The sequence below is a fragment of the Xanthomonas sp. NCPPB 1826 genome, assembly GCF_056725285.1.
This window is the reverse complement of record NZ_CM161521.1, coordinates 1316650-1547335: the sequence shown is the minus strand read 5'-3', so window position 1 is coordinate 1547335 and position 230686 is coordinate 1316650. Positions and strand designations below refer to the sequence as shown.

Below are 230686 nucleotides of genomic sequence, written 5' to 3'. Positions count from 1 at the left end.
GTATGGCCTGGGCATCCAGACCGACTATCGCGACATGGCCGCCTATGCCGGCGGCGCGCTGAAGCTGCATCTGAAAACCACCACGCCATCGACCTTCAAGATCGGCATCAACACCAGCTTTGGCGACAGCTGGGTGGATTTTGCCGCGGGCGGCAATCAGTACGGCCTGGTGCGCGATGGCGCCTGGCACGAGGTGAGCATTCCCTTCAGTGCGTTCTACGACCTGGATCTGCAGGCGGTCAAACAGATGTTCATGCTGGTGGCCGATCCGCCGGCTACGCCAGTGGAGATTGCCATCGACAAGGTGTACTACCAGAGCCGTTGAGCGGCGCAGCCGCAGGATACTCGGTCACGGCCCGCGCGATTGCAGGCAGGGCTTTCTGCAGCGCAGGACACATGCAGCCAACGCTCAGGCGTTGGTTGCCACGCCTTTTAACACATCGATCAGCTGACGCAGGCGATACGGCTTGGGCAGGAAATCCACCTGCGCCGGCAGCGGCGGCAATTGCGCCTTTGCAAACCCCGAGGCCAGGATCACCCGCGCCTGCGGCAGCAGCTGCGCCACGTGTTCGCTCAGTTCGATGCCCGACATGCCGTTGGGCATGCGGATGTCGCTGAAGACCACATCATAGGGGCCGTTCTCGCGCAGCATGCGCAAGGCGCTGTGGCCGTCGTCGGCGGTTTCGACGGTGATGCCTGCATCACGCAGCGCCTCGCCGATCAGTTCGCGCAATTCCTGCTGATCTTCCACCATCAACAGACGCAGGGGTTCAGTCATGCTCAGCCTCCTCGATGGCCGGGAGAAACAGGGTAACGGTGGTGCCGCGGCCAGGAGCGGTATCCAGCTCGACAAAACCACCGGATTGGGACGCAAAGCCGTATACCTGGCTCAATCCCAGGCCCGAGCCCTTGCCCACGTCCTTGGTGGTGAAAAACGGCTCACTGGCGCATTGCGCCACGTGTGCAGACATGCCGGGGCCATCATCGCGCACGACAATGCTGACGTAATTGCGCGGCCGGCCATGCGGATCGGACGGCGCAACACGCTGCTGCACGGCCGTTTCCAGCACGATATTGCCGCCGCCAGGCATGGCATCGCAGCTGTTGAACACCAGATTGAGCAAGGCCGCTTCCAGTTGGCCGGGGTCCACGCGGATATCGGGCAGTTGCTCGGCAAACTTGAGCGACAAGGCAAGGCCGGCCGGGCAGGCACGCCGCAGCAGTTCCAGCGAGCGCGTCACCACCGCGTTGGCGCCATGGCGCTCAGGAATCAGCCGCTGCCCGCGTGCAAAGGCGAGCAGCTGGCGCGTCAGCAAGGTGCCTCGATCGACTGCCGTCTGCGCCGCTTCCACCAGCATGCGCGTGCGCGCATCGTCGCCGGCACGCAGCGCGATCAGATCCAGGCTGGTCACCATCACGGTCAGCAGATTATTGAAATCGTGCGCCATGCCGAGCGTCAGGCGGCCCAGCGCATCCACCTTCTGCGACTGCATCAGGGCGTGCTGCGCGTGCTGCAACAGCTGCTGCGCCTGGTGCCGCTGGTCGATGTCGCAGGTAACCTTGGCAAAGCCGACCAGCACGCCGAATTCCAGCACCGGCTCGATCGCCACGCTCGCCCAGAAGCGGCTGCCGTCCTTGCGCACCCGCCAGCCTTCGGTGGCAAAGCGCCCCTCGCGTTTGGCGGTGTCCAGATTGCGGGCCGGCTCGCCGCCCTGCGCATCCTCTGGCAGATAGAAACGCGAAAAGTGCGAGCCAATGATCTCGGCGGCGGTGTAACCCTTGATGCGCTCGCCGCCGGGATTCCAGCTGCACACATGGCCGCCCGTATCGAGCATGTAGATCGCATAATCGGACACGCTCTGCACCAACAGCTGGCACTGCCGGCTGTCGTGAGAAAGCGGCCCCGCACTGTCGACGGCCGTTTCCGCATCCATCACGCAACTTTCCCCCGAGAAAGCGCGCGACCATAGTGACGAGTGCGTGAAGGCTGCGTGCAAGCCGACCCGGCTGCAGAGCGTCAAAATCCCGGCGATTTGCGCGTGAAACTTATCGGCTACCATGACCGCCCTCTCTGTCCGGTCCGTGCCTTTATGCAGAACATCTCGACCACACGCGACCGCTGGGTGTGGGTGATCGCGGGGGCCCTGATGGCGGGAACGCTCGGCGTGGAATTGGTCACGCCGCTCGGCTATGCGGTGTGGCTGACCTATTTCGTCGCTGTGGGCGTGACGGTTTTCCAGAATCGCGTGCAGGTGCCACTGGTGGTCGCCGCGCTCTCGTGCGTGCTGCTGGCCGTCGGTTTTCAGCTGGCACCATCCAGTACCAGTTCCAGTTTTTCCTCGATCAACCGCAGCATCGGCGGGGTGTCGTTCCTGGCGATGGCGCTGGTGGTGATGCAGGCGATCCGCGCGCGCCGCCAGGCCGAACTGGCGCTGTGGCTGCAGCAGGCCGAAAACACCGTCGAAGCCAGTTTGCGCGGCGATCACAGCCCGGACGATCTGGCCAATGCCGCCGTGCGCGCGCTGTGCGACACGCTGGATGCGCAGGTCGGCGCGTTGTATCGCATCGAGGGCGAGCGCCTGCGTCTGACCGGCGGCGCCGCGCTGCCGGCCGATGTGTCCAGGACATTGCCGACCGATGCCGGCCAACTCGGCGAGGCCTTGCGTAGCGGCGCGGTGCGCCGGGTGCGCGGTGTGGAGGCCGGACATCTGCAGATCGCCTCGGGCCTGGGCCGCAGCGCCTGCCAGGAGCTGCTGCTGGCGCCGGTCATCGCCGATGGGCGGGTGATCGGCATCCTGGAGCTGGGCCGCGCCGCTGCGCAGGGCACTGCCCGCACGCGCGAGGAAGAGCTCCTTACGCGCTGCGGCGAAAACATCGGCCTGGCCTTGCGCACGGCATTGCTGCGCGCGCAGCTGGTGGCCCTGCTGGAAGAAACCCAGCGCCAAAGCGAGGAACTGCAGACCCAGCAGGAAGAGCTGCGCGTGGCCAACGAGGAGCTGGAGGAACAAAGCCGCAGCCTGCAGCAATCGCAGAGCGATCTGGAACTGCAGCAAGCCGAGCTGGAACAGACCAACGTGCAGCTGGAAGAACGCACCCAGGCGTTGGAAGCGCAGAAGCAGGCCTTGCTGATCGCGCAGAACCAGCTGGTGCGCAACAGCAACGAGCTGTCCACCGCCTCGCGCTACAAATCCGAGTTCCTGGCCAACATGTCGCACGAGCTGCGCACGCCGCTCAACAGCGCGTTGATCCTGGCCAAGCTGCTGTCGGACAACAAGGACGGCACGCTCAGCCCCGAGCAGGTGAAATACGCACAGGCGATCCTGTCGTCCAACAACGATCTGCTGGCGTTGATCAACGACATTCTCGACCTGTCCAAGATCGAAGCCGGGCATGTGGAACTCGCCGACGAAACCGTCGCCACCAGCTCGGTGCTGCAGCGCCTGCGCGAAACCTTCGAGCCGCTGGCGCGCCAGAAAGGCCTGGCGTTGCAGATGGCTGCCGAATCGGACGCACCGACGCAACTGGTCGTCGATAGCCAGCGCCTGCAGCAGATCCTCAAGAACCTGCTGGCCAACGCGATCAAGTTCACCGAGCACGGCAGCGTCAGCCTGTCGATCCAGGCGCACACGCCGGGCCGGGTGCTGTTCAAGGTCAACGACACCGGCATCGGCATCGCGCACGAACAGACCGAGGTCATCTTCGAAGCGTTCCGTCAGGCCGATGGCAGCACGCGCCGTCGCTATGGCGGCACCGGCTTGGGGCTGTCGATCTCGCGCGACCTGGCCCAGCGCATGGGCGGCAGCATCCGCGTGGACAGCCAGCCCGGACGCGGCAGCTGTTTCACGCTGGAATTGCCGATCGACGGCGCGCCGGCCGAGCTGGTCACCGCAGCACAGGCCAACGCGGGTGCGCTGGCGATCGGCGCCACGCCGTTGTCGCAATCCGCCAGTGGCACGGCCATGGCCTCGCGCCTCGATGGGCGCGCAACGGTTGCGTCCACGGGAACGCCGCTGCCGATTCCGGCAGCCGCCGCCCCGTCGCTGCAGCGTGCCGACGATGATCGCGACCAACGCACCCGTCCCGGCCGGCTGATCCTGGCGGTGGAAGACGAAGCACGCTTTGCACAGGCGCTGGTCGACCTGGCGCACGAGCTGGACTTCGATTGCGTGGTGGCGCCCAGCGCCGAAGAAGCGCTGCGCCTGGCCGCCGAACTGCGTCCCAGCGGCATCCTGCTCGATATCGGCCTGCCGGATGCGTCCGGCCTGAGCGTGCTCGAACGCCTCAAGCGCGATCCGGCCACGCGCCATATTCCGGTGCATGTGGTCTCCGCGCTGGAGCGCAGCCAGATTGCGCTGGAACTGGGCGCGGTGGGCTATCTGATCAAGCCGGCCACGCGCGAGCTGCTGGCGGGCGCGATCCGTCAACTGGAAGACACCAATGCACGCGCGGTGCGCCGCCTGCTGATCGTCGAGGACGACAGCGCGCTGCGCGCGAATCTGCAATTGCTGCTGGCGCGCGATCAGCTGGAGATCATCGCGGTGGGCAGTATCGCCGAGGCGATGCAGCAGTTGGCCGGCTCGACCTTCGACTGCATGGTCACCGATCTGGCGCTACCCGACGGCAGCGGCTACGACCTGCTCGAGCGCATGGCCGGCAACGACGCAGTCGCGTTTCCGCCGGTCATCGTCTACACCGGGCGCGCGCTCACCCGCGACGAGGAACAACGCCTTCGCCGCTATTCCAAGAGCATCATCATCAAGGGCGTGCGCTCGCCCGAGCGCCTGCTCGATGAGGTGACACTGTTCCTGCACAGCGTGGAAGCCTCGCTGCCCAGCGACCAGCAACGCCTGCTGCGCGAAGCGCGCCGCCGCGACGCGGTGCTGGACGGCGCCACCGTGCTGCTGGCCGAGGACGACGTGCGCAACATCTTTGCGCTCTCCAGCGTGCTCGAGCCGCTGGGCGTGACGCTGCAGATCGCCCGCAACGGCCGCGAGGCGCTGGAACATCTGGCCAAGCACGAGGTGGACCTGGTGCTGATGGACATCATGATGCCGGAGATGGACGGCCTGACCGCGATGCGTCAGATCCGCGCCAACCGCCAGTGGCAGGATCTGCCGATCATCGCGCTGACCGCCAAGGCCATGGCCGACGATCGCGAACGTTGTCTGGAGGCCGGCGCCAACGACTACATCGCCAAGCCCATCGACGTGGACAAGCTGGTGTCGCTGTGCCGGGTGTGGTGCTCGCGGCAATGAACGCGGTGGAGCTGTTCGACCTGGAGCTGCGGGTGCTGCTGGAAGCGGTCTACCAGCGCTACCACTACGACTTCCGCGATTACGCGGTGTCGTCGCTGCGCCGGCGCATGCGCCACGCAATGGCACGCCTGGAGTGCACCCGCGTGGCCGATCTGCAGCACCGCCTGCTGCACGAGCCGGACACCTTTGCGCAGGCGATGCAGTTCTTCACCGTGCAGGTGTCGGAGATGTTCCGCGACCCGGCCTACTTCCGCGTGCTGCGCGAGCATGCGGTGCCGGTCTTGCGCACCTATCCGTCGATCAAGCTGTGGGTGGCCGGCTGCAGCACCGGCGAGGAAGTCTGGTCGCTGGCGATCCTGCTGCACGAAGAAGGCCTGCTGGAAAAGGCGGTGATCTACGCCACCGACATCAATCCCGAAGCCCTGGGCATGGCCGAGGCCGGCGCCTTCGGCATCGACCGCATCGCGCAGTTCAGCCGCAATTACCTGGATGCCGGCGGCCGCGGCTCGCTCTCGGACTATTACACCACCGCCTACGACGGCGCGGTGTTCGATCGCCGGTTGAAGCGCAATATCGTCTTCGCCGACCACAGCCTCGCCACCGATACGGTGTTCTCCGAAGTGCACCTGGTGTCGTGCCGCAACGTGCTGATCTATTTCAACCGCAGCCTGCAGGACCGTGCCGTGGGCCTGTTCCACGATGCATTGGTGCACCGCGGGTTCCTGGGCCTGGGCAGCAAGGAGTCGCTGCAGTTCGGTGCGCATGCGCAGGCGTTCGAAACCGTGGCACGCGAGCAGCGCCTGTTCCGCAAGGCGGCGGCATGAACGCAATGCACGCGGCGGCGGCGCAGTTCGACGCGATGGTGATCGGTGCCTCGGCCGGCGGTGTCATGGCCTTGCAGGCGCTGTTGTCCAGCCTGCCTGCGGACCTGCCGATGCCGGTGCTGGTGGTGTTGCATCTGCCACGCGACCGCACCAGCCATCTTGCCGAGCTGATGGATGCACGCTGCGCCTTGCCGGTGCGCGAGGCCGAAGACAAGCAGCCGCTGCTTGCCGGCAGCGTGACCATCGCCCCGCCCGACTACCATCTGCTGGTGGAAACGCGCGACAGCCTGGCGTTGTCGATGGATGCACCGGTGCTGTTCTCGCGCCCGGCGATCGACCCCTTGTTCGAATCGGCGGCCGACGTCTTCGGGCAGCGCCTGCTGGCGATCCTGCTCACCGGCGCCAGCAGCGACGGTAGCGCCGGCGTGGCAGCCGTGCGCGCGGTCGGTGGCACCGCCTGGATACAGCGCCCCGACGATGCCGCCTCACCGCTGATGCCCGCCTCCGCTCTCGCCTATGCTGGCGCCGATGCGGTGCTCACCCTGCAGGCGATCTGCAGCAGACTGGAAGCCTTTCACCCATGAATCTCACCGCGACCGGCCTGGCTGCGCACGGCAATGGCGATGAACCCGCCAAGCTGCTGATCGTCGACGACGTGCCGCAGAACCTGGTGGCGATGGAAGCGCTGCTGCAGCGCGACGGCCTCCAGGTGCTGTGTGCCGCGTCCGGCGCGCAGGCGCTGGAGCTGTTGCTCGAACACGATGTGGCGCTGGCGCTGCTGGATGTACACATGCCGGAAATGGACGGCTTTTCGCTGGCCGAACTGATGCGCGGCTCGCAGCGCAGCCGGCATGTGCCGATCATTTTCCTGACCGCATCGCCGAACGATCCGATGCGCGCCTTCCAGGGCTACGAAACCGGCGCGGTGGATTTCCTGCACAAGCCGATCGAGCCGCACGTGATCCTGAGCAAGGTCAATGTGTTCATCGAGTTGTACCAGCAGCGTCGCCTGCTCAAGGCACGCAACGCCTCGCTGGAACGCGCGCTCACCCTCAACGAAACCATGATGGCCGTGCTCACCCACGACCTGCGCACCCCGCTGTCGGTGATCCTGCTGTGCGCCGACAAGCTCAGCCTGGATGTGGAGGCCGATGGCTCGGCCGCACGCACGCTCGATCACCTGGAAAACAGCGCGCGGCGGATGGCGCGGATGGTCGAGCAGCTGCTGGATTTCTCGCGCCTGCGCAGTGACGGGCTGTCGATGCAGTTCGGCCCCTGCAATCTGGGCGAAGTCACCCACAGCGTGGTCGGCGAAGTGGCGCAGGCCAACCCGCACACGCCGATCGACCTGCGTACCGAAGGCGATCTGGACGGCGATGGCGATGGCGATCGGCTTGCCCAGGTCGTGTCCAACCTGGTCGGCAACGCGGTGCTGCATGGCGGCAGCCAACCGGTGCGGGTGCACCTGGACGGACGCGAACGCGACACGCTGCGGCTGTCGGTGCGCAATGTCGGGCGCATCCCGGACAGCCTGATGCCGCGCCTGTTCGAGCCGTTCAAGGCCAGCTTCCATGCCAGCCAGGGCCTGGGGCTGGGCCTGTTCATCGCCGACCAGTTCGTCAAGGCGCACGGCGGTACGCTGCAGGCACGCAACGAAAGCGGCGACGTGGTGTTTGAAGCCGTGCTGCGGCGACACAATCTGGCCGCGTAATCGCCGCCAACGGGGCGACAAGCATCACGCCGGGCGTTCGCCGCGGCGCCCGGCAAGGCGTGATGTTTGATCGAAGCCGGTGCAATCCCGGGGCTGGCGACCTGTCGTAAGCCCAGCCCATCGCCACAACATAATCCCACTGACGAACTCATCCAGGACGTGGCACGCAGCGTGCCGCGCATGCGATCCGATAACGAAACCGGGCACGACAACGGTGTGCATCGTCATGCGAGCGCGACCAGTGCTCGGCACCCGGATGCACCGTATGCTCGCACTCCACGCGCGGGCGACATCCATCTCCGCGATGCGTTCCAGCTTGTGCGGTCGCACCAGCATCTGTTCGTCATCATCAGGCGCACGCCGTGCGCCATGTCTGAGGAGGTGGTCATGTCGTATGTGGATGGGTTTGCGCTCGCGGTGCCGACGGCCAACAAGGCCGCGTTTCTGGAACATGCCCGCATGGGCGATGCCATCATCATCGAGTACGGCGCGCTGCGCGTGGTGGAGTGCTGGGGCGATGACGTCCAGCATGGACAACTGACCGACTTCCATCGCGCGGTCGATGCCGGCGACGACGAAACCGTGGTGTTTTCGTGGATCGAATGGCCGGACAAGGCGACCCGCGATGCGGGCATGCGCAAGATGATGGACGACCCGCGCATGGACCCGTCGGTCAACCCGATGCCGTTCGATGGCAAGCGCCTGATCTACGGCGGCTTCGTTCCGATCCTGAGCCTGGGGCAATCGGGCTGAGCACTGCAGCGCGCGCGTGCGCTCCGACCTGTCGCATGAGCGCCGCACACCCGGTGTTGCGGCAGTGGCCGACGGCACCGGGCCTTAGACAATGGCAGTTACACTGGCGGCATGCAGCCGCACTTGCCGCCATGGCGTGCGAGCACAGCGACTGCATTGCCTGCCACCGGAGACCGCCGCATGACCGACGCACCGCTCCTGATCGCCTGCCCGAGCTGCGCTGCGATGAACCGTGTCGCAGCTGCGCGTCTGCGCGATGCACCCAACTGCGGCAGTTGCCACAAGCCCTTGTTCCTGGGCACGCCGGTGGCGCTGTCGGGCACCGATTTCGACAAGCATGCGCTGCGCAGCGCGCTGCCATTGGTGGTGGATTTCTGGGCGCCGTGGTGCGGGCCGTGCCTGAGCATGGCGCCGCAGTTTGCCGCAGCCGCGGCACTGCTCGAACCGCAGGTCCGGCTGGCGAAGGTCGATACCGATCTGCATCCGGCACTGGGCACGCGCTTCGGCATCCGCAGCATCCCGACCTTGCTGGTCATCCGCGGCGGCAGTGAGCTGGGCCGTCACTCCGGCGCGGTGAGCAGCGCGCAGATCGTCAGCTGGGTGCAGTCGGTGTTGCGCAGCCGTTGACACAAAAAAACCCGCTGCATGATGCACGCAGCGGGTCTGTTCTACGTTCTACGATCGGCATCACTGCGGCACACGCGCAGTGATGCAGTCGATCGATCAAGCACCGGGAGCGGCTGACCAGAGCACCGTGCAGCCGCTGGCGACTTTTCAGTCGCTCTTACTGCCAGTTGACGTTGACCGACACGCCCACCACGCGCGGCTCGTTGTACACCGCCGCCATGTAGTTTTCGATCACGCCCTTGACGTTCTTCTCGTTGGTGATGTTGCGCGCAAACGCCGCCACTTCCCACGCACCATAGCCGCCGGTGTAACCGAGCTTGAGGCCGCCTTCGAAATTGCCGCTGGCACGGAACTCGGTGGAGTCGTACAGCACGAAGCTGGTTTCGCCCTGCTTGTTCCAGTCGGTGGAGACGAAGAAGGCGCCGTCGTTGCCCACCGGGATGTCGTAGCGCGCGGCCAGATTGAGGTTGTACTTTGGCGCGTTGGGCAGCGGGTTGCCGTCGATCTGCGCAAAGGTGTTGGCACCGACGCGGATGGTCGGGTCGTTGACCGTGCACACCACCACGCCGTTGAGCGCACAGGCCTGCGCGTAGACGCGATCGTCGTGGATTTCGCTATGCAACAGGCTCAGGCCGGCGGTCAGCGACAGGTTGGAGATCGGGCGCCACTCCAGATCCGCCTCCAGGCCGTAGGCCTTGGCCTTGTCGGCATTGAACAGCACGCCGTTGCCGTCCGAGTCGTTGCCGTTGAGCTGGATGTCGTCCACCGTGTAGGTGAAGCCGCTGACGTTCAAACGCAGGCGGTTGTCGAACAGGCTGCTCTTGATGCCGGCCTCCCACGACAGGATGGTTTCCGAATCGGCGGTGGTGAAATCCGAATTGAACACCGCGCTGCGGCCCTGGATGGTCGGACCACGGAAACCGCGTGCCACGCGCGCATAGACGCTCAGCTCGGGATTGATCTCATACATCGCGCTGAGATCCCAGCTGGGCTGGGTATCGGACATGCGCACGTCGCGACGGCCGCGATAGGTCACCGCACCGGCGGCGGTATCGGCGGTCTTGAGCAGGCGGGTTTCCTTGCTGTCCTTGGTCTGGCGCAGACCGGCGGTCAGGGTGAGTGCATCGGTGGCCTTGTAGCTGAGCTGCCCAAAGCCGGCCCAGGAGGTATTGGTGTTGCGCAGGCGCACCCAGTTGTTGGGGTTGCGCGCGGCGGTCTGCAGGAAATACGCACGCTGATAGAAATCGGTGGTATCGCGCCCGTCGAAGTAGAACGCGCCCACCTGCCATTGCAGGGCGTCGTCGCCTTCGCTGGCCAGACGCAGTTCCTGGGTGTACTGATCCAGGTCGCGGATCTGCCCCATCGACTGGCCGAAGCCGTTCGGCACGCCGTTGACCGGGTAGTTGGCCGCTGCGCCGCCATCGGTGTCGCCACGACTATAGCCGGAGGTGGTTTCGTAGGCGGTGATGGAGGTCAGCGACACCCCGCCGAAATCGTAGATCGCCTTGATCGAGCCACCGTCGGTCTGATACGCCTGCGGGTTGTCGTGCGCCTCGTCGTAGGCCACGCGATCGCGCGGCACGTCGACCTTGTCGCTGCCGCGCGTGACCGCATTGCGCAGGAACAACGTGGAGGTGCCGTCGTAGTCACGCGTATGCACCGAGCCCAGCAGCGAGAACGCATCGTTGGGCTTGAGCAGCAGCTGCAGGCGCGCATTGCGGTCGTTGTAGCCGCCCATCGCATCCTTGCGCGGCGTGCGCGTGCCATCGGCACTGCTGCCGGCGAAGGTGTTGTCCACCCAGTCGTCGCGGTGCTGGTACAGGGCCGACACGCGGAACGACAGCACGTCGTTGATCGGGCCGCCGAAGCCGCCGTCCAGCGACACCGTGTTGTAGCTGCCGTAGCTGGCATCGACGCGGCCGGTATAGGTATCGCCGGGTTTGATGGTGTCGAACTTGACGATGCCGGCGGTGGTGTTGCGGCCGAACAAGGTGCCCTGCGGGCCGCGCAGCACTTCGACCTGGTCCACGTCATAGACCGGGTTGGACTTGAGCACCACGTGTTCCAGCACCACGTCGTCCTGGATGATGGACACCGGCTGCGAAGCGCCGAGGTAGAAGTCGATATTGCCCAGGCCACGGATATAGAAGCGCGGGAAGATGCGCCCGGTGGTGGTCTCGGCATAGAAGCCCGGCACGCGGCCGGACAGCGCCAGCAGCGTGTCGTCGCCACCGGCGGTGAACTCGCGCATCGCCGCGCCCTGCACCACGCCCACCGACACCGGTACTTCCTGCAAATTCTGCTCGCGGTGTTCGGCAGTGACGGTGACCGTATCCAGCGCGGTCGGGCTGCCCTCGCTCTCGCCCTGGCGCGTCGGCGCCTGCTGCGCAGAGGCAGCGGCGGCCAGCGAGGCAAGCAGCAGGCCGGCGCAGGCACGTGCCAGCGGCGTGCGCTGCAAGGCGGCGCAACGGCGTGCGGGTGCGTGCGTGGTGGCGGACGTCAGGGACGCGGAAACAGACGAGTACAACGACATGCGAAATGATCCTTGGGTAGGTGACGCGAGGGGTGACACGGAGGCAAACGTGGCGATCAACATGACTGCGCGGCGATCAGGCGGGCACGGCCGGTACTTGGAATCGGCACGTCGCACTCGTACACGCCGGTTCCTCCCCTACCGTCCGTGCCCACCTGACAACCGCTCGCCACGTTTTGTTGACCATTCCAGCGTCCGTCGGCACCGGGCATGCCGGCCGACGACGCAAGGTGGCGCCGCGCGCACGATATGTCAGCAATGTTGCAGCTCTATGGCAAGCGTGCCGTTGCGCACATGGCCGCCGTTGCAGAGCCATGCCTCGGCGCACGCCAGGCATTTCGAAACGGCATGCCTGCGCTGGCTGCGTGCTGTCATGCTGGCGCCATGCGGACGCGCTCAGCGGAGAGGAACAGAGCTTGAAACGACTTGGATGGATGGCGGGCGTACTGGCCGCGGTGAGTTGTCAGCTGGCGCAGGCCGGCAGCGCGGTGATCAGCCGGATCGACTACCAGGGCGATGACGGCGGCCCGGTACCGACTGCCGCGCAGTACCGCAACCCGGTCGTGGCCGGGTTCCATCCGGACCCGTCGGCGGTCCGCGTCGGCGACGACTTCTATCTGGTCAACTCCAGCTTCGGCTATTTCCCCGGCCTGCCGGTGTTCAAGAGCCGCGATCTGGTGAACTGGACGCAGATCGGCAACGCGATCGATCGCCCCGATCAAATCAAATACGGCAACGACGAACTCACCCGCGGCCTGTTCGCCGCCAGCATCAGCCACCACGACGGCACCTTCTACATCGCCAACACCTGTTTCTACTGCGATGGCGGCAATTTCCTGATCACCGCCAAGGACCCGGCCGGGCCCTGGTCGGACCCGATCTGGCTGGATGCCAAGGGCATCGACCCATCGCTGTTCTTCGACGACGACGGCAGCGCCTGGCTGGTCAACAACGATGTGCCGGCCGGCAAGCTGCGTTACGACGGACACCGCGCGATCTGGCTGCAGCGGCTGGATCTGGCCAGCATGAAGCTGGTCGGCACGCGCCAGGTGCTGGTGGATGCGGGCTTCCAACCTGCCAGCAACCCCGAGCATATCGAAGGCCCGCACCTGTTCCGTCGCGATGGCTATTACTACCTGACCGCAGCCGAGGGCGGCACCGGCGAGCAGCATGCACAGATGATCTACCGCAGCCGCCAGATCGCCGGGCCCTACCAGCCCTGGAGCGGCAATCCGGTGCTGACCCAGCGCGATCTGGACCCCAGCCGCAGCGCGCCGATCACCTCCGCCGGCCACGCGCAACTGGTCGAATTGCAGGACGGCTCCTGGTGGGCGGTGTTCCTGGCCACCCGCCCGTATCAAGGCAACCACTACACCCTGGGCCGCGAAACCTTCCTGCTGCCGGTGCAATGGCGCGACGGCTGGCCGGTGATATTGCCGCACGGCACGGCTGTGCCTGCGGTCGCCACGCGCCCGCCGCTGCCGGCAGACCCGCAGCGCATACCCACCAGCGGGCCGATGCAGTGGAGCGAGCATTTCCAGGACGCGCGCGTGCCGATGCAATGGATGACCGTCCATCCGCCAACGACGCCGTGGTATGTCACCGGCCCGCAGGGTCTGCGCATCACGCCCTCGAGCGTGGCGCTGGGCGATATCGGCCTCGGGCAGCCGGCGTATCTGGGCCACCGTCTGCAGCACCACCACGCCACGCTGGCGGCGACCGTCGATGGCAGCACGCTGGCAGCGGGCGAACAGGCCGGGCTGGCAATCGTCGCCAGGGAAACGCATTACCTGGCCTTACTGCTGGTGCGCGAGGATGCCGGCATGTCGGTGCTGCTGTCGCGCCGCGCCGGGACGCAGGAGCCAGGCAGCGGCACCGTGCTGGCGCGCGCGCCGCTGGCCGATGCAACCCAACCGGTCACGCTGCGCTTCGCCCTGGATGGCGCACGCGTGCATGTGGATTACGCGGTCGGCAGCGGCCAGTGGCAGACACTGCTGGAACAGGGCGATGCCCGCATGCTCAGCACCGACAGTGCCGGCGGTTTTCTGGGTGCCACGTTCGGCCCCTACGCGTACGCGCAGTGAGCGCGCGCACGCCAACGACACGCCGGCGCTGCCGGCGCACTGGACAAGCATCCACTGCAGCCAGGCGCGTGCAACATGGCGTGTCAGGCACAGGCGGCGCACACCTGAAACACACGTAGCTCGACATTGGACTGGACGCGGTCAACGCCTGAGGCGGCGCGCGCACATCGTCGTCATCGTCGCGCGGCAGACGCAGGCACCGACAGCTGGCGCCTACGCGCGTAAACCGCGTCAGGCGCGGGCGGCGATCACGCTGCTATCGAGCATCTGCCCGACCATGTTGAGCAGGTCGTTGAGGCTGAAAGGTTTGGGCAGCAGCGCCATGCCGTCGGCCAGGAATTCCTGGCGGGTGGCGGCGTTTTCGGCGTAGCCGGTGATGAACAGGATCGGCAAGCCGGGCCGCAGCGCGCGCGCGACATCGGCCATGTCGCGCCCGTTTATGCCGGGCAGGCCGACGTCGGACACCACCAGATCGATCTCCACCCCGGCACGCAACTGATCCAGCGCGCCGTTGGCATCTTCGGCTTCGACCACGTGGTAGCCGGCATCGCTGAGCACCTCGCTCACCATCATGCGCACCACGTCGGTGTCGTCCACCAGCAGGATGCGCTCGCTGCGTGTACGGGGCGAACTCGGTGCCGGTGCCGGCGGCACTGCGCTGGCGGTAAGCCCGCGCGGCAGCAGCAGGGCCACCGTGGTCCCGCGGCCCACGGTGCTGGTGATGCGGGCGGTGCCGCCCGACTGGCGCGCAAAGCCATAGGTCATCGACAAGCCCAGGCCGGTGCCCTCGCCGATCGGCTTGGTGGTGAAGAACGGCTCGAAGACCTGATTGAGGATGGCCGGCTCGATGCCGCTGCCGTTGTCGATCACGTTCACCGCCACGTAATCGCCATCGTCCAGTTCCGGATCGCCTTGCGCGGTATAGGCCGCGCTCTGGATGCGGATGGTGCCCCGGCCCTTCAACGCGTCGCGTGCGTTGATCACCAGGTTAAGCACCACGTTTTCGAGCTGATTGGCATCGGCCACCGCCACCAGCGGCGTGTCCGCCAGCTCCAGTTCCAGCACGATGTTCTCGCCGATCGAGCGGTGCAGCATGTCTTCCAGCGAACGCACGCGTGCATTGATGTCGAAGGCCTGCGCATCCAGCGATTGCTTGCGTGCAAAGGCCAGCATGCGCTGGGTCAGCGCGGCGGCGCGATGCGCCGAGCCGGTGGCGATCTCGGCCAGCCGCGGCACCCGCTCGATGCGGTTGGACTCGACCGCCAGCTGGATCATGTCCAGGCCGGAAATGATGCTGGTCAGCAGATTGTTGAAGTCGTGCGCGATGCCGCCGGTGAGCTTGCCCAGCGCTTCCATCTTCTGCGCCTGCAGCAACTGGATTTCGGTGCGCTGGCGCTCGGCGATCTGGTGGGCCAGCTCGGTGGTGGCGGTATCCAGTTCCTGGCGCTGCTCACGCTCGCGCAGGCGCTGTTCGGTGACATCCTCGACCAGCAGCAGGCCCAGATCTGGCTCGCGATACGGCGACACGCGCCACTCGGTTTCGCACACCTTGCCCTCGCGCAGGATCGACAAGGCGCCGCTCCAGCGCTCGCGCTGCGCAAGCGCGTCGGTCAGCGCCTGCACGGTGGCGGCCTGGTCCACGCCGGGCACGGCAAGCGCCTCGCCGGGCGTGACGGTGCCGATCAGGCGCTGAAACGCCGCATTGGCCTCATGCGTGTGCAGCCTGGCATCGACCACCGCAATCGGTGCGCTGATGTGCTCGAAGATCTCGCGGAAGCGTGCCTCGCTGATACGCAAGGCGTCTTCGGCCTGGCGCGCGCGCAACAGGGTGCGCAGCGTGGCGACCAGCACGCTGGGGTCGACCGGGTGAATCAGGTAGGCGTCGGCACCGGCCTCCAGGCCGGTGATCATGTCGCCGGTGGCGATCGATGCCGCCGACACGTGCACCACCGGCAGCAACGCGGTGCGCGGCTCGGCGCGTAGCGTGCGCACGATGTCAAAGCCGCTCATGTCCGGCAGATTGACGTCCAGCACCACCGCAGAGAATGCCTGCTCGGCCAGTTTGGCCAGGCCGTCGGTGCCGGTGCCGGCTTCGTCGACCACGAACTGGTGGTGTTCGAGCACGCGGCGTACCGAATAACGCGTCACCGCGTTGTCGTCGACCACCAGAATGTGCGGCTTACTGCCCAAGTGCATCCTCCGCTGCCAGCGTGACCGGCAGCACCACGAAAAATTCCGAGCCCTGCCCGACCACGCTGTTGATCCCCACCGTGCCGCCCAGCAACTCGGCGAACCGCTTGCAGATCGACAGCCCCAGACCGGTGCCGGTGAGGCGTTTCTGCAACGGCGAATCCACCTGTACAAAATCCTCGAACAAGGCGTCGTGAAGCTCGGCCGGAATGCCGATGCCGGTGTCCTGCACGCCGAAGCGCACATGGGTCTCGCCTTCCAGCTGCGCGAACACGCGCACATGGCCTTGCGGGGTGAACTTGAGCGCGTTGGAAATGAAGTTGCGCAGGATTTGCGCCAGCTTCTTGTCGTCGGTATAGAGCATCGGCAGCACCGGCGGATCTTCGAAGATCAAGGTGGTGCTGCCGGCATCGGTGAGCGGGCGGAACATGCCGCGCAAGGCCGCAAACAGGTCCATCAGGTCGAACCAGCCCGGCGAGATGGTGATGCGCCCGGCCTCGATCTTGGCCAGATCCAGCAGGTCGTCGACCATCTCGGTGAGCTCGCGTGCCGAGGCGCTGACAAAGCGCACCTGCTTGGACTGCTCGGCAGTCAGCGGCCCGTCCATGCCGTCTTCCAGCAGCCGCGTGATGCTCAGAATCGAGCTGAGCGGGGTGCGGAACTCGTGGCTCATGTACGACAGGAAGCGGCTCTTGAGCTCGGACACGTCGCGCAGCTGTTCGGCCTGCTGATCCAGCTCGGCATACAGCGCCAGCACGCCCTGGTTGGTCTCCTCCAGCTCTTCGCGCAGGGCCTGGTTCTGCCGCCGCAGCGCGTCCAGTTCGGCCAGCGGATCGAGCGGCGGTGTCTCACCGGAAGCATTCATTGCAGGCCTCCCAGCCGCATGACAAATACGCCGCAATCGTCGCGGCCACGCGTGTAATCGCGCAACAGCACCGCCGCAATCAGACGCGGATGGCGCGACAGCAGGCCCGGGTGATCGCGCAGGTTCCAGCGCGATTGCAGGCCATCGCTGTGCATGACCAGCAGCTTGCCGGCGGCGTCCGCAAAATCGAACGGCTGCGCCTTGCGGAACTGCACCCCGACGATGCCCGGATGCGACGGCATGCCACGCACGCCGTCGCCGTCGCACAGCGAGGCGACGATATTGCCGACACCGGCAAAGCGCACCCGGCCGGTGCTGCTGTCGAACTGCATCACCGCCGCCGCGCCGCCGCGGGTGCCGGACATGCCGGCATGCAGCTGCGCGATGCGCTCGCCGGGCTCGCCGCGGGCCGTGGCTGCAGCGCGCGTCCCGGCATCGGCAGCATCGGCGGCGCCCGGACCGTGGCCAAGGCCATCGATCACGGTGACGGTCGCCCGCTGGTCGCCAATCGCCAGATGCCAGGCATCGCCGCACACCGTTTCGCTGTGCAGCGGCAGGCGGATGGCGCCGTACGGCAGGTCCAGCTCGGCGCGTTGCTGCGCAAACAGCCGTGCCATCACCACCGCACCCTTGGCATCGGAATACGCATCCAGCACCTGCGCCTGGCGCTGGATCGCGCCCAGACCGGTGCCCGGCGTGCCGGCGGTGGAATAACCATCGCGCAGGCCGTCCACGAGTGCGAACCCGGGGCCGCCGTCGATGGCGCAGATCTCCACGCCCATGCCCTGGCGTGCGGCCACCGTGGACAACTGCAGCCAGCCGCCACGTCCATGCTTGACCATGTTGGTGGCAAGCTCGGTGGCCACCAGCGCCACGCGCCCGCCGGCGGCCTCATCGAAACCCAGCGTCTGTGCCAGCGCCGCCGCCTCGCGCCGTGCCTGCCCGACCTGGCTGGTTTCGTCGACGCGAAACGCGCGCGTGACCTCGCCAGCAAGCATCACTTCCATTTGGTGATGGTGATGCGCGTGCCCTTGCCGGCTGCGGTGTCCAGCACGAAATCATCCACCAGCCGACGGCTGCCGGACAGGCCCAGTCCCAGTCCGCTGCCGGAGGTCCAGCCATCGGTGAGCGCCAGATCCAGGTCGGGAATGCCGGGGCCTTCGTCGCGGAAGGTCAGCTGCACGCCCTTGCGGATGCCGCTTTCCACCAGGGCCCAATCCATATCACCGCCACCGCCGTAGATCACGGTGTTGCGGGCAAGCTCGCTGGCTGCGGTGACCAGCTTGGTCTGGTCGACCAGACGCAGGCCGCACTGCACCACCAGCTTGCGTACCGTCTGCCGGGCCAGCACCACATCCTGTTCGGTGCGCACCGGTTGCGAACCGGTGGTCATGAATCGCGATCGGGTTGCTGCAACAGGCGCATGCCGCGTTCGACATTGAGCGCGGTGCGCACCGACGGCAGGGTCAGGCCCAGCTCGACCAGCGTGATCGCCACGGCCGGCTGCATGCCCACCACCACGGTCCTGGCATCCATGATCGCCGCCAGCCCGGAGATGGTGCTGATCATGCGGCCGATGAAGGAGTCGACGATGTCCAGTGCGGAAATGTCGATCAGCACGCCGCGCGCGGAGGTGGCGCTGATCTTTTCCGACAGGTCTTCCTGCAGCGTCATCGCCAGTTGGTCATGCATGTCCACCTGGATGGTGACCAGCAGCAGGTCGCCCATCCGCAGGATCGGGATGCGCTCCATGTCAGCCTGCCTTGCTGACGGTCACGCCGATGCGCTTGAGCGCCAGCGCCAGCGCGTCGGACAGGTTGGCCTTGGTGACGATGCCCTGCAGGTCCAGGCCCAGGTGCACGATGGTCTGCGCGATCTGCGGGCGCACCCCGCTGATGATGGCGTCGGCGCCCATCAGGCGGATCGCAGTGACGGTCTTGAGCAGGTGCTGCGCGACCAGCGTGTCCACGGTGGGCACGCCGGTGATGTCGATGATGGCGATTTCCGAGCCGGTATCGACGATGCGCTGCAGCAGCGACTCCATCACCACCTGGGTGCGCTGCGAATCCAGCGTGCCGATCATCGGCAGTGCCAGCACGCCATCCCACAGTTTGACCACCGGGGTGGACAGCTCCAGCATTTCTTCCTGCTGGCGCACGATGATGTCTTCGCGGGTCTTCTGGAACGCCTTGACGGTGTACAGGCCCAGACGGTCCAGCAGCTCGGACAGCGCCCACAGCTGCTGGCCCAGTTCTTCAGGCGTATCGGCGTACTCGCGCTGCACCAGCGCAAACAGCACCCGCTTGAGCGAGAAGATGAAGTTGGCGGTTTCCTGCGAATCGAAGCCACGGGTGGCGCGGTCGCGCGACAGGTTTTCCAGGAAGCGACGCACCTCGCTCCAGTCGGCGCTATCCAGGCTGCTACCGCCGTCCTTCAGGGAAGCGACCAGCAGATGCAAAAAGTCCGCACTCTGGGTTTCGATGTCCTGCCGGGAAATCCGTCCGTCGCTGCCCAGGCTGGAGCCCAGCCATGCAGCCAACAATGCACTTTCCTGGCCACGAATCGCATCGATCGAGCGCTGCTGCAATGCCACCATGAGATCACCCGCCGAGAGTAGAAGAGAGAAGGCTGGGCATGCGGGACGATGGCGCCCCCTGACTGGCGCGGCGCCCCCACGCCGAAGCGCAGCAGAATAAAGCAATTCAGTTTCGGCAACCAGCGACGAACCTGTAGCGGTCAGAGGAACGTCCAGACAGAGTTTGACATTGCGGCGCACGCGGTGAACGTGAGCGCGACCACGCCTGGAAAGATGCGATGACTGCCGTCCCGTTCCCTTGCCACCGGCGCGACAATTGCGGGCGCGACGGCAGCCAATTGGCGTCCGCCGCAGGCTCGGCCGTGCATGCAGCCGCCGACCGCTGCGCAACGGTGGTCATGGCTTTGCGGGCAGAGCGCGCCTGACGCCGCCCCATACCTGTCGGAACCGCGCATCCCATGGCAGCGGACGCGCCCGCTGCGCCGGCAGGTCCGCTTGTCCACAACCGGCACCGCGTGCAACGCGCTGTGCCACCGGCAGGGTGTCTGCGCGGTAGCCGGGCGTGGTCTGATCGCAGCCTGCTTTTCTCAGGTGGTCGCTCTCCATGTCATCGCTGTTTTCTCCGTATCAACTCAAGGACGTCACGCTGCGCAACCGCATCGCGGTTCCGCCCATGTGCCAGTACACCGCCGTCGACGGCCTCAGCAACGCGTGGCATCAGGTGCACTACGCCAGCATGGCGCGCGGCGGTGCGGGCCTGGTCATCGTCGAAGCCACCGGCGTGTCGCCGGAAGGTCGCATCACCCCCGGGTGCCTGGGCCTGTGGAACGACGCCCAGGCCGAAGGACTGGCGCGCATCGCGGCATCGATCAGCGCTGCCGGCGCCGTGCCGGGGATCCAGATCGGCCACGCCGGCCGCAAGGCCAGTGCCAACCTGCCGTGGGAAGGCGACGACCACATCGCCGACGGCGACCCGCGCGGCTGGGACACCATCTCGCCCTCGGCCATCGCCTTCGGCGGCGGCCTGCCCAAAGTGCCGCGTGAGATGACGCTGGACGACATCGCCCGCGTGCGCGGCGATTTCGTCGCTGCCGCACAGCGCGCGCGCGATGCCGGCTTCCAGTGGCTGGAGCTGCATTTTGCCCACGGCTATCTGGCGCAGAGCTTCTTCTCGGTACACGCCAATCAACGCCAGGATCACTACGGCGGCACTGCCGACAACCGCGCGCGCTTCCTGCTGGAAACGCTGCAGGCCGTGCGTGCGGTCTGGCCGGAACAGCTGCCGCTCACCGCACGCTTTGGCGTGATCGAATTCGATGGCCGCGACGAAGAGACCCTGCAGGAAGCCATCGCACTGACGCGCAACTTCAAGCAAGGCGGCCTGGATCTGCTCAACGTCAGCATCGGCTTCAGCACCCCGACTGCGCAGATTCCGTGGGGACCGGCCTTGCTGGCGCCTTACGCCGAACGGGTCAGCCGCGAGGCGCAGCTGCCGGTTGCCTCGTCCTGGAACATCGACGATCCGCTGGAAGCCGACCGTGTCGTCGCCGCCGGACAGATGGAGCTGGTGATGGTCGGCCGCGCGCACCTGGCCAACCCGCACTGGCCGTATGACGCCGCATTGGCCCTGGGCGAAGAACGCCCGTCCTGGGTGCTGCCGCCCTCGTACGCGCACTGGCTGGAGCGTTACGGCAAGCGCAGCTGATCGGACAGCTGCGATGCACTGCGAGAGTGCGGTACGTGCAAATGCTTAGGTCTGCTGCGGGCGCTTGCACCGGGTTTCCAGGGATGGATTCCCGGCGTGTCCCGACACTGGATGCGGCGCCGCGCTGCCGACCAGCTCCGCAGACCTGGCAATCTTGTGCAAGAACCTCTGCCGGTTCCATGCGAATGCTTCGGTCTGCCGAGGGTGCTTGCACGCGTACCAGCGTGGGACACGCCGCAAGTACGTCCGTGTAGGCTCTGGCGCGGCATCCATGCCGCTCAAGGTCCCACGCCGGCACCCGCGCAAGCACCACCGGTTGTTGTCGGTTGCTGAAAGAAATGCGGAGAGCCTGTTGGGCCGTAGGTGCTTCGGCATGTCGCCATCGCTGACGATGTGGCAGCGGATAGATGGCTTACCGATTTGCATTGGCCACGGACTGAGCAGGCATCCACACGTACCCGAAAGCATTGCTTGCCGATCAGCGGTAGCAATCTTGAGAGCGCGGCGCCGCGTCCGGTGGGCGGGACCGTGTGGCGACATGGATGTCGCCACCGAGCCTCCAGGGATGGATTCACGGCGTGTCCCGACACTGGATGCGGCGCCGCGCCGCCGACCGACTCCGCACACCGAATCAATCTTGCGCACGACATCCACCGGTTCTACGCGAATGCTTCGGTCTGCCGAGGGCGCTTGCACGCGTACCGGCGTAGGACACGCCGCAAGTACGTCCATGTAGGCTCTGGCGCGGCATCCATGCCGCTCAAGGTCCCGCGCCGGCACGCGCGCAAGCACCACCGATTGCTATCGGTTGCGGAAAGAAATGCGAACAGCCAGATGAGCTGCACGTTCTTCCGAGCGCCACCATTCCTGACGACAGGCCAGCAGTTGGCACGCAACCACGCATGCCAATCCCGAATGCCCAATCCCCAATCCCGGCGGCGGCCGCGTCAGCAGCTAATGCGCGACGAGCCTGATCGCCGCCTACAGCCCGTAGCGCTCCACTGCGTCCAGATGCGGGCGCGGATCCTGATCGCAGGCCTCGGCCAGGCGCAGCCAGCACATCGGGTGCGCCCACTGCGCGGTTGTGGCCAGCAGGACGCGATGCAGTTCCAGCGGCGCCGCCGCTTCCGGCAGCGCCACGGTGAACAGCACGCCCGGCAAGCCCGTGCTCGCATCTTCCGCGTCGAATGCCTCCGCGTGCTCAGGATCGACCACACGATAGTCGTCGCGACTATGCAGCCACAGTTTCCAGCCACGCGCTTCGATGTCCTCGCGCAAGGCGTCGATCGCCTGCTCGCCGGGATGCACGCCATCCACCAGCCAGCTGCTGCCGTAACCGCCCGCCTCCAGCACATGCACCTGCGCATAGGTCGGCACGAAACGCTCGCGCTCGGCCTCGTCCTCCGGCGGCGGGTACAGCAGCTCCGCATCGAACACCACCCAGTCGCCGACATGCTGGCGCCGATGCGCCGGTGCATTTTCGACGATACGCGCGGTGACCGGGCCGGTGCGCCGCGCGTAGTACTCGGCAGCTTCGCCGTCATCCACGCAGCGCACGATTACCCAACCCCAGGTTTCTTCGACCACGCCACTAGTGCTGCTCAGCTCCATGCCGAGCGCCAGCGCCGAGGTGCGCACTGCGTCCCACTGCTGCGCCGCGCTGGCCGCGGTCATGTGATCCCAATGCGCCGAGCGCGGCTCTTCCATCAACTCGGTCAGCTGTCGATACACCTCGGTGGCATCGGCGAAGCGGCCGGTGTTGAGATACATGCGCCCCAGCAAGCCGCGCGCACCGTGCGAGCCGGGCGACAGTTCCAGCAACGCGGTGCAGGCCTGCTCCAGCGCCGGCCAATCGGCCAGCCGCTGGGCCAGCTGCGCCTCGCACCACAGCGCCGCCACCGGCACCAGCGGGCGATACAGCTGCGCCAGCCGGCGCAGGCCGGCCTCGTCGCCACGGCCCAGCAGCAGATTCATCAGCCGGAAGGTCGGGCTGGTTTCGCGATCGGCATGCCGCTGCACGAATGACCACAGCAGCGCGATCGCCTCGTCGTCGGCCGCACACGCACTCAATGCCGACGCCGTAGTGTCCACCAACTCGGCATCGTCGGGTCGCTCGGCCACTGCCTGCAGCAACCACTGCGCTTCGCGCTCGGGGTTACGCGCCACGTCTTCGCCCTGCGCATCCAGCCATGCCAGCAACTGCTCGGCGGGCACCGGCGCCGGCTCGCCGGCCGGTGCGGTCTCGATGCGCACGGCCAGACCGTCCAGCAATTGCGTGGCGCCCCGGTCCTGGCGCAACTTGGGCACGTGCGCACGCGCAAGCGCCAGGTGACGGCGCGCAGTCCACGCCGCGCCACGCTGCAAGGCCAGCCCGATCGCCATCTCGGCCGCCTCGATCAGGATGCGATGCGCACCGACCTGCGCGTAATGATCGAGCATCACCTGCAGGCGGCTGCCCAGATCCCAGGTATTGCGCTCGGGCTGGCGGGACACCAGCACCACCACGGCACGCAACCAGTGCAGGCGATAACGCGGCGCAACCTCGCGCCACGGCAGAAACGCCTCCAGTGCCTCGTCGTCGCGATTCAACATCGCCAAGGCGCGGGCTTTCTGCAAACGCCGCGGCTGACTGCAGTTGGCCCACTCCGCCCCCTCGCGCGCGGCCTCGCGTTCGCGCTGCTCGATCAGTGCCAGCGCATCTTCCGCGCGGCCCAGCGAGAGCAGGATCGAGATGCGCATGTCCGGCACGCCGTCGTAGATCTGCCCGCCATACGCAACAATGGTCTGCGACTGCTGGTCCAGATAACTCAGCGCCGCCTCGCCGCGTCCGTCGTCGAGCAAGGCGTCGGCTTTTTCGCAGCTCAGGCACTGGTAGCACGACCAGCTCGGATCGATGCGGCCCAGCGTTTCCTCGCAGACCTCGATGCGCTCTTCCACCCAGCCCGGACCGTCGATATTGGCGTAGCACGCGGCCAGATCCTGGGTCACGCACACCGACTGCGGGCATTCCACCGCATCAGGGCGGTGCGCGCGTTCGAACAGCGTCACCGCATCGCTCAGCGCACGCTCGCCTTCGCACAGGTTGCCGACCCGGTTGCGCATTTCCCAATGCCCGACGAACACCTCCAGCCACGGATTGGCCAGCGTCTTGCCCAGCGCACGCGCCTCGGGCAACAGCGCTTCGGCACGTTCGATCTGCAGGTCGCAGATATGGTCGGTCAGGCGCGTCAGCAGCTGCGCATTCTGCGGCTGCCCGGCTTCGCCCAGATCGTCCTGCAGCTTTTCTACCCAGTTCCAGATTTCCATCGTGTTGCTCCTTCGATGCGGCGCTCAGCGTGCCAGCAATTGGGTCACGGCCTCGGCAAGATCGCCGAAGGCCCGGTTCAAATCCGATCCGCCCGATGCGTTGGCACCGGGCTGCGGTTGGGTGCGCCCCTGCGCCGACACGATCACCTTCAGTGAGCGCAGCAGCCGTGCCGCCACCGCCGCCTGCGGATTGCCGGCACGCTGCGCCGCCAGCAGCGCCTGCAACGCCGGGTTGTCGAGATTCAGGTAGAGCCGCTGGGTCTGCCGTGCTTCGATCCCCGCCGTGAACTGCCGGGCCAGCCGCAGCGCAGCGGTGGACACGCGCTTGTCGTTTTCGTCCTGCTCCAGGCGGCGTTTCAGTTCGGCCTCGCGGTCAGGCACCACCACCAACGGCAATGCCTCGGGGCTGAAACGCGCCGGCACCAGCGCTTCGCCATCGCCCAGATGCTGTTCCAGCCAGGCCAGTTCGTCGGCCGGCAGCGTGTCCAGCTGGAACAACTGCCGGTTGCCCTGCTCGGTGCCCAGCTCGACCAGGCGCACGCCCTTGGCCTGCGCCCAGCGGCGCAGGAACGGCACCACCGCATAGCGGTTTCCGTAGGCCACCGGCACGCCCATCGCGCGGAACAGCATTTCTTCGAAGCCGCTGTCGCTGTCCAGGATCACGTGCACCGCGCCACGCGCCGGCAACTGCTGCGCCGGCAGGTCGCCCTGCGAGGTCGGCACCCGCACGTGTTCCATCAGCAACTCGAACAGACGCTCGTCGCACAAGGCAGCGCCCAGCAATGCCTCGTTATGCCGCAACAGGATGCGCCGCCAGGCTTCCGGCTGCTGACGCGCCACATCGGCCAGGCCCTGCACCAGCGCCTCGGACAATGCGTGCTGCACGGCCGCGTAGGTGGCATCGCGCTGCAGGTCCTCGCGGCTGGCGGTGGGCGTCAAGCGATTGGATTCGATCACGCCCCCGATAAAGCCCGCCCACGGCGGCAGCAGTTCGCGCGCGTTGTCGTCCAGCAGCATGCCACGCAGGAACACCGACAGATTGCGGTTGTCACTGGTGCCGTAGGTGGCCCCGTCCTGCACCCACAGCAGGCCGACCGCATCGCTGCCCTCCTCCGCGCGCACCGGCATGCAGCACAAGGGTTCGAAGTTGCGCTCGAAACGTGCGGCAAACTCGCGTTGACGCCGCCAGGCCTGCACCGGATGTAACGGCACCGCGTCGTGCATGCGCCACGGCGGCGGCTCGGGGTTAATCGCCTGGGTATCGGAGCCAATCCAGATCGGCTCGCGCAGCAACGCGCAATAGCGCGACAGGATCTCGCGCAGCCGTGTTTCCTGGGCCAACGACAGATAGTCATGGTGCAGTTCCAGCACCACTTCGGTCCCGACCTGCGCACGCGCCGGGATCGGGCTCACCGTGTATTGCTCGGCATTGCTGGAGATATAGCAATGCCCCAGCGTCGGGCTCTGGTAGGAGGTGGTGCGCACGGTGACGCGGCGCGCCAGCACGAAGGCCGACAGAAAGCCCAGCCCGAACATGCCGATCAGGCCGCTGTCCTCATGCCCGCCCTGACGCAGGCCGCGCGTATAACCCACGCCGACCGTGGCCAGGTAATCGTGGATTTCCTGCTGGGTCAGCCCGGCGCCGGTGTCGATGATGCGCACGATGCCCTGGGCAGCGTCGGCATTCACTTCGATGCGCGATTCGCCTTGCCAGTCGGGTTGTTCCAGCCGGCGACGCAGGATCGAGTCGTGCGCGTTCTGCACCAGCTCGCGCAGCGCGACCACCGGCGTGGAATACAGATGCTTGCTGAGGACGGACATCAGTCCGTTGAGATCGACGCCTGCACGGCGGATCTGGGAGGCGTCCGTCGCCTCGGAGGTGTGATCTTGCATGATCGTTCGTCGTTTCCTTGGCGGCCACGCCCATCCTCGGACGCGCCTTCCTGGGTGGCAGTGCGAGCCGAACAGGATAGCCGCAAGCCACGCCATACGCACGCGCGTCACACTATGACTGCCTTCAGCGCCTGGCCAGCCGTTCGGTCGCCATTGCAGCACACCCTTTGGAAACGACGCGCCACGGCCTGCGTCGACGCCCGGCCGTGGCGCGCAACGGCTTAGCGCTGCAGGGTTTCCATCGGTGCCTCATTGAAATGCTGGCGATAGCCCTTGGCCAGCGCCGAGCGGCTGCCCACGCCCCAGCGGCTGGCCGCCTGCAGCACGCTGCCGCAGCCGCCTTCGGCCAGCAGTTCGTCGCGAATGCTCTGCATCCGGTAACGACGCAGCACCTGGGTCGGCGACAGCCCGGTGGCGGACTTGAAGGCCTGCTGCAAGGCGCGCCCGGTGACGCCGATCTGCGCAGCCACCTCGTTGATCGATAGATCCGAGCGGTGCGCATTGGTGATCATGTAGGCGTACGCGCGCCGGTACTTGGCCGGCAGCCGCGCGGAGATGTCGTCGCTGACATGCGCCGGCGTGCCGCTTTCCAGCAGCCGCGGCGCCTGCACCTCGCTGCGCAGGCACTGCACCGCGCCCAGCGCATAGCGGTTGTACAGCAGCAGTGCCTGCTCGGTCTTGCCCAACGCCTGGCTGATCTTGGCCTGGCAATACTCGAACTCCAGATTCCAGCGCGGCGCGTGGTGCCGGCCGGCACCGGCCAGGGCACGCTCCGCCAGATCGGCGCGCCCCACCGCCAATGCGGCAAGCGCCAGCTCCACCTGCGCATCCTGCCGGGCGCAGGGCGGGCAACCGGTGGCGGCGGCCGGCAGCGCATCGATCTGCGCATCGAAACCGAAGGTGTCGCCACCGGCGATGCGCAGCAGATTGCGCACGTGGCGCATGCGCTGTGCGAGCACCGGCATGCTCTCGGCCAGATCGGCGATGCAGGCGCGCAGCTCGTTGGGCTCGAACGCGTGCGCCGCATCCTCCTGGCGCAGCGTGGCCTGCCAGAACACGTGGTCGCTCATCCGGTCGGCGCGCCGGATGCGCAACTGCGCAATCATGTCCAGGCGCAGCGCATTGGCGATGCGCAGCCACTCGGTTGCGCCGCTGTCCAGGTCCGCCAGCACGTCGTTGGCACGCTCAAGGGTCTGCAGCGCCAGCGTGCTCTGGCCCAGATGGAAATGGGTCAGCGCCTTGCCCAGCAGACTCTCCCCGCACAGGCAGGCAGGCGTCTCGCGGTCCATCGCCAGCTGTGCAAAGCAGTTCAATGCAGCGCTCAGGCGGCGCTGGCTCAGCATCAACCAGGCGGTATTGCGGCAGGACAGCAGCCGCAGTTGGCGCTGATGTCCGCGCATCGCCTTCAAGGCGTGACGGTAGGCGTCTTCGGCCTCCTCCTGGTATTCGAGGATCAACAAGGCATCGCCGCTGGCGCCGAGCAGGCCGACTTCGTCGTCGGCGCCATCCGCGGCGGCCTGGCCATCACGGCGTTGTTGAAGATGTTGCAGACCTTGCGGCCAGGCACCAACCAGCATCCTGCTTGTATAGGTAGGAAGACGGTCTGCGTACGACAACGCAGAGATCGCCGCGAAGTAGGTTGAAAGGATCATGCCGGGCTCTCTCATAGGGGGATGAGCAAAAACAACAATGCGCCGGTCTGGCTGGCGCAACCGATTGTATGCAGCGGATCCAATGGAATTTCTCACTCGAAGGCACTAAGAAAATCAAAAAACCTCACTCTGTCTCCTGGCAACCCAGTTATGCGGCATGCAGATAAAGGGCACTTTTTGCATACCGCCGGCGCTGTCATGCATAGGACATTGCACGCCATGCGAAACCGTATTGAAGACAGGACTTCTGCCGGAGAGAATTCGCAAGGCAATCCAAAGGCCAAGCCTTGCATTGGCTTGAGCGCTGTCCGGGCATGACGTGGCAATGGCTGCTGGCGCGGCGCTTCAGTAAATGAAAGATGCGCTTCAAACGATTGCCACGCGGTTTCGTTGCATCGACGAATTGGCGACATATTCCATGTGCGCTGCAAGCGCATGCAAATCGCAATACCGTGGTATAGACCTGGGCACGCGATGGAATGAACTCGGCGATCGCGTCTGTTGTTTCCCCGGATCGCCCGGCCTGCGCATTGCCCGATGTCGGAATTTTGTTAGTTACTCACGACGCATGCCCTGGATGTAAGAGCTGTGTTGCGCCTAAATGAGCGTACGTTAAAGCCGGCCTACCCAAAGCCGAAGAAAAGTACGCAGCAGTGAAACTTTCTGCCTCGGCAATGGTACATACCATTCGTCCGACCCCAGGTCGGATCCCCTGGCAGCCAAAGGCGATGGCGATGCACTTATCTCTACATGTGGGTTTTGTATTGGCGCCTGCTGTCCGCAACAGGCATCCGACGTACGACTGGTACGTGTGCAGACATGGGAAGGCCGGCTGATGCACGGCAACCTTCCCGGCAAGCAAGGATCGGCTTTCCTGTTGACGCAGGACGCGCGTCTGGCATCGCAGGTCAATGCGAGCCTCGCACCGCTCGCCCCGAGTTTTGCGGTGTTTTCCGACGAACTCGAACTTCTGCGCTCGCTGCGGCATTCCCCTTGCGAGCTATTGATCTTCGATGCGACCTGCGTTGCGTCGGACGACAGCTCATTGCTGGCCTGGCAACGCTGCCACAGCGGCCATCCCACGCCGTTGATCGTGCTGGGGCGTTTCGACTGTGCCCACGACATCCTGGCCTGGTACCGCGCCGGCGCACACGATGTGCTCGCCCTTCCCTTCAATTCCCACGAACTGCATGTGCGCGCAGCATTGGCGCTGTCGCCGGTGGCCGAGGCGTGCCCCGAGAGCCAGCAGCTGAGTGTGGGCCCTTACCAGCTGATCCGCGACGAAAATACCGTGTATCTGCACGGCAAGCCGATCGTGTTGACCGCACGCGAGTTCTCGATCGCCTGGCTGCTATTTTCCAGCCCCGGTGTGTGTTTCCGCCGCTGCCAGTTGGCCAAGGCGGTGTGGGGTAGCCACACCGAGTTCACCGACCGCACGATGGAGCAGCACATCTACAAGCTGCGCAAGAAGCTGCAACTGTGCAATCACAGCGGCGTGGTGCGCATCAGAACCGTGTATTCGCATGGGTACAAGCTGGAACTTGCCCTGCAGGACAAGGACGCACCGACGCCCGGCAAGGCCGTCAGCCCCAGCACCGCCCATCATGCTGCGGCTTGTTGAGCGATGCGGCCCTGCAAGAGCGAAGCGCGGCGATCGGCGGCGACCTGCGCTTGCTACCTGCTATCGACGCCTGCATTGCAGTGAATCGGCCGTTGCCATGCGTTGATCTGCTCAGGCATTAACTGGCAGAACTTCTTCGCCGGCTCCATGTCGAGTGGAAACGCACCCAGTTAATAGTTCAATAATGTATTGAACATACAAATAGAGCCTTGGCGCATTGCCGGTCGACTGCTTCCTACACCTTGGCAGGACGTCCAGGTTTTTGCCGGCAGTTGAAGAACACATCAATTGAGCTGAATTACGCACTCAAACGCACGCGTGTTGTTGGTGAGCCTGCGCCAACCGTACATCTCCAGAAACGACAATGGCGCGGAGAAGTCTCCGCGCCATTGTTCGATCAGGCCTTGTCCCCGCTTACTGCTTGGGATTCTCGCCGTACTCGTTCGGGCCGGGCGTGCCTTCCAGGCACATGAAGACCAGCACGATGAAGCCGCCGACGTACGGCACCAGGCTGATCAAATAGAACCAGCCCGACTTGCCCTGGTCGTGCAAGCGACGCACGGTCACCGCAATGCTCGGCACAATCAATGCCAGCACCACGATCCCCATGACGGCAGCAACCAGCCATGCCAGTGCACCAGGACCGTTCTCGCCGCCCATCAGTGCAGCCGCGATGCCGAACAGGCCGCCCAACACCAGCAGGACGATCGCCTGCAGCAGCATGAACATCCAATATTCCTTGCGGCGCGAGCGGCCATTGAAGTCGGCGTAGCGCTTGAGTGGCAACAACATCCATTCCATCGTGTTTCTCCTGATAACGCGCAGTGAGCGCTGTCCGTGATCCGGTGCACAGTGCAACGGGCCGCGCATGTTGCCATAGCCGCCCTGCGCTGAAAACGTTTTCTTATCGGCTAATGGCAGATAGCGACCTGCTGGCCGACGGACGGTCAGCGGAGCTGGCGGCGGCCAGCCCGAAACTTCATTGATGTCATTCCGGCATGGCGCAGGCGGCCATACCGCCCACTGCGCGGGGGTGCGGGGTCAGCTCATCGCGTGCAGAGCGACGCCTGTGCCGACAGTCGCCCCCCTGCTGCGCCGGCATCACTCGGCCGCCGCTTCCAGTGCCTGGCTCAGCCGCTCCACCGCAACGATCTCCATGCCCTTGATGCTGGTGGTCTTGGGCGCGTTGGCCTTGGGCACGATGGCGCGCTTGAAGCCGTGGGTGGCGGCCTCTTTCAGACGGTCCTCGCCGTTGGGCACCGGCCGGATCTCGCCGGACAGCCCCACTTCGCCAAAGGCGATGGTCTTCTCGGACAGCGGCCGGTCGCGCAGCGAGGACAACACCGCCAGCAGCACCGGCAGGTCGGCGGCGGTTTCCTGCACACGGATGCCGCCGACCACGTTGACGAACACGTCCTGGTCGCCCACCACGATGCCGCCGTGGCGGTGCAGCACCGCCAGCAGCATCGCCAGCCGGTTCTGCTCCAGACCCACCGCCACGCGCCGCGGATTGGACAGCGGCGAGGCGTCCACCAGCGCCTGCACCTCCACCATCAGCGGACGGGTACCTTCGCGGGTGACCATCACGCAGCTGCCCGGTTGCTGGGTGCTGCCGCCGGACAGGAAGATCGCCGACGGATTGGAGACCTCCTTGAGGCCCTTCTCGCCCATCGCGAACACGCCCAGCTCGTTGACCGCACCGAAGCGGTTCTTGAACGCGCGCAACAGCCGGAACCGGCTGCCGCTCTCGCCTTCGAAGTACAGCACCGCATCGACCATATGCTCGAGCACGCGCGGGCCGGCGATGCCGCCTTCCTTGGTCACATGGCCGACCAGGAACACTGCGGTGCCGGTCTCCTTGGCATAGCGCACCAGCCGCGCCGCGCTCTCGCGTACCTGGCTGACCGAGCCAGGCGCTGCGGTCAGCGATTCGGTCCACAGCGTCTGTACCGAGTCGGCCACGATCAGCTTCGGCCGCGCCACGCTGGCATGCTGCAGGATGTTTTCGATGCCGGTTTCGGCCAGCGCGTTCAGGCCCTCCAACGGCAGATCCAGCCGCACTGCGCGCCCGGCCACCTGCGCCAGCGATTCCTCGCCGGTGACGTACAGCACCGGCAGCGTGCTGGCCATGCTCGCCAGTGCCTGCAGCAACAGCGTCGACTTGCCAATACCGGGGTCGCCACCGATCAGCACCACCGCGCCTTCGACCAGGCCGCCGCCCAGCACCCGATCGAACTCACCAATGCCGGTGGACACACGCGCCTGCTCGGACTGCTGCACGTCCTTGAGCGCGGTGATCTTGGGTGCCTCGGCCTTGCCGGCCCAGCCGCTACGCCGCGATGCCGCAGGCGAGGCCTTGCCACCGGGCGTGGCGCTTTCGAGCACGATCTCGCTGAGCGTGTTCCACACCCCGCACTCGGTGCATTGCCCCTGCCACTTATTGTATTCGGCGCCGCACTCGCCGCAGACATAGGCCGTTTTCGCCTTCGCCATCGTCAGTTAACCAATCACTTCTGGAGCGACAGGATAGTCGGCGTCGGTCTCAGGATGCGCGACGCTGGCTGGGGATTCGGGATTCGGGATTCGGGATTCGGGATTCGGGATTCCGGATTCCGGATTCCGGAATCGGGAATCGGGAATCGGGAATCGGGAATCGGGAAGGCTGCGGCGTTGCTGAAATGGATGCAACCGCGCATTCCTGCTGCTGCGTTTTCACTTGGACATCTATGGCGCCGAGTGTTTTGGTTGGCGCGATGTCTTTTGATCGGTCGGCACCGGCATCGGTACCGACCAGAAACAGCGTACGGAGCTGCATGATCGATCGCAATCGGTCATGCAGCTCCAGTTCTTGCCATTGCCCGCTTCAACGGCTGCGAGCGGGCGGCTGCCACTCAGCGCGGCTTGTACAACTCGCTCAGGCGATCCGGCTTGCCGGGGATGCGTTCCAGATGCGGATACAGCAGGCCGCCGTGGTAATCGATGCGCACGGTGTCGTAGCGGTCCAGGCGCTTGACCAGCAGTTCGATCGGCGCGGTGGTGCCCTTGGCCGCCTTGATCGCGTCCTTGATCACCTCACTGCTGAAGGCGCGGCCGTTGACCGCCACGATGGTGTTGCCGGCGATCAGGCCGACATTGAAGGCCGGGCCGTCCCACAGCACATCGCCGATATCGCCAGAGGCTTTCAGGGACACGCCAAGCGAATAGGTCAGGCTGGCGTCCTTGTCGTCGCTCTCGTCGGCCTTGGTGGCCAGGTTCGGCTCCTCGTTGTAGACCAGCTTCCAGCCGTTGGCTTCGATGCCACCGTTCAAGGAACCATGCCCGTCCATGCGGCTGCGCAACAGGCTCGCCCAGTCGTAAGCGGCGATGCCATTGAGCGTGGCGACGATGTCGTCGAAGGTGTACGGGTTGACGTCCCAGTCGCCGTTCTTCATGCCGAAGAAGGCCTTGCCGAAATCGTCGATGGAGCGCTTGTTGTTGGTCAGCGCGCGCAGCTTGCTGTCCACTTCCAGCCACATCATCTGGCCGCCGGAGTAATAGTCTTCGGCCATCTGATAGCTACGGTAGGCCTTGGGCCGGCGCATCGACATGGTCGGGTCGTTGGTGGTGTCCTGCACGGTGCGCCAGGCCATGCCTGGACGACCGCGCTCGTAGTTCGCCGCCACGCCGGCCAGCATCTCGCGCGCCTGGTCCTGCGTCCACAGGCCCGAACGCGCAGCCATCACTTCGCCCCAGAACTGGGTCTGGCCTTCGTACAGCCACAGCAGGCTGTCACCCATCGGCACGTTGAAGTTGGGCGTGGCCAGGTCGACACCACGGCGGTACTTGCCGTTCCAGGAATGGTTGAACTCGTGCGCGAGCAGATCGCGACCGGTCCAGCTCTTGTCCCACTCGGTGAAGTAGGTCGGCACGCCGCTGTTTTCGCTGGAGCGATGGTGCTCCAGGCCGATGCCACCCAACTTCTTGGTCAGCGCCAGCAGGAATTCGTAGTGGTCGAAATGCCGCGCGCCGTAGAGCTTGTCCATCTGCTGCACCAGCGATGCATGCGCCTTGATCTGCTCGGGCTTGGCCTCCAGCGACTTGGCTTCGTCGGCGAACACGTTGAGGTAGACCGGCTGCTTGCCGCCGCTCAGCTCCACGCGCTTGTAGTACTTGCCGGCAAACATCGGCGAGTCGACCAGATCGTCGAAGTCGATCGGCTTGAAGGTCACCGTGTCGCCAACCCGGCGGTCGGTCTCCAGCGCCGTGGCATAGCTCCAGCCGGCTGGCAAGGTGACGCTGGCCTGGGCCTTGATGTTGCGTGCGAAGACGCCGGCCGGATACAGCGCCGTGGTGTTCCACTGCAGGTTGAGCATCTCCGGGGTCATCATCACCCGGCCCTGGTTGGGGGCTTGCGGCGAGAGGAACTTGAACTCGGCCACTAGCTCGCTGGCGCCCTGCGGCACGTCCACGGTGAAGGCATACACATCGAACTGGTCGCGCTTCCACGGCACCACCTTGCCATCGACCTTGATCACCAGACCGGCGAGCTTGTCGATCGGCCCGGTCGGCGAGTGATTGCCGGGAATCCACTGCGGATACAGCAGCGTCATCGGGCCCGGCCGGGCCGGCATGGTGGTTTTGACCTTGAAGATGCGATGGGCCAGATCGGTGGCATCGACGTCGATCTTCAAGGTGCCGTCGAACGGCACGTCCTGCGGCGCGGCAGTTTGTGCGGCCGCAGGCAACGACAGTGCCGCCAGCAACGACACGGACAACAAGGTGGGGATCTTCATCGCAACTCCGCAGGGACCTGGAACAGGCAAGCCCACGATGCTAAGCGCCTGCCCGCGCTTCCCCGTATGCCATAGGTCATGCTGCGCAGCGATTCACACACAAAAAAACCGCCGGTGACCCGGCGGCTTTTTGTCCAGCATGCTTCGATCCGGCGTGCCGTGATCCGGCACAGCACCGTCTCAATGCATCATGTTGACGTTCATGTTGTGCAGCACCCACAGCGAACCGACGATCACGATGCCGATGATCAGCAGCGAGAACAGGCCCACCTGCACGTTGGAGCGCTGCTCGGGCGAGCGATCCATGTGCAGGAAGTACACCATGTGCACCAGCATCTGCACTGCGGCCATCAGCGAGATCACGATGACGATGACGCCCTTGGAGAACGCCCCGCTCATCACCATCGCAAACGGGATGACGGTGAGGATCACGGCCATCACAAAGCCGATCAGGTAGGACTTCAGGCCGCCGGCATGTGCATCGGCAGCGGTTTCATGCGCGTGGTGATTGGCCATTACAGCGCTCCCAGCAGGTAGACGACGGTGAACACACCGATCCAGATGATGTCCAGGAAATGCCAGAACAGGCTCAGGCAGGCCAGACGCGTGCTATTGCGCGGGGTCAGGCCGTTCTTGGAGATCTGGATCACCAGCACTGCCATCCACAACAGACCGGAGGCCACGTGCAGGCCGTGCGTGCCCACCAGGGTGAAGAAGGCCGACAGGAACGCGCTGCGCCCCGGACCCGCACCTTCATGGATCAGGTGGTTGAACTCCCACACTTCCATGCACAGAAAGCCAATACCCAGCAGTGCGGTGACGCCCAGCCAGGCGTACAGCCCGGTCATGCTGCGCTTGTGCGCGGAGATCATCGCAACGCCGAAGCTCAGGCTGCTGAACAACAGCAGGAAGGTTTCCACCAGCACGAACTTCAGGTCGAACAGCTCCTTGGCGGTCGGTCCGTCCACCGTGGCGCCCGAGAGCACCGCATAGGTGGCGAACAGGCCGGCGAACAACAGGCAGTCGCTCATCAGGTAGACCCAGAACCCGAAGACGGTGTTGCCACCGGCGTCGTGATGTTCGTGGTCGTCGTGGCCGCCCGCGTGGGCGGCGTGGTCAAGCGTGGTCGAGGAAGACATGGTCATACCACCTTCGCGGCCTGCGCCGCATGTTGCTGTTCGAGCAGGGCAAAGCGCGCGTTTTCGATGCGCTCCACTTCGTCGGCCGGCACCCAGTAATCGATGTCGTCATCGAAGGTGCGCGCAATGAAGCTGCCGATCATGCCGACCAGGCCGATGATGGCCAACCACCAGATGTGCCAGATCAGACCGAAGCCCATCAGCACACTGAAGGCACCGATATACACGCCTGCCCCGGTATTGCGCGGCATGTGGATCGCTTCGTACTTGGACGGACGCACCCAGCCCTTGCCGTTCTGCTTGTCGGCCCAGAACTGATCGCGGTCGTCGATGTGCGGCAGCACGGCGAAGTTGTAGAACGGCGGCGGCGAGGAGGTGGCCCACTCCAGCGTACGGCCATCCCACGGATCGCCCGTGTAGTCCATGTGCTCCTTGCGCTTCCACACGCTGTAACCGATCTGCACCAGGTTCAGGAAAATACCCAGGCCGATGATCGCAGCACCGGCCGCAGCGACGTACAGCCACGGCGCCCACTCGGGGTGGTTGTAGGTATTCATGCGACGGGTCATGCCCATGAAGCCGAGCACGTACAGCGGCATGAAGGCCACGAAGAAGCCGATGATCCAGCACCAGAACGAGGCCTTGCCGATCTTCTCGTTGAGCTTGAAGCCGAACGCCTTCGGAAACCAGTAGGTCAGGCCGGCCAGGTAGCCGAACACCACGCCGCCGATGATCACGTTATGGAAGTGCGCGATCAGGAACAGGCTGTTGTGCAGCACGAAGTCCACGGCCGGGATCGCCAGCATCACGCCGGTCATGCCGCCGATGGTGAAGGTGATGATGAAGCCGATCGTCCACAGCACCGGCGAGGTCATGTGCACACGACCGCGGAACATGGTGAACAGCCAGTTGAAGATCTTCACGCCGGTCGGGATCGAGATGATCATCGTCGTGATGCCGAAGAAGGCATTGACGTTGGCACCCGAGCCCATGGTGAAGAAGTGATGCAACCACACCACGAACGACAGCACGCCGATGCACGAGGTGGCGTAGACCATCGAGGTGTAGCCGAACAGGCGCTTGCGGCTGTAGGTCGCGATCAGCTCGGAGAAGATGCCGAACGCCGGCAGGATCAGGATATAGACTTCCGGGTGACCCCAGATCCAGATCAGGTTGACGTACATCATGGCGTTGCCGCCACCGTCGTTGGTGAAGAAGTGCGTGCCCAGGTAACGGTCGGCACCCAGCAGCGCCAGCGCCACGGTCAGGATCGGGAATGCGGCGATGATCAGAATGTTGGTGATCAGCGCGGTCCAGGTGAAGATCGGCATGCGCATCAGAGTCATGCCCGGTGCGCGCATCCGCATGATCGTCACGAAGAAGTTGATGCCGGTCAACAGGGTGCCCAGGCCTGAGACCTGCAACGCCCAGATGTAGTAGTCGACACCGACCCCCGGACTGTATTCCAGCCCCGACAACGGCGGGTAGGCCAGCCAGCCGGTCTGCGCGAATTCGCCGACACCCAGCGAGATGTTGATCAGCGCCGCACCGGCCACGAACAGCCAGAAGCTCAGCGAGTTCAGGAACGGGAACGCCACGTCGCGTGCGCCGATCTGCAGCGGCACGATCAGGTTCAACAGGCCAGTCATGAACGGCATGGCCATGAAGAAGATCATGATCACGCCGTGCGCGGTGAAGATCTGGTCGTAGTGGTGCGGCGGCAGCACACCTTCGCCGCCGTTACCCGCCAGCGCCTGCTGGGTGCGCATCATCGCCGCATCGGCGAAGCCGCGCAGCAACATGACCAGCGCCACGATGATGTACATCACACCGATGCGCTTGTGATCCACCGAGGTGAACCACTCGTTCCACAGGTAGCCCCACAGCTTGTACTTGGTGATGGCGCCCGCGATGAGCAGGCCGAGCAGGCCGGCACCACCGAGTGCGACCATGATGATCGGCTCGTGGTACGGAACCGCCTCGATCGTAAGTTTGCCTAGCATCACTTGTCTCCAGAAGTGCACATGGCAACCGGCTCTGCAGCCGCTGCCTGATGGTCGCCATGGCCTTTGTTATGGCCCGGACCATTCATGTATTTGTCGACGAGCGAGCGGAACATGCCGTCCTGCACCGACGAGTAGTAGGTGACCGGATACTGTTCCTTGTCGTTGCGGTTGGCGGCCAGCACCTGGTACTCGGCAGCGTTCAACGCGGTCGGCGATGCCTTGACCTTGGCCACCCACGCATCGAAGCCGGCCTGATCGACCGCATGCGCCTTGAAGCTCATCTTCGAGAAGCCGTGACCGCTGTAGTTGGTCGACAGGCCGAAGTATTCGCCCGGCTCGTTGGCCACCAGGTGCAGCTTGGTTTCCATGCCGGCCATCGCGTAGATCATCGTGCCCAGGTGCGGGATGAAGAACGAGTTCATCACCGTATCGGAGGTGATCTTGAAGTTCAGCGGCGTATGCACCGGGAACGCGATCTCGTTGACCGTGGCGATGTTCTGGTCCGGGTAGATGAACATCCACTTCCAGTCCAACGACACCGCTTCAATGGTGATCGGCTTGACGTCCGAATCCAGCGGCCGGTACGGGTCCAGTGCGTGCGAGGAGCGCCAAGTCAGCACCGCCAGCACCAGGATGATCACGCAGGGGATCGACCACACCACCACTTCGATGGCGGTGGAGTGCGACCAGTCCGGCTCGTAGCGCGCCTTCGTGTTGGACGCGCGGTACTTCCACGCGAACGCAATCGTCATCACGATCACCGGGATGACCACGATCAGCATCAGCACGACCGAGGTGATCAGCAGCTGCTTCTCGTCGTGGCCGATCTGGCCTTTCGGATTGAGAATGGCCGAGTTGCAGCCTGCCAACAGCAGGAACGGCAGCATCAGGCCTGGACGAAGTACACGCCCGAGATGTTTCAACGGAATCATCGGTCGATCCAAGTGCGAAGGAACGCCAGCCTCGTTCGTCGTATCCATGTGGACTCGTCCTGACGGCGCGCTTCCCGGGGGAAGGCGGCCAAGCAGACCGAAGACACGAGTTAGCTCCCTGATTTTAGACTTTGCTGCACCTGCACGAAACCCATCGGCAATGATCTGTCGCAATTAATGCGCGCAAAACTGTGCGACATGTTGTCGCAGCGCTGCGCGGGGCGGCAAAGATGCGGTTGCGGCCATCGATTGCGGCCTGCGTGATGTGCGGCGTATATGGCGGCGCAGCGCGGGGATGTACGTGCATCGGCCCAAAACGCAACTGGGCCGACCAATGGCCGACCCAGTACTGAAGCGATGGTGCCGGAAATAGGAATCGAACCTACGACCTACGCATTACGAATGCGCCGCTCTACCAACTGAGCTATTCCGGCGAGCCGTGAATTGTAGGAGCGGAGCCGGTGCCCGGTCAATCGCCACCAGGCGGCGGACTACGCATCCGGGCCTCAAGCCCGGGGCTGTGGCCTTAGAACGATGGCCACCTGCAACTGCGAAACGCCCGGACCTGCCGCATGCACTCGGCGCTGGCTCAGCCAGCCTGGAGCACCCGCTGTCAGCTGACCAGACGCAACCGCAGTTCCTTGGGCAGTGCGAACACCATCGATTCCGGCTCGCCTTCCAGCTCGGACACACCCTCGGCACCCAGCTCGCGCAACCGCGCCAGCACGCCATCGACCAGCACCTGCGGTGCGGAGGCGCCGGCGGTCAGGCCGATGTGCTGCTTGCCGACGATCCAGGCCGGGTCGATCTCGCCGGCGTTGTCGATCAGGTAGGACTCCACCCCGTCGCGCCGGGCCAGCTCGCTGAGGCGATTGGAATTGGAGCTGTTGGGCGAACCGACCACCAGCACCAGATCGCATTGGCGCGCCAGATCGCGCACCGCATCCTGGCGGTTCTGGGTGGCGTAGCAGATGTCGTCGTGGCGCGGCCCCTGCATCGCCGGGTAGCGCGCACGCAGGGCCTCGATGATGCCCATGGTGTCGTCCACCGACAGCGTGGTCTGGGTGGTGTAGGCAAGGTTCTCCGGCTGGCGGATCTGCAGCGTGGCGACCTGTTCGATATCCTCGACCAGATAGATCGTGCCCGGGCCGCGTTCGCGGCTCCACTGCCCCATCGTGCCTTCCACTTCCGGATGCCCGGCGTGGCCGATCAGCACCACGTCGCGGCCGGCCCGGCAATGCCGCGCCACCTCGAAATGCACCTTGGTCACCAGCGGACAGGTCGCGTCGAACACCTTGAGCCCGCGGCGCTCGGCTTCCTGACGCACCGCCTGCGAGACGCCGTGCGCGCTGAAGATCACCGTGGCATTGTCGGGCACCTCGTCCAGTTCCTCGACGAAGACCGCGCCGCGCTGCTTGAGGTCGTCGACCACAAAACGGTTGTGCACCACTTCATGGCGCACATAGATCGGCGCGCCCAGCGTTTCGATCGCACGCTTGACGATCTCGATCGCGCGGTCGACACCGGCACAGAAACCACGGGGATTGGCGAGCAGGACATCCATGGCGAGCATTCTACGGGAATGGGGAATGGAGGATGGGACCGGGCGGCGCCGGTGCGCCACGACTTCAGCGTCGATTCCTACTTCCGAATCCCCGACTCGCGCTTGCCGGACTTGTCGAACAGACCGAATACCGCGATCCCGATGGCGCCGCCGACGATCGCCGAGTCGGCGATGTTGAACGACGGCCAGGTGTGGCTGCCGATGTACCACTGGATGAAATCGACCACGTGGCCGTGCATCAGGCGGTCGATCACGTTGCCGATCGCCCCGCCGATCACCAGCGCATACGGCAGCGCGCTGCGCCATTCGCTGCGTGCGGTGCGCGACAGCCAGAACGCCAGTAGCCCGCTGATGCCCATCGCCAGCGCGGTGAAGAACCACAACTGCCAGCCGCCGGCATCGCTCAGGAAGCTGAAGGCCGCGCCGGTATTGTAGGTGCGGTACCAGTTCCAGAAACCGTCGATCACCGGCACCGGGGTGTATTCGGGCAGGCTGGACAGCACCCAGGCCTTGCTCCACTGGTCCAGCCCGATCACGAGTGCCGACAGCAGCAACCAGATCAGGGCAGAGGGTTTGGGGCGTTGACTCATGTCGAAAGGTCGCAGTTGGTGGTGACTTCTCCGACGTCGGAGAAGATGCCTGGATGGCGATAAGTAAGGGCGGTGGCAGATGAAGCTGACGAAAGCGGGATGACAGGCAGGCAAGGATGGCATGGGCACCGGAGCCGGCTCCCCTGCCCCGCCGTGCCGCATGCGCCACGCTTCAGCAAGGGACTGCATGCAGCGCCGGGGCACTCGTCATCCGGCACCAGCGCCTGCCCATGATGCCGCGACAGAGGCACACGCCAGCCCGTACGGGGCCTCAATAACGCGCGGCAGGACCTGCCCGCCGCGCGCCTTCACGCAACCCCGTCAGAACCAGCGGCGTTGCTCGCCGGGGCCTTCGATATTGCTGACGCAGCGGCTGCACAGTTCCGGGTGACGCGGATCGCTGCCCACGCTGGCCTGGTGGTGCCAGCAACGCACGCACTTGGCCTTGCTGGTCGGCTGCGCGCTGACGAAGATGTCGTCGGTGCTGGCCGCAGTCACGGTCACGTCGCCACTGATGAACAGAAAGCGCAGTTCCTCGGCCAGCGGCTGCCAGCGCGCGGCGGTTTGCGCATCGGCGGCCACGGTGATCTCCGCTTCCAGCGCCGCGCCGATCGCCCCGTTGGCACGCATCGGCTCCAGCACCTTGGCCACCTGCTCGCGCAAGGCCAGCAGCCTGTCGACATCGGCACTGCTCAGCGCAGCATCGGCCGGCAACGGCGCCAGGCCGTCGTACCAGGTGGCGAACAACACGTTGTCGACCCGCTTGCCCGGCAGGTAGCCCCACAGTTCCTCGGCGGTAAAGCTCAGCACCGGCGCGATCCAGCGCACGAACGCCTCGGCCACGTGATACATCGCGCTCTGCGCCGAACGGCGGCCGCGTGCATCCTCGGCCATCGTGTACAGGCGGTCCTTGGTCACATCCAGATACAGCGAGCCCAGGTCGACGCTGCAGAAATTCAGCAGGGCCTGCACGATTTCGGCAAAGTCGTAGCGCGCATACGCGGCAGCGATCTTTTCCTGCAGCTCGTGCGCGCGGTGCACGATCCAGCGGTCCAGCAGCACCATGTCGTCCAGTGCCACCAGGTGCTGCAGCGGATCAAAGCCATGCAGGTTGCCGAGCAGGAAGCGCGCGGTATTGCGCAGGCGGCGATACGCATCGGCGTTGCGCTTGAGGATCTCCTGCGACAGCGACATCTCATTGCTGTAATCGGCCGAGGCGATCCACAGGCGCAGGATGTCCGCGCCCAGGGTCTTCATGATGTCCTGCGGCTCGATGCCGTTGCCCAGCGACTTGGACATCTTGCGCCCGTGCTCGTCCACGGTGAAGCCGTGGGTCAGGCACTGCTTGTACGGCGCCGCCTTGTCCATCGCCACGCCGGTCAGCAGCGAGGACTGGAACCAGCCACGGTGCTGGTCGGAGCCTTCCAGGTACAGGTCGGCCGGCTTGGGCAGGCCGCGGTCCACCAGCACCGCTTCATGGGTCACGCCGGAGTCGAACCACACATCCAGGATGTCGGTGATCTTGTCGTAATCGGCGGCCTCATCGCCGAGCAGTTCGGCCGCATCCAGCGTGTACCACACGTCCACGCCGCCCAGTTCCACCCGGTCGGCGACCTGGCGCAGCAACTCGGTGCTGCGCGGATGCGGCTCGCCGGTTTCGCGATGCACGAACAAGGCGATCGGCACGCCCCAGGTGCGCTGGCGCGAGATGGTCCAGTCTGGACGTCCATCGACCATGCCGGCGATACGCGCCTGGCCCCAGGATGGATACCAGTGCACGTTGTCGATGGCCTTGAGCGCATCGGCGCGCAGGTTGGCCTGCTCCATCGAGATGAACCACTGCGGCGTGGCGCGGAACGCGATCGGCGTCTTGTGCCGCCAGCAATGCGGATAACTGTGCTCCATCTTGCTGGCCGCCAGCAACACGCCGGTGTCGCGCAGCGCCTCGATGATGATGTCGTTGGCCTTCCAGATGTGCAGCCCGGCCAGCACGGTGTCGCCCAGCGGCGGCGTCGACGGCAGGTACACGCCGCGCCCGTCCACCGGGTTGATCTGCGCAGCGCCGTAACGCTCGAGCAGGCCGTACTGCTTGGAGACCTGGTAGTCCTCCTGGCCATGGCCCGGTGCGGTATGCACAGCGCCGGTACCGTCCTCGGCCGACACGTGATCGCCCAGCAGCAGCGGAATCTCGCGCTCGGCATAGAACGGGTGGTTTAGCAGCATCTGCTCCAGCGCCGCGCCCTTGGCATGGCCGTGCACCACCACCGTGTCCACGCCATAGCGCGCCAGCGCCTTGCCGGCCAGGGCCTCGGCGATCACCAGCCAGCGCGGCTGGCCGCGATCGGCCGGGCCTTCGACCAGCACGTAGTCCAGTTCCGCGCCCAGGCTCACCGCCAGCGACGCCGGCAGTGTCCACGGGGTGGTGGTCCAGATCGGTACCGCCACGCCCACGCCCGCCGGCAGGCTGGCGCCGAATGCAGCAGCGACAGCCGCCGGATCGCGCGCCGGATAGGCGATATCCACCGTCGGCGACACCTTGTCGGCGTATTCGATCTCGGCCTCGGCCAGCGCCGAGCCGCAATCGAAGCACCAGTGCACCGGCTTCACGCCACGGGTCAGATGGCCATTGTCGACCACCTTGGCCAGCGCGCGGATCTCGTTGGCTTCGAAGCGGAAATCCAGCGTCTTGTACGGGTTGTCCCAATCGCCGATCACGCCCAGGCGTTTGAAATCGCGGCGCTGCAGATCGATCTGCTCGGTGGCGTATTCGCGGCACTTCTGGCGAAACTCGGCTGCGTCGAGCTTGACGCCGACCTTGCCGTACTTTTTCTCGATCGCGATCTCGATCGGCAGGCCGTGGCAATCCCAGCCAGGGATGTAGGGCGCATCGAAGCCAGCCAGGTACTTCGACTTGACGATGATGTCCTTGAGGATCTTGTTGACCGCATGGCCCAGATGGATCTGGCCATTGGCATACGGCGGGCCGTCGTGCAGCACGAACAGCGGGCGCCCTGCCGCATTGGCGCGCAGTTGCGTGTACAGCCCCTCGCGCTCCCAGCGGTCCAGCATCGCCGGCTCGCGCTTGGGCAGGTCGCCGCGCATCGGGAATTCCGTCGCGGGCAGATGGAGAGTGGCTTTGTAGTCTTGGGTCACAGGTCTCTACCGTTGCGCTGGATTTTTCGATAAGTCCGCACATGGATGTGCGGGCTCTTGCGAGGGACTCGCATCATAGGTCGGCTCCTGCGAGGGACTCGCATCATAGGCGGGCTGTTGCGAGGAACTCGCATGTGTTGCAGAAACTGCGTGCCTGTCCAACACCGCACGCGCCTGCTCGGCATCACGATGCATCTGCACCGTCAGCGCGTCCAGGCCATCGAACTTCTCTTCGTCGCGCAGCTTGGCAACGAATTCGACCTCGATATGCCGGCCATACAGATCGCCCTGAAAATCGAACAGATGCGCTTCCAGCAGCGGCTCCACGCCGGCCACGGTCGGGCGTGTGCCAAAGCTCGAGACCGACGGCCACGGCCGCTCGGCCACGCCATGCACCCAGGTCGCGTAAATGCCCAACAGCGCCGGCGTGCGCGGAAAGCGCAGATTGGCAGTGGGGTAGCCCAGGGTGCGGCCAAGCTGCTTGCCGCGCACCACCCGCCCGCCGATGGCATACGGACGGCCAAGCAATTGCCCGGCGTGCGCGAACTCGCCCGCGCCCAGCAGCTCGCGGATGCGCGTGGCCGAGATGCGCTCGCCGTGCAGGTGCACTGGCGCGATTTCGCCCGCCGCAAAGCCGTAGTGCGCACCAAGCGAGCGCAGCAGACCGATATCGCCGCCACGTCGATGGCCGAAACGGAACTCCGGGCCGATCCAGACCTCTTTGGCACACAAACGACCGACCAGGGCCAGGCGCACGAAGTCTTCGGCACTCATCGCCGACAGGCGACCATCGAACCGGATCATGCCCACGCTGTCGGCACCGAAGCCGTGCAGCCCTTCGATCTTGGCGCGGGCCAGGGTCAACCGCGGCGGCGGCGCGGCCGGGGCGAAAAACTCGCGCGGCAACGGCTCGAAGCTCACCGCCACCGCCGGCACCCCGAGCGCGCGCGCGCGCGCGACTGCGTGCTGCACCAATGCCCGATGCCCCAGGTGCAGGCCATCGAAGGCGCCGATGCAGACCACGCTTCCGTGCGGGAACAGCGTCCCGCCCTCGACGTCTCTAAACAGCCTGCTCATTCCTCGATCCAAACAGATGCCGGCCTGCCGGCCGACCCTCGTTGATGCATAACCCGCAAGTATAGCCGTGCCTGTCAATCCGCATGGGCGCGGCCCCGGGCCTGTGCCGCCGCGTCCCGGAAGCGGGCAGACGATTGCGCGCCTTCCCGGCCCGGGATTGACCCCACCCACCGTGCATGACGGCTGGCTCCGCACTTGCTCGGCCAGCTCGGCGAACGACTAGCCCTCGCGCAGATGCCGCGGCCGCAATCCCAGCGCCACTTGCGCCACCAGGTAGGTCGCCCCACCGCTGCCGACCAGCACCGCCAGCCAGCCGATGCGATCCCACTTATCCATCACGGTGAACGATGGCAGCCACCACAGCAGGCTCAACAGCACCGCCACCATCGCCGCGCATGCCAGCAGCAGGCGCACCGCATAGCCAGCCCAACCCGGCCGGCGCTGGTACACGCCGGACTTGCCCAGCCAGTACCACAGCAAAGCCAGGTTGAGATAACTGGACAGCGCGCTGGCAATGCCCAGCGCCAGATGCAGGCCCGGCTGCTTGCCCAGCGCCTGCATCACGCCCTGCGCCTTGAGCTCGGGCGGCACCATGATCTGGTAAACCACTGCCAGCAACGCGAAGTTGAACACCATGTTGGCGATCAACGCCGCCACGCCGGCACGCACCGGGGTGCGGGTGTCCTGGCGGGCGTAGAAGGCCGGCAACAACACCTTGAGCATGGCGTACGCCGGCAGGCCGAAGCTCAGGCCGTAGACCGACATCGCGGTCATGCGCGTATCGAAGGCGGTGAACTGGCGGTACTGGAACAAGGTCGCCACCAGCGGCTCGGCCAGCAGCAGCAAGCCGAGCATCGCCGGCATCGCGATCAGCAGCGTGGTGCGGAACCCCCAGTCCAGCGCGCCGGAGAACGCGCTGCGGTCGGTCTTGACGTGATGGCGCGCCAGCGCCGGCAGGATCACCGTCCCCAGCGCCACCCCGAACACGCCCAGCGGCAGTTCCAGGAACCGGTCGGCCAGCGACAGCCACGACTGCGAGCCGTCGGCCAGCCGTGCGGCGATCACCGTGTCCAGCATCAGGTTGATCTGCGCGATCGACGAACCGAACAGGGTCGGAATCATCAGGGTCAGCACCTTGCGCACGTCCGGGTGCGTCCAGCCCCAGCGCGGCAGCGTCAGCAGGTCGATGCCCTTCAGCGCCGGCAGCTGAAACAGCAATTGCAGCGCACCGGCAACCAGCACCGCCCAGCCCAGCGCCAGGATCGGCACGTCCAGCCGCGGCGCCAGCCACAGCGCGCCAGCGATCATGCACAGGTTGAGGATCACCGGCGTCAGCGCCGGAATCGCAAACCGCTGGAAGCTGTTCAGCGCCCCGCCAGCCAGCGCGGTCAACGAGACGAACAACAGAAACGGAAACGTCAGCCGCAGCAAGTCCACCAGCAGGCCGTATTTATCCGGATCGGTGGCCGCGCCATCGGAAAACACTGACGCCAGCTGCGGGGTGAAGATCAGCCCCAGCGCGGTGATCAGCAGCAACATGCCGCCAAGCGTGCCGGACACCCGCGACATCAGCTCGCGCAGGTCCGAGTGCGGACGGGTCTCCTTGACCTCGGTGAACACCGGCACGAAGGCGGTGGCGAACGAGCCCTCGGCGAATAGCCGCCGCAGGAAATTGGGGATCCGGAACGCCACCCAGAACGCGTCGGTCACCGCATTGGCGCCGAAGGTGGTGGAGATCGCCTGGTCGCGGATCAGGCCCAACACCCGCGACACCATGGTCATACTGCTGAATGAGAGCAGGCCTCTCAACATGCCGGGCTTGCTCACGCTGCATCCCTCTTGACAACTGACTTGACGTACATAACTAAGCCCATCATACTTTCCCGCTTGCTTTTTCCACTACACCGATTTTTCAGGAACCCACCACCGTGGCCAATATCAAGTCCGCCAAGAAGCGCGCCAAGCAGACCGTCGTGCGCAATGAGCGCAACACGGGCCAGCGTTCGATGCTGCGCACCGCCGTCAAGAAGGTGATCAAGGCCCTTGACGCCAACGATGCTGCAGGCGCCGAAGCTGCTTTCGCCGTTGCTCAGCCCATTCTCGACCGTTTCAGCGCCCGTGGCCTGATTCACAAGAACAAGGCTGCGCGTCACAAGAGCCGTCTGACCGCTCGCATCAAGGCCATCAAGGCCGCGTAAGCGAGCCGTGTTGGCATCACCGCAGGCCTGGCTTGCGGTGGCATAGAAAAACCCGGCCTTGGCCGGGTTTTTTGTGTGCCTGCGCATGCGCTCAGCCGGCATTGCGCGCCTCGAGCTCGTCCTCGCGCTGACGGTCGAAGAACGCCATGATGTCCTTCATGATCGGGAAGGTGCCATCGCGGCCCAGCGCCGAGACCAGATACCACGGCGCGGTCCAGCCAAGCTCGGCCACGATCGTCTCGGCCGCAGCGCGCGCCTCGTCCTCGAACATCAGGTCGGCCTTGTTGAGCACCAGCCAGCGCGGCTTCTTCAGCAACTCGGGATCGTGGCGCTCCAGCTCGCGCTCGATGGTGCGCACCTGATCCACCGGCGACGCCTCCACCCCACCATCCATTGGCGAAATGTCCACCAGATGCAGCAGCAGACGGGTGCGCTGCAGATGGCGCAGGAACTGCGTGCCCAGCCCGGCACCGTCGGCCGCGCCCTCGATCAGGCCCGGCACGTCGGCGATGACGAAGCTGCGATACGCCTCGACGCTGACCACGCCCAGATTCGGGTACAGGGTGGTGAACGGGTAATCGGCCACCTTCGGGGTTGCCGAGGACACCGCGCGGATCAGGGTGCTCTTGCCCGCATTGGGAAAGCCCAGCAGGCCAACATCGGCCAGCAGCTTCAGCTCCAGCTTGAGCAACCGCTCCTCGCCCTCTTCACCGGTGGTGGACTGGCGCGGCGCACGGTTGACCGAGCTCTTGAAATGCATGTTGCCCAGGCCGCCCTTGCCGCCCTTGGCCACCAGCAGGCGATCGCCATGCTGGGTCAGGTCGCCGATGACTTCGTCGGTCTGCACATTCATCACCACGGTGCCGACCGGCACCACGATGATGCGGTCTTCGCCGCCCTTGCCGTAGGCCTGGCGACCCATGCCGTTCTCGCCGCGCTGCGCCTTGAAGGTACGCTCATGCCGGAAGTCGACCAGCGTATTGACGTTCTCGTCGGCCACGATCCACACGCTGCCGCCATTACCGCCGTCGCCACCATCGGGCCCACCGAGCGGGATGAACTTCTCGCGGCGAAAGCCGACACAGCCATTGCCGCCATTGCCGGCACTGACCAGGATTTCTGCTTCGTCGACTAACTTCATGAGCTTGCAACCGGGAATTGGGAATGGGGAATAGGGAATCGGCCAAAGAAACCAGCCTGACCCCTGCCGGCGAGCGCACTCACCAGCAAGACAGCAAAGAGCGAGAAGAAACCAGGAGCCGGCTTTTCCGATTCCCGATTCCCGATTCCCCACTCCCGGCCGTCAAACGAAAAACCCCGCAAAAGCGGGGCTTTCCGTCTCGTCCGCCAGGCATGGATGCCTGACGGACTGGCCTGCATGGAGCGGGCGATTACGCCTCGGCAACCACGCTGACGGTACGACGCTTCTTCGCACCCTTGACCGAGAACTCCACCTTGCCGTCGACCAGCGCGAACAGGGTGTGGTCACGACCGAGGCCGACGCCGGCGCCCGGATGGAACTGGGTGCCACGCTGACGCACGATGATGTTGCCGGCATCGATGGCCTGGCCACCGAAGATCTTCACACCCAGGTACTTCGGGTTGGAATCGCGACCGTTGCGCGAGGAACCTACGCCTTTTTTATGTGCCATGACTGGTTCTCCTTACTTCTTATCGCCACCGGCGATGCCGGTGATCTCGATTTCGGTGTAGTACTGACGGTGTCCCTGACGCTTCATGTGGTGCTTGCGGCGACGGAACTTGATGATGCGCACCTTGTCGGCGCGGCCATGGGCCACAACCTTGGCGGTGACCGAGGCGCCCTTCAGCGCATCGCCCAGCTTGATGCCATCGCTATCGCCCAACATCAGGACGGTGTCGAACTTGATCTCGTTGCCAGCTTCGACTTCGAGCTTTTCCACGCGGAGCGTTTCGCCCTGCGCGACGCGGTATTGCTTACCGCCGGTTACCAGAACTGCGTACATGACCAGGTTTTCCTCTGTAGTTATTATGGTCGCACTGACGTGCCCTAGGGCAGACAGGAGCGGGATTGTACGGGCTGGCGGGGTTTGGGGTCAACCTGCCGGCCGCCGGAGCGCGGCCACGCCCGATCCACCCGTGCAACGCATCATCCGGCCGCCACAGGCGCCCCGTCAGACTGGCATTTGGGGCAATTGCCCTCACCTAGGTCGGCGGGTAGGCTGATCGACTGCCACTCATTCCTGCTGAGCACGCTCGCACCACTGCCGGTTCGCCGGCCCGACATCGGATCCCCCATGGCGATGGATTTCATCCGCATCCGCGGCGCGCGGACGCACAACCTCAAGAACATCGACCTCGACCTGCCTCGCGACAAACTGATCGTGATCACCGGCCTGTCCGGCTCGGGCAAGTCGTCGTTGGCGTTCGACACCATCTATGCAGAAGGCCAGCGCCGCTACGTCGAGTCGCTGTCGGCGTATGCGCGCCAGTTCCTCAGCGTGATGGAAAAGCCGGACCTGGACCACATCGAAGGCCTGTCCCCGGCGATTTCGATCGAACAGAAATCGACCTCGCACAACCCGCGCTCCACGGTCGGCACGATCACCGAGATCTACGACTACCTGCGCCTGCTGTACGCGCGCGTCGGTCAGCCGCGCTGCCCGGACCACGGCTTCCCGCTGGAGGCGCAGACCGTCAGCCAGATGGTCGACCACATGCTCACGCAGGACCAGGAGCAGCGTTACATGCTGCTGGCGCCGGTGATCCGCGAACGCAAGGGCGAGCATGCGCAGGTGTTCGAGCAGCTGCGCGCGCAGGGCTTTGTGCGCGTGCGCGTGGATGGCGAGCTGTACGAGATTGACGCGGTGCCGCCGCTGGCGCTGCGCCAGAAGCACACCATCGAGGCGGTGATCGACCGCTTCCGTCCGCGCGAAGACATCAAGCAACGGCTGGCGGAAAGTTTCGAGACTGCGCTCAAGCTCGGCGAAGGCATGGTCGCGGTGCAGTCGCTGGACGACCCGGCCGCGGCGCCGCACCTGTTCTCGTCCAAGTATAGCTGCCCGGTCTGCGATTACTCGCTGCCGGAGCTGGAACCGCGGCTGTTTTCGTTCAACGCACCGGTGGGCGCCTGCCCCAGCTGCGACGGCCTGGGCGTGGCCGAGTTCTTCGACCCGGATCGCGTCGTGGTGCATCCGGAGCTGTCGCTGTCGGCCGGCGCGGTGCGCGGCTGGGATCGGCGCAATGCCTATTATTTCCAGCTGATCGCCTCGCTGGCCAAGCACTACAAGTTCGACGTGGACGCGGTGTGGAACACGCTGCCGGCCAAGGTGCGCCAGGCGGTGCTGTTCGGCAGCGGCGATGAGGTGATCAGTTTCACCTACTTCACCGATGCGGGCGGGCGCACCACCCGCAAGCACCGTTTCGAGGGCATCCTGCCGAACCTGGAACGCCGCTACCGCGAAACCGAGTCTCCAGCCGTGCGCGAAGAGCTGACCAAATACGTCAGCCAGCAGCCCTGCCCGGCCTGCAACGGCACGCGCCTGAATCGTGCCGCGCGCAACGTGTTCGTGGCCGACCGCCCGCTGCCCGAACTGGTGGTGCTGCCGGTCAACGAGGCACTGAGCTTTTTCCGCGGCTTGTCGCTGCCGGGTTGGCGTGGCGAGATCGCCAGCAAGATCGTCAAGGAGATCGGCGAACGGCTGGGCTTCCTGGTCGATGTGGGCCTGGATTACCTGACCCTGGAACGCAAGGCCGACACCTTGTCCGGTGGCGAGGCGCAGCGCATCCGGCTGGCCAGCCAGATCGGCGCCGGCCTGGTCGGGGTGATGTATGTGCTGGACGAGCCATCGATCGGCCTGCATCAGCGCGACAACGAACGCCTGCTCGGCACGCTGACGCGGCTGCGCGATCTGGGCAATACCGTCATCGTCGTCGAGCATGACGAAGACGCGATCCGCCTGGCCGATTACGTGCTGGACATCGGCCCCGGCGCCGGCGTGCACGGTGGCGAAATCTGCGCGCAAGGCTCGTTGCAGGACATCCTGGATGCACCCGGCTCGCTGACCGGCCAGTACCTGTCGGGCAAGCGCCGCATCGAGATCCCCAAGCAGCGCCACAAGCCCAACCCGAAGATGATGCTGCATCTGCGCGGGGCGACCGGCAACAACCTGAAGAATGTCGACCTGGATATTCCGGCCGGCCTGTTGACCTGCATCACCGGCGTGTCCGGCTCGGGCAAGTCCACCCTGATCAACGACACCTTGTTCTCGCTGGCCGCCAACGAGATCAACGGCGCCTCGCATCCGGTGGCCGCGCATCGCGAGGTGGAGAATCTGGATCTGTTCGACAAGGTCGTGGATATCGACCAGTCGCCGATCGGGCGCACGCCGCGTTCCAATCCGGCCACCTACACCGGCATGTTCACGCCGTTGCGCGAGCTGTTCGCGCAGGTGCCGGAAGCGCGTGCGCGCGGCTATTCACCGGGCCGTTTCAGCTTCAACGTGCGCGGCGGCCGCTGCGAGGCCTGCCAGGGCGATGGCCTGATCAAGGTGGAGATGCACTTCCTGCCTGACGTCTACGTGCCCTGCGATGTCTGCCACGGCAAGCGCTACAACCGCGAGACGCTGGAGATCCGCTACAAGGGTTTCAACATCAGCGACGTGCTGCAGATGACCGTCGAGGACGCGCTGCGGCTGTTCGAGCCGGTGCCGTCGATCGCACGCAAGCTGGAAACGCTGGTGGATGTGGGCCTGAGTTACATCAAGCTGGGCCAGAGCGCGACCACGCTGTCCGGCGGCGAGGCGCAGCGCGTCAAGTTGTCCAAGGAACTGTCGCGCCGCGATACCGGACGTACCCTGTACATCCTCGACGAGCCGACCACCGGCCTGCACTTCCATGACATCGAAGCGCTGCTCGGCGTGCTGCACAAGCTGCGCGACGAGGGCAACACGGTGGTGGTGATCGAACACAATCTGGACGTGATCAAGACCGCCGACTGGATCGTGGATCTGGGCCCGGAAGGTGGCCATCGCGGCGGCAGTATCCTGGTCTCCGGCACGCCGGAAGATGTGGCTGCGCACAAGGCGTCCTACACCGGGCAGTTCCTGGCCAAGATGCTGCCATCGGTGAAGGCGCGCGAGACCCGGCCGGCGGCGATGGCCAACAAGCCCGATGCGCGCCCGCCACGCAAGGTCAAACCGGAGAAGGTGGCGAAAGTCGCCAAGTCCGCCACCAAGAAAACCGCAAAGAAGAAGGCAAGCTGATGAGCGAAGAGCACAAGGTGTTGGCACGCATCCCGATCAGCGTGCGCTGGCGCGACATGGACAGCATGGGCCATGTCAACAACGCCAAGTACATTTCGTATCTGGAGGAAGCGCGCGTGCGCTGGATGCTGGGCGTTGAAGGCGTGGCGATGACCGACCGCATCGCGCCGGTGGTCGCGGCCACCAACGTCAACTACAAGCGCCCGTTGGTGTGGCCAAACGACATCCTGGTGGAACTGTTCGTCGAGCGCCTGGGTAGCAGCAGCATCACCATCGGTCACCGCATCCTCGACCAGAAGGACGAGGGCGTGCTGTATTCCGATGGCAACGTGGTGGTGGTGTGGATCGACACGCAGACCGGCAAGAGCGCATCGCTGCCGGACGCGGTACGCGCCGCCAGCAGCTGAGATTTGCCAGTTGCGCGCTGGAGATCCAGCGCCATAAGACGACGGCGGCTCTTCCGGGAGCCGCCGTTTTTGTTTGCAGCGATCCTGTCATGCCGCTGCGCGATACCACCGACAGGCCGCGTGATCGAGACCGGACTGACACAGTGAAGTGGCGGCTACCTGCCACCACGCATCGCGTTTGATCGGCAACATCGCGTAGTGGGCTCTGCAAGAACTGCAACCTGCACGGCTGCAGCCTCGCTCAGCCACGCACTGCGCGCGTTTACGAACCCGGCGCGCGCTTGCGCGCCTGCAGCGTGGTCTTGATCTCGCGGCCATCCTGCAAAGTAAAGGTCACCGGCACCTGCGCGCCTTCCTGCAGCGGCACACGCGCTTCCATCAGCATCAGATGCAGGCCGCCCGGCGCAAGCGGCACCGACTTGCCGGCCGGCAACGCCAGCTCCGGCACCGCGCGCATGCGGCTGACGCCGTTGGTTTGCGTGGTCTCGTGGATGGACACATCGGCAAACGCGCTGCTCTTGGCCGCGGTGACCTGCAACGGCTGCGCACAGCCATTGTGGAACTGCCCGAAGCCCGCGGCCATGCCCATGCCACCGGGTGGCGGAATGCGGATCCAGCCGTCCTTAAACTCGGGCAGGCACTGCGCGCCAGCGCCTGCACTTGCCAGCATCACCCATGCACCGAGCAGCACGCGTCCGCACATGCGCTGCCTGCTTCGACTGCCGTCTATCATGACCCAACCTCCAGGAGCCCCGAATGAGCATCCAGATCTTAGACCATGGCCGTCTTCGCGAAATCCGTCTGGCGCGCCCGCCGGTCAATGCACTGGACAGCGCGCTGTGCCAGGCCCTGAGCGTTGCGGTGCAGCAGGCCGGCGAGGAGACCGATGGCATCGTGCTGTCGGGCAGCGAGCGGATCTTTTCCGGTGGCATGGACGTGCCGCATCTGCTGGCACACGGCACCAACCGCGCCGCGTTGCTGGCCAGCTGGACGGCCTTCTTCGAGGCCGCGCAGGCGCTGGCCAACAGCCGCGTGCCGGTGGTTGCGGCCATCGGCGGGCATGCGCCGGCCGGCGGCTGCGTGCTGGCACTGTGCTGCGACTACCGGGTGATGGCACGCAGCGCCGATACCGCCAAACCCTATGCGATCGGCTTGAACGAGGTGCAGGTGGGCCTGGCCGCGCCGGAAGGCATCCAGCGCCTGCTGCGCCGCGTGGTCGGGGCGCACCGCGCTGAGCGCCTACTGATCTCCGGGCAGCTGTTGCCGGCCGAGCAGGCAGTCACGATCGGCCTGGTCGACGAACTGGTCGATGGCGAGTTGGTCACCGCCCGCGCGGTGGCCTGGCTGCAGGACCTGCAGCAGCTGCCGCGCCAGCCGATGCTGACCACGCGCGCGATTGCCCGCGCCGATCTGCGCGCGGCGCTGGCGCCCGAGCTGATCCAGCTGGAGCGCTTCATCGACGGCTGGTACGCGCCGGATGCGCAGGCCGCCCTGCACGGCCTGGTGGCGCGGCTGCAGAAGGCCTGACGCCGCTCCCGCACGGCGCGCAGGGGGCGGCCCGCTATAATCGCGGTCCGTCGCACGCCCAGGCCAGCCCCTTGTCCGCCACTGCCGAACCCGTCGTCTCCGAACTGATCAGCCTGCTGTCGCTGGAGCGCCTGGAAGACAACCTGTTCCGCGGCCAGAGCCGCGATATCGGCACCAAGTACGTGTTTGGCGGACAGGTGCTGGGCCAGGCGCTGGCCGCCGCGCAGGCCACCGTGGACAACGGCCGCCAGGCGCACTCCCTGCATGCCTATTTCCTGCGCGCCGGCAATATCGACCACCCGATCGTCTACGACGTCGATCGCACCCGCGATGGCGGCAGTTTTTCGGTGCGCCGGGTCACTGCGATCCAGCATGGCAAGGTGATCTTCTTCTGCGCGGCCTCGTTCCAGCAGCGCGAAGACGGCGCCGAACACCAGTCCGCGATGCCGGTGGTACCGCCGCCCGAAGACATCGAACCCACCCCGCCGCTGGCGGCGGAGGTGCTGGAGAAACTGCCTGCCAAGGTGCAGCGCTGGCTGTCGCGTGGCGGCCCGTTCGAGTTTCGCCATGTGTTTCCGCGCGACGAACTCAAGCCGCCCAAGCGCCCGCCGTTCCAGCAGATGTGGCTGCGCCTGAGCGACCCGGTCGGCGACGACGTCGGCCTGCACCAGGCCTTGCTGGCCTATGCCTCGGATTTTCAGCTGCTGGGCACCTCCACCTTTCCGCATGGCATCAGCTACTACACGCCGAATGTGCAGATGGCCTCGCTCGATCACGCACTGTGGTTCCACCGCCCGTTCCGCACCGACGACTGGCTGCTGTACTCACTCGACAGCCCCACCGCACAGGGTTCGCGCGGCCTGGCGCGCGGGCAGTTCTTCACCCGCGATGGCGTGCTGGTCGCCAGCACCACCCAGGAAGGCCTGATCCGGGTGGTGCCCGACGGCAGCGCGATCGCGGTGCCGGCAAACGACTCGCCATGTTGATTGCTGCACCGCGTTCGCCGCGCGCAGGCATGCTGATGGCCGCCTGCACTTTCCGGCCTGGATCCACGTCCTTGCCGCTCCTTTCTTTCAGCTCGAGCAAGCGCATTCGCAGCGCGCCCTGCTCGGCAATCGCTGGCACCCCTTAAGCATGCGCAAGATCTTCAGCAGTCAACGTATCGAAACCGCCGAAGGCGTGGCCGATCTCCTGCGCAACGCCGGTATCGACGTGCGCATGAGCAACGGCCGCTCCTACGAGAGCAAGCGCAGCGGCCAGTTCAGCTATCTCGAACAGGGCAACGCCCAGGCCTACCCCACGGTGTGGATCGTGCACGCCGACGACCAGCCGCGCGCCCGCGATCTGCTGCGCGACGCACGCCTGCTCGACACCACCCGCCGCGACCTGCCGAATGTGGAGTACACCTTCCGCGACGGCGAAAACGGCTCGAGCACCAATGCGCGCAGCTGGGCCTGGCGCATCCGGCTGGTGCTGCTGCTGGTGATCGGCGCGGTCGCCATGTTCGTGGTGCTGCGCCATCGCAATGCCCCGGACGCGGCAAGGCCAGTGGCACCGCCGGCCGCGCAGCCAGCGCCCGCCACCACCGCACCGCCAGCCGCAGAGGACGACGAAGTGCGTGTACGGATCCAGCCGGCGCACTGAGCGCAGCCACCCAGCGGTGCGCCAGGCGCCACCGCCATCACGTCGGTCACATCCGCTGCTCGCCTGCGTCATGCTGGGACCAGGACATGGATTGCGCCGATGCACACCGACACGCTGGACCTGATGTTGCAACGCGAATTGCCGGTCGCCGCCGCCGGCTGCGAGCAGGCCTACGGCCGCATCGTGCGCGCCTGCCAGAACACGGTGACCGCCATCGCGCTGGCGATCACCCGCGATATCGCCGCCAGCGAAGACATCGCCCAGGAAGCCTTCCTGCGCGCCTGGCAGCGGCTGGCGCAATTGCATCAGCCGGCCAGCTTCCTGCCGTGGCTGCGGCAGATCACCCGCAACCTGGCGCGCGACTGGCTGCGCGCCAACCGGCATCGCGCGCTCAGCGGCGAAGCGGCGGACCTGGCGATCGCGATGGCCGCCGACCCGGCCCCCTCCCCCGCCGACCAGTTGCTGCAGGTGGAAGAAGAGATCGCCGCGCTCGACATCATTTCTGCATTGCCCGAAGAAAGCCGCGAGACGCTGCTGCTGTTTTATCGCGAAGGCCAGAGTTCGCGGCAGGTTGCCTCGCTGCTTGGCCTGAGCGATGCAGCCGTGCGCAAGCGCCTGTCGCGGGCACGTGCCAGCGTGCGCGGCGAGCTGCTGCGCCGGTTCGGCGAGTTCGCCCGTGGCAGCGCGCCCAGCGTGGCCTTTGCCACCGCGGTGACCTCGGCAACCCTGCTGGCCGCGCCGGGGACCGCGAGCGCGGCCATCGTGCTGACCGGCATGGGGGGCGCGGGCAAGTTAGGCGTGAGCGGGCTGACCGGCTCGGCACTGGGCGGGGGTAGCGCCGCCGGTGCGCTAAGCCTCTGGCTCGGCCTGCCATCGCTATTCGCCGCCGGCGCCGTGCTGGTTACCGGCGTCGGCACGTACTGGTCGTGCTGGTATCTGCTGCGCTTTGCGCAGACCGCCGCCGAAGCAGCGGCGATTCGTCGTTTCCTGCACATCACCACGCTGACGTCGGTGCTGGTGGTGGGCAGCACGCTGCTGCTCAAACGCCTGGATGCCAGCGCATGGACGTCGTTGCTGCTGCTGGGCGCAGGCATGGCGGTGCTCAACTACCAATCCATCCGGGTGCTGCCACGCGTCATGCGCCCGATGCTGGAACGCGATGCGCAACGACGCGGCACCACGCGGGCACCGCTGCTGTATCGCTGCATGTTCAGCCCGGCCGCGATGCTGGTGAGCACGGCAGCGGTCATGCTGCCCATCGTGCGGCACTACATGAAGCTGGGGGTGCTCTGATCCCGGCGTGGCGCCATCGCCGCATGCGGCAAGTGCGGCCATTCCTGTCAACAAAAACGGCCTCCTGCTTGCGCGGGAGGCCGTTGGTCGATCGGCGCCTTGTTGCGTGTTGCTGTTTACATGCTGCGTATGACGACAGCGCTGCCCCGGTCGCAGCACTGCGACCGGGTAAGCGACTGGATGAACTCAGTTGCCCGCGGCAGGCCTGGCCGGCATCGGACGCTTGCCGTGATCGCCATGCTCGCCCTGACCCCAGCGGCCATGCTCGCCACGCTGCTTGGATGCGGCATCGAACTCGGCCTTGCTCAGCTTGCCGTCCTTGTCGGTATCGGCCTTGGCAAACCACGCGTCGCGATGTTGCTGCATGCGCAGCTCACGGTCGGCGCGATCGACAAAGCCGTCCTTGTTGATGTCCATCTCATCGAAGCGCGCGGCGAACTTGGGGTCGGCCTTGGCTTCTTCGCGGCTGATGCGGCCGTCCTTGTTGGTGTCGAGCTTGCTCAGCCATTCGCCGCGTCCACCGCGGCCCGGGCCGCGATGATGCGGGCGCTCGTCGCGCGACAGCTTGCCGTCCTTGTTGGTGTCCAGCGTGTCGAACTGTGCGGCCAGCTTGGGGTCGGCAGCGGCCTCGCTGCGATCGATCACGCCATCGCCGTTCTTGTCGAGTTTGGCAGGACGCGGCGCATCGCCGGCGGCAGGCGGAGCGGCGAACACCGCGCCGGTGGACAGGGCAGCCAGCACGGCCAGTGCGAGAAACGGTTTGCGAGACGTCATGAGAAACTCCTGGAATGTGGGAACCACACGCGGCACCTGCATGGGCCGCATCGCGTGGGTGGCGCATCCGGATCCACCGTGCGCTGCCACCAACACCCACATCAACGAGCCATCGGCGCGCGCGTTGACGCGGCAACCGGGCGTATTCATCCGGCGGACAGTCGCCGCTGTTGCGACGCGCAGGCGCTATCCTGACGCCATGGCCATTCACGCCGACACTCATGACGACCTGCGCCTGTTCCAGACCGGCGAGCATGCCTGTGGCTACTGGTCCGAGCGCCGCGCGCGCGACCTGGTGCTGGATCCGCACGATCCGCGTCTGGGTGCGATCTATCCGCAGGCATTGGCATGGGGATTCCGTCGCTCCGGTGATCTGGTCTACCGGCCGCATTGCGAACGTTGCCGCGCCTGCGTGCCGGTGCGCATCGCGGTGGATGCGTTCCGGCCCGATCGCAGCCAGCGCCGCTGCCTGGCGCGCAACCAGGACCTGGTGGTGCGCGTGGTCGCTGCCGAGCGCACCGACGAACAACTCGCGTTGTACCGACAGTACCTCAAGCACCGCCATCCCGGCGGCGGCATGGACGAACACGGCGCCACCGAATTCGACCAGTTCCTGATCGGCGGCTGGTCGCATGGACGCTTCCTGGAAATCCGCGAACCGGCCGTGGCGCACGCGCCGGGGCGGCTGCTCGCCGTTGCGGTCACCGATGTCACCGAGCATGCGTTGTCTGCGGTCTATACGTTCTACGCACCGGATGCCACTGCGCGCAGCCTGGGCACCTTCGCGATCCTGCAGCAGATCCAGTGGGCGCAACGCGAGCGCCGCGCGCATGTGTATCTGGGCTACTGGATCGACGGCCATGCCAAGATGAACTACAAGCGCCGCTTCAGCGCGCTGGAGGCCTACGACGGCCGCCAATGGCGCGGGCTTCCTGCCGCTGCACCGGAAGGTTGAACCCCGCCGGGACGACATCGGGCTGTCGTCTTGCACATGCGAGAATGTCGCGATGATCAGACCTCTCTTACTGCTTGCGCTGACCGCGCTCTGCGCTGCCTGCGCCCATCAGGCGACCTCTCCGGATACAAGCGCCAAGGCAACTGCCGACTCCGCGCCGGCCCAGCTACGCATCGCGACCTACAACACCTCGCTGTATTCGGATCAGGCCGGCGGCCTGGTGCGCGAACTGCAGGGCGACAGCGCGCATGCGCGCAAGATCGCCGCGGTGCTGCAGCGGGTGCGTCCGGATCTGGTGCTGCTCAACGAGTTCGACTTCGACCCCGAGCACCGCGCCGCCGATCTGTTCCAGCAACGCTATCTGGAGGTCGCCCAGCCGGGCGGCGGCGAAGCGTTGCACTACCCGTATCGCTACCTGGCCCCGGTCAATACCGGCGTGCCGAGCGGCCTGGATCTGGACAACAACGGCAGCGTCGGTGGCGATGGCCGCACCCGCGGCAACGATGCCTGGGGTTACGGATTGCATCCCGGCCAGTACGGCATGCTGGTGCTGTCGCGCTACCCGATCGACACGCAGGCGGTGCGCAGTTTCCAGTTGCTGAAATGGAGCGCGCTGCCGGGTGCGCTGCGCCCGACCGACCCGTCCAGCAAACAAGCGTTCTATCGCGACGCGATCTGGGCGCAACTGCGGCTGTCGTCCAAATCGCATTGGGACGTGCCGGTGCGCACGCCGCTCGGTGTGGTGCACGCGCTGGTCTCGCACCCCACCCCGCCGGTGTTCGATGGCGCCGAGAAGCGCAACGTCGCCCGCAACCACGACGAGCTGCGGCTATGGCGCGAGTATCTGGACAATCCCAAGGACGCCAGCTGGCTGTGCGACGACCAGGGCCGCTGCGGCGGACTGCCCGCCGATGCGCGCTTCGTCATTCTCGGCGACCTCAATAACGACCCGGTCGACGGCGCCGGCCGGCACGATGCGATCCGCGCCTTGATCACGCACCCGCGGGTGCTGCAGTACCCCACGCCGCAGAGTGCAGGCGGCCCGGAAAAAACCGCCGAATACGCTGCGCAAGGCATTGCACATGCGGGCGACCCGCACCAGGTGACCGGCGACTTCGGGCCGCAGGCGGGCACGATGCGGCTGGACTACGTGCTGCCTTCGCGCCAGTTCACCCTGGTCGGCAGCGGCATCTTCTGGCCCGCCAGCGCCACGCCGGAAGCGGCGATCGCCGATGGCAGCGACCATCATGCGGTTTGGGTGGATGTGGCTGGGGGGCGGTGATTGGGGATTGGGGATTGGGGATTGGGGATTGGGGATCTGACGCGTCGGGTGGTCGCTTGTGTCTTGGCGCGATTGCGGTGGTCGCCGCAACCGCGCCATGACCCGCGCAGCGCTCAGTCCAGCTGGATCTGCACTGCCTCTGCGGCTACCCGCGCCTTCGCGCGCGCGGCGTCGATGCTGTCCGCGCGCGCCAGCGTGACGCCGACGCGGCGGTGACCGTCCACGCGCGGCTTGCCGAACAGGCGCAACGCGGTGTCCGGGGCGCGCAAGGCCTGCGCGACATTGTCGAAGACCGGCACGCCGTGACCGTGCGCCAGCAGCGCGCACGAGGCCGAGGGGCCGCTCTGACGGATCACGCCGCCGTTTTCCGCGCCGACCGGCAGGCCGAGAATCGCGCGCGCGTGCAGGGCGAATTCGCTCAGCTCCTGCGAGACCAGCGTGACCAGGCCGGTGTCGTGCGGGCGTGGCGAGACCTCGCTGAACCACACCTCGTCACCCTTGACGAACAATTCCACGCCGAACAGACCCAGACCGCCCAGGTCGTCGGTGATGGCCTGCGCGATCTGCTGCGAGCGCTGCAAGGCGGCCGCTGACATCGGCTGCGGCTGCCAGCTCTCGCGGTAATCGCCGTCCTTCTGCCAATGCCCGATCGGGTCGCAGAACGAGGTGCCGCCGGCATGCCGCACGGTCAACAAGGTGATCTCGTAATCGAAATCGATGAAGCCCTCGACGATGCAGCGGCCGGCACCGGCACGTCCGCCGGTCTGCGCGTAGTCCCAGGCCGCATCGATGTCCGCCTCGCTGCGCAAGGTGCTCTGGCCCTTGCCCGAGGACGACATCACCGGCTTGACCACGCACGGCAGACCCACCGCGGCGATCGCCTCGCGATACTCGGCAGCCGTGTCGACGAAGCGATATGGCGAGGTCGGCAGGCCCAGTGTTTCGGCAGCCAGGCGACGGATGCCCTCGCGGTCCATGGTCAGGCGTGCGGCGCGCGCGGTCGGGATGACCCGCTGGCCCTGCTCGCGCTCCAGTGCGAGCAGCGTTTCGGTATGGATCGCCTCGATCTCCGGCACGATCAGATGCGGCTGCTCCCGGGCGATCAGCGCGCGCAGCGCCTGGGGATCGAGCATGTCCAGCACGTGCGAACGGTGCGCGACCTGCATCGCCGGCGCGTTGGCATAGCGATCGGCGGCGATCACTTCCACCCCGAAGCGCTGCAATTCGATCGCCACTTCCTTGCCCAGCTCGCCCGAGCCCAGCAACAACACGCGGGTGGCGGAAGGCGACAACGGCGTGCCGAGAGTAGTCATGAGCGCAGTCCAGATCGGGAGGGGGCCGCCATTCTAACGGGCCGTCACCATGGCCGCCGGCTGCGCGACTTGCATCAACTGATATCACTTTGATATCTTTTTTTAACTCCCCAAGGACACCCACCTCATGAAAGAGAAGCCGATCAGCTCACTGCCGGGCATCCCGGTCATCCTCGCCGCTGGCGCCGCGTTCGCGGGCGCCGCCTGGTTCATTCTCACGACCCTGGCGGCCGGCAGCCCGACTCCAGCCGGGTTCCTGATTGCGCTGTTGGTGGTGGCGGCGGGCATCTTCATGCTGGCCGGCTTGTACACGCTGGAGCCGAACCAGGCGGCGGTGCTGAGCCTGTTCGGCAAGTACGTCGGCACGGTCAAGGACCCGGGCCTGCGCTGGAACAGCCCCTTCTACGCCAAGCGCCGGGTCAGCCAGCGCGTGCGCAACTTCGAGAGCGGCCGGCTCAAGGTCAACGAACTGGACGGCAGCCCGATCGAGATCGCCGCGGTCATCGTGTGGCAGGTGCTGGACGCTTCCGAGGCGGTCTACAACGTCGACGATTACGAAAGCTTCGTGCATATCCAGTCCGAAGCGGCGCTGCGCGCGATGGCCACCAGCTACCCGTACGACCAGCACGAAGACGATCAGATCTCGCTGCGCAGCCATCCGGCCGAAATCAGCGAACAGCTCAAGCGCCATCTGGACGAGCGCCTGACCCAGGCCGGCGTGGACGTGATCGAAGCACGCATCAGCCACCTCGCCTACGCGCCGGAAATCGCCCAGGCCATGCTGCAACGCCAGCAGGCCAATGCGGTGATCGCCGCACGCACGCGCATCGTCGCCGGTGCGGTGGGCATGGTCGAAATGGCGCTGGCCGAGCTGCAGAAAAACGGCGTGGTACAGCTGGACGAAGAGCGCAAGGCGCATATGGTCAGCAACCTGCTCACCGTGTTGTGTTCTGATCGTGGTACCCAACCGGTGGTCAACGCCGGCTCGCTGTATTGAGGTGATGCAATGAATGTCATGGTGCCGTTGGTCGTCGCGCTTTCCGGCTTGCCTGCATTGGCAATCGCCGCCTCCATCGGTGCGGACGACGACGACCGCGCGCGCGGCCTGGGGCTGCGCTGGGCCCTGATCAGCCTGGTCATCCTGATCGGTGCTGCCTGCCTGTACTGGGCCGGCGACAACCGCGCCGGCATCTACGCAGTGGTGATCGGCATGCTCGTCGGCGTGAATGTCTTGATCGTGTCGATGGTGATGCACCTGCGCCGCCATAGCGGCCGCCAGGAGCGCGAGTGAGCGAGAAGAAGGCCTACCCGCTGCGCATCAACGCCGACGTGCTGGCCGCCGCGCAGCGCTGGGCCGACGACGAACTGCGCAGCCTCAACGCGCAGATCGAATACGTGCTGCGCGATGCGCTACGCAAGGCCGGGCGCCTGCCGAAGCCGCAGGGCGACAATGACGCCGGTGCTTGAACAAAGCACAGGCGTGATTGGTTGAGAGGAAAGCGACTGCTCCCGTTCGTATGCATCCGGCCACCGCTGCTCAACGGAGCATCTCTATCGGCGCACGCCAGCATTCGCCCCGCTTCGGACTGGCAGCCCTCACGTAGCACCCGCTAAGCTGCGTGGATGCGCAATTCTCCACGTCTGCTCCTCAACACCTCCGACATCGAACTGTGGCCGGCAGACCTGCTGCGTGCGCGCGGCAATGCGGATGCACGCGTGCTTGCGCAGGCCGACTGGCTGCTGCGGCGCAAGCGCGACGGGCGCTACCTGGCCGCGCATCTGCCGCAGGGCCTGATGCCGTTGATCCCGCGACTGGCGTACGAGCCGGGGCTGGACGAGGCACTGGCGCTGCTGGAACTGCCAGGCGGGCGTGCATCGGACCGGGCGAGCACGTTGCTGCCGGTCAGCGGCGTGCAGCAGCGGCTGGCGCTGCTGGAAATCGACGTGGAGGCGTATCCACGGCAGACCGGGCTGAGCCTGGTAGCCGAACCTGCTGCCCTGCACTTTGCCGGACGCGATCGTTTTGCACGGCCGTTATGGCTCAGCGCCGGCGCAAGCCGTGCATGGCGACAGATGCGGGCCGACGCTGCACGCGCTGGCGTGCGGCTGGATGCATTGTCCGGCTATCGCAGCCACGATTACCAACTGGCGATCTTCGAACGCAAGCTGGCGCGCGGCCTGACGGTGCCGCAGATCCTGGCGGTCAACACCGCACCCGGCTTCAGCGAACACCATAGCGGCGATGCACTGGATATCGGCACGCTCGGCGAGCCGCCGGTGGAGGAATCCTTCGAAACCACGCCGGCCTTCGCGTGGCTGCGCGACAACGCGGATCGCTTTGGCTACCGGCTGAGTTATCCGCGCGACAATCCCTACGGCATCATCTACGAGCCCTGGCACTGGCGTTGGTCGGCGGCGTAATGCGCGCGGCAAGCCGCATGCACCGCAATGCAACGCCCTATTCCTGCGAGCGCGGCGTCGGCACCTTGGCTGCCACGCTGAAGTCGGCGATCTTCCACAGATAGAACGCCGCGTAGCTGCGGTACGGGCCCCAGCGTTCGCCACGGATGGCCAGCTCCTTCGGTGTCGGCATCTGTTCATGCCTGTCCACGCGCTGGGCGCCCTTGCGCACGCCCAGGTCATCGACGGGCAGCAGATCCGGCCGGCCCAGGCGGAACATCAGCATCATCTCCACCGTCCAGCGGCCGATGCCGCGCACCGGAATCAGCGCCTGCACAATCGCTTCTTCGTCCATGAAGGCGAGCCTGCGCAGGGAGGGAATCTCGCCATCGCGCTCGCGGCGCGCCAGATCGCGTAGCGCCAGCGACTTGTTGCCGGAGACGCCACACGCACGCAGTGCCGCGTCGTCGATGCGACCGAGCGTGTCCGCATGCAGGCGCGGCGCACCGATGGCCGCTTCCACCCGCGCCACGATCGTCGATGCGGCCTTGCCGCTAAGTTGCTGGAACAGGATCGCGCGCGCCAACGCGTCCACCGGATCGAACGGCTTGCGCCAACCCGGCTGCGCGGTGATCGGGCCGATGCGCTTCATCCACGCGCCTAGCGCGCGATCGCGCCGGCTCAGGTACGCAAAGGCGGCCTCCACATCGAATCCGCGGGTATGGCGCGGCATGCTCAGCGCCTGAACGCGCCGATCGCCAGCACCACCCAGCCCAGCATCAGGCTGGTGCCGCCAATCGGTGCCAGGCTGGTCGGCCAGTGCAGCAGCGCGCTGCCGACCAGGCTGCCGGCAAACAGCAGCGTGCCGAGCAACAGCAGATACAGGCCGACCCGGCCGAGTGCACGCGTCTCGGTAGCGCCGAGCACCGTCAGCACGGCGCCGTGGCCGAAGGCGTACAGCGCTGCCAGTTGCAGCCGCGATTGCACCAGCGCATCGGCCACCCCGTGCGAGGCATAGGCCGACAGGCCCACCGCGATGGCGGCCAGCAAGGCGCCGCAAAACGCCAGCAGCGACGGATGTTTCTTGCGACGTTCAAGCAGGGACATAAAGGCGATTCCATTGCAGCGCCGTAGCGCAAAAAAAAACGCGCCGCAGGACTGCGGCGCGTTTTCGTCTGGATCAGATCATCGTGGTGAGACGATTACTTGATGGCCCAGTAGACGTCGTAGGTACCGTCCTGCGTAAACGACTTGTCCACGCCGCCCTTCCACGACTCGTACGGACGCTCGGTCACGTCGTTGCCGTTGGTGGCAGCCCAGGCACGCAGGGAGCTACGCACTGCATCCAGGCCGGCCATGTGGCCTGCGTAGGTCGCAAACGCGGAACGGTGTGCCTTGGTGCGCTCGTACTTGACCGGTGCTTCCGACGGGATGTTGACCTTCAACTCCTCGCCCGCTGCAGCAACCGGGGTTGCATCCACAGGTGCGGCAGCCGCAGCGTCGTCCTTCTTGGCATCAGCCTTGGCGGTGTCGGCCTTGGCATCGGTCTTCGGCGCGCCACCGGCACGCTTGCGGACCGGCTGCACCACGTCGAACGCGTACTTGTCGGTAGCAAAGTCGGTGGTCACGATGCGGACCGGACCAGCAGCCTCGAGGCCGTTGGCGTCCATCACGCGCTTGATCCACTCCTGATTGTCCTTGATCGACTTCTTGATCGTCTCGTTGTCACGATCGATGTTGCCCGCGGTGACGACCAACAGGTCCTCGGCCGGCACATCGACGAGCTTGAGATCGCTCAACACCGGCTTGCCGTCGAGCTGGGCGCGGTAGTCGAAATTCGGCACGGTGGCCAGTGCGGTCGTCAGACGCGACAGACCCAGCTTCAGGTCGTCGCCCACGTGGCGGCTGACATACAGACCGGCATAACGACCGAACAGGTTCCAGCCGTACTTGACGCTGTAGTCCTGGGTGATCTTGACGTTCTTGTTGTTCTTGCCGGTCGGCGCAAGGGTGAAGTTGGTGACTTTGTCGTAGCCCTTGGTGGGATCGTCGATCGAAATCTCAACACGCTCGTTCTTGACGCTGTTGGTGATCTCCCAGCTGCCGTCGCCGATATAGCCTTCGGTAGAGCTGTATTCGACGCGTGCACCCTTGCCCTCGGTCGGGCCGACCAGCTTCAGCTGGATCTTCGGGTCACGCAGCACAAGCGGGTTCCAATCCTTGAAACGACGGAAGCTGTTCACGGTGTCGTAAACAATCGTCATCCTGCGGTTGGTCTCAACACTCTCGGACATCTGCCGCTCCGAGGGCAACACCAAGCCCACCACGACAAACAAGCCAGCCACGATCCCCAAGGCGATCAGGAACTCGATAATACGGGTCATTCAGGAGGTCTCCGGGGCCGATCCCACGGCCGGGTTGAGTGAAGCGAAGCCGCCATCCTAGCAGGCTTCGAGAAAGATGTTCAGTTGTGCGACGGGTAGCGCGGTCTTGCGGTGTCATCCACCGCGCAACTGCGCAGGCCATGACTGCGCAATCCCAACCTGCACAAGGGTTTGGGCAGATTGCGCGCAGCTATCATGCACATCGCGCGATGCCTGTGTGTGATGCGATTGCCGCCAGCGCGGTTTTCGTTCCTCCGGCAGCACGCTTGATCGGCTTGGAAACGACCAGACCACCCCGCCACGCGCTACGCCACGCGCGCGGCGCAGCGCACGCAGCACCGCGCGCCGGCAGCTGCGCCACCTGCGCTGCCGATCAGACCAATTGCAGCTCGAAGGCCTTCAGCACCGCGCGGGTGCGGTCGCGCACGCCGAGCTTGGACAGGATGTTGGAGACGTGATTCTTGATGGTGCCCTCGGCCACGCCCAGCGAGTTGGCGATCTCCTTGTTGGAGAAGCCGCTGGCCATCAGCCGCAGGATCTCGGTCTCGCGGTCGGTCAGCGGATCGGGCCGGTCCAGGCTGACGAACTCGTTGCGCATGTGCTCCAGGCCCGACAGCAGGCGCTGGGTCACCGCCGGCTGCACCAGCGAGCCGCCGTCGGCCACGGTGCGGATCGCGCCGACCAGCTGTTCCAGCGAGACGTCCTTGAGCAGGTAGCCCTTGGCGCCGGCCTTCAGCCCGGCCAGCACCAGTTGGTCGTCGTCGAAGGTGGTCAGGATGATGGTCGGCGGCAGCGTGCCGTTGCGCGAGAGCATCTGCAGCGCCTCCAGGCCGGACATCACCGGCATGCGCATGTCCATCAGCACCACGTCGGGCTGGACCTGCGGGATCTGCTCGACCGCCTGCTTGCCGTCCGAGGCCTCGGCCACCACCTCGATGCCGTTATCCAGCGCCAGCAGCGAGCGGATGCCCTGGCGTACCAGGGTTTGGTCGTCGACCAGGCACACACGGATCATCAGAACACTCCTTGAGTCACGGCCGCAGGCATCAGTGCCGGCGCGCCTGGAACGGAGATGCGCAGGCCGAAGCCGTCACCCCGCCGGGTTTGAATCTCGAGCTGGCCACCATACTGGTTCAGCCGCTCGCGCATGCCGCGCAGCCCGTTGCCGGGCGCCACCGTGTCGGCGCCGTGACCATCGTCGCGCGCGTCGATCAACACGGTGTCGGCGTCGCGCCGCACCTGGATCCACAGGTTGCGCGCACCGGCATGGCGCACCGCATTGGTGATGATTTCCTGGGTACAGCGCAGCAGTACGTGGGCGCGCTCGGGGTCGTCCAGGGTCAGCGGCTGGGCGATGTCCAGGTGGATGTCCAGCGACGGCACCTGGGTCACCAGCGGGCGCAGGGCCGCTTCCAGGTCGATCGCGCCGCTGTCGCGCAGGTGGCTGACCGCTTCGCGCACATCGGTGAGCAGCAGCTTGGCCAGCGTATGCGCCTGGCGCACGTGTTCCTGGGCCTGGCCGTCGGTGATGTGGCCGGCCACTTCCAGGTTCAGGCTCAGCGCGGTGAGGTGGTGGCCGAGCAGGTCGTGCAGTTCGCGCGAGATGCGGGTGCGCTCGTTGACGCGGGCGCTTTCGGCCAGCAGCGCGCGGGTGGCGCGCAGCTCGGCATTGAGCCGGCGCTGTTCTTCGCGGGCATCGGTTTGCTGGCGCGCGACCAGGCTGGTCACGAAGATGAACATCGAAAAGCCGCCGTACAACAGCGACTGCATCAGCGCGGCGAACAGGGTGAAGTCCGGGCGCAGGTAATAGAACACCGGCAACACCGCCAGCTGGCTGAGCACCAGCCAGGCCACGCCGATGCGCAGCGGCAGCAGCCAGGGGATCACCCCGGCCGCCACCATCATCAGGATGCTGCCCAGCCCGGTGCCGCTCAGATAGCTGACCGCCAGCGCGAAGATGGTCAGCAGCAGCAGGATCAGCCGGTCGTACCAATGCGCATGGCCGCCGCTGCTCAGCCCGCGGGTCAGCCAGAAGTAGCTGGCACCGAAGCCGACGAAGAATGCCGACATCAGCAGGCCTTCGGCCACGCTGCGGTGGTCGCCCTCTTCGGCCGCCGGCCAATAGGTGTACACCAAGGGCATGGCGATCATTGCCCAGGTGAACAGGCCGGCGAAGCGCAGGACGCGCGTATGACTGAGGTATCCCAACATGCAGGCATCTTAGGCGCTCGCCGGGCGGCTGCCCTCTTGCCGGAAGTCATGCATACGCGTGGCATGGCGCGACGGCCCTGGTAGCAGGAGCTGCCGGCGTCGGCATGCTGCAGTCGGCTCTCATGCCTGGCTGGCGGCACACGGCGGGTCGCCGCTTCAGGCCACGCATGCAATAATCCGACGCAGATCCGATTTCGGGTCGAGAGCGTTACCCCACGGAGTCCCAATGTCGATCGTTATCCGCGACGTGCGCGAGCACGAGCTCGATTCCGTCCTGGCCCTGAACAACAATGCCGGACTGGCAATCCTGCCGCTGGATTCAACCAAGCTGCAACGTTTCTACGAGCAGGCCGAATACTTCCGCGTCGCCGAGCGCGACGGCAACCTGGCCGGTTTCCTGGTCGGGTTCGGCAGCGGCAGTGCGCATGACAGCAGCAATTTCGCCTGGTTCCGGGACCGTCACCCGGAATTCTTCTATATCGACCGCATCGTGGTCGCCAGCCGCCGTCGCGGCGGTGGCGTCGGGCGTGCGTTCTATGCCGATGTGCAGAGCTACACCGAGTTGCGCTACCCGCAACTAGCCTGCGAGGTGTTCCTGGACCATGGCGCCGATGCGGCGCTGCTGTTCCATGGCAGCTTCGGCTTCCGCGAGGTCGGCCAGAACACCATGGCAGATGTCGAGGTGCGCGCCAGCATGCTGATGAAAGACATGTGCAGCTATCCGTGGGTCAAGGAGACCTATGCCGGCAAGTTGCCCGACCACCTGCCGTGGGTCGGCCGGCCGCGTCATGCCGCCGCCACCGACAACCCGTCGACGGGGAGCTGAGGCGTGGCGAGCGTGAATGTGGATTTTGAACAGGCCGGCGAACTGAAGATCGGCCAGGTGGGCATTGCCAACCTGCGCGTGCGCACGCTGGACGTGCCGCGTCTGGTGCGCGAGATGCGCGAGCGCGTGACCCGCGCGCCGAAGTTGTTCGGACGCGCGGCGGTGATCCTGGATTTCGGCGGCTTGTCGCAGGTACCGGACCTGGCCACCGCCAAGGCGCTGCTGGACGGCCTGCGCGATGCCGGCGTGTTGCCGGTGGCGCTGGCCTACGGCACCAGCGAGATCGACCTGCTCTCGCAGCAGCTCGGCGTGCCGCTGCTGGCCAAGTTCCGTGCGCAATACGAGCCGACCGCGGTGAGCCCGCCGCCGCCCCCGCCGCCACCGGCGCGTGCCGAACCTGCAGCGCCCGCGGCGCGGCCTGCGCCTGGGCGCATGCAACGCAACGCGGTGCGCTCGGGCCAGCAGCTGTACGCGGAGAACTGCGACCTGACTGTGCTCAGTACGGTCGGTGCCGGGGCGGAGGTCATCGCCGACGGCAGCATCCATATCTACGGTACCCTGCGTGGCCGCGCGTTGGCCGGCGCCCAGGGCAACCCTGACGCGCGCATCTTCTGCCGCGACTTCCACGCCGAACTGGTTGCCATCGCTGGCCACTACAAGGTGCTGGACGATGTTCCCATGGACCTGCGTGGCAAGGCCGTCCAGGTCTGGCTGGAGCAGGATCAGATCAAGATCGCTGCGCTGGACTGACGCAGCCCAACCACAGAAATATTCGGAGAAATCCTTTGGCTGAAATCATCGTAGTCACCTCCGGCAAGGGCGGCGTTGGCAAGACCACCACCAGCGCGAGCCTGGCCTGCGGGCTGGCACGGCGCGGCAAGAAGGTCGCCGTCATCGACTTCGACGTCGGTCTGCGCAACCTGGACCTGATCATGGGCTGCGAGCGGCGCGTGGTGTACGACTTCGTCAACGTCGTGCATGGCGAAGCCACGCTCAAGCAGTCGCTGATCAAGGACAAGCGCTTCGACAACCTGTATGTGCTGGCTGCCTCGCAGACCCGCGACAAGGACGCGCTGACCCAAGAAGGCGTGGAGAAGGTGCTCAAGGACCTGGCCGCCGACGGCTTCGACTACATCGTCTGCGATTCGCCGGCCGGCATCGAGAAAGGCGCGTTCCTGGCGATGTATTTCGCCGACCGCGCGGTGGTGGTGGTCAATCCGGAAGTCTCCTCGGTCCGCGACTCGGACCGCATCATCGGCCTGCTCGATTCCAAGACCCGCAAGGCCGAGCAAGGCCAGACCGTGCCGGCCTTCCTGCTGCTGACCCGCTACAGCCCGGGCCGCGTGGAAGGCGGCGAGATGCTCAGCATCACCGACGTGGAAGAAGTGCTGGGGCTGAAGGCCATCGGCGTGATTCCCGAATCCGGTGATGTGCTCAACGCTTCCAACAAGGGCGAGCCGGTGATCTTGGATGCCGAGTCCCCGGCCGGCCAGGCCTACGACGACGCGGTCGCCCGCATCATGGGCGAAGAGCGCCCGATGCGATTCATATCCGTGGAGAAGAAAGGCTTCTTCAGCAAGCTGTTCGGAGGGTAAGCATGGGCCTGCTCGATTTTCTCAAGAGCAAGAAGAACACCGCCGAGACGGCCAAGAACCGCCTGCAGATCATCATTGCGCAGGAGCGCAACCACCGCGGCGGGCCGGATTACCTGCCGCTACTGCAGCGCGAATTGCTGGAAGTGATCAAGAAGTACGTCAACATCGACGCCGATGCGGTGCGGGTTGATCTGGTCAAGGATGGCGAGCATGACGTGCTCGATATTTCGGTCGCCTTGCCCGAAGACGGCGACAAGTAAGTGTCCCCTGCGGCACCGTGTTTGCACGGTGCCGCCTTGACGGCCCGAACCGACCACGAGCCCTTGCGTGTGACCATCGACTCTTCCACCAGCGCCGAGCCAGCCAGCGTGTTGTGCGTGGACGATATCGGCCTGGACGCACCGGCTGCCCTGCTCGCCCGCTATGGCCTGCGCCTGCATCGCGTGGAAGCCGGCGCGCCGATCCCCGGCAGTTTCTGGGGCGAACCGGAAGCCGGCATCATCGGCTGCGATGTCTATGTGCGTGACGACACGCCGGTGCATTCGCTGTTGCACGAAGCCGGGCACCTGATCGTCCTGCCGGCCGACAAACGCGCGGCCGTGCATACCGACGCCACCGACTCGGTGGATGAGGAAGACGCCACCTGTTATCTGCAGATCCTGCTGGCCGAGCAATTGCCGGGCGTGGGCAGCGCGCGCCTGATGACCGACATGGACACCTGGGGCTACACCTACCGGCTGGGATCCACGCGCGCCTGGTTCGAGCAGGACGCGGAAAATGCGCGCAGCTGGCTGCTCGCGCGCAACCTGTTGCCGCAGTAACGCCGGATCGCCGCAACCTGATCGCCTGGCCGTGGCGTGCCTGCAGGCCGGCATGCACAGGCTGCCAGCATGCAGCCCCGGGATCGAGCCAGTGGCCACGCACTGCAGTGGCACTGCACTGCGTGGCACGAGCAGGCCACAGACGACGGGGTCGTCAGCATCCGCACAGCCCATGCCGAATACTCGCACGTAGAACATGCCGGCTGCCGTCTCCGTGCAGGTTGCGCGCATCGCCAGGCGCGGCGTTTCGTAGCGCTGCAGGTCACGCCGCGCAGCATCACTACGCCGCAGACATCTCCTCAACGCCACGCCGCGTAGGCTGCAGCGCATGCACAGCCTGTTTCTCAACACGGTGCTGCTGGGCGGCACCGCAGCCGATAAATTGTCGGCCGCACAGGCGGCCGGCTTCGATGCGGTCGAATTGTGGGAACAGGACCTGCAGCAGTTGGCGCGCTCGCCGGCGCAGGTGCGCGACGCCCTCCACCAACTCGGGCTTGGACTGACCGACTACCAGGTGTTGCGCGATGTCGACGGTGCCGCTGACGGGCAACGCGACGGTTGCCGCGCGCACGCGCTGCAGATGCTGGAAACCGCCGCCGCGTTGGGCGCGGGCGTGGTGCAGGCACCGGCCAACACGCGTGCCGACGTCGTGCCTGCACGGATCGTCGAGGATCTGCGCTGGCTCGGCCGTGCCGCGGCCGAGCACGGCCTGCGCATCGCCTACGAACCGATGGCGTGGAGCACGGTCAATCACACTCTGCCTGCCGCGTGGGCAAGCGTGCGTGCCAGCGGTGCGGACAACATCGACCTGGTGGTGGATGCCTACCACCTGTTCGCACCAGGCCGTGGGCTGGACGACCTGGACGCCATCCCGGCCACGCGCATCGCCAACGTGCAGTTATGCGATGTGGCCCAGCCGGTGGCGCCAGGTGCGCTGCCCGCGGTGGCGCGGCATGCGCGCCTGCTGCCGGGCGAAGGCTGCTTTCCGCTGTCGGCGCTGTTGCGGCGCCTGGCCGGCATGGGCTACACAGGGCCGATCGGCGTCGAGGTCTTCAACGATGTCCGCAAGGCCGCCGCTGCCCCGGCCACCGCGGCGGCGGCGATGGCCGCACTGCGCAGCTGCCTTGAGCGTGCCGGCGCTTAGCTGCGCTGCGAGCCGCTGAGATCCAGCGTCACCACCGTGCCCTGCCCCGCGCTGGAATCCAGGTGCAGATGCCAGCCCAGATGCTCGCAGAGCCGTCCGATCAGCTCCAGCCCGATGCCGTTGCCCTGGCGTGCGTTGTCGCGCGCCAGGCGCGCGTAGATCGCACTGATCTCCTCCGGCGTCATGCCGTGGCCCGGGTCGGCAATGCGCACCACCCCTGGTGCCGATAGCGAGACGCGGATGATGCCGCGGTCGCTGTTCTCGATCGCGTTGCGCAACAGGTTGCCGATGGCGGTCTGCACGATCGCCACCGGAGCGGTGAGGCTGCATGGCGGAAGCGGATCGGTGAGTACCTGCAGATCCTTGTCGGCGAGCAGATGTGCGTGGTCGGCGACGATCTCCGGCAGCAACTGGTCCAGACGCAGCGTATCGCTGCTGCGCGTCAGCCGGCCGGGGTCCTTGGCCAGCACCAGCAACAAGGTGATCAACTGCTCCACCGCGGCGCTGGTCTGCGCGATGCGCTCCAGCTGATGGCGCACCGCCGGCGGTGTGCCGGGTTGTTCCAGCGCCAGTTCGGCGGCGTTACCGATCACCGCCAGCGGAGTGCGCAACTCGTGGCTGGCACTGTCGATAAAGGCGCGTTCGCGTTCGACGAACTGGCCGTTGCGATCGAGATAGTCGTTGAGCGCGTCGGCAATCACGTACAGCTCGGCGCTGCCCTGCGGGCCAACAGCAATGCGTTGTGCACGCCGCTCGGGACGCAGCGCGCCGATGTCGCGCGCCAGCTCCACCAGCGGGCGCACCAGCCGCGCCATCGCATAAGTCCCCATCAGCAAGGTGATGCCGATCAGCGCGACGCCTGCCGCCAGCATCCAGCGGGTGATGAACTGCTCCAGCGCTTCGAAGTCGGTGATGTCCAGCACCAGCGCCAGGCGCCCGGCATGCGGCGTGTCGCGCACCATCACCGCGCTCTGGCGGCCGGCGATTTCCAACTCGTCGTGCAGGCCGGGATGCAGCGTGCGCAACACCGGCGGTACTGTTGCGCTGCCGTCGACGCGATACAGCCGCAGGGTGTCCGAGTCCTGCCAGCGGTAATCCGGATTCTGCGCACTGCGATCCAGGATGCTGTCCAGCTCCGAATTCAACAACGAGCGCCACACGCCGTGTTCTGCGCGCTCGTGTAGATACTGCGCGGTGCCGAACACCGCCAGCACCATCAGCAGCGTGTAGCCGAACAACCACACCAGCACGCGGCGGCCCAACGGGCGCTGCCTAAGCATCGCTGCACTCGCCCGCGGCCGGATCGCCGGCACCTTCCAGCGGCGCCAGGCGATAGCCCAGCCGCGGCAGGGTATGGATCAGTTTCTGCGCGAACGGGCCATCCACGCTGCGACGCAACTCGTAGATATGCGAGCGCAGCATGTCGCCATCGGGCGGATCGTCGCCCCATAGCGATTGCTCCAGCCGCTGGCGGGTGACCGCGGCGGGGCTGGCCTGCATCAGCACTTCCAGCAGCTTGCGGCAGGCCGGATACAGGTGCAGCACCTGGCCGGCGCGGGTGGCTTCCAGCGTGGACAGGTCCAGACGCAGGTCGGCTACCTGCAGCAACTTGCCGCGTCGGCGCCCATGCGCACGCGCAAGCAGGGCCTCGATGCGGACCTCCAGTTCCGGCAGCGCGAACGGCTTGGTCAGATAGTCGTCGGCACCGGCACGGAAACCGGCGATCTTGTCGGGCAGCTCGTCGCGGGCAGTGAGCATGATCACCGGCAGCTCGGACTGGTGCTGCTCGCGCAGGCGGCGCAGTACTTCCGGGCCGTCCATGCGCGGCATCATCCAGTCCAGCACCAGCACGTCGTACTGCTGGGTGGTGGCCAGGTGCAGGCCAGTGATGCCGTCGGGCGCTGCGTCCAGGGTGTGCCCGCGCGCTTCGAAATAGTCGAACAGGTTGGCAACCATGTTGCGGTTGTCTTCGATGACCAGCAGCCGCATGAGCGCGTTTCCAGGGCGGCCCGGCAGGGACGATGTGCGCATCCTAACCGAGCCTGGCCGAACACAGCCGCTCTGGATGGCTCCGACAAAATTCCGACCTGCTTGCCGGATAGTGTGGCGCCCCACCGATCGGGGCGTGCGCGTGTCGCCTGCCATCTCCGCCGCCACTTCCCGCCAGCGTGCGCTGCTTGTCGCCGTGTTGCTGATCGTCGTCAGCCTGCTGGCCGGGCTGGGCCTGCGCCAGCCCAACCCGCCGGACGAGCCGCGCTTTGTGCTGGCCGCACGCAGCATGGTTGCGACCGGTCAATGGCTATTGCCGCACCGGGGCAGCCAGCTGTACGCCGAAAAGCCCCCGGTCTTCATGTGGTTGCAGGCAGCCAGCTACGAGCTGGTGCCGCACTGGCCGGTCGCGTTCCTGCTGCCGTCGCTGCTGGCTGCGCTCGCCACGTTATGGCTGACCTGGGACATCGCGCGGCGGTTGTGGAACCGACGCGTGGCGCGGCATGCGGTACTGGCGTTGTTTGCGGTGCTGCAGTTCGGCCTGATGGCCAAGCGTGCGCAGATCGACATGGTGCTGGTGGCGCTGACCACGCTGTCGTTGTGGGGAATGCTGCGGCATCTGCTGCGTGGGCCGGACTGGCGCGCATGGACGCTGGGATTGTTTGCCGCCGGCGTGGGCACGGTGACCAAGGGTGTGGGCTTTCTGCCCTTGCTGCTGTTGCTGCCATGGATGGCGCTGCCGCGCAGGCACTGGCGCGTGCTGCCGGCACGCGCACAGGCCGGGCGTAGCTGGTTGCTGGTGCTGCCTGCGTTTCTGGCGGGGACTGCGGTATGGCTTGGTCCGCTGGGCATCGCGTTGTGGCAAAGCAACGACCCGGCGCTGCATGCCTACGCGCACGAGCTGTTGTTCAAGCAGACCGGTACCCGTTATGCGCACGCCTGGCATCATGTCAAGCCGGCCTGGTACTACCTGCAGGTGATCGCCACGCTGTGGTTGCCCGGCTGCCTGGTGCTGCCCTGGTTGCTGCCGGCCTGGTGGCGACGGCTGCGGCGCGGCGACCCGCGCTATCTGTTGCTGCTTGCCTGGAGCGTGTTGGTGCTGGTGTTCTTCAGCGCCAGCCCGGGCAAGCGCGAGGTCTACATCTTTCCGATGCTGCCGGCCCTGTGCATCGCCGCCGCACCGCTTCTGGCCGGGCTGCTGCGCAAGCGTGGTGTCCGCGTATTGCTGACCGGCTACCTACTGCTGCTCGCACTGGCCGCTCTCGCATTGGGCAGCGGTATCGCGCTGCATCTGCACTGGGCGGAAAATACCGCCCTGCAGCGCGGGATGGAGTTGGCCTCGCTGCGATCGGTGGGTCTCTGGTTGATCGGCCTGGGCGTGGTCGGCCTGGCGGCAATTGCATGGTCGCGTGGCAAGCGCACCGGCACCGCGATGGTGGTGGTGACCGCCGCGCTATGGAGCGTGTACGGCCTGGGTTTGATGCCGGCACTGGACCCTTACAGTTCTGCCGCCCGCTTGATGCAACGCGTGGGACAGCGCATCGGCCCGGAGGCCGAGCTCGGCATGCTGGCCTGGCGCGAGCAGAACATGCTGCAGGCGGATCGATCGGCCACCGACTTCGGCTTCAAGGCGAGTTGGCAGCAGCAGTGGGCCAAGGCAGGTCCATGGCTTGCAGACGCACCTGAGCGTCGTTGGCTGTTCGTCCTCAAGCAGGCGGTACCGGCGTGCATCGATCCGGCGCAACGGATCGATATTGGCGAGTCCAACCGCAATCAATGGCAGTTGGTGCCGGGCACGGCATGGCATGCCGGTTGCGTTGCGACCGCCTCCGCCACCGACCCTGGCGGTGGCGACAGCGAGACAGACTGAACGCCGGGTAGCGCGTTAACCGCCGGGCAACTCCGGTCCGACCGCTTTCCGACATGCCGCTTTCGAAGATGCCGGGCATAGACCACCGGCCGATGCTTCGATGACCACGCTTCCCGTATACGCACCTGCCCTGGCGCGCACAGCCACTGTTGCGCAAACCCGCTTTCTCATTCGGCATCTGTGGCTACCGCTGGCCGGTGTGCTGGTGCTCAGCGCGTTGTTGATGGGCGCCGGCGGCGACCAGTGGGTTGCCGATGCGCTATATCGGCTGGAAGGTGGGCAGTGGCTGCTCAAGGACCACTGGTTCACCAGCGGCGTGATTCACCGTGTCGGCAAATGGTTGAGCACCGCCGGCGCTGTCAGCGTGCTGGTGCTGGCGCTGGTTGCCTGGTACCGGCCGCGCTTGCGTGTGCTGCGCTGGCCGCTGACGTATCTGGCTGCATCGATCGCACTGTCGACCTCGCTGGTGTCCTTGCTCAAGTCGTGGACGGCGATGGATTGCCCATGGGATCTGAGCCGTTACGGCGGCACCCAGCAGATGATCGGGCTGTTCGAATCGCGCCACGGCATTGCTGCGTCCGGTTGTTTTCCTGCAGGCCACGCCAGCGCCGGTTATGCGTGGGTGGCGCTGTATTTCTGTGCGCTGGCACTACGTCCTGCGTGGCGTGTTCCTGCATTGTGGCTGGGCATCGCGGCAGGCTTGTTATTCGGGATTGCGCAGCAATTACGCGGCGCGCATTTTCTGTCGCACGACCTATGGTCGCTGGCGGTGTGTTGGGGAACTGCACTTGCACTGTACTGCGTGATGCTGGCTCGACCGCATCGCGCCAATGTCGTGGTGTTGCAATCGGGGGATGCAGCATGAGTACCTATCTACCGCAGTCGCGTGGGCTCAAGCGCCTGCGCGCACTGAGCTGGACGACGCGACCGACGGTCTCGACCGAAACCTTGGTGTTGTTGTCGAGTCTGTTCTTCGCACTGGTGTGCAACCAGCTGTTCTGGCACACGGCCATGGCCACGCATCCGGGCAGTCTCGGGTTTGCCATCTCGTTGATGGCCTTGCTGGTGGCCGTGCATGCGTTATTGCTGGGCCTGCTGGTGTGGCGCTGGAACGCCAAGCCGCTGTTGACGCTACTGCTGTTCACCACCGCGCTGGCTGCGCACTACATGGACAGCTACAACGTCTACCTGGATGCGGACATGCTGCGCAATGTGCTGCATACCGACCACAAGGAATCGCGCGAACTGCTCACGCCCGGCTTGATCCTGCCGCTGCTGTGCTACTTCCTGATTCCGGCCACGCTGTTGTGGCGCACGCGCCTGCAAGCACGCAGCATCGGCAGATCACTGGCAATCCGCGCCGGCTTCTTGCTGGTGGTGGCAGTGGTCGGCGCGGCCGGCGCGATGCTGTCGTCGCAGGACGTCTCGGCATTGATGCGCAATCACCGCGAGGTGCGTTACCTGGCCACGCCGATCAATTACATCGTGGCACTGCGGCAGAATCTCAAATCCGATTCGCCAATCAAGCATGCGCCCAAGCAACCGGTCGAACACGACGCCATGGCCACACCACGCGCATCGGGTAGCCGTCCGCGCCTGCTGCTGGTGGTGCTGGGCGAAACCGCACGTGCGCGGAACTGGGGCCTCAACGGCTATGCGCGCCAGACCACGCCCGAGCTGGCGCAGGCCGGAGTGATCAATTTCCCCGACATGCATTCCTGCGGCACCAGCACCGAGGTCTCGGTGCCGTGCATGTTCTCGCCGTTCGGCCGCCGCGATTACAACGAGGACATGATCCGCGGCCACCAGTCGTTGCTGCATGTGCTCGAACACGCCGGCATTTCCACGCTGTGGCGCGACAACCAGTCCGGCTGCAAGGGCGTCTGCGATGGCCTGGACATCCAGAAGCTGGACGATGCCACCACGCCAGGGCTGTGCGCCGATGGCCGCTGCATGGACGAGATCCTGCTGAGCGACCTGGCTGCGCAAGTGCGCGCAAAGCCCGGCGACCGCGTGGTGGTGCTACATCAACTCGGCAGCCACGGGCCAAGTTACTTCGAACGCTACCCGGCACAGTTCGAGCGCTTCAAACCGGTATGCAAGACTGCTGACCTGGGCAGTTGCAGCCGCCAGAACATCGTCAACGCCTACGACAATTCCATCACCTATACCGATCACTTCCTCAACCAGGCCATCCACACGCTGCGCGGGCTGCAGGACTACGACACCGCGATGATCTACCTCTCCGATCACGGCGAATCACTGGGCGAAAAAGGCCTCTACCTGCATGGCGTGCCGTACGCGATCGCGCCCAAGGAGCAGACCCACGTGCCGATGGTGATGTGGTTCTCGCCGGAGTTCGCACGCGACCGCGGCCTGGACGAAACCTGCCTGCGCCACCGTGCCGGCCAGTACACCGACCAGGACGCGCTGTTTCCGTCGGTGCTCGGTCTGATGCAGGTCAAGACCAGCGCCTATGCACGCGAGCGCGATCTGTTCGCGCAATGCACGGGATAGACACGACTGAATTTCTTCAAGCATGGCTTATCGAAGGCACGGTGCCCTAGCCGCTCGCGCGACACGCCGTGAATCCTCCCGTGGAGGCGCCCTGGCGGCATCCATGCCGCCAAAGGCCCCGCAATCGGCAAGGGCACCGCACCGGTAAGTTGGTCGGTGGCCACGTGAAAAGCTGCTTGTCGCTCGCCGTGCATCGGAAGTCGGGCCTGTGCATCAGCATCTAACAACGCGCATCAAACACTGAGCTTAGATGTGCACACCAACCATCCCGACTGGTCCTTGCCCGCCTACCGTCGCGGGACCTTACGCGGCATGGATGCCGCGTAAGAGCCTACAAGGACGTACTTGCGGCGTGTCCTGCGATGGTGGGCGGGCGAGGGCCCCGCAGCCAAGCGGCAGATCAGCCGCTCTACAGCCGATCTATCCGCGCTATCCAGGCCTTGGAGCACGACACCCAAAGCAATCGGGACTTCAAACCGTGGCCGCTTTTAGTCGCAATCAGATGCGTAGATCAGAAGCTCGGCTCGTCGAGTGCGCGGTGCCCTCACCGCTTGCGGGACACGCCGTGAATCCGTCCATGGAGGCTCCTTGGCGGCATCCATGCCGCCAAGGGTCCCGCAACCGGCAAGGACACCGCACCAGGAAGTTGGTCGGTGGCCACGTGAAAAGCTGCTTGTCGCTCGCCGTGCATCGGACGTCGGGCCTGTGCATCAGCATCGAACAAGGCACCTCATGCTTTGTTAGCGACCAAACACACCGACAATCTTGACTGGTCCTTGCCCGCCCACCCTCGCGGGACCTTACGCGGCATGGATGCCGCGTAAGAACCTACAAGGACGTACTTGCGGCGTGTCCCGCGAGGGTGGGCGGGCAAGGGCCCTGCAGCCAAGCCGCAGATCGCCTGCCCTACGACCGATACATCCGCACGGTTCCATCAACCCGATGCAGCCGCCCCCCCAGTCTTGAAGCAGCTGACAGTACGGCGCGAGCAAATCAGCAGGCAGGTCGTGACGACGCACTTTCAACCGGCGTGCCCTAGCACTCCATGCCGCATCAGGTAACGGCCGTGCCCGCCTGCGATGAGCACGCCAATATGGCACTTGCTCTGACGAGCACAGATGGATTTGCAGCCGTCCGAGTCGCGTACACCGTGACAGCGCTTGCGATGAACCCCGACGCGCTCTAGCCTGCGTCGGACTTCACCGCAAGGACCACCCGTGAATCCTCGTTTGTTGTGGCTGGCACTGGCCGTGGCCACCGGCACCCTGTCGTTGTCGGCCTGCCGTCAGGACGCTGCAGCACCCGCCAAGCCCGCTGCCACCAAAGCCGCGCCGGAGGAAAGCGCCGACCAGTTCGTCGCGCGCATCAGCGCCGAGTACAAGGCCGCTTACCCGGAACTCACCGCCGCGCAGTGGTTGTCTTCGACCTATATCAACGGCGATTCACAGCTGCTGGCCGCCAAGGCCAACGAACGCTCGCTGGCGCAACTGGACCGCTGGATCGAACAATCTAAGCAGTATGCAGGTGCCCCGATGTCGGCCGACAGCGCGCGTGCATTGCAACTGCTGAAATTGATGAGCGCCCTGCCCGCCCCACGCGACCCTGCCAAGCTGGCAGAGCTCACCCGGATCGCCGCCAAGATGGAAGGCGATTATGGTGCGGCCAGTTATTGCGTGGGCGATGGCGAACAACGCCGCTGCCGCCAGCTTGGCGAGCTGGAACAAGTGCTCGCCAGCAGCCGTGATTACACCGAACAGCTGGATGCCTGGCAGGGCTGGCATGGCACTGCAGTCCCGATGCGCAAGGACTACCAGCGCTTTGTCGAGCTCGCCAACGAGGGCGCGCGCGGGCTGGGCTTTGCCGATGTCGGCGTGCTGTGGCGCAGCGGTTACGACATGCCGCCAGCGCAATTGACCAGCGAAACCGACCGTCTCTGGGACCAGGTCAAGCCGCTGTACGCACAACTGCAGTGCTATGCGCGCGGCAAGCTCGATACGCAGTACGGCAAGGACAGGGGCGAGCTCGCCGGTGGCATGTTGCCCGCGCATCTGATGGGCAATATGTGGCAGCAGGACTGGAGCAATCTGTGGGACCTGCTGCAGCCGTACCCGGGTGCCGGCGACCTGGACATCACCGCTGCGCTGGAAAAACAGTACCAGGGCAACCTGAGTGCGGTGCTGGCGCGCAACACCGGCACCGAAGGCGGCAGCGGCGCACGCTTCCAGGCCGAGCGCGAAGCGCAGCTGCGCACCGCAAAACAGATGACCGAACGTGCGCAGGATTTCTACACCTCGCTCGGCATGCCCAAGCTCCCCGACACCTATTGGCAACGTTCGCAGTTCATCAAACCGCTGGACCGCGACGTGGTCTGCCATGCCAGCGCATGGGACATGAACATGGGCGGCGAAGCGACCCAGAACATCGGTGCAGACGTGCGCACCAAGATGTGCATCAAGCCGACCGAAGAGGATTTCACCACCATCTATCACGAGCTTGGGCACATCTATTACGACCTGGCCTACAACCCGCTGCCGCCACTGTTCCAGAATGGCGCCAACGACGGTTTCCACGAAGCGATCGGCGACACCATCGTGCTGGCGATGACACCCAAGTATCTGCAGTCGATTGGCATGGTGGGCGAACAGCAAACCAGCCGCGAGGCGCTGCTCAATTCGCAAATGCGCATGGCGCTGAGCAAGGTTGCCTTCCTGCCGTTCGGCCTGATGATCGACCGCTGGCGCTGGGGCGTGTTCGACGGCTCGATCCCCCCCGAGCGTTACAACCAGGCCTGGTGGGAACTGAAAGCCAGGTATCAGGGCGTGGCACCGGCGAGCCCGCGCGGCGAAGAGTTCTTCGATGCCGGCGCCAAGTACCATGTGCCCGGCAACACGCCCTACACCCGGTATTTTCTTGCGCACATCCTGCAGTTCCAGTTCTACAAGGGCCTGTGCGAAGCCGCCGGCCATCAAGGCCCGTTGTACGAGTGCAGTTTCTACGGCAACAAGGACGCCGGGCAGAAGTTCTGGTCGATGCTGCAACGCGGTTCCAGCCAACCCTGGCAGACCACGCTGAAGGAACTCACCGGCAACGACCGCCTGGATGCCGGCCCGATGCTGGAATATTTCGCACCGATGAACGAGTGGCTGAAGCAGCAGAACCAGGGGAAATTGTGCGGCTGGCAGGCGAACGCACCCGCGGCCGCCAGCACTACGCCTGTGCCTGCCGTAACGCACTGACGCACGCGCTCCCTGCGGCATGCGGCGGCCCTCACCCTGGCCGCCGCATAACGTTGATTTGATAAACGCACAAAACGCCGGCGATATACTGCGCGCCCGCTGCACCGGCGCAGCATGCAGGATGCATCCAGTGAACAACCCCTCCACCGGCCCGGACCCGCGCGACGCGGACCGCAACAAGCAGTTCATCGACGACGCAAACGACCGCGCATTCGACCCGATCTACAGCAGCAAGAGCAGCGACTACGCGCTGGAAGTGGGCGGCAGCAACATCGAGCTCAGCCCCGAAGATCAGACGGTCAAGTATTCCCATACCAGCGAGCAGAGCAGCGGCAGTCCGACGCAGCCGCTAGGCGAGAACAGCCTGCGTAGCAGCCGCTCGCTCGGCCTGGGCAAGCTCAGCGACGCCGAGGCCAAGACCACCACCTTCAACCTCGAGGCCGATGCCAACACCGGCCAGCAGCAACGCCTGCAGACCAAGCTCGGCGACAGCAAGCTGAGCATCGAGACCAGCACCAGTGCCGGGCAGCGCATGCGTTACGCACTGACGCTGCCCGGTGCCGACCAGCCTGCAGAGGCGGCCACCCGCGTCAATCCGCTGCAGCCGGAGAGCCTGCCGATCGGCGCGCGCGCGGTGATGGACGCCCAGACCTACACCCAGCGCGACGCCTCGGCGAGCCTGCAACACCTCACCATGCAAAGCGAGATCACCGAAGCCAGCGGCCGCAGCTACCTGATCGAGCGGGTGGACGAGCGCCACGTGCGTGTGGTGACCGGGCCCAACGCAGCCATCGAGGCAGTGAACGCCGTTGGCGTCAAGGTGGGACCGGCGCAGGCCCTGCTCGGGCGCGCCGACGCCCTGGGTCAGTCGCGTGTGGAGAGCGCGCAGTTCGACTTGGCCGATCCACGCGCGCTCGCGGCCATGGGCGACTTCGTGCGCGAGGGCAAGATTGCACCGGGCGTGCCCGGCGTCGATGAGGTACAGACGGTGGAGCGGATCAGTTTCAGCTCGCAGCAGCGTCTGCAGCTAGAATTGGGCCCGCTCAGTGCCGATGTGGCCGGCAACCGCAACCAGGGCAGCCAGGTGCGCATCAGCACACCGGGCCAGGACGGCTACACCGTGGTGCAGCAGCTGCAATACGGCGGCAACGTGCCGCTGACGATCGTGCGCCAGTACGACGGCAACGACACCGAGCGCGTGCAGGAACGCAGCTACCGCTTCGAGATCGATGGCGATGTTGCCGCGCCGGGGCTGCTGCAACGCCTGGGCGGGCGCAACGAGGCCAGCGAGGAAAAGGCGATTGCACAGAATCTCAACAGCGCACTGAGCGGCGACATGGCGGGCACCGGTGCGATTGCGGCAGGGCAGAAGACCACGCTGGCCTTCAGCGAGGCGCAGATGCAGGCGCTGATGCAGCAGACCCAGGCCAGCGTCGAAGCCGGCAGGATCGGCGGCAGCTCGCTGACGGCGCTGGTCGGCGACCGCAACGCCGCGCCGCAGTCACCCGAACGCTTCGCGATCGCGATGGCGCGCAATGTGGGCGGCGAGCCGTATCCGTTCGTCGAGCGGCTGCAGCGCATCGCCGACGGCGCCGATGGGGCATACGACGGCCGGTTGCAGCGCATCGATGCCGAGGCGCTTCCGCGCCAGGCGGCTACGGCAACCGCGGCGGCGGATCCGCGCAATCCGGCCAGTCCGGACCATGCGCTGCTGACCCAATGCACCGCAGCGGTGGAGCAGCTGGAGGCCGCGCGCGGCCGTGTGCCCGATGCGGACAGTGAGCGCCTGGCAGCCGGCGCGCTGGTAGCCGCACGCGAGCACGGCCTGCAGCGCGTCGACCACGTGGTGCTGGGGCGCGACCCGGCACAGGGCTTCGTGGTCCAGGGAGCGCTGGATTCGCCGGCGCACCTGCGCGGACCCTTCGATGCCCAGGCCGCGCAGCAGACGCCGGTGGACCACAGCCTGCAGCGCGCGCAGGCTGTGGGCGCCGAGCAGGATCGCCAAGCCGCCGCGCAGGAACAGGCGCAGCAGCAGGACGTCCAGCGACAGGCTCCGGCCCGCTGATCCAGCGCGCCGGTTGATCCGCAGCCAAGCGCTGGCGCAGGTCAGCACCGAACACTGCCCGCTGACGCGGAATGGGCCGTGTTCGGAGCCGGCGTCGCCGACACCGCTGCGTTATGACCTCAGTTGGTGCGCGCGGGCACCAGCTTCTGCGCGAATTCGATCCGGAACGCCTCGAAATCCCTGCCGTCGGCGGCCGCCTCGGCATGCGCCGCGTCCTTGAGCGCGTCCGAATAGGTCAGCCGCACCGGCGTGCCCTGGCGTTCGTGCAGCTCGGCCGCGCGCATGATCAGGGCCAGCACCTGGGCGGCGCTGGTGCTTTCGCCGGCGATGCGGCCGTCCATGCCCAGCACCCATTCGCCGTCGCGGCGGACGATGCCGGCCAGTAGCGTGCGTTGCTGGTCGCGCAGTTCGGCATGCGGCTCGATCGGCGAGACCGGCGCGGGATTGGCGGCGGCCTGGTTGCGCTGGCGCTCGGCGGCGCGCTTGCGGGCATCGCGGCGCAGCTTGGAATCGGTGGACATGCAGGCTCCTGTGAGGTCAGAGATGGTCGGCCGGCTCCAGAGGCACTGCCTCCTCGGCCTGGCGGCGGCGTAGACGGCGGCCGCTGCGGCGTTCCCAGCGCCAGAATAGCCAGCCCAGCAGGAAAAAACCGGTCATGCCGATCGCCAGATGGCGCGGGTGTTCACTCAGCAGCGGCGACAGCACCCCGGCCACCAGCGTATTGGTCATCAGCTGGGTGAAGGCCTGCAGCGAGGAGGCCAGGCCGCGCTGATGCGGGTACATGTCCAGCACCGCCAGCGCCAGGATCGGGAAGATCAGCGCCATGCCCACGCCGGCCAGGAAGATCGGCAGCACCGCCCAGGGCAGCGCGATCTGCGCCGCCGTCATGGTGTAGCCCAGGTTCGCCAGCGCCGCCACGCCGCAGCAGATGAAGCCGATGCGGATCTGCCGCACCGGGTCCATGCTGCCGGCCATGCGCCCGGACAGGAACGAGCCCAGGGTCATGCCGCCGATGGTGGGAATGAACAGCCAGGCGAAGTCGCCCTCGCCCAGGTGCAGGTGGCGCATGATCAGCACCGGCGCCGAGGCGATGTACAGGAAGATGCCGGCGAAGTTGAACGCACCGGCCGCCGCCAGCCGCTGAAAACGCGGGTTGAAGCCGATCCGCACGTAGTCGTGCATCAGGCGACGCAGCTGCAGCGGCGTGCGCGCCTCCGGCGGGTGGGTCTCCGGCAGCCAGGTCAGCGTGGCCACCAGCAGCACCAGCCCGAACGCCACCAGGAACCAGAAGATCAGCGGCCAGCCGGCACCGCTGAGCAGGATCCAGCCGCCGATGATCGGCGCGATCGCCGGGGCGATGCCGAAGATCATCGATACCTGGCTCATCAGCCGTTGCGCGTCCGCCCCCTGGAACAGGTCGCGGATCACCGCCCGCCCGACGATCATGCCCACCCCGGCCGACAGCCCCTGCAGCGCGCGGAACGCCAGCAGGGTGGGCAGGTCCTGCGACAGCGCGCAGCCCACCGAGCCGGCGATGAACAGCACCAGCCCGCCCAGGATCACCCGCTTGCGGCCCCAGGCATCGGACAGCGGGCCGTGCGCGATGCTCATCAGCCCGTAGGCGAGCAGATAGACGCTGATGGTCTGCTGGATCGCCACCTCGTCCACCGCCAGGCTGCGGCTGAGCCGCGAGAACGCCGGGAAGATGGTGTCGATGGAAAACGGGCCGAACATCGCCAACCCGGCGAGCAGCAGCGCCATGCGACGGGTGGAAGGCGTGGTGGGGGTCATGCAGGGATCCGAAACGTGGTGCATCGGGGGGGACGCACGCCGGCACCGCCCTGGGGGGCGGCGTCGGGATGAGCACAAGGGCGTCGATGATAGGCGCTCGCCGTTGCAAGGTTAAGCAAACCCGAGTGCATGGGCCTGCCGCATGCGCTCCGGCGCGTGCGCACGCAGGCTATAATCGGCCGGCAACACGGTGGGAGAAGCGGCACTGCCGCTGCCGAAGGCGCAACAGCCCGTAATCGCTCAGGCCCGATACCATCCGCAGTACAACTCTGGAGAGACCGGCCGATGCCGGCGCCGAAGGGGCACGGAACGCAGGCAGACCCAGCGCCATGCCGCGTTCTTAAACTCTCAGGCAAAAGGACAGAGGGGCGCGAGGAAGACTGTCGCTGCGACAGGAGGTGATGCGCTGCGCGCGTCACGCCGGTCCGGTGGCCGTCGACCATTCGTCTGCCCCCTGCCCCGGATGCCCGCCATGTCCCAGACCACGTCTTCCTTGCGCGACCTCGAACACCACAGTGCGTTCGTCGAACGCCATATCGGCCCCAACGACGCAGAAATCGCACAGATGCTGGAGGTGGTCGGCCACGCCTCGCTGGATGCGATGACCGATGCGATCGTGCCCGGCAACATCAAGTCGCCAGCGGCGCTGGCGCTGCCCGAGGCGATCACCGAAGAAGAGGCGCTGGCCAAGATCCGCGCCATCGCCAGCAAGAACCAGGTGCAGCGCAGCTTTATCGGCCAGGGCTATTACGGCACCCATACGCCGAAGGTGATCCTGCGCAACATCCTGGAAAACCCGGCCTGGTACACCGCCTACACGCCCTACCAGGCCGAGATTTCGCAGGGCCGCATGGAAGCGCTGATCAACTTCCAGACCCTGTGCGCCGACCTCACCGGCATGCAGATCGCCAACGCCTCGCTGCTGGACGAAGCCACTGCCGCGGCCGAAGCGATGACGCTGGCCAAGCGCTCGGCCAAGTCGAAGTCGGACACCTTCTTCGTGCATGACGCGGTGCACCCGCAGACGCTGGAACTGCTGCGCACCCGCGCCGAGCCGCTGGGCATCGTGCTGCGCGTCGGCACGCCGGAAGAAGCTTTGCAGGCCGAGTGCTTCGGCGTGCTGCTGCAGTACCCGGACAGCTTCGGGCACATCGGCGATCACGCTGCGCTGGCCGATGCGGTGCACGCGCAAGGCGGCCTGGTCGCGGTGGCCACCGACCTGCTGGCGCTGACCCTGATCGCCGCGCCCGGCGAATGGGGCGCCGATATCGTGGTCGGCAATTCGCAGCGCTTCGGCGTGCCGTTCGGCTTCGGCGGCCCGCATGCGGCGTTCATGGCCTGCCGCGATGCCTACAAGCGCTCGATGCCGGGCCGCCTGATCGGCGTGTCGATCGATGCCGCCGGCAACCCGGCCTATCGCCTCACCCTGCAGACGCGCGAGCAACATATCCGTCGCGAGAAGGCCACCTCCAACATCTGCACCGCACAGGTGCTGCTGGCCGTGATGGCCTCGATGTACGCGGTCTACCACGGCCCCGAGGGCCTGACCCGCATCGCGCGGCGCACGCATCGCCTTGCCGCGATCCTGGCCGCCGCCCTGCGCGGTGCCGGCGTCACCGTGGGCGAGCAGTTCTTCGACACCCTGCACGTCAAGGCGATCGATGCCGACGCCATCCACACCAAGGCCCGCGCCGCCGGCATCAACCTGCGCGCGATCGACAGCGAAGCGGTCGGCATCAGCCTGGATGAAACCAGCACGCGCGCCGATGTGGTTGCACTGGCCGCGTTGTTCGGCGCGCAGGCGGATGTGGACGCACTCGACGCCGCCACCGCCGACGCATTGCCGCAGGGCCTGCGGCGCAGCAGCACGTTCCTGACACACCCGGTGTTCAACACCCACCACAGCGAGCACGAACTGCTGCGCTACATGCGCTCGCTGGCCGACAAGGACCTGGCAATGGATCGCACCATGATCCCGCTGGGCAGCTGCACCATGAAGCTCAACGCCACCGCCGAAATGATCCCGGTGACCTGGCCCGAGTTCGGCGCGATCCATCCGCTGGCCCCGGCCGAGCAGTCGGCCGGTTACGCGCAGCTGATCGAGGAGCTGGAAGCGATGCTGGTCGAATGCACCGGCTACGACGCGGTGAGCCTGCAGCCCAACTCCGGCGCGCAAGGCGAGTACGCAGGCCTGCTGGCGATCCGTGCCTATCACCGCGCGCGCGGTGAAGCGCATCGCGACATCTGCCTGATTCCCGAATCCGCGCACGGCACCAACCCGGCGTCGGCGCAGATGTGCGGCATGACCGTGGTCGTGACCAAGTGCGATGCCAACGGCAATGTCGATGTCGACGACATCCGCGCCAAGGCGGAAAAGTACTCCGAGCGTCTGGCCGCGTTGATGATCACCTACCCGTCCACCCACGGCGTGTTCGAAGAGGACGTGGTGGCGATCTGCGAAGCCGTGCACGCGCATGGCGGCCAGGTCTACACCGACGGCGCCAACATGAATGCCCTGGTCGGCGTGGCCAAGCCCGGCAAGTGGGGCTCGGACGTGTCGCACCTGAACCTGCACAAGACCTTCTGCATTCCGCATGGCGGCGGCGGCCCGGGTGTGGGCCCGTGCGCGGTGAAGTCGCATCTGGCGCCCTATCTGCCCAAGACGCTGGGCGGCGAAGGCGACGTCGGCATGGTCAGCGCCGCCAGCTACGGCTCGGCCTCGATCCTGCCGATCAGCTGGATGTACGTGACCATGATGGGCAGCGGCGGCCTGCGCAAGGCGACCCAGGTGGCCCTGCTCAATGCCAACTACATCGCCAAGCGCTTGGCACCGCACTACAAGACGCTGTACACCGGCCGCAACGGCCTGGTGGCACACGAGTGCATCCTCGACATCCGCCCGCTGGAAAAGACCAGCGGCATCGGCGCCGAAGACATCGCCAAGCGCCTGATCGACTTCGGCTTCCACGCGCCGACGCTGAGCTTCCCGGTCGCCGGCACCTTGATGGTGGAGCCGACCGAAAGCGAATCGCAGCACGAACTGGACCGCTTCATCGACGCAATGATCCAGATCCGCGAAGAGATCCGCGCCATCGAAGACGGCCGCCTGGACCGCGACGACAACCCGCTCAAGCACGCCCCGCACACCGCCACCCAGGTGTCGGCCAGCGAGTGGACCCACGCCTACCCGCGCGAACTGGCCGCCTTCCCGTTGCCCAGCCTCAAGCAGCAGAAGTACTGGCCGCCGGTGGCGCGCGTGGACAACGTCTACGGCGACAAGAACGTGATGTGTGCCTGCATCCCGGTGGATGCGTACAAGGACGACGTGGAAGCGTAAGCGCCACCACCAGGTAGAAGCGAAACCCAGCCGGTCACACGGCTGGGTTTTTTGTTGCCGTGCCGGGACAGGCAGGCGCTGCAGCCACCACAGGTTTTGCGTTTGTCACAGCCAGGGCGATAGCCGGCTCTTCATGGGCAGCGATGAAAGATTGCCCTCCGGCGCGTGCTGCGCTCATCGCACCGCACTCGACCAGGCGACAGCGATGCCATCTGCCCCTCGCCAGCGGATGCATCGACACTTCGTGCAGGACGACTGCGCCAGTAGGTACACATGCGCCGCAGGCAGCGATACCCGCTCACTCCCCGGCAACGCGTGTACCCGGCCGTCTCATGCCGGAGCCCTACCCACCACCACACGTTTGCCTGCCCTACACGTGCGGTGGAGATGATGGCGGACGTCCTCACGCACACGGCAGACCTGCGCATGCTTCAGCTGAAACACTTCGGCATCCTCCTGCTGGTGGCCTGCACGCTGACCGCGTGCGCGCCACGCCGCCCTGGCGAGGTGCCGGGGCTGGTGCACGCGGCCGATGCGCAGGCCGAGGTGGTACAGACCGATGCCGGCGCGATCCGCGGAGTCGCCGGCGCGCAGGGGCGAGTGTTCTTGGGCGTGCCGTTCGCCGCGCCGCCGGTGGGCGCATTGCGCTTTCGCGCGCCGCAGGCGGCGCCAGCCTGGAAGGGAGTCCGCGATGCCACCCAGGCCGGGCCGGCGTGCCTGCCGCGTTATCGCTTCGGGCAGAAGCAGGTGTCCGAGGATTGCCTCACCCTCAACGTCTATGCGCCACCCGGCCCTGCGCCGGCGCATCCGCGCGCAGTGATGGTGTGGATCTACGGTGGCGCGCTGGAGCTGGGCAGCAATGTCGACTACGACCTGAGTGCATTGGCGGCGCGGCAGAACGTCATCGTGGTGGCGCCCAATTACCGGCTGGGGGTGTTCGGTTTCTTCGCGCATCCGGCGCTGCGTGGCGAAGGCGAAGGCGAAGGCGCATATGCATTGCTCGATCAACAGGCTGCATTGCGTTGGGTCAGGCGCAATATCGCCGCCTTCGGTGGCGATGCGCACAACGTCACTGTGTTCGGCGAATCGGCCGGTGCCTGGAGCATCTGCTATCAACTGGCCGCACCGGGCGCGGCCGGCCTGTTCCAACGTGCAATTCTGCAAAGCGGCAGTTGCCTGGCCAGCGATTCCAGCCTGCCGCGTGCCGAGGCCGAGCGCGGCGGTGTGCGCATGGCGCAGACGCTTGGCTGCGAGCGCGCAGGCGATGTTGCCGCGTGCCTGCGCGCATTGCCCGCCGACAGCGTGGCCGACGCAAAACCGCAGCGCCGTGGCCTGACCGGCAGCGATGCGTGGGCGCCGATGTCCGGCGGCGAGGTGTTGCCGTTGCCGCCCGCCAAGGCGATCGCCAACCTGCAACATGCGCAGGTGCCGGTGCTGATCGGCACCAACCGCAACGAAGGGCGACTGTTTGCGCAGCTGCTGTCCTACATCGGCAAGCTCAACCTGCGCAGCGGTTATGAGGCACGCCTCAAGCGCATGCATGCCGACCCTAGCGCGATCATGGCGCGCTACGCGGACATTGCCGCGCAATCGCGCTGGGATGCGTTTGCCGACATCGTCACCGATGGCGGATTCGCCTGCCCGACGCGCCGGCTGGGCCAGGCCCTGCGCAGCCGCACGCCGGTGTATGCGTACGAATTCGACGACCCGCAAGCGCCTTACGGCCTGTTGCGCCTGCCGTTCTCGCATCCGCTGGGCGCATATCACGCGTCCGAGCTGGTGTACCTGTTTCAGCGTCCGTGGGTGCTCAGTGGCGCGCCGGCGTTCACGCCGGCGCAGCAGGCCTTCGCCGATACGCTGCAGGATTACTGGGGCGCGTTTGCACGCACCGGCGATCCGAACGGGGCTGGCCGTCCGCAATGGCCGCGCTTCGATGGCGACGCTCCGTTGACGCTGTCGCCCGGCAGGATCGGCGCAACGCCCGACTTCGCGCAACGGCATCGCTGCACGTTCTGGGATGCACAGGCAACGCTGACGCTACCGCACGCGACCGCAACGCCGGCACAGTCACCCTCGCATTGATCGCATCATCAGGAGCCACCCATGTCCGTTTCCACTCCATCCCCCTGCCCCACGGTGCGCCTGCGCAACGGACGCAGCGCGCCGGCACTCGGGCTCGGCTCGTGGAATCTGGGCCAGGGACGACACCCGCCGCAGCAGGAGATCGATGCGCTGCAGACAGGCCAGCAGTTGGGCATGCGCCTGATCGACACCGCCGAGATGTATGGCAATGGCCGGTCGGAGCAACTGATCGGCCAGGCCATGGATAGCGCACAGCGGCCTTATCTGGTGTCGAAGGTGCTGCCGAGCAATGCCAGCACGCGCGGCATCGCGCGTGCCTGCGAGGCCAGCCTGCAGCGGCTTGGCGTGCGCACGCTGGATCTGTATCTGCTGCACTGGCGCGGCGGCAGCGATCTGCGCGAAGTGGTCGATGCGTTCGAGGCCCTGCGCGATGCCGGCAAGATCCGCGACTGGGGCGTATCGAATTTCGATGTGGAGGACATGCAGGACCTGTGGGAGATCGAGGGCGGGCAGCATTGCCTGGTCAATCAGGTGCTGTATCACGCCGGTAGCCGCGGCATCGAGTTCGACCTGCTGCCGTGGTGCGCACAGCACGAGGTGACGGTGATGGCGTATTCGCCGCTGGGCAGCCGCGCATTGCTGGATCATCCGGTACTGCACGCGATCGGCGAGCGACGCGGCGTGGCCGCAACTGCGGTAGCGCTGGCATGGGCGATCCGCAGTGGCCAGGTCATTGCCATTCCCGAATCGGGAACGCCCGCGCATGTGCGCGCGAATGCAGCGGCGTGCACGTTGCACCTGGACGCGCAGGACCTTGCCGAACTGGACCGTGCGTTCCCGCCACCGACGCGCAAGCAGCCGCTGGACCTGCTGTAGTCGGCATGTAACGGTCGCGTTCGCTGCATGCGTTTGCAGACCGTGCATCGGTGTATTGCGTGACAGACACATCGGGCAGCTGCGATCTAGCGCAAGCTTTTGGCTGCATGTGAGTATTCGTTCGCATGCAGACACGCGCACTTAACAGCGCCACTCCCAGGCTCAGTGGATCAGCCCGCATCTCAAGCCCGCCAGAGTGGAGTCCCATGCCCAAGTCCCCCAGCAAGTCCGCGCAACTTCCGTCCACCGCTGCTGTCAGCGCAACTCCCGAAACGTTGCGCGGCACGGGCGATGAATTGCATCAGAAGGCCGGCGGCACGCATCCGCAGCTGACCACCAACCAGGGCATTCCGGTTGGCGACAACCAGAACTCGCTGCGCGCCACGCCGCGCGGGCCGACGTTGCTGGAAGACTTCATCCTGCGCGAGAAGATCACCCACTTTGATCACGAGCGCATCCCCGAGCGCATCGTGCACGCACGCGGTAGCGCGGCTCATGGCTATTTCGAGCTGACCAAGTCGTTGAGCCAGTACACCACTGCCAAGATCTTCACCGAAGTCGGCGAAAAGACGCCGTTGTTCACGCGTTTTTCCACCGTTGCCGGTGGTGCCGGCTCGGTGGACACGCCGCGCGACGTGCGCGGGTTTGCGGTGAAGTTCTACACCAAGGAAGGCAACTGGGATCTGGTGGGCAACAACATCCCGGTGTTCTTCATCCAGGACTCGATGAAGTTCCCGGACCTGATCCACGCGGTGAAGATGGAGCCGGACCGCGGTTTCCCGCAGGCCGCCAGTGCGCACGACACCTTCTGGGATTTCATCTCGCTGAGCCCCGAGTCGATGCACATGATCATGTGGGCGATGAGCGACCGCACCATTCCGCGCTCGCTGCGCATGATCGAAGGCTTCGGCATCCACAGCTTCCGTTTCCTCAATGAAAAGGGCGACAGCACCTTCGTCAAGTTCCATTGGCGCCCCAAGCTCGGCCTGCAGTCCACGATCTGGGATGAGGCAGTGAAGATCGCCGGCGCCGACCAGGACTTCCATCGTCGCGATCTGTTCGAATCGATCCAGAGCGGCGACTTCCCGGAGTGGGAGCTGGGCGTGCAGCTGTTCACCGAGGCGGAAGCCGATGCATTCCCGTTCGATCACCTGGATTCGACCAAGGTCATTCCGGAAGAACTGGTGCCGCTGCAGATCGTCGGCCGCATGGTGCTGGACCGCTGGCCGGACAACTTCTTCGCAGAGACCGAGCAGGTGGCGTACTGCCCGGCCAACATCGTGCCCGGCATCGACTTCAGCAACGATCCGCTGCTGCAGGGCCGCCTGTTCTCGTATCTGGACACGCAGCTGAGCCGCCTGGGTGGACCGAACTTCCACCAGATCCCGGTCAATGCGCCCAAGTGCCCGTTCGCCAACAACCAGCGCGACGGCCATATGCAGATGGGCGTCCCCAAGGGCCGTGTCGCCTACGAACCCAGCTCGTTGCAGGCCGATGCGCCGCGTGAGGCGCTGCGTGGATTCCCCAGCCATGCGACACCGGCCGAAGATGGCGCCAAGGGCCGCGTACGCGCAGCAAGCTTTGCCGATCACTACAGCCAGGCACGCATGTTCTTCCGCAGCCAGACCGCACCGGAACAGGCGCATATGGCATCGGCGCTGGTGTTCGAGTTGTCCAAGGTGGAAACCGCGCACGTGCGCGAAGCCATCGTCGGCCACCTGCGTCACATCGACCCGACGCTGGCACAGCGCGTGGCCGATGGCATGGGCATGACCACGTTGCCGCCGGCACCGCCGGCTGCGGTCGCACCGACCGACATGCCGCTGTCGCCCGCCTTGCAGCTGATCGGCAAGATGAAGGACACCTTGCAGGGCCGCACGGTCGGCATCCTGATTCACGACGGCTCCGATGCAGCGACGATCAAGGCGGTGCGCAAGGCCGCCGAAGCCGCCGGTGCCACAGTCAAGATCGTCGCGCCGAAACTGGGTGGCGCCAAGCTCAGCGACGGCAAGCAACTGGCTGCCGATGGTCAATTGGCCGGCACACCTTCGGTGGTGTTCGATGCGGTGGCGGTGGTGTTGTCGTCGGAAGCTGCCAAGGCGCTGACACGCGAATCGGCGGCGCTGGATTTCGTCAGCAATGCGTGGGCGCATCTGAAGGCAATCGCCTTCGACGATGGCGCGCAGCTGCTGCTGAAGGCCGGCAATGTCGGCAAGGACGCTGGCGTGATCGCGGCGGCAGACACCAAGGCATTCATCACTGCCGCCAAGACCCGCCAGTGGGCACGCGAACCGAAGGTGCGCATGCTGGCGTAACCGCATCCGCATGGGCTGCACAGGCTTGGGCGCGAACGACTTCTACGTCGTTCGCGCCCAAGTCGTTTATGCGGGTAGCAACTCATCTTCAGCAGTAGATCAACGCGTCCTGTGCAACGGCCGGCCTTCAGCCATTCTTTTGGCCGCGTCTACTAAACAACGCTGCGACTTGGAATCCTGGCTGTCTTTATGTCGTTGCGCGGTCGTGTCTTTGGGGTGTCGGCGCGCGCGGCCAGCTCGGCAGTAGAGCAGCGGACTGCGGTCTGGCTGCAGGGCCCTTGCCCGCCCACCACCGCAGGACACGCCGCAAGTACGTCCCTGTAGGCTCTTACGCGGCCACCGACTAACTCTCTGACACCGCGTCCTCGACTGACTGAGCATTGGCTTAGGTATCTGATCGCGCCCAAGCGCTGCCATGGTTTGAAGTCTCGATTGCTTCGGGCACGTTGTCCTGAGTACTGGACACTACGGATAGATCAGGTACAAAGCGGCTGATTTGCGGTTTGGCCGCAAGGCCCTTGCCCGCCCACCATCGCGGGACACGCCGCAAGTACGTCCGTGTAGGCGCTCACGCGGCATCCATGCCGCGTAAGGTCCCGCGACGGTGAGCGGGCAAGGACCAGTCGAGAGGGTCGGTGCGCAAAGTTAAGAGCAGTGCACGATGCGCATTGTTCGCTACTGATGTGCCGGCGCAATGCCGGACGCACGTCGAGCGATAGGCAGCTTTTCATGCGGCCACCGATCAACTGTCTGGTGCGGTGCCCTCGGCGGTTGCGGGACCGTGTGGCGGCATGGATGCCGCCAAGGAGCCTTATCTGTTCAGATTCTGCCAGTCTGGGTGTCGAGAGCCGACGTGGGCCACCGTTAGAGCCTAGATCATTGCCGATCGTCGTGGAGACAGGTGCCCACGTCGGTTTCTCCCCCGTATCGCCCGAACAGTTGCCAGTGTTGCCACGCGTAGACGTAAGGCTGGGCAGGCGGGGGAGCTCTCGACCCTTTAAGCCTAACGGAGTTCACCCATGAACGGCATCGGGATTGATGTGTGCAAGGCCATGTTGGATGTGGCCGTCCATCGCGGCCCTTTCGAGCGGTTTCACAACACACCCGCGGGCCATCGCAAGCTTCTGTCCTGGCTGGCGACGCAGCAGGTTGGCCAGGTTGTCCTGGAGGCGTCTGGCGGTTACGAACAGCAGATACTGGATGCCCTGTTCGACGCCGGTCACCAAGTCGTGCGGGCCGATGCGTACCGCTGCCAGGCCTTCGCTGCTGCCACCGGTTTGCCGGCAAAAACAGATCGCCTGGATGCGACCAATCTGGCCTGCATGGCGGCCACCCTTGAGCTGCGTGCCTATCAGCCGATGGAGCCTTGGCGGCGAAAGCTGCGCGAGTTCGTGCGTGCGCGACAGCAGCTTGTGGACCTGGCAACAAGCGCGCAAAACCAGTTGGAACAGGGGACGGACACCAGCTTACGCCGCCTGCTGCAGGCCAATATCACGCAGATGAAAAAGCACTGCGTGCGACTGGAAAAACACATCGCCGAACAGGTCCGCCAGCAACCGCAGTTGGAAGCGATGCGTTCGTTTAAAGGCGTCGGAGCGATCCTGCAAGCGGTGATCGCCAGTTATCTGCCGGAGCTGGGCACCCTTGATGGCAAGGCCATTGCCAAGCTGGTCGGCGTCGCTCCCATCGCCCACGATAGCGGCACCACACGCGGCATCCGCAGGATCGGCGGCGGGCGGATCGAGGTGCGCAACGTGCTGTACATGGCCTGCCTGTCGGCCATCCAGCACGAGCCCCAGATCCGGGAGTTTTATCGGTCGCTGCGGGCACGCGGAAAGCCCGGCAAGGTCGCCGTCGTGGCGGCGATGCGCAAGATGCTGGTCATCCTCAACGCCCGCGCCAGAGATGCGCTAGGCGGACAGGCCCAAGCCATCCCGACCTGAGTGTCAATGCGCTCGATGGGGCCATGGCTGCCGACAGGCGGCCAGCACCACCGTGCCCGGCTTGCGGAGCGGCAGAGCCACTCCAACAACACAGTTGCTCCATGGACGGATTCACGGCGTGTCCCGCAAGCGGTGAGGGCCCCGCACACTCGACGAACCAGGCTTTTGACTGCATCTACCAAACGAGGATGCAACCCGGAATCCCGATGGATTCACGCAGTTCCCCGCAAGCATTACAGAAGAGCCATGCTCGGCTAACTCAGCAGCTGAGCAGTCGTCTTGTCGGATGCACTAAGCCGGTTCGGCAGGAAACTGCGCCGCGTTCGCCAGGGCGCGGTACTCGCGTGGCGTCATGCCGACCGCCAGCTTGAACTGCCGTGCGAAGGCACTCTGATCGCTGAAACCGCAGGCATGCCCGATTTCGGTGAGGCTCTTGTTTCCGTGCAGCAGATGCATCGCCATCTGCAGGCGTAGCTTGGCCAGCACCTGTTGCGGGGTGAGTTGGAACACCTTGCGGAACGAGCGTTGCAGCTTGGACATCGAAAACCCGGTGATCTCCACCAGCGCCTGCATGCGTACGTTCTGCGCGTAGTTGGCGTTGAGGTACGCCAGCGCGAGCCGCAGTTTTTCGTACTGCGATTCGTGCCCGTCCTGCGGCCCCAGATCGCGCGAGATGCCGATGATGCCCTGCACCTTGCCGTCGACCAGCAGCGGACGTTTGCAGGTCAGGCACCAGCCCGGTTCGCGGTTGGCGAACAGATGCAGTTCCAGCAGGTTGTCGATCACTTCCCCGGCCAGCACCTGCTCGTCCTGATTGGCGTAGTTGGCGCCCAGCCCGCTGGGATAGACCTCGGCAACGCGCTTGCCGATCAATTCCTTGCGCGATTTCAGGCCCAGGCGCCGCAGCATGGTCTGGTTGACGTGGGTATAGCGGCCCTCGCGATCCTTGACGAAGAACAGCACGTCCGGCACGGCATCGAACAACGCTTCCAGATCGGCAGGATCGATGCTCTTCATGGAGGTCATGCGGGACTGGACTCGGGATCAGGAAAGACGCAGCTGGCGCTGACGCGCGCCACCGGTGCAGGCCGCAGCGCGTGCAGCGCCATGATACGCCGCGCGTCTCAGACGCCGGCGCACTGCGCTCAACGCGGGTTGTCCGCCACCTTGGACGCGGCCGGCGCAGCCTTGCTGTCCACCGCCGCTGCGGTGGGGTTGCCGATGCGATCCAGCGGCACCTGCTGCGCGCGCCAGCCACTGACCACCGCCGCACCGGACTGCGAGCCGACCTGCACCTGCAGGCGCGCACTGCCGCCGGGCGCGATGAACTCGACGGCGCAATCGCCGGCGGCCATACAGCTGTCGGCGGCAAGCGGATCCACCAGCTGCCAGCCCTGCTCCATCACCGCCTGCGCAAACGCGCGGTAGCCCATGCCGGACTTCAGCGTGGCCGGCAGTGGCACAGCCGGATCGCTGGCCACCGCATCGGTGCCAACTGCGGCAGTCGCAGACACCGGCGCGCGCGCAGGCACGGCCGTGGGCCGCGATGCGGCATTCAGGGCAGGACTACAGACGAGGGCGAGCGCCCACAACGAGGGGCGGAACAAGGTGCGCATGCAAACGGTCCTTGCGATCCTGGCAGGGAGCTGAGGAAGTTAAAGAATCGCTATTTTGACATGGCTTGCGTGTACTGCGGCACTGCTGGCTCATGCTGGCATTCAGCCAGATGCGGTGATCCAGGCCATCTCCGGTGCTGCAAGCGAACTCATCCAGACGTCGGCGCTGTCAGCGCACAACGCGGCACCTGCGGAGATCGTCTTGCGGGCGAAGCGCGACTGCGCAGACGTCGGGTTGAAGACCGGATCATTCCCTTCCATGGCCGGCACGGCGCAGAGTCGCCATCTCCGCAAGCCCGTTGCATCATTGCGGTTTGATCTTGGAGTACCCGATGCCCGACACCACCTCCCCGTCTATGCGGTCGGCCAGCTCTGGCGCTGCCGTGGGCGCACCGCAACCGAGACCCCGCTGCTGCTGATCAACCAGATCGATGTGCATCCCCACGGCGGCCAGATCCTGCACGTGAGCATCAGCGACATCCAGGTACGTCACGCCGGATTGCCCGATGGGATCCTGGACGCGTTGCCGCACATCCCGGTGATCGCGCAGACCCTGGAGCGCAGCGCTGCCGAACACGTCGGCACTGCCGCGCCCAATCAGGATTACCTGCCGGGCTATGCAGAATGGAAGGCCGCCTTCGACGCCGGCAATGCCGGCTCGTTCGGCATCGCAGTGGCGGAGATCCTGCAGATCGTGGAAGGCCAGTTGGCCAAACGCGATCAGCTGCCGAACTGAGCAAAGCGAACAACCCTGCGACCGCATCAAAGGCCGAGGTCTCACGCGTCATCGCCGCACCAACCGGCACGCCGCTCCAGGCGGCGTGCCGGTCGCGACCTCACTGGCCGATATGCTGCTTCAGCCAGCTGTTGACGGTGTCGTGCCACAGCACGCTGTTGTCCGGCTTGAGCACCCAGTGGTTCTCGTCCGGGAAGTACAGGAACTTGGAGTCGATGCCCTTGCGCTGCAGCGCGGTGAACGCGGCCAGGCCCTGCTCGACCGGGATGCGGAAATCCTGCTGGCCGTGGATGACCAGCATCGGCACCTTCCACTTGTCCACGTGCAGCACCGGGTTGAACTTCTCGTAGCCGGCCGGGTTCTGCCACGGCGTGCCGCCGTTTTCCCATTCGCTGAACCACAGCTCCTCGGTGGCGTAGCCCATGGTGCGGTTGTCGAACACGCCGTCGTGGTCGACCAGGCACTTCCACGGCTGATTCCAGTTGCCCGCCATCCAATAGACCATGTAGCCGCCATAGCTGGCACCCAGCGCGCAGGCCTTGTCGCCATTGAGGAAACCGTACTGCTTCTGCGCGGCGGTCCAGCCCTTCTGCAGGTCTTCCAGCGGGCGGTCGCCCCAATGCTGGCTGATCGCATCGGTGAATTCCTGGCCGTAGCCGGTGGAGCCGTGGAAGTCGATCATCACCACCGCATAGCCCTGGCCGGCGTATGTCTGCGGATTCCAGCGGTTGCTCCAGCCGTTGCCGAAGCTGCCCTGCGGCCCGCCGTGGATCAGGAATGCCACCGGGTAGGTCTTGCCTTCCTGATAGTTGTACGGCTTGACCACATAGCCGTGCACAATGTCGTTGTTCCAGCCCTTGAACTGGAACTGCTCGTAGTCGCCGAACTGCACCTCCGGCAGCAGCTCGCCGGCGCTCTGGGTGATCGCACGCAGGCCCTGGCCCTGCACGTCGCTGACAAAGACCTGGTCGCCGCTCTTGAGCGAGTTGCGGGTGAACGCCAGCGTGTTGCCGGCCAGGGTCGGCGCATGCACGCTGCCCTCGCCCACCAGCTTGGTCGCCTGGCCGCTGGCGATGTCGATCTTGAACAACGGATGCTCGCCGAGGTCATCGGCGCTGGTGTAGAGGCTGGCGCCATCGGCGCTCAAGACGATCTCGCCGGCCGAGCGGTCCCACTTGGGGGCGATCTCGCGGCTCTTGCCGCTGGCCACGTCCATCGCCATCAGGCCGAAGCGGTCGGCTTCGAAACCGGGGCGCTTCATCGCGCGGTAGTACAGCGTCCTGCCGTCGCTGCTGAACACCGGGCCGGCATCCCAGGCCGGGTTGGACGCGGTCAGATTGACCGGCGCGGCCTTGCCGGCCGCATCCAGGCGGTACAGGTCGAAGTTGGTCTGCCACGGCTCGTCGTTGCCGGTGGGCTTGGCGCCGGCGGTTGCCTTCTTGCCGGTTTCCGGCCCGTGCGGCTGCGGCACGCGCACGCTGGCCACCACACTGCCGCCGTCGGGCGACCAGGCGTAATCGTCGTTGCCGCCGAACGGCTTGGAGGGCGCATCGCCGGCCAGCGTGGCGCTGATCGCCGAGGCACCGGCCACGACCTTGCCGCCGGCAGCCGGCAGGTCGGCGACGAACAAGGTGTTGCGGCGGCCATCGTTCCAGGTATCCCAATGCCGCACGAACAACTGGTCATAGACCACGCCGCTGGCCTTGGCGCTCTTGAGGTTGGCGAGCTTGCTCTTGGTGCAACCCAGGTCCGAGCCGCAGTCCTGGAACACGCCGGCACTGAAGGCGATGCGCTTGCCGTCGGGCGAGAGCTTGTAGCTGTCCACATCCACCGCAAAGGCGGTCAACTGCTGCGGTGCGCCGCCGGCCAGCGGCTGCGCGTACAGCTGCTGCGTACCGGATTTACTGCTGAGGAAGTACACCGTCTTGCCGTCCGGCGACAGCGCCGGGCTGTTGACGTTCCAGCCGTCGGGAGTGAGCCGCCTGGGCGGCGCGGCATCGCGGGTACGCAGATTGCGCGTCCACAGGCCGGTGGCCGGCTTGCCGTTGCTGCTCTTGGCCTGCCGCTTGGCGAACACCAGCACGCTGCCGTCGGGGCTGAGCGTGGGCGAAGACACCCGGTCCAGCGCGACCATGTCGCGCACATCGAATCCGCGCGCAGCGGCAAGACTTGGCAAGGCGGTCAACAGACACAGGGGCAGCACGGCGTAACAAAGCTTCATCGAGAGTTCCTGCAACGGCAAAACGTCGATGGTAGGCGTTGCTGCGGCGCACGCGCAAAGGCACAAGGTCATGCACCCGCAGGCGCCGCACGTGGCCGCCCTGCAAGGCGCCGAATGCGCACAGCGCGCAGTGCGCCGTGCGGCAACGGCGCGCCACGCTGCGGGCACGCACTCAGAACGTGAGTTTGGCCTGCAGCCCGACCACCACTGCGTTGCGCGTGTGGGTATAGGCGTAGGTCCCGGGGTTGACGATGTATTGCAGGTCCGGGCGCAACATCAGCCACGGCGTGATCTGCGCGCTGTAGGCGAGCTCGTAGAGCTCTTCGGCAGCGCTCAGCCCGACCAGTGGCGAATCGGCCGCCGCGCCGGCATCGATCAGTTCTGCGCGGCGTGCATCGAGCAGCCGATGATTGATCCTGCCGGCCACATAGCCGAGTGCGATGCGGTCCTGCGTGCGTGTGCCGATGCCCTGGTACACCCCGCCAACCGAATACCACCGTGTCATCAGCGCACTGTCGTGGTCGCTGGCCATGTACTGGGCGAATCCGGTCAGGCCGATGCTGGGGTCCGCTCCCGGGGTGAACAGTTTCTGTTCGACCAGCAGATAGGCGCCGTCGCGGCCGGTGCTGCGGCTGGTGTCCAGCCCACGCCTGGGCACCGACGAGGAATCGTAGTAGCCACCGAACTTGTACACGCCCGGGTAGCGCGCGGCGGCCGGCTTCCAGGTAAATTCGAGCGGGAAGATCGCACCGGTGGTGCCGCTGGCGAACGGCTCGAACGCATAGGTATCGCGGGCACCGAAGCCCAGATTCGGGTTGACCTGAAACCAGCCGGCATGCAGGTTGAGCTGCGGGGTCAGCTGCTGCGCGCCTTCGATGCCCCAGCGCGCGGCCGGATAGTTGTACCAGCCGCTATTGGCCGAAAACGCCAGCGGATGCGCGCAGAACGCGGCATTGACGAAGTTCACCAGCAACGTGTGCGAAGCGAACTGGTTGCCCATCGCATAGAAGCCCAGTTTCAGATACGTCCTGCCCTGGTTGAAGCTGCGGTCGTAGCTGAACTCGCTCAGGCGGGTGTACTGGCCTCCGTACACTTCCTGGATGGGGAAGCGATTGCCGACCAGGTCAGCGGAGGTGCTGCGGCCGCGGCGGTCGTTGATGGTGACATGCAGGCTGCCACCGCCCCAGCCGGCGAGTTTGGCCATGTCCAGATCCACGCCCACCCGCAGTTGCTGCGCATAGCGCGCGCTGGTGTTTTCGTAGCCGCCATCCACCACGCCAAACGTCTCGGACACGTAGTCGCCGCGGACGCTCACGCCTTGCTCGGTCCAGGCTGACCGGCGCCCACCCCAGTCGCCGGTCAGCGTGGTATCGCCCGCGGCGACTGCGGTGGCCGGCAGTGCCAGCAACAAGGCGTAGCCCAGCGCACTGCGGCGCGGGAGGAAAGACAGACGATGCATCGTGGTCCTCTGATCGGGGCAGCGTGCACGGCCATCGGTGCCGATGCATGGCGGTGTGCCAAAGCGCCGCTGCGGTAACGGGAGCGTTGGCCGGGATGTGCGAGACACCCGGCCGTCGGGTTACAGCCAACAGCGGCTGACGCGAGTGCGCAGCCGTCAGGCGCGCGCGAGGTTTGTCGGCCGCTCCGTGACCACGCCGACGCAGCTGCCGACGTGGTCACGGGTGGGCGGTGTCAGTGCGCGTCAGGCAAGCTGTAGGCGATCACGTTATCGCCACGATCGGGCGACTGCCGCGCACCGCCGGCACTGATCACCACGTACTGCTTACCGGTCTTGTGCGAGACGTAGGTCATCGGCCCGCCCTGACTGCCGACCGGCAAGCGGCCCTTCCAGAGTTCCTTGCCGGTGGCACTGTCGAACGCGCGCAGGTAGTAGTCCTGGGTGCCGGCGATGAACACGAGCCCGCCCTGGGTGGACAGCGTGCCGCCCAGCGTCGGCATGCCGATCGGGATCGGCAGATGCATCTTGATGCCGAACGGGCCGGTGTCCTGCACCGTCCCCACCGGCACCTGCCAGGCGATGCTGCGCGTCTTGAGGTCGATCGCGCTGAGCGTGCCGTACGGCGGCGCCTGGCACGGAATGCCCAGCGCCGACAGGAAGCGGTTCTTGTTGACCGCATACGGCGTGCCCTTCAGCGGCACCGCGCCCATGCCGGTATTGACGGCCTCGCCGCCACCGGCCGCCTCGGCCTTGCGGGTGTCGGCAGGAATCATCTGCACCCACAAGCCCAGGCGCATATCGTTGGCGAAGATGACGTCATGCACCGGGTCGGTCGACAGGCCTCCCCAGTTCATGCCGCCCAGCGAGCCGGGGAAACTCAGCGAGACATCGGTGCCCGGCGCGGTGTACAGGCCTTCATAACGCATCTGCTTGAACGCGATGCGGCACAGCATCTGGTCGATCGCAGTGGCGCCCCACATGTCCGATTCGGTCAGGTGCTTGGTGCCGATCTGCGGCATGCCGACCGACAGCGGCTGGGTCGGCGCGTACTGCTCGTGCGCAATATCCGAGCCTTTCACCGGTACTTCCCTGACCTCGGTCAGCGGTTTGCCGGTGGCACGATCGAGCACGTAGATCTGCCCGGCCTTGGTGCCGATGACCACCGCCGGAGTGTGGCTGCCGTCCTGGTTGGGGAAGTCGATCAGACTGGGCTGCATCGGCAGGTCGAAGTCCCACAGATCGTTGTGCACAGTCTGATAGACCCACTTCTCCGCACCGGTGGTGGCATCCAGCGCCAGCACCGAGGCGCCGTAACGGTGATCGAGCGCGGTGCGCTCGGCGCCGTACAGATCGGTCGACGGCCCGCCCAGCGGCAGGAACACGGTGTTCATCGCCGCGTCGTAGGACATCGGTGCCCATACGTTCGGCGTGCTGCGCACATAGCTGCTGCCGGCGGCCGGCGCCTGGCGATCGTGCGGATTGCCCGGGTCGAAGGCCCAGCGCTGCGCGCCGGTCACCACATCGAAACCGCGCACCACGCCACCAGGCATGTCGGTCTGCACGTTGTCGGCCACGCGCCCGCCCACCACCACGGTGCTGCCGGCCACCAGTGGCGGCGAGGTCAGCTGGTAGAACGGATCCGGCGCAGCGCCCAGGCCGGCCTTGAGATCGACCTGACCGTTGCTGCCGAAGCCCTGGCAGAACGCGCCGGTGTCCGCATCCACCGCGATCAGGCGACCATCGATGGTGTTGGTGAACAGGCGGCGACGGCAGTTGGCGTCCTGCGCCACCGTCACTGCGGCGATCGGCGAGGGATTGGCCACGCTCGGTGCCGGCAACGCCGCGTCGGCGTCGAAGTAGCCCAGGCCACGGCAGCGCTGCCAGACCGACGAGGTCGCATTGATCTCGCGCCGCCACAGCTGCTTGCCGGTGCTGGCGTCGAGCGCAATCAGATTGTTGTGCGGTGTGCACAGGAACACCTTCTCGCCCACCTGCAGCGGGGTCAGCTGGTCTTCGGCACCGTTGCCGTCGCTGTTGGCGATCTCGCCGGTGTGGTAGGTCCAGGCGACCTGCAGCCGGTCGACGTTGCTGCGGTTGATCTGGTCCAGCGCAGCGAAGCGGCTGCCGCCATCGGTATTGCCGTAGGCCGACCAGTTTTGTTGCACGCTTCCAGGCGGCACCGCCGTCATGCCCGGCCCCGCGTTACCTGCGACCGGCGGATGCGGCACGAACATGCCACCGATCCCGGCCACTACCGCCAGCGCCAGCACCGTCGCCACGCCATAGGCCGTGCGCCCGGTCGGCAACGCCCGGCTGCGCCGCAGCGCTGGCCAGGCCAGTGCCACCAGCACGGCGAAGCCCGCAGGCAGCATCAGCCGCGAGACCAGCGGCCAGAACTCCAGCCCCGCATCCCACAGCGCCCACACCAGCGTCAGCGCGAAGGCGACGCCGTACACCAGCGCACCGGCCGGCCGACGCAGCACGATCAGCACCCCGGCCACGACGGTCGCCAGGCCCATCAGCAGGAAGTACCAGCTGCCGCCCAGGCTGGCCAACCTCGCGCCACCCAGCAGAAAGATCAGCCCCACCAGCGCGATCAGCATGCCCAGCACCAGCAGCAATGCCCGGCCCGGGACCGGCAACTTCGATTTCGTTTCCACGTTGCAACACCTCGATCAGGAGATTCCGCCCTGCACTGCGCCCGGCATTCCGATCTGGATGCTACAAGGTGCCCGCACGACGGCCAGTAGAGGCAGCATCACTGCCCACTTTCTGTCACTCCCCTCCCCGACCCGCGTACCTCTGGCGAGACCGGCACCGGCATGCCCGGCAGACTGACGACATAGTGTCGCACCGCACCGGGTAGTTATTACATATCTGAAGCGGTTACCTGCGGAACACTGCAGTCCGCACAGGCGCGGACCGCAGCGGCGTTTTGTGTGCGCAGCGCGCTGCGCGCGTTAGAAGCGGTGCGACATGCCCACATACACCTGCGCGTCCGGGGTGCGGTCGTTGAGGCCGAAATTGGCGCCCACATCCAGCTGCAGCAGCGGATTGAGCAGATACGCAGCGGCGATGTCGGCCGAATACTGCTCGATGGTCTGCGCCGGGTCGCGGTTGATCGAGGACCACACTTCCACCGCCATCGACAACTTGGAGGTGAGCGGATGCGCCAGGTTGATCGCGTTGATCAGCGCAACATGCTTGCCGCTGCCATCGCTGTCGGCCAACCAATCCACCTCGGGCCCGAAGGTCAGCGAGAAGCTGTTGGGCAGCGCGAAATTGATCGGCAATGCGACGCCGCCTTCCCACTCGTCGTTGCCCAGGCCGGTGCGCGCGGTCGGTGCCTTGACGAACGGCAGCAACGCCACGCTGGCGGTATCGCTTTCGTAGAAACGCGCCTTCATGCGCAGAAAGATATCGCCGCCGCCGCTCAGGCTGCTGCGCGCACCGGTGGCACGGTCGGTGGTCTTGACCTGCAGCTGCGGGGCCCAGTTGAGTTGCAGATCAATGCGGTCGCTGACGCCGTATTTGAGCGTGGGGTTGGTGAACACCGAGGTTTCGACGCGCGTGCCGGGCTGGCTGTCGCGGGTGTAGCTGCCGATGTCGGTTTCCAGCTGCCAGGCGCCGGTAGGCACGGTACAGGTGGAATTGGCCTTGGTCGGGCGATCGGTACACAGCGCCGCGTCGGTGGCCTCCTGTGCCTGCGCCTGCAGCGCAAGGCTGCACAGCACACCGGCCAGGGCGATGCTCAGCAAGGGGGCACGGCGTGCGCGGGTGGAACGATGGGAGTTAGCAGCAGTCAGCATTGCAGTGGTTTCCATGGCAAGACGCTGGCGAGATCGCGTGAACGGCCAGCAGTGGGAGGGGGAATGCGCGTGGATGTCGAACGACTGCATGGCCGCTGGAGGGCGGCGTGTTGCCAATCGATCTTATAGGCGTCGGCAGGTCCGAAAACGCCGTCGGTGACAAAAGCGGCCTCAACAGTGTGCGGATGTCGCACAGCGTGATGCGAGTCGCTTTTCCACACCCATCATTTATGGGGGTCAGGCGGTGCGATGAGCTGCGCCGTGGCGTGTCACCGGGATCGATCGAGGCATGCGGTCGCCGTGGTGCACCATCGGTGCGGGAGACGGCACGATACGGAGCAGCCGCATAAAGTCGCTATGCACGAGGCCTGGGTGGGGCGTAAAGCCGGCGCAAAGGCGCTGCGGTGGTACAGACGCGATGGCCTGAATGCTGTGCCTGCATTGCGCGATCGGCAAACGCTTGATGCGTTGGCGCAGTGCAGCTGCTCTCGTCGTGTCAGCTGATTAACCAGATGCGCCAACGACGTTGCCCTGCACCGGCAATGCAGGTCCGCTCACGGTGGCAATGCACGAGCTTGCAGGGATGTTCGAACTGGATATGCCGCTGTGCGGTCACGGCATCGATTCGGTGCACCATGCCGTGCCGGCATGCTGCTGCACTTGCGCGTTCGGCAACAGGGCCGCATTCGAACCGCGTCTGCGGCAAGGCAATCAGAACAGCGGCAATCCGGTTTTAATGCCACAACGAAAAACGGACACGCATACAGCGATGCGTGTCCGTCGAGAGGCAGCGCGCGGGCGCATGCCTTGGTGAAGCGTTACCCTCAGGCGGTCTGTTCGCCGCGCTTGCCGACGCGGTACAGCAGCCAGCCGACCAGGGCGAGGATCGCCAGGCCGAACCATTGGTTGAGCTGCAGGCTGGCCGGCAACGCCAGCACATCGGCGCGGCTGGACAGCACGATCGGCACCGCGATGGCGATCCCCATCAACGCCTCGCCGGTGATCAGGCCGGCGGCGAACAGCACGCCCGGGCGATGCACGCGGTCGCGGCCATCTTCGTCGTCGGCGCGGATCTTGTGGAAGCGCTCCACCAGGTGCGCGATCAGGCCGCCGAGGAAGATCGGCACCATCAGCTCCAGCGGCAGGTAGATACCGATCGCCGCCGCCAGCACCGGCACACGGAAGCGCTTGCCGGTCTTCTTCAGCCATTCGTCCAGCGCGATGATCGCCGCGCCCACGGCGGCACCGATGGCAATCATCGACCACGGCAGCTGCCCGCCGAACAGGCCCTTGGCGACCGAGGCCATCAGCGTGGCCTGCGGTGCAGCGAGCGAGTTGGGGTGCTGCGGCGTGGCCGGGCCGATGCCGTAGGCCTGCGCCAGCAGGTTCAACACCGGCGCCATGATCAGTGCGCAGGAAAACGCGCCGATGCCCAGCATCAGCTGCTGCTTCCACGGCGTGGCGCCGACCAGATAGCCGGCCTTGAGATCCTGCAGATTGTCGCCACCCACCGCTGCCGCGCAGCACACCACCGCACCGATCATGATCGCCGCCACCGCACCCAACGGCGCCGCGCCGATGCCGACCGGCACCAGACCATCCTTGCCGAGCAACAGCACCAGCACCGCCGAGGCGAACAGGATGGTGGAAATGGTGATGCCCGAGACCGGGTTGTTGGACGAGCCGATCAAGCCGGCCAGATAGCCGGACACCGACACGAACAGAAAGCCGGCCACGATCATGATGATGGTCATCGGGATCGACACGTGCCACTGCTGCACGATCGCCTGGTACAGGCCCAGCAACGGCAAGGTGCACAGCACCAGCGCCGCCAGCATCCACTTCATCGGCAGGTCGCGCTCGGTCTCGGCGACCACACCGCCACCGCTCTTGCGCGCGGCGGCAAAGCCGCTCTTGACGCCGGACAACAGCGACTTGCGCAGCGAGAACAGCGTCCATACGCCGCCGATCAGCATCGCGCCGACACCCAGGTAACGGATCTTCGCGCCCCAGATGCCGAATGCCGCATCGGCCGCTGGCGCACCGACCAAGCTCTGCGCCAGGGCCGGGTCGCTGCCCATGAAGAACTGCTGATACAGCGGAATGGCGATATGCCAGGACAGGATCGACCCGGACAGCACCACGATGCCGACATTCAGGCCGACGATGTAGCCCACGCCCAGCAGCGCCGGCGACAGATTGGTGCCTAGATAGCCGACCAGCCGGCTGCTGCCCAGGTAGGTGGCCTGCGCCCAGGTGTCCGGGATCACCCGCAGGCCGCTGGCCGCACCCAGCTTGACCAGCGCGCCGATCGCACCGGACATCGCCAGGATCTTGAGGCCCGGGCCGGGGTTTTCACCGGCCTTGAGCACCTCGGCCGCCGCCTTGCCTTCGGGGAACGGCAGCGGGTCTTCGACGATCATCGAACGCCGCAACGGCACCGAGAACAGCACCCCGAGCAAGCCGCCCATGCCGGCGATGCCGAGCACCCACCAGTACTTGAAGTCCGGCCAGTAGCCCATGATCACCAACGCGGGGATGGTGAAGATCACCCCGGCCGCGATCGACGAACCGGCCGAGGCACCGGTCTGGACGATGTTGTTTTCCAGAATGGTGCCGCCGCCGAGCAGGCGCAGCACGCCCATCGAGACGACCGCAGCCGGAATGGCGGTGGCGATGGTCAGGCCGGCAAACAGGCCGAGATAGGCGTTGGCGGCCGAAAGCACCACCGCCAGCACGATGGCCAGCACGACGGCGCGGAAGGTGAGCTGGCGCGGCTGCGCGTCATGGCTCATGGGCAGTTCCCCTGTGGCAAAAAATCCGGACCACGCTAGCGCCTACACGGGGTTCCGTCCAGCTGCGCCGCGGCGTGACACTGTGCCTGCTGTGGCGGCTGGAATGCCCGGGGATGTAGCGACGGGGACAACAGGCGTGTACCAGCGTGTGTCGGCGACTGCATCGCGCATGCAGATCGCAAACGCATGAGGTCGCACGGTGTGGAGGTGGCGGACACTGCTGCATGGGCATGCAGACGACCGGTACATGGCGTCAGGATGCGGCGATGCGGTTTTGCGGCTTGTCGACCAACAGAGGGACGATGAGCGACGCGCGACGTGGCCGATAGGTGACAACGAGCGATGGACTCGTCATCACGTCCATCGCTCGTACCGGCGGTCGCCTGCCGCCCGTGCTGGCGGGACAGTGCGCTGATGAGGGGTCGCGGATGAGGCCGCGCGCCCGTAAGGCGACTAGTCTGCTGCTGCAGCGGCGGACACGCGTTGCCGTTACATCGCTATCGCCGTGATCACTGGACGCTGCCGTTTTTCCTGCACGTCAGGGATCTGCTGCCGGCGATGGTGCGTCAGCGGCTGCGCCGACGCTGGCGGCGTCGGCGCGGCTGTCCAATCAATGCAGCAGTTCGGCAAACGCGCGGTCGGCCTCGATCACGTCCGGCAATGCGGCGAACAAGGCATCCAGATCCACCGTGTCCATCAACGGACCGCGCACCGCCTCCAACGCCGCCGGCGTGGCGCCACCATGTGCACGCAGCGCGTCGGACACCTGCACCGCCTGGGCGACCAGCAGCGGCATCCGCGCACCTTCCGGGGCAGCGGCCGGGCGGACCTGATAGGCGATCGCTTCCTGGATGACGGCGGGCAGCTGCCAGCGACGCACCAGCTCGGCGCCGACTTCCGGGTAGCCGAAGCCCAACTGCAGGGTTTCTTCGGCGGCATGGCCGGCCGATGAGCTGTCGTGATTGATGCGGCTGGCGTAATCCGGCGCGCCGGACTGGATCAGCAGCTCGCCGATGTTGTGCATCATGCCGCAGGTAAACGCGGTTTCCGGATCCACGCCGTGCTGGCGCGCCAGCAGGCGGCAGATGCCGGCCACCTCGAAACTGTGCCGCCAGAACGCCTTCAGATCAAAGCCCGGGCCGGCGCGGAACGCGCCGGTCATCGCCGAGGCCAGCACCAGGGTGCGTAGCGTGTTGAAACCCAGCCGCATGGCCGCGTCTTCCACGCTGGTGGAGTCGCGCAATCCGTGGAAGCGCGCCGAATTGGCAAGCCGCAGCACCTTGGCGGCAATCACCGGATCGCGCTCGATGGTGTGCGCCAGCACATCGATGTTGGTTGCCGGATCGTCGAACCGGGCAATCAGGTCCTGCGCCACCTCGGGCACGGTGGGCAAGGTGTGCAACTGGTCGAACAACGCCTCCAACTTCATGATCGCCTCGTGGATGAAAGGTAAGCCAGCGCGGCCGCGCCAGCGTGCATGGTGTAGCACAGACCGGCCGGATGACGCTGCCCCGTCACGGCCGCTATTCACCCGCGCTTTTGCGTCGATCTGTACCGCGTGGCGTGCCGATGCTGCTGCACCGGGTTCGATCGCGAGTCTCAGGCGCGGCAACACGATTGCCGCCCCACAGGCATTGGCATCGGATGCGCGTGCCTGATGGCCAACGCGCCCACACACAAGCAGAAAGGCTCACGTTGATGGGCGACGTGGATGCGCGTGCCGTAGCAGGCGCGCGTCCGCGCCGTTTCAATGAAAATCGCGCGAGGGCAGCTGCATTTCGCCGAGCAGGTCGCTGAGGTCGTGCAGATCGCCGGCGATGAGATGCTCCACGCCGTCCACGCGCTCCCAGCGGCCGCGGACGGCCAGCAGGCGCGATTCCAGCAGTGCGCGGCGGCGGCGCAGCGCCAGGTGCGACCAGACGATGACGTTGATCATGCCGTGCTCGTCTTCCAGGGTGACGAAGATGGTGCCCTTGGCGGTGGCCGGGCGCTGGCGCTGGGTGACCAGGCCTGCGACATGCACGCCGCTGCCATGACGGCGGCCCTGCAGTTCGCGCAGGCCGAGGATGCGCCGCTGCCGCATCTGCGGGCGCAGCAGCGCCATCGGATGCTGGCGCAGACTCAGGCCGACCGAGCGGTAGTCGGCCAGGATCTCCTCGCCTGCGCGCGGTGCCGCAAACTCCACCGGGCGTTCCTGCGGGCTGCCCGGCAACAGCGGCCGACGCGCTTCCACGCCGGCCATCGCCCAGCGCGCGGCGTTGCGGTTGCCCACCATGCCCTGCAAGGCGCCGGCTTCGGCCAATGCCAGGCGCGCCTTTTCGTCGAGTGCGGCACGCAGGCATAGATCGCCGATATCGGCGAAGGCCCGCTGCGCGCGTGCCGCGGCAATGCGGTTGGCCACCACTTCCGATAATCCAGCGACCTGGCGCATGCCCAGCCGGATCGCCGGTTGTTCGCCGGGGTCTTGGTCGCTGCGCCAGGGCCGGCCACCGACCAGCGTGTTGTCCCAGACGCTGTGCAGCACATCCACCGGCAACACCTCCACGCGCGCGCGCTCGGGACTGCCACGGCGTGCGTCCTGCACGATCTGGCTGGCCGAGTAGAAGCCCATCGGCTGCGCATTGAGCAGCCCGCAGGCGAAGGCCGCCGGTTCATGCCGTTTGAGCCAGCAGCTGGCGTAGACAAGCTTGGCGAACGAGGCGGCGTGGCTCTGCGGGAAGCCGTAGGAGCCGAAGCCCTTGATCTGTTCGAAGATCTGGTCGATGAAGGTGGAGGCGTAGCCTTTGCCCTGCATGCGCTCGCGCACCCGCGCGCGGTGCTGTTCCATGTCGCCACCGCGCCGCCAGGCGGCCATCGAGCGGCGTAGATTATCCGCTTCGCTCTCGGTGTAATCGGCAGCGTGCATCAGCAGCTCCATCACCTGTTCCTGGAATAGCGGAACTCCAAGCGTCGGCTTGAGAATGTCCTCCACCTCTGGCGAGGGGTAGTTCACGTCCTCGCGCCCCTGCCGCCGGCGCAGATACGGGTGCACCATGTCGCCCTGGATCGGGCCGGGGCGCACGATCGCCACTTCGATCACCAGGTCGTAGAACACCGCAGGCTTGAGCCGCGGCAACATCGCCATCTGCGCGCGCGACTCGATCTGAAATACGCCCACGGTGTCGGCGCGCTGGATCATCTTGTAGGTCGGCTCGTCATTACCTGGCAGTGTGGCAATGCTGTAATCGCGCCCGCGGTGGCCGCGCACCAGCTCCAGCGTCTTGCGGATGCAGGTCAGCATGCCCAGCGCCAGGCAATCGACCTTGAGCAGCTTCATGGTTTCCAGATCATCCTTGTCCCACTGGATGATGGTGCGGTCGGCCATGGCGGCGTTTTCCACCGGCACCAGCAGCGACAGGGGTTCGTCGGAGATGACGAATCCGCCGACATGCTGCGACAGATGGCGCGGGTGATCGCGCAGTTGCTCGGTCACCGCAAGAATCTTGTTGATCAGCGGGTTGGCCAGATCGAACCCGGCCTCTTCGATGCGCTGTTCCATCGGCGTTTCGCCATTGCCCCAGCCATAGCAATTGGCCAGCAACGCGATCTGGTCCGGCGGCAGGCCGAACGCCTTGGCCACATCGCGCACGGCGCTCTTGCCGCGATAGCAGATCACCGTCGCCGCCAATGCCGCGCGTTCGCGGCCGTACTTGTTGTAGACGTACTGCAGCACCTCCTCGCGGCGTTGGTGCTCGAAATCGACGTCGATGTCCGGGGGCTCGTCGCGTTTTTCGGACAGGAAGCGCGCCATCAACAGACGCGTTTCATCCGGGTTGACCGCGGTGATGCCCAACGCATAACACACCGCCGAGTTGGCCGATGAGCCACGGCCCTGGCAGAGAATGTGCTGTTCGCGGGCGAAGCGCACCACGTCCTGCACGGTGAGAAAGAAGGCCTCGTAGCTCTTATGCGCGATCAGCGCCAGTTCCTTCTCGATGTCGGCGCGTACCTTTGCCGGCGTTCCATCCGGCCACCGCTCACGCATCCCCTCCTCAGTGAGCTGTCGCAGATAACTCGCCGGCGTATGCCCTTGCGGCACCAGTTCGCGCGGATAGGTGTATTCAAGCCTGGAGATATCGAAGCTGCAGCGCTGCGCCAGGTCCACCGTGGCCTGCAACAGCGCATCCGGATAGATGTTGCCCAAGGCACGCCGCGTGCGCAGATGGCGCTCGCCGTTGCGGAACAGGTGCGCGCCGCACTCGGCCAACGGCAAGCCGTGGCGGATGGCGGTCAGGGTGTCCTGCACGATGCGCTCGCGCCGCTGCGCCATATGCACATCGCCGCTGGCCATAGCAGTCATGCCCAGTTGCTGCGCCAGCAACTGCAGGGTGAGCAACCGCGCCGCATCGTCCTGTTCGCGGTGCAGTTCCACCGCCAGGAATGCACGCTCACCGAACACCTGCTGCAACCAGGCGCCCTGCTCGGCCTGCGGCTGCGCGCCGGGTAACCACAGCGCGAACACGCCGGGTTCCATAGCGCGAAACTGCGCCTCCACCTCGGCACGCCCGAGCCGATACGCGCCCTTGCTTGCCGCACGCCGCGCGGTGGTGATCAGCGCGCACAACTGCGGATAGCCATGCGCGTTTTCCACCAGCAGCACGAAGCGGGTGCCATCGACCAGGGTGAATTCGCTGCCGACGATCAAGCGCACGCCGGTGGCGCGCGAGGCTTCCAGACCGCGCACGATGCCGGCCAGCGAGCACTCGTCGGTGATCGCCAGGGCGCTGTAGCCGCAGTGGTGCGCGCGCATGAACAATTGTTCGGCGCTGGAGGCGCCGCGCAGGAACGAAAAATCCGACAGGCAGTGCAGCTCGGCATAGGCAGGCAGCCCATCGGCGACCATGGCATGGGCGATGTCGTCGTTTGCCGCGCGCAACCGCGCGGCGACCGTCCAGGCGCGCGGCATGCGCCCACCGGGGGTATCGCGGTCCACGCCGTCGACGGCGTCATCCCAGCTCATGCGCGCACCTCTTCGACATCGCGCTGCCACCGCACATGTGCTGCAGATCGACGCGCTGCGTTTGCCTCTTCGGTCCGTGGCATCGGACGCGTGCGGCACCGCTGCGATGACCAGCGCCGCAGGCAATGCACCGCTGCTGCAAGGGCATGCAACCGGTCATGCGAACCACCCGTGCAGCATCCAGCCATCGACACGGCCAGGAGCGGCGAACGCCCAGCCACGCCGGCCGCGCGCGGTTTCCACCACGTAGTAATCGCGGCGCGCCTCGTCGTCGTCCCACCAGCCGCTTTCCAGCCGCTCCGGGCCGGAGATGATGCGCAGCTGCGTTTCGTGCAGAGGCACTGGCTGCGGCAACAGCCAGGTCGGGCGCGGCGGACGCGGCGGCGCCGCAACGTCGCGCACCGCATCGCCAATGGCGCGCCGCCAGGCACGTTCCGGGCGCGGGTCGTCGGCCGGCAGTACGCGGTACACCGCCTCATCGCCGAGCCGCGCGCGCAGGCGCTCGCGCAGCTGCGGCCACTCCACCGATTGCTGCGCACGTTGATCGAACAGATCGCGCATGGCCGGCACGAACGGTGGCAGCTGCCGCGCCAGCAGGCGCATCGCCACTACCGGGCGTGGAATCTCCACCCGCTCCAGCCGGTTGCGCGCAAGCTCGAACAACAGCGTCGGCGCGCGCTCCGGCGTCAGCAAGCCGATCTCGACATCGGTGGCGCCTTCCTCGTGTTCCAGCCGCAGCAGGAACCGTTGCACGCCGCCGTCGCGGATGGACAGGTAGGTGCACAGGTCGCCGATCAGGCGCCGCAGCGGGAACAGCAGCGCCGGATGCATTTCCACCTCGTAGCCGAGCTCCACGCGCTGGTCGAAGTGGTCCGGTGGCGCGTAGCACTCCAGGGGGTCGTCGACCTGGCCGTAGAGGCGGTCCAGATGCTCGAGCAGGCCCGCGCCGAACCGCCGGCGCAGCCCATCGCGCGGCAACGCGCGCACCGCCGCCAGCGTGCGCACGCCCATGTGTTGAAGGCGCTCGCCGGCATCGCCCGGCAACGCGGCGCGGCGTACCGGTACCTTGTCCAGCGTGGCGTGCAAGGCCGGCAACTGCGTCACCACCATGCCATCGCGCAGACCGGCCAGCACGCGCGCGGCGCGCGGCGTAGGTGCCAGTGCGAGCCGGTGCCGGAAGCCCAAGGCCTGCAGTTCATCGCGCAGGCGGCGTTCGAAACGCGGCCATGGACCGAACAACCGAAAACTGGCACCGGCCTCCAGCACGATGGCACGCGACCATTGCTGACTCACCAACGAACTGTGCCGGTACGCCCACGCCGCGAGAAACCGCTGCGTGCGCGCCTCAGCCTGGGCCTCGTAATCGATGGTGCGTACATGGGACATCAGCGCATGCGCCGCCGACAGCCGCATGCCGGCTTTCAGGCCGGCGGCGGACGCCGCTGCATTGACCGAGTGCAGGCTGCGCAACTGCGCCGGGCCTTCCACCAACGCCAGCGGCGCGTCCGGCTCTTCCAGACGCCGGAGGACGGCGTCCAGCGCCAGCTGCGGCAGCAAGATGCAGGCCCACAACATGCGCGCGCCTCAATGCGCCAGCCGCAACGGCTGCGACGGGACCTGCCCGCCGCGGCACTTGCGTACCTGCCAGGCATCGCGCTCGGGCAGGAATTCCAGCCGTAACGCCGCCGGCGATGCATTGACCGCATGCTTGCGATCGCGCAACGCGAACGCGCAGCAGTTGCCGCTGTCGGCGGCGACCTGCAGCCGCCGCAATGCGCGTGCATCGCCGGTCTGCGGCCAGCCCAGCACTGCCGCGCATGCGCCACTGCGCAGGCATTGCTCGAACGCCCACAAGGCATCGCGCGGCTCGGCCTGCACCACTTCCAGATGTTCCAGCACCACCCCGCCCGCCTGCCAGGCCGGCGCATAGGGAATGAACGGCGGCGCCACCAGCACCACCCGGCTGCTGGCGCCGGTCATGCGCGCCAGCGTGGGCAACAGCAGTGCGATCTCGCCTACGCCGTGCGCGGGCAACAGCAATTCGGTCAGTGCCCGCCGCGGCCAGCCGCCATCGGGTAGCAGCGCATCCAGCGCCGCATGCCCGGTGGATTCGCCGCCATGGGCGATGGCGGTGCCACGACCCGCGCGCCACACCGTGCGCGCGGCCAGCAGGGCGTCCAGCGGCAGCGCCACTGCCGCGTTGCCGTCCTGCCTGATGCGCGCGGGCTCCTGGCTCATCTCAACCCTGCCGGATCAGACCGCAGTACAGTCCTTCGATCGCGAAGTCGGCATCGGCCGCCACCACGATCGGCGCATGCGCGCGGTTGCGCGGCAACAGGCGGATGCGTTCGGCACCGCGCTCCAGCCGCTTGATGGTGATTTCGCCATCCACCCGCGCCACCACGATCTGCCCATCGCGCGCCTCGCTGCTGCGATGCACGCCGACCAGATCGCCGTCCAGGATGCCGTCGTCGATCATCGAATCGCCTTGCACCTGCAGCAGATAGTCCGGGCGCAAGGAGAACAGCGTGCGGTCCAGCCACAACTGTCGGTCCAGGCCGATATCCGCCCCAATCGGCACACCGGCCGCTACCCGGCCCAGCACCGGCAAGGCCAGCAAGGCATCACGCGCGGCCCCGCCCGGCATGCGGATGCCACGCTTCTGATTGGGCAGCAGCTCGATCAACCCGGCCTCGGCCAGCGCCTGCACGTGCTTTTGCGCGGCATTGCGCGAGGCGAACCCGAACGCCTGCGCAATCTCGGCCAGGCTGGGGGATACCCCTGCACGGGCCTGCTCCTGCAGGAAAGCCAGCACCGCCTGACGCTTGGGGGAGAGAGGTTCCATGGGAGTGCAACGGCCGGCCGGGACAAGGTGTACATTTGTACACCTGTCAGTCGCAGCAGGCGAGATCGGCCCATGCAGGTTGCTGAGCCGCTTCAGCCAGGACGGGCTTGTGATCGGCTGGAGACGGAGTTATAACTTACGTACTAACGAGGGCATCGACCATGAAGCTCAAGATCACCTCCATCGGCAATTCCGCTGGCGTCATCCTGCCCAAGGAATTGCTCGCCCGCCTGCGGCTGGGCAAGGGCGACGAACTCTATGCACTGGAAACGCCCGATGGCATCAAGCTGACCGCGTTCGACCCGACCCTGGCCGCGCAGATGGATGTGGCCGAGCAGGTGATGCGCGAGGACCGTCAGGTGCTGAACAAGCTGGCCAAATGAACACGCGCATGGTCGTGTGGATCACGCGCGCGCTTGCCCTGGCCATCCACGAACGTCAATTGAGCGAACACGGTGGCGCTGCTGGCATCCGCGATGAGGCATTGCTGGACTCGGCGCTGGCCCGTCCACAGCAGCTGTTTTCTTATGGCGATCCTCCGCCCGATCTGGTGCAGTTGACCGCCAGCCTGGCCTACGGGCTGGCGCGCAATCACCCGTTTGTGGATGGCAACAAGCGTACCGCCCATGTCTGCTACCGCGTTTTTCTCGTGCTCAATGGTGCCGAGCTCATGGCCTCGCAGGAAGAGAAGTATGTCGCCATGATGGGATTGGCCGATGGCGCATGGAGCGAAGCGGAGTTTGCCCAATGGTTGCGTCCACGGGTGCGCTTGCGTGCAGATACGCATGTGCACGAACCCCGCGGGCATTACGGTTGATGCATTGCGTCGCTCCGCCGACGGATTATCGCGGAGCATCCGTAATTGCGCAGGATGACTAGATTCTCGTTCCCACAAAGTTGCGGCTGCACGGATGTTTCAACGCGCCGCCAGATTCAATGCTGCGTGGATTGCCGTTTTAGCAGAGAGGCCATCCATGGCCGTGCGTCGCTACTTTGCAGCTCACGCCGCAGACTGCGAGGGGTCTGAGTGGCTGCTAGTCCGCAACGCCCTCAGTCCTTCGCATACACCACCCCCAGCTTGTCGATCTCCTCACCCGCGCGACCGGTGAAACCGGCGATATGCCAGCCGCTGGGAGCGGTCAGCGTGTAGCTCTCGCTGGTGGGGCTGCCCACCTGCACGCTGCGGCCTTTGTTGGTGCGCAGGCTCAGCGAGAACAGGCGGGTGCGGTCGTTGTACTTGCCCACAGTGAAGGTGGCCGAGGACAGCGTTTCGTTGGCACCCAGCGACAGTGTGGTCGCCTGCCCGCCGCTGCCGCCGTGCGCGAGCAGCTTGCCGCTGTCCAGGATCACGCCGACGCCATCCAGGCGCGCACCGCCGCGCAGGGTCACGCCACTGAGCGGACGCACGCCAGGATTGCCGGCCAGATCGTTGAACGGAACGCCATGCGGACCACCGAACTGGTCGCTGGTACGCAGTTGGTCGCCCACGGCCCATCCGAATTGCGCATGCAGCGGGTAGTGGTCGGACAGCGGCTTGCCGGCGCTGTCGTAGAAGCCGCCGCCATCGAGCTGGTAACGGTTGGCCACCAGGGTCAATTGCGGCGCGTCGCGGTACAGGATCTTGTCGACCACTTCGCAGCTGTTGGTGGGCGGCGTGCCGCACAACAGCGGTGCGGCGCCGGCCGCCGGTGCTGCGCCCTTGATCAGTTCCACCCACGGATCGGTCAAACCGTTGGAGGCGATCAACTCGCGGATGTTGTCGTCGCTGCGGGTGTAACGCGTATTGGAATCCATCATCACCAGCACCGCATTGCCGGCCGACCAGGTCTGGATGAACTGCGAGAGCTGGCCGATATTGGCGCGACGTGCGGACAGGTCGCCCGCTTCGACACCGGCATTGGGATGCGCGTTGTAGACGTCCAGCAACACGCCGTCGGCCAGGCGCACGCGCATGTAACTGAAACCCTTCGGGGTCAGGCAGTCGGTGCCGTTGCACTGGTTCCACTTGACCCGGGTGAAGTCGCTGAAGGGATAGTTGCTGAGCGTGTTGAGCCCGTCGCCGAACGCGGCACCGCCACTGGTGGCTGTGCGGTAGGGATGCGCGTCGCCGGCGTACAGCGTGGCGTGGTAGTTGAAGTCTTCCTGCACGTTGACCAGCCCGTAAGGCGCCAGTTTCGGTGCGAGCAGTGCGGTGTTGGTGGCCGGCGTTCCGCTGGACAGGCCTTCGGGCAGGCCGGCGACGTTGTAGGTCAGTACGTCGAGTACGCCGACGTCCGTTTGCGCCTGTGCGATGCCTGCGCAGGCAAGACCGAGAGTGATTGCGAGACTGACGAGAGTACGTCGCTGGTGGAGCATAAATCGCCTCTTGCAGTGATGAGAAACAACGGCTGGCACGGTGGCCAGGGAAACGGCGCCGATGCGCCGATGCAACCACACGCGCCGGTCGCGGCCGGCGCGCGCGGCGTCATTCGCTCAGGTAATGCGGGTCGATCGCGGCGTCGATCAATGTCGCCAAGGTTGATAGCGGGCAGTCGTACTCCGGGGTGGCGCTGCTGCAGCCGGGAATGAACACCGGCGACGACGGCGGCGGCGCCTGCGGTGTCAGCGCGCGGCGTTCGCGCAGTTGCGCCAGCGTCTGCGCGGTATAGCGCAGGCGGATCACGCGCTGCCCATCGGCACGCCGCCAGCGTTCGAACACCAAGGCGCCGCCAGGCACGGTCTGGTCGGGTTGGTAACCGGGCAACTGCCAATGCAGATCGAACATGCCGGCCAGCAGGGTCAGCGTGCCGTCGTGACCGGACAGCACCACCAGCCGTGCATCGCCACCGATCGGCGTGGCCTGCGATGGATTGCGATTGCCACTGGCAACACTGCCTTGCTGCAATGTCGCCAGCAGCCGCGCCGCCAACGGCGTACTGGCCATGCGCGCAACCGTCGGCGCACGCAGGCGCAGCGCGAACTCGGCCTGATGCGGGGCGAACGCGCGCAGCAGACTGGCTTCGTCCACGCCTTGCCATCCCAACGCGGCAAAGTCCTGGCCGTCGGCCCAGCCCATCAACAGGCTTTCGCTGATGCCGGAAGCTGCCGGTGCCGGGCCTTCGACACCGGCGATTCCGTCGTGGGCAGCGCCCATGCCTGCGGGCACCGCATCCAGGCGTTGCTTGCCGGCACCGGCCTGGGTCGGGCACGGCCGCTGCGCGCATTGCAGCAACAGTTGCTGCAAGCTGTCGATCGCATCGCGTTGCGCCGCATTCCAGGCGACCACATCGCCGCCGACGCGGCCGGCGATGGCCGCGCGCATCAATGCCGCCGCAGCGGGTTGTCGCAATGCCGGCGCGCCGTCGAACAGTGGATCGGACGCGTCATCGGCCACGTGGTGCACCGTGTTCGTGCACCCCGGGGTGAGCGTACTTGCCAACGCACGCGCCGAGGCGATGGTGCGCTGGGTGCGATTGGCCCAGTAGTAGACGTTGGCGCAGCCATCGCCATCGAACAGACCCAACGGCGTGTAACGGGCGCGGTAATAGGTGCCGAATAATGCCTCCAGACGCGCACCGTTTGCGGTCAGGTGGCCAGCCGGCACATCGAAGCGTGGCCAGGGACGTGCGGAATAGCGACCCAGTTGCTCCGGGCTGGACATCGCCGCACGCACGCCGTGGCGCTTGAGGATGACGACTTTCTCAAGCGTCTCCGACGTGGTGGCGGCAGGCGCTACCGGCGTAGCCAGGCCAGCCACGATCAAGACAAAAAAACCGATACAGCTACGAAGCAGTAATGACATGAGTGGTCTCAACACGTGATGCAGGTGCTGCACACCGCGATACGAGGCGATGTGCGGCTGGCAACAGCGCCACAGCCGAAGCCATGGCCCTTGCAGATGGCGCCTTGCAGCAAGGCGCCCGGTGGCGGCATTGGCTGCCGCCAACAAACTGGATCGGCGATCACGACGGCTGCGCTCGTCGCAAGGCCTCCGTGGCGGCATGTCACCCGCAAGCGCAGCGCCCCAGGTGCACAGCGCACGTCGCTGGCAACTGCCCGTCAGGTCTCCAGCCCTTGTCAAAAGCGCGCGCGCAACCCCAGCGACCAGGTGCGGCCGTAGTCGGTATAGCCGCCGAACAAGTGATCGCCAACGAACTGGCGCTGCACTTCGCCGGTGAGATTGATCGCGTTGACGAACACCGACAGCGTGTCGTTGACCTTGTAGGCGACATTGGCATCCAGGCTGCCGAACCGGTCGCTGTTGAGCGTGGCCACATTGGCGGTGCCCACCGCGTTGAGGATGTCGTCGCTCCAGCTATAGCTGACGCGCGCCATCAACGGCCCCTTCTCGTAGAACAGCACGGCGTTGTAGGTGTTCCTGGCCACGCCTTCCAGGCTGTCGGTGAAGCTGCCGGTGCCGTCGTGATAGGTCGCCTTGCTGTCGGTCCAGGTGTAGTTGAGCTGCATGCCCAGGCCGTCCAGCGGCGACGGCAGGCCGCTGAAGACCTGCTGATACGCCACTTCCGCGCCTTGCACCATCGCCTTGCTGCCGTTGGTCTTGGACGACAGCAGATAGGTCTGGCCTTGGTAGACCAGATTGGACATCTGGGTCTGGATGAAGCTGGAGATGTCCTTGTAGAACAGACCGCCGGTCAGTGCCGAGGTGCCGTCGATGTACCACTCGAAGGTCAGGTCGTACTGCCACGCTTCGAACGGCTGCAGCGCAGGGTTACCGCCGCTGGCGGTGAGGCGTTCGCCACTGGAATTGAAGGTGAGCTTGGACGACAGATCGGTGAGGTCCGGGCGCGTGATCACCTTGGCTGCGGAAGTCCGCAGCACCATGTCCTCGCGCACATCCCAGGCCGCGTTGAACGAAGGCAGCACATTGGTATAGCTGCGCTCGAAATGCACCGGCTGTGCGCTGCCGTTGACGTCGGCATGGCCGTCGGTGGCCTGCTCGGTGCGCACCACGCGCGCGCCGACATTACCGCGCAGTTCGCGGCCCGCCAGCTGGGTGGCGAAGTTGCTCATCGCGTACGCCGAGGCGATCTTTTCCTGCACCTCGTAGGAATTCTGCAGGTCGGCGCTGTTGGGCGTGTTGTTCAGATCGGCGCTGGTCGGCCAATTGCCCCAGAACGCGGATTCGATCGGCGCCAGCCATTGCCGCGGCAGGTTGCCGTTGGCGTCCGACAGCATGTCGCCCACCGGCAACGCGGTGAAATAGCTGCCCGGGAAACGTACCCCGGCAATGCTGTTGAGCAGCAGGTCGGCGCGATCGTAGGTGCGTGAGCGCTGGCGGTACTTGACGCCCACCTTGAAGTCGCGAAAGAAGCTGCCGTCGAGTGTGCGCCTGGCATCGAACTGCAGCGCGTCTTCCTTGTCGCGCGCATCGATCTCGCGCCATTCCAGCCGGCGCCCTGCCACGGTGGCCGGGTTGGTCGGATCGAAGCCGTTGGTGAAGCTCCAGTCCGGTACGTTGTCGCCGTCGGCTTGCGGCATGTCCACGCGCATCGACAGGTTGGTGCCGCTGCGCAGACGGGTGCGCCGGATCGGATCGGAGTCGTAGCTGTGCGCCTGCGAGTGGAACGCCACTGCGCCCAGCGTCCACTGGTCGCCGCTCCAGGTGCTGGACAGGCGTGCACTGCGATTGTCGTCGGTGATGCCGGAGGTCTCGCGCGAGATCTGCACCTGGCCGTTGCGATAATCGAAGCCGGTGATACCGCCATTTTGCACCCGCAGATTGCTCAGCTTGGCCAGGCTGTCGAAGCCCACGCCCATGCTGTATTCGTCGTAATGCACGGTCTGCCTGGCGTAGAGCAGATCCAGGTTGGTCTCCCACGCCGCGCTGGGCTTCCATTGCAGCGAGGCCGCCACGCCGGTGCGCTCGCGCTCTTCCAGTTCCAGCGTCGGGCGCAGGCCGGTCGGCACATAATTGGCACCGGGCACACCCGGCACGCCGTTGCGGTAATAGTCCCAGCTCACCTCGTTGACGCGATCCTGGCGCAGCGTACGTTGCGCATACGCGCCGGAAATCAGCATGCCGAAGGTACCCTCGGCGTTGACCCAGTTGAACAGCCCGGAGACGCGCGGATCGTTGGCCTGGGTGCGCTGGGCCTGGCTGGATTCCAGCGATACGTTGGTCAGTGTCTTGCCCAGCTCCAGCGGGCGGAATGTACGCACGTTGACGATGCCGCCGATGGCGCCTTCGTCCAGGTCGGCGGTGGGGCTCTTGATCACATCCAGCCCGGAGACCAGTTCGGCCGGCAGCGTGTCGTAGCGGAACTGCCGCCCGGTCTGGCCGGAGGTGCGCACGTTCTCGTTGACCGCCATGGTCTGGCCGTTGAGCGTGGTGACCTGGAAATTCGGACCCAGGCCGCGCACGCGCACGTACACGCCTTCGCCGCGGTCGCGCACGATCGACACGCCCGGCACGCGCTGCAGCGCCTCGGCCACGTTCTGCGCGGGCAGCTTGCCGATGTCTTCGGCGGCGATCACATCCACCACGCTGTCGGCGTAGCGTTTCTGGCGCAACGCGGCGCTGAGGCTGCCGGCGTAACTGCCGAGCACCTGGATGCTGTCCAGTTCCTGCACCGGCGCGTCTGCACGCGGCACCGGTGCCGTGGCGACCGCGGCCGTTGCCGGAGCCGCTGGCGGCAGGCCGGGCGCCGGCTCGGCGGTTTCGATGGTCACCGTGGTCGCATCGAGATAGCGATAGCGCAGGCCGGTACCGTCGAGCAATTGTTGCAGGGCCTGCTCGGGTGCGACGCCGGCCGCGGTGGCGCGGGTCTGCGGGTTGCCGGCCACACCTGCGGCATAGACAAACTGCAGCCCGGTCTGGCGTGACAGCGCATTGAGCGCGCGCGCCAGAGGCTGGGCCGGAATCGACTCGACCGCGACGGTGGCAGCAGCCGTCTGGGCGCCAGCGGTACCGGCGTGCAGGGCGAGAGCAATCGAAAGAAACAACGTACGGCGCATCGTGGAATCCAGTAGGGGAGGAAGCAATGCGCAACACCACCCGCCACGCGGGAATGCTGCGTTGTACCTGGACTACGAGCATCGACAGCGACGATCGGGCACCGCTTTTTGATGAATTTTCTGTGACATCTGCGCAGGCACCAAACCGTGCGCGGGCGCGATGCACTGCATGTGCAACGCGCTGCGCCTGCGTGCACGCGACGACGTGAGGTCTTGCATGTGCGTGGACGCAGCTGCAGATGGCCATCGTTACGCACGCGGCGCAATGGCATCGGCAACCTCATCCAATGCGTACAGGACCAATGCGTTTGCGCCACGCGCTCGCGATCCGACATGCGCAGGCGCTGCACGCATCACGGCGTCGTGCAGCGCCGTGGCTATCGCGTCGCCGTTCCCGGCGCAGGCCGGCTGCTCACGCGCAGCATCCCCGGCGCGCTGACCACGCGCAGATTCGGCTGGCCATCCAGAAATGCACGCAGCGCGGCGAGATCGTCACCGCGCAGATTGCCGGTGAGCCGCAGCGCACCGGCGGCAGCATCGTCGATCGACAAACGCGTGCGGTTGAGGCGATTGAAGTCTTCGGCCACCGTGGCCAGCGGCGCGTCGCGGAACACGATGCGCCGCTGCCGCCAGGCATGCATGGCGGCCACCTCTTCGCTGGCCAGTTCGATCTTGCCGGTGGCCGCATCGATCCGTGCGCTCTGCCCTGCCCCCAGGTTGGCGAGCATCGGCTGTCCATCGCGCGCGTCGCGCCAGACATGGACACGGCCCTCGGCGACCTCGATGCGTGCCTGGTGTTGATACAGGGCAATATCGAAGGTGGTGCCGATATCCTCGACACGCAGATGGCCTGCATGCACCTGCAACGGGCGCCGGTCCGCTGCGACCACGAAGCTGGCCTGGCCACGCAGCAGCTGCAGGTGGCGGCTCCACGGCGTCATGGTGGCACGCAGGCTGCTTTGCCCATTCAAATGCACCACGCTGCGGTCGGCCAACTGCACGCTGCGCTGCTCGCCGTGCGCGGTGGCGTAGGTCTGCGTGCGTGGCCAGGCCCAGCCGGTCAGGATCGCCACGCCGCACAGCGCCGCCGCCAGGCCCGTGCGCCAGCTACGCATGCGTGCATTGGGTTGGCCTTCGCTGCGGCGCGGCCGGGAAGTTGGTTGCGGTGCTTGCTGCCCTCGTGACCGCAGCGGCAGTGCGATCACGTTGGGCGGCGTGGCATCGGCACTCTTGCGCCGGTCGGCAGCAAGCAGGGCATCCACGTCCAGGTCCATGCCACGCATGGCATCGCCCAGATCGCCGGCCACACGCAGCACCGCCATGTATTCGCGCACATGCAACGGCGATGCGGTCAGCCATTGCAGAAAGCCGGCCTGTTGTGTCGCATCCAGCGCCTGCATGCGTTGCAGCGCATGCCAGTGCGCGGCTTCACCGACAACGCTGCGGCTCGGCAACACCGGCTTGCTCACCAGCTGTCCCCGCTGTCGGCAACCGCCCGTCTGCAGGCCGACAAGCCACGCACCACATGCTTCTTGACCATATGCGCCGACACCCCCATGCGCTCGGCGATCTGCTTGTAACTGAGCCCGTCGCGGTACTGCATCACCAATACCGCGCAGGTGCGCTCCGGCAACGTAGCCAGCAGGGCCTGCAGGCGTTGCTGACGCTGCTGCCGGTGCGCAGCATCTTCCACGTCGTCGCCTGCGGCCAGCAACTGCGAAAACTGTTCCATCTCGTCGATGCGCAGTGGCGCCTGCTTGCGTCGCGCGGCCTGCTCGCGCGCCAGGTTCAGCGCCACCGTGTACAGATACGCCTCGGGATTGGCGATCGCCTCGCCTTGATCCTGATGCGCACGCAATAGCCGCAGATAGGTTTCCTGCACCAGGTCTTCGGCATCCTCGTTGGCGCCGCGACGCACGAAAAAACCACGCAGCACCGACCCGTGCTGGGTGAACACCTGCGTCCAGGCGCGGGTGGCGTTGGCTTTCATGCGGGCGCGTTCCCCTGTGCGCTGGGCCGGCTAGCCTGGCCACTGCAGGTGACACCACGATGACGCACCGACGATGGCACCGGCCTGCGATCAAGCGATGTCATGCGCAGCAACGCCGCCATGTTCCGCGCATGACCACGCTCAGGCTTCACGCACGCGTGAAAGAGACCTCACTCACCTACACCACACCTTGACCACGCAGGCTTCAAGGTGAGGGTCCTCCTCTCAGCCATCGCCACGGGGTTCGCATGAATGCCACACCCGCCACTGCCACTCATCTGGCGCCGGTCACCGCCACTGCTGCGCCGACCTACCCGGTCAACCTGCGCATCAATGGCCAGCCTTACCAATTACAGCTCGAAGCCTGGGTCAGCCTGCTCGATCTATTGCGCGACCGGCTCGACCTCACCGGCACCAAGAAAGGCTGCGACCACGGCCAATGCGGCGCCTGCACGGTGCTGGTCGATGGGCGCCGCATCAACAGCTGCCTGACGCTTGCGGTCATGCAGGACGGCGCCGAGATCACCACCGTCGAAGGCCTGGCCAAGGGCGAACAGCTGCATCCGCTGCAGCGTGCCTTCATCGAGAACGATGCCTTCCAGTGCGGCTATTGCACGCCCGGGCAGTTGTGCTCGGCAGTGGGCCTGATCAATGAAGGCAAGGCGCACGACCGCGACCAAGTGCGCGAGTTGATGAGCGGCAATCTTTGCCGCTGCGGTGCCTACCCGCAGATCACCGATGCGGTGATGCAGGTCATGGGCACGCCCAGCGACAGCAGCGAGAGCGCCGCCACACCGTGGACGCCAGGGACGGTGCCGGCATGATTCCGCTTACCTACACGCGCGCGGACAGCGTCGATGCGGCGCTGACTGCACTGTCGGTGCGCGGCAGCGACCCGCACCCGGTGCCCGCCGAAGCCCCGGTGCGCCTGATCGCCGGCGGTACCAATCTCACCGACCTGATGAAGCTGCAATTGATGCGGCCGGGCAGCCTGGTCGATATCAATCGCCTGCCGCTGGACGGCATCGGTGCGCTCCCCGAAGGCGGCCTGCGCCTGGGCGCACTCGCACGCAATGCCGACACTGCCTACCACCCGGACGTGGAGACGCGGTATCCCTTGCTGAGCGCGGCGATTCTGGCCGGCGCCTCGCCGCAGATCCGCAACATGGCCAGCAACGGCGGCAACCTGCTGCAGCGCACCCGCTGCATGTACTTCTACGACCATGCCACTCCATGCAACAAGCGCGCGCCCGGGACCGGTTGCTCGGCGATCGGCGGGCTCACCACCTATAACGCCATCCTCGGTGCCAGCGCGCAGTGCATTGCCACGCACCCGTCGGACATGTGCGTCGCGCTGGCTGCGCTGGACGCAGTGGTGCATGTGCAGGGCCCCAACGGGGAGCGCGACATCCCGTTCGCGCAGTTCCACCGCCTGCCCGGCGAGCACCCGGAGCTGGACAGCACCCTGGCCCCGGACGAGTTGATCGTGCATATCGACCTGCCCGATGCACAGCGCTTCGTTGCGCACAGCGCCTACCTGAAGATCCGCGAGCGCCTGTCGTATGCATTCGCGCTGGTGTCGGTGGCGGCGGCGCTGGACCTGGCCGAGGACGGCAGCATCCGTGAGGTGCGCGTGGCCCTGGGCGGCGTGGCGCACAAGCCCTGGCGCAACCCCGACGCCGAAGCGCAGCTGGTGGGCAAACCGGCCACGGCCGAGAGCTTCGGCAGCCTGGCTGATGCCTTGCTGCAGGGTGCGCAACCGCAAGGCAACAATGCCTTCAAGCTGCCGCTGGCACGCCGCGCGATCGTGCGTGCCCTGGACGTCGCCCGCGAGGGCACCATCGACAACCGCGGGCGAACCAGCGCGCTGGAGGAAGCCCCATGAACGCACGCAGCACCGACGTACCCAACAACGACCTGAGTCCGCCGGTTGCCGACAGCGGCACCGGCTATCGCCCCACCGGCACTGGCGTCACCCGCATCGACGGGCGCGCCAAGGTCACCGGCCAGGCACGTTATGCCGCCGAATGGCCGGTGGCGGATCTGGCCTATGGTGTGGTGGTCAACAGCAGCATCGCCAAGGGCGAGATCGTCGCCTTCCATCTTGATGCCGCGCGTGCGGTGCCGGGCGTGCTGGAGATCGTTACCCATGAAAACCGCCCGCATATGCGCGGCATGGATGTGTTCTACAAGGACATGACCGCACCGGCCGGTTCGCCGTTCCGGCCCCTGTATGACAACAAGATCCTGTACAGCGGCCAGCCAATCGCCCTGGTGGTGGCCGACACTTTTGAAGCGGCGCGCCACGCCGCCCACCTGGTGGAGGTGGAATTGCTGCAGGACCCGCACGACACCAACCTGATGACCAACCTGGACCGTGCGCACAAGCCCAAGGCCATGAAGGCCGGTTTCTCGCCGCCGCCCAAGGACAAGGGCGAGCCGGACACCGCATTTGCCAATGCGGCTGTCCAGGTGCAGGCCGACTACTACAGCGGCGTGGAGCACCACAATCCGATGGAGCTGTTCGCCTCCACGGTGATCCGCGACGCCGATGGCCACTTCACCATCTACGACAAGACCCAGGGCTCGCAGAACAGCCGCTGGTATGTCTCGCATGTGTTCGGCCTGAGCAAGCGCAAGGTCACCGTGCGCAATCCGTACGTGGGCGGCGCCTTCGGCTCCGGGCTGCGCCCGCAGTATCAGTTGCCGTTGGCGGTGATGGCGTCGATCCTGCTGGACCGCTCGGTGCGCGTGGTGCTGACGCGGCAACAGATGTTCACCTTCGGCCATCGCCCGGAGACATTGCAGCGGCTCAAGCTCGGCGCCGACCGCGACGGCAGCTTGCGCGCGATCTGGCACGAGGCCATTGCCGAGACCTCGCGCATCGAGGATTACGTCGAAGTGGTGGTCAACTGGAGCGGGCAGCTGTATGCCTGCGACAACGTGCATCTGGGCTACAACCTGGTGAGCCTGGACCAGTTCAGCCCGATGGACATGCGCGCACCCGGTGCCGCACACGGCGTGCATGCGCTGGAAGTGGCGATGGACGAACTGTCCTATGAGCTGGGCATGGACCCGCTGGCGCTGCGCCTGAAGAACTATGCCGAGGTCAACCCGGCCGACGACAAGCCCTACTCCACCAAGGCGCTGCGCGCGTGCTACCAGCAAGGTGCCGAACGCTTCGGCTGGGCGCAGCGCCCGTTGCAGCCGCGCGCACGCAAGGAAGGCAACGAGTGGGTTGGCTGGGGCATGGCCACCGGACAATGGGATGCGATGCAGATGTTTGCGCGCGCGCATGCGGTGCTGCACGCCGATGGCCGGCTGGTGGTGAGCAGCGCAGCCAGCGATATCGGCACCGGCACCTATACGGTGATGGCGATGATCGCGGCCGAAGCACTGGGCCTGCCGCTGGAACAGGTCACCTTCCAACTCGGCGATTCGACCCTGCCGGTTGCACCGATCGAAGGCGGCTCGTCGCATGTGACCACGGTGGGCTCGGCGGTGGATGGCGTGTGCGCGAAGCTGCGCGCGCGGTTGCTGCGCCTGGCGCAGGCGTTGCCGAACTCGCGCTTTACCAAGGCCAAGCTGGACGAGGTGGTGTTTGCCGACGGCACGCTGGCCCTACGCGCCGATGCCGGCACCACCATTGCCTTGACCGAATTGTTGCGTGCAGCAGAACTGGAACAGATCGAAGACAAGTTCCTGCTGCTGCCCAATGTGCTCAAGCAACGCAAGTACACGCGCGCCACCCACGGCGCAGTGTTCGTAGAAGTGCGGGTGGATGAAGAGCTGGGCACGGTCCGCGTCACGCGCGTGGTCAGCGCAGTTGCAGCCGGGCGCATCCTCAACCCGATCACCGCGCGCAGCCAGATCGTCGGCGGCGTGGTGTGGGGCATCGGCCAGGCACTACACGAACACACCCAGTCCGATCACCGCTTCGGCCGTTTCATGAATCACGATTTTGCGATGTATCACGTCTCGGCCAACGCCGACATCCACGACATCGATGTGATCTTCGCCGACGAGGACGACCGCATCGTCAGCAGCCTGGGTGCGAAAGGCGTTGGCGAAATCGGCCTGGTCGGTGTTTCGGCGGCGATCTGCAATGCGATCTTCCATGCCACCGGCAAGCGCATCCGCAGCACCCCGATGACGCCGGACAAAGTGATGGCGGACTGAGGCCTGCACTTGCAGGTGCCTACGCTCTATCAGGTAGAGCGATCTGCCTGAGGACGGAGGCGCCTGCAGCGTGTTGTCGCTGCAGCGTCCGCGGCAACCGTAGGCGCAACACTCCGATCAGCCGCGTGTCGGTGATGCCGACCCAGCGCAGACGGCGCGTTCAGTTGATTGGAGGATCTGTCTTTCGGAGGATCGAGCGGCAGCGTCACAAAACCGGTGCCACTGGCAGCGGACGCAGCGCGTCCAACAATCCCTCACATGCACTCAGGTGCGCGTGGCCGCCAGAAAATGCGCGCGGTCCTGCTGGGTGCGGCGGCGGATTTCCGCCAGTGCATCGTTCTCGGTCGCTTCCAGCATGGATTCGAACAGGCGCTGGAAGTGGTTGCGCATGGCCGTGCGTGCTGCGACCGGGTCGCGCTGCTGCAGGGCCTGCAGGATGGCGGTGTGTTCGTCCACGCGGGTGGCGCCGTCGTCGTGGCAGACCCGCGCATACACCTCGCGTACGCGCGGCAATTCGTTGCGCATGCGCCAGATCAGCTGCACACAGTGCGCCACCACCGGGTTGCCGCTAATCCGCGCGATCGCCAGATGGAAGGCGCGGTCATAGTCGGCAGCGGCCGCATCGCTGAGCCCTGGTGCGGACAGTGCCTGGATCATGCCGTTCAATTCATCCAGCTCCGCATCGGTGATGTGGCTGGCGGCCAATGCGGCCGCCTCCGCCTCGATCACCGCGCGCGCGGCAGTCAGCTCGAACGCGCTGACATCCGGCAATGCGCCCTCGTCCGAGGCCAGGCGTGGCTTGACGTACACGCCCGAGCCGATCTTGATCACGATGCGGCCCTGCGCCTCCAGCGCGATTTCGGCCTCGCGCACGGTCACGCGACTGACGCCGAAGCGCTCGGCCAACTCGCGCTCGCCCGGCAGGCGCGAGCCGACCGGGAATTCGCCCGTGTCGATCAGCGCGCGGATCTTGGCTGCAACGGAGTGGTACAGGCGGTTTTCGGACATCGGCGACTCAAACCCTCAGGGTGATCGGCCCGGCACACGGGTGCCGGACAGGTGGGCGACGCTAGAACCGGTAGCGCACCCCCAAATAATAACGTCGCCCGTAAGTGTTGTACTCACGGAAGCTGCCGGGCACCGGCATGTCGGAGATCCGCGGCTCGTTGGTCAGGTTGGAAGCCTCCAGCGACACCGACAGCTGCGCATTGACGCGGTAGCTGGCACGCAGGTCCAAGGTGCCGCTGTCGCGCACGTAGCGGTTCTGCGCCGGGGCGCCGACGAACTTCTGGAAATACTCGGAGCGGTACTTGTAGATGGCCTGCAGGTCGACCGCGCCGATGGCGTAATACAGCTGGCCGGAGAACACGTGCCGCGACAGGCCGAAGATATTGGCCGGCGCGACGATGCCGCTGCTCACCAGGCCGGTTGCCGGGTCGACCTGGTCGCCCAGGCGCAGATCCTGGGTCTTGTAGTTGGAATCGGCGTAGTTGTAGCTCAGCTTGACGCCCAGGCCGTCGAACGGCGCCGGCAGGTAGGAGAAGCGGTGGGTGCCGGTCAGCTCCAGCCCGGTGAGATCGCTCTTTTGCCGGGTGGTGACATCCTGCACCACCGGCACCACCACCGCGGTGCCGTCGATGACGAAGCGCTCGTCCACCACCGTGGGCACCGCGCCACCAGTGAACTGCTTGTAGTACACCGCGGCGCTGAGCAGGGAGTCGGCATTGGGATACCACTCCAGCGACACGTCCGCATTGGACGACAGCAGCGGCTGCGTGCGCGGATTGCCGGTGGCGGTGATGCTGCCGATCGCCTCGCCGACGGTAGTGAATTCGGTCCCCGGTTCCAGGATGAAGGTGCGCCCGGCAGACAGTGCGACCAGATCCGGGCGCGCCATGGCCCGGTACAGCCCAAAGCGCAGCTGGGTCTGCTCGGTAAGGCCGATGTTGGCGTTGAAGCTGGGCAGGAACACGCGGTTGGACGCGCGCACCGTCTGCGCGGCGAAGCGCCCGGTTTCCACCAGCTGGATGGTGCCGTCGGGGTTGTCGACCACGTCCAGCTCGCCGCGCAACCCCACCGAGCTGACGTCGGTGCGCACCCAGCGCACGCCCAGGTTGCCGTCCAGCGGCAGCCCGAACAGCGTGCTGGCGAATTCGCCCATCACATACAACGCGCGGGTCTTTTCTTTCACGTCGGAGTCGGCGGTGCCGCGCGGGTCGGCATTGCGGCCGGTGTCGTCCACGCCGGTGATGGCGCTGAACAGACAGCGGCTGTCGAAGGTGGCCCACTGCCGGATGGTGTTGCCGCTGGCGCTGGAGAGGAAATCCTCCTGCGGGAACGGTTGCCGGCAGGCCAGGTTGGCGGCGCGGATCGTGGCCGGATCGGTGACGTTGCGTTCGACGCGGTCGTCCAGGTCGCGGTAGGTCGCCTCGGACAGGCGCACGCCGCCCTTGATGGAGGTGAGCAGCCCGCTCTCCGGGGTGAAGGCGCCATCGAAGCGCCAGGCCCGGATGGTGTGCTCGCGGCGCAACTCGTCGCGCCGCGCGCGCGCAGCGGCACTGAAATTGTCCGGGTTGTTCAGGTCGAACGCGGGATCGACCACGATCCCCGGCACATCGCCGGCATAGGTATAGGTGTAGTCCACGCGTTGCCCGTTGATCCCGGGCACGCGGTTGCCGTTGATGTCGGTGGCATTGGAGCGCAGCCGCATCAGGCGGTCGATTTCGCTGCGCTCGGTGCGCGAATACGACAGGTCGGTGGACAGCATCCAGGCCGCGTTCGGGCGCCATTCCACGCGTAGCCCGCCACCGCGGTACTGCTCGTCGCGCACCTTGTAGTCGGTGGAGGATTCCACCGTGCTGCTGCCGGTATGGCCGAGCAAGGCGCCGTTGTCGCCCACCTGGCGGTTGTTGAGGTTGCGCAGGGTCTCGGAGAAGTTCAGCTCGGCGCGGTCTTCAGTCACGGTGCGCTGCGAATCCTGGTAATCCAGGGCCACCTCCAGGCCGTCGAAGGGCCGCCATTGCAGCGCGGCGAAGGCCGCGTCGCGTTGATCGTGCTCGCTGATCTGGCGGTACACGCGGCTGCCGGGCGCCAGGTAATACGGCGTCCCCGCCTGCACCTGCACCGGGGTCACGGCGGTGCAGGTGCGGCTGGCGCCCACCACCTCGTTGGCGTTGCAGGCCGTCCAGGTGGAGCTGCTGCTCATCACCTCTTCCGGGTTGGTGCCTTCCAGCCGCTGCAGGCCGAGCGACACCCCCAGCTTGCCGGCCCCGCGCAGATCGAACTGGTCCAGGTAGCTGACGGTGCCGCGCCAGCCCACGCCATCGGCGTTGCGCAACTTGCTGTCGCCATCGGCATAGGTCGCCCGCCCGTCCAGTTGCACGCGGCGCTTGCCGAATTCCAGCGGCCGCACGGTCTGCATGTTGACCGTGCCGGCGATGCCGCCTTCGACGAAGTCGGCGCGCTGGGTCTTGTAGATCGCCACGGTGTTGATGAGTTCGGAGGGGAACTGGTTGAAGTTCACCGAACGGTCGCCGCTGCCGTTGCTGGCCTCGCGCCCATTGAAGGTGGCCGAGCCCAGGAACGGCCCCAGGCCACGGATGGAGATCTCCGACGCGCCGCCCTTTTCGCGGTGCGTGGCCGCACCGGTGATGGTCTCGATCGCCTCGCCGATCGACAGCGCCGGCAGGTCGCCAATGTCCTCGGCCGACAGCACGTCGGCCACCACCGTCTGCTCGCGCTTGCTGTCGATGGACGACTGGATCGAGCTGCGGATGCCGGTGACCTTGACCTGGTCCAGCGTGGTGGGCGCTTGCTCCGGTGCCTGCTGGGCGGCATCGCTTTGCTGGGCCAGGGCTGCCTGCGCGCTTGCCAGTGCAACGGCAGTCAGCAGCGCCTGGGCCAGGACATTCCGAATAATTGGTCTACGTAATTGGACTATTTTCAAATACCGCACAATTCCTCCTCCCAAAGGACGCTCAAGACCGAGCGAGGTGGAGACTCCACGCGGATCAACGCCAAGTCAATCATTTCCGTGATTTATCTAACGAGCCACCTGACTAGGCCAGTTTTGTGGTTTTTTTTGTGCAATTGCAGCATGACATCGAGCCGATCCCGGGCTTCAATACAGACCAACTGGACTATCGTTTTGGTTGACGATCCAGTTTGCACTGTTACCCTCGGCCATCACCGACGCGCCAGCGTCCAGGAGCATCCCGATGCGATCCCCCGTCTCCCTTGCCTGCCTGTTGCTGCTGTGTGCGCCCGCCTGGGTCGGCTCGGCCCAGGCCACCTCGTACCTGGTGCACGACCAGAGCGAGTACGCCGTGGCGGCGGCCGCACTGCGTGCCGGCGATCGCATCGTGCTGGCCGATGGGCAGTGGCGGGATTTCGCCATCGTGCTGCGCGGGCAAGGCACTGCCGAGCAGCCGATCACCCTCACCGCGCAAACGCCGGGCAAGGTGATCATCAGCGGCACCTCCAACCTACAGATGGCCGGCACCTACCTGGTGGTGTCGGACCTGGTGTTCCGCGACGGCCATAGCCCGGGCGATGCGGTGCTGTCGTACCGCATCTCCAGCAAGGAGCGCGCGCGCCACAGCCGCATCACCGGGGTGGTGGTGGATGGCTTCAGCAAGCCCACCCGCAGCGACTCGGACAACTGGGTGGCGCTGTACGACAGCGACAACCGCTTCGACCACAACCAGCTGGTCGGCAAGACCAATGCCGGCCCCACCCTGGTGGTGGTGCGCGACGCCACCCAGGGCCTGGACAACCGCCATCGCATCGACCACAACTGGTTCGGGCCACGCCCCAACCTGGGCGCCAATGGCGGCGAGACGCTACGCATCGGCACCAGCAGCGATGCCGACAGCGCCTCCAACTCGGTGGTGGACAACAACTGGTTCGAAGGCTGCGACGGCGAGGTGGAGGTGGTCTCCAACAAGTCCGGCGGCAACACCTACCGTGGCAATGTGTTCAAGCAGTCGCGCGGCGCGCTGGTGCTGCGGCATGGCGATGGCAACCTGGTCGAGCGCAACGTGTTCTTCGGCGACGGCAAGGCCAACACCGGCGGCATCCGCGTGATCAACCGCAAGCAGACCGTGCGCCACAACTACCTGGAAAACCTGGCCGGCGATGGCTATTCGTCGGCGCTGAGCATCATGTACGGGGTGCCCAACTCGCCTGCCAACCGCTATGTGCAGGTGGACCAGGCGCGCATCGAGCGCAACACCTTCGTGACCGTCAACCAGCTGTACTTCGGTGCCGGCATGGATGCCGAGCGCACCGCCGCGCCGATCAACAGCCGCTTTGCCGGCAACCTGATCGTGGCCGCCAGCGACCCGGTGCGCGTGCTGGGCGATCTGTCCGGGATTGCCTTCACCAGCAACCTGCAAAGCCCGCTGGCCTCCACCCGCCTGCCCGGCGGCGTCAACAGCCGCCAGGTGACGATGACCCGCGCCAGCACCGGTTTGCTGGTCGCCGACAACGCCACTGGCGTCGGCGCCGACCCGGCGCTGAGCTACATCGCGCGCACACAGGTGGGCGTGAGCTGGTACCCCAAGCAGGCAGCGCAGGCAGTCACCGACAGCGGCCGCCGCACCCGCGTACGGCCGGGGCAGGCCAGCCTGACCGACGCCGTGGCGCAGGCCGGCCCCGGCGATCGCCTGCAACTGGACGCAGGCCGCTACCAGGTCGATGACATCCTCGACGTGGACCGGCCGCTGACGCTGGAAGGCCCGCAACGCGGCCGCGCGCGCATCCGCTTTTCGCAGCCGGCGCTGTTCCAGATCGCGCCCGGCGGCTCGCTCAGCCTGGCCCGGCTCGAGATCGATGGCCGCGCCGCGCCCGCGCAGCCGGGCAATGCGGTGATCCGCACCGCACCCGGCACAGCGGTGGCGCAGTACCAGCTCACCTTGCGCGACACGCACCTGCATCATCTGGACGCGCAACCCGGCTTCGATGTGATCGCACTCGGCAAGGGCAGCCTGGCCGACCATATCCTGCTGGACCGGCTGCTGGTCGAGGACGTCTCCGGCAGCGTGCTGTCCGCACACGCCGAGACCGACGACCGTGGCACCTACAACGTCGAACAGGTGACGGTGCAGCAGTCGCAGTTCCACCGCGTCGCCGGGCCGGTGCTGGACCTGTATCGCGGCGGCCGCGACGAAAGCACCTTCGGCCCGGTGCTGCAGGTGAGCGACTCGCACTTCACGCAGGTCGGCCGCAACGCAGGTGCGTCGCTACGCCTGCACGGCGTGCAGCGCATTGCGCTGCGCAATAACCACTTCGCCGACAGCGCCGCGATCCTGGCGCAGCACACCACCGGCACGCCCCACCTCATCGCCAGCGGCAACCAGTTCGTCGGCACCCCGGCCTTGCACGCCGACACAGCGGAGCCCCTGCTATGACCCGTTCCACCCGCTTGTTGCTGCTGGTCCTGGTCGGCGCCGGCAGCGCCCTGCCCTGCAGCGCCGCCCCGTCACCCGCGGCCGAACAAGCAGCGCAGCCGCAACCGCGGGCCACCGACGCCGCGCCGGTGCTGGTCACCGCCCAGCAATGGCGCGAGATGGCCAGCGCTGGCGCCAGGCTGCAGGTGTTCGCCCGCGAACAGGCACGCGCAGAAGCCAGCGTGCGCGCGGCGATGCGCGCCGGCGTGGACGTGCCGGTGCCCAGCGATCCCGGCGGCGGCGCCAGCCACGAGCAGCACAAACGCAACTACCAGGCCATCCAGGCCGCCGGCGCGCTGTACCGACTCACCGGCGATCGCGTTTATGCCGACTATGCGCGCGACGTGCTGCTGGCCTACGCACGCCTGTATCCCACGCTGGGCGCACACCCGGCCGGGCGCGGCCAGGTGCCGGGGCGGCTGTTCTGGCAGTCCTTGAACGACTCGGTGTGGCTGGTCTACGCAAGCCAGGGCTACGACGCCATCCGCGACACGCTCAGCGCGCAGGACCGCGCCACCATCGACCGCGACGTGTTCGCGCGCATGGCGCACTTCCTGTGCGACGAAAGCGCCGACAACTTCGACAAGATCCACAACCACGCCACCTGGGCGGTGGCCGCGGTCGGCATGACCGGCTATGTGCTGCGCGATCAGGCGCTGGTGGACAAGGCACTGCGCGGCAGCAGGCGCGATGGCAAGGCCGGCTTCCTGGCGCAGGTGGACCAGCTGTTCTCGCCGGACGGCTACTATGCCGAAGGCCCGTACTACCAACGCTATGCCCTGGCGCCGTTCGTGCTGTTCGCCAACGCGATCGAGCGCAACCAGCCGCAGCAGCACATCTTCCAGCGCCGCGACGGCGTGCTGCTCAAGGCCGTAAACAGCCTGGTGCAGAGCAGCTACGGCGGTTATTTCTTCCCGATCAACGATGCCATCCTCGACAAGGGCCTGGACACCGAAGAACTGGTGGCCGGCATCGGCATCGCCTACGCGCAGACCCACGATGCGCAGCTGCTGTCCATCGCGCAACGCCAGCGCCGCGTGCTGCTCACCCCCGAAGGCCTGGCCGTGGCAACCGCGCTCGCGCAAGGCCGCGCCCAACCGTTCGCCTTCGGCAGCGTGTTGCTGCGTGATGGCGCACAGGGCGACCAGGGCGCACTGGCGATCCTGCGCAGCGGCGGCGAAGACGGCCAGACGCTGGTGATGAAGAACACCTCGCAAGGCATGGGCCACGGCCACTTCGACAAGTTGAACTGGCTGTTCTACGACAACGGCCAGCGCGTGGTCACCGACTACGGCGCGGCGCGTTTCTTGAATGTGGAAGCCAAGGCCGGCGGCATCTATCTGCCGGAAAACACCAGCTGGGCCAAGCAGACCGTTGCGCACAACACGCTGGTGGTGAACGAGACCAGCCACTTCAACGGCGACTGGAAGGTGGGCGAGCAACACGCGCCGACGCAGCTACTGTTCGCCAGCACTGCCGACACCCAGATCGTGTCGGCGCGCATGCAGCAGGCCTACGACGGGGTCAGCTTCACCCGCACCCAGGCACTGCTGTCGCACCCGCAGCTGCCCTTGCCGGTGGTGGTCGACCTGCTGCGCGTCAACGCCAGCGCCCCGGCACGTTACGACCTGCCGCTGCATTTCAACGGACAGATCATGCAGGTCGGCTTCACCGCAGAGCGCGCACTGACGCAACGTCCGGTGCTGGGCAAGGCCAACGGCTATCAGCACCTGTGGGTGGACGCCTCCAGCGATGCGAGCACCGACACCCGCAGTCTGAGCTGGCTGCTCGCCGGCCGCTTCTACAGCTACCGCTTCGGCAGCAGCGCGCCGGCGCGTGCCCTGCTGGTGGAGAGCGGAGCCAACGACCCGAACTTCAACCTGCGCCGCGAACCGGCGCTGATCCAGCGCGTCGATGGGCAGGCCAATGTCAGTTTCTTCGGCGTGCTGGAACCGCATGGCGAATACAACGGCACCGCCGAATACGTGCGCGGCGCCAACAGCCGTATCCGCGCCATCGAGCGCGTGCGCGGCGACGATGCCGAGGTGATCGTGCTCACCCTGGTCGGCGGCCAGCGCATCGCGCTGGCGGTGGCCGACGACGCCGATGCACAACGCAGCCACCAGGTGCAGGCCGCCGGTCAGCGCTACAACTGGCGCGGCGGCTACGCGCGCTTCGACCGCACTGCAGGTGCGCAATGAGCACCGCCTCCACCCGCACGCGCCCCGCAGGCAAGCGCTCGGCGGTGCGCTGGCTAATCGTGGCGCTGATCGCGGTGGCCACGGTGATCAACTACATCGACCGCAACGCGCTGGCAGTGATGTGGCCTGCGATCTCGCGCGACATCGGCGCCACCAAGGAAGACTACGCGCTGCTGGTCACCATCTTCATGCTGTTCTATGCCGCCGGGCAGTTCGTGTTCGGGCGGCTGTTCGACATCATCGGCACCCGGCTCGGCTTTGCCCTGTCCATCGCGGTGTGGTCGATCTCCATCGCGCTGCATGCGGTCACGCACTCCATCATGGCGTTCTCGGTGGTGCGCGCGCTGCTGGGCATCAGCGAAGCCGGCGCCTGGCCGGGCGCGGTCAAGGCCAATGCGGAATGGTTTCCCGCGCGCGAGCGTGCGTTGGCACAGGGCATCTTCAATGCCGGCGCCTCCATCGGCGCGATCGTCTCGGCGCCACTGATCGCGCTGCTGTTCCTGTCGTTCGGCTGGAAGGGCACGTTCGTGCTGATCGGCGTGCTCGGCATGCTGTGGTTGCTGCCGTGGCTGGTGATCTACCGCGCCGGGCCGGACCGGCATCCCTGGGTCGACGCGGCCGAACGTGCGTTGATCCTGGATGCGCCCGACGCCGGCAGCGCACCGCCGCCGGCCTACCTGCCCACGCTGCGCCAGCTGATGTCGCACCGACAAAGCTGGGGGATCGTGCTGGCGCGGTTCTTCCTGGACCCGATCTGGTGGCTGTTCGTGTCGTGGTTGCCGATCTACCTGGCCGAGACCTTCCACTTCGACATCAAGCAGATCGGCGCATTCGCCTGGGTGCCGTTCGTCGGCGCGATGCTGGGCAGCCTGTGCGGCGGCTGGCTGTCCGGGCGCCTGATCGCGGCCGGCTGGAGCGTGGACCGCGCGCGCAAATGGACCATCACCCTGGGCGGAGCCATCATGGCGCCGGCGCTGCTGGGCGCCGTGCAGGCCGCCGACCCGCGCATGGCGGTGCTGACGATCGCCGCCGTGCTGTTCGGCTTCCAGATCGCCATCGGCAATATCCAGACCCTGCCCGGCGATCTGTTCGCCGGTAAATCGGTCGGCTCGCTGGCCGGCATCGGCGGCATGGCCGCGGTGGCCGGCACCTTGATCACCACCTGGCTGGTTCCGGTGATGACCGCAACCTCGTACGCACCGATGTTCATTCTGGTCGCCGCGCTGGTGCCGGCCTCGCTGGCCGCGCTGTGGCTGGTCACCGGCCGCATCCACCGACTCGACGCAGCGGGTACCTGAGCGTGCCCGCTGCCTACCCCGCTTTCCCCACACCAACAGGACACACCCGCATGCACTTCCACGACAAGGTCGCCATCGTCACCGGCGGTGGCCGCGATATCGGCCGCGCCATCTCGCTCAAGCTGGCCGCGGCCGGCGCCAAGGTCTGCATCAACTACGCCAACGACGACGCCAGCGCGCGCGACACCCTGGCACAGCTGCAGGCCGCCGGCGGCCAGGGCATCCTGCACCGCGCCGACGTTACCGATGCCACCGCCGTGGCCGGCCTGCTGACCGCCACGCGCACCGCCTTCGGCCAGCACATCGACGTGCTGATCAACGTGGCCGGCGGCATGCTGGCGCGCAAGCCGCTGGCCGACATCGACGAGGCCTTCTTCCATCAGGTGATGGACCTCAACCTCAAATCGGTCTACCTGACCACCCAGGCGGTGGCGCCGCATATGCGCGAAGGCGGTGCGATCGTCAATTTTGCCTCGCTTGCCGGGCGCGATGGCGGCGGGCCGGGTGCGGCCATCTACGCCACCGCCAAGGCGGCGGTGATGACCTTCTCGCGTGCGATGGCCAAGGAACTGGGCCCGCGCGGCATCCGCGTCAACGCATTGTGCTGCGGCATGATCTCCACGCGCTTCCACGACGACTTCACCAAGCCGGAAGTGCGTGCCTTCGTCGCCAATGCCACCCCGCTGCGGCGCGAAGGCCGCCCGGAGGAAGCAGCCGATGCGGCGTTGTACCTGGCATCGGATGCGGCCAGCTTCATCAATGGCGCCAACCTGGACGTCAACGGCGGCGTGTTCTTTTCCTGATCAACAAAGGAGTCCTGCGCATGCGCTGGCGATGGATGATGACTGCGACACTGAGTGTGGTGCTGGCAGGCCCGGCCACGGCGCACCCCGCGCCACGCTGGGTGCCGGCCTGGATCGCTTCGGCAACCCCGGACCGGCTCGACGGCGGTGCGGACACGCCGCTGCAATTTGCCGATGAAACGGTGCGCCAGGACATGCGCCTGGGCAGCGCGGCAGTGGCCCTGCGCGTGCGCATCAGCAACGAGCTGGGCACCGCACCGCTGACCATCGCTGCGGGCACCGCGCGCCTGCTCGGCGGCGGCGGCGGCGCGCAACCGCTGCGCTTTGACGGGCGCGCCAGCGTGACCGTGCCGCCCGGTGGCGTGCTGCTCAGCGACCCGGTGCCATTGCGTGCACCGGCATTGGGCGAGGTGGCGGTCAGCCTGTATTTCCCCACGCCGGCGCGCCCGGCGGTACGCCGCACGGCCGTGCGGGTGGTCAAGGGCCAGGCCGAGGTGCCGGACAGCAAGGCGTTGGCGTATCGCCAGAACGTCATCTCCGCCATTTACGTGCAACCACCGCATCCACGCCAGACGGTGGTGGTGGCGCTGGGCGATTCGATCACCGAAGGCGCCACCGCCACACGCGGCGCCAATGGTGATTGGCCAGCCCTGCTGGCCAGGCGGCTGGAGCAGCGTTGCCCCGGCAGCGTGGTGGTGCTCAACGCCGGCATCAGCGGCAACAAGCTGCTCGACGACGGCCGCAGCCCCAGCGCGCTGGCGCGGCTGGATCGCGACGTGCTGGCACTGCCCGGCGTGGACCAGGTGATCCTGTTCGAAGGCATCAACGACATCCGTCACAGCGGTCCGCCGGATGCGATTGCCGGCCGCAATGCCGCCGACATGGTGCTGGGATATCGCCAGATCGTGACCCGGCTGCAGCAACACGGCATCGCCGTGATCGGCGCCACGCTGACCCCGTTCGGCAACTCCGACCGCTACGAACCGGTGGCGGCAGCCACGCGCCAGACGCTCAACGGCTTCATCCGCGACGGGCAGGCATTCGATGCGGTGATCGACTTCGACGCCGCGCTGCGCGACCCGGCCAGGCCGGAGTGGCTGCCCGCCGCGCTGACCCGCGACTTCCTGCATCCCAACGATGCCGGTTACCAGCGCATGGCCGAGTCGGTGGACCTGTCGTTGTTCTGCAAGGCCCGCTGATCCGCCGGTCGCCATGCCGTGGCGCACATGCGCCACGCTGCTGCGGCGGCACCGCCGGCATGCACGCCGGCCTGCCGGCGCGCTAGCGCTTTTTCAGGATGCTGATCTCCCCGGAGGTCTCCAGGATCGCCATCTCGATATCGGCATCGTCGCGGCAATCGGCCTTGCGTTTTGCCACTTCGAAATCGGCATAGCTGACGTTATGGCGGACCAGTTCCTTCCAGTAGATCTCACCGCCACGCGCCAGCAGCGCCGGGGTGCCCTGTACCCAGGTATCGATCCGCCGGCTGCGCGCGGTGGCCATGCCCACCAGCCAGTTCAACACCAGCAAGGTCGCCGCCAGGATCATGCCGCCCAGCAGCGAGACGTCCTTGCCGATCAACGAGTTCTGCACCGCGGTTCCCAGCAGCACGATGAGCAGCACGTCGAACGGCGTGGATTGGCCCAGCGCGCGCTTGCCGGTCATGCGCGTCAACAGCAGGACCACGGTATAGACCGCTACCGCACGCAGCACGAACTCCCACCACGGCATGCCCAGGTGCATCATTTCGTAAAAGCGCACGCGTGTTTCCACGTCCAGCATCGTGTGTCCTGACCGCCGTTGATCGATGGCGCACGCTAGTGCGGAAACGGTGAAGGCGCCGTGCTGTCGCCATTGTTGCCGAGACCGCCCGCCCGGCACCCATCGTGCAGCGCATCACGGCTTTTCGCTGGTGATCCGTTAGCGTCTGGCCTGGACAGACGGGGATGGCGGGCATGCGGAAAGGGATCACGCGTCGCGGGTTGCTGCTGGGCACTGCTTCGGCAGCGGTGTTGGCACAAGTGCCGGTGGGAGTTGCGCTGCCGCGCCGTGCGGCCGCGGCGCCGGCCTTTATCGATGCGTTGATCGCACGCATGAGCGTGGAAGAAAAGGCCGGCCAGCTGACGCTGTCCGGTTCGGCGCAGCAGACCGATGCCGCCGCGGCGGCCAATCCGATCAATACCGTGCCCACGGCCGAGGGCCAGCTTGCTGCCGCGCGTGCCGGGCGGGTGGGCGGCATCTTCAATGGCTCCAATGTGCTGTGGCATCAGCAACTGCAACAGGCCGCGCTGCAGAGCCGCCTGCAGATTCCGCTGCTGTTTGCCGCCGATGTGATCCACGGGTTCACCACGGTGTTTCCGGTGCCGCTGGCCGAGGCCGCCAGCTTCGAGCCGGCGCTGGCGCAACGCACCGCGCGTGCGGCCGCATTGGAGGCCAGTGCGGTCGGCATCGACTGGACCTTCGCGCCGATGGTGGATATCGCGCGCGATGCGCGCTGGGGGCGCGGCGTGGAAGGCAGCGGCGAAGACGTGCTGCTCGGCCGGCGTTTTGCGCAGGCCCGCGTGCGCGGCTTCCAGGGCGAGGGCCTGGATCATGCCGACGCACTTGCGGCCTGCCCCAAGCATTTCGCGGCCTATGGCGCCGCCGAGGCGGGGCTGGACTACAACACCGTCGACATCTCCGAGCGCAGCCTGCGCGAAGTCTATTTCCCACCGTTCCAGGCTGCCTTCGATGCCGGCGCAGTGACCACGATGGTGGCCTTCAACGAGATCGCCGGCATCCCTGCCACCGCCAATCGCTGGTTGCTGGGCGAGGTATTGCGCGGCGAGTGGGACTACCGCGGCCTGGTGGTGTCCGACTACACCGGCGATCTGGAATTGATCGGGCACGGGTTTGCCAGCGATGCGCGCGAAGCGACCAGGCTGGCGTTCCTGGCCGGTGTGGACATCAGCATGCAGAGCGGGCTGTACCTGCAGCATCTGCCGGCGCTGGTGGCCGCCGGCGACGTGACGATGGCGCAGCTGGATGCCTCGGTGCGGCGCGTGCTGCAGTTCAAGGCCGAGCTTGGATTGTTCGACAACCCGTTCCTGCGCATCGTGCCGGCACGCGCGCAGGCGCGGCAGCGGCGCCCGGACAGCCTGGCACTGGCGCGCGAGGCGGCGCGTAAATCCATCGTGCTGCTCAAGAACGATGGCGAGCTGCTGCCGCTGAAGATGAAGGGGCAACGCATCGCGCTGATCGGGCCGATGGCACGCAACTGGACCGACAGCGCCGGCCCGTGGACGCTGTTCGGCGGCGACGACAGCGGCAACGACCTGGCCACCGCAGTGCGCGCGCGGCTGGGCAACCCGGGCAACCTGCAGGTGGTGGAAGGCTGCGACTTCGAACATGGCCTGCCCGGCGGCGTGCAGGCGGCCGTCACCGCAGCGGCGTCCGCGGATGTGGCGGTGCTGGCGATCGGCGAGCCGATGCGCTACTCCGGCGAAGCGCAATCGCGCAGCGAGATCGTCATTCCCGCCGTGCAGCAAGCGCTGCTGGCCGCAGTGGCAGCCACCGGCACCCCGGTGGTGGTGGTGCTCAGCAACGGCCGTGCGCTGGTGATCGATGGCCCGGTGCTCAAGGCGCCGGCGATCCTGGTCGGCTGGTTCCTGGGCTCGGCATCGGGCGCCGCGCTGGTGGACATCCTGTTCGGCGCGCACGGTCCGTCCGGGCGCCTGCCGGTGAGTTTTCCGCACACCGCCGGGCAGGTGCCCTATAGCTATGCGCACAAGCCCAGCGGCCGTGCCGACCCGCGCCCGGATGCCTTGCAAGCGTTCAAGACCCGCTACCGCACCGCGCCCAATGCCGCGTTGTTTCCGTTCGGACACGGCCTGACCTATGGCCGCATCGAATACGGCGAGCTGCGCTTGAGCGATGCACGCATGGCGGCGACCGGCAGCCTGCGCATCAGCGCGCGCATCCACAACCGCGGCACGCGCGATGCCGAGGAAGTGGCGCAGCTCTACATCCGCGACCGCAGCGCCAGCATCACCCGCCCTGTGCGCGAGCTGAAGGACTTCCGCAAGCTGGCGGTGCCGGCGGGCGGCAGCGCGGTGGTGGAGTTCGTGCTGCGGCGGGCGGACCTGTTGTTTGTCGGCCAGACGCTCGCGCCCACCGTGGAGCCCGGTGTGTTCGATGTGTGGGTAGCGCCCTCTGCAGAGGCCGAGGGCGTGTCTGCGAGTTTTGAATTGATGGGCTGAGCGCCAGCGGCAATCGAAATGGCCAGCTCAGGGGATGGATATGGGCGTGTCTCGCTCACACAGAGGGCATCGCGCCCAGGTTGGCTCGGGAACACATCCCCATTGCGCTGACGCTCACGCTCTCGGTCGCCTTGAGAGGGGACTGGGTCTTGAGGGGGATTGGACGGTGCGTGTGCCCGGGTTTACAGCGGACGATCTGCGGGTTTGCTGTGGGGTCCTTGCCCGCCTACCCTCGCGGGACACGCCGCAAGTACGTCCTTGTAGGCTCTTACGCGGCATCCATGCCGCGTAAGGTCCCGCGACGGTAGGCGGGCAAGAACCCGTCGAGTTGGTCGGTGTGCATGGTCAGGAGCAGTGATGCCGTGCCCTGCGATGCGATGCGATGCAGTGCGGTCTGATCGGCGTTCTTCGATGCGCAACTCGCTGCCATGCCGACATCGATTCACTCGTCATCGAAGGCGCGTCTGGCCAACGTGCTGCCGCCATCGCTACAACCTTCGAAAGGTTTGTCAGCCACGCTTAGTTCCCACGCAACACCTCTGCAAGGAACGGCGCAGTGCGGCTGCCGCGCTGCCGCGCCACCGCCTCCGGCGCACCCGCCGCCACGACAGCGCCACCCGCGCCGCCCGCGCCCGGGCCCATGTCCAGCACCCAGTCGCTACTGGCAGCCACGCGCATGTCGTGTTCGACCACGATCACCGTATTGCCGGCCTCCACCAGGCCTTGCAGCTGACGCATCAAGGTATCCACGTCGGCCGGATGCAGGCCGGTGGTCGGCTCGTCCAGCACGTACACGGTGTCGCGCCGCTGCGCGCGTTGCAGCTCGGTGGCCAGCTTGATGCGCTGCGCCTCGCCGCCAGACAGCTCGGTGGCCGGCTGGCCGAGCCGCAGATAGCCCAGCCCCACTTCGCGCAACACCTGCAACGGGCGCAGCACGCTGGCGTCGTCGGCAAAGAAGCTGGCGGCCTGGTCCACGGTCATCGCCAACACCTGCGCGATGTTGTGACCCCGCAGCGCGATCTCCAGGGTCTTGGCGTTGTAGCGCGCGCCGTGGCAGCTGGGGCATGGCGCGTACACGCTGGGCATGAACAGCAATTCCACATGCACCGAGCCCTCGCCCTCGCAGGTGGCGCAGCGGCCCTTGGCGACGTTGAACGAAAACTGCCCCGGGTCGTAACGGCGGCGGCGCGCGGCTGGTGTGGCGGCGAACAACTTGCGCACCGGATCGAACAGGCCGGTGTAGGTGGCCAAGTTCGAACGTGGCGTGCGGCCGATCGGTTTCTGGTCCACCCGCACCAGGCGGCGCACCCGGTCGAGCCCGCCGACGATCGCACCACCCAGCGGCACCTGCGTGCCGCGCTCCAGCGGGTCCAGCGCTTCGTCCTCCTCTGCCTGGGTTTGTCCAAGATGGGCAGCCAGCAACTCCACCAATGCCTGGCTCACCAGCGACGACTTGCCCGAGCCGGACACACCGGTCACGGTGGTGAACACACCCAGCGGCAGGTCCACATCCAGCTCGCGCACATTGTTGCGGGTGATGCCGCGCAGCTGCAGCCAACCGGTGGCCGCACGCGCATGGCTGTGCACCTGCGGCGGGGTGCCGAACAGGTAACGCCGCGTGGACGAGGCCTCCACCTGCTCCAGTCCCGCGGGCGGGCCGCTGTACAGCACCTGCCCGCCGTGCACGCCGGCAGCCGGGCCAACGTCGACGATCCAGTCGGCGTGGCGGATCACATCCACCTCGTGTTCGACCACGAATACCGAATTGCCGGCGGCCTTGAGCTGATCCAGCGCGCCCAGCAAGGCCTGCGCATCGGCCGGATGCAGGCCCGCCGATGGCTCGTCCATCACATACACCACGCCGAACAACTGCGAACGGATCTGCGTGGCCAGCCGCAGCCGTTGCAGCTCGCCCGGCGACAGCGTCGGCGTGCTGCGCTCCAGGCTGAGATAGCCCAGGCCCAGCGCCTGCACCACCTCGATCCGCGCGCGCAGGTCGGCGGCGATGCGTTGTGCGGCAATCGCCTGCTCGGGATGCGTATCGGCCTGCTTGCGCTTGTCGTTACGCTTGCCACCGGCACCTTCCGCAGCCGGGCGCAGCAGGTCGGCCACCTCATCCAGCGGCCGCCGCGACAGCTCGCCGATATCCAGGCCGGCGAAGGTCACCGACAGCGCCTCGCGCCGCAGCCGCTTGCCGTCGCACTGCGGGCACTGCGTGCTGATCAGGTACTGAGCCACGCGCTTTTTCATCTGCGCGCTCTGCGTGGTGGCAAAGGTGTGCAGCACATAGCGCCGCGCACTGGTAAAGGTGCCCATGTAGCTGGGCTCCTCCTTGCGGCGCAGCGCGCGCCTGGCTTCGTCCAGGCTGTAGCCGGCGTACACCGGCACCACCGGTTGCTCGTCGGTGTAGAGGATCCAGTCGCGGGTCTTCTTCGGCAGCTTGTGCCACGGCAGATCGACGTCGTGGCCCAACGTGGTGAGGATGTCGCGCTGGTTCTGGCCATGCCAGGCACCGGGCCAGGCAGCAACCGCGCGATCGCGGATGCTCAGCGTGGGATCCAGCACCATGGTCGCCTCGGTCGCATCGTAGATCCGCCCCAGGCCGTGGCAGGTAGGGCAGGCGCCGGCCGGTGTATTGGGCGAAAAGCCGTCGGCATAGATGATGTCCTGCCCCGGCGGGTAGCTGCCCGCACGCGAATACAGCATGCGCAGGGAGTTGGAGATGGTGGTGACGCTACCCACCGACGAGCGCGCACTCGGCGCGCCGCGCGCCTGCTGCAAGGCTACCGCCGGCGGCAGGCCTTCGATGGAATCCACTTCCGGCACGCCGACCTGGTCGATCAGGCGCCGCGCATACGGCGAGATCGAATCCAGGTAACGCCGCTGCGCTTCGGCAAACACGGTACCGAACGCCAGCGACGACTTGCCCGAGCCGGACACCCCGGTGAACACCACCAGCGCATCGCGCGGGATGTCCACGTCCACGTTCTTGAGGTTGTGCTCGCGCGCACCGCGCACGCGCACCAGGCCGGAGGAAGACGACGCTGCGCTGGACATGAGTGACACACCGACATTCGACAATGCGCCAGCCTACCGCGTGCCGCATACAGCCGGTGTCAGTGTTGACGGCAAGTCCTGCGGCGCTCCACGCAAGCAACTCGTTGAGCGCCCTGGAATACATCGGTCGAAGGCGCGGCGCCCTCATCGCTCGCGGGCTATGCCGTAAACCCGTTCGTGGGGGCTAGATGGCGGCATCCATGCCACCACACGGTCCCGCAAGCGGCGAGGACACCGAACCAGAAAGTAGGTCGGCCGTTTATGAAAAGCAGGCCATCTCACGGGTGCATTGATTTGCTGGTGCGTGCTGCAAACACACGAGAGCCAGCGCATTAAAAGCACGTCCTACATTGCTTGCACCCTGCACACCGACCATCCCGAGGGGTCCTTGCCCGTCCACCGTCGCGGGACCTTACGCGGCATGGATGCCGCGTAAGAGCCTACAGGGACGTACTTGCGGCGTGTCCCGCGATGGTGGGCGGGCAAGGGCCCTGCAGCCAGGCCGCAGAAGCGCAGTGGTGTTGCGAGCAGCTCTACAACGCAATCACCCCAGCGCGTGCGCCGGCACCGGCTGCTCGTCGGTCTCGGCCAGCGCCTGCATGCGCGCCACCACGCCACTGAACAGCCGTGCAGTCGCCGCGCCACGCGTGCGAAAGATCTCCTCAAGCTCGCCGTAGTACCACAACGTGCCGGCGCGCCCGGCGGTGAATACGTTGAAGATGTCCTGGCCCACGTCCGGGTTTTCCAGGTCCTGCACGATGGTGCGCGCGTTATAGAGCTTGTCGCAGCCGGACACCAGCAAGGCGCGCTCGGGCGTGTTGCGTAGGTGCTCCAGGTAGGCCAGCTTGCGCTCGCGCCAGTCGCGTTTGCGCGCGCTGGCGGTGTTGTCCACCTCGGCCTTGTCTTCGGCGGTGGCATCGGTGCACGCCATCACGATGTCGGCCACCGCATCGCCGAACTGCGCGCGGATCGAGGCCTCATGACCGCCGCCGCAGTCTTCCACCACATCGTGCAGCAGCCCGGCGATGGCCTGCTCTTCGTCGCCGCCGCATTCCAGCACCAACGTGGACACGCCCAGCAAGTGGCTCAGATACGGAATCTGCGTGCCCTTGCGTACCTGCCCAGCATGGGCGATGCGCGCGTAATCCACGGCCAGGGCGTAACGTTCGGTGAGAGCGGTCATGGGGCGTCCGATGCGGGGAATGGCGCATTATCGCCGAGCCCGGTGACGCCCCAGGTGAGGATGGCGCGAGGATGCGTGTGCAGACTCAATGACGCGCTGTTGCGGCCGATACCGCTAGGCTACCTCCACGCCGCACGATTGCTCAGCCATGCCCACGCTCCCCGTTTGCAACGCCTGCCGCGACGGCCAGGACTTTCCCACCGCCATCACCATGGCGTTCCAGCCGATCGTGGACGTGTCCACCCGCAGCATCTACGCCGGCGAAGCGCTGGTGCGCGGCGTCAACGGCGAATCGGCCGGCAGCATCCTGGCCGCCGTGGATGAGCGCAACCGCTACGCCTTCGACCAGGCCTGTCGCATCAAGGCGATCGAATGCGCCGCGCAGATTGCGCTGCCGGCCTTGCTGTCGATCAACTTCATGCCCAACGCGGTCTACAACCCAGAACACTGCCTGCGTGCCACGCTTTCGGCCACCGCGCAGTACGGCTGGCCGCTGGACGCCATCATCTTCGAGGTCAGCGAACAGGAACACCTGGCCGAGCCGGCGCATCTGCTCGACATCATGCGCACCTACCAGGCGCGCGGCCTGAAGACCGCCATCGACGACTTCGGCGCCGGCTATTCCGGCCTCGGCCTGCTGGCCGATTTCCAGCCGGACCTGCTCAAGCTGGACATCGCCCTGGTGCGCGGCATCGACGCCGACCGCAGCCGCCAGGCCATCGTCCGCCACACCACCCGCATGTGCGAGGAACTCGGCATCGCCGTCATTGCCGAAGGCATCGAACACCCGGACGAATACCGCACCCTGCGCGACATGGGCATCCACCTGCAGCAGGGCTATCTGTTCGCCCGCCCAACAATCGGCGAACTACCGCAGGTGCACTGGCCGGAGTAAGTGGGCGTGCATGTGCGCGCGAAGTGAGCGAACCGCCCAGCACAAAAATCCGCACCCGACCAAATCAAACAGCACGCAAGCCGCTTTCACGATTCCCCAATCCCGATTCCCGATTCCCAGCGGCGCCCAGCCCCATCCACACCCCGCCAACCAACCGCGCCGCCTCACACATACCGCGGTATCGGCCCCAGCTGCGGCGTCTGGTCCGGCAACTCCACTTCCACCTCGTCCACATAGCACCAGCCCCAGCCTTCGGGCGGGTCGTAGCCTTCGATGATGGGGTGGCTTGTGGCGTGGTAATGCGCCGTGGCGTGCTTATGCGGCGAATCATCGCAGCACCCCACGTGGCCGCAGCTGCGGCACAGGCGCAGATGCACCCAGGTGCTATCGATGGCCAGGCAGTCTTCGCAGCCACGTGCGCTGGGCGTGACCTCGCTGATCTGCGCGGTATGTGTGCACTGGTCGCTCATGAGGTGGTGGACTCCTGTGAGGCACTGGCAAGTTCGGATGCCGGCACCGGGTTGGCCTGGTGTGCCAGGTATTGATGGATCTGCGCGACGACCGCCGCGCCCTCGCCCACCGCTGCGGCCACGCGCTTGACCGAGCCGGCCCGCACATCGCCGATGGCGAACACACCGGGGCGATTGGTTTCCAGCGGCAGACAGGCCGGCACGCCATCGCCGCGCGCGTTGCCGGTGACGACGAAGCCACGCGTATCGGTCTCCACGCACTGCTGCAGCCAGCCGGTGTTGGGGTCGGCGCCGACGAACAGGAACAGGTGCCGCAATTCCACCCGCGTGGTCTGCCCATCGGCGCGCGTGCGCAATACCGCCGCCTGCAGGCCGCGCTCCGGGTCGCCTTCCAGCGCGGACACTTCGGTGCCGGTATGCAGCTGCACGTTCGGCAGCACGGCGATGCGGTCGATCAGGTATTGCGACATCGACGATTCCAGCCCTTCGCCGCGAATGATCAGGTGCAGTTCCTTCACCCGCGGTGCCAGAAACGCCACGGCCTGGCCGGCGGAATTGCCGCCGCCCACCAGCGCCACCACGCCGCCCTCGCACAGCCGCGCTTCCACCGGCGAGGCCCAGTACGACACGCCATGGCCTTCGAAACGCTCCAGCCCGTCGATCTCCGGGCGCCGGTAACGCGCCCCGGAGGCGACCACCACCGTGCTGGCCAGCAGCTGCTTGCCGTCGGCCAGATCCAGCTTCAGCGCACCATCGTCGCGCCCGCATTCCAGCGTGCCGGCCTCGATCGGAATCGCCAGCTCGGCACCGAATTTCAGCGCCTGGTTATAGGCGCGCCCGGCCAGCGCCTGGCCGGAAATGCCGGTCGGAAAGCCCAGATAGTTTTCGATGCGTGCCGAGGCGCCGGCTTGGCCGCCGATGGCGCGCTGGTCCAGCACCAGCACCGACAGGCCTTCGGAGGCCGCATACACCGCCGTCGCCAGACCGGCCGGGCCGGCGCCGACGATGGCCACGTCGTAGCGCTTGTCCGGGTCGATGTCCGGCGTCATGCCCAGGCAATGCGCCGCTTCGGCATCGCTGGGCTGACGCAGCACCCGCCCGCTCGGGCACACCATCACCGGCAGTTCCTGCTCCTGGATGCCAAAGCGCTGCACCAACGCGCGGCCTTCCTCGTCGGAGGCATCGATCACCGTGTTCGGGTAACCGTTGCGGGTCAGAAAGCCCTGCAAACGGGTCAGATGCGGATCGTCCGGCTCGCCGATCAACACCGAGCCGGAGGCATCGCCTTCGATCAGGCCGACGCGGCGCAGGATCAACGCACGCATCACCACCTCGCCCACTTCGGCCGAGCTGATCATCAGCGCGCGCAGATGCGCGGTGTCGAACGGCAGCGCCAGGCAGCCCTGCGGCCCGGCACGCCCACCGGCGAGTGACGCGCGCCCGGCCAGCTGGCTTACCTCGCCAGTGAACTGGCCGGGCGTCTGCAAGGTGATCGGTTTTTCGTTGCCCAGCCCGTCGCGCCGCACCACTTCGATGGCGCCTTCCAGCACCACCCACACCGGCGCGTGCGCATCGCCCACGTCGAAGACGAGTTCGCCCGCATCGAAACGCTGCGCCGGCCCGCTGGCAAACCGCCGCGTGATCGCCAATTGGCCCGAGTCCAGCTCGGGGAACATCTGATGGTGGCGGGTATCGGCCAGGGACATGGAGTGGCGACGCTGAGGGGGAGTACATGCAAGCATGGCCAGCCGTGAGGGTGATGGCAATCACCCAAACGGGCCATGCCGGGCGCGACAGAGCGCGCATGCACGAGCAGTACGCGCGTGCATACCAGCGCGGTGTTTGCACAGGCAAAACAGCTCACGCGGCTGCCAGCGGTACCGCACGCTCACCAGCGGTGATCGGCACAATCAACCGCAACCGTACGCGCAGAAGGTGGCAGACGTAGCTGGCGCGCTGGCGGCCAGCGAACACGGCACTGGGCCCGCAGCTGGTACGCGGCACTCGTGTGATCCCGTCGCTCCTGTTGCCCGGGAGACTCCGGGTTGCTCCGTACCGTGCCGACGAAGCCACACAATGCCTTGTCAGCCACGCTCCGCTTGTACCGGCTCCCAGTGCGGCCCGTGCTGGCCGGCGGCCATGCGCTCGGCCGGGCGCACGCGAAACACCACGCTGATGCGCTCGCCCACCGCACGCGCGGTCTTGGCGATGCCGTGCTCGTGGCTCAGTTGCGAGGCATGGCTCATCGCCAGCAGGCTGCCGGGTGCCAACGCCACACCGATCGCACGCGTGTTGCCGTCCTTTGCGCGCAGCTGCATCCGCCGCGTCACTCCCAGCGACACCAATGCGATCGGATACGGCGCCAGCAACGTCTGCAGCTTGTCGTGATGCATCGCCACGCTGTCGCGGCCATCGCGATACAGATTCAGGCCCACCGCGTTGTACGGCGCAGGCAACACCGCCTGCACCGCATCGAGCAGCGCCTGCAACGGCAGCCCGGGCGGCAGCGGTGCATCCAGCCGATACGAAGCCAGCAGGCGCGGCACCTCCACCACACGGTCGTACATCTCGCGGCGCTGGCTGCGCCAGTCGGTCGCCTGGCGCAACGCGGCAAAGCACTGCTGTGCCACGGTAGGCGCCAGCAGCTGCGGCCAGTAGCGCACGCCGCCCTGCGTATCGTGCAGCAGCTGCACCGGCGCGGTGGGAGTATCGAACAGATCCATCGGGGTGATATGCGGACGGTTTGCGCGATTTCAGCAGCCTGCCATTACGATTGCCCGTAGCCGAAGCCCCGCATTCGCACGCCCTCTCGCAGTTGCTGCCATTGCGCTCGTTCCGTGCAAAAAGGCGACCGACCTGCGCATCCGCTGTCTCCTGCGCGCAACGCCGGCAACCTCTCAAAGACAGGCGCACGCATCACCGCCGCCCGCCCCGCACCGGTTAGCGAGCTCAACGATGCAGGCATGGACGTCATGCGATCAGGCCCGACAGCTGTGCTACGGTCCGGCGCTGCATCCGCCTGGAACCGTTCGCATGCAGCATCGCTCAATCGCCTTCTCTCCCCTGCGTTGGCTGGCGCTGCTTGCCGCCTGCGTCAGCTTTGCCGGCAACGCGGCGCCACGTGCGGACGACGCGGGTTTCAGCGCGGTGGATCCTTTTATCGGCACCGGTGGCGAAGGCCACACCTATCCCGGCGCCACGCTGCCGTTCGGCATGGTGCAGCTGAGCCCGGACACGCAGATCAAGCCGCGCAAGGAGGCCTATGGCTGGGCAGCCGGTTACCGGCATGGCGACACCACGATTGTCGGCTTCTCGCACACGCACTTTTCCGGCTCCGGGCATTCGGACCTGGGCGATGTGTTGCTGATGCCGCAGACCGGCCAGGTCAGACTCGAACGCGGCGACGCCGCCACGCCGGGTAGCGGCTACACCGCGCAGTTCGACCATGCCAGCGAGCAGGCGCAACCCGGCTATTACGCGGTGACCTTGAAAGACCGCAACATCCGCGCCGAACTCACCGCCAGTGCGCGCGTGGGCGTGCATCGCTACACCTTCCCCAAGGGCACGCCGGCGCATGTACTGGTGGACCTGCGCACCAGCCTGTACGACTACCCCGGCAAGGTGCAGTGGTCGCGGCTGCGCGTGCGCGGCGATGGCACCGTCACCGGCTTTCGCGAAACCCGCGGCTGGGCACCCGGCCGCCAGCTGTACTTCGCCATGCGCTTCTCCCGCCCGCTCACCGCCACGCAGTTGCACGACACCGAGCAGGACGTCCCGTACAAGGGCTTTCCGCCGCCGGGCGAGAAGAACCCCGCGCAGCGCGCACAGATCGAGGGCCGGCAACTGGTCGGCGTGTTCGACGTTGCCAACGATGGCACGCCGCTGGTGGTCAAGGTTGCGCTGTCGCCGGTCAGCGAGGCCGGCGCCATCGCCAATCTGGATGCCGAGGTGCCCGATTTCGATTTCGACCGCGTGCGCGCCGATGCACGCGCGCAGTGGACACAGGCGCTGTCGGCGATCGATGCGCAAGGCACGCCGCAACAACGCACCCAGCTCTACACCGCGCTGTATCACACCCTGCTCGGCCCCACCCTGTTCATGGACAGCGATGGCCAGTACCGCGGGCCGGACAACGCCGTGCATCAGGCGCGTGGCTGGACCAACTATTCCACCTTCTCGCTCTGGGACACCTACCGCGCCCTGCATCCGCTGCTGACCCTGGTGCAGCCGCCGCAACGCAGCAGCGACATGGTCAATTCCTTGCTCGCCTCGCGCCGCGAGAGCGCCTACGGCATCCTGCCCGTCTGGGCGTTCCACGGCCTGGAAACCTGGTGCATGATCGGCTACCACGCCGTGCCGGTGATCGCCGACGCCTACATGAAAGGCATCGGCGGCTTCGATGCCGACGAAGCGCTCGATGCCATGGTCGCCAGCGCCAACTACGGCCCCTACGACGGCATCGCGCAGTACCGCGAGCTGGGCTACGTGCCCATCGACGAAGAAGGCGAAGCCGCGTCCAAGACGCTGGAATACGCCTTCGACGACTGGACCATCGCGCGCATGGCCGACAAGCTCGGCAAGCCCGCCATCGCCGCAGAATTCAGCAAGCGCGCCGGCAATTGGAAACACGCCTTCGATCCCGCTACAGGCTACATGCGTGCACGCACGCGTGCCGGCAACTTCCGCGAACCATTCGATCCATCCACTAGCGGCTACGGCAGCGACTACACCGAAGGCAATGCCTGGCAATATTCCTGGTATGTGCCGCAGGACGTCGCAGGGCTTGCCGCCGCACATGGCGGCGATGACAAGCTGCTGGCGCGCCTGGATGCGGTGTTCGATGCCAAGGTCGACCCCAAGGTGTTCGCGCATATGGAAGACATCACCGGCCTGATCGGCTGGTATGCGCACGGCAACGAACCCAGCCACCACGTCGCCTACCTGTACGCCTACGCCGGCCAGCCCTGGCGCACCCAGGCGCGGCTGACCCAGATCATGGACACCCAGTACCACGCCGGCCCCGAAGGCCTGGCCGGCAACGACGACCTCGGCCAGATGTCGGCCTGGTACGTGTTCACCACGCTGGGCTTTTATCCGGTGGCACCGGGCAGCAACCAGTACATCATCGGCCGCCCGTTCCTGCCGCGCGCCACGCTCAAGCTGCCCAATGGCAAGCGCTTCAGCGTGATCGCCGATGGCCTGAGCAAGGCGCGCAGCTACGTCGGCAGCGTCACCCTCAACGGCCAGCCGCTGACCCGCGCCTACCTCACGCATGAAGAAATCCAGGCCGGCGGCGAACTGCGCTTCCGCATGCAGGCCACGCCGAACACGCAATGGGCCACCGATGCGGCGCAGCGGCCGTATTCGATGTCGACGCAGACGCGCTGAGTCAGTAGTGGATGCCCATGCGTAGCCCGCAGGCATCGCGCTCCACCACCGCCGGCAGGCTGCCGGCGGTACCTGCGGCAATGCGCTGCGCGCTCCAGCAGGCCACCAGGGCATCCAGCACATCGTCCGGCTTGGCCAGCGCACGCGGCACGCGCTCCAGCAACGCGGCTACCTGCCTGGCGCCATAGCACTGGCCCAGCAAGGCGGCGCGCTGTTGGTGGCCCGCGCTGCTCTTCTTGCCCGCCGCCAGGCCGTGCCCGCCGGCGAGCACGGCGAACGACACCTCCGGGTGCACCTCGAACACGCGCTCCGCCCACGCCGGATCGGCGCGCAAGGCATCGTCCCAGGCGCGAATCTTCGACAGCAGCGCAAACGACTGCACGCCAAAGCCGCGCTGCCCGTCGTGATCCAGCACCCGATGCAACGCAGAGGCTTCCACCTGCGTGGGTGCATGCAGCATGCCGCGCAAGGGCGCGGCAAAGATGCTGGATGCGCGGCGCCCACCCACAAAGCGCCGCGCCTGCACATCCGCAGCGCGTGGCGCGTGCTCGCTCAGACCGATCGGAATGTCCACGCCCAGCACAGCGACGTCCCCCAATGCGCTCGCCACCGCTGCAACCGTGGGGTAGCCGGCAAACTGCAATCCATCGCCGGCCTGCCACACCGCCAGCCAGCCGCTGCCGGCGCCATCGATCCCTACACACTGCATTGCGGTCCTCCCGGTCGTGGCCTGCGTGCACGGCGCAGCAGCACCGCACGCACGCCATCTGCGTGGCGCGTTCACATCATGCACAACATTCGTTCACCCGCACGCATCGCCGTGGTTTCCAGACTGCTCCGCATCGGCCGCATCGGCCGCAGCACGCTGCGGCCCTGCCATCCCCCACTGCAGGAGCCAGCGCATGTCCAGCACCAAGAACCAGTACGAAATGCAGAACCCGCTTACCCAGTTTCCGCAGCCCAAGTTCCCCGAGCAGACCCAGGAAGCGCCGGGCACCATCCATGCATTGCAGCCCAAGGCCGACCACGGCGAGCAGAGCTACCAGGGCTTCGGCCGCCTGAAGGGCCGCAAGGCGCTGATCACCGGCGCCGACTCGGGCATCGGCCGCGCCACTGCAATCGCCTACGCACGCGAAGGCGCCGACATCGTGTTGAACTACCTGCCGGAAGAAGAGCAGGACGCTGCGGAAGTGGTGAAGTTGATCGAGGCCGAAGGCCGCAAGGCGATCAGCATCCCCGGTGATCTCAAGGATGAGGCTTTCTGCAACCAGTTGGTCGCACGCGCGGTCAAGGAGCTCGGTGGACTGGACCTGCTGGTCAATATCGCCGGCAAGCAGACCGCGATGAAAGACATCGCCGACATCACCACCGAGCAGTTCGACGCCACCTACAAGACCAACGTCTACGCGATGTTCTGGCTGTGCAAGGCGGCCATCCCGCACCTGCCGCCGGGCGCATCCATCATCAACACCGGCTCGATCCAGTCCTACCAGCCCTCGCCGACGCTGCTGGACTACGCGTCCACCAAGGCGGCCATCGTCAACTTCACCAAGGGCCTGGCCCAGCAGGTCGCCGAGAAGGGCATCCGCGTCAACGCCGTCGCCCCGGGCCCGGTGTGGACCCCGCTGCAACCCAGCGGTGGCCAGCCGCCGGAAAAGATTCCCGAGTTCGGCTCGGAAACCCCGCTCAAGCGTGCCGGCCAGCCGGTGGAGATGGCGCCGCTGTATGTGATCTTGGCTTCGCAGGAATCCAGCTATGTCACCGGCGAAGTGTTTGGTGCCACCGGTGGCTTGCTGCTGTCCTGAGCAAACACAAAGCGAGCTTCCGCCGTAGCGCCACTAGAATCCTGCCGATCGCTGCATGCGCAGTGGTCGGCGGGGTTTTCTTCGGTGGCGTTTTTGGTATTGGCGGCAGTCCCGAATGCTGATGCATCAGCACCACCGAACCGCAAGGTAGTTCGACCAGCTACGCAAAGACGGCTTCGATCATGCGAAGCTCCCCTTCTCCCGCCGGGAGAAGGTACCCGAAGGGCGGATGAGGGTACGCAACCCCACCAATGCTCCGCCCACGGCCCGCGCTTACTGCATCACCACCGTTTGGATCGCATGCGCCGGAATCTCCAGTTCACTCGATGCCTCGCCCACGTACAGGTTGTAACGGATCGCCACATCGCTGGCATTCATCACCACCGTCGCCAGGCTGCCATCGGTGTTGAGAAAGGACGTCGTTGCCAGATTGCTGCGGCTGCTGGCTGCACTCACCCGCCGCGCGCCGGGGCGGATGAACTTGGAAAAGTGGCCGATATACCAATAGCTTGGCGTGTAAGTCACCTCGCCGGTGCGCGTGTCGGCATGCACCGGCGCAAAGCAGTAATTGCCCACGTGGTTCGGCCCGCCATTTTGATCGAGCAGGATGTTCCAGTCGGTCCAGCCCACTGCACCATGATTGAGATCGTTGATGATGGCGGTGCCATAGCGCTCGCCGTTGGGCCAGTACTGCAACCTTGCCGGGTCGAACTTTTCCACCGCAGCTTCGGTCAGCAGTAGCGGCTTGTCCGGGTACGCCTGTGCCACGGCTGCGACGTTCTCCACCATCGGCGCGAACCCGGCCCAGGTCTCGTACCAGTGGAAGCCCATGCCCCACGCGTATTTCGCCGCTTCCGGATCGTCGAAGATCACATGCGCACGGTGCAGCATCATGTCGCGGTTGTGGTCCCACACGATGATCTTGCGGTCGCCATAGCCGGCGTGCTTCATCGTCGGACCAAGGTGGTTCTTCAAAAAGTCGCGCTCTTCCTCGGCGGAAAACACCATCGACTCCCAGGTCTGCACCGCCATCGGCTCGTTCTGCAGGCTGATGCCCCAGATCGGGATGCCGGCCTTTTCGTAGGCCGCAATAAAGCGCGTGTAGTAGGTGGCCCAGGCCTGCGCATACGCGGGCAGCAACTTGCCGCCCTTGAGCATGTTGTTGCTGTCTTTCATAAAGGCCGGCGCGCTCCACGGGCTGGCAAATGTCGTCAACTTGCCGCCGGCCGCCGCAATGGCCTGGCGCAGCATCGGGATGCGATAACGCTGATCGTGCCTGACCGAAAAGCTCTTAAGCGCCGCATCGCCTTCCTTGATGTAGGTGTAGCTGCCGCTGCTGAAATCCGAGCTGTGGATGGTGGTGCGCGCCAGCGTATAGCCGATGCCCTTTTGTGGGTCGTAGTAGGCAGTGAGCAAGGCGCGCTGCGCAGGCTTGGGCAGCCTGGCGAAGGTCTCGGCACTGGCATCGGTGATTGCCCCGCCGATGCCCAGCACCTCCTGGAAGTGCCGCTGCAGATTGACGAAGATGGAGTTCTCCTTCTCGGTCAACGCATGCCCGGCCCTGGGCGCATCGACAGTGCTGACACGCATCTGCTGCGTTGCGCCCTGGGCAGAGGTGTAAACGCGTAGTGCACCGGCGGCGGCTGGCGGAGTAGCAGCCTCCGCAACCGCAGCTTCTACCGCCTTCGATGCGGGCGTGGATGCAGACGGTGCCGTCGATGCCGGCACCGGAATCGGCGTTGCTGATGCTGATGCTGATGCCGGTGCTGTTGCTGCTGTTGCTGCAGATGCCAACACCGTTTCAGTCGCAGCACCCCAAACTCCCAGAACCCCCACCACCGACCACGCAATCGTTCGCTTCACCGTGCACCCTCCCAGGTTGGTGACCAAGCCTAACCGACCAACGCGGCGCAACATCGCGCAACATCGCGCAACAAACGAGCGCAACCATGCTCCCTTCCACCATCGGCCATTCCCTTCTCCCCTCGGGAGAAGGTGGCCCGAAGAGCCGGATGAGGATACGTCTGCCAAGAGTGCAACCCGCCCCCTGCAATCAAGGCAACAACATAAGCCCCAACTCGAAAGACAGCCCCACGACTCCAGCAAACGTACCCTCACCCCAACCCCTCTCCTGCTGGAGAGGGGCTTTGGGTCCGCGCGCGGCATCAACGCGACGAGCATTGATCAGCGGCGTGCCAACCGATTCAAAATCCCAGGCACTTCCAACCCAAGTTCGCGCGCCAAAAACCCCACCGGCCCAATCCGCTTGGCCAACTGCCTGCCCGCCGCCGCATGCACAAACACGCCCCATAACGCAGCGGTCAACGCATCGCAGCCGCGCGCGGCAAACCCGGCAATCAACCCCGCCAGCACATCGCCAGACCCGGACGTGCCCAACCCGGACGCCCCCCCGCGATGCATCCACACCACTCCATCCGGGCCGGCAATAAAGCTGTCCGCGCCCTTGACGATCACCACGCTGCGCAGCTTCTGCGCAAACTTCAGCGCGTAAGCGCCCGGTGCCGCTTCCACCGCCGCCTTGTCGTCACCGGCCAGGGTTGCCATCTCGCCCGCATGCGGCGTCAATACGAATGGCCGCCCGATCGGCGCCCGCAGGCCGCGCGACAACGCACCGGCATCCAGCACCAAGGTGCACACCGCCTGCTCGGCGGCGCGCCTGACCATCGCCGTGGTGGTGGCCGACGACGCCATCCCCGGCCCGATCACTGCCGCATCGCAGGCCGCCATCGCCCCGTCCAGCGCGCGGTGCCCGCGCACGATCTCGCCCTGCCCGTTCTGCGCCAACCCCAGCACCAGCGCCTCCGGCACCGCCAACGCCATGCCCGGCGCCACACTGGCCGCGGTGGCGATCTGCAACTTGCCCGCACCGGTACGCAGCGCCGCCTCGCCGGCCAGCAGCACCGCACCGGGCACGCGCATCGAGCCACCCACTATCAACACGCGTCCACGCTGCTCCTTGTCGCCACCCGGGGCCGGCAACGGCATCGACCGCAAGGCGGCGGCGGTGAGCATGCGCACGCGCGGGGTGGCCATCAGCGCGCCCCGGCCGGGCGGTCGGACTCGGTGGTCACCGGCTCGTCGGCCAGCTCCGGCGGCACGAACTTGGTACGCAGCAACTCCAGCGATTGCCCATCGGCCGCAGCCGCGTATTCGGTGACGCCGCAATTGGGCACATCACCCTCGCGGTCGATGCCCAGGATGGTGGCCTCGTCCATCCGCTCGATCAGGTAGCGGAAGCAATTGACGATTACCTGATGCCCCACGATCAGCACCCGCGCGCCCACATGGTTGCGCTGCAGGTCACCCACCACCCCGCGCAGGCGGAAGATCACATCGCACCAGCTCTCGCCACCGGGCGGGCGAAAGTAGAACTTGCCCACCAGCTTGCGCTGCTCGGCCAGCTCCGGAAAGGTCGCAAGAATGCCGGCCGTGGTGTAGCGGTCGAGCACGCCGAACTCCTTCTCGCGCAAACGCTCATCCACGCTGACCGACTCGGCCGGCTGACCCAGCGCATGCGCCACCGCAGCGGCGGTCTGGCGCGCACGCACGTAGGTGGAACTCAGGATCAGGGTCGGGCGCTCGTGCTCGGGCAAACCGGCCATCCACGCTCCCAGCGCCTCGGCCTGGCGCTCGCCCAGCGCCGACAACGGCACATCCGCATCGCGGTGCTCCAGGTCGATCAAGGCCGAGCCGTTGGACTCGGCCACATCGCGCGCCACATTGCCCGCGCTTTGCCCATGCCGCACCACCCACAACCGCGCCGGCCACTGCGCCGAGACACCGGCTACCGCACTGTTCTCACTCACATGCTTCTCCTGCACAACGTCGACCTCACGTGTCGCACAGCCGCCGTGAAAACATGGTCGACCAGCGCATCTGTGACCGGTGTTTCAATACGCACGCGCATCCATGACTGATGGCACAGCAACAAGCGAACGCAACGGATGGGTAACGCCGCGCCGGTATACTGCAGCCCCCCGACACCCTGCTGCCCATGTCCAACGTCCTGTTGCTGCGCACGGCAAAAGAGCGCGAAGAACTGCTGCTGGAAGAGGTGCTGGACGCAACCGAGCAGTGCATCGACGTCATCGGCCTGAGTGCCACCAGTTTCGAACTGATCGCCGAGCGCGCCAAGGTCAGCTGCGGCAGCCTGCTGCAACGTTTCGAAGACAAGGACGCGCTGGTGCGCGCCTTGCTCGAGCGCAACTACATGCGCGCCATCCGTCAGATGTGGCTGGTGGAACGCCCGGCCAATGTGCACGTGGTGGATTTCATCGCCGGCCTGCTCGAAGAATGGCTGCTGCAGGAAATCAACATCAAGCGCACCCGCATCGACCTGGAACTACACCTGGCCACCCTGCGCGACCCGGTGCTGGCCGTCTTCATGCGCCGGCAGAGCGCATCGCTGATCGAACACCTCAGTGCCCTGCTCAAGCGCCTGCTGCGCGGCCACGCCGACCCAGCCAGCAGCGAGCAGGAATTCCAGGCCCGCGTTTTCGCCGTCGCTGCCATGTGCGGCGGCCTACACAGCGTGATGACCAGCGGCATGGAGCTCAACCGCATGCATCTGCAGCTGATCCTGCGCGAAAGTCTGTCAGGGATTTTGAAGTCTGCGCCGGTGTAGCGCCGCTAAGCCACCGAATCTCACGGACAGCGCTGATGGCTTGGCACCGGGAATCGATCGGATAAGATCACCCCACATACCAAGGAGGGATGTCATGCGTGATCAAGTCTTCAGTAAGGGAGCTGGATCGCTAGCGCTTTTTGCAGCGCTTGCCGTCTTCAGCTGGTCCGTCAGTGCGACGAGCACGGTAGTCACCTTCCACACGCCGGACAACCAATACGAAGTGGAGCTCTACGTTGGCGGCGGCTCCGAGGAGAGCGGCGGAATTGCGGGCGCAATGATCAAATGGCCCGGCTACGAACATATGGGACTGCCCTTCAACGGGGTGAAGTACCACATGGACAAGGCGATGACCCGCGCTGGCGCCAAGTACATGAACCCCGGTGACCCAAAGGTTCCTCCATCTTTCAGTCTTGAGATTGAAGGGAACAAGGGCCGCCTCTTTGTGGGCAAGCGCGTCATACCAGGGACGGCATCATGGATTGTTGGTCCTTACGCCCCTGAGAGCACGTGGGAACCAAGGCACATGCGCAAGGACGGACAATGAAGCGCCCTTTACGCAGCGCATGGCGGGCCCTCTTTCTACGATTAAGGCTGCTTCAACAGTCCATACGCATTCTACTGCCGCTACAGCGTCAACCTCGGCTACGACTTCATCAGCAGCTGGGAACTGAGCGTCAGGAACACCTGCCACTAGCGTGAGTTCAACGGCATCGACGGATGCGTCGACACCATCAGCCTGGGCGGCAGTTTCTGCTTCTAAGCGAGTAGACATCGGTAAAAGATCAACGGCAGGTTGCGCAATCAGCCTGCCGTCTTTGTCTGCCAGCCATCACACCTTGCGCTCCACCGCCGCAGGCCATTGCACCTCTTCCAGCACATGGGTCACCTGCGTCGCCAGTAGCTCCAAACAGACCGCCAACTCGTCCATGCAGATAGCCGGCTGCCGCGCCTGCTCTTCGGCCTGCGTGCGCGGCTGCGCCAAACGCGCCAAAAAGCGCATGTGGTCGCGCAATTGCTGCAAGCGGTATTGCGCGCCTTCTGGCAGGTAGTAGCCCGGGTGTGACTGCGCATCTCGTACAACGTCCGACATGGCCTGCTCCTCATTCCATGGAATCAGCCCGCCCGCCACAAGGCGACGGACGGGAAGTCGGGAGGCTCGAAACCGCTTACAGCCGGCGGGCGTATTCCCCTTGCGGGTGTTGTATTAGCCGCCCTCCCGACGCAGAGCATCACGTCGGTTGCGCCTACAAAGTTTGCAGGCACAAAAAACCCACCGGTTTGTCGGAGGTGGGTACCGCTGTAAGCGGAGTTTCGAGGCTCCGTGGGGTGATCGTGCTACTACAGATTACCGTCGTCAAGGAGTACCGCCGTCAAGGCCTTCGGCACCTGCAATTTCATATAGGCAGTAGACCCATTTCAAACGAATCATCAGGCAGAAGCATCCATGCTGCCGCCGAATTTCATTGCGGCAACGACTTGTGTTGTCGACAAAAGACTGGGAATTCACAGGAAAAACTTGCGCAGTTGCCAACAAGGTCGCTGCGACGGCCCAAGCCATCGCATATCGGTCCATCGCATCCGGCGCTAGAATGACCACGGCAGCGTCGGTGACCTATGATGGCTACCGCGAGATGCCATCCCGCCGGGCGCCAAGTACGGATACGCGTGTGACTGTCGACAGCAACTTTTCCTTCCTGCAGGAACACGATCCGGTCTTCTTCAAACTGGCCTCGATGGCCGAGCAGGTCTTTGCCAGCGATCCCAACACCACGCTGATCAAGCTCCGGCAGTTCGCCGAAGCGCTTGCCCAGGATCTCGCTGGGCGCGCCGGCATCATCCACGACCAACGGACGACCCAGGCGGATCTGATCTACCAGCTCGCACGCGAGCTGCGCCTGGACCGGCGGATCCAGGAGCTGTTCCACGTACTGCGGGTCGAGGGCAACAAGGCGACCCACGGCTTCACCACGCAACACCGCGAAGCGATGGATGGCCTGAAGGTCGCCCGCGACCTAGCGGTCTGGTACCACCGGGCCTTCGGCAGGAACGCCACCGAATTCAAGGCGGGTGCTTTCCTGCCCCCGAAGGATCCAGCCGCGCCGTTGCGTGAAGTGCAGGCCGAGGTCCATCGCCTGAAAGCGGAGCTGGATACCGCCCGCCAGCAACACGATCAGAGCCAGGCGCTCGCCGAACTCAAGAGCAGCGAAGCCAAGCTCAACGCCGAGCTTGCCGAAGCGATGGACGTCGAAGCGCGTGCGCAGTCGGCGCTGGCAGTCCAACGCGAACAGGAACTGCAACGGCTTCGCCAGGACTTCGAACAACGCATCGCCAGCCTGCAACAGCCGGACACCGCCCGCCAAGCCGCCACCCAACAGGTCGCCGGCGCCACCCAGCAGGCCAGCAACAACTTCGACCTCAGCGAAGACCTCACCCGCATCCTGATCGACCAACAGCTGCGCGAGGCCGGCTGGGAAGCAGACTCGCTCGACCTCACCTACGCCAAGGGCATCCGCCCGGAAAAAGGTCGCAATCTCGCCATTGCCGAGTGGCCCACCAAGGTGCCGCGCGCCAACGCCGACTATGTGCTGTTTGCCGGCCTCATGCCGGTCGCCGTCGTCGAGGCCAAGCGCAAGCAGATCAACATTGCCGACCGGATTCCCCAGGCCGAGCGCTACGCGCGCGGCTTTGTGATGCGTGGCGAGCTGGCCCCCGCCTACCCGGCCACCACCTCGATCGCAGGCTGGGCCGACGGCCAGGGTGGCCATTTCCAGGTGCCGCTGGCATTCGCCTGCAATGGCCGTCCTTTCGTGAAACAGCTGGCCGAGCAATCGGGCATCTGGTTCCGCGACCTGCGCTCACCGGCCAATCTGCGGCGCCCGCTGCAGAAGTTTCACACGCCCGAGGACATCGCCGATCTGCTCACCCGCGATCGCGACCAAGCCGAGCGCGATCTGGCCCAGGAAGGCTTCGCCTACCTCAACCTGCGCGACTACCAGCAGCGCGCGATCCTGGCAGTGGAAGGCGCGCTGGCATCGGGCTCACGCAACTGCCTGCTGGCGATGGCGACCGGCACCGGCAAGACGCGCACAATGATTGGCCTGATCTACCGTCTGCTCAAGGCCGAACGCTTTCACCGGGTTCTGTTCCTGGTCGACCGCTCCGCGCTCGGCACCCAGGCCACCGAGACGATGCAGGACATGCAGCTGGAGCAGAACCAGACGCTGGCGCAGATCTACAACCTCGATGGTCTGGACGACACCCGCACCGCCGATGAGACCCGCGTGCAGGTCGCCACGGTGCAGGCCATGGTCCGGCGCATTTTCCAGTCCGATGACCCGCCTCCGATCGGCACCTTCGACTGTATCGTCGTCGACGAGGCCCACCGCGGTTACACGCTCGACCAGGAAATGACCGAAGGCGAGCTGGCCGTGCGCGACCACGCGCAGTACCTGTCGCAATACCGCCGCGTGCTCGACTACTTCGATGCCTGCCGTATCGGCCTGACCGCCACGCCGGCCAAGCACACCACCGAAATCTTCGGCAAGCCGATCTACACCTACAGCTACCGCGAAGCGGTGGCAGATGACTGGCTGATCGACCACGAGCCGCCCATCCGCTACACCACCGCGCTCGGCAAGAACGGCATCCACTTCGATCGCGGCGAGCGCGTCAGGGTCATCAACACGCAGACCGGCGAAGTTGATACCGCAGACCTGGAAGACGAACTCGATTTCAATATCGAGTCGTTCAATCGGCGTGTGATCACCGCAGACTTCGACCGGGTCGTCTGCGAGCAGCTTGCCATTGAACTGGACCCGGACGGCGAGGAAAAGACCCTGATCTTCTGCGTCAGCCAGCCCCACGCCGAACGCGTCAAGAACCAGCTGGACGAGGCCTTCAAACAGGTTCATGGCAATTACTACAACCAGGCCAGCGTTGCGGTGATCACCGGCAAAAGCGACAAGGTCGACCAGCTGATCCGCAACTACAAGAACGAGCGCTACCCCAATATCGCCATCACCGTCGACCTGCTGACCACCGGCATCGATGTGCCGCGTATCGCCAACCTGGTATTCATGCGCCGGGTCCGCTCGCGCATCCTCTACGAACAGATGAAGGGCCGCGCCACCCGCCGCTGCGACGACATCGGCAAGACCGTGTTCCGCATCTTCGATCCGGTCGATCTGTACGCCGCGCTCGAAGACGTCGACACCATGCGCCCGCTGGTCAAGGACCCCAACATCAGCATCGAGCAGCTGGTCCACGAGCTCGGCCAGCAGCGCAGCTTCGATGCCCCCGGCAGCAACGGCGGCAGCCATGCCGACGACGCGCTCGACCAGTTGAGCCAGCGCATCATGCGCGTGCTGCGCAAGGCCCAGCATCGCGCCGAGCAGCGCCCGGATCTGCGCGACAAGCTCAGCGAGCTGGAAACCTCCTGGGGCGTGGCGCCCGCCGTGCTGCACACCCACCTGCACAAGCTCGGCGCGCGCAATGCGGCCAGCTTCCTCCGCGAACACCCGCGCCTGGTGGAGCAACTGGCCGAAGTGGGCGTGCTGCTGGGCACGGACCGCTACCCTGTCATTTCCGAACACACTGACACCCTGCTCGAACGCGCACAGAACTACGGCGTCAACGAAGCCCCGGCCGATTACCTGGACAGTTTCAACGCCTTCATTCGCGAGCAGATCAATCAGTCCGCCGCGCTCAGCGTCATCGTCAACCGCCCCCGCGACCTCACCCGCGCCCAGCTGCGTGAGGTACGCCTGCTGCTCGACCAGCACGGCTACAGCGAGGCCCACCTGCGCGGCGCGTGGCGCGACAGCACCCAGCAGGAGGTCGCTGCCAGCATCATCGGCTACATCCGCCGTGCCGCGCTGGGCGAGGCATTGGTGCCGTTCGAGCAGCGTGTCGACAAGGCCATGCAGGGCATCTATGCCCAACGCAGCTGGACGCCGGTGCAGCGGCGCTGGCTCAGGCGGCTGGCCCAGCAGTTGATACACGAGGTGGTGATGGACCGCGACACGGTGCAACGCAACTTCAGCGGGGACGGCGGCGCCCTCCAGTTGGACCGCCTGCTCGATGGCCGGCTGGACCAAATCTTGGACGATCTGGGCGAGCATCTGTGGGAACAGACGGGCTGAGTCGGTAGTTCACACTGGCGTATGAGCCGATTAGCCGGGATAATCGGCTCATCCAGAGAGCCAATTATCCCAGCCAATCGGCTCACCGATGTCCAACCGAACAACCGAACTCCGCCCCCGCTGGATCTGGCAGCAGCCCGACTGGCCTCGCTTCCACTGGCAGGCCGATGCCCTGGCGGCACTGCTGCGCGACTGCCAGCACGCCCACGGCCAGCTGCTCGGCATGGCCGGCGCGGTCGCCGGCGACCAGCAGGCTGCCGAAGCGCTGGACACCCTGCTCTCCAACATCGTCACCTCCTCGGCCATCGAGGGCGAGCGGCTGGATGTCGGCTCGGTACGCTCCTCGCTGGCCCGCCATCTGGGCTTGGCCGAAGACAGCCCGCGCCGCACCACTGGCCGCAGCGAGGGGCTGGCCGAGCTGATGCTAGACGCCACCGGCCACGCCGTCGCCCCGCTGGACCTGCCCCGCCTGCTGCAATGGCACCGCTGGCTGTTTGCCGAACAGGACAGCCTGCTGCCCACGCGCATCCGCATAGGCGCACTGCGTGGCGATGAGCCGATGCAGGTTGTCTCCGGCCGGCTCGACCGCCCCACCGTCCACTTCGAAGCCCCGCCGCGCGACGGCCTGGACGCCCAGCTCGCCGCCTTCCTCGACTGGTTCGCCAGCTCGCGCACCGACGCCACGCTGGACCCGCTGCTGCGTGCCGGCATCGCCCATCTGTGGTTCGTCACTCTGCACCCGTTCGACGACGGCAATGGCCGCCTCACCCGCGCACTCACCGATCTCGCCCTAGCCCAGGCGCAACCGCAGGCGATCCATCTCCATGCACTGTCGGCCAGCATCCTCGCCGACCGCAGCGGCTATTACCGCAGCCTGGAAACTACCCAGAAAGGCCTGCTCGACATCACCCACTGGCTGCACTGGTTCCTCACCACACTGCACGACAGCCTCATACAGGCCCTGCACCGCATCGACCGCGTGCTGGCCAAGGCGCGCTTCTGGCAGCTACACCACGCCCGGCCGCTGTCGGCCGAACAGGTCAAGGTGCTCAACCGCCTGCTCGATGGCGGCGAGCGCGGCTTCGAACACGGCATCAGCGCCTCGCAATACCAGGCCGTGGCCAAGGTCTCCAAGGCCACCGCCACCCGCCATCTGGCCGACCTGCTGGAAAAAGGCTGCCTGCGCCGCCTGCCCGGCAGTGGCCGCAGCACCCGTTACGCCATCAACACGCCGGCCTCCAGCATCGCGCTGCCGGCCCGCACCACTTCAGAACAAGGCAGCACCCCATGACCCATAACGACATCGTCCAGAAACTCTGGAACCTCTGCGACGTCCTGCGCGACGACGGCATCAACTACAGCGATTACGTCACCGAGCTGGTGCTGCTGCTGTTCGTCAAGATGGAATACGAGCAGGTACAGAACAATCCCAACTTCGAGCACAAGCTGCCTGAAGGCAGCCGCTGGCCGGACCTGAAAAGCAAGTCTGGCCTCAACCTGCTCAACCACTACCGGCAAATGCTGCTGAACCTGGGCCAGAGCAGCGATCCGATGATCGCGGCCATCTACGCCGACGCGCAGACCCGGCTCAAGGAGCCGCGCCATCTGGAAACGCTGGTCACCGCGCTGGACGGGCTGGACTGGTTCAGCGCGCGCCAGGATGGCCTGGGCGACCTTTACGAAGGCCTGTTGCAGAAGAACGCCAACGAGACCAAGTCCGGGGCTGGCCAGTACTTCACCCCACGTGCGCTGATCGATTCGATCATCCATTGCATCAAGCCGCAGCTTGGCGACGTCATCCAGGATCCCGCCGCGGGCACCGCGGGCTTCCTGATCGCCGCCGATGCCTACATCAAAGCGCAACACGACGATCTGTACGGTCCCGAAATCACCGCCAAGAAGCGCAGTTTCCAGCGCGAAAAGGCCTTTGTCGGCATGGAGCTCGTCCCCGGGACACGCCGACTGGCGTTGATGAACTGCCTGCTGCACGGCATGAACGGCGAAGGCGCCGGTCCCATCCGCCTGGGCAACAGCCTCGGCACCGCAGGCAGGGACCTGCCACCGGCCGACATCATCCTGTCCAACCCGCCCTTCGGCACCGCCAAGGGTGGCGGCGGACCCACCCGTGACGACCTCACCTACAAGACCAGCAACAAGCAGCTCGCCTTCCTGCAGCACATCTACCGTGGCCTGAAGCCCGGTGGCCGCGCCGCCGTGGTGCTGCCGGACAACGTGCTGTTCGAGGCCGGCGTCGGTACCGAGATTCGCCGCGACCTGATGGACAAGTGCACCCTGCACACCCTGCTGCGCCTGCCCACCGGCATCTTCTACGCACAGGGCGTCAAGACCAATGTCCTCTTCTTCCAGAAAGGCACCGCCGCCAACCCGCGCCAGGACACCGGCTGCACGCAGGCGACGTGGGTCCACGACCTGCGCAGCAACATGCCCAGCTTCGGCAAGCGCACCCCATTCGGGCCGACGCACCTCAAACCGTTCGAGGAGGCCTATGGCAGCGATCCCAACGGCGCCAGCCCGCGCACCGATGAAGGTGAACAAGGGCGCTTCCGTTGCTTCACCCGCACCCAGATCGTCGAGCGCGGCGACTCGCTGGATATCAGCTGGCTCAAGGATGCCGACAGCGTCGATGCCAATACCCTGCCCGCGCCCGAAGTTCTTGCCGCCGAAGCGATGGCCGAACTCAGCGAGGCCCTACGCGAACTCGACGCACTGATGCAGGCGCTGGGCGCCGGCGATGAAGCGCTGGAGCAGAAGCGGCTGCTGGCCGAGGTGATGGGGCTGGAAGTGACCAGCAGTGAGGTGGACGGTGAGTGAGTTGCCGCAAGGGTGGGCTTTTGCCTCACTTAACGAGCTTCAGGCCCAGGGCGGCGTTTTTGCTGACGGGGACTGGATTGAAAGTAAGGATCAAGATCCAAACGGGCGTAATCGCCTGCTACAACTCGCAGACATTGGCGACGGGCGCTTTATCGACAAGTCCTCTCGTTACGTCAACGATGAGACATTCGACCGATTGAATTGCACCGCGCTTGAAGAAGGCGACATCTTGCTTGCACGAATGCCTGACCCTCTTGGACGAGCGTGTCTAATGCCTCGCCTTCCGCAACGGTGCCTGACGGTCGTCGACGTTGCTGTCTTTCGTTCTGGAAGCCGCGATATCAGCCATCGCTGGTTGATGCATACGCTCAACGCTTCGCCTATTCGCGAAGAAATTTCGCGCAACGCTTCCGGGACCACGAGGAAGCGGATTGCGCGCGGGAAGCTGGCCGAACTGAAAGTTCCCGTTCCACCGGCGGCAGAGCAAAAGCGCATCGCGCAGAAGCTGGATGCGCTGCTGGCCCAGGTCGACACCCTCAAGGCCCGCATCGACGCCATCCCCGCCCTGCTCAAGCGCTTCCGCATGTCAATTCTCACCGCAGCAACCAGCGGGACAACATTCGACGGCAGCAGCGTGATTACGAATCAAAGTGAAGCCAAAGGCTCAAGCTTCATGTTGAACGACGAGACATTCGATCTTCCGAAAGGGTGGAGCCACGCTCCAGTAGATTCTGTACTCCACTCAGCCCGGAGACTTTGCTACGGAGTAGTTCAACCCGGGTCCGAAGTTGAATCCGGCGTCGACATGATTCGTGTATGCGACATTGAAGATGGGACTATTGCTTGGAATGATCTGAGGAAGATTGCTAGCGAAGTAGATGATGAGTACCGCCGCTCTCGCGTGCAGAGAGGGGACGTTCTGATGTCTATTGTCGGATCAATCGGGCGCGCAGCTATCGTCCGCGAAGATCGCCCAGTAAACATCGCCCGGGCAGTGGCGCGCCTCTCAGTGGATCAGTCTCAGCTGACACCCGAATGGCTTTTCCTCTGGCTTACCTCCCCGAAAGTTCAGTGGTGGCTAGTGAGTTCTTCAAGGGAAGTTGCCAGGAAGACTCTGAACCTTAAAGAGCTTTCCGAGCTTCCTGTTCCTTTGCCACCAAGGGAAGTGCAAGCCGAAATCGTCCGCCGCGTCGAACAGCTCTTCGCCTACACCGACCAGTTGGAAGCCAAGGTCGCCGCCGCCAAGCAGCGCATCGACGCGCTGACGCAGAGTCTGCTCGCCAAGGCCTTCCGCGGCGAACTGGTGCCACAGGACCCCAGCGACGAACCGGCCAGCGTGCTGCTGGAACGCATCCGCACCCAGCGCGCCGCCACGCCCAAACCAAAGCGCGGCCGCAAAAAGGTCTAATGCCCCAACGTGCCGTCTTGTAACGACCGGAACGCCGCACTAGGTCGCAGCACAAGCCGCCAGCGTAATGGGTTAGAGCATTCAGGGAAGTTCACCATCAGGAGCCATAGTGAAACTGATCCGTCTTGAGCTCATCGGCACCTATAAAGGCCTTAAGGACCAGACATTCGATTTTTCATCCTCTCGGGACGACGTAAGTGTCCTGATTGGCCCCAACGGCTCGGGAAAATCTCAAGTGATGGAGCTTATCGCCGAGATCTTTGCCTATCTCGAGCGCTGCCAGCGACCTGAATTCAAGGTCAGAGACAGCCTTGGATTCACGTTCTGCGTCACCTACGAGCTGACCTCGCCTCAAATCGAAGCGCCGATCCGTTATGTCATCGACACTCGCGAAGGCCTAGAAATCAGGATCCTTCGCGATTTTCGCGCGCCCTCGCCAGCTGCGGTTGATAAAGTCAGATGGGAAGCGGTCAGCGAGGCAGTGAACCTCAATGAGGTTCGACTACCCCGAGTTGTCGGATACGCCTCTGGCTTATCAGAGAATCTGCAGCGCCCGTTCCTGAAAAATGCCGTTCAGTTCCATGACGTCATCCGGGTCCGCTCAAGGCATCAGGACGAGCTGAACTTGGCCGTCTCAGCATCGCGCAGCACCGATGCAATTGAAAAAAAATATCTGAAGCGACATCCGGGAATATTCGCACTCAATGAAGAGGAACTAAGTGCAGACATCTTCACCTTGGATGATAGGGACACACCCGCGCCGAGAAGTATTTTCCTGGACTATGACTGCGCCTCGCTGCTGATCACGATTATCGGAATGCTCGACAACAATCTGCGCAATGAGATCTGGAGCGAAATTCCATTCTGCCACCCTCAAAGGGCGATTCTTCACTACGATCTCCGAGGCCATTCTGCCGCTAAAGATGCAGCGAGTGATATTCAGCGACTCATCGAAGTAGCGGGGAGCGAAAAACTGACGCCGCGATCATCACGCTCCTCGGAGGCGCAGTACGAACGGTATCAGCTTGATCATCTGGCCGCGGACATTGAAATTGACTACACAGATCCGCTGGTTCAACGGCGGCTTCAGGAGAACCATCGAGATCCCGCCGCGTGGTTCCTATCGCTCTACAAGCTACAACTGCTTGGCGTTGCGGAATGGCCCTCAGATATGAAAAAGGAGCTGCGCCACGACAACTTTCAGGGGCACGTCAAAAAGCCACTCAAGGGAAAGCTGCCGCTGTCCGTGAGCGAGTTGTGGATGACCAATGGCCAGGACGCGGTGTCCATAGACGATCTCAGCGACGGCGAGCTTCAGCTATTGTTGACGCTCGGCGCTGTCTTGCTGCTAGGCGATGCCGAAACGCTTTTTCTTTTCGACGAGCCCGAGACACATTTGAATCCGAGCTGGCGAACGCGATTCCATTCGGACTTCCGCCGCGCCAATCTCGAATCGGGTTTTTCACAAGCACTCATTTCTTCTCACTCACCCTTCCTGGTCTCGTCATTACCTCGGGAGTCGGTTTTTCATTTCCAGAGGTCCGATGGAGCAACGACGATGGACTTGCCCGCGAGCGAGACGTTCGGCGCATCATTCGATGTACTGATCAAGAAGCACTTCGATCTGAAAGCAGCGATTTCCGATACAGCCATTTCGGAAATCCGTTCGAAGCTGGATAGTTCGCAAATGAGTACGCATCAGAAAATAGCTTGGCTTACAGAATCGTTAGGTGATTCGATGGAACGCTCCTATCTGATCAAGCGACTGGGGTCCGAATAATGCTCTTAAGCATCAATCCATGCCTGGAGCCGTCAAGAATTTTCACCGGACTTAACCAATTACTTAGAGAAGTCGTGATCTCTGCACTACACGGGCGACCCGTCGACGAACATCAAATGCCGGAGGGGCTCTATGCTGCAGTTTTCAGGAATGGTCCTACCGTCGAGAAAATTTCTAATTTTTGCACCAGTGTTTCTACTCTAATGAATGCAGATAAGGCATCTCTATTAGCAGCCATAGACGCGAACATCGAGCCCACCAACTTCCTAGGAGACCGCTCCGTTCCTCTAGTAGCTATTCCGGATACGATTTTTAAGGAACTGAAGCAGTTGGCGGTCCACCTGTACGAGCGAACTGCCGATCTGGACGGAGTAGAGACAACTTGCGGCGAGACCGTGTCAGATCACTTTTCGCGCTTTCGAGATAGCGCTCCGCCAGGAAATGGCAACATTTGTTGCGTCTGCGGCACAGAATCACTGGCGCAGATGCGGTCAAGCGCTGAGGACGGGCAATGGCGCGGACCTTATGATCACATTCTTCCCAAGGACAAATATCCGCTGTATGGAATTCATCCGGGAAACCTGATCCCCATCTGTCAAACCTGCAACTCAAAAGCAAAGTTAGCAAAGGACCTGCTCTTTAACGGAATACACAGACGCCTAAGCTTCTACCCCTGGACCGAAATGGTTCACCCCGATGAAATCCAAGTTGGAGTTTCCTCGGATGCGGGCCTCCCGCAGCTCGTCATCAGCCTCACAAGCGAATGCCCGTGCCGGAGAGAAAAGCTGCAAACCTGGGACGATATCTACAAGATTAGGGCACGCGTGAAAGGAGAATTCTTACCGCTGGTCGAGAAGATTTTCGAAGATATCCCTGTCGAAACAGAGGCGGCATTTCTCGCAGGACTGAGACACAGTGCGAATGCCAGAGCCTGCAAGGTGAGACTTACGCCCTTCAATTATTGGCGAGCGCGCCTTTACATGGCAGTGATCGAAATGGAGCAAGGTGCGCGTGAAGCCCTCCGCGAAACGATAAAGGGCGAGGCTCCAGCCGATATTGAGATGAATGCGTTATTTTTCTCCCCTTAGGGATGATCTGAACGATGTGACCTGAATGCTTGACTAGCGTTCTCCGCCAATGAATCCGACACCCGCAGGCCAACAACTGCACCGCCAAGGAAGACCACGTGGTCGCAAAGCTCGCCCAGTGCATCCGCAATCACAAGCAGATGCGGAAAATTGGAATCGTCAGACCGCATCGCCAAGCCCCAGTGACTGCTTGAGATAGCGCGCCGCGAGCGCTCGCTCGCTCGCGGGCGCGCCCGCTGCGCAGCGCGTCCTGCAGCGCCAGCAGTTGGTGCAAGGCAGGGTCGGCCAGCGCAGCGTTGGGCGCACCTGCCGACAACGGCGACAAGCTGGGGCCTTTGGCCGTGCCCTGCGCGCTTGGCCACACCGGTGCCTGCCCTGGGGCGCTGGCAATCGCAGTGGACAGCGCGGGCACGCCAAATGCCGTAGGAATGCCAAGCTTCGGCGGCCCGATCACGGCGGGAAAGGCATAGCGCACGCCGTGGACCGCAAACTCATGCAGCGCCGTGCGTACCGTCTCCAACGCGCCGCGGCTTTTTTCCAGCGCCAAGCCGGATGCCACCGCTCGCTTGAAGATGCGATGCACCTGAGAAGGGCGCATGCCCAGCGCTTCTCCAAGGGATGCATAGGTCCAGGCCTGGCTGACCTGGGCGACCTGCTTGTACAGCACCACCAGATCCAGGGGCTTCAGCTCCACAGCCAGGCCCGCCTTATTCCATATTCCGGAATATGGAATAGCCGGCGAACGAGCTGTTTCGCGAGCAGTCTTTAGCTGCACGCTCTGACCTAAACGAGGGTCTACCGCTCAACGGCGCAAGCCAGACACAGCGGCTTCAGCCCCTCCTGCGGCAGCGATCTCTCCTGCGCCTGGCTTTGCCTCTGCACCAAGGTGTGCACCTCGAACTCTTGCAACCTTGCCAGTGACTGCTCCACCGGCGCTTGACTACCACGTCAGTGGGCATGCTGGCACGCAGGTGGGTCCACAGTAGAACGCCACTGCCCCCCGCAACCAAGCACTCTGCCTATCCCCGCAGCGCCACCCGAATCCCCTCCCCCGCCAAGCGCGCACTCGCCAGCAGACGCTCTAGGCTCTGCCCATGCCGGGCGCTGGCGGACAGCCCGGCCATGGTGGTGCTGACGAAATCCGCCAGCCGGTCTGCGTCGTGCGGGCACTGCTTGGCGATGTGGGAGCGAATCAACTCCTGGGCTGCGACATGAAAACCGCAGGCCGCCTCGCGCGCCTGCGCGTCGTTGCTGCGCGTGCCCTCCAGCACCAGGCAGCCGGTAGCGGCGGGGTCTGCGGCGTAGCAGCGGGCGGCCTGCTCCAGTACGTCGGCCAGGACGTCCGCCAGCAGGCGGGCGGTGTCCAGGATCTGCGGCAGCGGGATGGCCCCGGTCTGCGCGTAGCGGTCGAGGATGCGCGCATACAGGCCAGCCTTGCTGCCGAAGGCGGCGTAGAAACTGGGCGGGTTGATGCCCAGTGCCTGGGTGAGGTCGGCCACACTCAGTGCGTCGTAGCCGCGCGCATGGAACAGCTGCTGCGCGGTGGCGACCGCTTGGTCCGGGTCGAATGCGCGCGGCCGGCCGCGCGCCCGGGAGTTTTCTGTATTCATTGTTACAAAATCCTTGACGGCAGGCGAAATCTATTATGTATTACTCGCTACATTAATTGCGAGGTGGCGCATGTCAGCGTTCAAAGACAAGTCGGTATTGGTGCTCGGTGGCAGCCGGGGGATTGGGGCCGCCATCGTGCGGCGCTTCGTGGCCGAGGGCGCGCGGGTGACGTTTACCTATGCCGGCTCTGCCGAGGCGGCGCAGCGCCTGGCCGGTGACACCGGCAGCACCGCGGTGCTGGCCGACAGCGCCGACCGCGATGCGGTCATCGATACGGTGCGCCGCAGCGGGCCGCTGGATGTGTTGGTGGTCAACTCCGGCATCGCCTTGTTCGGCGATGCCCTGGACCAGGATCCGGACGCGGTGGACCGGCTATTCCGCATCAACGTGCACGCGCCCTACCACGCCGCCGTGGAGGCCGCGCGGCAGATGCCGCCCGGCGGGCGGATCATCGTGATTGGCTCGGTCAACGGCGACCGCATGCCGCTGCCCGGCATGGCGTCCTACGCGCTGAGCAAATCCGCGCTGCAAGGGCTGGCGCGCGGGCTGGCCCGCGACTTCGGGCCGCGTGGCATCACCATCAACGTGGTGCAACCGGGCCCGATCGATACCGACGCCAACCCGGAAAACGGGCCGATGAAAGAGCTGATGCACAGCTTCATGGCGATCAAACGCCACGGCCGCGCCGACGAAGTGGCCGGCATGGTGGCCTGGCTCGCCGGCCCGGAAGCGAGCTTTGTCACCGGGGCGATGCATACGATCGATGGTGCATTTGGGGCATGACGCGGCGACGTCTGCGTTGACCACGCTGCAGCTCGACAGTTAGTGCGATCAAGGGCGGCAAACGTCCTTCTTCGGCACACGTGGCGAGCTGCCGTTGCACCGCCCGCGTTTTGATCCACGCGCTTTTCCTTCCGGCAGAGCGTGATCGCATTCCCATGTCGTGCGGCGCATGGCACGGACAATCGCAGGCTTGGCCCTTGCTGTCGCGCTGATCCCAAGTTGCCTATAGTTGCGGCGAACCCTGCAATGGATTGACCAATGCACATGATGTCATCCGGCCGGTGCCTGGCTCTTGCACTCGCCGTCGCCGTGACCGGCAGTGCCTGTGCACGGACGCCATCACCCGAACAAAAAAGGACTTCCCCCATGTCAGGCACCGTCACCACAGGCCGCACCATCAACGGGCACACCTATTCGGACGCGCCGGTTGACGTAAAGCTGGGGCCGAACACCTTCCGCATCCCCGCCAACTACCTGGACAGCCAGATCGCACCATGGCCGGGCGAAGGCGTGACGCTTGTCATCGAATGGCCAGATATGACCCCCACTCCACCTGGGGCACGAGCCAACCCGCGTACGAATGATTTTCGGAAAGAAATTTCCGTGTCTATCGACTATGTCGACCGTGTTCCCATTGAGGTATTGCTTGAGCGTTTCTCGTCAAACGATAGGCGTACAGAGGCAGACTCAGTTGAGCGGGGCAATCCTGTCGCCCGGCTCGATCTCCGCATCGCACAGCCTGAAGCATTCGGATTAACGCCCTATGCCATTGATGAGGAGAAGATGGCGGCATATGTAAAAGCGTATGAAGCCCACCACGGCGAGCCTCCGACGCGCAACCCTGCGTTTGAAGACGACTGGTACGTCGTGCGCGACTCCAGCGGCAATTTGACCACGTTCATCAAGTGCGACAGCAAAAAATTTCGAGCAGATGGCGTTCGGCTGGAGGGATCTGAAGTGGTCCATGAAAAAGGTGCCGTTGCTGCAAGTTGCGTCCACTACTTCTCTGACATCGAAAACAAACTTTCCATCAGTCTCAACTACAAGCGTGCATTCCTGAAGGACTGGAAGCGCATGGAAGATGCGGTGAGAGGCGTATTAACCCGCAGTAAAATTCGGTGATTAGCGTATTTACAGGGAGTAGCCGGTGAGCGGACTGAGTGAGCAGGATCTGGAAATTCTTTCCAGCTATGCAAATAAAGTCAATCGCGAGCTGTATTGGAACTATCTCTCGCAGCTTGATGGAGCAGACGGCTATGGGACGCTGGCATTAGGCGTCGTGCGCAACGACAGCTTGCCAGGGCAAGTGGCTAACAATTACGCGCAAGACTATGCCAAGACACAGCACGATACTGGCTCGCGCTTTGCCAATGCTGAATTGAGCGAACGCCAGTGGGAAGAGTTCGGGCAAACGCTGCTCAAGAAGGATTTTGAGCTTCGACAAGCTTGGTTCGACAAAGAGCGTCCGGATATGGCACTGAACCTTCCCGGCAAGGACGTCATGCGAGCACACGACCAAGCCTTCCTGGACCATGAGCTCGACCCCAACTGCTGGACGCCCCGCGTGCTCCTGCAAGCAGCATTGGAAAAAAGCGGCCCCCAAAAGCTGGAACAGATCTGGGCCAACATGCTCGACAACGAGTACGGCGGCGCTGCCCGTATCAGAAACACGGGCTACGAGACCTTTGCGCAGATGGGACTGGCGGCCGGCAGCCAGTACCTGGCCAAGCTCGGCACCACCGAAGCGATTCAGATGCTGGAAGGCCGCTCAGCCGTCGACCCCAACGTCATCGGCAGCAACAGCTTCTACGCGATGTATTTTGAAAAAGAGCAGAAATGGATGAACGTCAGCGCAGGCGGCGGGCATCTTTCCATGCGCGAAGAAACCCATCCCGGCCGTATCGCCGAACTCGACGATGCCCGCGCCGTGCGTCTGGAACGGCAGCAGAAAGCCGCGCAGTTCCACGAAGACGATTCGCACCGCTCCATTACCCGCAGCCCGCTCACGGTATCGGTCGACGGGCTGCCCGATCGGATGCAGCCGCCCACCAAACTCGCCGATATCGGCCCTGAGCACCGGGACTACGCATTGCTGCAGCAGGTGCGCGCAGGCGTGAATGCGATCGATGCGCAAGCCGGGCGCACGCCGGACGAGAACAGCGAGCGCCTCATCGCCAGCGTGATGACCCTCGCCCGCCAGAATAACCTGGACCGGGCCGACCACGTGGTACTTAGCCAACAGACGACCGACAGCCCGGCCGGCCGCAATGTGTTTGTGGTGCAGGGCGAGTTGAACAACCCGGCGCACCTGCGCGCCCATATGCCGACCGATGTGGCTGTGCAGACGCCGGTGGAGCAGTCGCTGCAGCAGCTGGAAGTGGCCAGCACCAATCGCCAACAGGCGTTGGCGCAGAGCCAGCAGCAGGAGATGGATACCCGGCAGCGTGAGAGTGCGTCGATGCGCATGGGATAACGGCGCTAGGCGGGTGGCGAGGCATTGCGGCGGCTTCTGGGCAATGGCGTGCAGGCGATACCGGTTGGCAACGTCGGCGTGGCGCGCGACGATCTCCAGCACCGGCTTGTGCGGGTCGGGTGGCAGTGCATCGAATAACAGGGACACCGGCTACAGCGATCAGGGAACTGCCGACATCACGGCCCCGCAAAGCCCGCCTCACGTTGCGAGCGAACGGCCAGCACAAACACCGTGTCGATCTGCGCGACATGGCAGTACAGCGCCAGATTGCCGTGCGCGCCGTGACCGATCACCAGTTCGCACTTGTCGCCGCCGGCCGGCCGATCAGCGGATTGGTTTCCAGCACATCGATTGCCGCAATGATCTCGTGCAGGCGTGCTGCGACATGTGCGGCCTCATGGCGCTGGAGCTGGTCGAAGATCCGCTCAAGATCTTGTGCAACCTCCGGTGCCAGCTCGATACGCGCCATGCTACCGGGCTAGTTTGCGGGCCGTGGGACGCTTTGCCGGCTCGCCGGCCATGCGCTTTTCCAGATAGCCACGCATGTCGTCCCAGGCGATGGTCTTCCCGGACGCCACGATGCCGGCATCACGCTGCTCGGCAACCGCATCGAAATCGGCACGACGCTCGACCGATTCCGCCTTTTCGGCGATCGCTTCCAGGATGAAACTATGTGACGTCGTGCCGCCCCGCTTCGCTGCTGCGGCAACGCGCATCTTGAGTTCGTCTGGAAGACGGATGGTTGTAAAGCCCGGCGAGACCGGGCTGTTCCATGTGCTGCGATGACCGCAACACTCAGCGCTTGCGCGCCTTCAACCATGCCTTGATCTGCGGCAGCGATGCCGCCCGCAGCTTCACCCGCGTCTGGATCGTGTTGATGGCGTTGTCTGCGGCCTGCCGCGAGGTGGGTGCGATGTACTGCTCGGCATAGGCCTTGATCCGGTCGGCGGTGGCAAGTTCGGCCGAGTCCATGCCCAGGCCGGGGTAATAGCGGGCACGCGAGGTGGAATCCACCAGGGTGTCCACCTGCGTGCGATGCGCCACCGCGAAGTCGAAGGCAAGCTCCGGGTGCCGGGAAGCGACCCGGTCGATCATGCTCGCACCGGTGGTGGCGCCCGGCTCGGCTGTCAACGCCAGTTCCAGCGCGCGCCTGGCCAGTGCCTCGTTGTTGGGCATGGAGAGGAAGTCGTAATAGGTGTCGCGCACCATCGACGAGGTTTCCTGCCTGGCCAAGGCATGCAAGGCGTCCCAGGTGGCGGCGTCGGCATTGTGCGCAACCGCGCCCAGCACGCTGTCGCGCAGCTCCGGCGACAGCGAGGCGGGGTTGGCCTGGAAGGCGGCAAAGCGCCGGCGCGCCTCGGCGATCACGGCGGCATCGCCCATGTCGCTGAGGGTGGCGATCAGGCGGGTACGCAACTGCTGGATCTGCGCCGAATCGCCAGCGCGGTTGTCCCAGCCCAGCGTTGCGAATTCAGCCGCCAGCCGCGGTACGGCATAGGCACGCCACGCCGCGCGCGCAGCCGGGTCGCGCTCGAAGCTGCCATCCACATCGTCGTAGATGCTGGCCACCATGTCCCAGACATCGGGCGATGCGCCTGCCGCCACCTGGGCGGTGAGATCCAGCACGTCGGCCTGCGCCTGCACGCCGGCACCGGCCAGTGCGTTGGTGTCGTTCAACACGCCCACCTGGTCCACCACCGGCAGCAGTCCAAACCTGTCGGTCAGCGCCTTGAACTGCGCGGGCGCATACAAGGTGCGGAAGTAGCCCTTTTGCCCGGCATTGACCACCACCGGTGCGTCGCAGCCGGGTACCTGCACCTGCGCGGTGCCGTCCACCAGCACGCGCACCGGCGCGCCATCGCCGCTGCGCAGGACCACCGGCACATGCCAGCGCAACGGCTGCTTGTCGGGGCGGTCCAGCGTGAACTCGCCCTGCTCCAGCGTCACCGCGGTCTGGCCGCCGACGCAGCGGGTGCTGGCCTTGATCAACGGCACGCCCGGCTGCAGCGTGAAGTCGTGCGCCACCTGGGTGAATTGCTTGCCCGGGGCCACCGCGTCGATCTGCTGCCACAACTGGTCGGTCACCGCGTTGCCGTACTGGTGTTGCTTGATGTAGCTGCGCACGCCGGTGCGCCAGTGGTCCGAGCCGACGTAATCTTCCAGCATGGCAATCACCGCCTCGCCCTTCTGGTAGGTGATGGCGTCGAAGGCCTGGCTGGCCTGCTCCACGGTGGCCACGTGCTGCACCACCGGGTGGGTGGTCGCATACGCATCGCGCCGCATCGCCGCGCGGCTCTTCAGCGCCGGGCCGGTCTTGTCGATATCCCATTCCGGATGCAGTTTTGCCGTGGTGCGCGCCTCCATCCAGTTGGCGAAACCTTCGTTGAGCCACAGGTCGTCCCACCACGCCATGGTCACCAGGTTACCGAACCACTGGTGCGCGATCTCATGCGCGGCGACAGTGAACACGCCTTGCTTGGTGTCGATGTTGGCCACCGCCGGATCCAGCAACAACGAGTATTCGAAAGTGAAGATCGCGCCCCAGTTTTCCATGGCGCTGAAGAACTGGCTGCGCCCGGGCGCGGCGATGTTGTCCAGCTTGGGCAGCGGGTACGGGATGCCGAAGTAGGCGTTGTATTCGTGCAGCACGTCGCGGCCGGATTCCAGCGCGAACTGCGCCTGACCCACCTTGCCCTTCTGCGCGATCACGCCGATCTCAGTGCCGTTGTCGGCGGTGACGGTGGCACGCTCGAAATCGCCCACGCTGACGAACAGCAGGTACGTGGACATCTTGGGCGAGGTCTGGAACGCGATGCGGGTGCGCCCGTTTGCGCCCGGCTTGGACGAGGCCACCGGCATGTTGCTCACCGCCATCTGCCCGGCCGGCGCATTGATCGCCAGGTCGAAGGTGGCCTTGAAGTTGGGCTCGTCCCAGGAGGGAATGAAGCGGCGCGCATCGGAGTTTTCGAACTGGGTGAACAACGCGCGGCGCGCACCTTGCGCGGTGGTGTAATCCAGCGCGAACAAGCCGTTGGCCTGCGTGTTGATCACGCCGCTGTAGTCGATGGACAGCACGTACTCGCCCACTGCCAGCGGCTTGTCGAACGCGAACGTGGCGGTCTGCGCCTCGGCATCGGTGCTGACCTTGGCAGCTTGCGGCTTGCCGCCTTTTTGTGTGAGCGTGCCCCGCGCCAAGCTCAGGTTGGCCGCCTGCAACACGATGCGGTCGGTGGCCTGCAGCACGCTGACGTCGATGGCGACCTTGCCGTCGAACGTCATCTTGTCGGCATGCGGCGTGATCTCCACCGCGTAATGCGTAGGCTTGGCCGTGCGCGGCAACTGGGTGGTGATGGACGAGGCGGCGGCGCTCGTCGGTGCGGGCGCGGCGGCGAGCACGCAGGCGGCCGGACTTGTACCGACCAGGGCCAGTGCGATGGCGGTCACCAGGGGAAGACGCATGGGAAATTCTCGATGTGGGCGAAGTGGGCGGGCAAGCGGCGCCAGGCCGCGGATGATCCGCCGGAACAGTGCGCGCAGGCACCGCCGGAAGTCATGGCAAATCTCAGCAATCCTCAAATGCCAACGGCCCGGACAAGCCGGGCCGTTGGACGATGTCGCGTCTGGCGTCAGCCGATCAGGCGAACGGATCCTGCAGCACCATCGTGTGGTCACGATCCGGGCCGGTGGAGACGATCGAGATCGGGCAGCCGGCCAGTTCTTCCAGCGCGCGCAGGTAGGCACGCGCCGCCACCGGCAGCTTGTCCCACTCGGTGATGCCGTGGGTGTTTTCAGTCCAGCCCGGGAACTCCAGGTACACCGGGGTGCACTCTTCCCAGCCCTGCGCGTCCAGCGGGGCGTATTCGGTACGCTTGCCGCGGTATTCGTAGGCGATGCAGACCTTGAGCTTTTCCATGCCGTCGAGCACGTCGAGCTTGGTGATGCACAGGCCGGAGATGCCGTTGATGGCCACCGCACGCTTGAGCGCGACGATGTCCATCCAGCCGCAGCGGCGCGGGCGGCCGGTGGAGGCGCCGTACTCGGCACCGCGGTCGCGGATGCCCTGGCCCACTTCATCGTCCAGCTCGGTCGGGAACGGGCCGCCACCCACGCGGGTGGCGTAGGCCTTGGCGATGCCCAGCACGTAGTCGATCGCATCGGCGCCAACGCCGGTGCCGGCCAGTGCGCCGCCGACGGTGGTGTTGGAGCTGGTGACGTACGGATAGGTGCCGTGGTCGATGTCCAGCAACGCGCCCTGTGCGCCTTCGAACAGCACGCGCTTCCCCTGCTTGCGCAGATCGTGCAGGATGCCGGCCACGTCCGACTTCATCGGCTGCACGTAGTCGCCGAAGGCCAGCGCTTCGTCGAAGGTCTTCTGGAAGTCCACCGCTTCCACGCCCAGGTACTTGGTCAGCACGAAGTTGTGGTAATCCAGCGCGGTGCGCAGCAGCTCTTCCAGCTGCGGCGGGTAATGCAGGTCGGCGATGCGGATGCCGCGGCGGGCAACCTTGTCTTCGTACGCCGGGCCGATACCGCGGCCGGTGGTGCCGATGGCCTTGCCGCCGGCGGCCTTCTCGCGCGCCTGATCCAGGGCGATGTGGTACGGCATGATCAACGGCGCGGCCGGGGAGATCTTCAGGCGCGAGCGCACTTCCACGCCGGCACCTTCCAGCTCGCTGATTTCCTTGATCAGCGCGGCCGGGGAGATCACCACGCCATTGCCGATCAGGCACAGCGCGTCGTCGCGCAGGATGCCGGACGGGATCAGATGCAAGACGGTCTTCTTGCCATTGATGACGAGCGTGTGGCCGGCATTGTGGCCACCCTGAAAGCGGACCACCGCACCGATCTCTTCGGTAAGCAGATCGACGATCTTGCCTTTGCCTTCATCGCCCCACTGGGCACCGAGCACGACAACTGACTGACCCATGACGGGTGAACTCCTGAGTTTTGCTGCGGCCATCGGGGCCGCGGGATGGGACCGGTTCACGGCTGGCGGCGCCGCCTGGCGCGCGGCTCCATCGGGGAGCGTTGCAGCGGCGCGTGAAGCCCTGACACGGAAAAAGCCGAACGAGGTGCCCTGTGTGAGCGTGCCCGGCCGGCTTTTGTGCATTATCCGGGTTTCCGGTGACGTGCACTACCCCTGGCGGCCGGCGGATCGGGGGCTGGTCAGATTGCGGCTGGCCGTCGGTTGCGCGGTGCTCCGAGCGCTGCGGGCCACTAGGGTCCCTAGGGCCCCTAGCCTGGAAGATCACCGTAGCGACAATCCCAATGGCTCGTAGGAGCGCACCAGGGCGCGACGGGCATTCCCGGTGAATCCGTCGCACCCAGGTGCGCTCCTGCGCTGGCCGTTGCGCTCGGAATGGACCACCCACTCAGTGACGCACGATCCACAGTGCAATCGCGCCCAGCACCAGCGTCACACCACCAATCGCACGCAGTTGCACGGCGGGCAGACTGAACAGTTGCTCGACCATGCGCTTCCAGGCGGTGGGCGCGGCAAACAGCAGCAGGCCTTCGATGACCGCGATCAGACAGAGAGCGGCGAGGAAATCGTGCATGGGCTGTACCGCGACATCGTGGGAATGGGAGTGTGCACGGTTGGGAGATGCAGATGCGTCGGCGCCGCGATGACCACTTTTTAGCGGTTGTGGCACGTGCCATTTGAGCTGATGCGCAGCAGCGTCTATGGTTGCCCCCTTTTCTGCATGAGCAAGGACGCATGATCAAGAACGACAGATTGGTTTTTCTGGATGCACTACGCGGCCTGGCAGCCCTGTACGTGGTGTTGTTCCATGTCATGGCAATGCCGGCACCGGCTATTTCTCCGGGCCCATTACTGACGCCGGTGCTGTCGGCTGGCGGCAGCGGGGTTGCGCTGTTCTTCGTCATCAGCGCATTTTCGTTGTGTTACACGATGCCCCGTCACGTGGCCACCGGCAGACCGCTGCTCAGCTTCTATTTGCACCGGTTCTTCCGGATCGCCCCACTGTTTTATTGCTGGCTGGCTTTCTCGCTCTATCGGGATGGCCGCGGTGCACATGCCGGCCATCACTGGACGGAAATCGCAGCGAACCTGTCGTTCACCTTCAATCTGGTGCGTGGATGGGAAACCGGCATCGTCTGGGCCAGCTGGGCCATCGGCGTGGAAATGCTCTTTTACGCGGTATTTCCATTGCTTTTTGCAGTCGTCCGAAGCCTGACCACTGCGGTGGCACTGGCGGTGTGCACGCTGGTTGCTGCAGGTCTGGCAGCTTCGGGAATGATGGGCGAGCTCGGCACCGCGCTAATTGGTGATTACGGCTTGTTACGCCATCTGCCGGTTTTCGCAATCGGCCTGTGCACCTTCTTTGCCTACGAAAAATTCAGCGCGACACAGCCTGAAAAAGCGCGGCGATGGGGAACGTTGTTGATTGCAGCCGGACTACTGGGCCTGGCAGGGGCCATTGCACTGCAGACACTGGGATTGATCCCCCCCGCAGCGGGCTGGATCGTCAGCGGACTGATGTATGCGCTATTGCTGGTCGGCATGTCGCAGTCGCCGCTGCGCTTGATAGTCAATGCAGTGACTGGCTTCCTTGGCAAGATCAGTTATTCGATCTACTTGGGCCACCCGGTGGTGATCGCAATCCTTGTGCCGTTGTTCCGGCGCATTCAAGAAACGATGCCGAATCCAGCACTCTCATATGCAGCGTGTGCAGCAGCGACGCTACTGGTCACGTTGCCGATGGCGTGGCTGACGCACAGATTCATTGAGGCGCCGGCCATTGCCATGGGCAAGCGGCTGGGGCCAAAGATCGACCGTACCGCACTAGCAAACGCGATTGCCAAGCGTTGACCACTCAACCCTGAGCGGATGTCGTGCTCGATGTTGATTCGTTGTTGATGGGCGACTTGCTTAGTTACAGCAATCGCCAGAGACGACAACGCCCGCATCACGCGGGCGTTGTCGATTCAGCGCAGAGCGATCAACGATCGCTCTTGAGGTACTGCAGGAACGGGTCGTTCTTGTCCAGCACCACCACGCCGTTGCCGTCGGTCATGGAGCCGCGATAGGCCTCCAGGCTGCGATAGAACGCGTAGAACGACGGATCCTTGGAGCCGGCCTGGCCGTAGATACGGGCCGCGTCGGCATCGCCTTCGCCGCGCAGCTTCTGCGCATCGCGCTCGGCGTCGGCCACGATCACGGTGGACTCGCGGTCGGCCTGGGCGCGGATGGTCAGGGCCTGTTCCTCGCCTTCGGCGCGCAGCTTGCTGGCTTCCTGCTTGCGCTGGGCGCGCATGCGCTCGTAGACGTCGGTGATCACCTGGCTGTCGGTCGGCAGGTCGATCTGCTTGATGCGCAGGTCGGTGATCTGCATGCCCAGGCCCTTGATCGCGCCGTTGATGCCCTTGAGCTGGTTGGCGATCAACTCGCTGCGGTCGCCGGAAACCAGCTGCTGCAGGGTGCGCGAGTTGATCTGGTTGCGCAGCGAGTCGGTGATGATCGGGGCCAGGCGCGAATTGGCGACCGACTCCTCACCACCGGTGGCGCGATAGAACGCCCGCACATCGGAGATGTAGCCGATGGCGAAGAAGTCCACGCTGACGTCTTTCTGCTCGGCGGTGAAGTAGCGCGCCGGGGCGGTGTCCAGCACCTGGAAGCGGCGATCGAACACGCGCACCGACTCCACCACCGGGATCTTGAAGTGCAGGCCGGGCTTGAGGTCGGCACGCACCACGCGGCCCAGGTTGAGCACCATGGCGGTCTGGTCCTCGCGCACCACGAACACCGAGCCCATCAGGGTCAGCAACACGGCGACGATCAGGCCGATGACTAGCGAATTCTTCATTATTCGGTTCCCTCACGGCCAGTCGGGCGCGGGCCGCGCTCCGGATTGCGGATGCCCTCGCTGCCGCCACTGGTTTGCGGCGGATTCAACAGCACATCCTGCGGCACCATCGACGGCATGCTGCCGTTGCCCGCAGTGCCGCTGTTGCTGGCAGACTTGCTGGCGTCGGCCGGCAGCGGCACATAGATGACCTGGCGGCCATCGCTGCCGATCACCTTGCGGTTCTCCGACAGCACCTTCTGCACGGTTTCCAGCCACAGGCGCTTGCGCGTGACCTCGGGGGCGTTGGCGTACTGCTCCTGCAATAGCGTGAAGCGATCGGCGTCGCCCTCGGCCTTGGAGATCACCGCCTGCTTGTAGCCTTCGGCGCCGGTCCGGGTGCGCGCACCCTGGCCGCGTGCCTCGGGCACCACCTTGGCGGCGTAGGCCTGGGCTTCGTTGATCAGGCGCTCGCGCACCTGCTGGGCGCCGTTGACCTCGTCGAAGGCCGGCTTCACTTCTTCCGGCGGACGCGCGTCCGGCAGGGTCACACCGGTAACGGACAGACCCGTGTTGTAAGCATCCAGTGCCGCCTGCAGGCGGTCCTTGGAGGCGATGGCCAGCGGGCCGCGATTGTTGAGCACGGTATTGAGGTCGGAACGACCCACCTGCTCACGCACGGCGCTTTGCGCGGCCTGCTCCAGCACCAGATCGGCATTGCGCGAGCCGAACAGGTACTTGCGCGGGTCGCTGATCTGGTACTGCACGTTGAGCGAGACGTTGACGATGTTCTCGTCGCGGGTCAGCACCGGCACCTGGTTGCTGAAGGTCTTGATCTCGGTAGCGTTGACCTTGCGCACCGACTCGACCGGCCAGGGCAGCTTGAAGTTGGGGCCGGGCTGCAGGATGCGCGAGAACTGGCCGAAGCGCAGCACCACACCGCGCTGCTGCTCGCCGATGAGCTGGAAGCTGGAGAACAGCACCATCAGCACCACCGCGACCAGAATCCAGCGCCCCACGCCGCCATCGAACAGCTCCTTCAACGGGGCGGGCAGATTGCCCCAGCCACCACCGTTGCCACCACCGCGCGGGCCCCAGGACCTGCGACGGTTGGGGTCCGGGCCGTCTCCGCCCTTGTTGCCGGGTGTGTTCCAGGCCATGCACGCTCCATGATCGAGGGGCTGTGCGGGCCAGTCCCGCAGTGCCGCCGTGTTGTGATTCGATGATTCTACTAGATGGGGGAGACCGACCGTTTTGAAAGGCCCCGATTGGCACATCCCGGTTTAGCCGCTGGGGTGGATCGGGCGGCGACGCATCGGCCCGGTCCGGTCCAGGCGCGTGTCGACGCGGTCCCGGGGGCCGGAAAGGCGCGCATGTGATGACCTTGGCGTTGGGAGCAGGCAAGGCCGGAGGCGAGCGGCCTTCGATGCGCGTTGCGGCCGGTGGCCGCGTGATGCGCGCGGGCGCGCGGCGCCAGCCGGTCTACCGATTCCAAGCTGCGCGAAGCTGGATCAAGCATGCCTTCGTCGATCGCACCGGCCGCGGTCAGCACCGGCTTGTCGCACTGCGGAGCGAACCTTCGCCCCGGTCGCACCTCGTCGGCGCGCTTAGACGGTCGGCGGTTCGTCTTTCTGGTTGAACACGCGCTCCATCACTTCCAGCAACTCGTCTTCGGAGAATGGCTTGGTGATGTAGGCGCGTGCGCCCTGGCGCATGCCCCACATGCGATCGGTGTCCTGGTCCTTGGTGGTCACCAGGATCACCGGGATGTGCTGGGTGGTCGGCTCGCGCTTGAGCGTGCGCGTGGCCTGGAAGCCGTTGAGGTTAGGCATCACCACATCCATCAGCACCAGGTCCGGCAGCGAGGACTTGGCCGCTTCCACGCCGGCGGCACCATCGGTTGCGGTGATGGTTTCGTGCCCCAGCTTCTCGACGATGCGCTGAATCCCCAGCAGCTGCGACGGCGAGTCGTCGACGATCAGAATGCGTGCCATGTGTTTCCCCTAGTGTGCGCGGCGAGTGTAGTGCGCCGGCCGCGCTTTCGGTAGCTGGGCCAGGCGGTGCGCCCGGCGACTCTGTTGCGAGGTGTTGATCCGGTGACGCGTTGCTGTTGTGCTGTGCAACGCGTACTACGTTGCACAGGGGGCAACTGGATTCAACAACCTTGCAGAAGGTCGTTCACCGCTGCATCGCGTGCATGCTGCCTTCCCCCGATGCCTCACCACAGGAGAGGCAATTGCTCCCTTCTCCCGTCGGGAGAAGGTGGCGCAAAGCGCCGGATGAGGGGACGGCGGCGATTCAACCGCGCAGATCGACGCTCACTGGCGCACCACCTGCCTGCCGAACCCTCACCTCATCCCCGCGTCGCCCCCTCGCGGCCTACACCGATTCGCCGAACGCCTTGGCCAGGTTGCGATAGGCCTTCTTCTGCGCATCGTCGGTGGGGGCCGGGGCCAGGATTTCCAGCTCCACGATCTGGTCGCCCGGCGTGGTACCCGGCAGGCCGCGGCCGCGCAGGCGCAGCTTGCGCCCGGCGTCCGAGTCGGCCGGCACCTTCAACTCCACCGACCCGCCCAGGGTCGGCACGCTGATGGTGGTGCCCAGTGCCGCCTGCCAGGGCATGACCTGCAGGGTGTACAGGATGTTGCGCCCGTCAACCTCGAACTGCGGGTGCGCGGCGTATTCGATCTCCAGCAGCAGGTTGCCGCCGCCGTTGCCCTGCCCGCTCAGGCGGATCACCTGGCCAGGCTGCACGCCCTTGGGCACGCGCACATCCAGCTGCTTGCCGTTGATGGTGATGCGCACGCTGTCGCCCGCATACACCGCTTCCAACGGCACCGCCAGCTTGGCGCGGGTGTCGCCGCGCGCCTGCGGACCCGCGCCTGCACCAGGGCCGGCGCCCGGGCCACGCGGACGGCCGCCGCGCTGGCCGGCGAACAGGCTTTCGAAGAAATCGCTGAAGCCGCCACCGGCGCCGCCGTTGCCGAACACTTCCTCGTAGTCGTAGCCCTGCCCACCGCCGTAGCTGGGAGGGGCCTGGAACTCGTCGCCCGGGCGGAAGCCCTGCGCCTTGAGCTGGTCGTAGGCCTTGCGCTTGGCCGGGTCGCGCAGCGCCTCGTAGGCTTCGTTGATCGCCTTGAACTTGTCTTCGGCGCCGGCCTCCTTGCTGACGTCGGGGTGGTACTTGCGCGCCAGCCGGCGGTAGGCGGTCTTGATCTCCGCATCGCCCGCGCTGGGCTCCACGCCCAGCGTTGCGTAGTAATCCTTGAATTCCATCTAATCACCTCTGAAAAAAACGGCCCGCAGCCGAGGCCACGAGCCAGTCATATCGCAGCCGGGCGGGCAACCGCACCTATTCTACGGTGCGGTTGCCGCCGGGAAGCGAAGCAGGCCGCTCCGCTCCAGGTTTTGCTGCCTTACTGCACCGTATTGCCGGCCTGGTCCTGGCCGTTGCCGACCTGGATGCGGCGCGGGGTGGCCGCCGGGCGCTTGGGGATGCGGATTTCCAGCACACCGTTGTGCCCGGTCGCGGTGATGCCGTCGGGGTCGGCACTGTCGGGCAGCGCGAAGCGGCGGTGGAAGCTGCCGTAGCGGCGCTCGATGCGCGAGAAGCGCTCGGTCTCGGTGCTGGGCTCGCCCTTGCGCTCGCCCTTGATCGACAGGATGCCCTTGTCCATCTGCACCTCGATCTGGCCGGGGTCGATGCCCGGTAGGTCGGCATACAGCACGAAGTGGTTGGCCTCTTCCTTGATGTCCACGCGCGGCACCCACTGCGCGGTCACCACCGCCGATTCGTCGGTGTCGCCGTTCTGCTCGAAGAAACGGTCGAACACGTGCTTGATCTCGTTTTGCAGCGCATGGGTGGGCCACTGGGGATAACGAACGATGTTCATTGCGAGCCTCCAAAAGGTTGGGTGAGGGGCCGGCTGCCGCGGCATGCGCTGTTGCGCCGGCCATGTGCGTCAGATAGGCGTGCCGTTGCGGATTTCAAGCGCGTTGACGCGCTTTTCCCTCGCCCCTTTCTAGACTTCGTTCAGCCGCAGGAGCCCGCCCCATGACCATCCACGTTGGTGACCGCATTCCCGAAGTCGTGCTCAAGCGCCTGCGCGAGGGCATCGAGGCGGTCGATACCCACAGCCTGTTCGCCGGCCGCAAGGTGCTGCTGTTCGCGGTGCCGGGCGCCTTTACCCCGACCTGCTCGGCCAAGCACCTGCCGGGCTATGTGGAGCACTTCGACGCATTCCGCAAACGCGGCATTGAGGTGCTGTGCACCGCGGTCAACGACCCGTTCGTGATGCAGGCCTGGGGCCGCAGCCAGCTGATCCCCGACGGCCTGCACCTGCTGCCCGACGGCAACGCCGAACTGGCCCGCGCACTGGGCCTGGAGATCGACGCCAGCGGCTCGGGCATGGGCCTGCGCTCGCGCCGCTACGCACTGTATGCCGACGACGCCGTGGTCAAGGCCTTGTTCGTCGAAGAACCCGGCGAATTCAAGGTGTCTGCCGCCGATTACGTACTGCAGCACCTGCCCGATTGATGCACTGATTCCCCCCAACCACTCAGAAGGAAACCGGCCAGCCATGTCTAACCAGCCAGCCAAGCAACTCCCCGACGGCATCACCGATACCGCCACCTTGCGCAGCCGCGCACGCCAGAGCATCGAAGACGGTGCCATCACCGAGAGCTACCACGCCGACCGCGAGGCGGTAATCGAGCTGCTCAACACCGCACTGGCCACCGAATACGTGTGCACCCTGCGGTATTACCGCCACTATTTCATGGCCAAGGGCATGCTTGCCGACGCGGTCAAGGGCGAGTTCCTGGAGCATGCGCAGCAGGAACAGGCGCACGCGCACAGGCTCGCCGAGCGCATCGTGCAGCTGGGCGGCGAACCGGACCTCAACCCGGATACGCTGACCAAGCGCTCGCATGCCGAATACAAGGAAGGCAGCGACCTGCGCGACATGGTCAAGGAAAACCTGATCGCCGAGCGCATCGCCATCGACAGCTACCGCGAGATGATCGATTTCATCGGCGACAAGGACACCACCACCAAGCGCATCCTGGAAGACATCCTGGCCCAGGAAGAAGAGCACGCCGACGAGTTCGCCGACCTGCTGGAAGGCTGGATCGGCGAGTGAGCTGAGCGATTGCGATGCAGCAATGCAGCGATGCGTTGCGAGCGATGATCGGTATCGACATTGACAGTGATGTTGAAAGTTGAAATCGGCTCGATGATTTAAGCAAACAGGGCGCCTCGAGCGCCCTGTCTGTTTTCTGTGCCGCAGGATGGTGCGTGGTTGCCTGCGGCGGTAGGAGCGCACCCGGGCGCGACGTGGCATCCCCTGTAACGCCCCATCGCGCCCGGGTGCGCTCCTACGGGTGTGTGCACGCTGGCCGGGCGGAGCACGTGCCCAGTCAGCGCAATACGCGAAAGCGCAGCTGCGTCCAGGCACCGTCGCTGGCCATTGCGGTGAGCGTATGCGTGCCGACCTCGGCAAATTCGCGCTGAAATCCCTGGCGTCCGTTGGTCTGTGCGATCCAGCGGCCATCCAGCAACCAGTCGATGCGCGCGTCGCTGCCCAGGGCACGCAGTTGCAGGCGCACCGGACGCGAGGTGGCGTTGGCACGCGCCAGCGTGGCGCGATCGCTCAGCCCGTCGATACGCAGCACACCGCCACCGGTCATGCGCCCATCGGGCAGACAGTCCGCCGCAAGTGGCGGCAGTTGCGCAGCATTGCGCTCGGCGGTGCTGAGCCAGGGCGAGACCAATGCCGGCCAGCGCGCCACTGCATGCGGCACGCGTTCATGCGCCTGGCTGCACTCCTGCGACAGCCGCTGGCCGCTGCGCGCATCCACGTCGAAATGCAGCTGCCCGCTTTGCCATAGCCGTGCGTCGCGCTCGGCAAAGGTGGGCGGCACTGCGCCATCGAGCACGTAGGCGTCGGCACGGCGTGCGCATTGCGCCGGTGGTGTCTGATCGGCCGCGCCGCCGAGCGGCCAGCAGATGTCCAGCGCCTGCACGGTGGCCGGCATCGGCACCGGCGCGCTATCGCCGGCACTGCGCGGCAAGGCATCGATGACTTCGAACATCAGCGGAAGTGCGGTGACGGCGCCGTACTGGCCCGGCAGCGGCGTACCGTCCGGACGCCCCACCCATACCCCGACCGTGTAGCGACGCGTGCCGCCGATCGCCCAGGCATCGCGGTAGCCGTAGCTGGTGCCGGTCTTCCAGGCCACGCCTGGGCGCGTGGCGGTGTCGAAGGTACCGCTGCCATACCCAGGGCGCGGATTGCTTTGCAGGATCTCGCGCACGATCCAGGCCGCACCCGGCGACATCAGCCGGCGCTCGATGCGCGGATCGTCCGGCGTATAGCGCACGCGCCCGGCGATACCGCCACGATTGAGCGCCGCAAATGCACCGACCAGTTCCTGCAATTGCGCGCCGGTACCACCCAGGATCAACGCCAGATTGGGCACGCTGCCGTGCGCAAAGCGCAGCTCGATCCCGGCATTGGACAGCCGCGCGGCAAACCGTGCCGGGCCGATCCGGTCGAGCAGGTCCACCGCCGGCACGTTCAGCGACAATCGCAACGCCGTCGCCGCGCTCACCGGCCCATTGAAGGCCGCATCGAAATTGCCGGGCCGGTAGCTGCCAAAACTCTGCGGCGCATCCACCAACAGGCTTTCGGAGTGGATCAACCCATCGTCCAACGCCATGCCATACAGGAACGGCTTGAGCGTGGAACCGGGCGAGCGCCAGGCCTGCACCATGTCCACATGCCCCAGCCGCTTGCGATCGCCGAAGCTGGCCGAGCCCACATACGCGCGCGCTTCCATGGTGGCGTTGTCCACCACCAGCAATGCCGCGGAGGTACGCTCGGGCAGCTGCGAAAAGTATGTCGTGACGCGTTCTTCCAGGGTGCGCTGCAGCTCCACATCCAGCGTGGTCACGATGCGTGCCGCGCGTGGTTGCGCACTGTGCAACCGCTGCGCGAGCAGCGCCGCATGCAACGGCGGCTTGAGCGAGCGCGTCACCACCGGCTCGATTCGCGCATCGTCCACCTGCGCGCGCGACCACACGCCCAGCTCCACCATGCGATCGAGCACCTTGTCGCGCGCGCGTTGCGCGGCCTCGGGATGGCGATCCGGGCGCAGGCGGCTGGGCGATTGCGGCAACACCGCCAGCAACGCAGCTTCGGCCTGCGACAAGGCCCTGGCCGGCTTGCCCAGGTACGCCCAGCTGGCCGCTTCCACGCCTTCGATGGTGCCGCCATAGGGCGCGCGCTCCAGATACAGCGTGAGAATCTCGCGCTTGCTCAGGTGCGCTTCCAGCTGCAGCGCGCGCAGCAGCTGCTTGGCCTTGCCCCACGGCGTGCGCGTATGCGGGTCGAGGATGCGCGCCACCTGCATGGTCAGCGTCGAACCGCCGGAGACGATGCGCCCCTGCCCGATCCATTGCCCGCCGGCACGCAGCAGGCCCCACGGATTGACCCCGGGATGGCGCCAGAACCAGCGGTCCTCGTAATTGAGCAGCGCCTGCAGATACAGCGGCGACACACTCTGCGGGCTGGCCGGATAACGCCACACCCCGTTGCGGTCAGCGAACGCGCGCAGCGGCGTGCCATCGCGTGCCACCACCAGCGTGGAGGTGTCCCGTGATCTGGGCAGCGGCAGTGGGAAGGCCAGGTCCAGCAGCAACACCGCAGACAACAGTGCCACGGCGCTCCAGCGTAGCCCCGTCAACCAGCGCCGGCCACGCCGGGCAACACCATCCTTGCCAGCGACGCGTTCCTGCGTCTGGTCGATCCTTGCCTGCGCGTGCTGCTGCTCATCCATCCTGCCAAGGATGCAGGGCAAAACGCATTTCGGCCACCATCGCGCGCGGCAAGCTGCGGCGTTGAGCGATCAACGTGACTGCACGCTCCTGCTTGCGCGACGACAGGTGCGCTAGCCCACCACGGCCGCGTGCGGCGAGCGACGCGGCCTTACGAACAGCCGCAGCAGCCCCATCGCCAGGAATACCGCAGACAGGCGCAACGCAATGCCGAGCCAGCCGCTGGCCGCCGAATCGGAGACCGCAAAGACCGTCCAGGCCGCGTTGAGCGAGACATGCAACACCCAGCCGCTCCAGATCGTGTAGCCATCCTGCGCGTCCACGATGGCAAACAGCAGCGCACCGATACCGGTAATGGCGAAGATCAACAACGCCTCGCCACCTCCACCGCCGGCCCCGAGCCAATGCACACCGCCAAACACAACTGCCTGCACCAGCGCGGCGATTGCCGGACGCCAGGCCAGCGCACGGCAGGCAAAGACGAAGCCGAAACCGCGAAACACGATTTCTTCCGCTAGCGGAAACAGCAGCGCCAACCAGAGCAGGCCAAGCAGATCGTCGGTGCCGACCGAGCTGGACTGCGTCCACAGCCCCAGCCAACACGGCAGTGTGGCCAGCAACGTCAGCGCCGGGCCGCGCAAGCCGTTCCAACGCAACCCCAGACGTGCCGCGAGCTCGCCTGGCATGCCAGGACGCAGCAACGCCGCTGCGACGAGCACGAGCACTACGCTGAGCAGATTGTCGAGAATCCCACCGCCGTAAGGCACCGGAATTTTCGGGATTGGAAAACCAAGGGCCTTGGCCACATCACGCACCTGCAACGCGACCAGCAGCACCAACAACCAGACGACATGCGGCGTGAGTCGGCGCAGGGATGTATCGAGCGGCATGCAGACGCCCTTGCGCGCAAACGAACGCTGACTATAACGGCAACACCACCGCCGCAGTTCCACGGATCACATTGCGCGGCGACATCCGCTCCCGTCGCAGGCCAGCTGCATGCGATGATGCAACGCGACGCTCACCGCTGCTCCAGCGACGCGCGATAGCGCAGCAAGGCTTCCGGCGCATCGGTCTGGATGATCGACACGCCCTCGCGGTACAGGCGGCCCCACACCTTGTCAGGATCGCGCTCGGCATCGGCGTCGCCGCCGTAGCCGGCGATGAAGCCTTCCCACAGCGAGTTGACCATCAGCCGCACGTTATGTGCCTTGCTCACTGCAACCAACGCCGGCAATTGCGCTGCTGTCATCTTGGGCAGCTCGAACGCGACCGGATGCGCGTTGCGTGTCTGCGCAGTGGCGATCGCGGCCAGGTCGGCAGTGCCATGGGCGTTGATCAGGATCGGGAAGAAATACACCTTGTCGAACGGCAGCATCGCCGCCAGCGGCGGCGTGGCGATGCCGGCTTCGGCCTTGACGATCACCTGGTGCTGCATGCCGGCACGGGCAACCGCGTCGACCACCTGCACGTAGATCGCATCCTTGACGTCCAGGTTGAGCAGGATGTGGCCCTTGGACCTGGCCAGCATCTGCTCGAGCGTGACCACGCGTTGATCGGTCAGCGGCGCCTGCGCGCCACCTTCGTCGCTGCGCAGCCGCAATTTTTGCAGGTCGGCCAAGGTCAGCTCGGACAGCTTGCCGGTGCCGTCGGTGGTGCGGTCCACGGTGGCGTCGTGCAGCATCACCAGGGTGCCGTCGGCGGCGCGCCGCACATCGGTCTCCATCACGTCGGCACCGATGGCGATGCAGCGCTCCAGCGCGGCCAGCGAGTTCTCAGGTGCGCTGTCCTTGAACCCATGTTCCGGTGCCGGCGCGTGGCAACCGCGATGGGCCACCACCACGATGCCGCCGTCAGGATTGGTCAGCCGGGCCTGGATTGCGGCCACGCCGGTGGGCGCCGCGCTCGCATGGGTGGCCAGTGCCGCGCACAGCATGGCCGCGACAGTGGTGGCAGTACGTAAGGTCATCGAACAACTCCACTATGAAGGGGTTAACAGAACCATTGCGCTACCGTCAGGTGAGCGCGGTCGGCACACGGCATGGCCTTTGCCAGGTACACACCTTGATTTCCACGCACCGCGCGCACTTGCCTGAGCTCTGCTCGCCATGCCAGCTTCGCCGCGCCTAGAACGTCGGCGTAAAACGCAGACCGAACCAATACGTCGTAGGCACCGAATAACTGTCCTTGAGCAGGTTCTGCCCAGGGCCGGTCACACTGGTGATGCGGCTGTGGGTGAGGTTGCTAACCTGGCCGATCAGGCTGAGTTGCTTGCTGATGGCATAGGTGGCGGTAAAGTCCAGCTGCGAACGCGGCGACCAATACAGGTCCTGCCAGTCGATATTGCTGACGATGGCACGCAAGGCCTTGCCCTGGCGATTGTAGGCCGCGCGCAGCTCCAGCCCGCCGGTGTTGTAGAACAGCGTGGCGTTGGCGGTGTAGTCGGGCTGCCCGACCAGGTTGTCGAGCTTGCGCTCGCGCTGGCTCATATTGCTGCCGCTGCCAACGCTGTAGGGCACATCCAGGCTGCCATCGAGCACCGCAACATTCGCGCTGAAGCCGACCCCACTCAGCCACGGCGCGATCGGCGCCAGGGTGTTGACGATGCCGTTGAACTCCACTCCGCGGATGCGCGCCTTGGCGGCATTGGCCGGCGTGCTGATCAACGCGTTGGCGTAGGTGGTGCCGTCGAACGTGAAGCTGTCGGTGCGCGAAAGCGTAAAGATCTCGTCCTGGATGCGCTTGTCGAACACGGCCGTGGACGCGAACGCATCGAAGTCGCCGGGCAGGCGCCATTCCAGCGACAGATCCAGGTTATTGGACACGCGCGGTTTGATGTCCGGGTTGCCGATGGTGACGGTGACGCCTTGCGCATTCGGGTTGCCGGCATCGGCCGTGTTGACGAAGCCGATCGAGGTGCGCGCCGCATACGCATCGTATGGCGGGCGGCCGAGCGTACGGCTTGCGCCGGCGCGCAGGTCCAATGCATCGGTCAGGTGGTAGGTCATGATGGCCGAGGGCAGCAGGTAGTGGTAATCGGCACTGGTCGGGTTATCGACATACACATAGCGGTTGGTCGCGGCATCCAGCTGCCGCTGGCGGCCGACCGTATCGAGCCTGGTGCTGTCGAAATGCAGGCCGCCCTGCACATTGAAACGCTCGTTGCGGTAGCTGACCAGGCCATAGCTGCCGAAGGTCTTTTCGGTATGGGTGAAGTTGTCCTGATTGCTGAAGGCCTGCTGGTCGGTGCTGTTGAACGCGCTCAGCGGCGCTGCAGCCAGCGCACGATTGGCCTTGTCAGGATCGATGGTGATCAGGTTCAGGCCGGCGTAGCGCATCGGCGCCCGGCCGGTACCCGCAACATCGGCCAGGCCAAACGCCGGCGCACTGGTATTGGGCTGATACTCGACGCGATAGATGTCGTAGGACGGTTTGTCGGTGGTGTACGACACGCCTGCGGCAAAGCCGATGCCCTGATCGCTCTCGCCCTGGTTGAAACCGTAATCCAGCCGGCCGGTGAGGATGCGATCGGCCGCGGTGCGTTTGTAGTCCGGGCGCCAGTACGACAGGCTGTAGTTGCCCAGGTCGTTGTAGGCCTGAGGCGACACCCCGAAGCGCTGATCGAAGCCAGAGGTGTCGTAGTTGAATGCGTAGTTGGGCGTGGCATTGATGGTCACACCGCTGCCGGTCTGGCCCACCGGTACCGGTGCGGCGCGGGTGATGCCGGTGGCGTACTTGATCATGCGGATCGGCTCGTCGTAGGTCGCATGCGACCACGCGCCGCGCGCGGAGAACTGTTGCCGATCGGTGGGCCGCCAGATCGTGCCCAGCTGCGCCACCTTGGTACGCGTGGTGACGATCTGATTCGAGTACCCCACCTCGATATCGCCGCCGGGATAGCTGCCGGAGCTGGCGGTCTGATTGAACACCTGGCCACGGTTGCGCGGGTCGATGATGACCTCGTTACGCTCCATGTTGTCCTTGAAATAGTAGTAACCGGCCGTTGCATAGGCTTCCAGCGCGGCACTGGGATGCACTTCGAACTTGCCGGTGACGCCATAGCGGTCGCGCTGGTTCTGTACGTACCAGTACTTGTCCTGCTGCGGCACCGCCCAGCCATTGCCGAGATTGGCGCCGGTCTGCAGCACGCCGTTGTTGTCGTAGAACCCGTAATGCACCGTATCGGTGGTCATATGGGTTTCGGTGTAGCTGCTCAGCGTCTGGTAGTTGGCCGACAGGGTAACCCCGTACTGCTGCTCGCTGCCGAAGGTGCGGCTGCCGGTGGCGTTCAAGCGATAGCCGGGGTCGTCCTGGTCGCGCGGCTTGCCGACATCGTTGGCATGGCCGAGTGCGGCTTCGGCACTGAAGAAGGGCTTGCCGCCGTTTTCGAACGCGCTGCGTGTCTTGAGGTTGATCGCCCCGCCCGTTGCGTTGGGATCCAGGTCGGGCGTGAAGGTCTTGACCACCTGCAGTTCGCTGACCATCGATGCCGGCAGCAGGTCCAGACGCACGCCGCGGGTAATCGAGCCGAGCGTGCCGTTCGGCGTGCCGGGCGAGGCAATGGTCAGCCCGTCGATGGTGACGTTGTTGTAGGACGGGCCCAGGCCGCGCAGTACCGGTGTAGCGGCCTCGTCGCGCGGATGCTCGTTGTCGGTGGCCGGCAATACCGACAGACCGGGCACGCGGCGCAGCGCTTCGACGATGGTGCTGTCGGGCAAGGCGCGCACATCGGTGGCGCTGATCACATCGGTGATGTTGGTCGCCGCGCGCTTGCTTTCCACCGCAGCGGCATTGGCACGCCGCACGCCGGTGACCTGCATGGCATCCAATGTCTGCACGCCGGAGCTGGCGGATGCGGCATCAGTCGAGGCTTCGGCGACTGGCGACGACGAATTGGATGCTGCGGCGGGCGTTACCGCAGTGGATATGGTCCCCACTGCGTCTGCAGGCATTGCAGCCGACGAGGTCTGCGCTACCGCGTTGGAAGAGTCGAAGGCCTGCGCCTGCACGCCCGAACAACAGGCGGTGATGGCGATGGCAAGAACAGACAGGTGCGAACGGTACACATCAGAGCGCTGCATGGAATCCCGAGATCGCGCAGCAAGGGCGCCACGCCTGTGAGAAAGCACCCCACCGTAGCCACTGAAAATGACCCTTGCGTGTCGCGCGCATCGCATCGAAAAGACAGTGCGCAACGATGTCGCGGCCTGCGAAGCAGGCAACCGGCGACCGGCAAAATTCTTCGGTACGGGGCTTCAAACGCCCCCCATCCGCCCTTCGGGCGCCTTCCCCAGCACGCGGGAGAAGGAACGCATCTGATCGCAGTGCGGCGGTTGAGCCCCTCTCCCGCCTGCGGGAGAGGGGTTGGGATGAGGGGAGGCTTCTGGCATAGGAGCATGCCCCTACACCAGAAACTTCAACGCCATCCTACGGCTGCACCACCGTCATCGTCGCTGGAGTGCTGCGCCCGACGCCGCGCAGCTCGGGGCGGTACATGTCTTCCACCAGCGATGGCGGCACCGTGTACGTGCCCGGGGTGACTGCGCGCACCAGGTAATACAGCTGCGCCTTGCTGCCCGAGGACAGCGCCAGCGCAGCCACATAGCGGTCGTCGCGGAACTCTTCGTGCTTGACGTCGGCGGCGCTGGAACGCTCGCTGATGCCGATGCCGTCCACCACCACATCGGCCCACTGCTTGGCATCGCCGAGATTGAAGTTCTCGATCTCCAGGCCGGCCGGCAGCAGGTCGGTCAGCAGCGCGTCCGGCATGTCGCTGTTGGCGGTGATGGTGACGCGCACGATCAGCGCTTCGCCTTCCTTCAATGCACGCGGGGTCCACGGTTTGCCGTCGGTGGTGTACCAGCTGCGCTCCACGCTGAGGTTGCGCGTGTCCGGCTCCGGTGCGCTGCGCGGGATGCCGGCCACTTCCAGGCTGGCGTACATCGGTGCCTCGCCCTGCGGTGCGAACTGCACGCCGCGCGCCAGGGCGGCGCTGTCGAAACTGCGCCCGAACAGGCGTGCCGGCGCAATCTCCTGCGTCTCGCCGCCAACAGTCAAGGTGCCGGACACCTGCTTACCCTGGCCGACCATCAAGGCCTTGCCCAAGCGCGCCAGCGCCACCTGCTCCTGCGTGCTCAGCCACAGCCAGCCGGTGGCGCGGCGTGCATCCAGCGCCCGGCCCAATGCCACTGCGCGGGTGTCGTACTCGGGTTTGGACAAGCCACGCTCGTGCAGCAGCGCCATCATCAAGGCATCGTCGCGGATCGCGCTGCCGTAATCGGCGAAGTACGGCGGACGCTCGCTGCTGTCCTTGGCAAAACCCGCCTTGATCGCCGCCTGCCCACGCTTGGTGTCGCCCTGCAGCGACAATGCCGCGCCCAGATGCACCAGCGACAAGCCGGTCAATGCCTTGTCGCGCTGGTTGTCGTACAACGCGCGCAGCGTGCCCAGCGGCGCGCGGTTGACGCGTGCCAGCACATAGCCGGACCAGGCCTGGTTGGCGAACTTCAGGCTATCGCGGCGGTCCTGCCCGTAGAACTCGTTGCCACCGGACAGCAGGTCCTCGCTGAGCCGATTGAGCGCCTTCTGCAGCACATTGTCGGGCACCGCAAAACCGGCGTCCTTGGCGTCGAGCAGGAACTCGGCGATATACGGGGTCAGGCCCGGATTGACGTAACCGTCGTCGCGCCACATCGAAAAATGCCCGCTGGCGATCTGCATCGAGGCCAGGCGACCGAATGCGCCTTCCATTCGCTCGCGGCGCTTGCCCGCCTCCAGCCCCTTGGTGCCCAGCGCCCTGGCGGTGGCATCGTCGAGCAAGAGCGCGGCGTAACCCTTGCTGGTGGTCTGCTCGGCGCAGCCATACGGATAGTCCAACGCACCCTGCAGGGCGCTGGCGAACGGAATCGGCGGCAGCGGGCTGACCACCATGCGCGCGGTCACCGAGCCGGCCATCAGGCCATCGGCAAAGCCGCTGTCCAGGGTGATCGGCGCCAGCGGATCGAGCACGCGCGTCTGCGCACGCAACACCTGCGGCCAGCCGGCACGCACCGGCAGGTCGTAGCTGCGGTCGGCCTTGAAGCCGTTGCCGTCCACACGCACGCGCACCTTGGCCACGCTATAGCCCTCGGTGGCGCTCAGCGGGAAGCTCAGCGTCTGCTTGGCATCCACACCAAGCTTGACGCTGCGCGCCGCCTCGGCGATGGCCAGCGGGCCGATCCCGTCCACGCGCACATTGAACTCGCCCGGCTTGCCGGTGAAGTTCTGCACATCCAGCGTCACCGTGCTGCGGTCACCCGGTGCCATCACGCGCGGCATGCTGGCCTCGGCCAGGATCGGGGCGCGCACCACGGTTTCCACGGCGTGGTTGCCAAACCGCGTATCCGAATACACCAAGGCCGACACCCGCAGCGTGCCGTTGAAATCCGGCACCGGCAGTTGCACGCGCGCATTGCCCTTGGCATCGAGCTTCACCGAGCCGGAGAACAGGTCCACGGTCTGCACGCGCGCGGTCGGGCGCTTGGCCTGCGGCAAGGCTTCCAGCGCCATGTCGCCGCCGAACTTGAGCTTGCCGCTGGCGCCTTCGAAGCTCTCGATCACGCGGCCATAGATGTCGTAGGCATCGGTGCCCAGACGACGCTGCGCGAAGAACTGCGCGTTGGCATCGGGCACCGGGAAGCGAGTGATGTTGAGGATGCCCACGTCCACTGCCGAGATGGTCACGTGCGCCGCCTTGCCGGCCAGCTCCGGCACGCTCACCGTCACCGGCAACGCCTGCTCGGGGCGCATCTGCTTGGGCACAGCCAGGCCCACCGCCACGCGTCGCGCCTTGCGATCCATCGGCACATACGCCACGCCCACCGCACGCGCCGGGGTGATCTTGCTCGGCGCACTGCCGCCGCGGAACACCAGCGCGGTGACGTAGACATCGTGGCGTTCCCACGCGTCGGTCACCGGGATTTCGAAGCTGCTGCCCGGCTTGACGTCGATGTCCTGCACGTACAGCAGCTTGTCGCTTTCCACCAGCAGCACGCCCTTGCCGGCATGCGGCGGGGTCAGCGTGACGGTGAGCGTGTCGCCGGCGCGATAGGCGGTCTTGTCCAAGGCCAACTTGACCTTGTCCGGGCGCGCATCCAGGCCGCGGTTTTCGTCGTTCCAGCTCCAGCCGGCGCGGAACGGGTAGCGCGTGGTCAACCCGGTTGCCGGGTCGAACACATCCAGGCGGTACTCGCCCCACTCCACCGGAACCTCGAGCTTGGCGTTGCCGCCGGCGATGTCGAGCGTGCGCGTGTCCTTGTTCTCGAAGCGGCGGGTGAAGTCGTAATCCCAGTGGTCGTCGGTGTAGTTCCAGTGGTAGTCGCGCAGCTCGCGCACCAGCGTGGCCTTCAGGCCCTTGGCCGGTTGCGGCTTGCCATCGGCATCCACGCGGGTGATTTCGAAGCGCGCGGTGCCGTTGGCGTCGGTGCCCTCCTTGTCATCGAACAGGGGGCGCACGCCGACCAGCGCCTTGGCCGGCCACAGCACGCGCTTGACGCTGCGGGTGACGGTGCGTCCGCCGGTCTCGTACACACTGCCCGAGACCACCGCCGCAATCGTGCTGACCGGCTTGGCTTCGGCAGGCAGCGCGATGTCTTCGCGCAATACGCCATCGCTGCCGAACTCGGTGTCGATCACGTCCTTTGCGTCGCGCGGCAGCTCCAGCGTGGGGTCGCCGAAGAACCAGCCCGGCAACGACTCGAGCGGGTGCTGCTCGACGCTGACCGCAAGCTTGGCGGTGAAACGGTTGCCGTCGGCCGGCGCGCCATACAGGTACGCGGCATTGGCGACCAGCGTGAACGGCTGGCCGGCGCTCAGGGTCTTTTGGGTGCTGTCCAGATCCAGCTTCATGCGCTCGGGCAGGAACTCTTCCACGCGCACGGTCATGCCCTGCACGGCGTCCTTGCTGGCCGGATCGGTGCGGAATTCCACCTGCCAGCGGCCGGTCGGCGCATCGGCCGGGATCTGCTGGGTGAACTCGAAATAGCCCTGCTCGCCCGGCTGCAGCTTGGTCTCGCGGAAGGTCTTGCCGTCCGGCTGCTTGAGGCGCAGGAATACCGGCTGCGGCTTGGTCGGCTTGCCGTCGTTGTCGCGCAGGATCGCCGACACGCGCATGGTCTCGCCGGGGCGATACAGGTCGCGGCCGGCCCAGGCGAACACGTCGAACCAGGCGCTCTCGCGCCCGGCCACCGCAAATTCGCTCAGGTCCAGCGCCGGCTGGTTGAACGGCAGCACCGAGATATCGGTCTTGCTGCGCGCCACCAGCACGTGGCCGGCATCGAGCGTGTAGTTGAGCAGCGCATTGCCGTTGCCGTCGGTGGCGCCCTTGAGGAACAGCTCGCCCTTGGCATCGAGGACACGCACTTCCACGTTCTTGATCGGCTCGCCGCTTTGCAGCGAGGCGGTGTGCACGAACAGCTTGTCCTTGTAGGCGCGCGTGTGCAGGCCGATATCGCTGACGGTAAAGAACGCGGTCTCCTGCTCGCTCTCGAAACTACCGGCGCGCTTCATCACCGCAAAGTACAGGCCAGGCTCTTGCAGTTCCTTGATGTCCTGCGTCGGCAGGTAGGTCAGCACGCGCTCGTTCTGCTTGCCGCCGAGAATGAAACGGTTGACGTACACCGGGTCGGCCAGCTTGGACAGCGGTTGTTTGCCGCTGTATTCGCTCTCCAGCTCCCAGCTGCCGCGACGACCGCCGCGCTGGAACTGCTGGAAGAACGCCGGCAGCGACTTCTCGCGCACGCGCAGGAACTCCACGTCCACTTCCGGCACGTTGACCGACACCACCGGCAGACCGCGGCTCTCGCGTGCCGGCAGCACGCTGCCTTGCGAAGCGAACCCGACCACCGGCTTGAGCGCGCCGGTGTAGACCTTCTGCTTGAACGGCTTGCCCAGGCGGCTGCCATCGGCGGCCAGCAGGTTGGCGTCGACCAGCACGGTGTAGTCCTTGGCCGCTTCCACGTACGGGTAGCGCAGCGTCTTGCCGTCGTCGGACAGCGTCCAGCTGCTGTCGCCGGTGCCGACCTTTTCCTCGAAACGCACCAGCGCATCGAAGTCCTGCGTGCCCACCAACGGCCGCGAGAATTCCAGCGCCAGCGACAGGCCGTCGCCAGTCTGGTCGGGATAGGCGCGCGCCAGCGCAAAACCGGTGATGGCCTGCTTGTCGGCCTTGATCGCCTCGCCAGTGGCGGCAGGCAGCTGGCCGCTTTCGTTGCGCTTGCACGCCACCGCGCCGATCGCCACGCCCAGCAAGACCACCCACAGCAACATGCGCCGCGTACCCGACCACTTCATCCCTGATTCCCGGCTGTCCATTCGCACTACCCCATGACTGAGGACGCAAGTATAGCGATGCCGTTCACGTCACCGATGCTGGCATGGGGCGACGCAAGGACTTGCCGATGGGCGGCGATGATGCGCCACCAGGCCAGCGCTGCGATGGCACCTGCGTGCCCGACCGACGGTGAGCGCAGTGGTTTGACGCCGGTCCATGGCAGGTCGCTGAGTTGCGGCTTGGCTGCATGGCCCTTGCCCGCCCACCATCGCGGGACACGCCGCAAGTACGTCCCTGTAGGCTCTTACGCGGCATCCATGCCGCGTAAGGTCCCGCGACGGTGGGCGGGCAAGGACCAGTCGAGATGTTCGGTGTGCAGGGGCGCACACAGGGCATGGCGTGCATTGTTCGGAGGATGGTGCGTCCAACAACCGTTCCATCACAAGCAGAGCAACAAGCAGGCGTTCGACAAAGCAACCGACGCATTTTCTGGTGCGGTGTCCTCGCCGATTGCGGGACCGTGTGGCGGCATGGATGCCGCCACCGAGCCTACAAGGACGTACTTGCGGCGTGTCCCGCGAGCGGTGAGGGCACCGCGCACACGACCAACCAGGCTTTTGACTGCATCCCAAAGTACGGCCAATAAAACCACTGCGCTCGCCACCAAGCCGGCGCTCACCACATTTTGATAGCCACTCCTAGCGCAACTGCAGCACCGTGCGCATGTACAGGTCGATCAACGCCGGCTTGTCCGCACGCAGGCAGGCCTGCACGTTCGGCGTGCCTGTGCCTTCGCGGGTGTAGCCCTGCGCATCGACGTCCAGATGCAGCGGCGTGGTCGGGCACAGGTCGGGGCGCAGCAGCCAGGCCACCGGCACTGCGTCGAACAGGGTCGGCGTGGCGCTGGCCCAGGGCTGGTCGGTATTGCGCCACTGGTAATACAGCTGGGTGAGCGCATCGGTGAGCCCATCGCCATGTGCAAACAAGGCGATGCGCTCGGGTTCTTCCAGCGTGATCTGGGTGGCGTCCAAGGGCAGCAACACGATCGGCACGCCGGCCGCGAGTACCCGCTGCGCCGCCGGTACATCTGCCAGGATGTTGTACTCCGGCGCCGGCGCGCTGGCCGGACGATAGGCCGACTTGCCGTAGCCAACGCGCACCGACCCGCCCATCGCCACGATACGCTTGAGCTTGGCAAAGCCGGCCGGATCGCGCTGCTGCGCCACTGCGGCGTCGGTCATCGGCCCCAATACCAGCAAGGTCACCTTGCCAGGGTGCAGGCGCGCCTGCTGCAGGATCATCGCCGCCGCATCCGGCAGCTTGCCGGGCAACTGTCCCCTGGCGGCCCAGCGCGCCTGGCTGAAGGGGATCGCGCTGGTGGTGCGTGCGCCCACCGCCAACGGAATCTCGCTGCGCCCAGCCTGTTGCAACAGGCGCTGCAGCAGCTGCGCACGCAAGCTGGTGTCGCCCCAGGCCGATGCGATGCCCAGCACATGCAGCTGCGGGCTACGCAGCAACAGCCCGAGCGCAAACGCATCGTCGATGTCGTCGCCGATATCGGTGGAGACCACCAGCAACTCGGAGGACGTCGACGTGGGCATTGGCGCCGGCTGCGCGGCAGTGGCGGCAGGCGTCTGCGGCCATGCCACTGCCGACGCACACCACAACCCCAGCATCCACCACATGTTTCGCCATCTCCGCTGCATGCATCCACTCCTGCGACCATAAAAAAACCGCCGGCATGTTGGCCGGCGGTTCAATAGTGCTACACCACGACGCCGATCAGAAGTTGGCGCGGAACTGCGCACCGACGATGCGCGGGTCGTTGATGAAGCCGGTGAGGTTGTTGAAGTCGATCGCACCGGTCACGCGGATCTGATTGGTGCAGTTGCGGCAGAACACCGACAACTCGTACGCGCCCGCGCCCCAGTTGTAGCCGATCTTGGCGCCGCCCTCGACCAGCGGCTGGCCGGTGAACTCCTTGGAGTCGTACAGGAAGAAGTTCACTTCGCTGCGGTAGGACCAGTCGGTGTAGAAGAACAGCTCGCCGTCGTTGCCCATCGGGATGCCGTAACGCAGGGTGGCGTTGGCCATCCACTTGGCAGCCTGCGGCAGGTCGTTACCGTCGATGATGGCGTTGCCGGCCGCATTGAGCGGGTCGGTCACGGTGCAGGTGCGGCACACGCCCACCGACAGTGTCGGGTCGTCGATGCGGGTCCAGTTGTAGGCGCCGCCGGCGGTGACGCGCAGGTTCTGGGTGAGCAGCGCTTCGAAGTCGAACTCGGCGCCGCGCGCCTTGGTCTTGTCGGCGTTGAGCAGGCGCACGTCGTTGGAGACGCCGCCCACTGCGGTGAGCTGCTGGTTCTTGACGCGGAAATCGTAGATGTCAAAGCTCAGACGCGCGCGGTTGTCGAACAGGTCGGACTTGATGCCGATCTCGAACGAATCCACCGTCTCCGGCTCGGCCACGGTCAGCGGCGCGGTGCCCGAGGGCACGCCGAAGCTGGCGCCGCGGAAGCCGCGTGCGGCACGGGCGTACACGTTGACGTCGTCGTTGATGGCGAAGGTGGCCGCCAGATCGCCGGTGACCTTGGAGTTGTCGGTCTCGCCGCTGGACGGCTCGACCAGCGTGACGCGGTCCAGCGCCAGCACGTCGAAGGTCTTCTTGTCGTAGGTGTAGCGGATGCCGGCGCGCAGGTTCAGGCGATCGGTGGCCGCGTAGTTCAACGAGCCGAATGCCGCCCACGAGGTATTGCGCTGGCGGGTCAGCTGGTAGCTGGCCAGGTCGCCGCCGCTGAAGGTGTTGTAGGTGTAGTTTTCGCCTTCCACATCGTCGTGGAAGTAGTACAGGCCGGCCTGCCAGTTGAGCGGGCCTTCGTATTGCGATTCGGCACGCAGTTCCTGGCTGTACTGGTCCAGGCTCTTGATGCCGCCGGCGGTTTCCACCGGGAACGGAATCACGCCCGGGCCGGACGGCGGTGCGAACACCGCGCCGAAGCCGCCATCGATATCGCCGCGGCTGTAGTACTTGCCGATGCCTTCGTAGGCAGTGATCGAGTGCAGCGCGATGTCGCCCAGGTCCCAGGTCAGGTTGGCGCTGCCGCCGTAGGTCTGCAGTTCCTGGTTGTTGGCGCCATCGATGAAGGACTTCTCTTCGTCGAAGCCGTCCACCAGCTGGTTGGTGCCGGGCTGGATGATGTTGGCGCGGAACAAGCGTGCGGTGCCGTCCAGGTGACGCGCATGCGCGTTGAACAAGGCGCTGAAATCGTCGCTGGCCTGGTACAGCAGCTGCAGGCGCACGGCCGAATCGGTATAGCCTTCCAGATCGCGGCCATCGCGGTTTTCCACCCAGTCGTCGCGGCGCTGGCCCAGCGTGGACAGACGCGCCGCCCAATGGTCACCCATGGCGATGCTCAGGCCGCTTTCCAGGGTCATGGTGCCGTAGGTGCCGTAGGACAGGCTGGCGTAACCGTCATTGGCGCCGATGGCCGGCTTGACCGAGTTGAACTTGACCACGCCGGCCGGCGTGTTGCGGCCGAACAGCGTGCCCTGCGGGCCGCGCAGCACTTCCAGGCCTTCCAGATCGAAGATCGGGAAGCCCTTCAGGAATGCGTTTTCCTGCACCACATCGTCATAGATCAGCGACACCGGCTGCGAGGCATAGGTGTTGAAGTCGGTATTGCCGTAGCCGCGGATGTACACGCGCGGGAACACACGGCCGTTGGACGATTCGATGTTGAGGCTGGGCGCCTTGCCCGCGAGCACGCGGATATCCGAGCCGCTGGTGGAGATGGCATCCAGGAATTCCGGACGCAGCACCGATGCCGAGACCGGCACGTCCTTGGAATCTTCCGAGCGGCGCTCGACCGTGACCTTGACCGCGTCCAGGCGCACGACACCGTCGTCGCCGGGCGCCTGCTGGGCAGCGGCATGGAGCGGGAGAAGGGAAGCAACGGCAACGGCGAGCGCGCTGATCTTGAGCGACCGGCTGGCGGACATGGGAAGACTCCGAATTCGGTTGGCGGAGCGGCCTGATCTGCATGCCGCGTTGCAACAGAATTAACACGATTTACACAAATTTGGCAGAGCGCGTGCGAAAAAGTTTTCCGAATTCAAAAAGGCGTTCGAATTAATGCAACACGCGCATGCAATTTGTGCGTTGGGGCCTGCCCGGTCTCAGCGGGCGATCAGCCGCCACCGGCGGCGTCGCCCGGCACCCGCACCCAGCCTTCCATCAGCACCCGCGCACTGCGGCTCATCAGTGCCTTGGTCACCTGCCACTGGCCGTCCACCAGCTGCGCCTCGGCGCCGACGCGCAGGGTTCCGGAAGGATGTCCGAAGCGCACCGCAGAACGCGCCGCGCCGCCCGCTGCAAGATTGACCAGGGTGCCGGGCACGGCGGCCGCGGTGCCGATCGCCACCGCGGCGGTGCCCATCATGGCGTGGTGCAGCTTGCCCATCGACATCGCCCGCACCAGCAGATCGAGCTCGGCGGCATGCACCGGCTTGCCGCTGGAGGCGGTGTAATCGGCCGGCGGCGCCACGAACGCCACCTTCGGCGTGTGCTGCCGCGTCGCTGCGTCTTCCACCTTCGCAATCAAGCCCATCCGCACCGCGCCGTGCGCACGCAGGGTCTCGAACATCGTCAATGCACGCGGGTCGCCATTGATCGCTTCCTGCAGCTCGGTGCCGGTATAGCCCAGATCGCGCGCGTTGACGAAGATGGTCGGGATGCCGGCATTGATCAGCGTCGCGGCGATCGTGCCCAGGCCGGGAATCTCCAGCTGATCGATCAGCTGGCCGGTGGGGAACATCGCACCGCCCTCGCCTTCGGCATCGTCGGCCGGGTCGAGAAATTCCAGCTGCACTTCGGCGGCAGGAAAGGTCACCCCATCCAGTTCGAAGTCGCCGGTTTCCTGCACCTGGCCATCGGTCATCGGTACATGCGCCACGATGGTCTTGCCGATATTGGCCTGCCAGATCCGCACCGTCGCCACGCCGTCGCGCGGCACCCGCGCGGCATCGACCAGGCCATTGGCGATCGCAAATGGTCCCACCGCCGCCGACAGGTTGCCGCAGTTGCCGCTCCAGTCCACGAACGCGCTGTCGATGGACACCTGCCCGAACAGATAGTCCACATCATGCCCGGCACGCGCACTGGCCGACACGATCACGCTCTTGCTGGTGCTGGAGGTCGCCCCACCCATGCCATCGATCTGCTTGCCATACGGATCGGGGCTGCCGACCACCCGCAGCAACAACGCATCGCGCGCAGGTCCGGGCTGCTGCGCGGCAGCGGGCAGATCCTGCAGGCGAAAGAACACGCCCTTGCTGGTGCCGCCACGCATGTAGGTGGCCGGGATGCGGAGTTGGGGGAGATGGGTCATGGGCTTGGTCTATCTCGGTTGATCGTGATCACAGCGAAGACGCACTGACTGCGGCGCTGCCGGAAAGTTGAGGCAAAACTTGCGTTGAACGGCTCAAGCGTCGCCGCTCATCCACGCAGGAATGTCGCGCTGCATCTGCAGCACACGCCAGATGACGATGTCCGTGTCGCGTTCGATGTAGAAAATCAAATAGGGAAATCCCTTGAGTGGCCACACCCGCAGGTCCTGCAGCTTCAACAGCACCGCATGTCGGCTGGAACCGACACCCGGGTGCTGCATCAGCATCTTGACCGCCGACTCCAGCGCGTCGGCAAACGCCAGTTCCAGCGCGAGCCCGGCTTGTTCGCCATACCACGCAGCGGCTTCGTCGACGTCGCGCAGCGCCAACGGGCGCCAGCGCGCCGGCTTCACTTGCTGGCAGCGCGTGCCTGCGCGCGCTCACGCATCTTGTCGAAGAAATCAGGCTCCGTTGCCACGGCCGGCCCGGAGTTGGCCCCATCCAGCAGCAACCCACGCAGCTGTTCTACATCGCGTTGCTTGCGGATCAGTTCGCGCAGGTACTCGCTGCTAGAACCGTAGGCATGCTCCTGGACTTGCTGATCGACGAACTGCTTGAGCTCGTCGGGCAAAGAGATATTCATCGTGGCCATGCGACCTCCTGATGGCAAAGATTGCCAAAGTGTGCGCGCCCGCACGGGTGGGTGCAAGCGGGCGACCTGGCGTCCTCGGGCGTCGAAGCCATCAAGCTGCCGAGGCCTCAAGAAAATCCTGCGCAAACCGTTGCAGCACGCCGCCCGCCTCATAGATGGACACTTCTTCGGCGGTGTCCAGGCGGCAGGTGACCGGCACCTGCACCTGCTCGCCATTGCGCCGATGGATCGACAGCGTCAGCGTGGCGCCCGGCGTGCGCTCGCCGACCACATCGAAGGTTTCGCTGCCGTCGATGCCCAGCGTCTTGCGATCGGTGCCCGGCTTGAACTCCAGCGGCAATACGCCCATGCCGATCAGGTTGGTGCGGTGAATCCGCTCGAAGCCTTCGGCCACGATCACCTCCACGCCGGCCAGACGCACGCCTTTGGCGGCCCAGTCGCGCGAGGAGCCCTGGCCGTAATCGGCACCGGCAATGATGATCAGCGGCTGCTTGCGCATCATGTAGGCTTCGATCGCCTCCCACATGCGCAGCACCTGCCCTTCCGGTTCCAGGCGCGCCAGCGAACCGGCGGTGACCTGCCCATCGATCACCGCCATTTCGTTGACCAGTTTGGGGTTGGCGAAAGTGGCGCGCTGCGCGGTGAGGTGATCGCCGCGATGGGTGGCGTAGGAATTGAAGTCTTCCTCCGGCACGCCCATCTGCGCCAGGTATTCGCCTGCCGCGCTGCCGGCCAGGATCGCATTCGACGGCGACAGATGGTCGGTGGTGATGTTATCGCCCAGCACCGCCAACGGGCGCAGGCCCTGCAAACTGCGTGCACCGGCAAGCGCGCCTTCCCAGTACGGCGGGCGCCGGATGTAGGTGCTGGCCGGCCGCCAGTCATATAACGGACTGACGCGGATGCCCTGCCCCGCGCTGCGCTTGAACATCGGATCGTAGACGCTGCGGAAATGCTCCGGCTTGACGCTACGCGCCACCACCGCATCGATCTCCGCATCGCTCGGCCACAGGTCCTTGAGCGTCACCGCCACGCCATCGGCATCGATGCCCAGCACATCCTTTTCGATATCGAAGCGCACCGTGCCGGCGATGGCATAGGCGATCACCAACGGCGGCGATGCCAGAAACGCCTGCTTCGCATACGGATGGATGCGCCCGTCGAAATTGCGGTTGCCCGACAACACCGCGGTGGCATACAGATCGCGGTCGATGATTTCCTGCTGGATCGCAGGATCCAGCGCGCCGCTCATGCCATTACAGGTGGTGCAGGCAAACGCGACGATGCCGAAACCCAGTTGTTCCAGCTCGCCCAGCAACCCGGCCTCTTCCAGGTACAACTGCACCGCCTTGGAACCCGGCGCCAGCGAACTCTTCACCCAGGGTTTGCGCGTCAATCCGCGTGCATTCGCATTGCGCGCCAGCAAGCCTGCGGCAATGACATTGCGCGGGTTGGAGGTATTGGTGCACGAGGTGATTGCCGCGATGATCACCGCGCCATCGGGCATCTGGCCCGGCACGGCATCCCAGGCGCCGGCAATGCCGCGCTCGGCCAGCTCGCTGGTGGCCACGCGCTTGTGCGGATTGGACGGCCCGGCCATGTTGCGCACCACGCTCGACAGGTCGAACTGCAGCACACGCTCGTACTGCGCTGTGACCAGGTCATCCGCCCACAGGCCGGTCTGGCGCGCGTAGGTCTCCACCAAAGCAACCTGTGCGTCCTCGCGCCCGGTCAGGCGCAGGTAATCCAGCGTCTGCTGATCGATATAGAACATTGCCGCGGTGGCACCGAATTCCGGCGTCATGTTGGAGATGGTCGCGCGATCGCCGATGGTCAGTGCGCTGGCGCCGGCGCCATAGAACTCCAGATAGGCACCGACCACACGCTGCTGACGCAGGAACTCGGTCAGGGCCAGCACGATGTCGGTGGCGGTGATGCCGGGCGCCGGCCGGCCCAGCAGTTCCACACCGATGATGTCGGGCAGCCGCATCCACGAGGCGCGCCCCAGCATCACGTTTTCCGCTTCCAGCCCGCCCACGCCCACCGCGATCACACCCAGCGCATCCACATGCGGGGTGTGACTGTCGGTGCCTACGCAGGTATCCGGGAACGCCACGCCATCGAGCGTGTAGATCACCGGCGACATCTTCTCCAGATTGATCTGATGCATGATCCCGTTGCCCGGCGGAATCACTTCCATGTTTTCGAATGCGCGCTTGGTCCATTCGATGAAGTGGAAGCGGTCGGCGTTGCGGCGATCTTCCACGCTGCGATTCTTGGCGAAGGCCTGCTTGTCGAAGCCGGCGTATTCCACCGCCAGCGAGTGATCGACGATCAACTGCACCGGCACCACCGGGTTGACCTGCGCCGGGTCGCCGCCCTGCTCGGCGATCGCATCGCGCAGCCCGGCCAGGTCGACCAGCGCGGTCTGCCCCAGGATGTCGTGACAGACCACACGCGCCGGAAACCACGGAAAATCCAGGTCGCGCTTGCGCTCGATCAGCTGGCGCAGGTAGGCCTCCAGCATCTGCGGTTTGGCGCGCCGCACCAGATTCTCCGCATGCACACGTGCGGTGTACGGCAGCGTTGCATAGGCGCCGGGTTGCAGCGCATCCACGGCGGCGCGTGCATCGAAGTAGTCCAACGAGGTGCCCGGCAAGGGCTTGCGGTACTGGCTGTTCATGGCTGGCGATATCGAAGCGGGCGGGGGTATTTCGGGATTCGGGATTCGGGATTCGGGATTCGGGATTCGGGAATCGGGAATCGGGAATCGGGAATCGGGAATCGGGAATCGGATTCAGGATTTCAGGCGTGTGGGGGGACTGCCATCTTTCGTTGCGGTTGCCATCGTCTGATCGCCTTCGTTGGATGAAGGCGATCGTGGTGGATCAATCCAATCGCTGTCGCGTCCTCAGGAACGCTGATCCAGCGGTACGAAGACCTGATCTTCCGGGCCGGTGTAATTGGCCGAGGGACGAATGATCTTGCCGTCCATGCGCTGCTCGATGATGTGCGCGCTCCACCCGGCAGTACGCGCAAGCACGAACAGCGGCGTAAACATCGCCGTCGGCACGCCCATCATGTGGTAGCTGACCGCACTGAACCAATCCAGGTTCGGGAACATCTTTTTGATGTCCCACATCACCGTCTCCAGGCGCTCGGCAATGTCGTACATCTTGCGGCTGCCCTGCTCGTCGGAGAGTTCGCGCGCCACGTCCTTGATCACCTTGTTGCGCGGATCGGACACGGTGTAGACCGGGTGCCCGAAGCCGATCACCACTTCCTTGCGTTCCACACGCGCCTTGATGTCGGCCTCGGCCTCGTCCGGGGTGTCGTAGCGTTTCTGCACCTCGAAGGCCACCTCGTTGGCGCCACCATGCTTGGGCCCGCGCAACGCGCCGATGCCGCCGGCGATGGCGCTGTACATGTCGCTACCGGTGCCGGCGATCACCCGGCTTGCAAACGTGGAGGCATTGAACTCGTGTTCGGCGTACAGGATCAGGCTGGTATGCATCGCACGCACCCACGAGTCCTTCGGCGCAAACCCGTGCAGCAGATGCAGGAAGTGCCCGCCGATCGAGTCGTCGTCGGTTTCCACCTCGATGCGCTTGCCGTTGTGGCTGTAGTGGTACCAGTACAGCAGCATCGATCCCAGCGAGGCCATCAGCTTGTCGGCGATATCGCGCGCGCCGGGATGATTGTGATCGTCCTTCTCCGGCTGCAGGCAACCCAGCACCGACACACCGGTGCGCATCACGTCCATCGGATGCGCCGACGGCGGCAGCTGCTCCAGTGCGGTTTTCACTGCCGCCGGCACGCCGCGCAGCGAACGCAGCTTGGCCTTGTAGCCGCGCAGTTCGCCGTCGTTGGGCAGCTTGCCGTGCACGAGCAGATAGGCAATTTCCTCGAACTCGCTGGTGGTGGCCAGATCCAGGATGTCGTAGCCGCGGTAATGCAGATCGTTGCCGCTGCGGCCCACCGTGCACAGCGCGGTGTTGCCTGCAGCAGTGCCGGACAGTGCGACGGATTTCTTCGGCTTGAAGCCGGGATTGACGGTGTCGTTCATGCGATGCGCTCCCAAACGGTGTCGTGTTGCGGTGTCACGGAAGAAGTGGCCAAACCTGCACGCAGCAAGGCGCGATCATGCGCCTTTGCGTGCAAACAACGCGTCCAGGCGCTGCTCGTAGCCGTGGTAGCCGATACGCTCGTACAACTCTTCGCGCGTCTGCATGGTGTCCAGCACGGCCTGCTGATGACCATCGCGCCGAATCGCGGTGTAGACCGCCTCGGCCGCCTTGTTGGCTGCGCGGAATGCCGACAGCGGAAACAGCTGGATCGCCACACCGGCCTGCGCAAGCTGATCACGCGTAAACAGCGGCGTCTTGCCGAATTCGGTGATGTTGGCCAGCACCGGCACGCGCACTGCATCGACAAACCGCTTGTAGGTGTCCAGGTCGTACGCGGCTTCGGCAAAGATGCCGTCGGCACCGGCTTCCACGCAGGCGATCGCACGTTCGATCGCCGCATCCACGCCTTCCATCTGGATCGCATCGGTGCGCGCAATCAGGAAGAACGCCGAATCGTTCTTGGCATCGGCCGCCGCTTTGACCCGGTCGACCATCTCGGCCTGGCTGACGATCTCCTTGCCCGGCCGATGCCCGCAACGCTTGGCGCCGACCTGGTCCTCGATATGGCAGCCGGCTGCGCCCGCCTTGATCAGCGACTTGATGGTGCGCTCGATATTGAACGCGCTCGGCCCGAAGCCGGTGTCCACATCCACCAGCAGCGGCAGCTCGCAGACATCGGTGATGCGGCGCACGTCGATCAGCACGTCTTCCAGCGTATTGATGCCCAGATCCGGCAGCCCCAGCGAACCGGCCGCCACACCGCCGCCAGACAGGTAGATGGCCTGGTAGCCGGCACGCTGCGCCAGCAGCGCATGGTTGGCATTGATCGCGCCGATCACCTGCAGCGGCGATTCGGCAGCTAGCGCAGCGCGGAAGCGCGTGCCGGCGGAAGCGGTGGGTGAGGACGTCATGGCGATTCCAGAGTTGGGATGCGGGACAAGGCGCAAATGGCATGCCAACGCCAAGCCATTGATTTCATTCGGCCAGAGCAAACCATTTGTTGCAAATCTGCAACGCAACGCGCAGCATGCAACATCTTTGCAACGCGACACCAATGATGCGCAGCCCCAGGTTTACCGAGCCGATGGAGCCATCTCCACCGGTCATCTGGACCGTCAGCGTCTCTCGCCTGACCGGCCTGCTGGCCGACGTCATCCCCGAGTTCGACCAGCGCGCGCGCATCGAGCAGGTCAACCTCGGTTTTGCCGAGGCGGTGGAGGTCATCGGCCAGCGCCTGCGCCGCGAGCGTTGCGACGTACTGGTCGCCGGCGGCTCCAATGCCGCCTATCTGCGCAGCCGGCTCGCACTGCCACTGGCGCCGATCCAGGCCACCGGGTTCGATCTGATGGAAGCGCTGGCGCGCGCACGCCGCATCGCACCGCGCATCGGCGTGGTCACCCATGCCACCGACGTGCCCTCGTTCCGCGCCTTCCAGGACAGCTTCGACCTCGACATCGAGCACCGCCGCTTCGTCACCGCCGAAGACGCGCGCGACTGCATTGCCGACCTGCGCGCCAGCGGCATCCAGGTCATCGTCGGCACCGGCATGGCGATCGATTTCGCCGAGCAGGCCGGCCTGCCCGGCGTGCTGCTGTATTCGGCAGATTCGGTGCGCCTGGCGCTCGAACACGCCATCGCGTTGGGCACCGCACCCAGCAACGATCGCTCCGTAGGCCGCGCCAGCACACGCCGCGTTCGCCGCACCGATGCATTGCTTGGCGAAGACGCCGCAATCGCGCATGTGCGCGAGTTGGTACAGCTGTACGCCCCGCATCCGGGCACCGTGTTGATCAGCGGCGAGACCGGCACCGGCAAGGAACTGGTCGCACGCCAACTGCATGCCGGCAGCCGCCGGCGCGGCCGCTTCGTTGCCATCAACTGCGGCGCCATCAGCGAATCACTGCTGGAAGCCGAATTGTTCGGCTACAGCGATGGCGCCTTCACCGGCGCCCGCCGCGGCGGCCATGTCGGCCTGATCGAAGCCGCGCAGGACGGCAGCTTGTTTCTCGACGAAATCGGCGAACTGCCGATGCCACTCCAGACACGCCTGTTGCGCGTTCTGGAAGAGCGCGAAGTGCTGCGCGTCGGCGCCACGTTGCCGGTCGCCGTCGACGTGCGCGTCATCGCCGCCAGCCTGCAGCCATTGCAGGCCCTGGTCGAACAAGGGCACTTCCGCCGCGACCTTTTTTATCGCCTGGCAGCGTTACGCATCGCCCTGCCGCCGCTACGTCATCGCCCCCACGAGATCGCCTTGTTGCTGGCACATTACTTCCAGCAACTCGGCGCGCTGCCGTCGCCATTGTCTCCAGCAGCGCTGCAGCGGCTGCAACAACACACCTGGCCGGGCAACGTGCGCGAACTACGCAACCTGGTCGAACGCCTGTGCATCCACTGGAAGGCCCAACCGCACGACAGCCTGGACCTGGATCAATTGCAACGCTGGGCACCCGAGCTGTTCGAGATGCGCATTGACGGCAGCGTGGCGGCCCCCGAGCACAGCGATCTTGCAACCTCGCGCATGCAACTCGCCGCCGCAGCAGTCCGCGCAGCGCTCGATCGCGCAAACGGCAATCGCGCCCTCGCCGCCCAGGCGCTCGGCGTCTCGCGCACGACGTTGTGGCGCTGGATGCAGGCGCACGCGTCGGCATCGCCTGCTTGAGATGCAGCTGCGGGCCCTGGCATCGCCTGCCCGGGCTGCAAGCGCAGACGTTGGTCGGCGAGTCTTCAGCACGCAAGACTGGCGGTCGGCGGCGACCGGTCATGCGACACGATCGCACGACAGGGTCGGCGCGACGTTGGTGATGCGATCCCGCCGCAAATGCAGCACGCTACCCAGCACTCGCCCAGTGAGCGAGCGCAGCGATCACTTGACCCGCGTGTACTCAGTATCGCCCGTGCTCAGGTGCCCGGTCGCCTGGTCGATCGCGTAGTTGACGGTGCCATCGGCGTTGGACACCTGCAGCACGCCCTTGTTCAAGATCGCCGGATGATTCCTGGTCCTGACGCCACCGCCGAGCAGCTCTGGCGTGGTATCGCGGATGATGAAGCTCTCGCCGTTGTGCTCGATGCTGAGCACGTTCTTCTCCGACTTCATGTTGACCCACTTGCCCACGTACTGCTCGCCCACGTCACGGGCACAGCCCGCCAGCAGCATCATTGCAACCAGAGCACTTCCAAGCAGCGCCTTCATCGCCACTCCTTCTTCAACGCGGGGGATTGCAGGATGGCGATTCGCTCCCGAGCCTGCAACAAGCAGGCACAACCGGATGAACACGGCTGTCAGCGACTTGAACAAACCACTGAATCAACAGGCTCTGCACTCGACTCGCACGGATGTCTGCGACAACGACGATTCGACGGCATCGGCCACGTCCATACCAGCACTTCAACCGCGCCAGGTGCCCAAGGCTTTGCAGGACACTGCAGGACAACAAAAAAGCCGGCTCATGGCCGGCTCTTCTTCTCGCGCTGAAACCCTTGCTGTTGCTGGGTCTCGATGGTGGGCGGTACAAGGTTCGAACTTGTGACCCTTGCCGTGTGAAGGCAATGCTCTACCGCTGAGCTAACCGCCCGATGACGCGAGCCGCACATTATAGGGCAGCTGCGGCGATCGTCAACAGGTTCATCCACTGCAATGATGATGCAATCGAAAACGCCGCGTTCCGGTGACCGGGCGCGGCATTCCCGCTAGCTGGCAGCGATGACGCGACGATCGATTCGGCGCCGTTCAAACGCCCGATACGCAGCTTCGATGACCCGCGTCCAACACGACTGCGATCACGCGCACCCGCACCCGCCTCACACCGCATCGCCTCACATCGTATGGGTCGGCTTGTCCGATGTCGTCAGGCCCGCCAGCAACATCTCGATCTTGTTGCGCACGCCCTCGCCTTCCGGGCCGTCCGGGAACTGCACGCCGATGCCGGCGGCGCGGTTGCCCTGCGCGCCGGCCGGGGTGGTCCAGACCACCTTGCCGGCCACCGGCAGACGTTCGCTGGAGTCCGGCAGGGTCAGCAGCAGGAAGACTTCGTCGCCGAGCATGTAGCGCTTGGGCGTGGGTACGAAGATACCGCCACCTTTCACGAACGGCATGTAGGCGCTGTAGAGCGCCGGCTTGTCCTTCAACGCCAGCGACAAAATGCCCTGGCGTGCATTCATTGCACTCATCGAGTTCCCCTAGAACGTGCCGGACGCTCTCCCTCGCGCCAGGCCAGCAACAATTCCGTCACCGCCAGATCGGCGCGGACGGTGGTGCGCAGCAGGTCGCGGGTGCGATTGGCGGCGTCGAACCAGGTCGCCAGCTTGTGCAACCGGGACGGATCGGTCAAGCCGGCCGATGCCTGTGCCAGCGCAAGGTCTGCCGCGTGGCGCAGACGTTGGTCGGCCTGGCCGTCGTTGGTCCAGCGCTGCGCGACATCCACTGCGCTGGCGCGCCCGGCAGCGATCTGCTCCAGGTCCTGCGCCACCGCGCGGCGCACCGCCAGGCCATCCTCGCGCAGCCACTGCGCCGCAAGCCCCGGATGACCGCGTGCGGCATCCAGCGCTTCCTGTGCAGCCCGCTCGTCGACACCTTGCGACAGCAGCCAGGCCAGCGCCTCGTGTGCGGGCGGCAGCTTGAATTCCAGACGCTGGCAGCGGCTGCGGATGGTCGCCGGCAGGCGCGCAGGCTGCGCGCTGATCAACCACAGGTAGCGCCCCGGCGAGGGTTCTTCCAGCGTCTTGAGCAAGGCGTTGCAGGCGGCGCGATTGATCGCATCGGCCGGGTCGACGATCACGATCTGAGCGATGCCGTACTGCGGGGTCAGCGAGAGTTTTTGCGAAATCTCGCGTACCTGCTCGATCACGATCTCGGTGCGCAGCTTGTCGCCGGTGCGGTTGGGAATGAACGAGATCAACTGCAGGTCCGGGTGGGTTCCGGCCGCGATCAGCTGCCGGCTGCGCTGCGCCAGCGCCGGGTCCGGCGAGCTGGCCAGCACGTGCTCAGCCAGCGCCATGGCCACCGCACGCTTGCCCAGGCCATCCGGCCCGCAGATCAGCAGGCCGTGCCCGAGCCGGCCGGCGTCCAGTGCCGCCAGCGTCTGGTCGTAGGCGCGCTGCTGCCAGGGTGAAAACGCAGTGGTCATGGAATGGGCTCCGGTTGCGGCAGGCGACGGCGCTGCAGGTAACGCGCCACCGCGGCATTGTGTTCGGCCAGGGTGGCCGAGAACGCATGCGCGCCGGTGCCATCGCCGACCGCCACGAAGTACAGGGCATTCCCCGGCGCCGGACGCACCGCCGCCAGCAAGGCCTCACGGCCGGGCATGGCGATCGGCGTCGGGGTCAGGCCGGTACGTGTGTAGGTGTTGTACGGCGTATCGGTGGTCAGGTCGCGGCGACGGATATTGCCGTCGTAGCTGCTGCCGATGCCGTAGATCACGGTGGGGTCGGTCTGCAGCTTCATGCCCAGCTGCAGGCGGCGCAGGAACACGCCGGCAATCAGCGGACGCTCAGAGCCCAGCGCGGTTTCCTTTTCGATGATCGAGGCCAGGATCAACGCCTGTTCCGGCGAGCCGAGCGGCAGATCGGGCGCGCGCTGCTCCCAGGCCTGCGCCAGGGCCTTGTCCATGGCTAGGTGGGCACGCTTGAGCACGTCCAGATCGCTGTCGCCGCGCTGGTAGAGATAGGTTTCCGGCAGGAAGCGCCCTTCCGGGTGCTGGTTGGCGAACCCCAGCCGCGCCATCAACGCCGCATCGTCCAGCGCAGCGATGGATTGCTGCAGCGGCGTGGCGGTGGCGATCGCGGCGCGCAGCTGGCGGAAATTCCAGCCTTCCACGATGGTAAAGCGGTACTGGATCACCCGGCCCTGGCGCATGCGTTCGAGCAGCTCGCGCGGTGACAGCGCCGGCGCCAGCGCGTATTCGCCCACCTTGAGTTTGCCGGCCGCATCGACCTGGCGCGCGAGCAACTGCCATTCCAGATCGGTGCCCTGCGCCACGCCGGCGGCGCGCAACTTGCGCAACGTGGCCTTGAGCGAATCGCCGGGCGCAATCACCACGCTGGGCGCGCTCGCGCTCACTGGTGCCTCGGCAAAGTGCAGGTAATGCCGCCACGCCACCAGCGCCGCAATCGCCAGCAGCGCCACGAGCAACAGGGCCGTGCCCAGCACGGCCAGACATCCACGTTTGCCAGTCACCGCCACACGCACCTCGTCATTGCCCCAGCGCCGCGCAGGATACCGCGCGCCGGTGATGTCCCGTTGAAGCGCTCATGCCTGGTCGAAGGCGCGCAGCACGCCGCGCGCCTTGGCGCGGGTCTCGTCCAGTTCGCGCTGCGGGTCCGAATCCACCACGATCCCGGCGCCGGTGCGGAAATGCACCTGCTCCCCAGCCACCTCGGCGGTGCGGATCAGGATGTTCAGATCCATGTCGCCGTCGCGATTGAGCCAGCCGAATGCGCCGGTATAGGCACCCCGCGCGGTGCGTTCGAGCTCGGCGATGATCTGCATGCAGCGCACCTTCGGACATCCGGTGATGGTGCCGCCGGGAAACACCGCGGCGATCGCCTCGCCCGGAGTGACGTCGGCGCGCAGACGGCCGCGCACATTGCTGACGATGTGGTGCACGTGCGCGTAGCTTTCCACGCCCATCAGCTCGTCCACCTCCACCGTGCCGGGCGCGCAGATGCGTCCCAGGTCGTTGCGTTCCAGGTCGATCAGCATGACGTGCTCGGCGCGCTCCTTCGGATGGCCGACCAGCTCGCGGATGCGTGCGGCATCGTCGTCGCCAACAAAGCGCGCGCGGGTGCCGGCGATCGGGCGCGTCTGCACCACCTCGCCCTGCACCGACACCAGCCGCTCCGGCGAGGAACTCACCACCGCGCGTCCTGCCGCGACGAACAGGCCGGCAAACGGGGCGGGATTGGCCGCGCGCAGGCGCGCATGCAACGCCGCCGGATCGACCGCCGCGGCAAACCTCGCATGCCAGGCGCGCGAGATATTGGCCTGGAACACATCGCCGGCGCGCAGATAATCGAGCACGCGCTCCACTGCATCGGTGAAGCGCTCCGGCGCGTCCTCATCGACAGCCAGCGGCCCGACCCAGCCCGGCAACGGTGGCAGCGCGGCGCAGGCGGCGATGTCCTCGACGATGCGGGTCAGCAGATCCTCGCGGCCCGGCTCGGCCAGCGCGATGCAGCGGCCTTGCACCCGGTCGCGCAGCACCGCGGCAGGCGCGCGCAAGGCCAGTGCGCTCGGCAAGCCATCGCTGCGCATGGGCAACTGCAGAATCGGTTCGACCTGCGCGGCCAGTTCGTAATCCAGCAACACCGCCCAGCCGCCACGAAACGGCCAGGGGCTGGTCGCATCGTGCGGCACGCGCTCGGCCTGCCAGGCCGCATCCAGTGCGTGCAGAAAGCCGCCGTCCAGCACGCGTCCATCGCCGTCGCGCGTGCGCCCATCGGCATCCAGCCGCAGGCGTGCGCCGTCTGCCAGCAGCAATACGTCCCAGCGCCCGTGCGCGGTGCCGGAGGCGGTGGATTCGAGTAGTGCCGGATAACGCTGCGGCGCCAGCCGATGCAGCGCCAGCAGGTCGATGTCGGCGTGCAGGGGTCTGGTGAGCGTCATCGGCCGGTTGGGCGTGGGGTGCTAAGAGGCGCCGCCCTGCGAGAGAGGCAGGGCACACATGAAGAGAAGGATCAGCTCGCGGAGCGACGTTCGGCCGCGTACACGCGCCCTGCCCGACCGCCGTAACCTGGGTGCGGCGTGTACCGCGAAGCATTGTTCGCGGTACACCAACGCCGGGACGTCAGACGCGCTTGAACACCAGCGTGCCGTTGGTGCCGCCAAAGCCGAAGCCGTTGGACATCACCGCATCCACCTGCACCTCGCGCGCCACGTTCGGCACGTAATCCAGGTCGCAGCCTTCGCTGGGCTCTTCCAGATTGATGGTTGGCGGAATGATGCCGGTATGCAGCGCCATCACCGAGAAGATCGCTTCCACGCCGCCGGCCGCGCCGAGCAGGTGGCCGGTCATCGACTTGGTCGAGCTGACCATGGTCTTGTAGGCGTGGTCGCCCAGCGCGCGCTTCATCGCCAGGGTTTCGGCCAGATCGCCCAGCGGCGTGGAGGTGCCGTGCGCGTTGAGGTAGCCGATCTGCTCGGGATTGAGCTTGGCATCGCGCATCGCCGCGGCCATGCTGCGCGCCGCGCCCTCGCCGTCTTCGCTGGGTGCAGTCATGTGGAAGGCGTCGGAGCTGGCGCCAAAGCCGACCAGTTCTGCATAGATGCGTGCGCCACGCGCCTTGGCGTGTTCGTACTCTTCCAGCACCAGCACGCCGGCACCGTCGCCCAGCACGAAGCCATCGCGCTGCTTGTCCCACGGACGCGAGGCGCCGGTCGGGTCGTCGTTGCGGGTGGACATGGCCTTCATCGCGCAGAAGCCGCCCACCGAACTCGGCGAGGAGCCGCGCTCGGCGCCGCCGGCCAGCATCACATCGGCGTCGCCGTGCTGGATCATGCGCATCGCGGTGCCGATCGAATGGTTGGAGGTGGCGCAGGCCGACACGGCCGAGAAGGTCGGGCCTTTCAGGCCCTTGATCAGGCTCACCTGGCCCGGCAGCATGTTGATGATGGTGCTGGGCACATAGAACGGCGAAATCTTGCGCGCGCCGCCCTCATGGAATTTGATGGTCTGCTCTTCGATACCGAGCAGCCCGCCGATGCCGGAGCCGAGAATGGCACCAACGCGTTCGGCATTGCTTTCGTCGATTTCCAGGCCGGAGTCGTCCAGCGCCATGAACGAGGCGCCGACACCGTAATGGATAAACGAATCCATCTTCTTGACGTCCTTGGCGGACACAAAAAGCGTGGGGTCGAAATTCTTGATCTCGCCGGCGATCTTGGTGGTGAACTGCGAGGCATCGATCTGCGTGATCGGGCCAATGCCTGAGCGCCCGTGGATGATTCCATCCCAGCTGGTGGCCAGATCATTGCCCAGCGGCGACACCATGCCCATGCCGGTAACGACAACACGACGACTCATTGCAGATCTCCTCACCACGGAACGGACGGTGCTTGCGGTTTGCGGATGACGCTTGAAAAACACAGGGCCGCATCAGCGGCCCCATGGAATGTCTGACGCAGCAGCGGCTTGACGCACGCCACCGCGGTCAGGAACAACGCATCAGCTCTTGACGTGAGCCTTGACGTAGTCGATCGCCTGCTGGACCGAGGTGATCTTCTCAGCCTCTTCGTCCGGGATCTCGCACTCGAACTCTTCTTCCAGCGCCATCACCAGCTCGACGGTGTCCAGCGAGTCGGCACCCAGGTCATCGACGAACGATGCGCTGGTGGTGACTTCCTCTTCCTTGACGCCGAGTTGTTCGACGACGATTTTCTTGACGCGTTCTTCGATGGTGCTCATTGGGGATATCGCTCCAGATGGAGTAGTGGTGGTACGAAAAAAACGCCATCGGGCTGCGATGGCCGCGTTGGATAGTGTAGTGGAAGCGACCGAGCCTTGCATTGCATCACAAGTCCCGGCCGATCAGCCACTTAGCGCCTCCCGGCGCCGCACGCTCACGGCATGTACATGCCGCCGTTGACGTGCAGGGTCTCACCGGTGATGTAACCGGCGCTCGGGCCGGCCAGGAACGCCACCGCGTTGGCGATGTCTTCCGGCGCGCCCAGATGCCCGAGCGCGATCTGCTGCAGCAGGGCGGCCTTGGCCTCCTCCGGCAGCGCCTTGGTCATGTCGGTATCGATGAAGCCGGGCGCCACCACATTCACGGTGACCCCACGCGAGCCGATTTCCTTGGCCAGCGACTTGGAGAACGCGATGATGCCGGCCTTGGCCGCAGCGTAGTTGGTCTGGCCGGGGTTGCCGGTCACGCCCACCACCGAGGCGATGTTGACGATGCGGCCCTTGCGCGCCTTCATCATGCCGCGCATCACCGCCTTGGAGGTGCGGAACACGCTGGTCAGGTTGGTGTCGATGATCGCCTGCCAGTCGTCGTCCTTCATCCGCATCAACAGGTTGTCGCGGGTGATGCCGGCGTTGTTGACCAGGATCGAGATAGCGCCGAACTCCTTGCCGATCGCATCGATCAGGCCATCGACCGCCGCAGCGTCGGTGACGTTGAGCTCGCGGCCGTGGCCGCCCTGGGCAGCCAGGCGCGCGCCGATCGCCGCAGCGCCGGAGGCCGAGGTCGCGGTGCCGATCACGGTGGCGCCCTGGGCCGCCAGCGTATCGGCGATGGCCGCGCCGATGCCGCGACTGGCACCGGTGACGAGGGCGATCTCGCCCTGCAGAGGCTTGCTCATGAATGCTGTTCCTCGAGTGGGGAGCTCGCGACCGCAGCCGCGAACGGTGAGGGCTGCCGGCAGCGCCGGCAGGTGCGTCGAATCAGTGCGCCCACGCCTCGAGCGCGCCGGCGTAATCGGCAGGCGTGGCCAGCGGACGGGCGTCCAGGCTCTTGTCGATGCGCTTGATCAGCCCGCTCAGCACCTTGCCGGGGCCGCATTCGGCGACCCGGGTGATGCCCTGGGCGGCCAGCGCCTGCACGCAGCCGGTCCACTGCACCGGCAGGTACAGCTGCTCGGCCAGCGCTTGGCGGATCGCATCGTTGCCGGTGTGCACGCGCGCATCGACGTTCTGCACCACCGGAATCTGCGGCGCGTGCCAGCTAAGTCCGGCCATTGCTTCGGCGAGCTGGTTGGCGGCATCGCGCATCAACGGGGTATGCGAGGGCACGCTCACCGCCAGCTTGACCGCCTTGCGCACGCCACGCTCGGCCAGCAGGGCCAGCGCGCGATCCACCGCCGCCGCATCGCCGCCGATCACGATCTGACCGGGCGAGTTGAAATTGGCCGGCACCACCACCTGGCTGCCGGCCGCCTCGGCACAGACCTCCAGCACCAGCGCATCCTCGGCGCCCAGCACCGCCGCCATCGCGCCCACACCGGCCGGCGCGGCAGCCTGCATGAACTGGCCGCGCAGCCGCACCAGGTGCGCGCCGTCGTGCAGCGACAGGGCGCCGGCAGCGACCAGCGCGGTGTATTCGCCCAGGCTGTGCCCGGCCAGGACCGCCGGGCGCTGCCCGCGCTGCGCATTCCACAGCCGCCACACCGCCACGCCGGCGGCCAGCAAGGCCGGCTGGGTGTACTCGGTGCGATTGAGCATCTCTTCCGGGCCACCCTGGGACAGCGCCCACAGGTCGACGCCGGCGCCCTCGGAGGCTTCGGCGAAGGTTTCGCGGATCTGCGGATGCAGCTCGGACAGTTCGGCCAGCATGCCCAGGGACTGCGAGCCCTGGCCGGGGAACACGAAGGCGAGAGTGGATTCGGTCACGCGTTGCTGCCTACAAAAATCGAGCCGGGATGATACGTGCGAAATCGCCCCGGCGTCTGTACTGCCGCGTATGCAAGGCCCGTCCGGCGCGACCGCCGGCACACTTACAGCAAGGCGTTGAGCAGGTCCATTTCGCCATCGGCGAGCCAGTCCACGCACATCACCAGCACCAGCACCACGGCCAGGGAGGTTGCCGCGTGGATGGCCAGGATGGCGCGCGCCAGCGCCCCGGCCGAGCGCCCCAGGCGACCGGTGAGCTGCGCAAACCGCTGCAGGCGCCCAGTCACCACATGCGCATGCGCCGCCACCGCCGGGCCGGCCACATCGAAGGCGCCCGTCATCAACCGCTGCAGCACCTCGCGGCGGCCACGGTAGTACTTGGCCACGCCGTAGCCGAACACCAGCCAGTCGCGCGCCTGGGCCTGCGCCAGGTCCATCACTTCCAGCGGGTCTTCTTCGAAATCGATGAAGCCGACCGCCTGCCCGTCGAAGGTCATGTTGCGCGGAAGCGGCTGGCCGAAGTACGCGCCATCGCGATGGGCAGCGGCAATGGCCGCCACCGCCAGCGCGATCAGGCGGTCGCGCTCGGGCGCGTCGGCCTCGCGCAGGCAGCTGGCAAAGGAACGGCCGTTGTCGCTGAGCACCAGGGCCGCCTGCCCGCAACCGACCACGCGCGGCACATTCACCGCTTGCGCCTGCAGTTCGCCGAGCCGGCGCGCTTCCAGATCGCGCGCGGCATCGCCGCCACGGTGCGGCGGTGGACGCAAGGCGTCCAGGCCCCAGCGGCGGGCGACGAAGTTGAGTGCTCCGAGCGAGACCGCCCGGCTGTCGCGGCGGTACTGCTTCAGCCAGACGCGCTGTCCGGCGATGACGATGGGTTCTGCCATAACGGGTCCGTCCCTGACGCTGTCAGGCATCGCCGGCGGACGCGGCGCTGCCTGCGGAACTCAGTAGCGCAGCAGCGCCGAGCCCCAGGTAAATCCACCACCGAACGCTTCCAGCAGCAGCAATTGACCCCGCTGCACGCGGCCGGAGCGCACCGCTTCGTCCAACGCCAGCGGCACCGAGGCCGAGGAGGTATTGCCGTGGCGATCCACGGTGACGACCACCTGCTCCATCGGCAGATCCAGCCGCTTGGCGGTGGCTTCGATGATGCGCAGGTTGGCCTGGTGCGGGATCAGCCAGTCCAGGTCGTGCTTGTCGTAGCCATTGGCGGCCAGGGTCTCGTCGACCACCGAATCCAGCGCCTTGACCGCGTACTTGAATACGTCGTTGCCCTTCATCAGCAAGGCGCCGCCGCCGTTCTTGCCTTCGCCGAAGCCCACCGACACGCCGACCGGATCCCACAGCAGCTCTTTCTTGCTGCCATCGGCATGCAGATGGGTGCTGAGGATGCCGGTGTCTTCGTCGGCCTTGAGCACGACCGCGCCAGCGCCATCGCCGAACAGCACGCAGGTGGTGCGGTCGGTCCAGTCGACGATACGGGTCAAGGTTTCTGCGCCCACCACCAGCACGGTCTTGGCATCGCCGCTGCGCACGAACTTGTCGGCCACGCTGAGCGCGTAGACAAAGCCCGAGCAGGCGGCGTTGACGTCCATCGCGCCGCACCCGACATTGCCCAGCCGCGCCTGCAACAGGCAGGCCGTGGACGGGAAGATCAGGTCCGGGGTGGTGGTACCGACAACGATCAGGTCGAGCTCGTCGGCGGTGACGCCGGCCGCTTCCATCGCCTTCAGCGAAGCGAAATACGCCAGGTCGCTGGTGGTCTGGTCGTCGGCGACGATGTGACGCTCACGGATACCAGTGCGCGAGAAGATCCATTCATCGCTGGTGTCGACGATCTTGGACATGTCGTCGTTGGTCAACACCTTTTCGGGCAAATAGCTACCCGTGCCCGCGATTCTGGAATAGATCCGCTTGCTCATACTGTTCCCTGTTGCAAGAGCCGCGGTGATCGGCGGCTCCGGAAGAAGCGAGGGTCACCCAGCGGCGTCGAACGCGCCGGGTGCCACGAATCAATCTTCTTGGACGGCCGACGACTTGGTCGCAATCACCTTCTTGCCGCGGTAGTAACCGTCAGCGGTGATGTGGTGGCGCAGATGGATCTCGCCGCTGGTCGGATCGGTCGACAGCTGCTTGGCGGTCAGGGCATCGTGCGAACGACGCTGGCCGCGACGCGACGGGGTAACTCGGGATTTCTGCACAGCCATGGGATTGCTCCAACTTAAGTTCGATAACTTGTCTGTCGAGTCGAACAGGACGCTTCACGCCCGCGCCGACCTGTCTTTCCGCCCTTCACAGCGGCGGTTACTGTTTTTTGAACGCTGCCAGCGCCGCGAACGGACTGGCCTTGTCTTGCTCTTCCTGGGTCGGAACCCACTCGGCCTCGACCGCCTCGCTGCCCGGCGCCATCGGCACCACCGGTATCGACAGGACCAGCTCGTCCTCGACCAGATCCGCGGCCCGCAGCATGCCATCTTCCGGCACCAGCAAGGCTTCGTACTCGGCCGGCAACGCAGCTTCGTCGGCTTCGTCACGGATCAGACCAAGACGCTGTCTGATTTGCACCGGATACAGAAAACGCTGCAGGCTGCGCTGGCAGGCCAGCGGAAGCTCGACATCGACACTGAGTTCGACATAGGCGACCTTCAGCAGGTCGTCATGATCGAACTGGAGCGAATAGACACACTCGCCCTCGGTATCGACCAAGCTCCCTTGCAGGCGGGTCATCGCAGAGAGCGGGATGCGGCCATCGAAGCGCCTGCGCGCTGCGACCATCCGCCAAGCATCCAGCATTTCGGGTACGTTCGCGGACATAAGCCGCAGAATGTTAAAGATCCGCCGACGCCCTGTCAAATGCCCCTATTCACGCGCCTCGCAAGGCGCCAAGGCTGGCAGACTCCCCTGCCCGTCCTGCCCAGCACCCCATGATGCCACGCCTGATTCTTGCCTCCACTTCTGTCTATCGGCGCGAGCTGCTCGGCCGGCTGCGCCTGGACTTCACCACCGCCCGGCCGGAGGTCGACGAGCAGGCGCAGCCTGGGGAGCGCCCGGACGCGCTGGCCAGCCGACTGGCTGCCGAAAAGGCAGCAGCGGTGGCTGCGCAGGCGCCCGACGCCTGGGTGATCGGTTCGGATCAGGTCGCCGACCTGGACGGCCAGGCCCTGGGCAAACCGGGCACGCTGGAGCGGGCGCATGCGCAGCTGGCCGCGATGTCCGGCCGCGTGGTGCGCTTCCATACGGCAGTGAGCCTGGTCGGCCCTG

General features: G+C 65.8%; 176 protein-coding genes, 2 tRNA genes, 1 other RNA gene, 2 pseudogenes and 1 riboswitch (2 of these 182 running past the window's edge). Of the genes and pseudogenes, 71 read left to right on the top strand and 110 right to left on the bottom strand.

Features of this window, described 5'->3' with window-relative positions:
• A protein-coding gene (locus AC1PLA_RS06680) for a glycoside hydrolase family 16 protein (RefSeq protein ID WP_481105823.1) crosses the window boundary here: on the top strand, positions 1 to 325 show its 3' portion. The gene continues 1025 nt to the left of window position 1, outside the view; the window shows 325 of its 1350 coding nt (coding positions 1026–1350); the start codon falls outside the window, past its left edge; the stop codon is at positions 323 to 325.
• A gap of 84 nt (positions 326 to 409) precedes the next feature.
• Here AC1PLA_RS06680 and AC1PLA_RS06675 read toward each other — a convergent pair whose 3' ends face one another.
• Together AC1PLA_RS06675 and AC1PLA_RS06670 are read right to left on the bottom strand one after the other, a co-directional pair.
• On the bottom strand, positions 410 to 778 hold the full coding sequence (locus AC1PLA_RS06675) for a response regulator (RefSeq protein ID WP_016901499.1): 369 nt from the start codon (positions 776 to 778) through the stop codon (positions 410 to 412).
• Positions 771 to 1934: an ATP-binding protein gene (locus tag AC1PLA_RS06670; RefSeq protein WP_481105822.1), complete on the bottom strand. Its 1164-nt coding sequence runs from the start codon at positions 1932 to 1934 to the stop codon at positions 771 to 773. Before AC1PLA_RS06670 ends, AC1PLA_RS06675 begins: the two co-directional genes overlap by 8 nt.
• Positions 1935 to 2090: 156 nt before the next feature.
• Here AC1PLA_RS06670 and AC1PLA_RS06665 point away from each other — a divergent pair, with 156 nt between their 5' ends.
• From AC1PLA_RS06665 to trxC, 6 genes are all read left to right on the top strand, one after another.
• Complete coding sequence (locus AC1PLA_RS06665) at positions 2091 to 5255, top strand: response regulator (protein WP_481105821.1); 3165 nt, start codon at positions 2091 to 2093, stop codon at positions 5253 to 5255.
• The gene (locus AC1PLA_RS06660; protein WP_172454412.1) at positions 5228 to 6079 is read left to right on the top strand and encodes a CheR family methyltransferase; all 852 of its coding nucleotides are present in this window, start codon (positions 5228 to 5230) and stop codon (positions 6077 to 6079) included. The genes AC1PLA_RS06665 and AC1PLA_RS06660 overlap by 28 nt, the downstream gene beginning before the upstream one ends.
• A 5-nt stretch (positions 6080 to 6084) precedes the next feature.
• Entirely contained in the window at positions 6085 to 6663 is a 579-nt protein-coding gene (locus AC1PLA_RS06655) for a chemotaxis protein CheB (RefSeq protein ID WP_024938076.1), read from the top strand.
• Positions 6660 to 7790, top strand: a complete 1131-nt coding sequence (locus AC1PLA_RS06650) for a hybrid sensor histidine kinase/response regulator (RefSeq protein ID WP_102254696.1) — start codon at positions 6660 to 6662, stop codon at positions 7788 to 7790. Before AC1PLA_RS06655 ends, AC1PLA_RS06650 begins: the two co-directional genes overlap by 4 nt.
• A 387-nt stretch (positions 7791 to 8177) precedes the next feature.
• Positions 8178 to 8543 (top strand): DUF1428 domain-containing protein, encoded by a 366-nt coding sequence (locus AC1PLA_RS06645; RefSeq protein ID WP_039522643.1) that lies wholly within the window; start codon positions 8178 to 8180, stop codon positions 8541 to 8543.
• 180 nt (positions 8544 to 8723) lie between these two features.
• The gene (gene trxC, locus AC1PLA_RS06640) at positions 8724 to 9170 is read left to right on the top strand and encodes a thioredoxin TrxC (RefSeq protein ID WP_104570220.1); all 447 of its coding nucleotides are present in this window, start codon (positions 8724 to 8726) and stop codon (positions 9168 to 9170) included.
• Between the two features lie 157 nt (positions 9171 to 9327).
• Here trxC and AC1PLA_RS06635 read toward each other — a convergent pair whose 3' ends face one another.
• Entirely contained in the window at positions 9328 to 11703 is a 2376-nt protein-coding gene (locus AC1PLA_RS06635) for a TonB-dependent receptor (RefSeq protein WP_481105820.1), read from the bottom strand.
• 108 nt (positions 11704 to 11811) lie between these two features.
• On the opposite strand from AC1PLA_RS06635, the gene AC1PLA_RS06630 reads away from it, so the two are divergent.
• Together AC1PLA_RS06630 and AC1PLA_RS06625 are read left to right on the top strand one after the other, a co-directional pair.
• Positions 11812 to 11888, top strand: a non-coding RNA gene (locus tag AC1PLA_RS06630) — sX9 sRNA.
• Between the two features lie 249 nt (positions 11889 to 12137).
• Positions 12138 to 13787: a glycoside hydrolase family 43 protein gene (locus AC1PLA_RS06625; RefSeq protein WP_481106166.1), complete on the top strand. Its 1650-nt coding sequence runs from the start codon at positions 12138 to 12140 to the stop codon at positions 13785 to 13787.
• A gap of 231 nt (positions 13788 to 14018) precedes the next feature.
• Here the strand turns inward: AC1PLA_RS06625 and AC1PLA_RS06620 are convergent, their stop codons facing one another.
• The 6 genes from AC1PLA_RS06620 to AC1PLA_RS06595 are packed head-to-tail and all read right to left on the bottom strand — an operon-like array spanning position 14019 to position 19438.
• On the bottom strand, positions 14019 to 15977 hold the full coding sequence (locus AC1PLA_RS06620) for a response regulator (protein ID WP_481105819.1): 1959 nt from the start codon (positions 15975 to 15977) through the stop codon (positions 14019 to 14021).
• Positions 15967 to 16842, bottom strand: a complete 876-nt coding sequence (locus AC1PLA_RS06615) for a sensor histidine kinase (RefSeq protein ID WP_016901510.1) — start codon at positions 16840 to 16842, stop codon at positions 15967 to 15969. The genes AC1PLA_RS06620 and AC1PLA_RS06615 overlap by 11 nt, the downstream gene beginning before the upstream one ends.
• Positions 16839 to 17849, bottom strand: coding sequence for an ATP-binding protein (locus AC1PLA_RS06610; protein ID WP_104570222.1), 1011 nt, complete (start codon positions 17847 to 17849; stop codon positions 16839 to 16841). The genes AC1PLA_RS06615 and AC1PLA_RS06610 overlap by 4 nt, the downstream gene beginning before the upstream one ends.
• Positions 17840 to 18235 carry an ATP-binding protein gene (locus AC1PLA_RS06605; RefSeq protein WP_016901512.1) on the bottom strand — a complete coding sequence of 132 codons (396 nt, stop codon included), beginning with the start codon at positions 18233 to 18235 and terminating at the stop codon, positions 17840 to 17842. Before AC1PLA_RS06605 ends, AC1PLA_RS06610 begins: the two co-directional genes overlap by 10 nt.
• Positions 18232 to 18594, bottom strand: a complete 363-nt coding sequence (locus AC1PLA_RS06600; RefSeq protein WP_016901513.1) for an STAS domain-containing protein — start codon at positions 18592 to 18594, stop codon at positions 18232 to 18234. Before AC1PLA_RS06600 ends, AC1PLA_RS06605 begins: the two co-directional genes overlap by 4 nt.
• Position 18595: 1 nt before the next feature.
• Positions 18596 to 19438 (bottom strand): STAS domain-containing protein, encoded by an 843-nt coding sequence (locus AC1PLA_RS06595; protein WP_039528520.1) that lies wholly within the window; start codon positions 19436 to 19438, stop codon positions 18596 to 18598.
• A gap of 544 nt (positions 19439 to 19982) precedes the next feature.
• On the opposite strand from AC1PLA_RS06595, the gene AC1PLA_RS06590 reads away from it, so the two are divergent.
• Entirely contained in the window at positions 19983 to 21083 is a 1101-nt protein-coding gene (locus AC1PLA_RS06590; RefSeq protein ID WP_016901515.1) for an NADH:flavin oxidoreductase/NADH oxidase, read from the top strand.
• Positions 21084 to 22064: 981 nt separating this feature from the next.
• Here the strand turns inward: AC1PLA_RS06590 and AC1PLA_RS06585 are convergent.
• From AC1PLA_RS06585 to AC1PLA_RS06575, 3 genes are all read right to left on the bottom strand, one after another.
• Positions 22065 to 24389 carry a tetratricopeptide repeat protein gene (locus tag AC1PLA_RS06585; RefSeq protein ID WP_481105818.1) on the bottom strand — a complete coding sequence of 775 codons (2325 nt, stop codon included), beginning with the start codon at positions 24387 to 24389 and terminating at the stop codon, positions 22065 to 22067.
• Positions 24390 to 24413: 24 nt separating this feature from the next.
• On the bottom strand, positions 24414 to 26282 hold the full coding sequence (locus AC1PLA_RS06580; protein ID WP_481105817.1) for an ATP-binding protein: 1869 nt from the start codon (positions 26280 to 26282) through the stop codon (positions 24414 to 24416).
• 221 nt (positions 26283 to 26503) lie between these two features.
• Entirely contained in the window at positions 26504 to 27859 is a 1356-nt protein-coding gene (locus tag AC1PLA_RS06575; RefSeq protein WP_024940067.1) for a helix-turn-helix transcriptional regulator, read from the bottom strand.
• A 910-nt stretch (positions 27860 to 28769) separates the two neighbouring features.
• Here AC1PLA_RS06575 and AC1PLA_RS06570 point away from each other — a divergent pair.
• Positions 28770 to 29555, top strand: coding sequence for a winged helix-turn-helix domain-containing protein (locus AC1PLA_RS06570; RefSeq protein WP_039522641.1), 786 nt, complete (start codon positions 28770 to 28772; stop codon positions 29553 to 29555).
• 414 nt (positions 29556 to 29969) lie between these two features.
• Here the strand turns inward: AC1PLA_RS06570 and AC1PLA_RS06565 are convergent, their stop codons facing one another.
• The 14 genes from AC1PLA_RS06565 to murJ form a co-directional block, all read right to left on the bottom strand.
• The gene (locus AC1PLA_RS06565) at positions 29970 to 30356 is read right to left on the bottom strand and encodes a DUF805 domain-containing protein (RefSeq protein WP_016901521.1); all 387 of its coding nucleotides are present in this window, start codon (positions 30354 to 30356) and stop codon (positions 29970 to 29972) included.
• A 300-nt stretch (positions 30357 to 30656) separates the two neighbouring features.
• Complete coding sequence (gene radA / locus AC1PLA_RS06560; RefSeq protein ID WP_016901522.1) at positions 30657 to 32048, bottom strand: DNA repair protein RadA; 1392 nt, start codon at positions 32046 to 32048, stop codon at positions 30657 to 30659.
• A 49-nt stretch (positions 32049 to 32097) separates the two neighbouring features.
• Positions 32098 to 32370, bottom strand: a complete 273-nt coding sequence (locus AC1PLA_RS06555; protein WP_481105816.1) for a hypothetical protein — start codon at positions 32368 to 32370, stop codon at positions 32098 to 32100.
• Between the two features lie 76 nt (positions 32371 to 32446).
• Positions 32447 to 34327: a M61 family metallopeptidase gene (locus AC1PLA_RS06550; protein WP_481105815.1), complete on the bottom strand. Its 1881-nt coding sequence runs from the start codon at positions 34325 to 34327 to the stop codon at positions 32447 to 32449.
• Between the two features lie 180 nt (positions 34328 to 34507).
• A complete protein-coding gene (cyoD, locus tag AC1PLA_RS06545) occupies positions 34508 to 34843 on the bottom strand; it encodes a cytochrome o ubiquinol oxidase subunit IV (RefSeq protein WP_481105814.1) in 336 nt (111 codons plus the stop codon).
• Positions 34843 to 35472 carry a cytochrome o ubiquinol oxidase subunit III gene (gene cyoC / locus AC1PLA_RS06540; RefSeq protein ID WP_006450194.1) on the bottom strand — a complete coding sequence of 210 codons (630 nt, stop codon included), beginning with the start codon at positions 35470 to 35472 and terminating at the stop codon, positions 34843 to 34845. The genes cyoD and cyoC overlap by 1 nt, the downstream gene beginning before the upstream one ends.
• Entirely contained in the window at positions 35469 to 37469 is a 2001-nt protein-coding gene (gene cyoB, locus AC1PLA_RS06535; protein ID WP_016901525.1) for a cytochrome o ubiquinol oxidase subunit I, read from the bottom strand. Before cyoB ends, cyoC begins: the two co-directional genes overlap by 4 nt.
• The gene (gene cyoA, locus AC1PLA_RS06530) at positions 37469 to 38404 is read right to left on the bottom strand and encodes a ubiquinol oxidase subunit II (RefSeq protein WP_024940071.1); all 936 of its coding nucleotides are present in this window, start codon (positions 38402 to 38404) and stop codon (positions 37469 to 37471) included. The genes cyoB and cyoA overlap by 1 nt, the downstream gene beginning before the upstream one ends.
• A gap of 358 nt (positions 38405 to 38762) precedes the next feature.
• A tRNA-Thr gene (locus AC1PLA_RS06525) sits at positions 38763 to 38838 on the bottom strand.
• Positions 38839 to 39017: 179 nt separating this feature from the next.
• Positions 39018 to 39968 (bottom strand): 4-hydroxy-3-methylbut-2-enyl diphosphate reductase, encoded by a 951-nt coding sequence (gene ispH, locus AC1PLA_RS06520; RefSeq protein ID WP_104563214.1) that lies wholly within the window; start codon positions 39966 to 39968, stop codon positions 39018 to 39020.
• A gap of 77 nt (positions 39969 to 40045) precedes the next feature.
• Positions 40046 to 40558, bottom strand: coding sequence for a signal peptidase II (gene lspA / locus AC1PLA_RS06515; RefSeq protein ID WP_211914960.1), 513 nt, complete (start codon positions 40556 to 40558; stop codon positions 40046 to 40048).
• Positions 40559 to 40879: 321 nt separating this feature from the next.
• Complete coding sequence (ileS, locus tag AC1PLA_RS06510; protein WP_481105813.1) at positions 40880 to 43711, bottom strand: isoleucine--tRNA ligase; 2832 nt, start codon at positions 43709 to 43711, stop codon at positions 40880 to 40882.
• Between the two features lie 6 nt (positions 43712 to 43717).
• Entirely contained in the window at positions 43718 to 44788 is a 1071-nt protein-coding gene (locus AC1PLA_RS06505; RefSeq protein ID WP_481105812.1) for a bifunctional riboflavin kinase/FAD synthetase, read from the bottom strand.
• A gap of 219 nt (positions 44789 to 45007) precedes the next feature.
• A complete protein-coding gene (gene murJ, locus AC1PLA_RS06500; RefSeq protein ID WP_126968785.1) occupies positions 45008 to 46600 on the bottom strand; it encodes a murein biosynthesis integral membrane protein MurJ in 1593 nt (530 codons plus the stop codon).
• Positions 46601 to 46716: 116 nt separating this feature from the next.
• Between murJ and rpsT the strand changes: the two genes are divergently transcribed.
• Positions 46717 to 46986 carry a 30S ribosomal protein S20 gene (rpsT, locus tag AC1PLA_RS06495; RefSeq protein ID WP_002807888.1) on the top strand — a complete coding sequence of 90 codons (270 nt, stop codon included), beginning with the start codon at positions 46717 to 46719 and terminating at the stop codon, positions 46984 to 46986.
• Between the two features lie 91 nt (positions 46987 to 47077).
• Here rpsT and obgE read toward each other — a convergent pair whose 3' ends face one another.
• From obgE to rplU, 3 genes are all read right to left on the bottom strand, one after another.
• Positions 47078 to 48127: a GTPase ObgE gene (obgE, locus tag AC1PLA_RS06490; RefSeq protein ID WP_016901714.1), complete on the bottom strand. Its 1050-nt coding sequence runs from the start codon at positions 48125 to 48127 to the stop codon at positions 47078 to 47080.
• Positions 48128 to 48377: 250 nt separating this feature from the next.
• Positions 48378 to 48638 carry a 50S ribosomal protein L27 gene (gene rpmA / locus AC1PLA_RS06485; protein ID WP_010365804.1) on the bottom strand — a complete coding sequence of 87 codons (261 nt, stop codon included), beginning with the start codon at positions 48636 to 48638 and terminating at the stop codon, positions 48378 to 48380.
• Positions 48639 to 48650: 12 nt separating this feature from the next.
• On the bottom strand, positions 48651 to 48971 hold the full coding sequence (gene rplU, locus AC1PLA_RS06480) for a 50S ribosomal protein L21 (RefSeq protein WP_016901712.1): 321 nt from the start codon (positions 48969 to 48971) through the stop codon (positions 48651 to 48653).
• A 291-nt stretch (positions 48972 to 49262) separates the two neighbouring features.
• On the opposite strand from rplU, the gene uvrA reads away from it, so the two are divergent.
• On the top strand, positions 49263 to 52229 hold the full coding sequence (uvrA, locus tag AC1PLA_RS06475) for an excinuclease ABC subunit UvrA (protein ID WP_016901711.1): 2967 nt from the start codon (positions 49263 to 49265) through the stop codon (positions 52227 to 52229).
• Positions 52229 to 52636: an acyl-CoA thioesterase gene (locus AC1PLA_RS06470; RefSeq protein ID WP_016901710.1), complete on the top strand. Its 408-nt coding sequence runs from the start codon at positions 52229 to 52231 to the stop codon at positions 52634 to 52636. Before uvrA ends, AC1PLA_RS06470 begins: the two co-directional genes overlap by 1 nt.
• A 262-nt stretch (positions 52637 to 52898) precedes the next feature.
• On the opposite strand, the gene AC1PLA_RS06465 is transcribed toward AC1PLA_RS06470, so the two are convergent.
• Positions 52899 to 53339 (bottom strand): copper chaperone PCu(A)C, encoded by a 441-nt coding sequence (locus AC1PLA_RS06465; protein WP_481105811.1) that lies wholly within the window; start codon positions 53337 to 53339, stop codon positions 52899 to 52901.
• Between the two features lie 53 nt (positions 53340 to 53392).
• Between AC1PLA_RS06465 and AC1PLA_RS06460 the strand changes: the two genes are divergently transcribed.
• The 4 genes from AC1PLA_RS06460 to AC1PLA_RS06445 all read left to right on the top strand — a co-directional run bounded on the left by AC1PLA_RS06460 (position 53393) and on the right by AC1PLA_RS06445 (position 57100).
• Positions 53393 to 54163, top strand: coding sequence for an enoyl-CoA hydratase/isomerase family protein (locus tag AC1PLA_RS06460; protein ID WP_039510285.1), 771 nt, complete (start codon positions 53393 to 53395; stop codon positions 54161 to 54163).
• Positions 54164 to 54234: 71 nt separating this feature from the next.
• A complete protein-coding gene (tesB, locus tag AC1PLA_RS06455) occupies positions 54235 to 55149 on the top strand; it encodes an acyl-CoA thioesterase II (RefSeq protein ID WP_016901707.1) in 915 nt (304 codons plus the stop codon).
• A 148-nt stretch (positions 55150 to 55297) separates the two neighbouring features.
• Positions 55298 to 55807: a putative signal transducing protein gene (locus AC1PLA_RS06450; RefSeq protein WP_046342020.1), complete on the top strand. Its 510-nt coding sequence runs from the start codon at positions 55298 to 55300 to the stop codon at positions 55805 to 55807.
• Between the two features lie 99 nt (positions 55808 to 55906).
• Entirely contained in the window at positions 55907 to 57100 is a 1194-nt protein-coding gene (locus tag AC1PLA_RS06445) for an RNA polymerase sigma factor (RefSeq protein WP_481105810.1), read from the top strand.
• Between the two features lie 186 nt (positions 57101 to 57286).
• Here the strand turns inward: AC1PLA_RS06445 and AC1PLA_RS06440 are convergent, their stop codons facing one another.
• Entirely contained in the window at positions 57287 to 58024 is a 738-nt protein-coding gene (locus AC1PLA_RS06440) for an EF-hand domain-containing protein (RefSeq protein WP_481105809.1), read from the bottom strand.
• Between AC1PLA_RS06440 and AC1PLA_RS06435 the strand changes: the two genes are divergently transcribed.
• Together AC1PLA_RS06435 and AC1PLA_RS06430 are read left to right on the top strand one after the other, a co-directional pair.
• Entirely contained in the window at positions 57915 to 58829 is a 915-nt protein-coding gene (locus AC1PLA_RS06435; protein ID WP_039519976.1) for an arginyltransferase, read from the top strand. The genes AC1PLA_RS06440 and AC1PLA_RS06435 overlap by 110 nt on opposite strands.
• Before the next feature lie 52 nt (positions 58830 to 58881).
• On the top strand, positions 58882 to 60111 hold the full coding sequence (locus AC1PLA_RS06430) for an endonuclease/exonuclease/phosphatase family protein (RefSeq protein ID WP_481105808.1): 1230 nt from the start codon (positions 58882 to 58884) through the stop codon (positions 60109 to 60111).
• Between the two features lie 113 nt (positions 60112 to 60224).
• Here AC1PLA_RS06430 and purT read toward each other — a convergent pair whose 3' ends face one another.
• Positions 60225 to 61424 carry a formate-dependent phosphoribosylglycinamide formyltransferase gene (gene purT / locus AC1PLA_RS06425; RefSeq protein ID WP_481105807.1) on the bottom strand — a complete coding sequence of 400 codons (1200 nt, stop codon included), beginning with the start codon at positions 61422 to 61424 and terminating at the stop codon, positions 60225 to 60227.
• A 127-nt stretch (positions 61425 to 61551) separates the two neighbouring features.
• Between purT and AC1PLA_RS06420 the strand changes: the two genes are divergently transcribed.
• The 4 genes from AC1PLA_RS06420 to AC1PLA_RS06405 all read left to right on the top strand — a co-directional run bounded on the left by AC1PLA_RS06420 (position 61552) and on the right by AC1PLA_RS06405 (position 63845).
• Positions 61552 to 62421, top strand: a complete 870-nt coding sequence (locus AC1PLA_RS06420) for an SPFH domain-containing protein (RefSeq protein ID WP_016901700.1) — start codon at positions 61552 to 61554, stop codon at positions 62419 to 62421.
• A gap of 9 nt (positions 62422 to 62430) precedes the next feature.
• On the top strand, positions 62431 to 62715 hold the full coding sequence (locus AC1PLA_RS06415; RefSeq protein ID WP_016901699.1) for a hypothetical protein: 285 nt from the start codon (positions 62431 to 62433) through the stop codon (positions 62713 to 62715).
• Positions 62712 to 62891: a type II toxin-antitoxin system antitoxin gene (locus tag AC1PLA_RS06410; RefSeq protein ID WP_481105806.1), complete on the top strand. Its 180-nt coding sequence runs from the start codon at positions 62712 to 62714 to the stop codon at positions 62889 to 62891. The genes AC1PLA_RS06415 and AC1PLA_RS06410 overlap by 4 nt, the downstream gene beginning before the upstream one ends.
• Positions 62892 to 63047: 156 nt before the next feature.
• Entirely contained in the window at positions 63048 to 63845 is a 798-nt protein-coding gene (locus tag AC1PLA_RS06405; protein ID WP_481105805.1) for a M15 family metallopeptidase, read from the top strand.
• Positions 63846 to 63882: 37 nt separating this feature from the next.
• Here AC1PLA_RS06405 and AC1PLA_RS06400 read toward each other — a convergent pair whose 3' ends face one another.
• From AC1PLA_RS06400 to AC1PLA_RS06380, 5 genes are all read right to left on the bottom strand, one after another.
• On the bottom strand, positions 63883 to 64557 hold the full coding sequence (locus AC1PLA_RS06400) for a DNA-3-methyladenine glycosylase family protein (protein WP_481105804.1): 675 nt from the start codon (positions 64555 to 64557) through the stop codon (positions 63883 to 63885).
• 2 nt (positions 64558 to 64559) lie between these two features.
• Positions 64560 to 64931 carry a DUF423 domain-containing protein gene (locus tag AC1PLA_RS06395; RefSeq protein WP_481105803.1) on the bottom strand — a complete coding sequence of 124 codons (372 nt, stop codon included), beginning with the start codon at positions 64929 to 64931 and terminating at the stop codon, positions 64560 to 64562.
• A gap of 95 nt (positions 64932 to 65026) precedes the next feature.
• The gene (locus AC1PLA_RS06390; protein WP_039519954.1) at positions 65027 to 66208 is read right to left on the bottom strand and encodes a polyketide cyclase; all 1182 of its coding nucleotides are present in this window, start codon (positions 66206 to 66208) and stop codon (positions 65027 to 65029) included.
• A gap of 373 nt (positions 66209 to 66581) precedes the next feature.
• The gene (locus tag AC1PLA_RS06385) at positions 66582 to 67223 is read right to left on the bottom strand and encodes a response regulator (RefSeq protein WP_016901693.1); all 642 of its coding nucleotides are present in this window, start codon (positions 67221 to 67223) and stop codon (positions 66582 to 66584) included.
• The gene (locus tag AC1PLA_RS06380) at positions 67223 to 68419 is read right to left on the bottom strand and encodes a sensor histidine kinase (protein WP_016901692.1); all 1197 of its coding nucleotides are present in this window, start codon (positions 68417 to 68419) and stop codon (positions 67223 to 67225) included. The genes AC1PLA_RS06385 and AC1PLA_RS06380 overlap by 1 nt, the downstream gene beginning before the upstream one ends.
• A 226-nt stretch (positions 68420 to 68645) precedes the next feature.
• On the opposite strand from AC1PLA_RS06380, the gene AC1PLA_RS06375 reads away from it, so the two are divergent.
• The 6 genes from AC1PLA_RS06375 (at position 68646) to AC1PLA_RS06350 (ending at position 72805) form a co-directional block, all read left to right on the top strand.
• Positions 68646 to 69245: a GNAT family N-acetyltransferase gene (locus AC1PLA_RS06375; RefSeq protein ID WP_016901691.1), complete on the top strand. Its 600-nt coding sequence runs from the start codon at positions 68646 to 68648 to the stop codon at positions 69243 to 69245.
• Between the two features lie 3 nt (positions 69246 to 69248).
• Positions 69249 to 69995: a septum site-determining protein MinC gene (minC, locus tag AC1PLA_RS06370; protein WP_016901690.1), complete on the top strand. Its 747-nt coding sequence runs from the start codon at positions 69249 to 69251 to the stop codon at positions 69993 to 69995.
• Positions 69996 to 70030: 35 nt separating this feature from the next.
• Positions 70031 to 70840 (top strand): septum site-determining protein MinD, encoded by an 810-nt coding sequence (minD, locus tag AC1PLA_RS06365; RefSeq protein WP_016901689.1) that lies wholly within the window; start codon positions 70031 to 70033, stop codon positions 70838 to 70840.
• A 2-nt stretch (positions 70841 to 70842) separates the two neighbouring features.
• Entirely contained in the window at positions 70843 to 71100 is a 258-nt protein-coding gene (gene minE / locus AC1PLA_RS06360; protein WP_005994583.1) for a cell division topological specificity factor MinE, read from the top strand.
• Positions 71101 to 71169: 69 nt separating this feature from the next.
• Positions 71170 to 71661: a hypothetical protein gene (locus AC1PLA_RS06355; protein ID WP_481105802.1), complete on the top strand. Its 492-nt coding sequence runs from the start codon at positions 71170 to 71172 to the stop codon at positions 71659 to 71661.
• Between the two features lie 328 nt (positions 71662 to 71989).
• A complete protein-coding gene (locus tag AC1PLA_RS06350; protein ID WP_039519950.1) occupies positions 71990 to 72805 on the top strand; it encodes a sugar phosphate isomerase/epimerase family protein in 816 nt (271 codons plus the stop codon).
• On the opposite strand, the gene AC1PLA_RS06345 is transcribed toward AC1PLA_RS06350, so the two are convergent.
• Together AC1PLA_RS06345 and AC1PLA_RS06340 are read right to left on the bottom strand one after the other, a co-directional pair.
• On the bottom strand, positions 72802 to 74085 hold the full coding sequence (locus tag AC1PLA_RS06345) for a sensor histidine kinase (RefSeq protein WP_039519947.1): 1284 nt from the start codon (positions 74083 to 74085) through the stop codon (positions 72802 to 72804). The genes AC1PLA_RS06350 and AC1PLA_RS06345 overlap by 4 nt on opposite strands.
• A complete protein-coding gene (locus tag AC1PLA_RS06340; protein ID WP_016901685.1) occupies positions 74078 to 74794 on the bottom strand; it encodes a response regulator transcription factor in 717 nt (238 codons plus the stop codon). Before AC1PLA_RS06340 ends, AC1PLA_RS06345 begins: the two co-directional genes overlap by 8 nt.
• Before the next feature lie 136 nt (positions 74795 to 74930).
• Between AC1PLA_RS06340 and AC1PLA_RS06335 the strand changes: the two genes are divergently transcribed.
• From AC1PLA_RS06335 to AC1PLA_RS06315, 5 genes are all read left to right on the top strand, one after another.
• On the top strand, positions 74931 to 76664 hold the full coding sequence (locus AC1PLA_RS06335) for an ArnT family glycosyltransferase (protein ID WP_481105801.1): 1734 nt from the start codon (positions 74931 to 74933) through the stop codon (positions 76662 to 76664).
• A 100-nt stretch (positions 76665 to 76764) separates the two neighbouring features.
• Positions 76765 to 77529 (top strand): phosphatase PAP2 family protein, encoded by a 765-nt coding sequence (locus AC1PLA_RS06330; protein WP_065049273.1) that lies wholly within the window; start codon positions 76765 to 76767, stop codon positions 77527 to 77529.
• Positions 77526 to 79181: a phosphoethanolamine transferase gene (locus tag AC1PLA_RS06325; RefSeq protein ID WP_481105800.1), complete on the top strand. Its 1656-nt coding sequence runs from the start codon at positions 77526 to 77528 to the stop codon at positions 79179 to 79181. The genes AC1PLA_RS06330 and AC1PLA_RS06325 overlap by 4 nt, the downstream gene beginning before the upstream one ends.
• A gap of 1217 nt (positions 79182 to 80398) precedes the next feature.
• Positions 80399 to 82417 carry a M2 family metallopeptidase gene (locus tag AC1PLA_RS06320; RefSeq protein WP_481105799.1) on the top strand — a complete coding sequence of 673 codons (2019 nt, stop codon included), beginning with the start codon at positions 80399 to 80401 and terminating at the stop codon, positions 82415 to 82417.
• A gap of 130 nt (positions 82418 to 82547) precedes the next feature.
• Complete coding sequence (locus AC1PLA_RS06315; protein WP_481105798.1) at positions 82548 to 84482, top strand: XVIPCD domain-containing protein; 1935 nt, start codon at positions 82548 to 82550, stop codon at positions 84480 to 84482.
• 119 nt (positions 84483 to 84601) lie between these two features.
• Here AC1PLA_RS06315 and AC1PLA_RS06310 read toward each other — a convergent pair whose 3' ends face one another.
• Together AC1PLA_RS06310 and AC1PLA_RS06305 are read right to left on the bottom strand one after the other, a co-directional pair.
• The gene (locus AC1PLA_RS06310) at positions 84602 to 85003 is read right to left on the bottom strand and encodes a hypothetical protein (RefSeq protein WP_016901679.1); all 402 of its coding nucleotides are present in this window, start codon (positions 85001 to 85003) and stop codon (positions 84602 to 84604) included.
• A gap of 16 nt (positions 85004 to 85019) precedes the next feature.
• Positions 85020 to 86273 carry a multidrug effflux MFS transporter gene (locus tag AC1PLA_RS06305; protein ID WP_024939474.1) on the bottom strand — a complete coding sequence of 418 codons (1254 nt, stop codon included), beginning with the start codon at positions 86271 to 86273 and terminating at the stop codon, positions 85020 to 85022.
• Between the two features lie 259 nt (positions 86274 to 86532).
• Positions 86533 to 86647, top strand: a riboswitch (glycine riboswitch).
• Positions 86648 to 86736: 89 nt separating this feature from the next.
• Here AC1PLA_RS06305 and gcvP point away from each other — a divergent pair.
• The 5 genes from gcvP to AC1PLA_RS06280 all read left to right on the top strand — a co-directional run bounded on the left by gcvP (position 86737) and on the right by AC1PLA_RS06280 (position 96826).
• Complete coding sequence (gene gcvP / locus AC1PLA_RS06300; protein ID WP_481105797.1) at positions 86737 to 89610, top strand: aminomethyl-transferring glycine dehydrogenase; 2874 nt, start codon at positions 86737 to 86739, stop codon at positions 89608 to 89610.
• A 426-nt stretch (positions 89611 to 90036) separates the two neighbouring features.
• Complete coding sequence (locus AC1PLA_RS06295) at positions 90037 to 91692, top strand: carboxylesterase/lipase family protein (RefSeq protein ID WP_481105796.1); 1656 nt, start codon at positions 90037 to 90039, stop codon at positions 91690 to 91692.
• Between the two features lie 21 nt (positions 91693 to 91713).
• Positions 91714 to 92568, top strand: a complete 855-nt coding sequence (locus tag AC1PLA_RS06290; RefSeq protein WP_481105795.1) for an aldo/keto reductase — start codon at positions 91714 to 91716, stop codon at positions 92566 to 92568.
• A gap of 206 nt (positions 92569 to 92774) precedes the next feature.
• Positions 92775 to 94883 (top strand): catalase, encoded by a 2109-nt coding sequence (locus tag AC1PLA_RS06285; RefSeq protein WP_039528594.1) that lies wholly within the window; start codon positions 92775 to 92777, stop codon positions 94881 to 94883.
• Positions 94884 to 95902: 1019 nt separating this feature from the next.
• Positions 95903 to 96826, top strand: coding sequence for an IS110 family RNA-guided transposase (locus AC1PLA_RS06280; protein ID WP_481105486.1), 924 nt, complete (start codon positions 95903 to 95905; stop codon positions 96824 to 96826).
• A 291-nt stretch (positions 96827 to 97117) separates the two neighbouring features.
• Here AC1PLA_RS06280 and AC1PLA_RS06275 read toward each other — a convergent pair whose 3' ends face one another.
• Together AC1PLA_RS06275 and AC1PLA_RS06270 are read right to left on the bottom strand one after the other, a co-directional pair.
• A complete protein-coding gene (locus tag AC1PLA_RS06275; protein WP_024939479.1) occupies positions 97118 to 97843 on the bottom strand; it encodes an AraC family transcriptional regulator in 726 nt (241 codons plus the stop codon).
• A 128-nt stretch (positions 97844 to 97971) separates the two neighbouring features.
• Positions 97972 to 98442: a hypothetical protein gene (locus tag AC1PLA_RS06270; protein ID WP_023903079.1), complete on the bottom strand. Its 471-nt coding sequence runs from the start codon at positions 98440 to 98442 to the stop codon at positions 97972 to 97974.
• A gap of 332 nt (positions 98443 to 98774) precedes the next feature.
• Here AC1PLA_RS06270 and AC1PLA_RS06265 point away from each other — a divergent pair.
• A pseudogene (locus tag AC1PLA_RS06265) lies at positions 98775 to 99178 on the top strand (hypothetical protein).
• 100 nt (positions 99179 to 99278) lie between these two features.
• On the opposite strand, the gene AC1PLA_RS06260 reads toward AC1PLA_RS06265, so the two are convergent.
• The 10 genes from AC1PLA_RS06260 to lexA form a co-directional block, all read right to left on the bottom strand.
• Complete coding sequence (locus tag AC1PLA_RS06260; protein ID WP_481105794.1) at positions 99279 to 101399, bottom strand: prolyl oligopeptidase family serine peptidase; 2121 nt, start codon at positions 101397 to 101399, stop codon at positions 99279 to 99281.
• Positions 101400 to 101571: 172 nt separating this feature from the next.
• Positions 101572 to 102858, bottom strand: coding sequence for a carbohydrate porin (locus AC1PLA_RS06255; RefSeq protein ID WP_481105793.1), 1287 nt, complete (start codon positions 102856 to 102858; stop codon positions 101572 to 101574).
• Between the two features lie 233 nt (positions 102859 to 103091).
• Complete coding sequence (locus AC1PLA_RS06250; RefSeq protein WP_481105792.1) at positions 103092 to 105518, bottom strand: glucose/quinate/shikimate family membrane-bound PQQ-dependent dehydrogenase; 2427 nt, start codon at positions 105516 to 105518, stop codon at positions 103092 to 103094.
• Between the two features lie 300 nt (positions 105519 to 105818).
• Positions 105819 to 106667 carry a transporter gene (locus tag AC1PLA_RS06245; RefSeq protein ID WP_166772487.1) on the bottom strand — a complete coding sequence of 283 codons (849 nt, stop codon included), beginning with the start codon at positions 106665 to 106667 and terminating at the stop codon, positions 105819 to 105821.
• An 824-nt stretch (positions 106668 to 107491) separates the two neighbouring features.
• Positions 107492 to 109462: an OPT family oligopeptide transporter gene (locus AC1PLA_RS06240; RefSeq protein WP_047125795.1), complete on the bottom strand. Its 1971-nt coding sequence runs from the start codon at positions 109460 to 109462 to the stop codon at positions 107492 to 107494.
• 610 nt (positions 109463 to 110072) lie between these two features.
• Positions 110073 to 110891 carry an HDOD domain-containing protein gene (locus tag AC1PLA_RS06235; RefSeq protein ID WP_054590888.1) on the bottom strand — a complete coding sequence of 273 codons (819 nt, stop codon included), beginning with the start codon at positions 110889 to 110891 and terminating at the stop codon, positions 110073 to 110075.
• A 318-nt stretch (positions 110892 to 111209) separates the two neighbouring features.
• Entirely contained in the window at positions 111210 to 114461 is a 3252-nt protein-coding gene (locus AC1PLA_RS06230) for an error-prone DNA polymerase (RefSeq protein ID WP_481105791.1), read from the bottom strand.
• A gap of 156 nt (positions 114462 to 114617) precedes the next feature.
• Positions 114618 to 116036: a Y-family DNA polymerase gene (locus AC1PLA_RS06225; protein ID WP_054590887.1), complete on the bottom strand. Its 1419-nt coding sequence runs from the start codon at positions 116034 to 116036 to the stop codon at positions 114618 to 114620.
• 9 nt (positions 116037 to 116045) lie between these two features.
• Positions 116046 to 116699 (bottom strand): translesion DNA synthesis-associated protein ImuA, encoded by a 654-nt coding sequence (imuA, locus tag AC1PLA_RS06220; RefSeq protein ID WP_024938648.1) that lies wholly within the window; start codon positions 116697 to 116699, stop codon positions 116046 to 116048.
• Position 116700: 1 nt separating this feature from the next.
• Positions 116701 to 117306 carry a transcriptional repressor LexA gene (gene lexA, locus AC1PLA_RS06215; RefSeq protein WP_039523995.1) on the bottom strand — a complete coding sequence of 202 codons (606 nt, stop codon included), beginning with the start codon at positions 117304 to 117306 and terminating at the stop codon, positions 116701 to 116703.
• 161 nt (positions 117307 to 117467) lie between these two features.
• Between lexA and AC1PLA_RS06210 the strand changes: the two genes are divergently transcribed.
• A complete protein-coding gene (locus AC1PLA_RS06210) occupies positions 117468 to 117689 on the top strand; it encodes an AbrB/MazE/SpoVT family DNA-binding domain-containing protein (RefSeq protein ID WP_016849390.1) in 222 nt (73 codons plus the stop codon).
• Between the two features lie 8 nt (positions 117690 to 117697).
• Positions 117698 to 118123, top strand: coding sequence for a type II toxin-antitoxin system death-on-curing family toxin (locus AC1PLA_RS06205; protein ID WP_024938646.1), 426 nt, complete (start codon positions 117698 to 117700; stop codon positions 118121 to 118123).
• A gap of 233 nt (positions 118124 to 118356) precedes the next feature.
• Here AC1PLA_RS06205 and AC1PLA_RS06200 read toward each other — a convergent pair whose 3' ends face one another.
• The 5 genes from AC1PLA_RS06200 to AC1PLA_RS06180 all read right to left on the bottom strand — a co-directional run bounded on the left by AC1PLA_RS06200 (position 118357) and on the right by AC1PLA_RS06180 (position 126250).
• The gene (locus tag AC1PLA_RS06200) at positions 118357 to 119661 is read right to left on the bottom strand and encodes a jacalin-like lectin (RefSeq protein ID WP_104647152.1); all 1305 of its coding nucleotides are present in this window, start codon (positions 119659 to 119661) and stop codon (positions 118357 to 118359) included.
• Positions 119662 to 119770: 109 nt separating this feature from the next.
• A complete protein-coding gene (locus AC1PLA_RS06195; protein WP_481105790.1) occupies positions 119771 to 121087 on the bottom strand; it encodes a histidine-type phosphatase in 1317 nt (438 codons plus the stop codon).
• 275 nt (positions 121088 to 121362) lie between these two features.
• On the bottom strand, positions 121363 to 124260 hold the full coding sequence (locus AC1PLA_RS06190) for a TonB-dependent receptor (protein ID WP_481105789.1): 2898 nt from the start codon (positions 124258 to 124260) through the stop codon (positions 121363 to 121365).
• Positions 124261 to 124637: 377 nt separating this feature from the next.
• Entirely contained in the window at positions 124638 to 125660 is a 1023-nt protein-coding gene (locus AC1PLA_RS06185; RefSeq protein WP_481106165.1) for a FecR family protein, read from the bottom strand.
• 65 nt (positions 125661 to 125725) lie between these two features.
• Positions 125726 to 126250 (bottom strand): RNA polymerase sigma factor, encoded by a 525-nt coding sequence (locus AC1PLA_RS06180; RefSeq protein WP_024938642.1) that lies wholly within the window; start codon positions 126248 to 126250, stop codon positions 125726 to 125728.
• Positions 126251 to 126498: 248 nt separating this feature from the next.
• On the opposite strand from AC1PLA_RS06180, the gene AC1PLA_RS06175 reads away from it, so the two are divergent.
• The 3 genes from AC1PLA_RS06175 to AC1PLA_RS06165 are packed head-to-tail and all read left to right on the top strand — an operon-like array spanning position 126499 to position 130429.
• Positions 126499 to 127074, top strand: a complete 576-nt coding sequence (locus tag AC1PLA_RS06175; RefSeq protein ID WP_481105788.1) for a (2Fe-2S)-binding protein — start codon at positions 126499 to 126501, stop codon at positions 127072 to 127074.
• The gene (locus AC1PLA_RS06170) at positions 127047 to 128135 is read left to right on the top strand and encodes an FAD binding domain-containing protein (protein WP_481105787.1); all 1089 of its coding nucleotides are present in this window, start codon (positions 127047 to 127049) and stop codon (positions 128133 to 128135) included. The genes AC1PLA_RS06175 and AC1PLA_RS06170 overlap by 28 nt, the downstream gene beginning before the upstream one ends.
• Positions 128132 to 130429, top strand: a complete 2298-nt coding sequence (locus AC1PLA_RS06165; RefSeq protein ID WP_481105786.1) for a xanthine dehydrogenase family protein molybdopterin-binding subunit — start codon at positions 128132 to 128134, stop codon at positions 130427 to 130429. The genes AC1PLA_RS06170 and AC1PLA_RS06165 overlap by 4 nt, the downstream gene beginning before the upstream one ends.
• Positions 130430 to 130693: 264 nt before the next feature.
• Here AC1PLA_RS06165 and AC1PLA_RS06160 read toward each other — a convergent pair whose 3' ends face one another.
• Positions 130694 to 131437: a FadR/GntR family transcriptional regulator gene (locus tag AC1PLA_RS06160; protein ID WP_024938638.1), complete on the bottom strand. Its 744-nt coding sequence runs from the start codon at positions 131435 to 131437 to the stop codon at positions 130694 to 130696.
• A gap of 61 nt (positions 131438 to 131498) precedes the next feature.
• A complete protein-coding gene (locus AC1PLA_RS06155) occupies positions 131499 to 134375 on the bottom strand; it encodes a TonB-dependent receptor (protein ID WP_481105785.1) in 2877 nt (958 codons plus the stop codon).
• A 271-nt stretch (positions 134376 to 134646) separates the two neighbouring features.
• Here AC1PLA_RS06155 and AC1PLA_RS06150 point away from each other — a divergent pair, with 271 nt between their 5' ends.
• Genes AC1PLA_RS06150 through AC1PLA_RS06130 form a run of 5 tightly spaced genes read left to right on the top strand, consistent with a single transcriptional unit; the run spans position 134647 to position 142379 of the window.
• Positions 134647 to 136839 carry a polysaccharide lyase 6 family protein gene (locus AC1PLA_RS06150; protein ID WP_481105784.1) on the top strand — a complete coding sequence of 731 codons (2193 nt, stop codon included), beginning with the start codon at positions 134647 to 134649 and terminating at the stop codon, positions 136837 to 136839.
• A complete protein-coding gene (locus AC1PLA_RS06145; protein WP_481105783.1) occupies positions 136836 to 139079 on the top strand; it encodes an oligoalginate lyase in 2244 nt (747 codons plus the stop codon). The genes AC1PLA_RS06150 and AC1PLA_RS06145 overlap by 4 nt, the downstream gene beginning before the upstream one ends.
• Positions 139076 to 140377, top strand: a complete 1302-nt coding sequence (locus AC1PLA_RS06140) for an MFS transporter (protein WP_039523976.1) — start codon at positions 139076 to 139078, stop codon at positions 140375 to 140377. The genes AC1PLA_RS06145 and AC1PLA_RS06140 overlap by 4 nt, the downstream gene beginning before the upstream one ends.
• Positions 140378 to 140427: 50 nt before the next feature.
• The gene (locus AC1PLA_RS06135; protein ID WP_024938633.1) at positions 140428 to 141180 is read left to right on the top strand and encodes an SDR family NAD(P)-dependent oxidoreductase; all 753 of its coding nucleotides are present in this window, start codon (positions 140428 to 140430) and stop codon (positions 141178 to 141180) included.
• A 20-nt stretch (positions 141181 to 141200) separates the two neighbouring features.
• A complete protein-coding gene (locus tag AC1PLA_RS06130) occupies positions 141201 to 142379 on the top strand; it encodes an SGNH/GDSL hydrolase family protein (protein WP_481105782.1) in 1179 nt (392 codons plus the stop codon).
• Between the two features lie 82 nt (positions 142380 to 142461).
• Here AC1PLA_RS06130 and AC1PLA_RS06125 read toward each other — a convergent pair whose 3' ends face one another.
• Complete coding sequence (locus tag AC1PLA_RS06125; RefSeq protein WP_481105781.1) at positions 142462 to 142962, bottom strand: DUF421 domain-containing protein; 501 nt, start codon at positions 142960 to 142962, stop codon at positions 142462 to 142464.
• A 173-nt stretch (positions 142963 to 143135) separates the two neighbouring features.
• Between AC1PLA_RS06125 and AC1PLA_RS06120 the strand changes: the two genes are divergently transcribed.
• A complete protein-coding gene (locus AC1PLA_RS06120; protein ID WP_481105780.1) occupies positions 143136 to 145418 on the top strand; it encodes a glycoside hydrolase family 3 N-terminal domain-containing protein in 2283 nt (760 codons plus the stop codon).
• 519 nt (positions 145419 to 145937) lie between these two features.
• On the opposite strand, the gene AC1PLA_RS06115 is transcribed toward AC1PLA_RS06120, so the two are convergent.
• Both AC1PLA_RS06115 and AC1PLA_RS06110 read right to left on the bottom strand, forming a co-directional pair.
• Positions 145938 to 148475, bottom strand: coding sequence for an excinuclease ABC subunit UvrA (locus AC1PLA_RS06115; RefSeq protein WP_481105779.1), 2538 nt, complete (start codon positions 148473 to 148475; stop codon positions 145938 to 145940).
• A gap of 544 nt (positions 148476 to 149019) precedes the next feature.
• The gene (locus tag AC1PLA_RS06110; protein ID WP_481105778.1) at positions 149020 to 149658 is read right to left on the bottom strand and encodes an HD domain-containing protein; all 639 of its coding nucleotides are present in this window, start codon (positions 149656 to 149658) and stop codon (positions 149020 to 149022) included.
• 148 nt (positions 149659 to 149806) lie between these two features.
• Between AC1PLA_RS06110 and AC1PLA_RS06105 the strand changes: the two genes are divergently transcribed.
• The gene (locus tag AC1PLA_RS06105) at positions 149807 to 150553 is read left to right on the top strand and encodes an EAL domain-containing protein (protein WP_024938629.1); all 747 of its coding nucleotides are present in this window, start codon (positions 149807 to 149809) and stop codon (positions 150551 to 150553) included.
• Positions 150554 to 150717: 164 nt separating this feature from the next.
• Here the strand turns inward: AC1PLA_RS06105 and AC1PLA_RS06100 are convergent, their stop codons facing one another.
• The 3 genes from AC1PLA_RS06100 to AC1PLA_RS06090 all read right to left on the bottom strand — a co-directional run bounded on the left by AC1PLA_RS06100 (position 150718) and on the right by AC1PLA_RS06090 (position 153746).
• Entirely contained in the window at positions 150718 to 151023 is a 306-nt protein-coding gene (locus AC1PLA_RS06100; protein ID WP_016904212.1) for a UBP-type zinc finger domain-containing protein, read from the bottom strand.
• Positions 151020 to 152729, bottom strand: coding sequence for an FAD-dependent oxidoreductase (locus tag AC1PLA_RS06095; protein ID WP_481105777.1), 1710 nt, complete (start codon positions 152727 to 152729; stop codon positions 151020 to 151022). Before AC1PLA_RS06095 ends, AC1PLA_RS06100 begins: the two co-directional genes overlap by 4 nt.
• Positions 152730 to 153107: 378 nt before the next feature.
• The gene (locus AC1PLA_RS06090) at positions 153108 to 153746 is read right to left on the bottom strand and encodes an alpha-ketoglutarate-dependent dioxygenase AlkB (RefSeq protein WP_481105776.1); all 639 of its coding nucleotides are present in this window, start codon (positions 153744 to 153746) and stop codon (positions 153108 to 153110) included.
• 310 nt (positions 153747 to 154056) lie between these two features.
• Here AC1PLA_RS06090 and AC1PLA_RS06085 point away from each other — a divergent pair, with 310 nt between their 5' ends.
• On the top strand, positions 154057 to 156411 hold the full coding sequence (locus tag AC1PLA_RS06085; protein WP_481105775.1) for a GH92 family glycosyl hydrolase: 2355 nt from the start codon (positions 154057 to 154059) through the stop codon (positions 156409 to 156411).
• Between the two features lies 1 nt (position 156412).
• Here the strand turns inward: AC1PLA_RS06085 and AC1PLA_RS06080 are convergent, their stop codons facing one another.
• Entirely contained in the window at positions 156413 to 157120 is a 708-nt protein-coding gene (locus AC1PLA_RS06080; protein ID WP_102581838.1) for a DUF429 domain-containing protein, read from the bottom strand.
• A 193-nt stretch (positions 157121 to 157313) separates the two neighbouring features.
• Between AC1PLA_RS06080 and AC1PLA_RS06075 the strand changes: the two genes are divergently transcribed.
• A complete protein-coding gene (locus AC1PLA_RS06075; RefSeq protein ID WP_039565280.1) occupies positions 157314 to 158216 on the top strand; it encodes an SDR family oxidoreductase in 903 nt (300 codons plus the stop codon).
• A gap of 273 nt (positions 158217 to 158489) precedes the next feature.
• Here AC1PLA_RS06075 and AC1PLA_RS06070 read toward each other — a convergent pair whose 3' ends face one another.
• The 3 genes from AC1PLA_RS06070 to AC1PLA_RS06060 all read right to left on the bottom strand — a co-directional run bounded on the left by AC1PLA_RS06070 (position 158490) and on the right by AC1PLA_RS06060 (position 162058).
• Complete coding sequence (locus AC1PLA_RS06070; protein WP_481105774.1) at positions 158490 to 159806, bottom strand: glycoside hydrolase family 30 protein; 1317 nt, start codon at positions 159804 to 159806, stop codon at positions 158490 to 158492.
• Positions 159807 to 160400: 594 nt separating this feature from the next.
• Positions 160401 to 161270 (bottom strand): NAD(P)H-hydrate dehydratase, encoded by an 870-nt coding sequence (locus tag AC1PLA_RS06065; RefSeq protein WP_481105773.1) that lies wholly within the window; start codon positions 161268 to 161270, stop codon positions 160401 to 160403.
• Positions 161270 to 162058 carry a histidine phosphatase family protein gene (locus tag AC1PLA_RS06060; RefSeq protein WP_481105772.1) on the bottom strand — a complete coding sequence of 263 codons (789 nt, stop codon included), beginning with the start codon at positions 162056 to 162058 and terminating at the stop codon, positions 161270 to 161272. Before AC1PLA_RS06060 ends, AC1PLA_RS06065 begins: the two co-directional genes overlap by 1 nt.
• 173 nt (positions 162059 to 162231) lie before the next feature.
• Here AC1PLA_RS06060 and AC1PLA_RS06055 point away from each other — a divergent pair, with 173 nt between their 5' ends.
• Together AC1PLA_RS06055 and AC1PLA_RS06050 are read left to right on the top strand one after the other, a co-directional pair.
• The gene (locus AC1PLA_RS06055; protein WP_481105771.1) at positions 162232 to 162861 is read left to right on the top strand and encodes a TetR family transcriptional regulator; all 630 of its coding nucleotides are present in this window, start codon (positions 162232 to 162234) and stop codon (positions 162859 to 162861) included.
• 94 nt (positions 162862 to 162955) lie between these two features.
• Positions 162956 to 163408 (top strand): hypothetical protein, encoded by a 453-nt coding sequence (locus AC1PLA_RS06050; RefSeq protein ID WP_481105770.1) that lies wholly within the window; start codon positions 162956 to 162958, stop codon positions 163406 to 163408.
• A 285-nt stretch (positions 163409 to 163693) separates the two neighbouring features.
• Here AC1PLA_RS06050 and AC1PLA_RS06045 read toward each other — a convergent pair whose 3' ends face one another.
• Positions 163694 to 163954, bottom strand: coding sequence for an XAC0095 family protein (locus AC1PLA_RS06045; protein WP_481076363.1), 261 nt, complete (start codon positions 163952 to 163954; stop codon positions 163694 to 163696).
• Between the two features lie 577 nt (positions 163955 to 164531).
• Between AC1PLA_RS06045 and hsdR the strand changes: the two genes are divergently transcribed.
• The 6 genes from hsdR to AC1PLA_RS06015 all read left to right on the top strand — a co-directional run bounded on the left by hsdR (position 164532) and on the right by AC1PLA_RS06015 (position 175113).
• A complete protein-coding gene (gene hsdR / locus AC1PLA_RS06040; protein ID WP_481105769.1) occupies positions 164532 to 168005 on the top strand; it encodes a type I restriction-modification system endonuclease in 3474 nt (1157 codons plus the stop codon).
• Between the two features lie 88 nt (positions 168006 to 168093).
• Positions 168094 to 169296 (top strand): Fic family protein, encoded by a 1203-nt coding sequence (locus AC1PLA_RS06035; RefSeq protein ID WP_481105768.1) that lies wholly within the window; start codon positions 168094 to 168096, stop codon positions 169294 to 169296.
• Positions 169293 to 170837 carry a class I SAM-dependent DNA methyltransferase gene (locus tag AC1PLA_RS06030; RefSeq protein ID WP_481105767.1) on the top strand — a complete coding sequence of 515 codons (1545 nt, stop codon included), beginning with the start codon at positions 169293 to 169295 and terminating at the stop codon, positions 170835 to 170837. Before AC1PLA_RS06035 ends, AC1PLA_RS06030 begins: the two co-directional genes overlap by 4 nt.
• Positions 170818 to 172245: a restriction endonuclease subunit S gene (locus tag AC1PLA_RS06025; protein WP_481105766.1), complete on the top strand. Its 1428-nt coding sequence runs from the start codon at positions 170818 to 170820 to the stop codon at positions 172243 to 172245. Before AC1PLA_RS06030 ends, AC1PLA_RS06025 begins: the two co-directional genes overlap by 20 nt.
• A gap of 109 nt (positions 172246 to 172354) precedes the next feature.
• Positions 172355 to 174025, top strand: coding sequence for an AAA family ATPase (locus AC1PLA_RS06020; protein WP_481105765.1), 1671 nt, complete (start codon positions 172355 to 172357; stop codon positions 174023 to 174025).
• Positions 174025 to 175113 carry a hypothetical protein gene (locus AC1PLA_RS06015; RefSeq protein ID WP_481105764.1) on the top strand — a complete coding sequence of 363 codons (1089 nt, stop codon included), beginning with the start codon at positions 174025 to 174027 and terminating at the stop codon, positions 175111 to 175113. Before AC1PLA_RS06020 ends, AC1PLA_RS06015 begins: the two co-directional genes overlap by 1 nt.
• Positions 175114 to 175272: 159 nt before the next feature.
• Here the strand turns inward: AC1PLA_RS06015 and AC1PLA_RS06010 are convergent.
• Positions 175273 to 175807: pseudogene (locus AC1PLA_RS06010) on the bottom strand (MarR family transcriptional regulator).
• A 325-nt stretch (positions 175808 to 176132) separates the two neighbouring features.
• Positions 176133 to 176723 carry a TetR/AcrR family transcriptional regulator gene (locus tag AC1PLA_RS06005; protein ID WP_481105763.1) on the bottom strand — a complete coding sequence of 197 codons (591 nt, stop codon included), beginning with the start codon at positions 176721 to 176723 and terminating at the stop codon, positions 176133 to 176135.
• A 70-nt stretch (positions 176724 to 176793) separates the two neighbouring features.
• On the opposite strand from AC1PLA_RS06005, the gene bdcA reads away from it, so the two are divergent.
• The 3 genes from bdcA (at position 176794) to AC1PLA_RS05990 (ending at position 179980) form a co-directional block, all read left to right on the top strand.
• The gene (bdcA, locus tag AC1PLA_RS06000; protein ID WP_065046686.1) at positions 176794 to 177507 is read left to right on the top strand and encodes an SDR family oxidoreductase; all 714 of its coding nucleotides are present in this window, start codon (positions 176794 to 176796) and stop codon (positions 177505 to 177507) included.
• Positions 177508 to 177765: 258 nt separating this feature from the next.
• Complete coding sequence (locus tag AC1PLA_RS05995; RefSeq protein WP_481105762.1) at positions 177766 to 178629, top strand: Smlt3025 familytype IV secretion system inhibitor; 864 nt, start codon at positions 177766 to 177768, stop codon at positions 178627 to 178629.
• A gap of 25 nt (positions 178630 to 178654) precedes the next feature.
• Entirely contained in the window at positions 178655 to 179980 is a 1326-nt protein-coding gene (locus AC1PLA_RS05990) for a Smlt3024 family type IV secretion system effector (RefSeq protein WP_481105761.1), read from the top strand.
• Positions 179981 to 180269: 289 nt separating this feature from the next.
• Here AC1PLA_RS05990 and AC1PLA_RS05985 read toward each other — a convergent pair whose 3' ends face one another.
• The 5 genes from AC1PLA_RS05985 to AC1PLA_RS05965 form a co-directional block, all read right to left on the bottom strand.
• Positions 180270 to 180449: a type II toxin-antitoxin system RelE/ParE family toxin gene (locus tag AC1PLA_RS05985; protein ID WP_481105760.1), complete on the bottom strand. Its 180-nt coding sequence runs from the start codon at positions 180447 to 180449 to the stop codon at positions 180270 to 180272.
• Between the two features lies 1 nt (position 180450).
• Positions 180451 to 180696, bottom strand: a complete 246-nt coding sequence (locus tag AC1PLA_RS05980) for a CopG family transcriptional regulator (protein ID WP_481105759.1) — start codon at positions 180694 to 180696, stop codon at positions 180451 to 180453.
• Positions 180697 to 180775: 79 nt separating this feature from the next.
• Positions 180776 to 183439: a M1 family metallopeptidase gene (locus tag AC1PLA_RS05975; protein ID WP_481105758.1), complete on the bottom strand. Its 2664-nt coding sequence runs from the start codon at positions 183437 to 183439 to the stop codon at positions 180776 to 180778.
• A gap of 175 nt (positions 183440 to 183614) precedes the next feature.
• Entirely contained in the window at positions 183615 to 184907 is a 1293-nt protein-coding gene (locus tag AC1PLA_RS05970; RefSeq protein ID WP_024938603.1) for an adenylosuccinate synthase, read from the bottom strand.
• Between the two features lie 445 nt (positions 184908 to 185352).
• On the bottom strand, positions 185353 to 185538 hold the full coding sequence (locus tag AC1PLA_RS05965) for a DUF2065 domain-containing protein (protein ID WP_481105757.1): 186 nt from the start codon (positions 185536 to 185538) through the stop codon (positions 185353 to 185355).
• Between the two features lie 161 nt (positions 185539 to 185699).
• Here AC1PLA_RS05965 and AC1PLA_RS05960 point away from each other — a divergent pair, with 161 nt between their 5' ends.
• A complete protein-coding gene (locus AC1PLA_RS05960) occupies positions 185700 to 186815 on the top strand; it encodes an acyltransferase family protein (RefSeq protein ID WP_481105756.1) in 1116 nt (371 codons plus the stop codon).
• Positions 186816 to 186945: 130 nt separating this feature from the next.
• On the opposite strand, the gene hflC is transcribed toward AC1PLA_RS05960, so the two are convergent.
• From hflC to AC1PLA_RS05935, 5 genes are all read right to left on the bottom strand, one after another.
• The gene (gene hflC, locus AC1PLA_RS05955) at positions 186946 to 187809 is read right to left on the bottom strand and encodes a protease modulator HflC (RefSeq protein ID WP_016903921.1); all 864 of its coding nucleotides are present in this window, start codon (positions 187807 to 187809) and stop codon (positions 186946 to 186948) included.
• Positions 187809 to 188948 (bottom strand): FtsH protease activity modulator HflK, encoded by a 1140-nt coding sequence (gene hflK / locus AC1PLA_RS05950; protein ID WP_024938600.1) that lies wholly within the window; start codon positions 188946 to 188948, stop codon positions 187809 to 187811. The genes hflC and hflK overlap by 1 nt, the downstream gene beginning before the upstream one ends.
• Before the next feature lie 447 nt (positions 188949 to 189395).
• Positions 189396 to 189782: a twitching motility response regulator PilH gene (gene pilH, locus AC1PLA_RS05945; RefSeq protein ID WP_024938599.1), complete on the bottom strand. Its 387-nt coding sequence runs from the start codon at positions 189780 to 189782 to the stop codon at positions 189396 to 189398.
• Between the two features lie 385 nt (positions 189783 to 190167).
• Positions 190168 to 191064: a DnaJ C-terminal domain-containing protein gene (locus tag AC1PLA_RS05940; RefSeq protein WP_054590856.1), complete on the bottom strand. Its 897-nt coding sequence runs from the start codon at positions 191062 to 191064 to the stop codon at positions 190168 to 190170.
• A 140-nt stretch (positions 191065 to 191204) separates the two neighbouring features.
• Positions 191205 to 191681, bottom strand: a complete 477-nt coding sequence (locus AC1PLA_RS05935; RefSeq protein ID WP_481105755.1) for an Hsp20/alpha crystallin family protein — start codon at positions 191679 to 191681, stop codon at positions 191205 to 191207.
• A 161-nt stretch (positions 191682 to 191842) separates the two neighbouring features.
• Here AC1PLA_RS05935 and AC1PLA_RS05930 point away from each other — a divergent pair, with 161 nt between their 5' ends.
• Together AC1PLA_RS05930 and AC1PLA_RS05925 are read left to right on the top strand one after the other, a co-directional pair.
• Positions 191843 to 192325, top strand: a complete 483-nt coding sequence (locus AC1PLA_RS05930) for a peroxiredoxin (protein WP_016903926.1) — start codon at positions 191843 to 191845, stop codon at positions 192323 to 192325.
• Between the two features lie 43 nt (positions 192326 to 192368).
• Complete coding sequence (locus AC1PLA_RS05925) at positions 192369 to 192929, top strand: ferritin-like domain-containing protein (protein WP_024938597.1); 561 nt, start codon at positions 192369 to 192371, stop codon at positions 192927 to 192929.
• A 277-nt stretch (positions 192930 to 193206) separates the two neighbouring features.
• On the opposite strand, the gene pbpC is transcribed toward AC1PLA_RS05925, so the two are convergent.
• The 13 genes from pbpC to prpB form a co-directional block, all read right to left on the bottom strand.
• Positions 193207 to 195627, bottom strand: a complete 2421-nt coding sequence (gene pbpC / locus AC1PLA_RS05920) for a penicillin-binding protein 1C (protein WP_481105754.1) — start codon at positions 195625 to 195627, stop codon at positions 193207 to 193209.
• A 111-nt stretch (positions 195628 to 195738) separates the two neighbouring features.
• On the bottom strand, positions 195739 to 196515 hold the full coding sequence (locus AC1PLA_RS05915; RefSeq protein WP_481105753.1) for a CPBP family glutamic-type intramembrane protease: 777 nt from the start codon (positions 196513 to 196515) through the stop codon (positions 195739 to 195741).
• Positions 196516 to 196646: 131 nt separating this feature from the next.
• Positions 196647 to 197594 carry a glycerophosphodiester phosphodiesterase family protein gene (locus tag AC1PLA_RS05910; protein WP_481105752.1) on the bottom strand — a complete coding sequence of 316 codons (948 nt, stop codon included), beginning with the start codon at positions 197592 to 197594 and terminating at the stop codon, positions 196647 to 196649.
• A 157-nt stretch (positions 197595 to 197751) separates the two neighbouring features.
• A complete protein-coding gene (locus AC1PLA_RS05905; RefSeq protein ID WP_481105751.1) occupies positions 197752 to 200706 on the bottom strand; it encodes a TonB-dependent receptor in 2955 nt (984 codons plus the stop codon).
• A gap of 346 nt (positions 200707 to 201052) precedes the next feature.
• Positions 201053 to 205954: an alpha-2-macroglobulin family protein gene (locus AC1PLA_RS05900; RefSeq protein WP_481105750.1), complete on the bottom strand. Its 4902-nt coding sequence runs from the start codon at positions 205952 to 205954 to the stop codon at positions 201053 to 201055.
• Between the two features lie 678 nt (positions 205955 to 206632).
• Positions 206633 to 207610: a nucleoside hydrolase gene (locus AC1PLA_RS05895; protein WP_481106164.1), complete on the bottom strand. Its 978-nt coding sequence runs from the start codon at positions 207608 to 207610 to the stop codon at positions 206633 to 206635.
• Between the two features lie 106 nt (positions 207611 to 207716).
• Positions 207717 to 209933: a TonB-dependent receptor gene (locus tag AC1PLA_RS05890; protein WP_039523923.1), complete on the bottom strand. Its 2217-nt coding sequence runs from the start codon at positions 209931 to 209933 to the stop codon at positions 207717 to 207719.
• 188 nt (positions 209934 to 210121) lie between these two features.
• Positions 210122 to 211321 carry a 2-methylaconitate cis-trans isomerase PrpF gene (prpF, locus tag AC1PLA_RS05885; RefSeq protein ID WP_481105749.1) on the bottom strand — a complete coding sequence of 400 codons (1200 nt, stop codon included), beginning with the start codon at positions 211319 to 211321 and terminating at the stop codon, positions 210122 to 210124.
• A 93-nt stretch (positions 211322 to 211414) separates the two neighbouring features.
• Positions 211415 to 211708 (bottom strand): type II toxin-antitoxin system RelE/ParE family toxin, encoded by a 294-nt coding sequence (locus tag AC1PLA_RS05880; RefSeq protein WP_202397434.1) that lies wholly within the window; start codon positions 211706 to 211708, stop codon positions 211415 to 211417.
• A gap of 20 nt (positions 211709 to 211728) precedes the next feature.
• Positions 211729 to 211971 (bottom strand): type II toxin-antitoxin system ParD family antitoxin, encoded by a 243-nt coding sequence (locus AC1PLA_RS05875; protein ID WP_029220676.1) that lies wholly within the window; start codon positions 211969 to 211971, stop codon positions 211729 to 211731.
• Between the two features lie 91 nt (positions 211972 to 212062).
• Positions 212063 to 214654 (bottom strand): Fe/S-dependent 2-methylisocitrate dehydratase AcnD, encoded by a 2592-nt coding sequence (gene acnD / locus AC1PLA_RS05870; RefSeq protein ID WP_481105748.1) that lies wholly within the window; start codon positions 214652 to 214654, stop codon positions 212063 to 212065.
• Between the two features lie 228 nt (positions 214655 to 214882).
• The gene (gene prpC, locus AC1PLA_RS05865; protein WP_102256895.1) at positions 214883 to 216037 is read right to left on the bottom strand and encodes a bifunctional 2-methylcitrate synthase/citrate synthase; all 1155 of its coding nucleotides are present in this window, start codon (positions 216035 to 216037) and stop codon (positions 214883 to 214885) included.
• Positions 216038 to 216112: 75 nt separating this feature from the next.
• Positions 216113 to 217009, bottom strand: a complete 897-nt coding sequence (gene prpB, locus AC1PLA_RS05860; protein ID WP_481105747.1) for a methylisocitrate lyase — start codon at positions 217007 to 217009, stop codon at positions 216113 to 216115.
• Positions 217010 to 217152: 143 nt separating this feature from the next.
• On the opposite strand from prpB, the gene prpR reads away from it, so the two are divergent.
• On the top strand, positions 217153 to 218757 hold the full coding sequence (gene prpR, locus AC1PLA_RS05855) for a propionate catabolism operon regulatory protein PrpR (RefSeq protein WP_481105746.1): 1605 nt from the start codon (positions 217153 to 217155) through the stop codon (positions 218755 to 218757).
• 204 nt (positions 218758 to 218961) lie between these two features.
• Here the strand turns inward: prpR and AC1PLA_RS05850 are convergent, their stop codons facing one another.
• The 14 genes from AC1PLA_RS05850 to AC1PLA_RS05785 form a co-directional block, all read right to left on the bottom strand.
• Positions 218962 to 219288: a hypothetical protein gene (locus AC1PLA_RS05850; protein WP_039511350.1), complete on the bottom strand. Its 327-nt coding sequence runs from the start codon at positions 219286 to 219288 to the stop codon at positions 218962 to 218964.
• A gap of 307 nt (positions 219289 to 219595) precedes the next feature.
• A tRNA-Val gene (locus AC1PLA_RS05845) sits at positions 219596 to 219670 on the bottom strand.
• Between the two features lie 241 nt (positions 219671 to 219911).
• The gene (locus tag AC1PLA_RS05840; RefSeq protein WP_024938459.1) at positions 219912 to 220265 is read right to left on the bottom strand and encodes a PilZ domain-containing protein; all 354 of its coding nucleotides are present in this window, start codon (positions 220263 to 220265) and stop codon (positions 219912 to 219914) included.
• Positions 220262 to 221221 carry a DNA polymerase III subunit delta' gene (locus AC1PLA_RS05835; protein WP_481105745.1) on the bottom strand — a complete coding sequence of 320 codons (960 nt, stop codon included), beginning with the start codon at positions 221219 to 221221 and terminating at the stop codon, positions 220262 to 220264. The genes AC1PLA_RS05840 and AC1PLA_RS05835 overlap by 4 nt, the downstream gene beginning before the upstream one ends.
• Positions 221218 to 222282: an endolytic transglycosylase MltG gene (mltG, locus tag AC1PLA_RS05830; RefSeq protein WP_481105744.1), complete on the bottom strand. Its 1065-nt coding sequence runs from the start codon at positions 222280 to 222282 to the stop codon at positions 221218 to 221220. Before mltG ends, AC1PLA_RS05835 begins: the two co-directional genes overlap by 4 nt.
• A 60-nt stretch (positions 222283 to 222342) precedes the next feature.
• Positions 222343 to 223698, bottom strand: a complete 1356-nt coding sequence (locus tag AC1PLA_RS05825) for an aminodeoxychorismate synthase component I (RefSeq protein WP_481105743.1) — start codon at positions 223696 to 223698, stop codon at positions 222343 to 222345.
• A 181-nt stretch (positions 223699 to 223879) separates the two neighbouring features.
• Positions 223880 to 225115 carry a beta-ketoacyl-ACP synthase II gene (gene fabF / locus AC1PLA_RS05820; RefSeq protein WP_024938455.1) on the bottom strand — a complete coding sequence of 412 codons (1236 nt, stop codon included), beginning with the start codon at positions 225113 to 225115 and terminating at the stop codon, positions 223880 to 223882.
• Positions 225116 to 225256: 141 nt separating this feature from the next.
• Positions 225257 to 225496 (bottom strand): acyl carrier protein, encoded by a 240-nt coding sequence (acpP, locus tag AC1PLA_RS05815; RefSeq protein WP_002814322.1) that lies wholly within the window; start codon positions 225494 to 225496, stop codon positions 225257 to 225259.
• Between the two features lie 155 nt (positions 225497 to 225651).
• A complete protein-coding gene (fabG, locus tag AC1PLA_RS05810) occupies positions 225652 to 226395 on the bottom strand; it encodes a 3-oxoacyl-ACP reductase FabG (protein ID WP_016902515.1) in 744 nt (247 codons plus the stop codon).
• Positions 226396 to 226477: 82 nt separating this feature from the next.
• On the bottom strand, positions 226478 to 227422 hold the full coding sequence (gene fabD / locus AC1PLA_RS05805) for an ACP S-malonyltransferase (RefSeq protein ID WP_104555391.1): 945 nt from the start codon (positions 227420 to 227422) through the stop codon (positions 226478 to 226480).
• A 104-nt stretch (positions 227423 to 227526) separates the two neighbouring features.
• Complete coding sequence (locus AC1PLA_RS05800; RefSeq protein ID WP_104553252.1) at positions 227527 to 228309, bottom strand: BUD32 family EKC/KEOPS complex subunit; 783 nt, start codon at positions 228307 to 228309, stop codon at positions 227527 to 227529.
• Positions 228310 to 228369: 60 nt separating this feature from the next.
• On the bottom strand, positions 228370 to 229347 hold the full coding sequence (locus tag AC1PLA_RS05795; protein WP_024938452.1) for a beta-ketoacyl-ACP synthase III: 978 nt from the start codon (positions 229345 to 229347) through the stop codon (positions 228370 to 228372).
• A 90-nt stretch (positions 229348 to 229437) separates the two neighbouring features.
• The gene (rpmF, locus tag AC1PLA_RS05790; protein ID WP_003483870.1) at positions 229438 to 229632 is read right to left on the bottom strand and encodes a 50S ribosomal protein L32; all 195 of its coding nucleotides are present in this window, start codon (positions 229630 to 229632) and stop codon (positions 229438 to 229440) included.
• Positions 229633 to 229729: 97 nt separating this feature from the next.
• Positions 229730 to 230239: a YceD family protein gene (locus tag AC1PLA_RS05785; protein WP_024938451.1), complete on the bottom strand. Its 510-nt coding sequence runs from the start codon at positions 230237 to 230239 to the stop codon at positions 229730 to 229732.
• Between the two features lie 110 nt (positions 230240 to 230349).
• Here AC1PLA_RS05785 and AC1PLA_RS05780 point away from each other — a divergent pair, with 110 nt between their 5' ends.
• On the top strand, positions 230350 to 230686 hold the 5' portion of the coding sequence (locus AC1PLA_RS05780; protein WP_481105742.1) for a Maf family protein. 239 nt of this gene lie beyond the right edge of the window; the window shows 337 of its 576 coding nt (coding positions 1–337); it begins with the start codon at positions 230350 to 230352; the stop codon falls past the right edge of the window.

Bases quoted from the DNA above. Each gene is read 5' to 3' on its own strand.
- AC1PLA_RS06675 (WP_016901499.1), bottom strand. From the start codon at position 778: ATGACTGAACCCCTGCGTCTGTTGATGGTGGAAGATCAGCAGGAATTG.
- AC1PLA_RS06670 (WP_481105822.1), bottom strand. From the start codon at position 1,934: ATGGATGCGGAAACGGCCGTCGACAGTGCGGGGCCGCTTTCTCACGAC.
- AC1PLA_RS06665 (WP_481105821.1), top strand. From the start codon at position 2,091: ATGCAGAACATCTCGACCACACGCGACCGCTGGGTGTGGGTGATCGCG.
- AC1PLA_RS06655 (WP_024938076.1), top strand. From the start codon at position 6,085: ATGCACGCGGCGGCGGCGCAGTTCGACGCGATGGTGATCGGTGCCTCG.
- AC1PLA_RS06650 (WP_102254696.1), top strand. From the start codon at position 6,660: ATGAATCTCACCGCGACCGGCCTGGCTGCGCACGGCAATGGCGATGAA.
- AC1PLA_RS06645 (WP_039522643.1), top strand. From the start codon at position 8,178: ATGTCGTATGTGGATGGGTTTGCGCTCGCGGTGCCGACGGCCAACAAG.
- trxC (WP_104570220.1), top strand. From the start codon at position 8,724: ATGACCGACGCACCGCTCCTGATCGCCTGCCCGAGCTGCGCTGCGATG.
- AC1PLA_RS06635 (WP_481105820.1), bottom strand. From the start codon at position 11,703: ATGTCGTTGTACTCGTCTGTTTCCGCGTCCCTGACGTCCGCCACCACG.
- AC1PLA_RS06625 (WP_481106166.1), top strand. From the start codon at position 12,138: ATGGCGGGCGTACTGGCCGCGGTGAGTTGTCAGCTGGCGCAGGCCGGC.
- AC1PLA_RS06615 (WP_016901510.1), bottom strand. From the start codon at position 16,842: ATGAATGCTTCCGGTGAGACACCGCCGCTCGATCCGCTGGCCGAACTG.
- AC1PLA_RS06610 (WP_104570222.1), bottom strand. From the start codon at position 17,849: ATGGAAGTGATGCTTGCTGGCGAGGTCACGCGCGCGTTTCGCGTCGAC.
- AC1PLA_RS06605 (WP_016901512.1), bottom strand. From the start codon at position 18,235: ATGACCACCGGTTCGCAACCGGTGCGCACCGAACAGGATGTGGTGCTG.
- AC1PLA_RS06600 (WP_016901513.1), bottom strand. From the start codon at position 18,594: ATGGAGCGCATCCCGATCCTGCGGATGGGCGACCTGCTGCTGGTCACC.
- AC1PLA_RS06595 (WP_039528520.1), bottom strand. From the start codon at position 19,438: ATGGTGGCATTGCAGCAGCGCTCGATCGATGCGATTCGTGGCCAGGAA.
- AC1PLA_RS06590 (WP_016901515.1), top strand. From the start codon at position 19,983: ATGTCATCGCTGTTTTCTCCGTATCAACTCAAGGACGTCACGCTGCGC.
- AC1PLA_RS06585 (WP_481105818.1), bottom strand. From the start codon at position 24,389: ATGGAAATCTGGAACTGGGTAGAAAAGCTGCAGGACGATCTGGGCGAA.
- AC1PLA_RS06580 (WP_481105817.1), bottom strand. From the start codon at position 26,282: ATGCAAGATCACACCTCCGAGGCGACGGACGCCTCCCAGATCCGCCGT.
- AC1PLA_RS06575 (WP_024940067.1), bottom strand. From the start codon at position 27,859: ATGCTGGTTGGTGCCTGGCCGCAAGGTCTGCAACATCTTCAACAACGC.
- AC1PLA_RS06570 (WP_039522641.1), top strand. From the start codon at position 28,770: ATGCACGGCAACCTTCCCGGCAAGCAAGGATCGGCTTTCCTGTTGACG.
- AC1PLA_RS06565 (WP_016901521.1), bottom strand. From the start codon at position 30,356: ATGGAATGGATGTTGTTGCCACTCAAGCGCTACGCCGACTTCAATGGC.
- radA (WP_016901522.1), bottom strand. From the start codon at position 32,048: ATGGCGAAGGCGAAAACGGCCTATGTCTGCGGCGAGTGCGGCGCCGAA.
- AC1PLA_RS06555 (WP_481105816.1), bottom strand. From the start codon at position 32,370: ATGCAGCTCCGTACGCTGTTTCTGGTCGGTACCGATGCCGGTGCCGAC.
- AC1PLA_RS06550 (WP_481105815.1), bottom strand. From the start codon at position 34,327: ATGAAGATCCCCACCTTGTTGTCCGTGTCGTTGCTGGCGGCACTGTCG.
- cyoD (WP_481105814.1), bottom strand. From the start codon at position 34,843: ATGGCCAATCACCACGCGCATGAAACCGCTGCCGATGCACATGCCGGC.
- cyoC (WP_006450194.1), bottom strand. From the start codon at position 35,472: ATGACCATGTCTTCCTCGACCACGCTTGACCACGCCGCCCACGCGGGC.
- cyoB (WP_016901525.1), bottom strand. From the start codon at position 37,469: ATGCTAGGCAAACTTACGATCGAGGCGGTTCCGTACCACGAGCCGATC.
- cyoA (WP_024940071.1), bottom strand. From the start codon at position 38,404: ATGATTCCGTTGAAACATCTCGGGCGTGTACTTCGTCCAGGCCTGATG.
- ispH (WP_104563214.1), bottom strand. From the start codon at position 39,968: ATGGATGTCCTGCTCGCCAATCCCCGTGGTTTCTGTGCCGGTGTCGAC.
- lspA (WP_211914960.1), bottom strand. From the start codon at position 40,558: ATGAGTCAACGCCCCAAACCCTCTGCCCTGATCTGGTTGCTGCTGTCG.
- AC1PLA_RS06505 (WP_481105812.1), bottom strand. From the start codon at position 44,788: ATGAGCAGGCTGTTTAGAGACGTCGAGGGCGGGACGCTGTTCCCGCAC.
- murJ (WP_126968785.1), bottom strand. From the start codon at position 46,600: ATGTTGAGAGGCCTGCTCTCATTCAGCAGTATGACCATGGTGTCGCGG.
- obgE (WP_016901714.1), bottom strand. From the start codon at position 48,127: ATGAAGTTAGTCGACGAAGCAGAAATCCTGGTCAGTGCCGGCAATGGC.
- rpmA (WP_010365804.1), bottom strand. From the start codon at position 48,638: ATGGCACATAAAAAAGGCGTAGGTTCCTCGCGCAACGGTCGCGATTCC.
- rplU (WP_016901712.1), bottom strand. From the start codon at position 48,971: ATGTACGCAGTTCTGGTAACCGGCGGTAAGCAATACCGCGTCGCGCAG.
- uvrA (WP_016901711.1), top strand. From the start codon at position 49,263: ATGGCGATGGATTTCATCCGCATCCGCGGCGCGCGGACGCACAACCTC.
- AC1PLA_RS06470 (WP_016901710.1), top strand. From the start codon at position 52,229: ATGAGCGAAGAGCACAAGGTGTTGGCACGCATCCCGATCAGCGTGCGC.
- AC1PLA_RS06465 (WP_481105811.1), bottom strand. From the start codon at position 53,339: ATGTGCGGACGCGTGCTGCTCGGTGCATGGGTGATGCTGGCAAGTGCA.
- AC1PLA_RS06460 (WP_039510285.1), top strand. From the start codon at position 53,393: ATGAGCATCCAGATCTTAGACCATGGCCGTCTTCGCGAAATCCGTCTG.
- AC1PLA_RS06450 (WP_046342020.1), top strand. From the start codon at position 55,298: ATGCGCAAGATCTTCAGCAGTCAACGTATCGAAACCGCCGAAGGCGTG.
- AC1PLA_RS06445 (WP_481105810.1), top strand. From the start codon at position 55,907: ATGCACACCGACACGCTGGACCTGATGTTGCAACGCGAATTGCCGGTC.
- AC1PLA_RS06435 (WP_039519976.1), top strand. From the start codon at position 57,915: ATGGGCCGCATCGCGTGGGTGGCGCATCCGGATCCACCGTGCGCTGCC.
- AC1PLA_RS06440 (WP_481105809.1), bottom strand. From the start codon at position 58,024: ATGAATACGCCCGGTTGCCGCGTCAACGCGCGCGCCGATGGCTCGTTG.
- AC1PLA_RS06430 (WP_481105808.1), top strand. From the start codon at position 58,882: ATGATCAGACCTCTCTTACTGCTTGCGCTGACCGCGCTCTGCGCTGCC.
- purT (WP_481105807.1), bottom strand. From the start codon at position 61,424: ATGACTACTCTCGGCACGCCGTTGTCGCCTTCCGCCACCCGCGTGTTG.
- AC1PLA_RS06420 (WP_016901700.1), top strand. From the start codon at position 61,552: ATGAAAGAGAAGCCGATCAGCTCACTGCCGGGCATCCCGGTCATCCTC.
- AC1PLA_RS06415 (WP_016901699.1), top strand. From the start codon at position 62,431: ATGAATGTCATGGTGCCGTTGGTCGTCGCGCTTTCCGGCTTGCCTGCA.
- AC1PLA_RS06405 (WP_481105805.1), top strand. From the start codon at position 63,048: ATGCGCAATTCTCCACGTCTGCTCCTCAACACCTCCGACATCGAACTG.
- AC1PLA_RS06400 (WP_481105804.1), bottom strand. From the start codon at position 64,557: ATGCCGCGCCATACCCGCGGATTCGATGTGGAGGCCGCCTTTGCGTAC.
- AC1PLA_RS06395 (WP_481105803.1), bottom strand. From the start codon at position 64,931: ATGTCCCTGCTTGAACGTCGCAAGAAACATCCGTCGCTGCTGGCGTTT.
- AC1PLA_RS06390 (WP_039519954.1), bottom strand. From the start codon at position 66,208: ATGACCCGTATTATCGAGTTCCTGATCGCCTTGGGGATCGTGGCTGGC.
- AC1PLA_RS06385 (WP_016901693.1), bottom strand. From the start codon at position 67,223: ATGATCCGTGTGTGCCTGGTCGACGACCAAACCCTGGTACGCCAGGGC.
- AC1PLA_RS06380 (WP_016901692.1), bottom strand. From the start codon at position 68,419: ATGTTGGGATACCTCAGTCATACGCGCGTCCTGCGCTTCGCCGGCCTG.
- AC1PLA_RS06375 (WP_016901691.1), top strand. From the start codon at position 68,646: ATGTCGATCGTTATCCGCGACGTGCGCGAGCACGAGCTCGATTCCGTC.
- minE (WP_005994583.1), top strand. From the start codon at position 70,843: ATGGGCCTGCTCGATTTTCTCAAGAGCAAGAAGAACACCGCCGAGACG.
- AC1PLA_RS06350 (WP_039519950.1), top strand. From the start codon at position 71,990: ATGCACAGCCTGTTTCTCAACACGGTGCTGCTGGGCGGCACCGCAGCC.
- AC1PLA_RS06345 (WP_039519947.1), bottom strand. From the start codon at position 74,085: ATGCTTAGGCAGCGCCCGTTGGGCCGCCGCGTGCTGGTGTGGTTGTTC.
- AC1PLA_RS06340 (WP_016901685.1), bottom strand. From the start codon at position 74,794: ATGCGGCTGCTGGTCATCGAAGACAACCGCAACATGGTTGCCAACCTG.
- AC1PLA_RS06330 (WP_065049273.1), top strand. From the start codon at position 76,765: ATGACCACGCTTCCCGTATACGCACCTGCCCTGGCGCGCACAGCCACT.
- AC1PLA_RS06325 (WP_481105800.1), top strand. From the start codon at position 77,526: ATGAGTACCTATCTACCGCAGTCGCGTGGGCTCAAGCGCCTGCGCGCA.
- AC1PLA_RS06310 (WP_016901679.1), bottom strand. From the start codon at position 85,003: ATGTCCACCGATTCCAAGCTGCGCCGCGATGCCCGCAAGCGCGCCGCC.
- AC1PLA_RS06305 (WP_024939474.1), bottom strand. From the start codon at position 86,273: ATGACCCCCACCACGCCTTCCACCCGTCGCATGGCGCTGCTGCTCGCC.
- gcvP (WP_481105797.1), top strand. From the start codon at position 86,737: ATGCCCGCCATGTCCCAGACCACGTCTTCCTTGCGCGACCTCGAACAC.
- AC1PLA_RS06295 (WP_481105796.1), top strand. From the start codon at position 90,037: ATGCTTCAGCTGAAACACTTCGGCATCCTCCTGCTGGTGGCCTGCACG.
- AC1PLA_RS06290 (WP_481105795.1), top strand. From the start codon at position 91,714: ATGTCCGTTTCCACTCCATCCCCCTGCCCCACGGTGCGCCTGCGCAAC.
- AC1PLA_RS06285 (WP_039528594.1), top strand. From the start codon at position 92,775: ATGCCCAAGTCCCCCAGCAAGTCCGCGCAACTTCCGTCCACCGCTGCT.
- AC1PLA_RS06280 (WP_481105486.1), top strand. From the start codon at position 95,903: ATGAACGGCATCGGGATTGATGTGTGCAAGGCCATGTTGGATGTGGCC.
- AC1PLA_RS06275 (WP_024939479.1), bottom strand. From the start codon at position 97,843: ATGAAGAGCATCGATCCTGCCGATCTGGAAGCGTTGTTCGATGCCGTG.
- AC1PLA_RS06270 (WP_023903079.1), bottom strand. From the start codon at position 98,442: ATGCGCACCTTGTTCCGCCCCTCGTTGTGGGCGCTCGCCCTCGTCTGT.
- AC1PLA_RS06260 (WP_481105794.1), bottom strand. From the start codon at position 101,399: ATGAAGCTTTGTTACGCCGTGCTGCCCCTGTGTCTGTTGACCGCCTTG.
- AC1PLA_RS06255 (WP_481105793.1), bottom strand. From the start codon at position 102,858: ATGCATCGTCTGTCTTTCCTCCCGCGCCGCAGTGCGCTGGGCTACGCC.
- AC1PLA_RS06245 (WP_166772487.1), bottom strand. From the start codon at position 106,667: ATGCTGACTGCTGCTAACTCCCATCGTTCCACCCGCGCACGCCGTGCC.
- AC1PLA_RS06240 (WP_047125795.1), bottom strand. From the start codon at position 109,462: ATGAGCCATGACGCGCAGCCGCGCCAGCTCACCTTCCGCGCCGTCGTG.
- AC1PLA_RS06235 (WP_054590888.1), bottom strand. From the start codon at position 110,891: ATGAAGTTGGAGGCGTTGTTCGACCAGTTGCACACCTTGCCCACCGTG.
- AC1PLA_RS06230 (WP_481105791.1), bottom strand. From the start codon at position 114,461: ATGAGCTGGGATGACGCCGTCGACGGCGTGGACCGCGATACCCCCGGT.
- AC1PLA_RS06225 (WP_054590887.1), bottom strand. From the start codon at position 116,036: ATGTTGTGGGCCTGCATCTTGCTGCCGCAGCTGGCGCTGGACGCCGTC.
- imuA (WP_024938648.1), bottom strand. From the start codon at position 116,699: ATGAGCCAGGAGCCCGCGCGCATCAGGCAGGACGGCAACGCGGCAGTG.
- lexA (WP_039523995.1), bottom strand. From the start codon at position 117,306: ATGGAACCTCTCTCCCCCAAGCGTCAGGCGGTGCTGGCTTTCCTGCAG.
- AC1PLA_RS06210 (WP_016849390.1), top strand. From the start codon at position 117,468: ATGAAGCTCAAGATCACCTCCATCGGCAATTCCGCTGGCGTCATCCTG.
- AC1PLA_RS06205 (WP_024938646.1), top strand. From the start codon at position 117,698: ATGGTCGTGTGGATCACGCGCGCGCTTGCCCTGGCCATCCACGAACGT.
- AC1PLA_RS06200 (WP_104647152.1), bottom strand. From the start codon at position 119,661: ATGCTCCACCAGCGACGTACTCTCGTCAGTCTCGCAATCACTCTCGGT.
- AC1PLA_RS06195 (WP_481105790.1), bottom strand. From the start codon at position 121,087: ATGTCATTACTGCTTCGTAGCTGTATCGGTTTTTTTGTCTTGATCGTG.
- AC1PLA_RS06190 (WP_481105789.1), bottom strand. From the start codon at position 124,260: ATGCGCCGTACGTTGTTTCTTTCGATTGCTCTCGCCCTGCACGCCGGT.
- AC1PLA_RS06185 (WP_481106165.1), bottom strand. From the start codon at position 125,660: ATGCAGGCGCTGGATGCGACACAACAGGCCGGCTTTCTGCAATGGCTG.
- AC1PLA_RS06180 (WP_024938642.1), bottom strand. From the start codon at position 126,250: ATGAAAGCCAACGCCACCCGCGCCTGGACGCAGGTGTTCACCCAGCAC.
- AC1PLA_RS06175 (WP_481105788.1), top strand. From the start codon at position 126,499: ATGAATGCCACACCCGCCACTGCCACTCATCTGGCGCCGGTCACCGCC.
- AC1PLA_RS06165 (WP_481105786.1), top strand. From the start codon at position 128,132: ATGAACGCACGCAGCACCGACGTACCCAACAACGACCTGAGTCCGCCG.
- AC1PLA_RS06160 (WP_024938638.1), bottom strand. From the start codon at position 131,437: ATGTCCGAAAACCGCCTGTACCACTCCGTTGCAGCCAAGATCCGCGCG.
- AC1PLA_RS06150 (WP_481105784.1), top strand. From the start codon at position 134,647: ATGCGATCCCCCGTCTCCCTTGCCTGCCTGTTGCTGCTGTGTGCGCCC.
- AC1PLA_RS06145 (WP_481105783.1), top strand. From the start codon at position 136,836: ATGACCCGTTCCACCCGCTTGTTGCTGCTGGTCCTGGTCGGCGCCGGC.
- AC1PLA_RS06140 (WP_039523976.1), top strand. From the start codon at position 139,076: ATGAGCACCGCCTCCACCCGCACGCGCCCCGCAGGCAAGCGCTCGGCG.
- AC1PLA_RS06135 (WP_024938633.1), top strand. From the start codon at position 140,428: ATGCACTTCCACGACAAGGTCGCCATCGTCACCGGCGGTGGCCGCGAT.
- AC1PLA_RS06130 (WP_481105782.1), top strand. From the start codon at position 141,201: ATGCGCTGGCGATGGATGATGACTGCGACACTGAGTGTGGTGCTGGCA.
- AC1PLA_RS06125 (WP_481105781.1), bottom strand. From the start codon at position 142,962: ATGCTGGACGTGGAAACACGCGTGCGCTTTTACGAAATGATGCACCTG.
- AC1PLA_RS06120 (WP_481105780.1), top strand. From the start codon at position 143,136: ATGCGGAAAGGGATCACGCGTCGCGGGTTGCTGCTGGGCACTGCTTCG.
- AC1PLA_RS06115 (WP_481105779.1), bottom strand. From the start codon at position 148,475: ATGTCCAGCGCAGCGTCGTCTTCCTCCGGCCTGGTGCGCGTGCGCGGT.
- AC1PLA_RS06110 (WP_481105778.1), bottom strand. From the start codon at position 149,658: ATGACCGCTCTCACCGAACGTTACGCCCTGGCCGTGGATTACGCGCGC.
- AC1PLA_RS06105 (WP_024938629.1), top strand. From the start codon at position 149,807: ATGCCCACGCTCCCCGTTTGCAACGCCTGCCGCGACGGCCAGGACTTT.
- AC1PLA_RS06100 (WP_016904212.1), bottom strand. From the start codon at position 151,023: ATGAGCGACCAGTGCACACATACCGCGCAGATCAGCGAGGTCACGCCC.
- AC1PLA_RS06095 (WP_481105777.1), bottom strand. From the start codon at position 152,729: ATGTCCCTGGCCGATACCCGCCACCATCAGATGTTCCCCGAGCTGGAC.
- AC1PLA_RS06090 (WP_481105776.1), bottom strand. From the start codon at position 153,746: ATGGATCTGTTCGATACTCCCACCGCGCCGGTGCAGCTGCTGCACGAT.
- AC1PLA_RS06085 (WP_481105775.1), top strand. From the start codon at position 154,057: ATGCAGCATCGCTCAATCGCCTTCTCTCCCCTGCGTTGGCTGGCGCTG.
- AC1PLA_RS06080 (WP_102581838.1), bottom strand. From the start codon at position 157,120: ATGCAGTGTGTAGGGATCGATGGCGCCGGCAGCGGCTGGCTGGCGGTG.
- AC1PLA_RS06075 (WP_039565280.1), top strand. From the start codon at position 157,314: ATGTCCAGCACCAAGAACCAGTACGAAATGCAGAACCCGCTTACCCAG.
- AC1PLA_RS06070 (WP_481105774.1), bottom strand. From the start codon at position 159,806: ATGCGTGTCAGCACTGTCGATGCGCCCAGGGCCGGGCATGCGTTGACC.
- AC1PLA_RS06065 (WP_481105773.1), bottom strand. From the start codon at position 161,270: ATGGCCACCCCGCGCGTGCGCATGCTCACCGCCGCCGCCTTGCGGTCG.
- AC1PLA_RS06055 (WP_481105771.1), top strand. From the start codon at position 162,232: ATGTCCAACGTCCTGTTGCTGCGCACGGCAAAAGAGCGCGAAGAACTG.
- AC1PLA_RS06050 (WP_481105770.1), top strand. From the start codon at position 162,956: ATGCGTGATCAAGTCTTCAGTAAGGGAGCTGGATCGCTAGCGCTTTTT.
- AC1PLA_RS06045 (WP_481076363.1), bottom strand. From the start codon at position 163,954: ATGTCGGACGTTGTACGAGATGCGCAGTCACACCCGGGCTACTACCTG.
- AC1PLA_RS06035 (WP_481105768.1), top strand. From the start codon at position 168,094: ATGTCCAACCGAACAACCGAACTCCGCCCCCGCTGGATCTGGCAGCAG.
- AC1PLA_RS06030 (WP_481105767.1), top strand. From the start codon at position 169,293: ATGACCCATAACGACATCGTCCAGAAACTCTGGAACCTCTGCGACGTC.
- AC1PLA_RS06015 (WP_481105764.1), top strand. From the start codon at position 174,025: ATGCTCTTAAGCATCAATCCATGCCTGGAGCCGTCAAGAATTTTCACC.
- AC1PLA_RS06005 (WP_481105763.1), bottom strand. From the start codon at position 176,723: ATGAATACAGAAAACTCCCGGGCGCGCGGCCGGCCGCGCGCATTCGAC.
- bdcA (WP_065046686.1), top strand. From the start codon at position 176,794: ATGTCAGCGTTCAAAGACAAGTCGGTATTGGTGCTCGGTGGCAGCCGG.
- AC1PLA_RS05995 (WP_481105762.1), top strand. From the start codon at position 177,766: ATGCACATGATGTCATCCGGCCGGTGCCTGGCTCTTGCACTCGCCGTC.
- AC1PLA_RS05985 (WP_481105760.1), bottom strand. From the start codon at position 180,449: ATGGCGCGTATCGAGCTGGCACCGGAGGTTGCACAAGATCTTGAGCGG.
- AC1PLA_RS05980 (WP_481105759.1), bottom strand. From the start codon at position 180,696: ATGCGCGTTGCCGCAGCAGCGAAGCGGGGCGGCACGACGTCACATAGT.
- AC1PLA_RS05975 (WP_481105758.1), bottom strand. From the start codon at position 183,439: ATGCGTCTTCCCCTGGTGACCGCCATCGCACTGGCCCTGGTCGGTACA.
- AC1PLA_RS05970 (WP_024938603.1), bottom strand. From the start codon at position 184,907: ATGGGTCAGTCAGTTGTCGTGCTCGGTGCCCAGTGGGGCGATGAAGGC.
- AC1PLA_RS05965 (WP_481105757.1), bottom strand. From the start codon at position 185,538: ATGCACGATTTCCTCGCCGCTCTCTGTCTGATCGCGGTCATCGAAGGC.
- AC1PLA_RS05960 (WP_481105756.1), top strand. From the start codon at position 185,700: ATGATCAAGAACGACAGATTGGTTTTTCTGGATGCACTACGCGGCCTG.
- hflC (WP_016903921.1), bottom strand. From the start codon at position 187,809: ATGAAGAATTCGCTAGTCATCGGCCTGATCGTCGCCGTGTTGCTGACC.
- hflK (WP_024938600.1), bottom strand. From the start codon at position 188,948: ATGGCCTGGAACACACCCGGCAACAAGGGCGGAGACGGCCCGGACCCC.
- pilH (WP_024938599.1), bottom strand. From the start codon at position 189,782: ATGGCACGCATTCTGATCGTCGACGACTCGCCGTCGCAGCTGCTGGGG.
- AC1PLA_RS05940 (WP_054590856.1), bottom strand. From the start codon at position 191,064: ATGGAATTCAAGGATTACTACGCAACGCTGGGCGTGGAGCCCAGCGCG.
- AC1PLA_RS05935 (WP_481105755.1), bottom strand. From the start codon at position 191,681: ATGAACATCGTTCGTTATCCCCAGTGGCCCACCCATGCGCTGCAAAAC.
- AC1PLA_RS05930 (WP_016903926.1), top strand. From the start codon at position 191,843: ATGACCATCCACGTTGGTGACCGCATTCCCGAAGTCGTGCTCAAGCGC.
- AC1PLA_RS05925 (WP_024938597.1), top strand. From the start codon at position 192,369: ATGTCTAACCAGCCAGCCAAGCAACTCCCCGACGGCATCACCGATACC.
- pbpC (WP_481105754.1), bottom strand. From the start codon at position 195,627: ATGGATGAGCAGCAGCACGCGCAGGCAAGGATCGACCAGACGCAGGAA.
- AC1PLA_RS05915 (WP_481105753.1), bottom strand. From the start codon at position 196,515: ATGCCGCTCGATACATCCCTGCGCCGACTCACGCCGCATGTCGTCTGG.
- AC1PLA_RS05910 (WP_481105752.1), bottom strand. From the start codon at position 197,594: ATGACCTTACGTACTGCCACCACTGTCGCGGCCATGCTGTGCGCGGCA.
- AC1PLA_RS05905 (WP_481105751.1), bottom strand. From the start codon at position 200,706: ATGCAGCGCTCTGATGTGTACCGTTCGCACCTGTCTGTTCTTGCCATC.
- AC1PLA_RS05900 (WP_481105750.1), bottom strand. From the start codon at position 205,954: ATGAAGTGGTCGGGTACGCGGCGCATGTTGCTGTGGGTGGTCTTGCTG.
- AC1PLA_RS05895 (WP_481106164.1), bottom strand. From the start codon at position 207,610: ATGCTGGGGTTGTGGTGTGCGTCGGCAGTGGCATGGCCGCAGACGCCT.
- AC1PLA_RS05890 (WP_039523923.1), bottom strand. From the start codon at position 209,933: ATGTCCGCCAGCCGGTCGCTCAAGATCAGCGCGCTCGCCGTTGCCGTT.
- prpF (WP_481105749.1), bottom strand. From the start codon at position 211,321: ATGACCCATCTCCCCCAACTCCGCATCCCGGCCACCTACATGCGTGGC.
- AC1PLA_RS05875 (WP_029220676.1), bottom strand. From the start codon at position 211,971: ATGGCCACGATGAATATCTCTTTGCCCGACGAGCTCAAGCAGTTCGTC.
- acnD (WP_481105748.1), bottom strand. From the start codon at position 214,654: ATGAACAGCCAGTACCGCAAGCCCTTGCCGGGCACCTCGTTGGACTAC.
- prpC (WP_102256895.1), bottom strand. From the start codon at position 216,037: ATGAACGACACCGTCAATCCCGGCTTCAAGCCGAAGAAATCCGTCGCA.
- prpB (WP_481105747.1), bottom strand. From the start codon at position 217,009: ATGACGTCCTCACCCACCGCTTCCGCCGGCACGCGCTTCCGCGCTGCG.
- prpR (WP_481105746.1), top strand. From the start codon at position 217,153: ATGATGCGCAGCCCCAGGTTTACCGAGCCGATGGAGCCATCTCCACCG.
- AC1PLA_RS05850 (WP_039511350.1), bottom strand. From the start codon at position 219,288: ATGAAGGCGCTGCTTGGAAGTGCTCTGGTTGCAATGATGCTGCTGGCG.
- AC1PLA_RS05840 (WP_024938459.1), bottom strand. From the start codon at position 220,265: ATGAGTGCAATGAATGCACGCCAGGGCATTTTGTCGCTGGCGTTGAAG.
- AC1PLA_RS05835 (WP_481105745.1), bottom strand. From the start codon at position 221,221: ATGACCACTGCGTTTTCACCCTGGCAGCAGCGCGCCTACGACCAGACG.
- AC1PLA_RS05825 (WP_481105743.1), bottom strand. From the start codon at position 223,698: ATGACGCTCACCAGACCCCTGCACGCCGACATCGACCTGCTGGCGCTG.
- fabF (WP_024938455.1), bottom strand. From the start codon at position 225,115: ATGAGTCGTCGTGTTGTCGTTACCGGCATGGGCATGGTGTCGCCGCTG.
- acpP (WP_002814322.1), bottom strand. From the start codon at position 225,496: ATGAGCACCATCGAAGAACGCGTCAAGAAAATCGTCGTCGAACAACTC.
- fabG (WP_016902515.1), bottom strand. From the start codon at position 226,395: ATGAGCAAGCCTCTGCAGGGCGAGATCGCCCTCGTCACCGGTGCCAGT.
- AC1PLA_RS05800 (WP_104553252.1), bottom strand. From the start codon at position 228,309: ATGGCAGAACCCATCGTCATCGCCGGACAGCGCGTCTGGCTGAAGCAG.
- AC1PLA_RS05795 (WP_024938452.1), bottom strand. From the start codon at position 229,347: ATGAGCAAGCGGATCTATTCCAGAATCGCGGGCACGGGTAGCTATTTG.
- rpmF (WP_003483870.1), bottom strand. From the start codon at position 229,632: ATGGCTGTGCAGAAATCCCGAGTTACCCCGTCGCGTCGCGGCCAGCGT.
- AC1PLA_RS05785 (WP_024938451.1), bottom strand. From the start codon at position 230,239: ATGTCCGCGAACGTACCCGAAATGCTGGATGCTTGGCGGATGGTCGCA.